The 230686-nt window shown below is 33.6% G+C and carries 214 protein-coding genes, 1 other RNA gene and 2 pseudogenes (1 of these 217 cut by a window edge); 114 read left to right on the top strand and 103 right to left on the bottom strand.

Annotated elements, in window-relative coordinates:
* On the bottom strand, positions 1–216 hold the beginning of the coding sequence (locus E5D58_RS07320) for an amidohydrolase (protein WP_136481198.1). It extends 1056 nt beyond the left edge of the window; the window shows 216 of its 1272 coding nt (coding positions 1–216); it begins with the start codon at positions 214–216; its stop codon lies beyond the left edge, outside the window.
* Positions 217–356: 140 nt separating this feature from the next.
* Here E5D58_RS07320 and E5D58_RS07315 point away from each other — a divergent pair, with 140 nt between their 5' ends.
* Positions 357–2687, top strand: coding sequence for an ATP-dependent helicase (locus E5D58_RS07315; protein WP_136481197.1), 2331 nt, complete (start codon positions 357–359; stop codon positions 2685–2687).
* A gap of 9 nt (positions 2688–2696) precedes the next feature.
* Here the strand turns inward: E5D58_RS07315 and E5D58_RS07310 are convergent, their stop codons facing one another.
* Genes E5D58_RS07310 through E5D58_RS07300 form a run of 3 tightly spaced genes read right to left on the bottom strand, consistent with a single transcriptional unit; the run spans position 2697 to position 5536 of the window.
* On the bottom strand, positions 2697–3617 hold the full coding sequence (locus E5D58_RS07310; protein WP_136481196.1) for a glycogen-binding domain-containing protein: 921 nt from the start codon (positions 3615–3617) through the stop codon (positions 2697–2699).
* A gap of 44 nt (positions 3618–3661) precedes the next feature.
* Complete coding sequence (locus E5D58_RS07305) at positions 3662–4621, bottom strand: pepsin/retropepsin-like aspartic protease family protein (protein ID WP_168796652.1); 960 nt, start codon at positions 4619–4621, stop codon at positions 3662–3664.
* Between the two features lie 48 nt (positions 4622–4669).
* Positions 4670–5536 (bottom strand): alpha/beta hydrolase, encoded by an 867-nt coding sequence (locus E5D58_RS07300; RefSeq protein WP_136481194.1) that lies wholly within the window; start codon positions 5534–5536, stop codon positions 4670–4672.
* Positions 5537–5585: 49 nt separating this feature from the next.
* On the opposite strand from E5D58_RS07300, the gene E5D58_RS07295 reads away from it, so the two are divergent.
* A complete protein-coding gene (locus E5D58_RS07295; protein WP_136481451.1) occupies positions 5586–6206 on the top strand; it encodes an L-threonylcarbamoyladenylate synthase in 621 nt (206 codons plus the stop codon).
* A 90-nt stretch (positions 6207–6296) separates the two neighbouring features.
* Here the strand turns inward: E5D58_RS07295 and E5D58_RS07290 are convergent, their stop codons facing one another.
* From E5D58_RS07290 to E5D58_RS07280, 3 genes are all read right to left on the bottom strand, one after another.
* On the bottom strand, positions 6297–7136 hold the full coding sequence (locus E5D58_RS07290; protein ID WP_136481193.1) for an OmpA/MotB family protein: 840 nt from the start codon (positions 7134–7136) through the stop codon (positions 6297–6299).
* A 91-nt stretch (positions 7137–7227) separates the two neighbouring features.
* Positions 7228–8217 carry a glycosyltransferase family 2 protein gene (locus E5D58_RS07285; RefSeq protein ID WP_136481192.1) on the bottom strand — a complete coding sequence of 330 codons (990 nt, stop codon included), beginning with the start codon at positions 8215–8217 and terminating at the stop codon, positions 7228–7230.
* Complete coding sequence (locus tag E5D58_RS07280) at positions 8214–8660, bottom strand: type I restriction enzyme HsdR N-terminal domain-containing protein (RefSeq protein ID WP_136481191.1); 447 nt, start codon at positions 8658–8660, stop codon at positions 8214–8216. The genes E5D58_RS07285 and E5D58_RS07280 overlap by 4 nt, the downstream gene beginning before the upstream one ends.
* Before the next feature lie 94 nt (positions 8661–8754).
* On the opposite strand from E5D58_RS07280, the gene holA reads away from it, so the two are divergent.
* Together holA and E5D58_RS07270 are read left to right on the top strand one after the other, a co-directional pair.
* The gene (gene holA / locus E5D58_RS07275; RefSeq protein ID WP_136481190.1) at positions 8755–9759 is read left to right on the top strand and encodes a DNA polymerase III subunit delta; all 1005 of its coding nucleotides are present in this window, start codon (positions 8755–8757) and stop codon (positions 9757–9759) included.
* A gap of 8 nt (positions 9760–9767) precedes the next feature.
* On the top strand, positions 9768–10433 hold the full coding sequence (locus E5D58_RS07270) for a uracil-DNA glycosylase (protein WP_136481189.1): 666 nt from the start codon (positions 9768–9770) through the stop codon (positions 10431–10433).
* 2 nt (positions 10434–10435) lie between these two features.
* Here the strand turns inward: E5D58_RS07270 and E5D58_RS07265 are convergent, their stop codons facing one another.
* Positions 10436–10624, bottom strand: coding sequence for a hypothetical protein (locus E5D58_RS07265; protein ID WP_136481188.1), 189 nt, complete (start codon positions 10622–10624; stop codon positions 10436–10438).
* 322 nt (positions 10625–10946) lie between these two features.
* Between E5D58_RS07265 and E5D58_RS07260 the strand changes: the two genes are divergently transcribed.
* The 7 genes from E5D58_RS07260 to sppA are packed head-to-tail and all read left to right on the top strand — an operon-like array spanning position 10947 to position 18346.
* Positions 10947–11786, top strand: coding sequence for a 1,4-dihydroxy-2-naphthoyl-CoA synthase (locus E5D58_RS07260; protein WP_136481187.1), 840 nt, complete (start codon positions 10947–10949; stop codon positions 11784–11786).
* Positions 11786–12688, top strand: a complete 903-nt coding sequence (menA, locus tag E5D58_RS07255; RefSeq protein ID WP_168796651.1) for a 1,4-dihydroxy-2-naphthoate octaprenyltransferase — start codon at positions 11786–11788, stop codon at positions 12686–12688. Before E5D58_RS07260 ends, menA begins: the two co-directional genes overlap by 1 nt.
* A gap of 36 nt (positions 12689–12724) precedes the next feature.
* On the top strand, positions 12725–13402 hold the full coding sequence (locus tag E5D58_RS07250) for a metal-dependent hydrolase (RefSeq protein WP_136481185.1): 678 nt from the start codon (positions 12725–12727) through the stop codon (positions 13400–13402).
* Complete coding sequence (locus tag E5D58_RS07245; protein ID WP_136481184.1) at positions 13403–14440, top strand: o-succinylbenzoate synthase; 1038 nt, start codon at positions 13403–13405, stop codon at positions 14438–14440.
* A 2-nt stretch (positions 14441–14442) separates the two neighbouring features.
* Positions 14443–15420 carry a CPBP family intramembrane glutamic endopeptidase gene (locus E5D58_RS07240; RefSeq protein ID WP_136481183.1) on the top strand — a complete coding sequence of 326 codons (978 nt, stop codon included), beginning with the start codon at positions 14443–14445 and terminating at the stop codon, positions 15418–15420.
* Between the two features lie 45 nt (positions 15421–15465).
* Complete coding sequence (locus E5D58_RS07235) at positions 15466–16536, top strand: AMP-binding protein (protein WP_136481182.1); 1071 nt, start codon at positions 15466–15468, stop codon at positions 16534–16536.
* A 46-nt stretch (positions 16537–16582) separates the two neighbouring features.
* Positions 16583–18346 (top strand): signal peptide peptidase SppA, encoded by a 1764-nt coding sequence (gene sppA, locus E5D58_RS07230; RefSeq protein WP_136481181.1) that lies wholly within the window; start codon positions 16583–16585, stop codon positions 18344–18346.
* Between the two features lie 56 nt (positions 18347–18402).
* Here the strand turns inward: sppA and E5D58_RS07225 are convergent, their stop codons facing one another.
* Both E5D58_RS07225 and E5D58_RS07220 read right to left on the bottom strand, forming a co-directional pair.
* On the bottom strand, positions 18403–18825 hold the full coding sequence (locus E5D58_RS07225; RefSeq protein ID WP_136481180.1) for a DoxX family protein: 423 nt from the start codon (positions 18823–18825) through the stop codon (positions 18403–18405).
* 57 nt (positions 18826–18882) lie between these two features.
* Complete coding sequence (locus E5D58_RS07220; RefSeq protein ID WP_136481179.1) at positions 18883–20526, bottom strand: acyl-CoA carboxylase subunit beta; 1644 nt, start codon at positions 20524–20526, stop codon at positions 18883–18885.
* A gap of 141 nt (positions 20527–20667) precedes the next feature.
* Here E5D58_RS07220 and E5D58_RS07215 point away from each other — a divergent pair, with 141 nt between their 5' ends.
* The 6 genes from E5D58_RS07215 to ettA all read left to right on the top strand — a co-directional run bounded on the left by E5D58_RS07215 (position 20668) and on the right by ettA (position 25460).
* Positions 20668–21198 (top strand): NADPH-dependent FMN reductase, encoded by a 531-nt coding sequence (locus E5D58_RS07215; RefSeq protein ID WP_136481178.1) that lies wholly within the window; start codon positions 20668–20670, stop codon positions 21196–21198.
* Between the two features lie 15 nt (positions 21199–21213).
* Positions 21214–21651, top strand: a complete 438-nt coding sequence (locus tag E5D58_RS07210) for a MarR family winged helix-turn-helix transcriptional regulator (RefSeq protein WP_136481177.1) — start codon at positions 21214–21216, stop codon at positions 21649–21651.
* A gap of 51 nt (positions 21652–21702) precedes the next feature.
* A complete protein-coding gene (locus tag E5D58_RS07205) occupies positions 21703–22572 on the top strand; it encodes a pirin family protein (RefSeq protein ID WP_136481176.1) in 870 nt (289 codons plus the stop codon).
* A 103-nt stretch (positions 22573–22675) separates the two neighbouring features.
* Positions 22676–23392 (top strand): pirin family protein, encoded by a 717-nt coding sequence (locus E5D58_RS07200; RefSeq protein WP_136481175.1) that lies wholly within the window; start codon positions 22676–22678, stop codon positions 23390–23392.
* A gap of 110 nt (positions 23393–23502) precedes the next feature.
* Positions 23503–23685: a CAL67264 family membrane protein gene (locus E5D58_RS07195; protein WP_136481174.1), complete on the top strand. Its 183-nt coding sequence runs from the start codon at positions 23503–23505 to the stop codon at positions 23683–23685.
* Between the two features lie 83 nt (positions 23686–23768).
* Positions 23769–25460 (top strand): energy-dependent translational throttle protein EttA, encoded by a 1692-nt coding sequence (ettA, locus tag E5D58_RS07190; protein WP_136481173.1) that lies wholly within the window; start codon positions 23769–23771, stop codon positions 25458–25460.
* Between the two features lie 53 nt (positions 25461–25513).
* Here the strand turns inward: ettA and E5D58_RS07185 are convergent, their stop codons facing one another.
* Positions 25514–25756, bottom strand: coding sequence for a hypothetical protein (locus E5D58_RS07185; RefSeq protein ID WP_136481172.1), 243 nt, complete (start codon positions 25754–25756; stop codon positions 25514–25516).
* Positions 25757–26232: 476 nt separating this feature from the next.
* Between E5D58_RS07185 and E5D58_RS07180 the strand changes: the two genes are divergently transcribed.
* Complete coding sequence (locus tag E5D58_RS07180) at positions 26233–26817, top strand: NUDIX domain-containing protein (protein ID WP_136481171.1); 585 nt, start codon at positions 26233–26235, stop codon at positions 26815–26817.
* A gap of 76 nt (positions 26818–26893) precedes the next feature.
* On the opposite strand, the gene E5D58_RS07175 is transcribed toward E5D58_RS07180, so the two are convergent.
* Positions 26894–27817, bottom strand: a complete 924-nt coding sequence (locus E5D58_RS07175) for a formimidoylglutamase (protein ID WP_317129278.1) — start codon at positions 27815–27817, stop codon at positions 26894–26896.
* A 189-nt stretch (positions 27818–28006) separates the two neighbouring features.
* Here E5D58_RS07175 and E5D58_RS07170 point away from each other — a divergent pair, with 189 nt between their 5' ends.
* The gene (locus E5D58_RS07170) at positions 28007–28888 is read left to right on the top strand and encodes a chromosome partitioning protein ParA (RefSeq protein ID WP_136481169.1); all 882 of its coding nucleotides are present in this window, start codon (positions 28007–28009) and stop codon (positions 28886–28888) included.
* 313 nt (positions 28889–29201) lie between these two features.
* Positions 29202–29774, top strand: a complete 573-nt coding sequence (locus E5D58_RS07165; RefSeq protein WP_136481168.1) for a Crp/Fnr family transcriptional regulator — start codon at positions 29202–29204, stop codon at positions 29772–29774.
* A 199-nt stretch (positions 29775–29973) separates the two neighbouring features.
* On the opposite strand, the gene fumC is transcribed toward E5D58_RS07165, so the two are convergent.
* Positions 29974–31371, bottom strand: coding sequence for a class II fumarate hydratase (fumC, locus tag E5D58_RS07160; protein ID WP_136481167.1), 1398 nt, complete (start codon positions 31369–31371; stop codon positions 29974–29976).
* A 179-nt stretch (positions 31372–31550) separates the two neighbouring features.
* Between fumC and E5D58_RS07155 the strand changes: the two genes are divergently transcribed.
* Both E5D58_RS07155 and E5D58_RS14950 read left to right on the top strand, forming a co-directional pair.
* Complete coding sequence (locus E5D58_RS07155) at positions 31551–32192, top strand: peroxiredoxin (RefSeq protein WP_136481166.1); 642 nt, start codon at positions 31551–31553, stop codon at positions 32190–32192.
* A 93-nt stretch (positions 32193–32285) separates the two neighbouring features.
* A complete protein-coding gene (locus tag E5D58_RS14950; protein ID WP_168796650.1) occupies positions 32286–32453 on the top strand; it encodes a hypothetical protein in 168 nt (55 codons plus the stop codon).
* An 80-nt stretch (positions 32454–32533) separates the two neighbouring features.
* Here the strand turns inward: E5D58_RS14950 and arsC are convergent, their stop codons facing one another.
* The 3 genes from arsC to prfB all read right to left on the bottom strand — a co-directional run bounded on the left by arsC (position 32534) and on the right by prfB (position 34599).
* Positions 32534–32875 (bottom strand): arsenate reductase (glutaredoxin), encoded by a 342-nt coding sequence (arsC, locus tag E5D58_RS07150; protein WP_136481165.1) that lies wholly within the window; start codon positions 32873–32875, stop codon positions 32534–32536.
* Complete coding sequence (locus E5D58_RS07145) at positions 32875–33492, bottom strand: HAD family hydrolase (RefSeq protein ID WP_136481164.1); 618 nt, start codon at positions 33490–33492, stop codon at positions 32875–32877. The genes arsC and E5D58_RS07145 overlap by 1 nt, the downstream gene beginning before the upstream one ends.
* Positions 33489–34599 (bottom strand): peptide chain release factor 2 gene (prfB, locus tag E5D58_RS07140; RefSeq protein WP_136481163.1). Its coding sequence is split into 2 segments (ribosomal slippage): positions 33489–34535 and positions 34537–34599, totalling 1110 coding nucleotides; the frame shifts between segments, so codons are not numbered across the junction. Before prfB ends, E5D58_RS07145 begins: the two co-directional genes overlap by 4 nt.
* Before the next feature lie 98 nt (positions 34600–34697).
* Here prfB and E5D58_RS07135 point away from each other — a divergent pair.
* Positions 34698–35729, top strand: coding sequence for a threonine aldolase family protein (locus E5D58_RS07135; protein ID WP_136481162.1), 1032 nt, complete (start codon positions 34698–34700; stop codon positions 35727–35729).
* Here the strand turns inward: E5D58_RS07135 and E5D58_RS07130 are convergent.
* Complete coding sequence (locus tag E5D58_RS07130) at positions 35722–36045, bottom strand: YbaB/EbfC family nucleoid-associated protein (protein WP_136481161.1); 324 nt, start codon at positions 36043–36045, stop codon at positions 35722–35724. The two genes, E5D58_RS07135 and E5D58_RS07130, sit on opposite strands and share 8 nt — an antisense overlap.
* Positions 36046–36185: 140 nt before the next feature.
* Between E5D58_RS07130 and E5D58_RS07125 the strand changes: the two genes are divergently transcribed.
* The 3 genes from E5D58_RS07125 (at position 36186) to E5D58_RS07115 (ending at position 40881) form a co-directional block, all read left to right on the top strand.
* Positions 36186–38255 carry a S9 family peptidase gene (locus E5D58_RS07125; RefSeq protein WP_136481160.1) on the top strand — a complete coding sequence of 690 codons (2070 nt, stop codon included), beginning with the start codon at positions 36186–36188 and terminating at the stop codon, positions 38253–38255.
* 77 nt (positions 38256–38332) lie between these two features.
* Positions 38333–39373 (top strand): PLP-dependent cysteine synthase family protein, encoded by a 1041-nt coding sequence (locus E5D58_RS07120; RefSeq protein WP_136481159.1) that lies wholly within the window; start codon positions 38333–38335, stop codon positions 39371–39373.
* A gap of 248 nt (positions 39374–39621) precedes the next feature.
* Positions 39622–40881: an aminotransferase class I/II-fold pyridoxal phosphate-dependent enzyme gene (locus tag E5D58_RS07115; protein ID WP_136481158.1), complete on the top strand. Its 1260-nt coding sequence runs from the start codon at positions 39622–39624 to the stop codon at positions 40879–40881.
* 63 nt (positions 40882–40944) lie between these two features.
* On the opposite strand, the gene E5D58_RS07110 is transcribed toward E5D58_RS07115, so the two are convergent.
* On the bottom strand, positions 40945–42063 hold the full coding sequence (locus E5D58_RS07110; RefSeq protein ID WP_136481157.1) for a GNAT family N-acetyltransferase: 1119 nt from the start codon (positions 42061–42063) through the stop codon (positions 40945–40947).
* Between the two features lie 24 nt (positions 42064–42087).
* Positions 42088–43167 carry a transporter gene (locus E5D58_RS07105; RefSeq protein ID WP_136481156.1) on the bottom strand — a complete coding sequence of 360 codons (1080 nt, stop codon included), beginning with the start codon at positions 43165–43167 and terminating at the stop codon, positions 42088–42090.
* Between the two features lie 123 nt (positions 43168–43290).
* Between E5D58_RS07105 and E5D58_RS07100 the strand changes: the two genes are divergently transcribed.
* The 4 genes from E5D58_RS07100 to E5D58_RS07085 are packed head-to-tail and all read left to right on the top strand — an operon-like array spanning position 43291 to position 48762.
* Positions 43291–43575 (top strand): DUF4834 family protein, encoded by a 285-nt coding sequence (locus E5D58_RS07100; protein ID WP_136481155.1) that lies wholly within the window; start codon positions 43291–43293, stop codon positions 43573–43575.
* Positions 43576–43602: 27 nt separating this feature from the next.
* Positions 43603–46035, top strand: a complete 2433-nt coding sequence (locus E5D58_RS07095) for a YfhO family protein (RefSeq protein WP_136481154.1) — start codon at positions 43603–43605, stop codon at positions 46033–46035.
* Entirely contained in the window at positions 46007–47305 is a 1299-nt protein-coding gene (locus tag E5D58_RS07090) for a glycosyltransferase family 4 protein (protein WP_136481153.1), read from the top strand. Before E5D58_RS07095 ends, E5D58_RS07090 begins: the two co-directional genes overlap by 29 nt.
* Complete coding sequence (locus tag E5D58_RS07085; protein WP_136481152.1) at positions 47305–48762, top strand: lipopolysaccharide biosynthesis protein; 1458 nt, start codon at positions 47305–47307, stop codon at positions 48760–48762. The genes E5D58_RS07090 and E5D58_RS07085 overlap by 1 nt, the downstream gene beginning before the upstream one ends.
* A gap of 87 nt (positions 48763–48849) precedes the next feature.
* On the opposite strand, the gene E5D58_RS07080 is transcribed toward E5D58_RS07085, so the two are convergent.
* A complete protein-coding gene (locus E5D58_RS07080; protein ID WP_136481151.1) occupies positions 48850–50082 on the bottom strand; it encodes a hypothetical protein in 1233 nt (410 codons plus the stop codon).
* Positions 50083–50308: 226 nt separating this feature from the next.
* Between E5D58_RS07080 and E5D58_RS07075 the strand changes: the two genes are divergently transcribed.
* Positions 50309–51355, top strand: a complete 1047-nt coding sequence (locus tag E5D58_RS07075) for a DUF3667 domain-containing protein (RefSeq protein WP_136481150.1) — start codon at positions 50309–50311, stop codon at positions 51353–51355.
* Positions 51356–51384: 29 nt separating this feature from the next.
* On the opposite strand, the gene uvrA is transcribed toward E5D58_RS07075, so the two are convergent.
* On the bottom strand, positions 51385–54168 hold the full coding sequence (gene uvrA / locus E5D58_RS07070) for an excinuclease ABC subunit UvrA (RefSeq protein WP_136481149.1): 2784 nt from the start codon (positions 54166–54168) through the stop codon (positions 51385–51387).
* A 239-nt stretch (positions 54169–54407) separates the two neighbouring features.
* On the opposite strand from uvrA, the gene E5D58_RS07065 reads away from it, so the two are divergent.
* Together E5D58_RS07065 and E5D58_RS14945 are read left to right on the top strand one after the other, a co-directional pair.
* The gene (locus E5D58_RS07065; protein WP_136481148.1) at positions 54408–54992 is read left to right on the top strand and encodes an RNA polymerase sigma factor; all 585 of its coding nucleotides are present in this window, start codon (positions 54408–54410) and stop codon (positions 54990–54992) included.
* Positions 54993–55048: 56 nt separating this feature from the next.
* Positions 55049–55195, top strand: coding sequence for a hypothetical protein (locus E5D58_RS14945; RefSeq protein ID WP_168796649.1), 147 nt, complete (start codon positions 55049–55051; stop codon positions 55193–55195).
* 24 nt (positions 55196–55219) lie between these two features.
* Here the strand turns inward: E5D58_RS14945 and E5D58_RS07060 are convergent, their stop codons facing one another.
* Entirely contained in the window at positions 55220–55879 is a 660-nt protein-coding gene (locus E5D58_RS07060) for an endonuclease III domain-containing protein (RefSeq protein WP_136481147.1), read from the bottom strand.
* Between the two features lie 35 nt (positions 55880–55914).
* On the opposite strand from E5D58_RS07060, the gene bcp reads away from it, so the two are divergent.
* Positions 55915–56367, top strand: a complete 453-nt coding sequence (gene bcp / locus E5D58_RS07055) for a thioredoxin-dependent thiol peroxidase (RefSeq protein WP_136481146.1) — start codon at positions 55915–55917, stop codon at positions 56365–56367.
* 31 nt (positions 56368–56398) lie between these two features.
* Here bcp and E5D58_RS07050 read toward each other — a convergent pair whose 3' ends face one another.
* Positions 56399–57865, bottom strand: a complete 1467-nt coding sequence (locus E5D58_RS07050) for a TonB-dependent receptor (protein ID WP_205660306.1) — start codon at positions 57863–57865, stop codon at positions 56399–56401.
* Positions 57866–57958: 93 nt separating this feature from the next.
* On the opposite strand from E5D58_RS07050, the gene E5D58_RS07045 reads away from it, so the two are divergent.
* Together E5D58_RS07045 and E5D58_RS07040 are read left to right on the top strand one after the other, a co-directional pair.
* Complete coding sequence (locus E5D58_RS07045; protein ID WP_136481144.1) at positions 57959–58720, top strand: MBL fold metallo-hydrolase; 762 nt, start codon at positions 57959–57961, stop codon at positions 58718–58720.
* Positions 58721–58729: 9 nt separating this feature from the next.
* Positions 58730–59230 carry a hydrolase gene (locus E5D58_RS07040; protein ID WP_136481143.1) on the top strand — a complete coding sequence of 167 codons (501 nt, stop codon included), beginning with the start codon at positions 58730–58732 and terminating at the stop codon, positions 59228–59230.
* Here the strand turns inward: E5D58_RS07040 and E5D58_RS07035 are convergent.
* On the bottom strand, positions 59227–59595 hold the full coding sequence (locus E5D58_RS07035; RefSeq protein ID WP_136481142.1) for a DNA topoisomerase IV: 369 nt from the start codon (positions 59593–59595) through the stop codon (positions 59227–59229). The genes E5D58_RS07040 and E5D58_RS07035 overlap by 4 nt on opposite strands.
* A 40-nt stretch (positions 59596–59635) precedes the next feature.
* Positions 59636–60004: a helix-turn-helix domain-containing protein gene (locus tag E5D58_RS07030; protein WP_136481141.1), complete on the bottom strand. Its 369-nt coding sequence runs from the start codon at positions 60002–60004 to the stop codon at positions 59636–59638.
* Between the two features lie 291 nt (positions 60005–60295).
* Between E5D58_RS07030 and E5D58_RS07025 the strand changes: the two genes are divergently transcribed.
* Complete coding sequence (locus tag E5D58_RS07025) at positions 60296–61432, top strand: M14 family zinc carboxypeptidase (RefSeq protein ID WP_136481140.1); 1137 nt, start codon at positions 60296–60298, stop codon at positions 61430–61432.
* A gap of 79 nt (positions 61433–61511) precedes the next feature.
* Positions 61512–61994, top strand: coding sequence for an Lrp/AsnC family transcriptional regulator (locus tag E5D58_RS07020; RefSeq protein WP_136481139.1), 483 nt, complete (start codon positions 61512–61514; stop codon positions 61992–61994).
* A 168-nt stretch (positions 61995–62162) separates the two neighbouring features.
* Here the strand turns inward: E5D58_RS07020 and E5D58_RS15225 are convergent, their stop codons facing one another.
* Positions 62163–62735 carry an exosortase/archaeosortase family protein gene (locus E5D58_RS15225; RefSeq protein ID WP_136481138.1) on the bottom strand — a complete coding sequence of 191 codons (573 nt, stop codon included), beginning with the start codon at positions 62733–62735 and terminating at the stop codon, positions 62163–62165.
* A 309-nt stretch (positions 62736–63044) separates the two neighbouring features.
* Between E5D58_RS15225 and E5D58_RS07010 the strand changes: the two genes are divergently transcribed.
* Positions 63045–64352 carry a phenylacetate--CoA ligase family protein gene (locus E5D58_RS07010; RefSeq protein WP_136481137.1) on the top strand — a complete coding sequence of 436 codons (1308 nt, stop codon included), beginning with the start codon at positions 63045–63047 and terminating at the stop codon, positions 64350–64352.
* Between the two features lie 142 nt (positions 64353–64494).
* Positions 64495–65454: an NAD-dependent epimerase/dehydratase family protein gene (locus E5D58_RS07005; RefSeq protein WP_136481136.1), complete on the top strand. Its 960-nt coding sequence runs from the start codon at positions 64495–64497 to the stop codon at positions 65452–65454.
* 143 nt (positions 65455–65597) lie between these two features.
* Here the strand turns inward: E5D58_RS07005 and E5D58_RS07000 are convergent, their stop codons facing one another.
* Positions 65598–66620 carry an ATP-grasp domain-containing protein gene (locus tag E5D58_RS07000; protein ID WP_136481135.1) on the bottom strand — a complete coding sequence of 341 codons (1023 nt, stop codon included), beginning with the start codon at positions 66618–66620 and terminating at the stop codon, positions 65598–65600.
* Positions 66621–66664: 44 nt separating this feature from the next.
* On the bottom strand, positions 66665–67276 hold the full coding sequence (locus E5D58_RS06995) for a sugar transferase (protein WP_136481134.1): 612 nt from the start codon (positions 67274–67276) through the stop codon (positions 66665–66667).
* Positions 67277–68149: 873 nt separating this feature from the next.
* On the opposite strand from E5D58_RS06995, the gene E5D58_RS06990 reads away from it, so the two are divergent.
* Positions 68150–68890 carry a class I SAM-dependent methyltransferase gene (locus tag E5D58_RS06990; RefSeq protein ID WP_136481133.1) on the top strand — a complete coding sequence of 247 codons (741 nt, stop codon included), beginning with the start codon at positions 68150–68152 and terminating at the stop codon, positions 68888–68890.
* Between the two features lie 51 nt (positions 68891–68941).
* Here the strand turns inward: E5D58_RS06990 and E5D58_RS06985 are convergent, their stop codons facing one another.
* The 3 genes from E5D58_RS06985 to E5D58_RS06975 form a co-directional block, all read right to left on the bottom strand.
* Positions 68942–69619: a hypothetical protein gene (locus E5D58_RS06985; RefSeq protein ID WP_136481132.1), complete on the bottom strand. Its 678-nt coding sequence runs from the start codon at positions 69617–69619 to the stop codon at positions 68942–68944.
* 160 nt (positions 69620–69779) lie between these two features.
* Positions 69780–70493, bottom strand: coding sequence for a YqcI/YcgG family protein (locus E5D58_RS06980; protein WP_168796648.1), 714 nt, complete (start codon positions 70491–70493; stop codon positions 69780–69782).
* 73 nt (positions 70494–70566) lie between these two features.
* Entirely contained in the window at positions 70567–71706 is a 1140-nt protein-coding gene (locus tag E5D58_RS06975; RefSeq protein WP_136481130.1) for a phenylacetate--CoA ligase family protein, read from the bottom strand.
* Between the two features lie 699 nt (positions 71707–72405).
* Between E5D58_RS06975 and E5D58_RS06970 the strand changes: the two genes are divergently transcribed.
* Positions 72406–73535 (top strand): IS3 family transposase gene (locus tag E5D58_RS06970; RefSeq protein WP_136481129.1). Its coding sequence is split into 2 segments (ribosomal slippage): positions 72406–72658 and positions 72658–73535, totalling 1131 coding nucleotides; the frame shifts between segments, so codons are not numbered across the junction.
* A gap of 199 nt (positions 73536–73734) precedes the next feature.
* On the opposite strand, the gene E5D58_RS06965 is transcribed toward E5D58_RS06970, so the two are convergent.
* The gene (locus tag E5D58_RS06965) at positions 73735–74889 is read right to left on the bottom strand and encodes a glycosyltransferase family 4 protein (protein ID WP_136481128.1); all 1155 of its coding nucleotides are present in this window, start codon (positions 74887–74889) and stop codon (positions 73735–73737) included.
* A gap of 486 nt (positions 74890–75375) precedes the next feature.
* Here E5D58_RS06965 and E5D58_RS06960 point away from each other — a divergent pair, with 486 nt between their 5' ends.
* The gene (locus tag E5D58_RS06960) at positions 75376–77328 is read left to right on the top strand and encodes a right-handed parallel beta-helix repeat-containing protein (RefSeq protein ID WP_136481127.1); all 1953 of its coding nucleotides are present in this window, start codon (positions 75376–75378) and stop codon (positions 77326–77328) included.
* A 65-nt stretch (positions 77329–77393) separates the two neighbouring features.
* Here the strand turns inward: E5D58_RS06960 and E5D58_RS06955 are convergent, their stop codons facing one another.
* The 15 genes and pseudogenes from E5D58_RS06955 to E5D58_RS06885 all read right to left on the bottom strand — a co-directional run bounded on the left by E5D58_RS06955 (position 77394) and on the right by E5D58_RS06885 (position 94174).
* Positions 77394–77858, bottom strand: coding sequence for an acyltransferase (locus E5D58_RS06955; protein ID WP_205660305.1), 465 nt, complete (start codon positions 77856–77858; stop codon positions 77394–77396).
* A gap of 117 nt (positions 77859–77975) precedes the next feature.
* Positions 77976–78875 (bottom strand): glycosyltransferase family 2 protein, encoded by a 900-nt coding sequence (locus E5D58_RS06950; protein ID WP_136481125.1) that lies wholly within the window; start codon positions 78873–78875, stop codon positions 77976–77978.
* Between the two features lie 3 nt (positions 78876–78878).
* Positions 78879–79979, bottom strand: a complete 1101-nt coding sequence (locus tag E5D58_RS06945) for an EpsG family protein (protein ID WP_136481124.1) — start codon at positions 79977–79979, stop codon at positions 78879–78881.
* A gap of 15 nt (positions 79980–79994) precedes the next feature.
* Complete coding sequence (locus E5D58_RS06940) at positions 79995–80915, bottom strand: hypothetical protein (RefSeq protein WP_136481123.1); 921 nt, start codon at positions 80913–80915, stop codon at positions 79995–79997.
* On the bottom strand, positions 80916–82346 hold the full coding sequence (locus tag E5D58_RS06935) for an MBOAT family O-acyltransferase (RefSeq protein ID WP_136481122.1): 1431 nt from the start codon (positions 82344–82346) through the stop codon (positions 80916–80918).
* Positions 82347–82362: 16 nt separating this feature from the next.
* On the bottom strand, positions 82363–83565 hold the full coding sequence (locus E5D58_RS06930) for a glycosyltransferase (protein WP_136481121.1): 1203 nt from the start codon (positions 83563–83565) through the stop codon (positions 82363–82365).
* On the bottom strand, positions 83565–84671 hold the full coding sequence (locus tag E5D58_RS06925) for a glycosyltransferase family 4 protein (protein ID WP_136481120.1): 1107 nt from the start codon (positions 84669–84671) through the stop codon (positions 83565–83567). The genes E5D58_RS06930 and E5D58_RS06925 overlap by 1 nt, the downstream gene beginning before the upstream one ends.
* 39 nt (positions 84672–84710) lie before the next feature.
* Complete coding sequence (locus E5D58_RS06920; RefSeq protein ID WP_136481119.1) at positions 84711–85865, bottom strand: glycosyltransferase; 1155 nt, start codon at positions 85863–85865, stop codon at positions 84711–84713.
* Positions 85866–85868: 3 nt separating this feature from the next.
* Positions 85869–86972 carry a polysaccharide pyruvyl transferase family protein gene (locus E5D58_RS06915; RefSeq protein ID WP_136481118.1) on the bottom strand — a complete coding sequence of 368 codons (1104 nt, stop codon included), beginning with the start codon at positions 86970–86972 and terminating at the stop codon, positions 85869–85871.
* Positions 86973–87165: 193 nt separating this feature from the next.
* Positions 87166–87456, bottom strand: a pseudogene (locus tag E5D58_RS15220) (CatB-related O-acetyltransferase); the annotation flags it as partial.
* Positions 87457–87806: 350 nt separating this feature from the next.
* Entirely contained in the window at positions 87807–89315 is a 1509-nt protein-coding gene (locus tag E5D58_RS06905) for a lipopolysaccharide biosynthesis protein (protein ID WP_136481116.1), read from the bottom strand.
* A gap of 29 nt (positions 89316–89344) precedes the next feature.
* Positions 89345–90625 carry a nucleotide sugar dehydrogenase gene (locus E5D58_RS06900; RefSeq protein WP_136481115.1) on the bottom strand — a complete coding sequence of 427 codons (1281 nt, stop codon included), beginning with the start codon at positions 90623–90625 and terminating at the stop codon, positions 89345–89347.
* Positions 90626–90631: 6 nt separating this feature from the next.
* Positions 90632–92011 carry a nucleotide sugar dehydrogenase gene (locus E5D58_RS06895; RefSeq protein ID WP_136481114.1) on the bottom strand — a complete coding sequence of 460 codons (1380 nt, stop codon included), beginning with the start codon at positions 92009–92011 and terminating at the stop codon, positions 90632–90634.
* 7 nt (positions 92012–92018) lie between these two features.
* A complete protein-coding gene (locus tag E5D58_RS06890; RefSeq protein ID WP_136481113.1) occupies positions 92019–93002 on the bottom strand; it encodes an SDR family oxidoreductase in 984 nt (327 codons plus the stop codon).
* 119 nt (positions 93003–93121) lie between these two features.
* Positions 93122–94174 carry an NAD-dependent epimerase gene (locus E5D58_RS06885; RefSeq protein ID WP_136481112.1) on the bottom strand — a complete coding sequence of 351 codons (1053 nt, stop codon included), beginning with the start codon at positions 94172–94174 and terminating at the stop codon, positions 93122–93124.
* 790 nt (positions 94175–94964) lie between these two features.
* Between E5D58_RS06885 and E5D58_RS06880 the strand changes: the two genes are divergently transcribed.
* The 4 genes from E5D58_RS06880 to E5D58_RS06865 are packed head-to-tail and all read left to right on the top strand — an operon-like array spanning position 94965 to position 101255.
* Positions 94965–96095 (top strand): DegT/DnrJ/EryC1/StrS family aminotransferase, encoded by a 1131-nt coding sequence (locus E5D58_RS06880; RefSeq protein ID WP_136481111.1) that lies wholly within the window; start codon positions 94965–94967, stop codon positions 96093–96095.
* Positions 96092–98044, top strand: coding sequence for a nucleoside-diphosphate sugar epimerase/dehydratase (locus E5D58_RS06875; RefSeq protein WP_136481110.1), 1953 nt, complete (start codon positions 96092–96094; stop codon positions 98042–98044). The genes E5D58_RS06880 and E5D58_RS06875 overlap by 4 nt, the downstream gene beginning before the upstream one ends.
* A 45-nt stretch (positions 98045–98089) precedes the next feature.
* The gene (locus E5D58_RS06870) at positions 98090–98857 is read left to right on the top strand and encodes a polysaccharide biosynthesis/export family protein (protein WP_136481109.1); all 768 of its coding nucleotides are present in this window, start codon (positions 98090–98092) and stop codon (positions 98855–98857) included.
* Positions 98858–98876: 19 nt separating this feature from the next.
* On the top strand, positions 98877–101255 hold the full coding sequence (locus E5D58_RS06865; protein WP_168796647.1) for a GumC family protein: 2379 nt from the start codon (positions 98877–98879) through the stop codon (positions 101253–101255).
* Between the two features lie 155 nt (positions 101256–101410).
* Here E5D58_RS06865 and aroB read toward each other — a convergent pair whose 3' ends face one another.
* Complete coding sequence (gene aroB / locus E5D58_RS06860; RefSeq protein ID WP_136481107.1) at positions 101411–102478, bottom strand: 3-dehydroquinate synthase; 1068 nt, start codon at positions 102476–102478, stop codon at positions 101411–101413.
* Positions 102479–102568: 90 nt separating this feature from the next.
* On the opposite strand from aroB, the gene E5D58_RS06855 reads away from it, so the two are divergent.
* Positions 102569–103744 (top strand): proline dehydrogenase family protein, encoded by a 1176-nt coding sequence (locus E5D58_RS06855; protein ID WP_136481106.1) that lies wholly within the window; start codon positions 102569–102571, stop codon positions 103742–103744.
* On the opposite strand, the gene E5D58_RS06850 is transcribed toward E5D58_RS06855, so the two are convergent.
* The 4 genes from E5D58_RS06850 to E5D58_RS06835 form a co-directional block, all read right to left on the bottom strand.
* On the bottom strand, positions 103739–104815 hold the full coding sequence (locus E5D58_RS06850; protein WP_136481105.1) for a polysaccharide biosynthesis protein: 1077 nt from the start codon (positions 104813–104815) through the stop codon (positions 103739–103741). The two genes, E5D58_RS06855 and E5D58_RS06850, sit on opposite strands and share 6 nt — an antisense overlap.
* Positions 104816–104901: 86 nt before the next feature.
* Positions 104902–105498: a sugar transferase gene (locus E5D58_RS06845; RefSeq protein ID WP_168796646.1), complete on the bottom strand. Its 597-nt coding sequence runs from the start codon at positions 105496–105498 to the stop codon at positions 104902–104904.
* Positions 105499–105870, bottom strand: coding sequence for a hypothetical protein (locus E5D58_RS06840; protein WP_136481104.1), 372 nt, complete (start codon positions 105868–105870; stop codon positions 105499–105501).
* 33 nt (positions 105871–105903) lie between these two features.
* Complete coding sequence (locus tag E5D58_RS06835) at positions 105904–107103, bottom strand: alanine dehydrogenase (RefSeq protein WP_136481103.1); 1200 nt, start codon at positions 107101–107103, stop codon at positions 105904–105906.
* A 185-nt stretch (positions 107104–107288) separates the two neighbouring features.
* Between E5D58_RS06835 and E5D58_RS06830 the strand changes: the two genes are divergently transcribed.
* Positions 107289–109715: an outer membrane beta-barrel protein gene (locus E5D58_RS06830; protein ID WP_136481102.1), complete on the top strand. Its 2427-nt coding sequence runs from the start codon at positions 107289–107291 to the stop codon at positions 109713–109715.
* Here E5D58_RS06830 and E5D58_RS06825 read toward each other — a convergent pair.
* From E5D58_RS06825 to porX, 4 genes are all read right to left on the bottom strand, one after another.
* On the bottom strand, positions 109712–110188 hold the full coding sequence (locus E5D58_RS06825) for a hypothetical protein (protein WP_136481101.1): 477 nt from the start codon (positions 110186–110188) through the stop codon (positions 109712–109714). The genes E5D58_RS06830 and E5D58_RS06825 overlap by 4 nt on opposite strands.
* A 10-nt stretch (positions 110189–110198) precedes the next feature.
* Complete coding sequence (locus E5D58_RS14940) at positions 110199–110342, bottom strand: hypothetical protein (RefSeq protein ID WP_168796644.1); 144 nt, start codon at positions 110340–110342, stop codon at positions 110199–110201.
* Positions 110343–110529: 187 nt separating this feature from the next.
* Entirely contained in the window at positions 110530–110946 is a 417-nt protein-coding gene (gene tsaE / locus E5D58_RS06820) for a tRNA (adenosine(37)-N6)-threonylcarbamoyltransferase complex ATPase subunit type 1 TsaE (protein ID WP_136481100.1), read from the bottom strand.
* Between the two features lie 95 nt (positions 110947–111041).
* Positions 111042–112595 (bottom strand): T9SS response regulator signal transducer PorX, encoded by a 1554-nt coding sequence (gene porX, locus E5D58_RS06815; RefSeq protein WP_136481099.1) that lies wholly within the window; start codon positions 112593–112595, stop codon positions 111042–111044.
* A gap of 15 nt (positions 112596–112610) precedes the next feature.
* Here porX and E5D58_RS06810 point away from each other — a divergent pair, with 15 nt between their 5' ends.
* From E5D58_RS06810 to E5D58_RS06705, 22 genes and pseudogenes are all read left to right on the top strand, one after another.
* Positions 112611–113855: an HD domain-containing protein gene (locus E5D58_RS06810; RefSeq protein ID WP_136481098.1), complete on the top strand. Its 1245-nt coding sequence runs from the start codon at positions 112611–112613 to the stop codon at positions 113853–113855.
* A gap of 54 nt (positions 113856–113909) precedes the next feature.
* Positions 113910–114938, top strand: a complete 1029-nt coding sequence (lpxD, locus tag E5D58_RS06805; protein ID WP_136481097.1) for a UDP-3-O-(3-hydroxymyristoyl)glucosamine N-acyltransferase — start codon at positions 113910–113912, stop codon at positions 114936–114938.
* Positions 114925–116331: a bifunctional UDP-3-O-[3-hydroxymyristoyl] N-acetylglucosamine deacetylase/3-hydroxyacyl-ACP dehydratase gene (locus E5D58_RS06800; RefSeq protein WP_136481096.1), complete on the top strand. Its 1407-nt coding sequence runs from the start codon at positions 114925–114927 to the stop codon at positions 116329–116331. Before lpxD ends, E5D58_RS06800 begins: the two co-directional genes overlap by 14 nt.
* Position 116332: 1 nt before the next feature.
* Positions 116333–117118, top strand: coding sequence for an acyl-ACP--UDP-N-acetylglucosamine O-acyltransferase (gene lpxA / locus E5D58_RS06795; protein WP_136481095.1), 786 nt, complete (start codon positions 116333–116335; stop codon positions 117116–117118).
* A 4-nt stretch (positions 117119–117122) separates the two neighbouring features.
* Positions 117123–117689: an elongation factor P gene (efp, locus tag E5D58_RS06790; RefSeq protein WP_136481094.1), complete on the top strand. Its 567-nt coding sequence runs from the start codon at positions 117123–117125 to the stop codon at positions 117687–117689.
* Positions 117690–117692: 3 nt separating this feature from the next.
* The gene (locus E5D58_RS06785) at positions 117693–118631 is read left to right on the top strand and encodes a UDP-3-O-(3-hydroxymyristoyl)glucosamine N-acyltransferase (RefSeq protein ID WP_136481093.1); all 939 of its coding nucleotides are present in this window, start codon (positions 117693–117695) and stop codon (positions 118629–118631) included.
* Between the two features lie 103 nt (positions 118632–118734).
* Positions 118735–119607 (top strand): succinate--CoA ligase subunit alpha, encoded by an 873-nt coding sequence (gene sucD, locus E5D58_RS06780; RefSeq protein ID WP_136481092.1) that lies wholly within the window; start codon positions 118735–118737, stop codon positions 119605–119607.
* A gap of 116 nt (positions 119608–119723) precedes the next feature.
* Positions 119724–120470 carry a 3-oxoacyl-[acyl-carrier-protein] reductase gene (gene fabG, locus E5D58_RS06775; RefSeq protein WP_136481091.1) on the top strand — a complete coding sequence of 249 codons (747 nt, stop codon included), beginning with the start codon at positions 119724–119726 and terminating at the stop codon, positions 120468–120470.
* Between the two features lie 65 nt (positions 120471–120535).
* Entirely contained in the window at positions 120536–122572 is a 2037-nt protein-coding gene (locus E5D58_RS06770) for a VWA domain-containing protein (protein ID WP_136481090.1), read from the top strand.
* A complete protein-coding gene (locus E5D58_RS06765) occupies positions 122572–123348 on the top strand; it encodes an SDR family NAD(P)-dependent oxidoreductase (protein ID WP_136481089.1) in 777 nt (258 codons plus the stop codon). The genes E5D58_RS06770 and E5D58_RS06765 overlap by 1 nt, the downstream gene beginning before the upstream one ends.
* A 21-nt stretch (positions 123349–123369) precedes the next feature.
* Positions 123370–124185 carry a prohibitin family protein gene (locus E5D58_RS06760; RefSeq protein ID WP_136481088.1) on the top strand — a complete coding sequence of 272 codons (816 nt, stop codon included), beginning with the start codon at positions 123370–123372 and terminating at the stop codon, positions 124183–124185.
* A 315-nt stretch (positions 124186–124500) separates the two neighbouring features.
* Complete coding sequence (gene hisG / locus E5D58_RS06755; protein ID WP_136481087.1) at positions 124501–125358, top strand: ATP phosphoribosyltransferase; 858 nt, start codon at positions 124501–124503, stop codon at positions 125356–125358.
* Between the two features lie 25 nt (positions 125359–125383).
* Complete coding sequence (gene hisD / locus E5D58_RS06750) at positions 125384–126670, top strand: histidinol dehydrogenase (RefSeq protein WP_136481086.1); 1287 nt, start codon at positions 125384–125386, stop codon at positions 126668–126670.
* The gene (gene hisC, locus E5D58_RS06745) at positions 126667–127701 is read left to right on the top strand and encodes a histidinol-phosphate transaminase (RefSeq protein WP_136481085.1); all 1035 of its coding nucleotides are present in this window, start codon (positions 126667–126669) and stop codon (positions 127699–127701) included. The genes hisD and hisC overlap by 4 nt, the downstream gene beginning before the upstream one ends.
* 52 nt (positions 127702–127753) lie before the next feature.
* Positions 127754–128890, top strand: a complete 1137-nt coding sequence (hisB, locus tag E5D58_RS06740) for a bifunctional histidinol-phosphatase/imidazoleglycerol-phosphate dehydratase HisB (protein WP_136481084.1) — start codon at positions 127754–127756, stop codon at positions 128888–128890.
* A gap of 68 nt (positions 128891–128958) precedes the next feature.
* Positions 128959–129540, top strand: coding sequence for an imidazole glycerol phosphate synthase subunit HisH (gene hisH, locus E5D58_RS06735; RefSeq protein ID WP_136481083.1), 582 nt, complete (start codon positions 128959–128961; stop codon positions 129538–129540).
* Positions 129541–129584: 44 nt separating this feature from the next.
* Positions 129585–129872 (top strand): annotated as a pseudogene (locus tag E5D58_RS15215) (GIY-YIG nuclease family protein).
* A 27-nt stretch (positions 129873–129899) separates the two neighbouring features.
* Positions 129900–130628, top strand: coding sequence for a 1-(5-phosphoribosyl)-5-[(5-phosphoribosylamino)methylideneamino]imidazole-4-carboxamide isomerase (gene hisA, locus E5D58_RS06725; protein ID WP_136481082.1), 729 nt, complete (start codon positions 129900–129902; stop codon positions 130626–130628).
* Entirely contained in the window at positions 130618–131373 is a 756-nt protein-coding gene (hisF, locus tag E5D58_RS06720) for an imidazole glycerol phosphate synthase subunit HisF (RefSeq protein WP_136481081.1), read from the top strand. The genes hisA and hisF overlap by 11 nt, the downstream gene beginning before the upstream one ends.
* Positions 131374–131386: 13 nt before the next feature.
* Positions 131387–132010, top strand: coding sequence for a bifunctional phosphoribosyl-AMP cyclohydrolase/phosphoribosyl-ATP diphosphatase HisIE (hisIE, locus tag E5D58_RS06715; RefSeq protein WP_136481080.1), 624 nt, complete (start codon positions 131387–131389; stop codon positions 132008–132010).
* 6 nt (positions 132011–132016) lie between these two features.
* Positions 132017–132802: a tRNA pseudouridine synthase A gene (locus tag E5D58_RS06710; protein WP_136481079.1), complete on the top strand. Its 786-nt coding sequence runs from the start codon at positions 132017–132019 to the stop codon at positions 132800–132802.
* 70 nt (positions 132803–132872) lie between these two features.
* Entirely contained in the window at positions 132873–133556 is a 684-nt protein-coding gene (locus tag E5D58_RS06705) for a DUF2461 domain-containing protein (protein ID WP_136481078.1), read from the top strand.
* Here E5D58_RS06705 and E5D58_RS06700 read toward each other — a convergent pair.
* From E5D58_RS06700 to E5D58_RS06690, 3 genes are all read right to left on the bottom strand, one after another.
* Complete coding sequence (locus E5D58_RS06700) at positions 133553–133969, bottom strand: glyoxalase (protein WP_136481077.1); 417 nt, start codon at positions 133967–133969, stop codon at positions 133553–133555. The genes E5D58_RS06705 and E5D58_RS06700 overlap by 4 nt on opposite strands.
* Positions 133970–134099: 130 nt before the next feature.
* Positions 134100–134849, bottom strand: coding sequence for an SDR family NAD(P)-dependent oxidoreductase (locus tag E5D58_RS06695; RefSeq protein ID WP_136481076.1), 750 nt, complete (start codon positions 134847–134849; stop codon positions 134100–134102).
* 50 nt (positions 134850–134899) lie between these two features.
* Positions 134900–135481: a TetR/AcrR family transcriptional regulator gene (locus E5D58_RS06690; RefSeq protein WP_136481075.1), complete on the bottom strand. Its 582-nt coding sequence runs from the start codon at positions 135479–135481 to the stop codon at positions 134900–134902.
* 86 nt (positions 135482–135567) lie between these two features.
* Here E5D58_RS06690 and E5D58_RS06685 point away from each other — a divergent pair, with 86 nt between their 5' ends.
* From E5D58_RS06685 to leuB, 6 genes are all read left to right on the top strand, one after another.
* The gene (locus E5D58_RS06685) at positions 135568–136455 is read left to right on the top strand and encodes a DUF72 domain-containing protein (protein WP_136481074.1); all 888 of its coding nucleotides are present in this window, start codon (positions 135568–135570) and stop codon (positions 136453–136455) included.
* Positions 136456–136469: 14 nt separating this feature from the next.
* Positions 136470–136853: an acyl-CoA thioesterase gene (locus tag E5D58_RS06680; RefSeq protein ID WP_136481073.1), complete on the top strand. Its 384-nt coding sequence runs from the start codon at positions 136470–136472 to the stop codon at positions 136851–136853.
* A gap of 223 nt (positions 136854–137076) precedes the next feature.
* Positions 137077–138483: a 3-isopropylmalate dehydratase large subunit gene (leuC, locus tag E5D58_RS06675; RefSeq protein ID WP_136481072.1), complete on the top strand. Its 1407-nt coding sequence runs from the start codon at positions 137077–137079 to the stop codon at positions 138481–138483.
* Between the two features lie 95 nt (positions 138484–138578).
* Positions 138579–139178 (top strand): 3-isopropylmalate dehydratase small subunit, encoded by a 600-nt coding sequence (gene leuD, locus E5D58_RS06670; protein ID WP_136481071.1) that lies wholly within the window; start codon positions 138579–138581, stop codon positions 139176–139178.
* A 90-nt stretch (positions 139179–139268) separates the two neighbouring features.
* Positions 139269–140789, top strand: a complete 1521-nt coding sequence (locus E5D58_RS06665) for an alpha-isopropylmalate synthase regulatory domain-containing protein (RefSeq protein ID WP_136481070.1) — start codon at positions 139269–139271, stop codon at positions 140787–140789.
* A 12-nt stretch (positions 140790–140801) separates the two neighbouring features.
* Positions 140802–141857 carry a 3-isopropylmalate dehydrogenase gene (gene leuB / locus E5D58_RS06660; RefSeq protein ID WP_136481069.1) on the top strand — a complete coding sequence of 352 codons (1056 nt, stop codon included), beginning with the start codon at positions 140802–140804 and terminating at the stop codon, positions 141855–141857.
* A 57-nt stretch (positions 141858–141914) separates the two neighbouring features.
* Here leuB and E5D58_RS06655 read toward each other — a convergent pair whose 3' ends face one another.
* The 4 genes from E5D58_RS06655 to E5D58_RS06640 all read right to left on the bottom strand — a co-directional run bounded on the left by E5D58_RS06655 (position 141915) and on the right by E5D58_RS06640 (position 146783).
* On the bottom strand, positions 141915–143165 hold the full coding sequence (locus E5D58_RS06655; RefSeq protein ID WP_136481068.1) for a mechanosensitive ion channel family protein: 1251 nt from the start codon (positions 143163–143165) through the stop codon (positions 141915–141917).
* Positions 143162–143458 (bottom strand): DUF3817 domain-containing protein, encoded by a 297-nt coding sequence (locus E5D58_RS06650; protein WP_136481067.1) that lies wholly within the window; start codon positions 143456–143458, stop codon positions 143162–143164. The genes E5D58_RS06655 and E5D58_RS06650 overlap by 4 nt, the downstream gene beginning before the upstream one ends.
* A 64-nt stretch (positions 143459–143522) precedes the next feature.
* Positions 143523–144140 carry a YqaA family protein gene (locus E5D58_RS06645; RefSeq protein WP_136481066.1) on the bottom strand — a complete coding sequence of 206 codons (618 nt, stop codon included), beginning with the start codon at positions 144138–144140 and terminating at the stop codon, positions 143523–143525.
* 132 nt (positions 144141–144272) lie between these two features.
* On the bottom strand, positions 144273–146783 hold the full coding sequence (locus tag E5D58_RS06640) for an MG2 domain-containing protein (protein WP_136481065.1): 2511 nt from the start codon (positions 146781–146783) through the stop codon (positions 144273–144275).
* A gap of 228 nt (positions 146784–147011) precedes the next feature.
* Between E5D58_RS06640 and E5D58_RS06635 the strand changes: the two genes are divergently transcribed.
* Positions 147012–148250: an OprO/OprP family phosphate-selective porin gene (locus E5D58_RS06635; protein WP_136481064.1), complete on the top strand. Its 1239-nt coding sequence runs from the start codon at positions 147012–147014 to the stop codon at positions 148248–148250.
* 206 nt (positions 148251–148456) lie between these two features.
* Here the strand turns inward: E5D58_RS06635 and rimK are convergent, their stop codons facing one another.
* The 10 genes from rimK to E5D58_RS06585 all read right to left on the bottom strand — a co-directional run bounded on the left by rimK (position 148457) and on the right by E5D58_RS06585 (position 159440).
* Positions 148457–149830 carry a 30S ribosomal protein S6--L-glutamate ligase gene (gene rimK, locus E5D58_RS06630; protein ID WP_394345706.1) on the bottom strand — a complete coding sequence of 458 codons (1374 nt, stop codon included), beginning with the start codon at positions 149828–149830 and terminating at the stop codon, positions 148457–148459.
* Positions 149831–149851: 21 nt separating this feature from the next.
* Positions 149852–150643, bottom strand: a complete 792-nt coding sequence (locus E5D58_RS06625) for an RMD1 family protein (RefSeq protein WP_136481063.1) — start codon at positions 150641–150643, stop codon at positions 149852–149854.
* Between the two features lie 2 nt (positions 150644–150645).
* A complete protein-coding gene (locus tag E5D58_RS06620; protein WP_136481062.1) occupies positions 150646–151059 on the bottom strand; it encodes a VOC family protein in 414 nt (137 codons plus the stop codon).
* Positions 151060–151096: 37 nt separating this feature from the next.
* Positions 151097–151402 carry a hypothetical protein gene (locus E5D58_RS06615; protein WP_136481061.1) on the bottom strand — a complete coding sequence of 102 codons (306 nt, stop codon included), beginning with the start codon at positions 151400–151402 and terminating at the stop codon, positions 151097–151099.
* A 2-nt stretch (positions 151403–151404) separates the two neighbouring features.
* Complete coding sequence (locus E5D58_RS06610; protein WP_136481060.1) at positions 151405–152379, bottom strand: deoxyhypusine synthase family protein; 975 nt, start codon at positions 152377–152379, stop codon at positions 151405–151407.
* Positions 152369–153304, bottom strand: coding sequence for an agmatinase (speB, locus tag E5D58_RS06605; protein WP_136481059.1), 936 nt, complete (start codon positions 153302–153304; stop codon positions 152369–152371). The genes E5D58_RS06610 and speB overlap by 11 nt, the downstream gene beginning before the upstream one ends.
* A gap of 1 nt (position 153305) precedes the next feature.
* The gene (locus E5D58_RS06600) at positions 153306–154769 is read right to left on the bottom strand and encodes an arginine decarboxylase (RefSeq protein WP_136481058.1); all 1464 of its coding nucleotides are present in this window, start codon (positions 154767–154769) and stop codon (positions 153306–153308) included.
* Positions 154770–155517: 748 nt separating this feature from the next.
* Positions 155518–156117: a CDP-alcohol phosphatidyltransferase family protein gene (locus E5D58_RS06595; RefSeq protein WP_136481057.1), complete on the bottom strand. Its 600-nt coding sequence runs from the start codon at positions 156115–156117 to the stop codon at positions 155518–155520.
* A gap of 19 nt (positions 156118–156136) precedes the next feature.
* Positions 156137–158005, bottom strand: coding sequence for a prolipoprotein diacylglyceryl transferase family protein (locus E5D58_RS06590; protein ID WP_136481056.1), 1869 nt, complete (start codon positions 158003–158005; stop codon positions 156137–156139).
* A 283-nt stretch (positions 158006–158288) separates the two neighbouring features.
* Positions 158289–159440: a DUF7486 family protein gene (locus E5D58_RS06585; protein WP_136481055.1), complete on the bottom strand. Its 1152-nt coding sequence runs from the start codon at positions 159438–159440 to the stop codon at positions 158289–158291.
* A gap of 185 nt (positions 159441–159625) precedes the next feature.
* Here E5D58_RS06585 and E5D58_RS06580 point away from each other — a divergent pair, with 185 nt between their 5' ends.
* Positions 159626–163600, top strand: a complete 3975-nt coding sequence (locus tag E5D58_RS06580; RefSeq protein WP_136481054.1) for a hypothetical protein — start codon at positions 159626–159628, stop codon at positions 163598–163600.
* Positions 163601–163686: 86 nt separating this feature from the next.
* Here the strand turns inward: E5D58_RS06580 and E5D58_RS06575 are convergent, their stop codons facing one another.
* The 3 genes from E5D58_RS06575 to E5D58_RS06565 all read right to left on the bottom strand — a co-directional run bounded on the left by E5D58_RS06575 (position 163687) and on the right by E5D58_RS06565 (position 168194).
* Complete coding sequence (locus tag E5D58_RS06575; RefSeq protein ID WP_136481053.1) at positions 163687–166299, bottom strand: sulfatase-like hydrolase/transferase; 2613 nt, start codon at positions 166297–166299, stop codon at positions 163687–163689.
* A 10-nt stretch (positions 166300–166309) separates the two neighbouring features.
* Complete coding sequence (locus tag E5D58_RS06570) at positions 166310–166756, bottom strand: DUF6702 family protein (protein WP_136481052.1); 447 nt, start codon at positions 166754–166756, stop codon at positions 166310–166312.
* A gap of 133 nt (positions 166757–166889) precedes the next feature.
* A complete protein-coding gene (locus tag E5D58_RS06565) occupies positions 166890–168194 on the bottom strand; it encodes an MFS transporter (RefSeq protein WP_136481051.1) in 1305 nt (434 codons plus the stop codon).
* A gap of 116 nt (positions 168195–168310) precedes the next feature.
* Here E5D58_RS06565 and E5D58_RS06560 point away from each other — a divergent pair, with 116 nt between their 5' ends.
* Together E5D58_RS06560 and E5D58_RS06555 are read left to right on the top strand one after the other, a co-directional pair.
* Positions 168311–169201 (top strand): glycosyltransferase, encoded by an 891-nt coding sequence (locus E5D58_RS06560; protein ID WP_136481050.1) that lies wholly within the window; start codon positions 168311–168313, stop codon positions 169199–169201.
* A gap of 161 nt (positions 169202–169362) precedes the next feature.
* Positions 169363–172614, top strand: coding sequence for a VPS10 domain-containing protein (locus E5D58_RS06555; protein ID WP_136481049.1), 3252 nt, complete (start codon positions 169363–169365; stop codon positions 172612–172614).
* A gap of 203 nt (positions 172615–172817) precedes the next feature.
* Here E5D58_RS06555 and E5D58_RS06550 read toward each other — a convergent pair whose 3' ends face one another.
* The 4 genes from E5D58_RS06550 to E5D58_RS06535 all read right to left on the bottom strand — a co-directional run bounded on the left by E5D58_RS06550 (position 172818) and on the right by E5D58_RS06535 (position 176094).
* Complete coding sequence (locus E5D58_RS06550) at positions 172818–173405, bottom strand: DUF6134 family protein (protein ID WP_168796643.1); 588 nt, start codon at positions 173403–173405, stop codon at positions 172818–172820.
* A 209-nt stretch (positions 173406–173614) separates the two neighbouring features.
* Positions 173615–174220, bottom strand: coding sequence for a hypothetical protein (locus E5D58_RS06545; protein WP_136481047.1), 606 nt, complete (start codon positions 174218–174220; stop codon positions 173615–173617).
* Positions 174221–174407: 187 nt separating this feature from the next.
* The gene (locus E5D58_RS06540) at positions 174408–174950 is read right to left on the bottom strand and encodes a DUF4251 domain-containing protein (RefSeq protein ID WP_136481046.1); all 543 of its coding nucleotides are present in this window, start codon (positions 174948–174950) and stop codon (positions 174408–174410) included.
* Between the two features lie 91 nt (positions 174951–175041).
* Positions 175042–176094 (bottom strand): glycosyltransferase family 9 protein, encoded by a 1053-nt coding sequence (locus E5D58_RS06535; protein ID WP_136481045.1) that lies wholly within the window; start codon positions 176092–176094, stop codon positions 175042–175044.
* A 199-nt stretch (positions 176095–176293) separates the two neighbouring features.
* On the opposite strand from E5D58_RS06535, the gene E5D58_RS06530 reads away from it, so the two are divergent.
* The 6 genes from E5D58_RS06530 to E5D58_RS06510 all read left to right on the top strand — a co-directional run bounded on the left by E5D58_RS06530 (position 176294) and on the right by E5D58_RS06510 (position 180151).
* A complete protein-coding gene (locus E5D58_RS06530) occupies positions 176294–176824 on the top strand; it encodes an RNA polymerase sigma factor (protein WP_136481044.1) in 531 nt (176 codons plus the stop codon).
* The gene (locus E5D58_RS06525; RefSeq protein WP_136481043.1) at positions 176821–177366 is read left to right on the top strand and encodes a hypothetical protein; all 546 of its coding nucleotides are present in this window, start codon (positions 176821–176823) and stop codon (positions 177364–177366) included. The genes E5D58_RS06530 and E5D58_RS06525 overlap by 4 nt, the downstream gene beginning before the upstream one ends.
* Before the next feature lie 19 nt (positions 177367–177385).
* Entirely contained in the window at positions 177386–178432 is a 1047-nt protein-coding gene (locus E5D58_RS06520) for a hypothetical protein (RefSeq protein WP_136481042.1), read from the top strand.
* Positions 178433–178578: 146 nt separating this feature from the next.
* On the top strand, positions 178579–179229 hold the full coding sequence (locus E5D58_RS06515; RefSeq protein WP_136481041.1) for a hypothetical protein: 651 nt from the start codon (positions 178579–178581) through the stop codon (positions 179227–179229).
* A gap of 10 nt (positions 179230–179239) precedes the next feature.
* Positions 179240–179392, top strand: a complete 153-nt coding sequence (locus E5D58_RS14935; protein ID WP_168796642.1) for a hypothetical protein — start codon at positions 179240–179242, stop codon at positions 179390–179392.
* A 30-nt stretch (positions 179393–179422) separates the two neighbouring features.
* Positions 179423–180151, top strand: coding sequence for a GIN domain-containing protein (locus E5D58_RS06510; protein WP_136481040.1), 729 nt, complete (start codon positions 179423–179425; stop codon positions 180149–180151).
* 24 nt (positions 180152–180175) lie between these two features.
* On the opposite strand, the gene E5D58_RS06505 is transcribed toward E5D58_RS06510, so the two are convergent.
* From E5D58_RS06505 to E5D58_RS06490, 4 genes are all read right to left on the bottom strand, one after another.
* Entirely contained in the window at positions 180176–181045 is an 870-nt protein-coding gene (locus E5D58_RS06505) for a DMT family transporter (RefSeq protein WP_136481039.1), read from the bottom strand.
* Positions 181035–181949 (bottom strand): EamA family transporter, encoded by a 915-nt coding sequence (locus E5D58_RS06500; RefSeq protein ID WP_136481038.1) that lies wholly within the window; start codon positions 181947–181949, stop codon positions 181035–181037. The genes E5D58_RS06505 and E5D58_RS06500 overlap by 11 nt, the downstream gene beginning before the upstream one ends.
* A 40-nt stretch (positions 181950–181989) precedes the next feature.
* Positions 181990–182442 carry a cold-shock protein gene (locus E5D58_RS06495; RefSeq protein WP_136481037.1) on the bottom strand — a complete coding sequence of 151 codons (453 nt, stop codon included), beginning with the start codon at positions 182440–182442 and terminating at the stop codon, positions 181990–181992.
* 196 nt (positions 182443–182638) lie between these two features.
* The gene (locus E5D58_RS06490; protein ID WP_136481036.1) at positions 182639–184198 is read right to left on the bottom strand and encodes a DEAD/DEAH box helicase; all 1560 of its coding nucleotides are present in this window, start codon (positions 184196–184198) and stop codon (positions 182639–182641) included.
* Positions 184199–184483: 285 nt separating this feature from the next.
* Here E5D58_RS06490 and mgrA point away from each other — a divergent pair, with 285 nt between their 5' ends.
* Positions 184484–185497: an L-glyceraldehyde 3-phosphate reductase gene (gene mgrA, locus E5D58_RS06485; RefSeq protein WP_136481035.1), complete on the top strand. Its 1014-nt coding sequence runs from the start codon at positions 184484–184486 to the stop codon at positions 185495–185497.
* A gap of 181 nt (positions 185498–185678) precedes the next feature.
* On the opposite strand, the gene E5D58_RS06480 is transcribed toward mgrA, so the two are convergent.
* A complete protein-coding gene (locus tag E5D58_RS06480) occupies positions 185679–186323 on the bottom strand; it encodes a hypothetical protein (RefSeq protein ID WP_235835861.1) in 645 nt (214 codons plus the stop codon).
* A 777-nt stretch (positions 186324–187100) separates the two neighbouring features.
* Here E5D58_RS06480 and E5D58_RS06475 point away from each other — a divergent pair.
* Positions 187101–187658, top strand: a complete 558-nt coding sequence (locus E5D58_RS06475; RefSeq protein WP_136481034.1) for an ExbD/TolR family protein — start codon at positions 187101–187103, stop codon at positions 187656–187658.
* A gap of 3 nt (positions 187659–187661) precedes the next feature.
* Here E5D58_RS06475 and E5D58_RS06470 read toward each other — a convergent pair whose 3' ends face one another.
* Both E5D58_RS06470 and E5D58_RS06465 read right to left on the bottom strand, forming a co-directional pair.
* On the bottom strand, positions 187662–188072 hold the full coding sequence (locus tag E5D58_RS06470) for a 3D domain-containing protein (RefSeq protein WP_235835860.1): 411 nt from the start codon (positions 188070–188072) through the stop codon (positions 187662–187664).
* Positions 188073–188090: 18 nt separating this feature from the next.
* The gene (locus E5D58_RS06465; RefSeq protein ID WP_136481033.1) at positions 188091–190067 is read right to left on the bottom strand and encodes an alpha-ketoacid dehydrogenase subunit alpha/beta; all 1977 of its coding nucleotides are present in this window, start codon (positions 190065–190067) and stop codon (positions 188091–188093) included.
* A 158-nt stretch (positions 190068–190225) separates the two neighbouring features.
* Between E5D58_RS06465 and E5D58_RS06460 the strand changes: the two genes are divergently transcribed.
* The 6 genes from E5D58_RS06460 (at position 190226) to E5D58_RS06435 (ending at position 195655) form a co-directional block, all read left to right on the top strand.
* Entirely contained in the window at positions 190226–191176 is a 951-nt protein-coding gene (locus tag E5D58_RS06460; protein ID WP_136481032.1) for an isopenicillin N synthase family dioxygenase, read from the top strand.
* 6 nt (positions 191177–191182) lie between these two features.
* Entirely contained in the window at positions 191183–191512 is a 330-nt protein-coding gene (locus E5D58_RS06455) for a translation initiation factor (protein WP_136481031.1), read from the top strand.
* A 3-nt stretch (positions 191513–191515) separates the two neighbouring features.
* Positions 191516–192457, top strand: coding sequence for a DUF1835 domain-containing protein (locus E5D58_RS06450; protein ID WP_136481030.1), 942 nt, complete (start codon positions 191516–191518; stop codon positions 192455–192457).
* Positions 192447–193316, top strand: coding sequence for a nucleoside phosphorylase (locus E5D58_RS06445; RefSeq protein WP_136481029.1), 870 nt, complete (start codon positions 192447–192449; stop codon positions 193314–193316). Before E5D58_RS06450 ends, E5D58_RS06445 begins: the two co-directional genes overlap by 11 nt.
* A 13-nt stretch (positions 193317–193329) precedes the next feature.
* Complete coding sequence (locus E5D58_RS06440; protein WP_136481028.1) at positions 193330–194184, top strand: substrate-binding domain-containing protein; 855 nt, start codon at positions 193330–193332, stop codon at positions 194182–194184.
* 97 nt (positions 194185–194281) lie between these two features.
* On the top strand, positions 194282–195655 hold the full coding sequence (locus E5D58_RS06435; RefSeq protein WP_136481027.1) for a TlpA family protein disulfide reductase: 1374 nt from the start codon (positions 194282–194284) through the stop codon (positions 195653–195655).
* A 60-nt stretch (positions 195656–195715) separates the two neighbouring features.
* On the opposite strand, the gene E5D58_RS06430 is transcribed toward E5D58_RS06435, so the two are convergent.
* Positions 195716–197275, bottom strand: a complete 1560-nt coding sequence (locus E5D58_RS06430; RefSeq protein WP_136481026.1) for an NAD(P)H-hydrate dehydratase — start codon at positions 197273–197275, stop codon at positions 195716–195718.
* A 342-nt stretch (positions 197276–197617) separates the two neighbouring features.
* Between E5D58_RS06430 and thrA the strand changes: the two genes are divergently transcribed.
* The 9 genes from thrA to E5D58_RS06390 all read left to right on the top strand — a co-directional run bounded on the left by thrA (position 197618) and on the right by E5D58_RS06390 (position 206690).
* Positions 197618–200062, top strand: coding sequence for a bifunctional aspartate kinase/homoserine dehydrogenase I (thrA, locus tag E5D58_RS06425; RefSeq protein WP_136481025.1), 2445 nt, complete (start codon positions 197618–197620; stop codon positions 200060–200062).
* Between the two features lie 97 nt (positions 200063–200159).
* Complete coding sequence (locus E5D58_RS06420) at positions 200160–201083, top strand: homoserine kinase (RefSeq protein ID WP_136481446.1); 924 nt, start codon at positions 200160–200162, stop codon at positions 201081–201083.
* 5 nt (positions 201084–201088) lie between these two features.
* Positions 201089–202384: a threonine synthase gene (thrC, locus tag E5D58_RS06415; RefSeq protein ID WP_136481024.1), complete on the top strand. Its 1296-nt coding sequence runs from the start codon at positions 201089–201091 to the stop codon at positions 202382–202384.
* Positions 202385–202727: 343 nt separating this feature from the next.
* On the top strand, positions 202728–203810 hold the full coding sequence (gene gcvT, locus E5D58_RS06410; protein WP_136481023.1) for a glycine cleavage system aminomethyltransferase GcvT: 1083 nt from the start codon (positions 202728–202730) through the stop codon (positions 203808–203810).
* A 37-nt stretch (positions 203811–203847) separates the two neighbouring features.
* Positions 203848–204681, top strand: coding sequence for a sugar nucleotide-binding protein (locus tag E5D58_RS06405; RefSeq protein ID WP_136481022.1), 834 nt, complete (start codon positions 203848–203850; stop codon positions 204679–204681).
* A 53-nt stretch (positions 204682–204734) separates the two neighbouring features.
* A complete protein-coding gene (locus E5D58_RS06400) occupies positions 204735–205025 on the top strand; it encodes a 4a-hydroxytetrahydrobiopterin dehydratase (protein WP_136481021.1) in 291 nt (96 codons plus the stop codon).
* 91 nt (positions 205026–205116) lie between these two features.
* Positions 205117–205863 (top strand): YebC/PmpR family DNA-binding transcriptional regulator, encoded by a 747-nt coding sequence (locus E5D58_RS06395; RefSeq protein ID WP_136481020.1) that lies wholly within the window; start codon positions 205117–205119, stop codon positions 205861–205863.
* 51 nt (positions 205864–205914) lie between these two features.
* Entirely contained in the window at positions 205915–206124 is a 210-nt protein-coding gene (locus tag E5D58_RS15110; protein WP_235835859.1) for a hypothetical protein, read from the top strand.
* Positions 206106–206690, top strand: a complete 585-nt coding sequence (locus tag E5D58_RS06390) for a hypothetical protein (protein WP_235835858.1) — start codon at positions 206106–206108, stop codon at positions 206688–206690. Before E5D58_RS15110 ends, E5D58_RS06390 begins: the two co-directional genes overlap by 19 nt.
* Before the next feature lie 89 nt (positions 206691–206779).
* Here E5D58_RS06390 and E5D58_RS06385 read toward each other — a convergent pair whose 3' ends face one another.
* The 8 genes from E5D58_RS06385 to E5D58_RS06350 form a co-directional block, all read right to left on the bottom strand.
* On the bottom strand, positions 206780–207511 hold the full coding sequence (locus tag E5D58_RS06385; RefSeq protein ID WP_136481019.1) for an NYN domain-containing protein: 732 nt from the start codon (positions 207509–207511) through the stop codon (positions 206780–206782).
* 234 nt (positions 207512–207745) lie between these two features.
* Positions 207746–208294: a 1-acyl-sn-glycerol-3-phosphate acyltransferase gene (locus E5D58_RS06380; RefSeq protein ID WP_136481018.1), complete on the bottom strand. Its 549-nt coding sequence runs from the start codon at positions 208292–208294 to the stop codon at positions 207746–207748.
* A gap of 1 nt (position 208295) precedes the next feature.
* Positions 208296–209378, bottom strand: coding sequence for an iron-containing alcohol dehydrogenase family protein (locus tag E5D58_RS06375; RefSeq protein ID WP_136481017.1), 1083 nt, complete (start codon positions 209376–209378; stop codon positions 208296–208298).
* Positions 209379–209427: 49 nt separating this feature from the next.
* Entirely contained in the window at positions 209428–210045 is a 618-nt protein-coding gene (locus E5D58_RS06370; protein ID WP_136481016.1) for a CatA-like O-acetyltransferase, read from the bottom strand.
* Between the two features lies 1 nt (position 210046).
* Positions 210047–210751: an HAD family hydrolase gene (locus E5D58_RS06365; RefSeq protein WP_136481015.1), complete on the bottom strand. Its 705-nt coding sequence runs from the start codon at positions 210749–210751 to the stop codon at positions 210047–210049.
* Positions 210742–211455 (bottom strand): 3-deoxy-manno-octulosonate cytidylyltransferase, encoded by a 714-nt coding sequence (kdsB, locus tag E5D58_RS06360; protein ID WP_205660307.1) that lies wholly within the window; start codon positions 211453–211455, stop codon positions 210742–210744. Before kdsB ends, E5D58_RS06365 begins: the two co-directional genes overlap by 10 nt.
* 68 nt (positions 211456–211523) lie before the next feature.
* On the bottom strand, positions 211524–212093 hold the full coding sequence (locus E5D58_RS06355; protein ID WP_136481013.1) for a DUF4126 domain-containing protein: 570 nt from the start codon (positions 212091–212093) through the stop codon (positions 211524–211526).
* Between the two features lie 10 nt (positions 212094–212103).
* Positions 212104–213537: an ATP-dependent DNA helicase gene (locus tag E5D58_RS06350; protein ID WP_136481012.1), complete on the bottom strand. Its 1434-nt coding sequence runs from the start codon at positions 213535–213537 to the stop codon at positions 212104–212106.
* A 128-nt stretch (positions 213538–213665) separates the two neighbouring features.
* Here E5D58_RS06350 and E5D58_RS06345 point away from each other — a divergent pair, with 128 nt between their 5' ends.
* From E5D58_RS06345 to E5D58_RS06325, 5 genes are all read left to right on the top strand, one after another.
* The gene (locus tag E5D58_RS06345; RefSeq protein ID WP_205660304.1) at positions 213666–214403 is read left to right on the top strand and encodes a hypothetical protein; all 738 of its coding nucleotides are present in this window, start codon (positions 213666–213668) and stop codon (positions 214401–214403) included.
* Positions 214387–215208: a DUF3822 family protein gene (locus tag E5D58_RS06340; protein ID WP_136481011.1), complete on the top strand. Its 822-nt coding sequence runs from the start codon at positions 214387–214389 to the stop codon at positions 215206–215208. The genes E5D58_RS06345 and E5D58_RS06340 overlap by 17 nt, the downstream gene beginning before the upstream one ends.
* A complete protein-coding gene (locus E5D58_RS06335; RefSeq protein WP_136481010.1) occupies positions 215208–215747 on the top strand; it encodes an RsmD family RNA methyltransferase in 540 nt (179 codons plus the stop codon). The genes E5D58_RS06340 and E5D58_RS06335 overlap by 1 nt, the downstream gene beginning before the upstream one ends.
* Before the next feature lie 151 nt (positions 215748–215898).
* The gene (locus tag E5D58_RS06330) at positions 215899–216810 is read left to right on the top strand and encodes a nuclear transport factor 2 family protein (protein ID WP_136481009.1); all 912 of its coding nucleotides are present in this window, start codon (positions 215899–215901) and stop codon (positions 216808–216810) included.
* Between the two features lie 25 nt (positions 216811–216835).
* A complete protein-coding gene (locus E5D58_RS06325) occupies positions 216836–217591 on the top strand; it encodes a hypothetical protein (RefSeq protein ID WP_136481008.1) in 756 nt (251 codons plus the stop codon).
* A gap of 61 nt (positions 217592–217652) precedes the next feature.
* Here the strand turns inward: E5D58_RS06325 and rnpB are convergent.
* The 3 genes from rnpB to E5D58_RS06305 all read right to left on the bottom strand — a co-directional run bounded on the left by rnpB (position 217653) and on the right by E5D58_RS06305 (position 220041).
* An RNA gene (gene rnpB, locus E5D58_RS06320) (RNase P RNA component class A) lies at positions 217653–217969 on the bottom strand.
* A 40-nt stretch (positions 217970–218009) separates the two neighbouring features.
* Positions 218010–218375 carry a DUF2200 domain-containing protein gene (locus tag E5D58_RS06315; RefSeq protein WP_136481007.1) on the bottom strand — a complete coding sequence of 122 codons (366 nt, stop codon included), beginning with the start codon at positions 218373–218375 and terminating at the stop codon, positions 218010–218012.
* Positions 218376–218643: 268 nt separating this feature from the next.
* Positions 218644–220041: a carboxylesterase/lipase family protein gene (locus E5D58_RS06305; protein WP_136481005.1), complete on the bottom strand. Its 1398-nt coding sequence runs from the start codon at positions 220039–220041 to the stop codon at positions 218644–218646.
* 219 nt (positions 220042–220260) lie between these two features.
* On the opposite strand from E5D58_RS06305, the gene dnaX reads away from it, so the two are divergent.
* From dnaX to miaE, 3 genes are read left to right on the top strand one after another with little or no spacing between them, the layout of a single operon-like run.
* Positions 220261–221976: a DNA polymerase III subunit gamma/tau gene (gene dnaX / locus E5D58_RS06300; RefSeq protein WP_136481004.1), complete on the top strand. Its 1716-nt coding sequence runs from the start codon at positions 220261–220263 to the stop codon at positions 221974–221976.
* Complete coding sequence (locus E5D58_RS06295) at positions 221969–222541, top strand: hypothetical protein (protein ID WP_136481003.1); 573 nt, start codon at positions 221969–221971, stop codon at positions 222539–222541. Before dnaX ends, E5D58_RS06295 begins: the two co-directional genes overlap by 8 nt.
* Positions 222542–222543: 2 nt before the next feature.
* Positions 222544–223125, top strand: coding sequence for a tRNA-(ms[2]io[6]A)-hydroxylase (miaE, locus tag E5D58_RS06290; RefSeq protein ID WP_136481002.1), 582 nt, complete (start codon positions 222544–222546; stop codon positions 223123–223125).
* Here the strand turns inward: miaE and E5D58_RS06285 are convergent.
* The 4 genes from E5D58_RS06285 to E5D58_RS06270 all read right to left on the bottom strand — a co-directional run bounded on the left by E5D58_RS06285 (position 223122) and on the right by E5D58_RS06270 (position 227510).
* A complete protein-coding gene (locus E5D58_RS06285) occupies positions 223122–223712 on the bottom strand; it encodes a porin family protein (RefSeq protein ID WP_136481001.1) in 591 nt (196 codons plus the stop codon). The genes miaE and E5D58_RS06285 overlap by 4 nt on opposite strands.
* 169 nt (positions 223713–223881) lie before the next feature.
* Entirely contained in the window at positions 223882–224787 is a 906-nt protein-coding gene (locus E5D58_RS06280; protein WP_136481000.1) for a Ppx/GppA phosphatase family protein, read from the bottom strand.
* Position 224788: 1 nt separating this feature from the next.
* Positions 224789–226855, bottom strand: a complete 2067-nt coding sequence (ppk1, locus tag E5D58_RS06275) for a polyphosphate kinase 1 (RefSeq protein ID WP_136480999.1) — start codon at positions 226853–226855, stop codon at positions 224789–224791.
* Positions 226856–227024: 169 nt separating this feature from the next.
* Positions 227025–227510 carry a SixA phosphatase family protein gene (locus E5D58_RS06270; RefSeq protein ID WP_136480998.1) on the bottom strand — a complete coding sequence of 162 codons (486 nt, stop codon included), beginning with the start codon at positions 227508–227510 and terminating at the stop codon, positions 227025–227027.
* Between the two features lie 478 nt (positions 227511–227988).
* On the opposite strand from E5D58_RS06270, the gene E5D58_RS06265 reads away from it, so the two are divergent.
* Together E5D58_RS06265 and E5D58_RS06260 are read left to right on the top strand one after the other, a co-directional pair.
* Positions 227989–228480: a hypothetical protein gene (locus E5D58_RS06265; RefSeq protein WP_136480997.1), complete on the top strand. Its 492-nt coding sequence runs from the start codon at positions 227989–227991 to the stop codon at positions 228478–228480.
* Positions 228481–228512: 32 nt separating this feature from the next.
* On the top strand, positions 228513–230686 hold a 2174-nt coding region (locus E5D58_RS06260), incomplete at its 3' end, for an HYR-like domain-containing protein (protein ID WP_449397377.1).

Below are 230686 nucleotides of genomic sequence, written 5' to 3'. Positions count from 1 at the left end.
AACGCCTGTTTCAACCTCCAAACCTAAGGATTTTAGATGGCTAGCAATTTTTTCGGCCGTTTTATACTCTCTGTTTGATAACTCTGGATTTTGATGAAAGTGCCGGCGCCAAGCTATAACTTTAGGTTCAATATCTATAAATTGCTGTTCGAGCGTAGACTGAGAAAATACAGGCCATATTCCGAAGCAAACAAAGCCAAATAAAAGGTTTTTCATTAAAAATGATTTTTCAAGCTTAAAGATATTTAAAATAAATCAAAGCCTAGTGGTCTTTTCAATTGTTTATAATTATTGATAATTAGCCTTAAATATGCGCCTAACAATGGTTATTTTCACAACGTAAAATTAATGATGATTTGGAAAATTATTTAAGCCAATTAAATGAGGCGCAGTTAGAGCCAACCATTCAAATAGATGGTCCTATGATTGTAATTGCAGGAGCAGGGTCTGGTAAGACACGGGTGCTTACCTATCGTATTGCTTACATGATGAGTAAAGGGATTGATCCATTCAATATATTATCACTTACCTTTACCAATAAGGCGGCCAGAGAGATGAAGGAGCGTATTGCTCAAATTGTAGGCGCTAGCGAAGCTAAGAATTTATGGATGGGAACGTTCCACTCGGTGTTTGCGAAAATTTTACGTATTGAAGCCGATAAGCTTGGGTATCCCAGTAATTTTACTATTTACGATACCCAAGATTCTGATAGATTAATCGCATCTATTATTAAGGAAATGAACCTTGATAAAGATATTTATAAGTACAAGCAGGTGCGTTCAAGAATATCGTCCTATAAAAATAGCTTGATTACAGTAAGGGCCTATTTTCAAAATCCAGAATTAATCGAAGCTGATACAATGGCCAGACGCCCAAGAATGGGGGATATTTATAAAGCTTATGTAGAGAGGTGTTTTAAAGCTGGGGCCATGGATTTTGATGACTTATTACTGAAGACCAACGAGCTTTTAACACGATTTCCTGATGTACTGATGAAGTATCAAAATCGATTTAGATATATTTTGGTAGATGAGTATCAGGATACCAATCATTCTCAATACTTAATTGTTAGAGCACTTTCAGATAAATTTCAGAATATTTGTGTTGTTGGTGATGATGCGCAAAGTATTTATGCGTTTCGAGGGGCTAACATTAATAATATTTTAAATTTCCAAAAAGACTATGACGATGTAAAGGTGTTTAGACTTGAGCAGAATTATAGGTCTACCAAAAATATTGTTAATGCAGCCAATTCTATCATCGATAAAAACCAGACAAAATTAGATAAGGTTGTTTGGACTGCTAATGATGAGGGAGGGAAGATTAAAGTACACCGGTCTTTAACCGATGCCGATGAGGGGCGTTACGTGGCAAGTACTATTTTTGATAATAAGATGAATAATCAACTTAATAATAGTGATTTTGCCATTTTATATAGAACCAATGCCCAGTCAAGATCTATTGAAGATGCCTTGCGAAAACGAGACATACCGTATAGAATTTATGGCGGATTATCATTTTATCAACGTAAAGAAATTAAAGATGTGCTCTCCTACCTAAGGTTAATAGTAAACCCTGCCGACGAGGAAGCTCTAAAACGTGTTATCAATTTTCCACCTCGTGGTATAGGACAGACCACTATGGATAAGCTAATTGTTGCTGCTAACGGATACAACCGTACCATTTTTGAAGTGATGAAACATATTGATAAAACGGAAATTAAAATCAATTCAGGAATAAAAACGAAACTCCAGAATTTCGTGACTTTAGTTGAAAGTTATCAGGTTATAAACCAAACAGCCGATGTTTTTGAATTGGCAGAACATGTTACACGAACTAGTGGTTTAATCAAGGAGTTTAATAAAGATGGTACACCAGAAGGCGTGACCCGAATGGAAAATATTGAGGAGCTCTTGAACGGTATGAAGGATTTTGTTGAGGGGCAAAAGGAAATAGCCGATACTACTGGGTCTTTGGCTGAATTCTTAGAAGATGTGGCTCTGGCTACCGATTTAGATGCCGATAAGGGTGACACAGATCATGTAGCTCTCATGACCATACATTTGGCTAAGGGCCTCGAATTTCCATATGTATATATTGTTGGTCTGGAGGAAGATTTGTTTCCAAGCGCTATGAGTATGAATACGCGCAGCGAACTTGAAGAAGAACGACGTCTCTTTTATGTGGCGCTCACACGCGCAGAAAAACAAGCCTATCTTACCTATGCCTTATCTAGGTATCGATGGGGAAAGCTTGTAGATTCAGAGCCCAGTAGGTTTATTGAAGAGATTGATGAACAATACCTTGAAGTATTAACTCCAATAGAGGAACGACGTATAAATCCTATGTTATCTGCCGATATTTTTGGAGATGTTGAACCCAATACCATACGCTATAAACCTGCTAAGCAGCCTGTGTTTAAAAAGGGAAGTACTAAAAAAGAGCCTGAAAAATATCAAGCGCCAATAACAAAGAATTTAAAACCACTATCTAAAACAGATAGTAATTCAAATTTGTTTGATACTAAACTTACTGTTGGGAATACTGTAAAACATATTAGGTTTGGAACGGGAGAAGTTTTAAAAATAGAAGGTGCTGGCGCAGATATAAAAGCTGAAATTAAATTTCAGCATGGGGGAACCAAGAAATTATTATTACGTTTTGCCAAACTAGAGGTCATTGGGTAAGAACTCGGTTTATTTAACCATTTTTACGGAGTTAATATGACCGTTTCCATCGTACTCTTTAACAGTGTTTTCAGGATCTACAATCCAATGACCATCTACTATAAATTTATAATGGTGTTTACCTCCTGAAAGTGGCATAACATATTTCCATCCATAATCCATTTTTCGCATTACCAGTTGGTGTTCATTCCAGTTATTAAAAGATCCCGTTAAAACAACTTTTTCGGCATTAGTATACCCTCGTAGTTTAAAGGTGGTATACGCTTTAATATCTAAAACTGAATTATACGCATTAAATTCGTTTTCTATTTTATTGGGGTTGTTAGGGTCTTCCATCCAGTGTCCATCTACAATAAACCGGTACTGGTAAATATCGGGTCTCATATTTAAAATAAGCTCCCAGCCCCAACTAGTTTTTTTCATTTTAAAGGCTTGCTCATCCCATTTGTTAAAAGAACCCGCTAAAATGACTTTCTTGGCATTTAAAAAACCAAATAGTTTAAAATGCGCATTACCTTGTATATCAGGATAGGCCGTATACATGTTCAAATTATAAACCCCTTTTAAGCGTTTGCCATTTTTCTTGGCTTTGGTGGCATTGGCATCGTATTTTGAAGGTTCAGCCCAAAACGAATTATTAATTACGAATTTAAATTCCCAGGAAAACGCATCATTAAAATCAAGAATACTTTTTTTGAGCTGGTAATGGTAAGCGTCTATTTTATTCATTTTCCAGTCATTCTTAGACCAAGAGTTAAATTCTCCTGAAACTACAACACTTTCAATGTTAAAGTCATCGAAGTCTAGCGTTTGGCCAGTATGCTCTTGCGTAAATTTTGAGTATTCACGTACGTCGAAAGAAAAAACAATGGAGTCGCCCTCTAAGCTATACCCCTTGTATGGGGTGCTTTGAGCGTAACCAGAGTGCATGAATAGGCAAACACAAATTATTAAAAGAGGCCCTTTAATTGTGTTTAATGAAATAGTATGGGGAAGTCTATAAAAGATAACTGTTCTTTTTGATAATTAATTATTGTTCTTTTTTGAGCAAAAAACTCGTACCCTAAAATACCATCAAGCGATACACCAAAGGCTTCGTTTATCTTGTTCAAATTTGTAAGAACCGTTACCATGGGACCAAAATAAGTTGATTCGCTCAATTTTACTCTGTGCAATTTTCCTGCCAAAACTTCAATTTTTTTACCACCAATACCAGATAACTTCAATCTGTTTTTAGGGATAAAATACTTCAAGGCTTTCTTGCTAATGCGCTTGTTAATTTGGTTGAACTCTGCGGCAGAATCAATACCAAATGTCGCATCTTCATGGTTAATAGTGCCTTTTACAGTAATAGTATGCCCTTTCAATTTAAAAGGAATGCTATCACTTATTTTTTCTAAATATAAGTGTTTATTCATTTTGTTTCCAAAAGAATCCACTTTTGTAAGTGTGATCTGGTTTAAATACATGTCAATAAAAACCTCATAATCTTTTAAAATATTATACCCTATAATACCAAGTATTTTAACCTTTTTACTTTTCTCAATAGCCGATAAATTAATAATATGAGCTGTTTTGTTTTCAAGGCTAAAGTTCTCAAGAATGAATGTTTTAATTCGTTTTTGATAATTATTTTCTACATTTTGTAGTATACCAGTAGCATGTATCGAAACGTTTTGCTGATTATAAAGCTTAGGAAAATGAACCTCGTTTAAAATCATAGATTCAGATCCTGTATCAATAATAAAATTTCCTTTTTGATTGTAAATTTCGGCATTAACCACAATAAGGTGATCTACTAATTTAAATGGAATTCTGGTTGTATATTGATCAATCTTCTCAGCCTTAGAGAAAATAATAGGGGGTGAGGTGCTATTATGTGCATTTAATAGAAATCCACATTTAAAAAATAGCAGTATACTTAATAGAAGCATTCTCATATTGTTAAGACTGAAAAAAAACCTAATTGTTACAGTCTTATACTATAAAAACTTATTCGTAATAAAGATTTTAAGTTTAGCCCAAACATCTAAAATTTCGCCTATACCTAGCCCATGACCAACATTTGGGTATAGGGTAAATTCATGGGGTACACCAAGAGTTGCAAGTTTATCTCTCATATCGAGACCTTGAGAGATTGGCACTAATTCATCATTCTCAGCATAAAACATAATAGTTGGAGGCGCAACAGACGTAACTTGATGATAGGGACTTGCTTTTTCAAGTAACTGGATTGTGGGCGTTTGTCCAAATAAGTCAATAAGAGGTTCAATAATAGGAGAAGTATTGTTTAAGTAGACGGGGTCGGTAAAGTTTGTAGGGCCAACAATACTGCAAACCATCTCTACTTGTTTATTAGAATCGAAGGCATAAGACCATAACATGGACAAATGAGCTCCTGCACTTATACCTATAAAACCAATAGTATCGGAAATAGTATACTGCTCCTTGTTAGCCACTAAAAATTGAACAGCTTCTGTTATATCATCAATCTGCATGGGGTATGGCGGTCTGTTAGTGCTAGCTAATTGGTAGTTTATATTGGCGATAGCTACATCCGGAAAATCTTGTTTTATAAGTTCTTTTACAAAATTCATATCGGCCTTATCACCAGAGGTCCAACCACCTCCATGAACTAAAATAAGGGTTTTAGTAGCCGTAGTTCTGTTGGCTGGCAAGAATATATCTAGGATTTGATTGGTTTTGGGACCATAGCTAAGAGCTTCGCTGGCATAGCTTTTAGAAGGATCAAATCTATTAATGATTACTTCTTCATCATTTGTATTTGAACAACCCACGTATAGAAACATACACAGAGCGAGAATTAAAGTAATTCTTAAGTATCTCATGTTGAAAATAATATTTACTTTGTGTAATGTAAAGATAATTGATATTATTATGGCTATTTCGTTGAGAATTTATGAAGAGAATCCTAATCCTAGAGAAATAGAAAAGGCGGTTGAGATACTACGAAAAGGTGGACTTATTATATATCCAACAGATACGGTATATGGCTTAGGCTGCGATATAACAAATATTAAGGCTTTGGAACGTGTGGCCAAAATAAAGGGTGTGAAATTAGAAAAGTCGAACTTCTCCTTTGTATGTAGCGATTTAAGCAACTTAAGTGATTATGTTAAACAAATAGATACCTCGGTTTTTAAAATCTTAAAAAGAGCTTTACCAGGTCCCTATACGTTTATTCTTCCAGGATCTAAATCACTGCCTAACCCGTTTAAAAAAAGAAAAACGGTGGGTATAAGAGTGCCAGACAATAATATTGCATTAGACATTGTGAGGCAATTAGGAAATCCCATAATCTCGACATCCATACATGATGAAGATGCCGTTTTGGAATACACCACCGACCCAGAGCTGATTCTTGAAAAATGGGATAATTTAGTCGATTTGGTTATCGATGGGGGGTATGGGGACAATCAAGCCTCAACCGTTATTGATTTATCAGAAAGAGAACCGGTTGTTGTTCGTGAAGGTAAAGGCGATCTAGAGATTTTTTAAGATAAAATTCTAAAAATATTAGTAATCTAAAAACAACAAAAAGCCCAACTTTTTAAGTTGGGCTTCTCTATAATTTAAAATAAGCTTTAACTAGTTTCCTCCAGCCTCAAGATTTTTCATTTCTTTTTCAATCATGTCATAAAACTGATCGATTTTAGGCATTACCACAACGCGCGTACGTCTGTTTTTTGCTCTATTAGCAGCCGTGTCATTTGGTGCTAATGGCACATACGAACTACGTCCAGCCGCAATTAATTGAGAAGGGTTAACATCTAAATCTTGTAAAACTCTAATGATAGAAGTAGAACGTTTAACACTTAAATCCCAGTTATCTATTAATGGTGCTTTGTTATAAGGCACATCATCGGTGTGTCCTTCAATCATGCACTCAAAATCAGGTTTACTGTTTACCACTTTAGCTACTTTAGCTAGCACTTCTTTAGCTCTTGAAGTTACGTTATAACTACCACTTTTAAATAATAATTTATCGGCAATAGAGATAAATACCACACCTTTTTCAACATTTACCTCAATGTCTGGATCGTTAATACCAACTTCTCTTTTTAAGCTTGTTACCAAGGCTAGTGTAACACTATCCTTTTTTGTTAAAGCATCTTGCAAGCGAGATATTTTTAACTCTTTTTCTTTGATACTTTCTAAAGTTTTTTCAATACTACTCGCTCCCTTTGCTGATAAGATTTGAAGATTATCATTGTTTTTTCTTAAATCTGCTACTTGCTCCTCTAATGAAGTTGCTCTAGCCGTGGCTGCAGCTCTATCTTCTAAACAAGAATTTAATTTTACGGTTGCAGAGTTAAGCAAATCTTGGGTTTCCTTTTGTTTTGCCTGAAGGTCTGTAAATTGTTTTTTTGATACACATGAACTTAATAATACCATAAAAGATACACTAAGCAATAAGATTTTCTTCATAATTAATTAAGATTAACTTTACTAAATTGTTACACAAAAATATATAAAAATCGGTGGTTCACACCATTTTAACAAAACTTTTACTAACGACTTATAAACTTTTGAAATTCGTTTTTTTATTTACGAAATAATCAAAGACAATAGATGTTTTTTGATAATATTTTATGGTCTGTTTCAAAGATTTGCGCTGTTTTATTAATCGGCTAAAATGTTTGTAAAAACTAAGGTGAGCTTTTACAATTGCAAACGTATGTTGAGGCTTTAGTTCTAAAAGGAATTTTATGCCTGCAATACCATCTAATAACAAACGAAAACATATTAACCCTGAAATGGGTTGTTTGGCATTTTTTACTAAGGCAAAGAGGCTGTTCCTAAAGTTAAGAAATGTTTTTCTGGGATTGGTGTTGCTTAGTGTTGCCCCGCCAAGATGATAAATAACAGAAGCACTGTTGTAGACTACTTTGTAACCTAAATTTTTTGCACGCCAACAGAGGTCAATCTCTTCTATATGTGCAAAGAAATGTTGATCCAATCCTTTTAATTCTTTATAAATGCTACTTCTTATAAACAAGCAGGCTCCCGAGGCCCAAAATATTTCAGTCGTATCGTTATATTGCCCAATATCCTTTTCAATAGTATTAAAAATTCTCCCTCGGCAATAGGGGTAGCCAAACTTATCAATAAAACCTCCAGCGGCACCGGCGTATTCAAAATGGTTTCTTTTGTTGTAATCGAGAAGTTTAGGTTGCATGATACCTACATCTTGCCGAGATGTAAAGGTTTTAAGTATTGGTAATAGCCAGTTTTTGGAAACCTCTACGTCGTTATTTAATAGGCAGAATACGTCAGCTTCAATGTGTTTTAGGGCATCATTATAGCCTTTTGCATAACCACCATTTTCGTTATTCTTTATAATACTTATTGAAGGGAAGTTGTTTTTTACAAAGTCAACAGAATTGTCTGTGGAGGCATTATCAGCAATATAAATCTTGGCTTCTGGAGAGTTTTCTATAACAGTAGGTAAAAACTGTTTAAGTAATTTTTCTCCGTTCCAATTAAGTATAACAATGGCTATATTCATGCGTTATAATCGGGAATTTCTTTTAAAAAGATATAATGTTCGTTTACAAAATCCATTTGGCAATAATAATGATTTAGCCCATTAGTTACCATTAAAAACGATGCATTTAACTTCAAATTATACCTAGCAATCTGGTTAAAAGTTTCTTGAGTAATTTTTACCTTGGGCGCTTTGCATTCAATAACAAGATGAATACTTCCATCAGGATTGTAAACCACAATATCGTAGCGTTTTTTCAAATCGTTTATGGTAATCTCTTTTTCTACATTTATTAACGACTTAGGATACCCTTTAAGTTCTATCAAATATTTTATGCAGTGCTGCCTGACCCATTCTTCGGGTTGTAAAATCACAAACTTTTTACGAATGGGATCGAAAATAGAAACTTTATTTTCTTTATTTTTGAATCGAAAGGAATACTTAGGGAAGTTAAGAGCTTGCAATACGTTTTAGTTTATGTTCCAAAGGTAACCTACATTAATCAATTACCAAAAAACCATCCTGTTTGTTGGATGTAAATTCAAAGCTTTTTTTGATTTGGACGAAGTTAAGCAGCTAGTTACAGATATAAAGAATAAAAACCTTAAGCCCATATATTTTTTAATGGGTGAAGAGCCCTACTACATAGATAAAATATCCGATTTTATTGAAAATGCTATTTTAACGGAGGCCGAGCGCGGGTTTAATCAAATGGTTTTATATGGAAGAGATATTACTACCGATGATATTGTAAGCAACGCAAAACGTTACCCCATGATGGCCGAACATCAGGTGGTTATAATTAAGGAGGCTCAAGATTTATCAAGAACCATTGAGAAATTATCGTCCTATGCCTTAAATCCACAGCCTTCAACCGTTTTAGTACTAAACTATAAGTATAAGAAGCTAGATAAACGCAAAGGACTCTATAAAGCCTTAAAGAAGACTGGCGTTGTTTTCGAGAGTAAAAAACTGTACGAAAATCAAGTCGCAGATTGGATAAGACGGGTATTGGCTCCTAAAAGTTACGCCATTACACCAAAAGCGGCGCAAATGTTAGTAGAGTTTTTAGGAACAGACTTGAGCAAAATAAATAACGAGTTAGAAAAACTTCAGATTATTCTACCCAAGAATACGCAAATTACACCAGAACATATAGAGGAAAATATAGGTATTAGTAAGGACTATAATAATTTTGAATTACGAAAGGCAATAGGTGAAAAAAATGCTGTAAAAGCCTATAAAATTGTAAATTATTTTGCCGAAAACCCTAAAGATAATCCCATGGTTGTCACGGTGTCGTTGCTTTTTAACTTTTTCTCTCAGCTTCTACATTTTCATGGATTACAAGACAAGTCGCCACGCAGTGTAGCATCGGCATTAAGGATTAACCCGTATTTTGTTAATGAGTATATATTGGCTGCCAGAAATTATCCTATGCGTAAGGTTAGTTTAGTTGTTTCAATACTTCGCGATTTCGACGTTAAAAGTAAAGGAGTCGGGGCTAATGCAGTGCCTCAAGGAGATTTGTTAAAGGAATTATTAGTTAAAATTTTAAACTAACCATAACCGTGGACGTTAATATTCATGAAAGTTGGAAGCCTTGGTTGCAGGATGAATTTTCTAAACCATATTTTGAAAGTTTGGTGGATTTTGTGAAGTCAGAATATAAAACTCATACTTGTTTTCCTTCAGGGAAAGACATTTTTAATGCCTTTAATCAATGTCATTTTAATGATGTAAAGGTCGTTATAATAGGTCAGGACCCTTATCATGATGTTGGCCAAGCCAATGGTTTGTGCTTTTCTGTAAACGACGGGATAAAGCATCCGCCTTCACTAATAAATATTTTTAAAGAAATTGAAAGTGACTTAGGAACGCCTTATCCGGAAAGTGGAAACCTTTTGCGATGGGCTAATCAAGGGGTTTTACTTTTAAATGCAACACTCACAGTAAGAGCGCATAAGCCTGGTAGTCATCAAAAAAAAGGATGGGAAACCTTTACAGATGCAGTCATAAAAACGTTAAGTGCTAATAAAAAGGATGTTGTGTTTTTATTATGGGGGGGCTTTGCCAAGAAAAAGGTGAAATTGATAGATAAATCAAGGCATAAGATACTTACTTCAGGACATCCATCACCATTAAGTGCGAATAGGGGGTATTGGTTTGGGAATAAAAATTTTAGTCAAACCAATGCTTGTTTATATAAACTAGGAAAGACAACTATAAATTGGTAAGCTTAACTTCCTGTTGGAGCAAGGGTTTGCGCAATAGGTTTTATAGGTTTTACTTCAACCTCAGGTTTTAACACAACAGGTTTGTTTTTGCTGCTTTTTGAACTGCGTTCTATGTCATTAATCGAGTACTTTAAAAGCAATAAATTAAATAATACCAGTCCTGAAATTACAAGTGTAATTGTTAATAACATGAATGTTTAGTTTTGTTGTTGTTAAAAGTTCGTTCAAAAAAGAACCAATTTCTAAAGTGCGAAATTAATAAAAAAAAGACTACAAATAACTACGTACATATACTTAAATCTGCGTTTTTAGGAATACATAATTCAAATTCGGTTATTTTGAAGATTTGCTTTTTTTTTTAAACTATTTTATTAAAATGGTTTTAAAGAGTTGCTTCTAGAGGCTTTTGATTTGGCTAGTACCAAAACGAAGCGTAAAAATAAAAACTTACTTTTCATTGGTATCATAAGCGTTTTAATGAAATAAAATTTATTTTTGGCTAAAATTAATAATATGGAAAAAGCCAGTTGGGTAACCGCCAAAGAATACCAGGATATTACATATAAAAAATGTAATGGTGTGGCTAGAATAGCCTTTAATAGGCCAAATGTTAGAAATGCCTTTCGTCCCAAAACAACCAGTGAATTATACGATGCTTTTTATGATGCTAATGAAGATGTAACGATTGGAGTCGTTTTATTATCGGCTGAAGGTCCTTCAACTAAAGATGGTGTGTATTCGTTTTGTAGTGGTGGCGATCAAAAGGCAAGGGGGCATCAAGGGTATGTTGGAGAAGATGGGTACCATCGTTTAAATATACTGGAAGTGCAACGCTTAATCCGGTTTATGCCCAAGGCTGTTATTGCCGTTGTTCCAGGATGGGCAGTTGGAGGAGGTCATAGTTTACATGTAGTTTGTGACTTAACATTAGCGAGTAAAGAACATGCTATATTTAAGCAAACAGATGCAGATGTAACCAGCTTTGATGGTGGTTATGGCTCAGCATATTTAGCCAAAATGGTAGGGCAGAAAAAAGCTAGGGAGATTTTTTTCTTAGGAAGAAATTATTCTGCGCAAGAAGCATACGATATGGGGATGGTAAATGCCGTTATTCCGCATAATGAATTGGAAGATACTGCCTACCAATGGGCTCAGGAAATATTAGCAAAATCACCAACTTCTATTAAAATGCTAAAGTTTGCCATGAATTTAACCGACGATGGTATGGTTGGGCAGCAAGTTTTTGCTGGAGAAGCCACCAGACTCGCTTATATGACTGATGAAGCAAAAGAGGGTAGAAATGCGTTTTTAGAAAAGCGTAAGCCTAATTTTGATAAAAAATGGATTCCTTAATGAAAAATGTTTCAATTTTGATTTCGGCTATGCGCTTAAGAACGCTGCCATTGTCTATTTCTGGAATCATCTTAGCTTCTTGTTTGGCTCATTATAATGGCGTATTCGAATGGCGTATTTTTATTTTTGCTATTCTAACGACATTGAGTTTTCAAATCCTTTCTAATTTAGCCAACGATTATGGCGATGGGGTAAAAGGCACCGATAATAACGATCGGATTGGTCCAGAACGCGCTGTTCAATCTGGAAAGATTTCTCCAGAGGATCTCTTCGAGGTTATCAAAATAAATGTGTTAATTTCTATTGGTTTAGCCTTTACACTGATTTTTCAGGCATTTGGAGTAAAGCATTTCTTTTTAACCATAACTTTTTTTGCTTTGGGAATTGCATCTATTGTTGCTGCAATTAGATATACCGTTGGCGGTGGAGCCTATGGCTACAAAGGATTAGGAGATGTGTTTGTATTTGTTTTTTTTGGTCTTGTTAGTGTTATAGGTTGCTATGTTCTTTATGCCAAAAGGATTGATCATGTTGTGTTTTTACCAGCCCTAACAATAGGCTTGTTAAGTACAGGTGTTTTAAACCTGAATAATATGAGAGACCGAATTTCTGACGCTAAATCCAATAAAATCACGCTTGCCGTCATACTAGGAGAATCTCGTGTAAAAACCTATCATTATTTTTTAGTGTTATCGGCTATTTTTATCTCTGCTTTATTTGGGGTGTTATACTATACGTCACCTTACAATCTAATTTTTATAGTCACTTATATTCCGCTTTTATATCACTTAAAGAAAGTAAGAAATACGGATAACCCAAGTCATTTAGACCCAGAATTAAAAAAGCTGGCTTTAACCACAGTTTTATTGGCAGTATTGATGGGGATAGGCCACTTAATGTAGTTTTTTTTTGTAATTTCATGATTTAATTTTTTAACAATGAAAATTACTTTTTACGGTCATGCTAGTTTAGGTATTCAGGTTGGTGACGTTAATATTTTAGTAGATCCCTTTATATCTGCAAACCCTAAAGCGTCTCATATTGATATTAACACACTTGAGGCTGATTATATTTTAGTTACCCATGCGCATCAAGATCATATTTTAGATGTCGAAGCTATTGCAAAACGAACGGGTGCTCAAATAGTATCAAACTTTGAAATTGTATCGTATTTTGAAAAATTGGGAATAGGCGGACACCCAATGAACCATGGGGGTGAGTGGGATTTTGATTTTGGTTCAGTAAAATATGTAAATGCCATACATACCTCGTCGTTTCCAGATGGAAGTTATGGCGGACAACCTGGAGGATTTGTTATTGAAGGAGCTCATAAAAACGTCTATATAGCGGGAGATACCGCCCTAACATATGATATGAAATTGATTCCAATGCAAACTAAATTAGATTTGGCTATTTTACCCATTGGCGATAATTTTACCATGGGCATTGATGATGCCATAACAGCTAGCGATTTTGTTGAATGCGACAAAGTTTTAGGATATCATTTTGATACGTTTGGGTATATAGAAATTAATCATGATTTGGCTAAAAGAAAATTCTTTGAAAAGAATAAGGATTTAATGCTTTTAGAAATAGGAGATTTTATTGAATTGTAGATGATAAAGGCATCTTATAAACGCCATATATTGCATTTTAAACAAGCTAGCGGCACGTCTCGTGGCGTTTTAAAAACCAAAGAAACTTGGTTGCTTTTTTTAGAACAAGGGAATGCTCGTGGTATAGGAGAGTGTGGTTTGTTTAGAGGGCTTTCTTATGACGATAAGCCGCACTATGAAGATCGATTAAATTGGGTCTGCCAAAATATTCACTTAGGAGTTGATGTGTTAATGTCTCAGTTGCATGAATTTCCAAGTATACAAATAGGGGTTGAGATGTCTTTTAAATCTTTGGAGAGTCATGACAAATTTGAATTATTCCCCTCAGACTTTACAAAAAAAGAAGCTCCCATACCAATAAACGGTTTAATATGGATGGGTTCGCAAGATTTTATGCAGAGACAAATTCATGATAAAATTAATAGTGGTTTTAGTTGCATAAAAATGAAGATTGGTGCCATCGATTTTGATGCAGAAATGGAACTGATTAAGGCAATAAGAAAGGAGTTTACTCCTAACGATATTGAAATTCGAGTGGATGCCAATGGAGCGTTTAAACCTGATGAAGCCTTGGAAAAGTTGAAGATTTTATCTGATTTTGACTTACATTCTATTGAACAACCTATAAAACAGGGACAGATTGACGACATGGCAGAATTATGTGAAAAAACACCTTTGCCAATAGCTTTAGATGAGGAATTAATTGGTGTAATCGATGTAACAGAAAAAGCCAAATTGCTTCAAACTATAAAGCCTCAGTATATTATTCTTAAGCCAAGTTTGGTTGGTGGTTTTTCAGGAAGTGACGCCTGGATTAGTTTAGCCGAAAAAGAAAAAATAGGGTGGTGGGTTACTAGTGCTTTAGAGAGTAATATTGGTTTAAATGCAATAGCGCAATACACTTATACAAAAGTGAGTAATATGCCACAGGGCTTAGGGACAGGAGGACTATTTACAAATAATTTTGAATGCCCTTTACGTGTTGCTCAGGGGCAACTCACATACAAAAACAATTTAAACTGGATATTTAATTTATAACGATGTACATAGAACAAGCATATAAAGGACTGCATGAGTGGTGGCGTTATATAATAGGAGTTGCCATTATTTTTAGTGCGTGGCAGTTTGTAGGCATGATACCCTTGTTATCGGCAGTACTATTAAAATCTCTTAATTTGGATGCAGACAGTATCCCAACCGATATTCCAGAAATAATGGACCTGTTAGGTAGCAATCTTTTTCTGTTTTTAATGTTACTCTCTTTTGTTTTTGGGCTTGCTGGAGTTTTTTTGTCAACCAAGCTCATACATAAACTATCCGTTACCAACTTTACTACAGTTAGGCGGAAAATAGACTGGAAACGTTTTTGGTTTATTTTTTTTCTATGGGGGACAGTATCAAGTAGCTTTGTTTTGGTAGACTATTTTATGAATCCAACAGACTATGAGTGGAACTTTAACCTACAGCCTTTTTTAATACTCTCTGTTATTGCAATAGTTTTAATTCCGCTTCAAACAAGTTTTGAAGAATACTTCTTTAGAGGCTATTTAATGCAAGGTTTGGGGGTTGTTTTTAAACATAGATGGTTGCCTTTACTGATTACATCCATAGGTTTTGGTTTAATGCATATTGCTAATCCTGAGGTTGAAAAAATGGGTTATGTTATTATGATTTATTACATTGGTACGGGTTTGTTTTTGGGTGTTATAACACTCATGGATGATGGCTTAGAGCTAGCATTGGGTTTCCATGCTGCGAATAATTTGTTTGCAGCACTCTTAGTAACTGCAGACTGGACTGCCTTTCAAACACACTCTATTTTAAAAGACTTATCAGATCCCGGAGAAATGGCTCTGCTTGAAATATTTATACCTGTATTTGTGGTGTTTCCAATCCTTGTGCTTATTCTTAGTAGAAAATATGGCTGGCATAGTTGGAAGGAAAAACTCATGGGGCCTGTAGAAGAATCGAAAGGTTTAGATAATAATATAAAGGCTATTGGAAGCACGGATACATAAAATAAGATTCTAAGGATTTATAAAGAATAAAATTATAAAATAGTTATGATACCAGATTACACCAAAGTTCATATTAAGTTTAAACTAGACAACGTTAGCTACAATCATGAAGATTTAATGGAAGTAGCCTATAGTTACGTCAAAGAAGGCGTTCCTTATCAACAAAAATTAGGTAATTTTTTATTGGACTGGTTAGATGAAAAAGACTTTGTAACTGTAAGCACTTCAGGATCTACTGGTAAACCCAAAAAATTACAAATTAAAAAACAAGCTATGGTAAACTCAGCCATTGCTACAGGTGATTTTTTCAATTTAAAACCAGGCGATAAAGTACTACATTGTTTACCGTCAAATTTTATTGCGGGAAAAATGATGATGGTACGTGCCATTGTGCTAGGACTTGAATTAGATATGGTAGAACCTTCTGTTTTGCCTCTTATCGATTATGAAAAGGATTATGCGTTTTGTGCTTTTACACCTATGCAATTAAAAAGTTTTGCAAAATATTTAAAAAAGATAAAAACTGTTATTGTTGGAGGAGGTCAAGTTTCAAAGCCCATTAAGGATTCGATTCAAGATAAAAAGCCGCAAGTATATGAAACTTATGGTATGACAGAAACAGTTTCTCATATTGCGGTTAAAAAACTAAACCATATCGAAAATACAGAATCAGAAAATTGTTTTAATACGTTGCCAAACATTAAAGTTTCTCAGGATAAACGAGGTTGCTTAGTGATTAATGCGCCTCAGTTATCTGAGGATAAAATTGTTACCAATGATTTGGTAAATATTGTTTCTGAAACCAGCTTTGAATGGTTGGGTAGAATAGATAATGTCATAAATTCTGGAGGTATTAAATTATTTCCAGAGCAAATTGAAAAAAAATTACAAAGTAAGATAAATGAAGAGTTTTTTATATCTTCTAAACCTGATGATACATTAGGAGAGAAAGTGGTCTTAATATTAGAAAGCGACACTAATGATTTGGATGCTTCAATTTTTGATGACTTAGAGAAATATGAAAAACCAAAGGAAATTATTACTATATCCAAGTTTTCGGAAACATCTTCAGGTAAAATTCATCGAAAAAGGACCCTAGAAATGTTAGATTTTTAATGTAACAAAACAAGTACCCTTAACTACTTATTAGTAAAATAAATTTATGAGTTTTTTTAAACGTGTTTTGTCCACGCTGACAGGTCTTGTACTATTTTTTGCCTTATGCTTTTTTGGTTTGATGGTATTGCTGGTTATTTTAGGATCGAGTTCCGAAGATTTAATTCAGGTAAAGCCAAAGTCAGTACTAGAGCTCAAACTGGATTTCCCTATTAAAGACTATGCAGGTAAATTAGAGTTTAAGCAATATGCTTTTTTGAACGAGCACAAAAAAAATGGATTATTTAACTTAATAGACGCAATAAACTATGCAGCAATAGATGAGAATATTGAGGGGATCTCGATACCTAATAATTTTATTATGGCAGGTATAAGTCAAACCAAAGCTTTAAGAGATGCCTTGAAAAAGTTTAAATCATCCGGAAAGTTTGTTGTTTCTTATGGGGACGTACTATCTCAAAAGGACTATTATTTATGTTCTGTTGCAGATACTATTTATTTGAGTCCTTCTGGCATGATGGAGTTCAAAGGGCTATACACCGAACATTTATACTTTAAAGATTTTCAGGAAAAATCTGGGTTTAAAATGGAGGTTATAAGGCATGGTAAATACAAAAGTGCAGTGGAGCCTTTTTTAGCAAATGAAATGAGTACTAATAATAGAGAACAAATTTCGGCTTACCTAAACGCCTTATGGCGTGAAATTAAGAAAGATATTTCTGAAACTAGACAGGTACCAGAAGCGCAATTAGAATTAATTGCAGACAGTTTGTTGGCTCGCAACCCCAAATTGGCATTATCATCTGGTTTAATTGATAAAATAGGATATTATGACGAGTATATCAATGGCATAAAGCAGGCTATAGGATTAACAACTTCAAGCAAATTGAATAAAATAGTTATTAAAGATTATGCCGAGTATGTTTCAAATAAAATACAAACAAAGTCAAGCAAGAATAGGATAGCTGTTATTTATGCACAAGGGGATATTATATATGGTAAGGGTGATCAGAATATGGTAGGTCAGATTTCTATGAATACATCCTTAAAGAAGGCGAGGCAAGACAAGCGGGTTAAAGCTGTTGTGATAAGAATTAATTCACCTGGTGGCAGTGCTTTAGCCAGTGAGCTTATTTGGAGAGAGATTGAACTTACCAAAAAAGTAAAGCCAGTTATAGTTTCTATGGGCGATTTTGCGGCTTCAGGAGGGTATTATATTGCCTGTAACGCAGATAAAATTATAGCGGAGCCAACCACTATTACAGGAAGTATTGGTGTATTTGGCATGCTGCCTAATGCTAAAGAATTGGCTGAGAATATGGGCATCAATGCAGAACAGGTGTCAACTAATACCAATGCTGTAACTTATAGCTTTTTTGAGCCATTGAACGAAAGGCAACGGGCTTTTATAAAAGAAGGTGTCTTAGATGTTTATGAATTGTTTTCTAACAGGGTAGCTACTGGTCGAAGTTTAACCCGTGAACAAGTAGAACACGTTGCACAAGGTCGAGTATGGACTGGAGTAGATGCTGTTAATAATGGATTAGTTGATGAGTTGGGGGGATTAGATTTAGCACTTCAAAGGGCCGCTGAAGCCTCAGGAATAGATGATTATAAAATAAAGGAGTTTCCCGTTTTTGAAAAAGATTTAGAAAAGTTGCTAGAACAGTTTGGTTTGGCAACGACAAAAGAAACCATTTTAAAGGAAGAACTAGGCGAAGAAAACTATAAACTTCTTAAAGAAGTTAAGTCTATGTCTAAGAAGAAGGGTGTTCAATTACTATTTCCTTTTACTACAGAGATTAAATAATGAAATAGTGGGTTTCATAATATTAAAAAGGTGACGTTTTACGTCACCTTTTTTGTTCATTGCTGCATCTTAAAATAATAATCTAAAGAATGTTTACCAGAGCCATACAACAAGAAAAAGCCACAAATCAAAAGTGTAGCTATGGCCAAGTAAAGGTTACTAACATTCATATCTCCCGCAAAATTAATGGCAATAGCTCCAATAAGTATAGGGAGTTGTGCAATGATAGCCCAACGTGTTAATAAACCAAAAGCAATTAAAATGCCTCCAATAAAATGTGCAGGGGCTACATAATGCACCACAAGCATACCGCCGGCCATACTTTGTATGGGTTCAAATAGTTGCATGAGCATTTCCGTATTCCCCATAAAGTTTATGCCTTTAAAGAATAGAAAAACGCCCAATGCAATTCTTACCAAATCAAGTGGGATATACGTATGCGCATTAGCCCATTTGTTTAATGTTTTAATTGTTTCCATGACTGAAATTGTTGATTTTCAGTTCTTAAGATAATAAAAACTAATCAGATTTTAAAATTAAACCTGCAAAACACCTAAGTTAAATTGCTTTTCAATAGGCGCGTGATTAGCAGCTTCAATACCCATAGAAATCCACGTGCGTGTATCTAATGGATTGATAATAGCATCTGTCCATATTCTAGCAGCTGCATAGTATGGTGATACTTGATTGTCGTATCTCGCTTTAATTTTGTTGTAAAGGGCTTTCTCTTTTTCTTCAGTAAATGTTTCTCCTTGTTTTTCAAGCGACGCTTTCTCTATTTGAAGTAGTACTTTAGCAGCAGAATTACCACTCATAACTGCAAGTTCTGCACTTGGCCATGCCACAATAAGACGTGGATCATACGCTTTTCCACACATGGCATAATTGCCCGCGCCATAACTATTACCAATAACAATTGTAAATTTAGGAACCACAGAATTGCTTACCGCATTTACCATTTTTGCACCATCTTTTATGATGCCAGAATGTTCGCTTTTACTACCTACCATAAAACCAGTTACATCCTGCAAGAATACCAAAGGAATTTTCTTTTGGTTGCAATTGGCTATAAATCGCGTTGCTTTATCGGCAGAGTCGTTGTAAATTACGCCACCAAATTGCATTTCGGTTGCTTTGGTTTTTGAACCTGTTGTTTTTACAATCTGACGTTGATTGGCCACAATTCCAACTGCCCATCCATCAATACGCGCATAGCAAGTGATAATGGTTTGTCCGTACCCAGCTTTATACTCTTCATATTCAGAATTATCAACCAATCTTTTAATAATTTCATACATGTCGTATTGGTCTGCGCGACTTTTAGGTAATATTCCAAAGATATCATTTGGATTTTCTTTGGGCTTCTTTGAGGCGGAGCGATTAAATCCTGTCTTATCATAGTCACCGATTTTATCGACGATATTTTTTATTTTGTCTAGAGCATCTTTATCATCTTTGGCTTTGTAATCGGTAACACCAGAAATTTCACAATGTGTTGTGGCGCCGCCTAACGTTTCATTGTCAATACTTTCACCAATGGCAGCTTTAACCAAATAGCTGCCTGCCAAAAAGATACTTCCTGTTTTATCAACAATTAAAGCCTCATCACTCATAATAGGTAGGTAAGCACCACCGGCTACACAGCTCCCCATAACTGCAGCTATCTGAGTAATCCCCATACTACTCATAATGGCGTTATTTCTAAAGATGCGACCGAAGTGTTCTTTATCTGGGAATATTTCATCTTGCATCGGCAGGTATACGCCGGCTGAATCCACCAAAAATATAATAGGTAATCTGTTTTCAATAGCTATTTCCTGGGCGCGTAAGTTCTTTTTTGCAGTAATGGGAAACCAAGCTCCAGCTTTTACCGTGGCGTCATTGGCAACAACAATACATTGTTTTCCTTTGACATAACCAATTTTCACAACAACGCCACCAGATGGGCATCCACCATGTTCAGGATACATGTCTTCACCAGCAAAAGCGCCTATTTCTATGGATTTAGACTTGTCATCCAGCAAATAGTCAATACGTTCTCTTGCAGATAGTTTACCTTTACTATGAAGCTTTTCAATACGAGATTTACCGCCACCCAAGCATACTTTTGCAAGTCTTTTATTTAATTCTGATACAAGTAGTTTGTTATGATCTTCGTTTTTATTGAAGTTGATGTCCATGATTGCTTTAATTTACAACGAAATTACAAAACCCATGTCTGTATAAAAAGTGAATGTTTTGTTAAAAAATATTACATGGAAATATATTCCTTGGAATATATTAATTTTATTTCTATATTCGTAACATAAAATAACATAGAAATGAAACAAATAATAGCATTTGCAGGAAGTAACAGTAAAGAGTCTATCAACAAACAATTAGCAATTTATGTAGCTCATCAAGTTAAGAACGTTAAAACAACTGTTTTAGATCTAAATGATTTTGAATTACCATTATACGGGATTGATTTAGAAAATGAACATGGAATCCCAGATAATGCAGAAAAATTTTTAAATTATATCAAATCATCAGACGGTATAATATTATCGTTAGCAGAACACAATGGTGCGTACGCTACCGCGTTTAAAAATATATTTGATTGGATGTCTAGAATAGATGGTAAGCTATGGAGCAACAAGCCTATGCTATTGATGGCAACATCACCAGGCGGTAGAGGCGGGGCCTCAGTATTAGAAATAGCAAAGGGACGTTTTCAATACATGGGTGGCAATATTGTAGCAGATTTTAGTTTGCCATTGTTTTTTGATAATTTTAAAGAAGATAAGATTTTAGATGAAGAATTAGCTTCAAACTTAAATGAAGCTGTTACGACATTTGAAGCCTCATTATAATTAAAATATCGAACCATGGGAGACATTTCAAAGGACATAAATTCGAAATTTGCTAATAATAAAATTAAAGCTTTATTAAATATAATATATACGGCCAATTGGATAAGTAGTATTCAAAATGAATTCTTTAAACCCTTTGGAATTTCTCCACAACAGTTTAATATACTGAGAATTCTAAGAGGAGGAGGTAAACCCTTAAAAGTACAAACCATAAAAGAACGAATGATTGAACGAGCACCAAATGCTACACGATTAATGGATAAACTTTGCGATAAAGGACTTATTAACAGATTGCCATGCCCAGAGGATAGGCGGGTTGTGCACATTGAAATCACAGCATCTGGATTACAATTGTTGAAGGATATTGATGCCAACTATAAGAATGACCTGTTAGATAAGCTAACCGATAAAGAAGCTGAAATACTTAGCGACTTATTGGATAAAATCCGATAAAAAAATTTAAATAAATAGTTTCCATGGAAATTATTTTTAAAACCAAAGATTATGAAACGAAATACAATAAAAACAATTGGAAGAAGCGATTTTGTAAATATGGGGCCAATTCGGTTACGCCAACCCCTTCCAACACAGCATATAGATAACATAGATCCATTTATACTATTACATCATTATGGGCCTTTTGAAATATCGGAGGGCACAAATCCTTTTGATTTGGGGCCACATCCACATCGTGGTTTTGAACCGATCACCTTTTTAATCCAAGGAGAGCAGCTGCATAGAGATTCGTTAGGAAACGAAAGTCTTGTAAGATCAGGAGATGTGCAATGGACCACTGCGGGCAGAGGTATTATACATGCCGAAGGCCCCTCAAAAGATTTTGTAGCACGTGGTGGGACGTTAGAAGGGATACAGTTGTGGTTAAATTTACCAGCCGAAAAGAAAATGATTCCTGCAAATTATCAGCATGTAAAAAATGAAGACTTTAAAGTGGTTGCATCAGATGACAACAAGGTTAAAATTCAAATTATTGCAGGAGAATGGGAAGGCGTACATGGGCGAGTGAAAACGCAAACACCCGTTAATGCCTTTATGATAAATATAGAATCTGGAGGGCATTTTGAAATAAAAGTTCCAAGTTCTCATCAGTCGGCTGTGTATTTATTGAAAGGTGATGTTACTATTAACGATTCGGAAAACTTAAAGTTGAATGAGCATCAGTTAATCGAATTTCATCAAGATGGTGAAGGCTTTGCTTTAGAGGGGCATGAGCCTAGCAAATTATTATTCCTTTCGGGCGCTCCTTTTAATGAGCCTGTAACTACTTATGGCCCTTATGTAATGAACACCCAAACGGAGATTATGGAGGCTATGCGTGATTATCAAATGGGAAAAATGGGATTTTTACCAGCGTAAAATATTGTGAATAAGTTCATAATAATGTCTTCCCAGGAGATAAAAAGGAAAGCTTGACTCTTTAGTTAATGTCTAAATAATAATTAAAAAAAAATTTAAAATCATGAAAACAGTAATTCACAAAGCAGATACAAGAGGTTTCGCAAATCATGGGTGGTTAAAATCGCATCACTCGTTTAGTTTTGCAGGATATCAAAACCCTAATCGCATGAATTTTGGAATGTTAAGGGTATTAAACGACGACGTTGTACAGCCAAAAATGGGGTTTGGAACCCATCCACACCAAAATATGGAAATAATCTCAATTCCATTAAAAGGCGCACTTTCACATAAAGATAGTATGGGGAATAAACGTGCCATTGAAGTAGGCGAAGTGCAAGTAATGAGTGCCGGAACGGGATTGACACATTCTGAATTTAATGATAGTAAAACCGAAGCGGTTAATTTTTTACAACTATGGATAATCCCGGAAGCTAAAAACGTTGAACCAAATTATGAACAACGAAAGTTCGAGGATTTGGAACAAATAAACAAGTTACATACGTTAGTAGCGCCAAAGGATAAGTTGGAGGGTAACGCATTACCCATTGGTCAACAGGCTTATATATACAAAACGAAATTAGGTACAGGAAATTCTACGAGTTTAATCCCAAAGTCAACAAATAATGGGTTTTATGTTTTTGTTATTGAAGGCCAAGTTGAAGTATCCAATAATACTTTAAGTAAGCGCGATGCTATTGGTGTTTGGAATATACAAAGTTTAGAGATTTTAGCTAAAGAAAATTCTGAAGTTATCATTATTGAAGTTCCTATGAACTAATGTATTTGCAAGATTGATAGCGAAAAAGCACCTAAAACGGGTGCTTTTTTTGTTTAAAACTACGATATTTGCCTTTATACTAACAACCAAAATTAAATAGGATTAAGATTATGGCGATGAATAAAAATACGGTATTAGCCTGGGCCACATGGATAATGATTTTTGTAGGGTTGGCTCTAATAGCATTAGGTGCTTTTAGATACGATGATGTTGCGGGATGGGGATTTGCTGCTGTTGGCTGTGGCTTTTTTGCAGTAGCCTGGGTTTTTAATGCTTTAAAAGGACGTGTGTAAAACTTTACAATATTGAATAACGCTTAACACTTTACGATATTTGGAATAAACCTGTTAAACGTTTCAACAGATAAACATATAAGATGAGCGACGATAAAAAGATTATTTTTTCCATGTCTGGTGTTACCAAGACATTTCAAAGTGCCAATACACCAGTTTTAAAGAATATTTACTTAAGCTTTTTTTACGGTGCTAAAATTGGAATTTTAGGACTTAATGGTTCAGGTAAATCGACACTTTTAAAAATTATTGCTGGCGTTGATAAGAATTATCAAGGAGATGTTGTGTTTTCGCAAGATTATTCTGTGGGCTATTTAGAACAAGAACCTAAGTTGGACGATGAGAAAACCGTTATGGAAGTAGTTCGTGAAGGTGCGGCCGAAACGGTGGCTATTCTTGATGAATATAACAAAATAAACGATCAGTTTGGTTTAGAAGAGGTGTATAGCGATCCGGACAAGATGGAAAAGCTTATGAACCGTCAGGCAGAATTACAAGATCAGATTGATGCTGCTAATGCTTGGGAGTTGGACACCAAGTTAGAGATTGCTATGGATGCTTTACGCACGCCCGATGGTGATAAAAAAATAGCTGTGCTTTCTGGCGGGGAGCGTAGACGTGTAGCTTTATGCCGGTTATTATTACAGGAACCAGATGTCTTATTGTTGGATGAGCCTACCAATCACTTGGATGCAGAGTCTGTTCATTGGTTAGAGCATCATTTGGCTCAATATAAAGGAACGGTAATTGCCGTTACCCACGATAGATACTTTTTGGATAATGTAGCAGGTTGGATTTTAGAGTTAGATAGAGGTGAAGGTATTCCTTGGAAAGGAAATTATTCGTCTTGGTTAGACCAAAAATCAAAGCGAATGGCTCAAGAAGGTAAAGCAGCTTCTAAGCGACAAAAAACTTTAGAGCGCGAGCTAGAATGGGTGCGCCAAGGAGCCAAAGGACGTCAAACAAAACAAAAGGCACGTTTAAAAAATTATGATAAGCTATTGAGTCAAGACCAAAAGCAGCTTGATGAAAAACTAGAAATATACATTCCAAATGGTCCGCGTTTAGGAACTAATGTTATTGAAGCCAAAGGGGTTGCAAAAGCTTATGATGATAAGTTATTGTACGACGATTTAAACTTTAATTTACCACAAGCGGGAATTGTTGGAATTATTGGACCTAATGGTGCTGGTAAGTCTACAATTTTTAGAATGATTATGGGTGATGAAACACCAGATAAAGGGGAGTTCGTTGTTGGAGATACAGCGAAAATAGCTTATGTAGATCAGAGTCATGTCAATATTGATCCAGAAAAGACCATTTGGCAAAACTTTAGTGACGAGCAAGAACTTGTTATGATGGGTGGCAAGCAAGTGAATTCTAGGGCTTACCTAAGTCGTTTTAACTTTTCAGGTAGTGAGCAAAACAAAAAGGTGAACTTGTTGTCGGGTGGTGAACGTAACCGTTTGCATTTAGCTATGACACTTAAAGAGGAAGGTAATGTATTACTTTTAGATGAACCCACTAATGATCTTGATGTGAACACATTACGTGCCTTAGAAGAAGGTTTAGAGAATTTTGCGGGTTGTGCCGTCGTAATTAGTCATGATCGTTGGTTTTTAGATAGAATTTGTACACATATATTGGCATTTGAAGGCGACTCTCAGGTTTATTTCTTTGAGGGGAGTTTTTCTGATTACGAAGAGAATAAGAAGAAACGCCTCGGTGGCGATTTGATGCCTAAACGTATTAAGTATAAAAAATTAGTGCGCTAAGTAAGCAGAAATAGCTAGGTTATATTAAAATAATATATTTTTAGGATAACTATTTAGTTGTCTCCGCCATACATATGGCCTTCCGTAAAGTCTGTGTATTCTTCTTTTTTATTGGCAAGATCTTCGCTTATTTTATTCAAGCGCTCGTTTTCTTTTTTCAACTTGTAAGACTTTCTAATACCAAGAATGAGCAGAATACTGAAGAAAATAACCACTACAATTAAAACATTAACAATATAAGATTGATTCATAATTGCAATTGCTAAAGTTTTAGAAATTAACAGGTTAGTAATCATATATAGGAATGTTTGGGTTAATAGCTTATCAAATATACCACAATTTATGGATTGCCACATATTAAAAATCGTTATATTTTTTTACAAATGATTGTTAATAACATGACATAATCTATCTCGCAAGTGTTTGTAAAACATCTAGTTATTAATTATTTGATAAGACTATGTTGGTCTTTGTTATTAGTTTTTTTATTAACAAATCTACTGGTAGTTTAATATGAGAATTAAGCATAAAACCATATATTGAGCATAACCAATCTTCTGCAAAAATGATTATCAACTGGGATGTTGAAACAAGGGGCTAATTATTGCATTAATTTGTATGTAGGTTAATTGTAAACATTGAAAGAATCTAATAAAACTTTTTAATGGACCATGCCTACCTTTCATAATTTGATAATGTATAGAGCACGTACTTTAAATCTTTTATATTAGCATAAAACATTGTTTCGTTTTAATTTTAGTTAAGTAAAAGTATGGGAAAGGAGCTAATAAAAAATGTTAAGTCTGATTTGCTTTCAGATAACTATTACATTCTTAAAAAAATCACATTCAATTACAAGATGAGCTCAGGGCATTGGGTAGAACAAATCCGTGAGGTTTACGATAGAGGAGATGGTGCTGGAATTTTATTATACAATACAACTAAGAAAACCGTAATACTTACCAAACAATTTAGAATGCCAACGTTTTTAAATGACAATAAAGATGGTTTTTTAATAGAGGTCTGTGCTGGTATGTTAGATAAAGACAACCCTGAAGCTTGTATAATTAGAGAAACCGAAGAGGAGGTTGGATATAGGCTAAAAGCAGTTAAAAAAGTTTATGAAGCCTACTCGTCGCCAGGAGTTATGACAGAGAAAATGCATTTTTTTATAGGTGAGTATGAAGATCATATGAAGGTAAATAATGGCGGGGGGCTTGATAGTGAACAAGAGGATATTGAAGTATTAGAGTGGTCTTTTCAAAAGGCGAAAGATATGCTAAACAAAGGCGAAATTGAAGATACCCGCACTATTGTACTTCTGCAATATGCCATCATTCATAACCTGATAAAGTAGGGGTTTGTCGACACTTATTTTGATGCTACATCGTTCATTCGAATGAGGTATTATCACGTTAAGGCAATTTTTTTATTTAATTAGATTTTATAAAATCGGTTATTAAGTAAGTAATAAGCTTACCCATTACATGGGGTTTCTTTTTAGAAGGAATGCCTTCACAAATATGTAAATATTTAGCGTTATCCAACTTAGCCATAAAACTTACAAATAGTCGTGCTTTGTTTACTCCAAATCCACTTGGAGTTGTTGCACTACTGGGTGTGTTTAATATAGCATCGCAGTCTATTTCAATACCAAAAACATCGTCCGATACAAATCTAGCAGCTCTTTGCAACTCTTTTTTAAACTTTAAATCGTTCCTAACTTCAATGGCCTCGTAGGTGTTGTACTCAACGGATTTTGTCTTATCCAGAAGGTCTAAAACTTTATTCGATGTATAGTTTTCATGAAGTCCAAAAATAAAATAGTTTCTCAAGAAACCTTCCGTAAAAGCATATTTAAAGGCGTTGCCACTATGCCGACCTTCTTCAATTCTGAAGTCACTATGCGCATCAAAATTAACAACATTTATAGGCTTATCTAAAGCCAAACAGGTGCCTTTAATAGCCCCATAACCGTTATTGTGTCCCCCTCCAATAATAATCGGCTTTTTGCCAGCAGAAACAATTTGATATATGATGTGAGTTACATATCTATCTATTTTGTCTACCAATTTTCTTGATTTGGCTATGTCCTGCTTCTTTTTTGGATTAAGTTTTGATATAGCTAAAAGCTCATGTGAAAAATCAATATGACCTAAGATTAGAACACTAGTCGCTTTCGTAAATTTATTGCTTTGAATATTCAAAAGGGCTTTCAGTGTAGTTTCCCAGGCTCTTGAAGTACCAGTTTTTCCTGAGTTCGCAAAAACACCAACATCTTCTGATAAACCTAAAACAACATGTGTAACATCCAAACTTTTAAGTTGTTCGTATATACTGGAAATGTTGGTTAACATTTGCACATGTTGACCAAATTTGGATTCGCCAGTACGCTTGTTTAATAGCTTTTTACGAGTGTTATTGCTAAATAAAACGAGCCTATCCATATTGAGTAAATGATTTTTGATAAATAAAAATACACTAAATTATTTACCACATTTAAAATAAGTGCAAAATAGAATTAAAAAAACTTTAAACATCTTATTATGGAAAACAGTAAAAATAGTACCGGCTTAAAAGTAGCTTTGGGTATTGCATTAGTTTTGTTTTTAGGAACTGGGTTTTATACAATGAATCTTTACAGCAGCAGCAAGAAAGCGCAAGATGAATTGACGGAACAAAAACAGTTAGTTATGAATGACTTGAACGCTATGGCAAAGCAGTACGATGAAGCTATTAGCGAAAACGAAGTAGCGAATAATGATTTAATTGAAGCAAGAGAACGTATTCAAGGGTTAATCGATTCGCTTAAGATTTCAGAAACTAACGTTAAGAGTTTGTGGAGGTATAAACAAAAATACGCGTCACTTCAAAAAGAAATGGACGCTCTATTAGCTCAGAATGATTCTTTAAGAGTTGAGAACTCTTATTTGGCAACATCCTTGGATAGTACAAGAGTTAGGTTAGAAGAGCGCACTATTTTCACAGATTCTTTACTTGTTCAAAACAATGCCTTGGCCGAAGTAGTTGAGAATGCATCAATTTTAAATACAGTAGATTTAAAGGGGTCTGGGGTTATAGAAAGAACTTCGGGTAAAGTTATCCCAACTGAGAGAGCTAGAAGAGCTGATAAAATTAGAGTATGTTTTACAGTTGCTAAAAACACTTTAGTTCAAGCTGGCGACCAAGAATTATACGTTCAAGTTATAGATCCTAAGAATAATACTTTAGGCTTGAACGAACAGGTTGCTTTCGAGGATAAAACTTTAAACTACAGTATTATTAGCAAATTTAATTATGAAAATGCTAACTTAAATATTTGTGAATTTGTAATTAGCAAATCAGGAGATTTTGAAAAAGGGCGTTATGTAGTAAACGTTTTTAATGAAAAAGACCTTGTGTCAACTTCAGAATTTACCTTAAAGTAGCAATAATTATAACACTTAATATAATAACCCTAGACACTTTTGTAGTTTAGGGTTTTTTTATGCTTTGACTTCGCAAGTTTGAGCTTTTTTTATTTAAAAAGTAACTCATATTTTTCTGTTGGTTTAGTGAGAATTCTATGTAAATAAAGTCAATTAACTTTTTTATTAGTAAATTATAGACAATATGCTAAAATATTGTTGTTCGCGACTATTTTTAGAAACAGATGGTTTCATGATATAGATTAAGAAAGTTATATATTAATGATAGCCAAAATAAGCCGTCTTTATAGATGACAGGATAAATTTTAAACAAATGAACCCTAACTTAATTTTTCTTAATTCCTTTTTAGATGTATCTGAAGAGACTTTTGAACGTCTTTCAAAAATATCGGCTTACAGAAAACTTGAAAAAGGCTACGAAATAGGTAAACCAAATGAGATTCCTACAAAAATATACATGCTTGTTTCTGGTGTGATGAGAGCTTATTTAAGTTCAGAATCAGGAAAGGAATTTAATAAAAACTTTTTTATGCCTTTTAGTTTTGTTGGTGCTTTCACAGGTTTAATAAAAAAGAAACCATCTAAATTGGTTTATGAAGCCTTGACCGAATGTAAGGTTTATGAAGTGGATTTTGAAGTGTTTATGGATTTGTGTAAAACAGATATTAATGTGAGTAACCTTTATAACCGTGTTTTAGAATTTGTTTTTATAAAATATGAAGAACGCCAATTAGAACTTATATCTATGGATGCTACTGAGCGCTATTTAAAACTGTGCAAGAAAATACCAGAGATAGAAAGCTTAATTCCGCAATATCAAATTGCATCTTATTTAAGCATTACCCCAGTCCAGTTGAGTAGAATAAGAAAAAAACTAAAAATATAAGCTGTTGGTTTGCAGATCTTTTATACAAGAAAACTAAGGTTTTTCATGGTAACCTTAACAAATGTTAATTAAAAAAAGGACTGATAGTTATATATTTGGCTTGATTTCCTTTTTAAATTGAAGGATTGATAGCTAACCAACCAAAAAAAAACAGGTAATAGATTACCTGTTTTTTTAGTTTAAGATACTTGTTATAGTGTTATTTTAAGCTACCAACCATATCTTCAGGTTTCACCCATGCATCATAATCTTCCGGGGTTACGTAACCTAATCTTACGGCTTCCTCTTTTAAAGTGGTTCCATTTTTATGCGCCGTGTTTGCGATTTCAGCTGCTTTGTAATAACCTATTTTAGTATTTAACGCTGTTACTAGCATTAAAGAATTGTTTAAAAGTTTTGTAATAACTTCTTGATTTGGTTCAATACCTACTGCACAGTTAAGATCAAAGCTTATGCATGCATCCCCGATTAATTGGGCTGACTGTAATACGTTTGCAGCCATAACAGGTTTAAATACATTAAGCTCGTAGTGTCCTTGTAAACCACCAACAGAAACAGCCACGTCATTACCAAGTACTTGAGCGCAAACCATAGTCATAGCTTCGCATTGGGTAGGGTTTACTTTTCCTGGCATAATAGAGCTCCCTGGTTCATTAGCTGGAATAATGATTTCGCCAATTCCCGATCTAGGTCCAGAGGCCATCATTCTTATATCGTTAGCAATTTTATTTAAGGAAACAGCCAATTGCTTTAGAGCGCCATGAGTTTCTACAAGTGCATCATGGGCTGCTAAAGCTTCAAATTTATTTGGAGCCGTAACAAATGGCAATTTTGTAAATTTAGCAATATATTCTGCTACCAGTTTACTATAGCCTTGGGGTGTGTTAAGGCCAGTTCCCACAGCAGTTCCACCCAGAGCAAGCTCGCTTAAATGCGCTAAACTATTTTCTAGGGCAGTTAAACCATAATCTAACTGAGCCACATAACCTGATAATTCTTGCCCTAGTGTTAAAGGCGTGGCATCCATTAAATGGGTGCGCCCAATTTTAACTACGTTTTTAAAAGCTTCAGATTTCTTATTAAGGGTGTTTCTAAGTTGTTTTACACCCGGAATAGTAGTCTCAACTATTTTTTTATAAGCTGCAATGTGCATTCCTGTTGGGAAGGTATCATTGGAAGATTGCGATTTATTTACATCATCATTAGGTTGTATCGTTTTATCACCTTCGCCAATAACTTTTCCTGCTATTTGATGAGCTCTGTTTGCTATCACTTCGTTAACATTCATATTACTTTGTGTTCCAGATCCAGTCTGCCATATCACCAAAGGAAATTGATCGTCGTGCTTGCCTTCCAAAATTTCGTCACATACTTGAGCAATTAAATCCCGTTTTTCAGTAGGTAAAACACCTAATTCATTGTTTGTATAGGCCGCTGCTTTTTTTAAATAGGCAAAACCATAAACAATTTCTAATGGCATCGATGCAGGCGATCCAATTTTAAAATTATTTCTTGAACGTTCGGTTTGTGCTCCCCAAAGCTTATCGGCAGGAACTTTTACCTCACCCATGGTGTCTTTTTCTATTCTGTAACTCATTTTGTTAAAACTTAAAATTTTAGATGGCTAAGTTAAGATTTTTAAGATTTTTTATCTTATGATTTTTGTTTGTTTTTATGGTTCTTTTTAACATTTATATAACTATAAAACTAGCAGGTAAATTATTAAAATCTATTAATTTAGTAGGATTAAAAACATAAATTTAAATTAGTAATATCATGGCAACGATTAGATTAGGTGATACGGCCCCAGATTTCACCGCGAATTCAACAGAGGGCATTATAAATTTTCATGAATGGCTAGGGGATGGCTGGGGTATTTTGTTTTCGCACCCTGCAGATTATACGCCTGTTTGTACAACAGAACTTGGAACGGTGGCAAAATATAAAGATGAATTTGACAAGCGTAATGTAAAAGTGGTGGCGCTAAGTGTAGATGGCTTAGAGTCTCATAATGGATGGATTAACGATATTAATGAAACTCAAAACACAACAGTAAACTTTCCTATAATTGCAGATGAAGATAGAAAGGTATCAGAGCTGTACGATATGATACATCCTAATGCCGACAGTAAGCACACCGTACGTTCTGTTTTTGTAATTGGCAATGACAAAACGGTAAAACTTATAATAACATATCCGGCCTCTACTGGAAGGAATTTTGATGAACTCTTAAGAGTAATAGATTCATTACAGCTAACAGCTTACCATAAAGTTGCTACACCGGCCAATTGGACTAATGGGGAAGATGTTGTAGTGGTTCCAACTATTACCACTGCCGATATTCCGAAGGTATTCCCAAAAGGATTTAAAGAAGTGAAACCTTATTTACGTATGACGCCGCAGCCTAATATAGATTAGTTTATAACTCTGTTAATAAAATTATATTTGATATTGGATAAGAGATGCCTTTGCATTATCTTTGCTGCAGATTTATAACCGACACGTAACATTATGTTTGATTTTGATCAATATTTAGGCTTTTTAGCATTCTTAACCATTTTAACAATTGGGTTTTGGTTAATGATTTTCTTGTTAACTTTTGTAATTCCTTATTGGATTGGAGGCTCTTTAATTGAAAGGTTAAAAGAAATGAGAGAAGAGAAGAAGGCGAAGCAATAGAAGATAAAGTAATAAAAAGAAAAAGGAAGCTAGATTGGCTTCCTTTTTTTGTTCCGTAATTTTTGGTATTGTTATTAATGCTATATTAAGTCCAGAATAGTCTCTGGAGGTCTTCCTACAACTGCTTTACTACCATTTATAACAATTGGTCTTTCAATAAGTTTGGGGTGGTCAATCATCGCTTGAATAATTTGATCATCCGTTAAATTTTTGCCCTTAAAACTGCCTTTCCAAATGGCTTCGTTTTTTCTAACTAGGTTAATAGGCGCTATACCGAGTTTGTTAATTATGCTTTTTAAATCATCAAAAGTAGGTGGGGTTTCAAGGTATTTAATTACTTCAAAATCTTTACCAGATTCTTCAAGAATTTGTAGTCCACATCGAGATTTACTGCAACGGTTGTTATGATATATCTTTATCATTATAGTTTAATATTGTATTGTTTTAGTTGTGTTTTAAGATCTTCTGGTGATTTAAACTGAATTCCATTGATTCTAAGATTCTTAGCTGCCTCTATATTTCTTAAATTGTCATCTATAAAAATGGCGTTTTCAGGTTTAATTTGGAAACGTTCTAAGGTTAAATTATAAATATCATCAAACGGTTTTCTGGTTTTTTCTTCGCCCGAAACAATAATACCTTCAAACCATTGTAAGAAATCAAACTTTTCTAAAGCCATGGGAAAGGTTTCAGCACTCCAATTGGTTAAAGCCACCACTTTATACTGCTTAGAATCAACAATTTTTTTTAAAATAGTAACAGTGCCATCAATAGCATTTCCTAGCATTTCAATCCATTTTCCGTAAAACATTTCTATTTCATTTTTGTATTCCGGAAATAGGGCAACACGCTCTTGGGTGGCTTTAGCTATAGGGTAGCCAGCATCTTGATTTTCATTCCAATCATGTGTGCAAATAGTGTTTAAAAACCATTGCATTTTTTTTCTATCACCATTAAAAACCTTTAAAAAAACGTATTCAGGGTTCCAATCTATCAGCACACCGCCAAGATCAAATATAAAGGTGTCTATGGTTTTCATAATTCGTTGTTGTCTTCTTCTTTTTGTCCCATCATCATTAAATAAGACTTTAAGAATTCGTTAATATTTCCATCCATTACCGCATCAACATTCCCAGTTTCATGACTTGTTCTAACATCTTTCACCAATTTATAAGGATGCATTACATAGTTACGAATTTGACTTCCCCATTCAATTTTCATCTTACCAGCCTCGATGTCTTCACGCTGCGAGAGTTGTTTTTGAAGTTCAATTTCGTATAATTGGGACTTAAGCATTTGCATAGCTCGGGCTCTATTGTCATGTTGAGAACGCGTTTCTGAACATGATATTTGTATACCTGTGGGCTTGTGCGTTAATTGAACTTTAGTTTCAACCTTATTTACATTTTGTCCTCCAGCACCGCTTGACCGAGCTGTTGTAATTTCGATATCTGCAGGGTTTATTTCAATTTCAATGGTATCATCAACAAGTGGGTAAACATAAACAGAGGCAAAACTTGTATGTCTTTTAGCATTACTATCAAATGGCGAAATTCTAACCAATCTATGTACACCATTTTCTCCTTTTAGCCAACCAAAAGCAAAATCACCTTCTATCTCTATAGTAACTGTTTTAATTCCAGCAACATCACCCTCTTGAAAGTTAAGTTCTTTGACCTTAAAATCACTTTTTTCTGCATACATTAAATACATTCGCATTAACATACTGGCCCAGTCACAACTCTCGGTTCCGCCTGCACCTGCAGTAATTTGAAGTACCGCACTTAAAGCATCACCTTCTTCAGAAAGCATGTTTTTAAATTCTATGTCTTCTAAAAAAGTATTTATATAGTCGTATTGTTCCTGAACTTCTTCTTCAGAATATTCACCCTCTTTATGAAATTCATATAAAATATCTAGTTCCTCTAGAGAGGCTTTAGCTGTATTGTAATCTTCTACCCATTTTTTCTTTACACGCAAAGACTTCATGGTGGCTTCGGCGGCTTTTGGGTCGTTCCAGAAATTAGGATCAAAGGTTTGTTCTTCTTCGTTTTGTATTTCTATTAGTTTGGCATCAATGTCAAAGGTAGTGCCTAAGCTTGTCTAGGCGGGTTTTCAGATCTTTAATTTGATCGGTAGTTATCATATTATAAATGTCTTTTGAACAAAAATAGAATTTAAAGATTCAGTAGGAAATAAATCTTGATATAATTTTATAGCTTTACTTTTCGAAAAAATAAGTCTATGCTAATTGACCTAAGAAGCGATACCGTAACAAAACCCTCAAAGGATATGCTTGAAGCAATGATGCAAGCTCATGTTGGTGATGATGTTTTTAGAGAGGATGAGACTGTTAACGAGTTAGAGTCTAGAGTGGCTAAAATGTTTAATAAGGAATCTGCTTTGTTTTTTCCTAGTGGCACCATGGCCAATCAAGTAGCGTTAAAACTTCATACTAATCCAGGAGATCAAGTGATTTGTGATAAATATGCTCATATATTTAATTATGAATCTGGTGGTGCGTCGTTTAACAGTGGTGTTTCTTGCAATCTATTGGACGGAGAGAGAGGTATGTTTAATGCAAATCAGGTAAAAGAAGCCATAAATCCTGAAGCCTATTATTACAGTAAAACAAGTTTGGTAGAAATTGAAAACACAACTAACAAAGGAGGCGGGGCCTGTTGGGATTTTAATGAAATAAGAAAAATAAAAACTGTTTGTAATGAAAATAATCTAGGGCTTCATTTAGATGGAGCTCGCTTATGGAATGCCCTGGTAGAAAAGAATGAAACTACTCTGCAATATGGTGATGTTTTCGATACCATATCTGTTTGTTTAAGTAAAGGTTTAGGCAGTCCTGTTGGATCCATTTTGGTTGGAAATAAGGATCTAATGAGTGAAGCTATTAGGATAAGAAAAATTTTTGGAGGCAATATGAGGCAGGCAGGATACCTTGCCGCAGCAGGTCTTTATGCTCTAGATTTCAATGTGCCGCGCTTAAGTGATGATCATAAAAAAGCAAAAGGCTTAGGGATGGTATTAACAACCCTTGATGTGGTAAAAAGGGTGGAGCCTGTTGAGACCAACATTGTTATTTTTGAACTTCACGATCAAGTGAACGAACAACTATTTTTGAATAAACTAAAAGAACATCATGTTCATATTATTAGTATGGGAAGTAATAAGTTAAGAATGGTTACTCACATGGACTATACCAACCTTATGCATGAAAAAATGTATGATATTTTAAAAAACACGACATTTAATGCTATTTAAACATATCCATTCCCGGAATATTAGGCATTCCTTCTTTGGCCACAGCTGCTAATTCGCTATCATTTATTTGAGTAGCGCGCTCAATGGCTTTATTAAGTGTAATAATTAAATAATCTTCCAGCTGTTTTTTATCTTCCATTAAACTATCCGAAATGTCTATGGACTTTATGGTTCTGTTTGCGGTTAGTGATACTTTAAGTTGTTTGTCGTTACTGCATTCATCAATGATTACAGTATCTAAGCGTTTCTTTGTGTCTTCAACTTTTTGCTGGGTTTCTTTAAGTTTACCCATCATATTCATCATATCTCCAAACATGTCTCTAAATTTTATATTGGCGCAAAATTATTAAATAAAAATGTTTAGTCAGTTGAAATTTTGATGATTATACATGAAAATATCTAGATTTATTGGAACTAAGCACTATTTTTGGCAATTCTTGCAAAGAGTATTCCAAAATGACAAAAAATAGTACTAGTATAAACCCGCCATTAATAGAGAAAAAACCAAAAGTCTTAAATACACATAACGACATAAGGATTGATGATTATTATTGGTTGAATGATAGAAATAACCAAGATGTTATAGATTATTTAAATGCTGAAAATGATTATACTAAAAATGTTTTAAGTCATACAGAGCTTTTTCAAGACAGCTTGTTCCAGGAAATGAAGTCCAGAATTAAGGAAGATGATTCTACAGTGCCCTATAAGTTAAACGGTTATTGGTATATTACAAGATACGAATCTGGAAAAGATTACCCCATTTATCTAAGAAAAAAAGAACACCTAAAAGCTCCAGATGAAATCCTATTCGATTGTAATGAGATGGCCAAGGACTTTGCTTATTTTAACCTAGGAAGCATCTCTATAAGTCCAGATAATAAGCTAGCGGCCTTTACCACAGACACAGTAAGCAGAAGACAATATACTATTCAAATAAAAAACCTCGTTACAGGTGAAGTTTATCCAGATAAGATTACAAATACTACTGGCAGGGCAACTTGGGCAAATGATAATTTAACCTTATTCTATGCTGTAAAAGACGAGGTGACTTTAAGATCTCATAAAATCCTTAAGCATAGATTGCACACTAATAGTGAATTAGATCAGGAAGTGTATCATGAGAACGATGAAACCTTCAACACTTTTGTCTATAAAACAAAGTCAAAAAAGTACCTTGTAATAGGTTCTTCTAGTACGCTTACATCTGAATACAGAATTTTAAATGCGGATAATCCCGATGATATATTTAAGGTGTTTCAAGAGCGTGTGGTCGGACTTGAATACAATATAGCCCATTATAACAATCATTTTTATATCATTTCTAACCTAAATAAAGCTGCTAATTTTAAGATTTCTAAAACCCATATTGATAGGACGACGTTAAATTTTTGGGAAGATGTAATTCCTCATAGAGAGAACGTTTTAATTGAAGATATTGAGATTTTTAGAGATTATTTGGTGGTTAACGAACGTGAAGACGGTTTGAACAAGTTAAGGGTTATGAGCTGGGACGGAAAGGAAGATTACTATTTGCCATTCCAATCAGAAACATATACGGCCTATATTGGCAATAATCCAGATTTTGAAAGTGATTATTTGCGTTATGGCTTCAATAGTCTTACAGTGCCAAGCTCGGTAATTGATTATAACTTTAAAACAAAAGCATTTGAAATAAAAAAAGAACAGGAAGTCTTAGGGGGTAACTTTAGTAAAGAGAATTACGAATCTAAACGTATTTGGGCCACTGCAAGAGACGGCGTAAAAGTGCCTATTTCCCTTGTTTATAGAAAAGGGATAAAATTAGATGGAACCAACCCCTTGTTGCAATATGCTTATGGTTCTTATGGCTCAACTATCGACCCATCATTTTCGACTATTAGATTAAGTTTATTGGATAGAGGATTCATCTATGCTATTGCTCATGTAAGAGGCGGCGAGTATTTGGGAAGAGCTTGGTATGAAGATGGTAAGTTGCTAAGAAAAAAGAATACGTTTACCGATTTTATTGATTGTTCTAAACATTTAATAAAACAGCACTATACGTCGAAAAATCATTTATATGCCTATGGAGGTTCTGCAGGAGGGTTGCTTATGGGCGTAGTAATTAATATGAATCCAGAGCTTTATAAAGGTGTTATAGCAGCTGTTCCTTTTGTTGATGTGGTAACAACCATGCTTGATGATACAATCCCTTTAACAACAGGGGAATATGACGAATGGGGTAATCCAAATGAATTAATATACTACAACTATATGAAATCATATTCTCCATACGACAATGTTAGGAATCAACCATATCCAAATATGTTAGTAACGACCGGACTACACGACTCTCAAGTTCAGTACTGGGAACCAGCAAAATGGGTTGCAAAGCTAAGGGAGAAAAAGACAGACAATAATCTTTTATTGTTACACACAGACATGGATTCTGGACATGGTGGAGCATCTGGGAGATTTGAAAGCTTAAAAGAGGTGGCCATGGAATATGCCTTTATTCTAGATTTAGAAGGAATTTATGGCTAATAAAAAAAAATGTTTTATTTTTGTGCGGTTTTAAGCATCATTATATCTAATAAATATGATGGTTTAAAAAAGCTTTTATGAAACACAGAAATCAAGTATTTGATAATGTATTAGATTTAGTGGGCAATACACCGCTTATTAAACTTAATAAAATAGCTTCCAAATTTAAAAGTAATTTTTACGCCAAAGTAGAATCTTTTAATCCAGGACACTCTTCAAAAGATAGAATAGCACTCTATATCATTGAACAAGCAGAGAAAAAAGGTATTCTTAAACCCGGAGATACCATTATAGAAACTACATCAGGAAATACTGGTTTTAGCCTTGCTATGGTAAGCATCATAAAAGGTTATGACTGCGTTTTGGCGGTGAGTTCAAAATCATCTCCCGATAAGATAGATATGTTAAAAACCATGGGGGCAAAGGTTTATGTTTGTCCTGCTCATGTTAGTGCCGACGATCCTAGGTCTTATTATGAGGTTGCTAAGCGCTTGCACAGTGAGATTAAAGGCTCTATCTATATCAATCAATATTTCAATCAATTAAATATCGATGCCCATTATAAGTCAACTGGACCAGAAATTTGGGAGCAAACCGAAGGCAAAATAACGCATCTTATAGCGTGTAGTGGTACCGGCGGGACTATTTCTGGAACAGCAAAATATCTAAAGGAGCAAAATCCAGATATTAATATTATAGGAGTGGATGCTTTTGGTTCGGTAATTAAAAAATATCATGAAACAAGAGAGTTTGATGAAAAGGAGATTTACCCTTACAGAATTGAAGGATTAGGAAAAAATTTAATTCCTACGGCCACAGATTTCGATTTAATAGATGAGTTTGTGAAGGTATCGGATGAAGATAGTGCTCATACGGCCAGAGAAATAGCAAGAACAGAAGGTATGTTTGTTGGATACACTTCAGGGGCTGTAACGCAAGCACTACTGCAATTAGGGGAGCAAGGCCGTTTTAAGAAAGATGATTTTGTTGTGGTTATTTACCCAGACCATGGAGCAAGATATATGAGTAAAGTTTACAGTGACAAATGGATGGAAGATCAAGGCTTCTTTGATAGTGTTAATGAAGCTGCTGCAGAGCGGATCCAGTATATAAAATAGAAGAAATAAACTATACAGAAAGAGGTTGTTTTTGCTTACATAGTAAAAATTAATCTCTTTTTTTATTTTATCAATAATTGAGGCTTAAAAATTATGTCCAATACATATAAATAATTAATTTTGCATTTATTAGCTTGAGACGTTTTTAATCCATTATTCGCTATCTACAACATACTTAAAAATGAAGTATATGGCAGGTTGTAAGGGGTATTTAGTCTCAAAATTAATAGCAATAAGATTTACAATAAATGAAAGATTTATTTGATAAAATTTACCGAGATAAGGGACCGTTAGGTAAATGGGCTTCGCAAGCCGAGGGATATTTTGTTTTTCCAAAATTAGAAGGAGAAATTTCAAACCGCATGAAATTTCAAGGTAAGGATGTAATTACCTGGAGCATTAATGATTATTTAGGGCTAGCAAATCATCCTGAAGTTAGAAAGGTAGATGCTGAGGCGGCTGCGAAATATGGATCAGCATATCCAATGGGGGCTAGAATGATGTCTGGGCATACAGATTTACATGAAAAACTTCAAAACGAATTAGCGGCTTTTGTTAAAAAGGAAGCGGCGTATTTGTTGAATTTCGGTTATCAGGGTATGGTGTCTACAATTGATGCTTTAGTGGCCAAAGATGATATTATAGTTTATGATGTCGACGCCCATGCCTGTATTATTGATGGTGTACGTTTACATATGGGAAAACGTTTCACATACAAGCACAATGATGTTGTTAGTTTAGAGAAAAATTTAGAGCGAGCTACGAAAATGGCAGAACAAACAGGAGGAGGTATTCTAGTTATCTCTGAAGGTGTATTTGGTATGCGTGGTGAGCAGGGACGTTTAAAAGAGATAGCAGCATTAAAGAAAAAATTCAATTTTAGACTTTTTGTTGATGATGCTCATGGTTTTGGTACGCTTGGGGCAACAGGAGCTGGAGCAGGAGAAGAGCAAGGCGTTCAGGACGATATTGATGTGTACTTTGCAACGTTTGCAAAGTCGTTAGCCAGCACCGGAGCGTTTATAGCGGGAGACCAAGAGATTATTGATTATTTAAAATATAATTTACGTTCTCAAATGTTTGCAAAATCTTTGCAAATGCAACTAGTAGAAGGAGCTCTTAAGCGTTTAGATATGCTTAGAACCATGCCTGAGCTAAAAAATAAACTATGGGAAAATGTAAATGCTTTGCAGTCAGGTTTAAAAGAGCGTGGTTTTGATATTGGTACGACTCAAAGTTGTGTAACACCAGTCTATTTAAAAGGAAGTATTCCAGAGGCCATGGCCTTGGTGAAGGATTTACGTGAAAACTATGGGATATTCTGTTCAATAGTGGTATATCCAGTAATCCCTAGAGGTATGATTTTATTACGTCTTATTCCAACTGCTACGCATACCTTAGAAGACGTATCAGAAACCTTAAATGCTTTTGATGCTATAAGGGAGCGTTTGCATAATGGCACTTACAAAAGATTGTCTGCGGCTGTTATGGCAGCTATGGGAGAATAGTGTTTATTTTAAATACATGAAATAAAAAAAATCCGATTCAAAATTAATTGAATCGGATTTTTTTTATAGCTCTTTCTTAAAGGTCTTTCTGGTTCGATATATTTCAGAATCAAAATGTCTCCATATTTTTCTGGCGGAATCATTTTCTATAAGTTCTGGTGTTCTATAACAATTATTTATACCTTTTTTAGTTAGCAGTTGATAGTATTCATTAAAAATAATTGAATGAATACCTTTATTTTGATATTCTGGTTTAACGCCTATCAAGTAAAACACAGCTTCATCACTATGCTTCTTCGCCTGCAGTATTTTTATAAATCCAAAAGGGAATAACTTTCCTTTTATTTTATGAAGAGCTTTTGCAAAAGAAGGCATTACAACCGCAAAACCAACTAATTTATCTTCTTTGTCAACCACAAATTTTATATATTCTGGGTTTACAAAACTGATAAATTTCTTTTTTAAATGAGCAATTTGCTCGTTGCTAATAGGAACAAAAGAAGGGAGGGAGGCATACGATTCATTAAACAGTTCAAACATGTCATCTACGTAAGGCATTAGCTGGTTGGTTTTGGTGAAATTTAATGCTCTTAATTGATAACGACGTTTTATTAAAGCTTGGGCTTTTTCAAAAACCTCTTTATTAATGTTTTTAAAAGGAATCTTAGTTTCTACATAGACCTTTTCTTCTTTAAAGAGTGCTTTTTCATAATGTTTCACATAGTATGGGTGGTTGTACCACGTAACCATTAAGGCTATATGATTAAATCCATCTGTAACAAGCCCTACTTTATCCAAGTTAGAAAAACCCACAGGCCCTTCCATAAATTCCAGTTTGTTTAATTTTCCAATATCCTCAACTTTGTTTAAAAGAGTCTGGGATACTTCAAAATCATCAATAAAGTCAAACCAACCGAAACGCATTTTCTTCACTTCTTGTTTGTTAATTTCAACCCAATTAATAATGGCCGCAATTCTTCCTACTAGTTGGTTGTTTTTGTATGCTAAAAAAAGTCTGGCTTCAGCATCATTAAATACAGGGTTTTCCTTTGTGTTAAAGGAGCTTAACTCCTCACTTATTATGGGAGGTGTCCAGTATTTAGAGTCTTTGTAAAGTTTAAAGGGTAACTTTACAAATTTTTTCAAGTCTTTTTTTGATTTAACTTCCTTAAGTATTACCATAATTATTAGCGGATTTCTAATCCGTTATTCTTCATCAAAATCTATCTCTCGCTTTTTAGTTTTTTGAACTTGGTCTTCGCTAGTTTTCAAGTCGTCCTTGAGTTTTCTTTCTCTTCTTGCTTCTTTTTCGGCGTTTTTCTTTTTTCTCTTTGCTTCCTTTCTTTCTTTTTTACTCACTTTGTTATTTTGACGCTCAGCCTCGTCCTCAACAGAATTATCATTGTCTATTTCTTTGTCTTTATGAAAATCTAGCCTATAAGAGGCTCCAAGACTTATATTTAAAACCGCAGGGGTATCTTTAGTGTTAAATGTAAGAGCAGTATCTAGCTGAAAATCTTTTCCAACCAAATAAGCGCCTCCAACCCTAAACAGATTGTCTGCGTAGAAATCGCTTTTAATACCCTGTGTTTCTCCAAAAATAACCCATTGTGGGTTAAAAGAATGTGTTAAAGTAAGAATATATTGAAAATCAGATTGGTCTGTACCGATTCTATCCTTTATAAAATTCATAACAAACACCCAGCCTCCAGCAAAGTTGTTTTGCGTTGCAATCATAATTTTGGGGCTAAAACCTTCTATGCCTGCAGCAGTAAATGGATTAATGTCCGTATCATAGTTGCCACCTAAATATATTGATATAGCTGGGATTAAATGCTTCCATTTAAAAGAGTGGTTTGCTTTCCAACTATATAGGTTTGGTTTTTCGGATGCTGCTTTTTTGTAAGGGTCATAAATTAGATATTTTGCTCCGAACGCTAAAAATTTAAAATTTGCTCTATTTTCTTTTGGCGAAATATTAGAAACAAAAGTTTTAGTGTCGTTTTGATAATTCCCTTCAATATTGATTTCTAATTCTTCGAATAATAGCCCATAACGTGCCGCAAAGTCAATTCCAAACCCTGAAACCTGATAACCTACGGCCGGTGTTCTCTTTTCTGATACATAATATGGGCCAATCTCAAATTGGGCTACATTGGTTCCAACAGAAAAAGCACTTCTCGATACGCCTGGTCTGTTTGAATTAATAACATCTGTATATTGAGAAAACCCTTGAAGACTGCTTAAGAGAATTGTTAGAAACAAACAAGATTTAATTGGGGTCATAACGTTTTGGTGATTTTAGCACTATGAACTTAAGCTTTCAAATATAGATATTTTATACTTTTTTTATGGTTTCGGAACGTTTTTTAATCATCAGGAATTGTATTTTTGTTCAAAATTCAAGTTATGATACAATACGCATCTGCAACAGGTCTTGTTAGGATGATACTTATTATACTTTTGGTGTATTTTGGTGTTAAAATTTTAGCCCGGTTATTTATGCCATTTCTTCTAAAGTTTGTTGCTAAAAAAGCAGAACAGCGCTTTGGGGAGCAATTTGGTGGATTTCAGAAACATACACATCAACAAAAAGAAAGACCAGAGGGGGAGGTTAGTATTGACAAAATACCAAAGACAAAATCTTCAAATAAAGATGTTGGCGACTACGTTGATTTCGAAGAAATTGATTAATTTTCGAGATCATTTTAAAAACTATTCATGACCATTCAGCCTAAAAAACTTTTACCTCACATTCTTATTCTACTGGGGTTTATAGTTGTGTCTCTTGCGTATTTTAATCCCGTTTTAAAAGGTAAAGCTATATATCAAAACGATATTGTTCAGTTTATAGGCATGAGCAAGCAGCAAAAAGATTTTAAAGCTGAAACAGGAGAAGAAACTTACTGGACTAATAGTGCATTTGGCGGAATGCCAACGTATCAACTTGGTGCTCGATACCCTCATAACTATATTAAAAAACTAGATTTGGCATTGCGGTTTTTACCCCGACCTGTAGACTATTTGTTTTTGTATTTATTGAGTTTTTATATCTTTTTATTGGTTTTAAAAGTTGATTTTAAGCTTGCAGCTTTAGGAGCATTAGCATTCGGCTTTTCAACATATTTAATAATTATTCTTGGTGTTGGGCATAACAGTAAAGCCCATGCTATTGCTTATATGCCATTGGTTTTGAGTGGCATTCTGCTCGTGTTTCGAAAAAAATACGTTCTTGGGTTTTTACTAACAACGGTTGCCATGGGTTTAGAATTGGTGGCGAATCATTTTCAAATGACCTATTATTTAATGTTTTTAGTAATCGTTTTAGGTATAGTTTATTTGGTTGATGCTTATAAAAAGCAATTGTTGCCACACTATTTTAAATCGATTTCTGTGCTAACAGCTGCCGTAATATTATCTGTTGCATTAAATGCTACTAATTTTTTGGCCACCAAAGAGTATGTAAAGGAGAGTAAGCGGAGTAAAAGTGAGTTAACTGTTAATCCAGATGGTTCACCAAAGGAAGTAACTAATGGATTGGATAAGGAATATATTACTCAATTTAGTTATGGAATAACAGAAACATTTAACTTGTTTATCCCAAGCTTTATGGGAGGCGGAAATGCTGAAGACGTTGGTAAAGATTCGGCAACTTATGAATTTTTTAGAAAGCTCGGAGCATCGATTACCCAGGCGGCACAGCAGGCACAACGAGCACCAACTTATTGGGGGGATCAGCCAATTGTTGAAGCTCCTGCTTATGTTGGAGCTGTAGTTTTGTTTTTATTCGTATTTGCTTTGTTTCTGGTAAAAGGACGTTTAAAATGGTGGCTTTTGGGTGGAACTTTAATATCGTTGTTTTTGTCTTATGGGAAGAATTTTAGCTTCTTGACAGATTTCTTTATTGACTATGTGCCACTTTATAATAAGTTTAGAGCAGTTAGTTCCATTCAGGTTATTTTAGAATTGTGTGTTCCTACATTAGCAGTTTTTGGCTTGGTACGATTATTTAATGAGTTTGAAACAAAAAAAGATAAGCTTAATGCTTTAAAACATACAACCCTTATTACAGGTGGCTTAGCTATAATATTTTTACTGTTCAAGTCGTCTTTATTTGAATTTGTAGGTGCTAATGATGGATTCTATCGTCAAAATTACGGTCAGGACTTCGTAGACGCATTGAAAGCTGACAGAAAAGCATTGTTTACACAAGACACTATAAGAACGCTCATTTTAGCAGGCTTATCAGCTGGAGTTATTTACGTGTTTTTAAAAGACAAATTAAAGCAAAAGGCTGTAATTATTGCTTTTTCAGCTTTAATACTTTTTGACTTGGTTGGAGTAGATAGGCGTTATGTTAACAATGATGATTTTGTTTCTGGTATTAAGATGGATAAGCCTTTTCAAGCATCCGATGTTGACAAGTACATCTTAAAGGATAAAGGGCATTACAGGGTTTTTGACTTAGTATCAGGACCATCCAAACCTTCATACTTTCATAATTCATTAAATGGATATAACGCTGCAGAGCTAAGAAGATATAGGGAGGTTTTTGATTTTTATTTGGCGGAAAATAACGTTAATGTGCTTAATATGCTAAACACGAAGTATATTGTAGTTCCAGATGAGAAAGGCACTCCATTCCCTTATGAAAATGATAATGCTAATGGAAATGCTTGGTTTGTACAACAAGTACACGAGGTGGGGTCGGCGAATGAAGAAATTAAAAGAATAGATAGTTTGGACAATAAGAATACGGCTGTTTATTCTAATCATAAAGCCGTTGAATCTGTATCGAATATTCAGAATTATTACGTGTTAGACTCTTTGGCAACTATCAGTTTAACAGAGGTAAAACCTAACTACCTAAAGTATCAGTCTAAAAACGAAAACAATGGGTTTGCTGTCTTTTCTGAGGTTTATTACCCTCACGGTTGGAAAACTTTTATAGATGGGGAAGAAGTGAGTCATATGCGGGTAAATTATATATTACGTGGGTTGCCCATTCCTGCTGGAACACATACTATTGAATTTAAATTTGAGCCAGAAGTGGTTGAAATCGGAAGCAAAATAACGTTGGCTAGTTCCATTTTATTCGGGTTGTTAGTTATTGGGGGTTTGTTTTATGAGTTTAAGAAACAAAAAAGTGCCTAAAAAAGCGCTCATAATTACTTATTATTGGCCTCCTGCTGGTGGGCCAGGAGTGCAACGTTGGTTGAAATTCGTAAAATACTTGCCTGAATTAGGAATTGATCCTATAGTTTTTATCCCAGAAAACCCTAATTACCCTATTGTTGACGACAGTCTGGTTTCAGAGGTGTCCGCAGGCGTTAAAATTATTAGTCACTCCATAAAGGAACCTTCACGGCTAGCAAGTTTTTTTTCTAAAAACACTTCAAAGAGTATTAGTAAAGGAATTATTTCAAATAAGAAAGAACAATCCTTTATAGAAAAGCTACTGCTTTATATTAGAGGGAATTTTTTTGTTCCTGATGCAAGAGTTGGCTGGGTGAAACCAGCAGTTGGGTTTTTGTTAGAATACATTAAAAAAGAAGAGGTTGAAACAATTATAACGACTGGTCCCCCGCATAGTGTTCATCTTATAGGGCTTAAGATTAAGGAAAAAGCCGGTTTGAGGTGGTTAGCCGATTTTAGAGACCCTTGGACTACTATTGGCTATCATAAACAGTTAAAATTAAATGCAAATACTAAAAAGAAACATAAGCGGTTAGAGCAACAGGTTTTAAATACCGCTGATCAAGTTGTGGTAACTAGTTTTGTAACTAAACGCGAGTTTCAGAATATAACTAAAAAGCCTATTGAGGTTATTACTAACGGTTATGATGATGAAGCTGCTGTTGATTTTGAAATGGATTCTAAATTTACGTTATCTCACATAGGCTCCTTGCTATCTAAAAGAAACCCAGAGGTACTATGGAAGGTTTTAAAAGATTTAACAGATGAGTCTGAGGCGTTTTCCAAGGATTTTCAACTTAATTTAATCGGAGAAACAAGTGAGAACGTTTTAAACTCTTTAAAAGAAAACAGTTTAAGTTCTTATATTAATAATATTGGATATGTGTCACATAAAGAATCTGTTATGTATCAGAAAAAGTCACAAGTATTATTGTTGATTGAAATTAATTCTATAGATACAGCGGGTATTATTCCTGGAAAACTATTTGAGTATATGGTTTCTAATAGACCTATTATTGCTATTGGACCAGCTGGTTCGGATGTTGCAAAAATTATTAAGGAAACTAACACGGGCTGTTATTTTAATTACTTTGATTACGACATATTAAAAAGCACTATATTGGATTATTATAAAGCTTATAAACAAGGCTCATTAAAATCATCTCCAATTGGTTTACAAAAATATCACAGACGGTCACTTACACAATCACTGGTACATTTAATATAATGGGAGTAGTTGCATCACAATCCTTTAAAAATATTGTTTCTACATATCTAGGTTTTGCTATGGGGGCAATAAATACTCTTTTTCTGTATACAGAGTTTTTAAGTGATGCCTACTATGGAATGGTAGGTTATATGTTATCACTTGCTTATGTTTTGATGCCCATTATGTCATTTGGTGTACATAATACACTTGTGAAATTTTATTCTGCATTCAAAACAAGGACATCATTGAATAGTTTTTTAACATTAATGTTATTCTTACCCTTAGCGGTAATAATACCTTTAATTGCAATTACTTACATAAGCAGCGATGTTATTGTTGGTTTTCTTGCTCAGAAAAATGACATCATAGGAGGGTATTTATGGCATACTATTTTTGCCGCGATAGCACTAGCGTATTTTGAAGTGTTTTTTGCTTGGGTTAAAGTTCAAATGCAGACAGTTTTTGGGAATTTTATGAAAGAGGTTTTTCATAGAGCAGCAACCATGATTTTACTTTTTTTACTGTATTTAGAGGTAATAGATGTCGACCAATTTATGTTGGGTCTAGTAATTGTTTATTTGTTAAGAACCTTGATAATGAAGGTTTATGCGTTTAGCATTAAACTGCCTATTATTACCTTTAAAAGCTTGAACAATCTTACCGCGATACTAAAGTATTCCTTCCTTATTATTATTGCCGCTTCGGTAGCCACTATTCTTTTAGATGTTGACAAAGTCATGCTAGGTTATTATGTGGAAATTGAGCAAATAGCCTATTATAATGTGGCTATTTTTATTGCAGCGGTTATAGCGGTGCCTCAACGATCTATGCATCAAATTTTAATGCCTTTATCTGCTAAATATTTAAATGAAAGAGATTTTGATTCTTTAGAAGATTTGTATAAGCGTAGTTCGTTAAATTTATTAATAGTAGGAGGTCTTATATTTTTGCTTATCCTTACTAACATTAACCAGTTATATTTTTTGATTCCTGAGCAGTTTGGTGGTGGGCTATTTGTTGTTTTTGTAATAGGTTTATCTAAGTTGTTCGATGCAGCCTTAGGGAGTAATAATGCGATTCTATTTAATAGCGATTATTATAGAATGGTTCTAGCTTTGGGCGTGTTTTTAGCTGTTTTAATGATACTCTTAAATATTGTCTTTATTCCTTGGTTGGGGATTAACGGTGCTAGTTTGGCTACTCTTTTTGCTGTATTTTTGTACAATAGCATAAAATTGTATGTAGTTTATAATAAGCTTAAAATATTTCCTTTTACCATTAAAACCTTAAAAGTTGTAGTATTAATTTGGGCAAGTGTATTAGCTCTTTATTTTTGGGAGTTCCCATTTAATCCGTTAGTTAATATAGTATTAAAGTCGCTCTTGGGGTCCTTAATTTACTTGTTTGCGGTTTACAGGTTTAATTTTTCAGAAGACCTTTCATTTCTTGCAAAAAAATATTTCAAGTTAAAGTAAGTTAAAATCTTTTAAAACAGAAAACCCCGCAATGTTGCTTTGAGGCATACATATCGCAGGGCTTTCCAAACTAACCAACCAAAATTTTTAAGATCTTCTTCTTAAAGAAGATTTTATATTGTTATTCGAACTATTTCTATTATGAGAAGCTACTCGTCTAGTATTATGTTCTGATGTTTTAATAATACGTTTACTCGGAGTGCTAATTTTACTGTTTTGCTTTTTATTATATGTACGAGAATTTGAATGTTTTGGTTTTTTGTCTAACCTAGTTTTCGATATAATCCTGTTTTGCTGTGAAACATGTTTTGCTCTAGCCGAAGGGGATGAGTTTTTTTCATGTATTCTTCTTGTGCTATTATTATAGTTTTCTCGTTTTACAATTGTTTTATCTAGCCTACTGGCGTATTGTTTTCTATTATATTTTACTTGTTTGTTACTATTTGTATAATTTCTTCTATTATTATTGTTTAAGTTTTTACGATTTATTGTTGTGTTATTTCTTAATCTAGATTTATTGTTTGCATAAGATCGTCTAGAAGAATGATTATTACTAATAGTGGTTCTATTTCTTGTGTTTCTATTTGCCGTAGCATAAACACTATTTCTGTAAATTGTATGTCCTCTTCTAACTCCTACAGCTGTTCTAGGTCTGTAATTATTATAGAATGGGCGGCAGTAGTTGTAACGGACAGGATAGTAATATCTCCTGTAAGGCCTATTGTAAACTACGCGGTACCTATAGGTAGGGGCACAATAATAACGGTGCCATGGTCTGTAAACATAAGACCTGTTGTAAATATTTATATAACCAGTGCAATGCGTGAAAGTATTGTATCGGTTGTAAAAAACATTTAAACCGCCAATACGAGATACATATCCAAAGTTATTGTAAAATATATTAATGTTACCAGCTTGAATAACACGTCCATAATTATCATAGTAAACAGGCGTATGCTCTATTTGGATAATAGCTCCAAATTCATCATACTGTACAGAACTATTGTAATTATAACCAGCATTAAAACTAATGTTTACGTTAGGTGATCCGTATGAAATGTTTAAGCTCGAATTGTTATTTAAGATGTTAAAGTCAAACTGACCATCTGGGAAAACCGAAAATTCCACACCATTTTCAACAAAAATATATGACTTTCCATACCCATTGTTTGTAAGAGGGGATACATAATTACTTCCTACCTTTATAGAAGCAAAAGAATAAAAACTAATTAACAAGCAAAAGGTTAATAAAACTCTATTTTTTTTATTTAAACCTGTTAATGAAAGCAGGGGTGCATGATAGTTTTGAGAGATATTCATAATATATAGATTTAAGGTTCTGTAATAAGATTATCAAACAGCATGCCATAAATAATTAGGGACGCGTTTCACAGGGCCGCTTCTGTTTCGTTTCTCCATATAGTATAGGGGTTTCATGGTTTTCCTATTTACACAAATCCTAATCGAGAGGCATAATATTTAACTTAAAATTGTGCTTAAATTGATGTTTTAAAAAACAGTATTTTTATGAAAGAAAAACGATGGTATGCCAAAGACAAAGGAAACTTGCAAAAATTGCAATAAAGAATTCAATAAGAAATTCAATTATTGCCCGTATTGTGGACAGCAGGTTAATGATGCGTTGACTATTAAAGTTTTGTTTTACAATACCATTAGTAACTATTTTTCTTTTGATGCCAGATTTTTAAAAAGTTTCTTTCCTTTAATGCTCAAACCTGGTTATTTAGCTAGCAGATTTATAGAAGGAAAGCGCCTATTGTATTTACACCCTGCCCAGATGTATTTGTTTGTTGCGGTGATTTTCTTCTTCCTATTTTCCTTTGTACAACGAGAGCAGGTGCAGAATTTAGATGCTCAACTTGAAAAACCACTTGTAGCTGTTGGTACGGATAGTAATATTTCTTTAGATACTGAGATTAAAATTTCTACCAACGAGGTTGAAAAGAATTATAGTGTAAAACCTAATGTGTTACAAAAAGAATTAGAAACAACATCGAAGTCTCAGTCTGATAAAAATAACAGTATACTCAATTTTGATAGTAATGCTAAAAAAATAGATTCACTCATAGCTATAGAAGCCCCCGATAATCAGGTGTTTAATGAGATGGGAATGAGTAATGATGCAAGTTTTTTGGAAAAGCGGGTTTACGCTCAGGCCTTAAAGCTTTATAAATCAAGAAAAGGAGGGAGTATTCTTCAAGCTTTTTTTGATGCTATCCCTATAGCTATGTTTTTTCTATTACCAATTTTTGCTTTAATACTAAAATTGCTTTACTTAAAAAAAGGTGTTTACGCTCATCATCTGGTTTTTAGCTTTTATTACTTCTCTTTTCTCTTTACAGTATTTAGCATAATCCTTGGAGTTAATTTTTTAATAGATATTCCGGACTGGATTGACATTTTGCTAATATTATCTACCTTTATTTATTTGTTTATGGCACTTAAATATTTTTATAAACAAAGTTGGCTGAAAAGCTTTTTGAAGTCAACCGTTACTTCATTGGTTTTTTTGATGTTTGTTGCGCCTCTAGCAGTTTTTGTTTTAGTAGTATTTGCTTTTCTTTTTTATTAAAATAAAAACTCAAGTTTTAGTTAAGATGTTTAAATCTTACCTTTTAAATATTTAGCTGTCACAGAGTTGTTTTCATTAATGATATCTTCTGGCGTACCAGTCGCTACGACCCTGCCTCCAGATTCGCCTCCAAATGGGCCTAAATCTATAATATAATCAGCGCACTTAATGAGGTCTATATTATGTTCAACAACTATAATAGAGTGCCCTTTTTTAATTAACGCGTTAAATGAGGTTAGTAGTTTTTGAATATCATGAAAGTGAAGCCCTGTTGTTGGTTCATCAAAAATAAACAAGGCTTTTTCCTTATTATTCCCTTTGCCTAAAAATGATCCAAGCTTTATTCTTTGTGCTTCACCACCCGAAAGCGTAGAGGAGCTTTGTCCTAATTTAACGTAGCCGAGTCCAACATCTTGAAGTGGTTGTAATTTGGTTTTAATTTTAGTCTGTGCGTTTGCTTCAAAAAAGTCAATGGCATCATCTATGGTTAGATTTAAAATATCATCAATATTTTTTCCTGCAAATGTTACTTCTAGAACTTCCTTTTTAAAGCGTTTTCCCTTACATGTTTCGCATTCTAAATGAACATCTGCCATGAATTGCATTTCAATAGTTACTTCACCTTCTCCCTTGCAAGTTTCACAACGACCGCTATCTACATTAAAAGAAAAGTGTTTAGCTTGATAGTTTCTAATGGTGCTAAGTTTTTGCTTGGAATAGAGAGCTCTAATATCATCATATGCCTTTATATAGGTTACTGGGTTAGAGCGAGATGATCTTCCTATGGGATTTTGATCTACAAATTCAATCTGACTAATGTTACTGTAATTACCTTCCAAACTTGAAAATTGTCCAGGTTTATCACCAAAATCGGTTAGTTTCTTTTGCAGGGCAGGGAATAATATTTTTTTTACTAGTGTACTTTTACCACTCCCTGATACACCGGTAACTACGGTAAGCATACCAAGTGGGAAACTAACATCAATATTTTTTAAATTGTTTTCTCTAGCTCCAACAATATCTACGTGGTATTTGGTGGTTCTTCTTTTTTTTGGGATTTCAATTTTTAAATCTTCATTAAGATATTTAGAAGTCAAGGATTGTGAATCTAGAATATCACTATAGGTTCCAATTGCAACCACCTCGCCTCCAAAAGTGCCGGCCTCGGGTCCTATATCAATAATTGTATCAGACGCTTTCATAATATCCTCGTCATGCTCTACAACAATAACCGTATTTCCAAGGTCTCTAAGCGATTTTAATACTGAAATTAGTCGCTCTGTATCTTTTGGATGCAGACCAATACTCGGTTCATCTAGAATGTACATAGACCCTACAAGACTGCTACCTAGTGATGTGGCCAGATTTATACGCTGACTTTCTCCTCCGGATAAGGTATTGGACTTTCTATTTAAAGTAAGGTAATCTAATCCTACATTGGTTAAGAAAGAAAGTCTGTTATTTATCTCTTTTAAAAGACGTTTGGCAACATGAGCGTCGTGATCGCTTAATTCTAGCTGCTGAAAAAATATCCGTAATTTTTCTAGAGGCATTTCAACAAGGTCTGTAATGGTGGTATTAGCAACTTTAACGTAATTTGCTTCAGGTCTTAATCGCTTACCATTGCATGTTTTACACTTAGTTTTTCCCCGGTAGCGAGAAAGCATAACGCGGTTTTGAATCTTATAAGCTTTAGCTTCTAATTCACTAAAAAAAGAATGCAAGCCTTCAAAGTATTTATTTCCGGTCCAAATAAGTTTTTTCTGTTCTTCGGTTAATTCGAAGTAAGGTTTGTGTACAGGGAAATCAAATTTATGAGAATTATTAACTAACTGGTCTTTATACCAACTCATACTTTCACCGCGCCATGGAAAAATAGCATTTTCAAAAACCGAAAGTCCTGTATTAGGGATTACCAAATCTTCATCAATTCCTATAATATCACCGTAACCTTCACATTTAGGGCAAGCACCGTAAGGATTATTAAAACTAAAAAGATGGATATTAGGTTCAAGAAAATCAACACCATCTAACTCGAATTTGTTACTGAATAGATTTTGGTGATTCGTTTTAAGTTCTTCTATAATACAAGTTCCATTCCCTTCAAAAAAAGCTGTCTGAACAGCGTCAGCAAGCCTGTTATAAAAATCCTCATCGTTTTTGGTAACAATTCTATCAACTACAAGAAAGAGTTCTTCTTTGTTAGAAACAGGTTCAGTAGTATCAATTCTAATAACACTATCTTTAGTCTTTATTCGGGAATAACCTTGTTGTTGTAAGGTTTTAAGTTTATCCTCTATGGAACGACCTTCTTCTAAATGGATGGGAGCAAGAAGCAGTAATTTTTCTCTTTCTTTAAATTGTTTAATATAGTTTACAACGTCTGAAACAGTGTGCTTTTTAACTTCTTTTCCAGAAATAGGGGAGTACGTTTTACCTATTCGGGCAAATAATAACTTAAGGTAGTCGTAAATCTCAGTTGTTGTACCTACAGTAGAACGCGGATTTGTAGAGTTAACTTTTTGTTCTATGGCAATGGCCGGCGCAATACCTTTTATATAATCTACTTTTGGTTTATTAAGTCTTCCTAAAAATTGTCGAGCATAACTTGAAAGGCTTTCTACATAGCGCCTTTGACCTTCTGCGTATAACGTATCGAAAGCTAAACTTGATTTGCCAGAGCCGGATAAACCAGTAATTACAACTAGTTTGTTTCTTGGTATTACCACATCAATATTTTTTAAATTGTGTAATTTGGCACCTTTAATTATGATGTTCTCTTTAGCGTTTACGTCGTCAATTGCTTTATTCATAGGCTTTTTTGGAAGATAATTTTGCAAAGATACCACAAGTATTTGAGTCGATAAAATGCCTTGTATTTCATGAAGTCTCTAAAAAAATCCAAAAAATTTTTCGTTTTAGGAATGATTGTTGTTATATTTGGAATATTAATCAAACAATTAACAAACTACGCCTATAGCATAAAATTACTTTTAAACATGTAACCCCAAGCAAGGAAGCCCTCTCTTCTGTGCGATAAAAAGTAATTATTATGCAATACGAACTTATTACGGACTCTACTTTGGTTAGTAGTTACATTAAAGGAGATGAAAGTGCTCTAGAATGTTTGATTATTCGACACAAACAGAAAATTTACAGTTTTATTTATTCTAAAGTATATGATAAAGATGTCGCTGAAGACATTTTTCAAGATACGTTTATAAAGGTTATTAAAACGCTTAAGCGTGGTGCTTATAATGAAGAAGGTAAGTTTTTACCCTGGGTGATGCGAATTGCACACAACCTTGTTATTGATTTTTTTAGAAAAAATAATAGAATGCCAAAGTTTGATAATACAGGAGAATTTAGCATTTTTTCTGTTTTAAGTGATGCTTCTCTAAATGCAGAAAAAACAATTATCAAAGAGCAGGTTGAAAATGATGTGAGGCGTCTGGTAGACGAACTCCCTGAAGATCAAAAGGAAGTACTTTTGATGCGCATTTATAATGACATGAGTTTTAAGGAAATATCAGATAGAACGGGTGTTAGTATTAACACAGCATTGGGCAGAATGCGTTACGCGCTGATTAATTTACGCAAGATTATTGATAAGCATAATATTGTTTTAACCAATTAATACAATAAAGTGATTTACTATGCGTTATGAGTTTATAATTGTTAAATTCATAATACATGGCAAAACTTTACTCTGAAGATTCTATTTCTGGAATAGAAAAATTACAACCGAAAGAAGAAACGGTTAAATTTCTTCTAAATTATTCTAAGGCTTTAAGTGTTATAAGTAGTAATAAATGGAAGTTTGAAGCGCTTCTAAATTGAGTTTTTAAGTCCTAATATAATGTATTAGGACTTTTTTGTTTTTTGGTAGTCTTTTAAAACAGACTGCCTCCCAATAGTTTTGGTAATAATATCTTTGTCAAGATTCCAGCCTCTTGCTGGCGAATATTCTCTTCCATACCAAATAATCTGAAGATGTAAGTCATTCCAGAGTTCTTTTGGGAATAAGCGTTTAGCGTCTTTTTCAGTTTGTACTACATTCTTTCCATTACTTAAATTCCATCGATACATTAGCCGATGAATATGAGTATCTACCGGGAAAGCTGGAATGCCAAAGGCTTGAGACATGACAACACTAGCTGTTTTATGGCCAACAGCAGGAAGTTCTTCTAAAGCCTCAAAACTTTGTGGTACTTCACCTTGATGCTTTTCTATAAGAATTTTAGACAGTCCATGAATGCCTTTGCTCTTCATTGGAGACAGTCCAACCGGCTTTATTATTTCTCTTATGTCATTAACGGTAAGTTTTACCATATCATATGGATTGTCTGCCTTCTCAAACAATAAAGGGGTGATTTGATTCACTCTAACATCTGTACTTTGCGCAGACATTAAAACTGCTATCAATAGGGTGTATGGGTCTTTATGATCAAGTGGAATGGGAATTTCAGGATACAATTCATTTAAGGTTTTTATAACAAAATGAACCCGTTCTGTTTTATTCATAAATCGTACTTTTGTTAAAAATCAAAGTTAATACTATGAAAACGTTAAAACAAGGTGACGCAGTACCTAATTTCACTTCGGTGGATGAGCAGGGCAATACCGTATCTTTAAGTGATTTTAAAGGAAAAAAATTAGTTGTTTTTTTCTACCCAAAAGCAAGTACGCCCGGATGTACTGTAGAGGCCTGTAATTTAAGAGATAATTATCAAGCTTTAAAAGATCAAGGCTATGAACTATTGGGGGTTAGTGCAGATTCTAAAAAGCGCCAGTTAAATTTTAAAGAGAAATATGAGTTTCCATTTCCACTTTTAGCAGATGAAGACAAAACTGTAATAAATACGTTTGGAGTTTGGGGCCCAAAAAAGTTTATGGGTAAAGAATATGATGGTATTCACAGAACCACATTTTTAATTGACGAAAATGGCATTGTTGAAAGGGTAATTAGCAAGGTGAAAACCAAAGAGCACGCTGCACAAATATTAGAGTAAAAAAAAGCGGTAATTAAATTACCGCTTTTTTTTATTTTTTTCGCCTAGTACTAAGGGTTAGAGGTTTTCTTGTGTACCCAAATAACCTATAGTCCTTTATTAAATCTGCCGTGCCATCAGGAACCATTTCTTCCCAACCGCGTTCACCGCTACCAATCATTCTAAGTATTTCTCGAGAGAAAATATTCATAATGCTTTCATCGTAGTCGGTAATATCGATTACTTTTCCATTGTATTTAAAAAACTTGTAAAGCTCTTTCATTCTAGGATAAACTTTTAAGTTTTCACTAGTTATGAGCTCTCCAGTTTCTGGATCTAGCATAGGATATAAATACACTTTTAAATCTTTGAAAAACAATTTTCCAAAGGCTTCTAAAATCCCTCCGCTAATATGTCTATAATATTTTTCATCAAAAATATCTACTAGATTGCTCACGCCCATAGCGAGTCCCATTCTTGCTTTTGTATAGTTTGAAAAATATTCAACAACTTTAAAGTATTCCTGGAAATTGGAAATCATTACTGAATGCCCTAACGAGCATAACAAATCAGCTCTATCAATAAAGTCTTGCTCATCTATTTTACCTTCAGACCTTAAGTTCGACAAAGTGATTTCAAAAACAACTACTGTTTTCTTTTCGTCAACTTTATTTTCTTTAATGAACATATTATATGATTTCTCATACATTTCCATATTCACTTTGGTAACAGGTCTAAAACTTCCTCTTAGCGCAAGGATATTTTTCTTGTAAAATACTTTTGCAGGCAAGACATTAGTACCATCTGGACCAAACATTACCGCATCTGTCATGCCATTTTTAACAAGCTGTAAGCTCATCAATCTGTTATCAACATTCTGAAATACAGGGCCAGAAAAATTAATAGTATCAATTTCAACCTGATCCTTATCTAAGTGGTCATAAAGGTAGCGGAGCAATTTTTTTGGCTCATTATATTTGTAGAAAGCACCATAAATCAAATTTGTGCCAAGCACCCCAAGTGTTTCTTGCTGTAACCTAGCATCTGTTTCTTTAAATCTTAGATGTAAGATGATCTCGTTATAATCTCCATGAGATTCTACTTGATATTTAATACCTACCCATCCATGCCCTTTAAACTGCTTTGCAAAATCTATAGTTGCAACAGTATTAGCATAGGTAAAAAAGATTTTGTCTGGATTTTTTTCACGCGTTAATCGATTTTCCATCAAATCCATTTCGTGTGTTAACATTTTTCTTAGTCGCGCTTCCGTAACATACCTCCCATCATCTTCAGCACCATAAATGGCATCACTAAAATCTTTATCATAGGCAGACATGGCTTTGGCTATTGTTCCAGAAGCACCACCAGCCCTGAAAAAATGTCGACAAGTTTCTTGTCCAGCACCAATTTCGGCAAAAGATCCATAAATATTTTGGTTGAGATTTATGCGAAGTGCTTTCGACTTTAAAGAAGGAATATCATCAAACTCCTTGTCTCCAGTTATAGTAATTTCCATTCGTATCTGGTTAAATTCAAGAAAGAGTAAAGATATTAAATAACTATTTCAAACGAAAAAATAAGCTTACTTTTGATTAAAAATTGCGGAATTGTGAAAATTACGTTTCTTGGTACTGGGACATCGCAAGGAATACCTATTATTGGGAGTGACCATCCTGTTTGCTTAAGTAAAAACCCTAAAGATAAGCGGTTGCGTGTTTCTGTTTTAGTGGAGTGGGATAACTACACCTTTGTAATTGATTGCGGTCCAGATTTCAGGTATCAAATGCTGCGTGCTGGATGTAAACGAATTGATGGTATAATTTTTACGCATGAGCACTCAGATCATGTTCTTGGCCTTGACGACATAAGACCCTTTTATTTTAGGCAAGGCGATATTTCTATCTATGCCCATAAGCGTGTACTAAAAACACTTAAAAGACGCTTTGATTATATATTTCAAATTGAAAACAAATATCCGGGGGCTCCAACAGTAGTAGTAAATCGAGTAAAAAACAAACCATTTAAAATTAAGAATATGCAGGTTGTACCTATAAGTGGTTTACACGATAAGCTTCAAGTTTTTGGTTATAGGTTTAACGATTTTGCTTATTTAACCGATATGAAAACTTTAAAAAACAAAGAGATAAGTAAACTTTATGGTGTTAAAGTTTTAGTGGTTAATGCATTGCGCATACAGCCTCACAGATCACATTTTAATCTTGATGAGGCCTTGCAGTTTATTAAACAAGTTAATCCCAAAAAGGCTTATTTAACGCATATTAGTCACTTGTTAGGGTTTCATGAAGAGGTTGAAAAAAAACTTCCTAAAAATGTATACTTGGCCTACGATGAATTAGAAATAACAATTTAAATTACAAAAATGAAGCAAAAAATATTTATCTATTTGTTTGTGTTTACCATTTTATTGGTGCTTTTTCAATATATCAATGCTAAGCGTGTGTTTGAGGGTATGAACCATAAACTTGAAGGCTATAAAACCCAACTCTCTAAGTACAAGGATTCCGTATCTATTTTGCAGAATGATATTTTAGAGGTTTCTCATTTTAATTTAAGTAGAAATGAAGATGCTATTAGTTATTTTGAAGAAGAAGGATACGATGTGTCTGAATTGATTCCTTTTATAAAAGATGAGCTTTATAAGTCTAACGAGAAAAAAGGAGAACACCCTATTGTACCTTATGCATCAAGCGAGGGAAGAAAAATGATGGTTAATACCGTCAAATTGTTAAACCATAAATGGATTATTGCCGACTTTTCAGACGGAGAATATTGGGGTGAAATATTTCTTACCTATGAGATAGCTCCGGATAGAACAGTGACTTTTAACTTGGTAGAATATTTTCTATATCCTTTTGATTAATCTACCTTAAATGCTACACCTTTTTGTTTCACTGTTTCACCAACATAGGAATATTCATAGGTGTATGAAGAATCTGTAGTAGTAAGTATTTTTAGGTGAATATCTTTATGCTCTGCCATGTTTTTGGGGTTTATGGTCTTAAAAATAACCTCACAATCATTTATCCATCTTAATTGAGAAGAATCGATTTTATTGTTATAAGTTTCAACTTGAATCGTATTACTTCTTGTAAAAGTAGATTTATAGATTTGGTTGTTTATTATTACTTCACTCGTGTATGTTCCTAATTTATAATCTTTACAGTTTCTAGTAGATTCGTAACAATTAAGCAAGAATAAAAAAAGTAGAAGGTATGTGAATCGCATGTCGTTTCTTTTAATTTTGCAAAGCTACTAAATACCACGATTAATTTTTGAAGTTTTCAAAAGTACCGTCCGAATAAAAAATAACTATCCGTTCAATCTCTTTTGAATTTATTGATGTATTTTTCTCTTCAATGATTTCCTTCTGAGGTTGTGTAATCTTGTTTTCTTGAATCATTTCAGTTTTTGAAGGGAAGGATCCTTTACCATTAAACAGCCAATATAAGTCTACCTCAGGAAAGGCAGAGAGTACTTTTAATATAAAATCTAAACTAGGTTTATTTCTCCCAGATAGGATGTGCGAAATACTGGAACGTTGAACTCCAATTTTTTCAGCAAAAGAGGAGGCTGATTCTCCGTAGTAGTTAATGACTTTATGCAGTCTTCTATTAAAATCCTCGTTGTTTATCATTGTAAACAAGTCTTTTGTGAATTAATTGATACAAATGTAACATTAATATTTTAAAGTGTACTGATAATGATTTAAACCTTTATGTTAATAGTGAATATTAAGTTTAAATAAAAATATTTATTATATTGAATATCAGTTAACTGTACATATATAATTAGTAACGTTGAGAAATTGTTAAAAACCAACACCTGGACTTGTTTAAATGGTATACAAACGTAAACTTTACACCGATAATTGGTGTTTACATTTGTAAATATTGAATTGTTTACATTTGTAAAATAAACATGAAACATGCAAACGGAAGAAATTAGAACTCTATTTTCAAAATACAAAGAAGAGAGTTTGTCAGGTAGGTATATTACGCATAAACACATTGCGCCTCTAATTGAAAAATTAAAGTCTTTTACAATTGTTAACCAGGTTGGAAAATCTGTGTTAGGAAACCCGATACATAGTATTGAGATTGGAAGTGGTAGAAAGAAGATTCTTATGTGGTCTCAAATGCACGGAAACGAATCTACAACCACAAAGGCCATTTTTGATTTGCTTAATACCCTTTTAAGTGATAATCAAGATGTTGTTCAGGTTTTAGATAACTGCAAGCTGTGTATTATTCCTATTCTTAACCCTGATGGTGCTATGGCTTATACACGAGTTAACGCGAACTCTGTTGACTTAAATAGAGATGCTCAGGACTTAAGTCAGCCAGAAAGCCTTGTTTTAAAAGAGGTTTTTGAAAGGTTTAAACCGCATTTTTGCTATAACCTACATGGGCAGCGAACCATTTTCAGTGCTGGACCTGTAAATAAATCAGCAACGGTTTCGTTTTTAGCGCCCGCTCAAGATAAAGAATGCTCGGTAACCTTAACAAGGAAAAAAGCTATGGAAATTATTGATGTAATGAATAAACGACTTCAAGAAATAATTCCAGATCAGGTTGGTGTGTATGATGATTCGTTTAATATTAACTGCGTTGGTGATACATTTCAAAGCAAAAATGTTCCCACTATACTTTTCGAAGCAGGGCATTATGATAGGGATTATGACCGTGAAGTAACTCGTGAATTAATCTATATATCTTATTTAACATCAATATGCTACATATCTAAAAACAATGTAGATGGCTCTGCTTACAAAGAATATTTTAATATACCAGAAAATGAAAAATGTTTTTTAGATATTATTATTAGAAATGTCAAAATGGGTGACGATGTAGTTGATGTTGGTATTCAGTATACTGAAAAATTGAACACAGATTCTTTAGAGTTTGTTCCTGTGATTGTTAAGGTGGAATCGTTACATGCTTTTTATGGACACAAGGAATATGATGCAAAGGGCTCGGAGGTTAGTGGTGAAAATGGAGAAGAGCTGAAAGTTAATTACGAAAACGTTTTCGTAATATTGAATAATGAAAAAATCTTGTTATAATCGAAATAAAGCATATCAATAATAAGGTTTTTTTAGTGAAAATGTATTAATTTTGCTTGATATTTAAGAATAGTTAATTATGGGTAAAATTAAATTAGACGAAATCGATCATCAAATTCTTGACATGTTAATTGATAACACAAGAATTCCATTTACAGACATCGCTAAAAAATTATTGATATCGGCAGGTACCGTTCATGTACGTGTTAAAAAAATGGAGGAATCAGGAATTATAAGAGGATCTTCACTGATGTTGGATTACAAAAAACTGGGTTATTCCTTTATAGCATATGTGGGTGTCTATTTAAACAATACCTCTCAAACCAAATTTGTACTTGAGCGTATTAACGAAATCGCCTATGTTACAGTGGCCCATATTACAACTGGTAAGTTTAATATTTTTTGTAAAATTAGAGCTAGAAGCACAGAGCATGCTAAAGAAGTTATATTCTTGTTGGATGATATAGAAGGGGTTTATAGAACAGAAACTATGATATCATTAGAAGAAAGTATTAATGATAAAAAGCGTTTAATGCATTCTATTTTTAATGAGATGAACTAGGTTGTAAAAGTTTACTTGATTTGAAAGAAATTAAAAGCCCATTTATGGGCTTTTTTTATACTCTTTACAGTTGGAAGTAATTAAACAGCTTTTGAAATGTTATTTTTAAAAAGGAATTACTAGCAAAAGGTAAATGTGACATACATTTTATTAAAGTAAAACCTAGATTCATTTATTTTTTGCATTAATCTTTTTGGTAAAGTATACCCAAAGCAAAAATACAGAAGAATATAGAAGTGCTCTGAAGAAATAGAGATGCGCAAAATCAAAGAATACATTGTGGTATTCATACAAATAAATAAGTATTGAAGACCTTAATATATTCATAAGATCAATTATAATTACCCCAATTAAAATATACTTTATTTTACGTCCAAATTTGGAAGGCATCAAAAGAATAAAACCAATATATAGCGCAAATAAATTCAAACCATTGCATCCGTCAGCTACATTTAGAAGAAATTTGTCATGATGATATATTCTTGAAAGAATAAAATTAGAGCTTAAGATGTCTCTGGAAGTTGAGTATCCAGATAATGGGGTAAAGTAATTGAGTGTAAAAACCGATAAATTTGCAACATGCTTTGTTAACGGAAAATGTAAAAATGATAAATCAATAGTAAATATTTTTGGCAAAATTTTCCATAAAATGACTAACCCAGTTCCTTTTAAGAGAAAACTCCGTGTTCTAGGGGGTAATCTGTTTTTCAACCCGTTAAATAGAATTTTAGTTTTGATCATTCCTCAAATATAGGGATTTTACTATTTTGAAATCATAGAGAGTGAAAAAACTAAGTTAGAATAAATGTCTATTTCACTGATTTACTTCTCTTTATTGACTTTATTAAAAGACTTTCAATTTCATATAATTTAGTCCTAATGCTTATATAAATGCATTAGAACACGTCTTTCAGTTATTAAAAAAAGAAATTGAGAGTTGCTATTAATATAATTAGTAGTGTTTTTGAAGCACTTTAAAGAATAATTTTGTGGATTAAAATATCTCATAGGATATTTACAGGGTAATGTTGGTTATATATCATAGATAAAATGAGATTATTAGAGTTGCTGAGAAAAAAAGGCTTTTGGCTTTTGGATTTTATTAAGGGAGGTGCAATAAGAAAGCACTATAATGATATTAAATATATAATTGAAAATTTTGATTCACCTGAAGCAGAATTGCTACAGAATCAGCATTTGAAATCTGTATTGAGTAATGCACGAGAGTTTGTTCCTTATTATAGTACTCATGCTAAAAGTGATTCGCTTAAAGATTTTCCAGTTATAGATAAAGGTATAATAAGGGATAATTTTAATAGTTTTAAGTCCATTAAGTTTATCGATAAACAGAATACAGCGGTTGTAACAAGTGGCTCAACCGGGACTCCATTCAGGCTTTATCATAATAAAAACAAAAGACTAAGAAACAATGCTGATATAATATATTTTACCAAAAGAGGGGGGTTTGAAATAGGGTCTAAGTTGCTTTTTATGAAAGTTTGGAATGATATCAACAAAAAATCCAAATTGAAACTGTTTTTAGAAAATATAAAACCTTATAATATTTTGAATTATACGGATAAAGATGTTCAAAATCTTTTAGAAGACCTTAAAAATGATAAATCTGATAAAAGCATTTTTTGTTTTGCATCTACATGTGATATTATTGTAAATTATCTTGATAAAATAAGAAGCCGTAAATTAAACTATAAAGTTAAGTCTATCATAACAAATTCAGATGAACTAAAAAGGTCTACTAAGGATAAAATGGAGAAGTATTTTCAAGTACCTGTTTTGGCAAGGTATTCCAACATGGAATGCGGGATGCTTGCTCAGCAAAAAGTTTCTGGAGGTTATGATTATGAGATAAACCACGCAAGCTTTAAAATAGAATTGTTGGATTTAGTTGAAGATATACCAGTAAAAAATGGTGAGATGGGAAGAATAGTAATAACAGATTTGTTTAATTATTGTATGCCTCTGATAAGATATAATACTGGAGATATAGGTGTTATGGGAGAAGATGAATATGGTAGACTAGTATTGAATAGAATTGATGGTAGGAAAGTTGACATGGTTTTAGATACAAAAAACAGAGTAATTACGTCGCATATTGTTACTGTTAATATGTGGAAGTATTCAGAATTAAAGCAATATCAGTTTGCGCAGATAGGGCAAAAAGAATATGAATTTAGATTAAATCCTTGGGAAGGTTTTTCTAGAGAGGAAGAACTTCTTAGTGAGTTTAAAGGGTATTTTGGAAAGGACGCTCAAATAAGTTTGAAGTATGTTAACGAGATTCCATTATTGTCATCTGGTAAACGAAAACTTGTGGTAAATGAAATGACAGCTAATTAAATTTGATTTAGATGTTTTACCGATAAAAATAGGCTTATCTCACTGGTTATCTAAATATTCGTTAGGTTGGTCTAATATTTCATCGAAATCAAGATTTTAAAAAATTTACCTCTACTTTTACAACACATTAAATTTATTTAAAATGGCAATTGAAATAAATAATATTTTAGTTATCGGGGCTAACGGTCAAATAGGTTCTGTTTTAACCCCAGCTCTTGAAAATACCTTTGGGAAAAAATGTATAATTGCATCTGATATTTATTACAAAGATAAATTTGTAAATAATTTTGAAATCCTAGATGCTACAGATTACCATGCTCTAGAAAAAATTGTTAAAAAATATAGAATTAGTCAAATTTATCATTTAGCAGCAATTCTTTCAGCCAAAGCAGAGAGAAGTCCAAGGGAAGCTTGGGAGGTTAATGTGAATTCGTTTTTTAATGTATTAGAGGTTTCAAGAAAACATAACATAAAAAAAGTGTTTTATCCTAGTTCAATTGCAGTTTTTGGAAGTCATGCAGATTTAGACCAGACTTGCCAATTTTCTAGTTTGAATCCGTCAACAATTTATGGAGCCAGTAAAGTAGCTGGAGAAAATTTGGCACAATATTACTACAGTAAATATAATATTGATGTAAGGTCTTTAAGGTATCCAGGAATTATTGGTTATCAATCATTACCAGGGGGTGGTACTACTGATTATGCCGTAGATATTTATCATAAAGCTATTTCGGGAGAAGTGTTCGATTGTTTCTTAGAGAAAGATAGTAGTTTGCCAATGATATTTATGGATGATGCTATAAAAGCAACGTTGCAGTTAATGAATGCTGAATCTGAGAGTGTTAAGATTAGAACTTCATATAATTTGTCTTCAATGACTTTTTCACCTGAAGAGGTGTTTTTGTCTATTAAAAAGTATTACCCTGAATTTAAAATAAATTATAAACCTGATTTTCGACAAGAAATTGCAAATAGTTGGCCTAGAAGTATTGATGATTCGAGAGCTAGAGAAGATTGGGGTTGGTCTCCGGACTTTGATTTGCAGAGCATGACTGAAGTTATGATTAATAATTTAAGAAAGAAAAGGTATGAATCAGCTTGAAAAAATGATTATTATTAATTCTCTATATCTGTATCTAAAAACGTTTGTTCTGTGCGACAGTTAATCATAAGAAATGTTCTAAAGAGCAAGGGTAGGAATAATAGAAAATAATACTTTTTATTTTATAAGTTTTTTAGATGATGTTACTTTTGTGGAATATGGACGATTCTATCGCATTTTGAAAACATCATTCCTGCTTTAAAATTATTGAATTCTTCAACATTGGTCTTACCATTTAGCCATGACAAATATATGGAAGGTGTATCCACGCCTGCTTCATGTGAAAAAGGATAGCCGCCACCAAATCTGGGATTCATTTCCAGGAAATAAACTTTTTCGTTTGCAACAAAAAAGTCACAGTCCATATTTCCTACATGACCAGTGTTTGATCCAATAAGTGCTGCTATTTTGGTAAACTTGTCATCAACAATGGAAATCGCCTTGTCTGTTTCGCCAGACCTCATGCCTATTTTTTTACGAACAAAAGTTCCGTAATAGTTACCATCCAGATCATTTAAAATATCCACACCATACTCTTCTCCATTGATTTTCTCCTGAATAAGAATACATTTATCCATATCTTTCAAACTAGCATCTTTTAAAATAGACTTGTGTATTCTGATATGCTGCAGTTTATAAACCAACCTCAATTCGTCCTCGTTGTTTGCAATATCAATACCAATCGAGGCGCTTCCCCATCTGGGTTTTACAATAAGAGGGTAATTAAGTTCGTTATTTTCAATGGCAGTAATTGTCTTGTCTATATCCAGATAAGTTTTTGGAGTATCTACGTTCAACTCCTTAAAAAAATTATAAGTTTTCCATTTGTCAAAGGCAATATCAATAATGTTTTCATTAGAAATGAGAACTTTACACCCATGTAATTCCAGACGCTCTTTATTCTTGGCAAGTACAGGTAATTCCAGATCATTCAACGAAATAATTGCAGTCACCTTATACGTTTTTACTATTTGTTCCAGATTGGGTATATAGTCTACATCATTAATTTTAGGAACCATAACGGCAATATCAGCGTCCACCATTGATGGTGCTGTTAAAACGTTATCCGCTGCTATGACTTTTCCTGAATTATTAAGTGCCGTTTTAAAGTAATTTATGAGATAATTGCGTCTACCTGCACAGGTGAAAAGAATATTGTGAATCATGTTATATAAGATTGCTTCTTGAGATGGATATAAAGTATTGTAAACTAGTTCATATTTTTTCTTAACTGGTCCAAATCCAACATATCCGGATCAATTTCGATACTATTGGTGTTAAAAACTTTCTTTATGGTTTTAAAAAAAATAATAACATCATTGAAGAAAGATAGAGATTCAACATACTCAATATCCCTAGCTAATTTATCATCCCAACTTAAATTATTTCTTCCAGATACTTGTGCTAGTCCGGTAATGCCAGGCCTAACGGTGTGCCTTATAGATTCTTCCTTAGTATAATAGGGTAGATAATGCACCCGTAATGGGCGAGGGCCTATAAAGCTCATATCACCTTTTATAACGTTAAAGAGTTGCGGGATTTCGTCTAGAGATGCTTTTCTAATAAAGGATCCAAATCCTGTCATTCTATCGGCATTTGGCAACAAATTCCCTAAAGCATCTTTTTTGTCTGACATAGATTTAAACTTGATTATTTTGAATATTTTCTCATTCTTACCAGGACGTTCTTGAAAGAAAAACGGACGTCCTTTATTAATAAACATTAATATAATAATTAGCATCAGAATTAGAGGCGATAATATAATGAGTCCGAAAAAGGCTGCTAAGAAATCTAAAAGTCTTTTTAAAAAGAATTTATACATGGCTTTCAATTTTTTTATACCTATGAGAGCAAAACCCAAAAATAAAACAAAATTGAATTATGGACCGCAAAATATTTAGTCAATAAAGGATTAATCGATAATATGTCGGTATATGGCGATTTTTAGTCCCAAACCTGGTGAGAGACTCGAGATGGTAAGAAAAAACATCACCCTGTTGTGCATTAAGGCAATATTGTCTTTTAAGTTATTGGAGCGATTTAAACTTTTTCTAAAAATTCAAGCAGTTAAAAAGTAGTAATTTTGAGTTGGAAACCAATAAATCATAGTCGAAAGAGCTGCGAGTACAACAAGTTTGCAAAAAAATCAAAAGAAAATCTTATTTCGTGCTTTGTTCGGAATAACACGAGAGCGTTTGCCACTAGTTTTGACATGGTTAATATTTTTAAATGTTATGTTCATAAGCTCAATACGGATTGGTAATGGAGTTTTTTATTTGTTGATATAGAAGAGGCCTGTATACCTCGCTTTTCTAAGCAAACAGTTTTTTACTATAACCGCAAATGGAGTGAAAGAGGCGTTTTTAAATAAATGTTTCAAACCTATCGGGGAATACAGGTGAGCAAGTTGGACACCGAAAAACTGAAACTCAATGGAACACAGCTTCGCCCTACTTAATTTGACTTAGATGTTCTATACAATCCACGTCTGTTTTAAGCGTTCAGCAAACTGGAATGAGAGGGGCTCTTAAAAAATTCCATTTAATCCCATATTCTAAGGACATACAAGTTATGAAATTATCTATTTACCTCTAAAAATTCATAAATTGATATGTCGAATTAGTAGAAAAAGTTTACATTTAGGAAGTAATTTCAGGTAATAGCGCTAATAACAACATACTATCTATCTTCTTAAATGATGAAAAACTTAAATGCTGAATTATATTCGAATGAGTTATTAGAAGTCTGGTCAAAAAAGAGTCATCTCTTATTGTCAGAAAAAATGCTCTTTAAGAAGTACCTGGTAAATACTTCCAAAAATGTTCTTGATGTAGGAACAGGAGGGGGGCGTTTGGCTTTTTATGTTGAGAATTTGGGTTTCGACAGTATTAGGGCATTTGATATTGTTCCGGGCATGATTGATTATGCTATTGAACGAGGTAAAACTTTAAATTCAAAGGTGAAGTTTGAGGTTGGAGATGCTACAGAATTGCTCCAGTATAGTTCAGAATCATTTGATTACGCGTTATATATGCAGCAGGTTCTCAATTTTATTCCTACAGAAAGCGGTTTTAAAAATGCTTTAAAAGAATCCTATAGGATTCTCAAACCTGGAGGTATAGTATTTTTTTCTTTTCTGGATTATGACTCTCGAAGATTTAACCCTCTACTTAATACCTTTGTTAACCTGATTAGAAGGGTTAGGAATGAGACTCTTTTAAGACACAGATTACCATGGTTAAAGATTAATGGTAAGTTTAACTGGAAACTGTTTAATAAAAATCAGGCATGTGCCTATTGGGTGAAAGAAAAAGAGATTATAGATCAATTGAAAACTCTGGGGTATGATATTTTAGAGGTTAAGAACCAAAGCGATTTTAAGGCTTCAAAGCCAACTCAGAAAAAGGGGATGCTTTATATCGTTTGTAGTAAATAAAGAACATAAACCTTTTTACTCAATTGATTTTAGGAGGTTTGATTGTTGCTATTAGCTTATGAGTTCTATTACATATTCTGAAATTTGAGACCAAGTTTTGGATTCCCAAAGTATATTTGAAGCATAAAGAATCACAACTAGAGCTAAAATATTTATAAAATTAAATTGAAACCTCTTCTTTAAAAAAAGCAAGTCACAAAATCCTACCGCCATCATTGGTAATAACATAAGCGAATAAAAAACAAGCGGGATACGCCCTATTTCAACTCCCATAAAATTAAGTCTTGCTACTGCAGCACTGCATAACATTGAAGATGCAAAAACCATGAAGCGCTTATGTTTATATGCAACTTTACGTTTTTTAAAGCCGAGTAAAGAAAATATGGTAAAAGCAAATAAATAGCTCAGGTTATCTCCAATCTCCGAAGGAGTTGTAGGGGTTTTGGCAAAGCTTGTGTAAAAACCACTTACAAATATTAATGGCACAACAAGTAAGGCACTAATACCTAATATTTTATGAGTTTTGTGTGCTTTTTTCCAAATAAGACAGGATTGTATGAAGAACAATAATACCCAACTTGAAAAAATGATACCATGCAGTTTTAAATGAAATTTTAATTGGTACTCATAACCAGATATAAAAAAAAATCGTGAAAAGCCGTTTAGTGTTATTACCAAGAACCATAGGGCTAAAGCTGAAAATAAGTACCTATCTCTATGAGGTTTCATATAATAATTCATGTTTAAGGGTACCAAGATACGTTTCTGACTTTCTATGATCTTTAAAGTAAAGATACCAAATAATTACAAGGTCTTAATAATATTTTGTATTCATTTTAATCAAATAACAACCATAAAATGGTGGTTAATCGGTTTGGTTTCTTTGGTATTATTTGGAAAAATGCAAAGGGCATTGTTTCTTATCGTTATTTTCTTCAGGTAGCCAAAACTGTTTCCATTCTCTCGAGTGTCTGTCTGGATAAGCGCCTATGAGCGGTGAAACAGGGATTTCATCGTACTCGTTTACTCGGTTCCTGATTGTTTTTCTAACCAAATCTGCACGTTTCGAGCCTCCTGTAACTGGTTGCAGCGTTTCCATAGTCTGAATAACCATCATCATGTCAGATGAACAATGTCTGCTTCTACGCTTTTTATAGACTGAGCTGTGTCCTGTTATAAATAAAGGAGTACCATGAAAACAAAATTGCCATTTATAATTCTCAGGATTATTTGGAATTTCAATTGGCCAGGGTCGATTATCAGAACTAACAAGGTACTGTAATATATTCCAAAAGGCTGATTCATGTACATCTAATGATGCCTCTCCATTGTTTTCAATGAAAACAACAAGAACAGATGGCCATCCAAAAGACTTATATCGATTTAAATAATCAACTAAAGCCTCCTTAAAGATTTCGGGCTTTTTTAATTCACCGTTCTTAATATAGGTATATCGAAAAGAGGATTTCTCTATACCAGTCTTAGCAAAGTGACAAGGAAAAGGATTGGAGTTATCACTCATAGTGTTTCTAAAACCTTCAAAACTTTGCTGAACCCATTCTGGGACTTCATTTATATCGTTTTCTAAATTATATAATCGCATTTTGAGCATATTGTTAAAAATTTGAGATAAGTATCGATTTGCCTACATTTATCTGAGTTTATGGAAATAGATTCTACTTGATATAGTTATTTACCGTTGCTCTTCTTTTTCCAGAGTTCAGTAGAGGAATTTCATCAACATATTCAATATTTATCAAAGCATCATCTCCTAAATAATTCTTAAATTCAAGTATCAGTTCTGTTTCTTGTTTAAATACTTCATCACAATTAAGTTTTAAAGTGTAGGACATTTTATCTTCTTGGATTAATTGCGCCTGTATAATTCCTCTAAAATCTTCAACACTGGCAATAATCATAGAAGGTACAATAATTCCTTTTGTATTAAAAATCAAATCAGACTTTCTACCTTCGATATGTTTAAATACTGGAGGGGAAACACTATGATCCATGCAACCAACATCACCTGTGTCATATCTAATTATTGGCATTCCAAAATTAAACAAATCTGTAAGTACAATTCTTCCAGATTCTCCAGGTTTTACAGGAACATCTTTATCTAGCTGTAATATTTCAAAATGGTAACTGGCCCAGTTAATTACAAAGTCTTCGCCTTTATATGGTAATTGTTGAGCAAGTATTCCATTCTCCATATTGGAATACCTAGAGACTACAGGTGCATTAAAGTAGTACTGCATACTCTTTTTTGTAAAAGGTGTCAATGCTTCAGCTACTGCAATAACAGATTGAACCTTAGCGTGTATTGGCTTGGCATTCATATCTTTAATGCAACGGCACATAACTTCAAATCCGGAAGCATAACCTAGCCATACCTTGTTTGACTTATCTTTTGATAGGTTATTAATAATTTTAGAGGCCCTTTGATTGTCAAGGTTTAAGACATCTATAGCTGATATATTTTGCATCCAAGAAAGTAATTTACTCTTTTTAAGGTCATCGCTCCAGCGTCTCAAAAATAGAAGCTTAAAACCAATCTTATAGTGAGCGAGATTCGAAAAATAAATTAAATCAGCCATGTTTCTTAATCTTTTATTTTTGTCTTGAATTACTGTAAGAGGTGTTCCTGTAGATCCGCTTGTTGTTACGGAATATTTTTTTTTATTTCTAAAATTCTTGGAGATAAGCTTTTCAGATTCCAATCGCAAAATATTTTTATTTACTACGGGGAAGTCTTCTAAAACGGCATTAATTTTTAAGTTTTTGTAAAAAGCAGTGGTTTCAATTGCATGGCGCAATATATGTTTTAAGTGTTGTGATTGTATTGAATTAGTTCTTTGAGAATTATAATTTGTTAGAACATATTCAATATTTTTATAATGTTTATTGATTTTCGAACCTTTAACTAAATCAATAAACCAAAAGGCTTTATATCGCAGGTTTTCAAGAAACATTATATTAAATAATTATCATTTAGTTTGTGGTGTAAATAATTCATAAGACTAATTCGAACTTATTCTCAATAAAATAAGAAAGAATTATTGATCTCATCAAATTTACTAGTTAATCTAAAAAAAATGAGGGGCGAAGTACCTTATAAGTAGTTTCATTTATATTAATTATCTTAAACTCATTTATAGATGTTCTCTTTTTTGATAAGTCTTAAGCCTATTATATCTATTCGCATTAATTACTGATTTTTGCAGTCATGGAAATAAAAAAATCTCACGACATATTATTTTTAGAAATAAATATGATACTGAGAGTAGTTACTAATTCAAACTCTAAAATCAACTCTAATGACATTGATAAAATCATTAGATAATGCTCAATTTTGAATGTTGCCAACTACTAGATTCTTTATGAATCAATTTTTTGAGTTGTTGGTTAGTTATTCTTTCATGGAAAACTGTCTTTAATTGACATTATTCTGTAAGCTTCCCCAAAAATCGAACTGTTTAAAAGAAGAAAAATAGTTTTAACTTTAAACAGTAATTATGAGAAGAAGTAAATTTTCACCGCAACAGATTGCAAAGATTTTAAAAGAGTTCGACAATGGTAAAAGTGTCGATGAAATTAGCCGAGAACACGGTGTAAGTTCTGCGGCTTTTTACAAGTGGCGTTCCAAATATGCAGGAATGAATTCTAAGGAACTAAAAAGACTCAAGGAGCTTGAAGAAGAAAACCGTAAGCTTAAACAGATGTATGCTACTCTGGCACTTGATCATCAAATGGCTAAGGAGATTATTAAAAAAAAGCTATAAAGCCCTGCCGTAAAAGAAGCATCACGAAAGAACTTATTCATTACGGCATTAGCAGGGCGTGCCGTGTCTTAGGGATGAGTAAGAGTGTCTATTACTACAAGCCATTGCCCAAGGACGATACAGCTATAGAACAGGCTTTACAACAAAAAGCAAAAGATCATTCAGAAGAGGGATTTTGGAAGGCCTATAATCGCTTAAGAGAGGAAGGTAAACCCTGGAATCATAAAAAAGTGCATCGTGTTAATGTAGCATTAGGACTTCCATTGCGAAGAAAGGTTAAGAAACGTCTGCCTGCTAGAGTTAAAGAGCCTTTAGAGGTTCCAAATGAAATGAACCATACTTGGAGTATGGATTTTATAACAGATGTCTTAGATAACAAGAAACGCTTTAGGGCATTGAATATCATTGATGATTTTAATAGAGAGGCACTTCATATTGAAGTTGATTATTCATTAACGAGTAATCGTATTGTTTGGGTACTGAACCATTTAATTAATAAAAAAGGGAAGCCTCAACGAATACGAATGGACAATGGTCCAGAGTTTATAGCACATATCACAAATGATTGGAGTCAAATGCACGAAATAGAGTTTAAGTATATTCAACCAGGTAAACCCACACAAAATGCATTTATAGAACGCTTTAATGGTTCTTACAGACGTGGGGTTTTAAACAAATACATTTTTGAAGACCTACATCAAGTACGTGAGCAAACTCAAATCTGGATGGATGATTATAACCATAACAGACCACATGATAGCTTGGGGAAAATATCACCCGTGAAATATGCAAAGCTCAATTCCTCTGGGGCTAGCCCCAGAGGAATTAAAAACAAATTAAATAACGTAATTTTGGAAAACTAAGCAGTTCTAATTAAGGGAAGCTTACAATTCATCTGAATATTATTTTAAACTCAAACAATTGTGATATTTAAAAACATCTTTTTGGTATAAACATTTCTTAAACCTATCAAGAGAGTTTTTCTCCAATAAAAAAAATAATAATTTCAAAAGATTTTCAGGATTTGACTTTGTAAAACAAATTTTTAATTAAAACTTAAATCTATTTTAACGTATTATATTCCTCCAAAATTGCTTTCCACAAATAGCTTTGCTCATAGCGTTGACGTATGCGCTCTCTCGATCTGTTTCCCATGTTTTGAGCTTCAACTTTATTATTTAATAAACTAAGCATGCCTTGATAAAGGGCGTTAGTGTTTTTTGGAGGAATAATAATGCCTGTATGATTGTTTTCTATAATTTCGTTGCAACCATTAATATCAGAGACAACACAAGGAAGCCCCATGGATCCTGCCTGCATCACTACATTAGGAAAACCTTCTCTATAACTTGGAAAAGCTAGAGCATCTGCTATGGCTAAATAAGGTCTTACATCATTAGCCCAACCAATCTCAATAATGTCCTTGTCGGATTTTATTCGATGTATTGTTTTTGGCAATAGAGGGTCAAGGGTTTCCTCAAATATACCAACCAAAACAAGCTTAATATGATTTTGATGGTTTTTTAGCTTTATAAAGGCGCTAATTAATTCATTAATTCCCTTATCTCCAACTAGTCTGCCAACAAATATAAAGGTAAAATCACGTGATTGAATATTTAGCTTATTTCTCAGTATTACTTTATCTTTATCAGCATACAATGCAGGGTTAAAATAATTGGTGTTAATGCCGTTTGAGCTACCATTACCTATTACTTTGAGTTTTTTCTTAGTAGTAAACTTGTTGTTTAATATAATGTCCATTAACCCATAAGAATTAGGGTATATCATCGTGGCGCAGCTATAGGTAAGAGTTTCAACTGTGTTTAAAACAAAACGTTTAAAACCTGTGGCTTCTACAAGTGGTAAGCCTGCAATGGTATGAAGCCTATGCGGTACACCGGCCAACCAAGATGCAACCATGCTTAATGTGCCTGCTTTTGGGGTGTGAGAGTGCACTATAAAAGGTTGTTCTTTTTTAAAAACCTTATAAAGTTTCCAAACAGCTTTAATATCCTTAAAGGGCGTGATTGTTCTGGTCATTTCCACAGCATGCACTTTTATGCCTTCTTGTTCAGAGAGCTTTTGTAATAAGCCATTGGGACCATATGAACTCACACCAATGATTTCATAATATGTTGACATATACTTCAGTTGTCCTTTCAATAACCCGCCCAAGGAGCCAGGAACTGTGGTCACTCTTATAATTTTTTTTTTCATAAAGACCTACTATCAGTTTTTTAGTGGTATGAATACATATTTTAAAGTGTAAATAAACTAATAAATTTTTAACATTTATGGGTTAGTTGAAGATATTAATGGTGTGACGTGTCAAATACTGTTAAACATGATCATTAGAAAATGAATATTTAGTATTTGTATACCTTTTTGTAGAACGAAATATTATTTAGCAAATACTTATATGACAGTAAGTTACCAAATGTTATTAACAATGGGCTTCATTAATAAGTATATTATTTAAATTTGCTTTCGAAAAAAATGGGGTTGAGGAAAACCAAAATGAAAAAAAGTTCGTATATGTCTTTAAATTGTTAAAAGCCAAACTTTTAATCGTAAAAAAGCAACATTTAATCGATGTATTCGATTTAATCATTGCTATTCGTCGAATAAATACGATTTTAGGCGATTATTTTAAAAAATTTAATATAATATTGAACAAGTTTAACTCCCCCAAATTTTGATTTTATGAAAAAGATATTTATTTACATGCTGATTTCTTTCATACTCGTTTTTAGCCTTACTGTTACATCTTGTAATAAGGAAGAATTATTTATTGAACCGACTACCGAAGTGGTTGAGAAAGAAGAAAAGGAAGAAGAAAGCGATGATAAGAACAATGCTGATGATACAGGTGAAACAGTAGATAATAGTTTGCCCTGTGAATTTTCTTTAAACAATTTAAAGCCCAATACAACAGTAATTATTGACTGCTTTTTAGACTTAGAAGGAAAAATAGTAAACCTACCGCCCAATGTTAATATAGAATATGATGGAGGTGAAATTATTAATGGAACGCTTAATCTCTCTGAGGGCACTGTAATAGAGGGTGAGCTTTTAAATGATGGTTTGTCTTTGGAGGGGGCAAGCCCTCAATTGAAAGATCCTACATTTAAATTTGTTCCAAGTAGATGGGGAATTGTTGAGGGTTTAGTTTCAGATGCCGTAGCGATGAATAATAAGAATTTGCTAAATGACATTATGAAGAAAACTAAGTCCATGGGAATAAAAACATTCCAAATAGATGAGATGGATGCCTATTTTAATGTTCACGACCCTAATAATAATTCCAGCCCTGTAGAACAAGCCTTGAGAATTCCTGGTAATTTCAATTTTGTAATGACTGAGAATACTCATCTAAGAGTGCAACCAAATGCTCATTATGCAACTACATTGATTTCAGTGTATATGGAATCAAATGTGGTAATAGAAGGAGGGTATTTACATGGAGAGCGCGATAACCATAATTATTCCTCTGGAGGCACACACGAATGGGGACACTTATTAACATCTAGGGGAAGTGTTAATTTGACAGTTAGAAATGTCGTTATGATGGATGGAACAGGTGATGGATTAACTGTTCAAGGGGAATATCATGCAACTGACCCAAGATATGCTCCTACAAGAAATCTTTTAGTTGAAGGTTGTACGTTCATAAGAAATAGAAGAAATAATGTTTCAATTACTTCATGTGATGGTGTTGTTATTGATGATTGCGAGTTTATAGATGCAGGTATACATACAGGAAAGTCTCAAGGAACACCACCTAGTTTAGCTCTAGATGTTGAGGCTTTGAAGCCTAATGAACTTGCAGTAAATATTCTTATTAAAAATTGTAAAGAAAGTGGTAGTCGTAGAGGAGGATTTCTTGTTGCAATAGGAGATTTCGTTACTATAGAAAACACTTATTCTGAATCCGGTATTTCTCTGGCAAGTGCTTCTAATTGTGTTGTAAGATATAACGAAGTTGTTGCCGTCACCGATATTTCTAAGTCGAATGGTAGTGGCTTAAATTGTGGACGAGCTGATAGAGGAGATTTGGTTCATGGAAACAGGGTTTACGGTAATACTGTTAATGGTTTCGCAACTGGTATTACCATGTCAAATACAGATTTAGAAGTATATGAGAATAAAATTTTAAATTGTAAAAACGGCATTGCTTTGGGTAGTGTAAATAACGCTAAGGCATATAAAAACATAATCAATAGTAATCGACTCGATAGTGATGGAATCTATGGTAACACTACAAATGATGTTTTAACACTATCTGATAACAATATTAACGTAACTAGATTTCCGTTAAGACTACAAGGTTTAAATTCACAGACAAAAACAAATAAAATTGTATTCAGCAAGAATGTTTTAGAGGGAGGAAAGGCTTCTTTGTTCAGTGAAGCTCATGGTATTGACTTCCTTGAAAACAAATTTTATAACGGAATGTTGTTTTTTGACTGTACCAATATTAATTTGTTCTCAAATTCGATTACCTCAGATAGTGGACCAGCCATTTATTTGAGAAATGTGAATTCTAATATTGTTATGAAGGACAATATTAGTGCTACGTCAAACTCGGAGTGTATTGTTGTTTTAAGTTCTAACAATATTAATACAATTGTTGACCAAAACAATTCGTGTAACTAAAATATTATTAGATCATTCATGATTAAAATAAAAAGAGTAGTTTGTTTTTTTCTGCTCTTTTTATTTTAAACTTGTTTTATAACTTTTGCAGGTATCCCTCCAACAATACAATTAGAAGGTACGTTTTTATTTACAACCGCCCCAGCGGCAACAATACTTCTTGAGTTTATCGTAATACCTGATAGGATACGACATCCTGAAGCAATCCATACATCATCTTTTATTAGTACTGATTTTTTTGGAGCAGGATTGTATTTGATAGGCGTGTTTTGATCTTCCCAGGTATGACTGGTGGTCATAATAGTGGTTGCATGAGCAATCGATACATCATTACCAATATCAAGGACACCACTGCCATCTATATAACACATGGAGTGAATACTTATATTATTACCAAAAGATATGGTCTTAATAGATTTTAAGAATACTCCCTCGTGAATAGAAACATTGTCACCGCATGATTTTGCCAGATTTTTTAACATTATAAAACGTATAAGTAATCCAATATTTCCACTTATATTTCTGCTCATCACAAAAAATCTCTTGTTGATGCTGTAGGGAATAACCCGATTCAAAGCGACAAGCAAATTAATTAATCCTTTGATTTTTTTTATACGATCTCTTCCTGTTGGTTTCATGTTTAATATTTAATCTTTTTGCATTACGCCTTTTTTTGTCGTGTTCATAATATAGAAGTATAAAACAAGCCCAAATGGTATGGCGAAGAAAGTCATTAATTTTTTAGGGGATTCAAATAGAAATCTCCAGTTCTTTATCATAATACTGCTGGAAACATAATGAATAGCATTTTTAAAACGCTCTTTAAACGTATAAGAAAACTTCATACGTTGCTTACGTTCGTGAGCAAACCCTCGCGGATGTCTTTTATATTGTTTAAAAATATTCAAACTAGAACCGTCTGCCATATATTCGACATTACAAAACACTTCATTAAAACATAAGAGCCAATAGTCCTGGTCAATAAGCATATATTTATATCCCAGAGGAACAAAACGTTCTTCTTTAAAGATAGGATATTCGGGGTATTTTTTGATAATATCAGTGCGGTATACAAATTTCTTGTCTCCAATAACACCGTACTTGCTTTTTAACTGATAGTACTTGCATTCTCTTAGTCCGTCAGGAAAAGACGTTCCAATAATCTTACCCTCTCTGTCAATATCAAGGCCTAAAATTCCCGCATATTTTTCACCACCATAAGTGTCCCAAAGATTCAGTATTTTTTCAATGGCATCATCAGGCATAAAGTCATCAGAGTCCACGCACACATTCAATTCGGTCTTTATATTCTTATACGCTGTATTATGGGCACCATGCATCCCTTGATTTTCTTGATATAGATATACAATATCAATTTTATTTTCGGCAATCCAAGATTGTACTAGATCTATAGTCCCGTCTGAGGAACCATCATCTACAACCATCCATACGAAATCCAGATTACTTTGTCTTACAAGACTTTCATAGCATTGTCCAAGACAATAGGCTCTGTTAAATGTGGGGGTAAAAACAGTTATTCTTTTCATTTTTTAATGTTTATCGGCGTAGTAAATAAAATACATAAAGTACGTGAAGGAAAAGTATAGCATCAATACCCGCCCTATAATTAAGTTTTGATTTTGATAAAGGCGTTGTCTTAACAGGGGATATATAATGATAATACCCATCATAAACCATGATATATAGGCAAAGCGATTAGAAAAATTAGCGCGAATTACCAAAATCCAAAATGAGTTTGCTATCAAATAAATACTGAATAATCGGTTATAATAAATATCTACAAATTTTTTCTTAAAAATAAAATACCAGCCTGCAAAGACAGCAAAACCACTATAAAACAAAAAATCCCATCGAAACCCTAGGCTTTCAAATTTCTCGTCTTTTGAACCTGATAGATAAGCCCCTAACCGATCATCAGCAAAGCCCAGACTCGAAAATAACTCGATCCATATACTTCCTAATGTTAATGACAAGGGTATTGTTAAAAACCATAGCTTCAAGTAGGTTTTAGGGTTGTCATGAAATAGCGTTATAATATAAGCCAGCGTTGGTAATAATAATGTTTTATGAAACATACTAGCAATAATCATGCATGTTATCATTACCATTCTTTTATTGTTGTAAGCAAAAGCGAGTAAAAAAAATGACGTCGCTATACCATTTCGAATGCCGTTAACGCCATAAGCCCAGAATGAAAACGAAATGATAAACATAATAAAAGAATAAAACCAATATTTTTGAAAGAACTTTTTCGATATAACATACATGGGGTAGATATATAAAAAGGCACATAATAAAAAGAACATATTGGGAGAGAAAATTTGGGAACAAAACTTCATAAATAGATGAAACCAAATATCACTTTTAACTATAATTGGCATGCCATGGGCATATCGATTATAGTGTGAGGCATAGGTCATCATATCAGTAAATATACCATGTATTGGTCTCAGACCCATATAAATAATAGAAAATACAAGGCATAAAATTCCAAAAAAATTAAGATACTTTATATTCTTCGGGTCATCCATTCTTAGCAATACTGTATGTAGAGTTGTAAATAATATAACAAATAACAGAAAGTTAATGTAATAAGTATAGTAAAGTTCTACTGGAAAAAAATCTATCATAAAATAGGAGCCATTTTATTTATTGAACTTATTCACAATTGAGTCACAAAGAGCTTTAGTAAAGTCCACTCCTCCATATTTATCTAAATGATTCCCGTCATAGGTTTTATATACTCCTGAACTTTTAGAAAAATCAATATAATCCACTTCTGATTTTTTAGAAATTTCTATTATATCTTTGTTAAATTGTTCCCAATATACATTTTCTATTTCCAAAATTTTTGTGTCAATAGGCAATCTTAAAAAGACCACATCTCCATGGGCATCCAAAAGCATGGCCAGTTCTTTCAGGCTGTCTAATCTAAATTGCGACTTTTTCCATTGTTCAGAAAAAGATTCATAGATGGATATTTGTTTTTCTTTCCACAAATTTAGTGTTGTATCATCCTTTGGTAAATTAGATTCTTCCAACCAGCCATCTTTATGCATTTTGGAACTTCTTCGAATAATGGCTTTGAAATGAAAATAATTAAAATTCTTTAAAAGGTATTCAAAATTTGGATTATGATCAACAAATGTCATATTATGAGGCGGCATGTTTTCTTCAAAAAACTCACCTTTCGTTTCATCAAAACCAGGCCTAGATGATAGTACCCAGGGGTTAACAGTTATAATAAATAATCCGTTTTTAGTATTGAGGTCAAGCTTTCTCCTAATACTTTCAGCATATGAAGGGCCATAGGCAATTTGAGAAATAGTAAAGCTATAATTAGTCATTGGAAGTTCATAGGTATCCTGTTTGAAGTAATCATCAATTACCCTTGGTTGAATCCCCTGCATACTTCTGGAGTCGCCCAAGATAAACGAGCTCGATTTTGGAGTAGTGAATTTTTCATAAAAGTAATCCACATATCCGCCACAAGTTATCAAGATGATAGTCGTAATACTGGTAACCAATATAAAAAACAACAAAGATTTAAGTAAAAATGTTTTCATTTAGAATTGAAAATAAATAAACGATTGCGATTGCGCCCCAAATATCAGGATAATACAAAATAATATTGCGTATAAACTCCAACGTATCGCGGTATATTTTAAATTAGACAAAGCCAACCCATGTTTTTCTTCTCTTTGAAGCCACTCAACGAATACCAAAATAACTATAAAAATAAATGGTTTTAAATCAATTCGCGGATGCCCAAGCAAGGAACTTGAAAAAATAGCTTTAATATACCCAATAGCCTTGCTTACGGTTTCTGCTCTAAAAAACACCCATGCCAGAAGGGTTATTGCAAATGTAAAAGCTATTTGAAATATTTCTTTAACATTAACAAATAAACGCCCTTCGGCAACACCATTGGTATATTGTCTATTCTTTTTTAAAAGCAAGAGCGGTAAAAAATATAGGGCATTGAGTGCTCCCCAAATAATAAATGTCCAATTGGCTCCATGCCAAAAACCACTAACGATAAATATTATGAAGGTATTTCTAACTTTCATCCAAGTGCCCCCACGGCTACCTCCTAAAGGTATATAAAGATAATCTCTAAACCATGTAGATAATGAAATATGCCATCTACGCCAAAATTCTGCAATGTCTCTCGAGAAATAAGGAAAAGCAAAATTTTGCATAAGATTAAACCCAAATAATCTGGCAGTACCTATAGCTATATCTGAATACCCTGAAAAATCGCCATAGATTTGAAAGGCAAAGAAAATAGTGCCTACTACCAGGGCACTGGAATTTACCTCTGTATAATTTTCAAAAACCTGATTCACAATTATGGCGCAGTTATCTGCGACAACAATCTTTTTAAACAAACCCCATAGTATTTGGCGCAGGCCATCAGCCGCTTTCTCATAACTAAAAGTCCGCTTTTTATAGAATTGAGGCAATAAATTAGTAGCACGTTCAATAGGACCGGCAACCAACTGCGGAAAAAAGCTAACATAAGCAAAGAAAGCAATAGGGTCTTTTGTGGCTTTAAGTTTATCCCTATAAATATCAATGGTGTAACTCATAGTCTGGAAAGTATAAAAACTAATTCCAACGGGCAGTATAATATCAAGCGTTAACGCATCGAGCTGATAGCCAAACTTGGCAAATGCTTCAGAGAGAGAGTTTGAGAAAAAATTAAAATATTTAAAAACCCCTAAAAACCCAAGGTTTACGGCCATACTAAGGATTAGCCATAATCTGCGTTTAGATTTTTCAACGTTTTTTTCAATACGTAAGCCACAGCTATAATCTAAAATAGAACTAAAAACAATTAAAGACAAAAACCGCCAATCCCACCATCCATAAAATGTATAACTAGCAAATAATAATAGTAAATTCTGTACTTTTAATTTTTTATTAAAAACAAACCAGTACAGTAAAAAGACTGTTGGTAAAAAAACTAAAAACTCAAAGGAATTAAATAACATTATTATACTTTATTAATTATTTTAGATAGGCTTCGGTTACTTTTTCTATATCAAATTTTGATAGTAAAGCTGATTTGTTTTGCACTAACATATCTTTATATACATTTGAGCTCAAAACTGAGGTTAAAGCTTCAGCAAATAGCTCTTCCTCAATTGTAAAATTATCATTATCAGGAATGCCCAATTGACCTTTAAAAAGATTAGGCGTTACAATACCAGATTCCATGGTCACATTCTCATAGATCTCATTGTAGTTATCGAAACTCATTAATTCTGTTATCCCTCTGGTACAAAAGGATGATACTATAGGGGTGCCAACACAAATAGATTCAACAATTACATTAGGTGTCCCTTCATAATGAGAGGAAAGCGCCAGTACTTTTGATACCGCTAGGTATTTATAAGGATTTTTTTTTCTTCCTAAAAATGATATTTTATCAGTGATTCCGAGTTTATCTACAAGATTTTTCAAATAGACTTCAACCTGGGGATCTCCATCTCCAATAAAAACCAGATTAGAGTTGGGCTGTGTTTTTAATACAATAGAAAAAGCTTTAATCAGGTGCCACGGCGATTTTTGAATTGATAAGCGTCCTAAAAACAGGATTGTTTGCCCCGTGAAGAGAGAAGACTCTTGCATATTGTCTATCTCTTCTTTCGCCAACCTATTAATTTCGCTTAAATTATGAGGGTTATATATAACCTTTAGTTTATCTTGAAATTTAAAACCACAATGTTTTACTAAATCTTCTTTGATATCCTTACTGATAGATACTACTTTATCCAAATACCTATAACTTGTTTTATAACTTAATTTAAAGAGCGAATTGAGCAATGATTTGCTAGTAAATTCGACGCTTTTCAGTGCATGAATACTCCCTATCTTATAATCTTTACTAAGGGTTAATGCGCTAAAGAAATTGGCCATATCTCCAAATGAAATACTGTGCGTTATTTCTTCTTTTTTTATAATTCTCCTGATACGTTTAGCTGCATTAAAATAAAAAGACAATCGCTTTAGTTTTGGCATGCCGTGAAAATCTACTTCACTTAAATAATACTCGTCCTCATCAAAATTTATGATATCAGTATCCAGCTTAATAAATTTTAAAGCCTTTACTTTATAACCTTTTAGTTTATAATGTTTATAAAAAGACAAAGCCAGACGTTCCATACCACCAACACTTCCATAGGGCATTATTAATAGTATATTTTTCATCAATTGTTTATGTTATTTAGTGATAAAAAAAGATTATGCCACATGGGAACTACTATTTCCGGTAAATAAGTCTTTGCTTTTATTCTGGCCTGTTCACTCATGTTTTGTCTCAACGCCCTATTCTCAATTAAAAGATTAAGTTTGTTAGTAAACTCAGTGATGTTACCGTTTTCTACTAAAAAACCATCGACTTCACTAGAAATAATATCTTTTGGCCCACAGGGGCAATTAAAAGATACACAAGGAAGTCCAAAAGCCATTGCTTCAATTAAAACCATGCCAAAGCCCTCTGACCGCGAAGACATAGCATAAATAGAAGCCTCTTTATACTTTTTATCTATATCCTTAACAGGCTTGTAAAAGTGTATATTATGATTAATTGCCAAGTTTTTAGCCAGTTTTAAATGTTTCTGTTGTCTGTCTATTTTTCCATATATCTCCAATTGCCAGTCCGGGTGTTTCTCTAGCACCATTTTCCAACTTTGTATCAATCTATCATAACCTTTTTGAAAACCGTGGTTGCCTACAGCAATGACTTTTTTATTCTTTAAATTTGATTTATCTATTGGGTAAAAGGATAAAGGGTTTGGGATTACCTTTAAATTATTGAGATTCCATTCATTTAAATTATCCTTGGTAAGTACTACAAAGGCGTCAAATCTGCGACCACCTATGTGCATTAACCAATGTAATACACCAAATTTGATTTTTTGTAGTATGCTGAGATAATCCTGTGCTTTAAAGATATTCTTGGAGGCATGTCTTTCATAAATTAAAGGACAATTTTTTCCAATAATATAAGGTACATAAAAACCTTTTAAGCCATCATCGCAAACTGAAATGATGTCTGGGCTTAATTCCTTGATTTTTGACTTTAACCCTGACACATAAGCCATAAAATACCTAAAAGGATTTCCTTTTGCAATGATGTTGTGGTACTTCAATTTACTACTAAACTCATAAAACAAAGGGCTATCATTCTGATTTAGGGTTATGATATGAACCTCATAACCTAGCTTATCAACCAAATAACTAGCTTTGATTGACAAGACACGTTCTAAACCACCAGATCCATTAATACCGTTTGTTATATATAGAATTTTCATTTTTAATACATTATTAAATATGGTGAAAACACCTTGCCACTAATTTAGCAGTAAATCATAAAAAGCTAGTAAAGACTTTTCTTTATCGTTATTTTTTAATTTTGACAATGCATCAACTATACGTTCTTTAAATTCTAGATTTTCAATATATATGCTGATATTATCGGCAATGGCATTGGCATTCATTTCACATATCAAACCTGTCTCATTATGTGTTATAATGGAAGAGGCCGTTGGAAAATTGGTAGAAACTATAGGTTTTTGTAAAATCGCTGCCTCAATTACAGTTAGGCCTAAGCCTTCAAATAATGAACTTTGAACATAAATGTCACAAGCTTTAATGAGTGGATAAGGGTTATCCCGATATCCTAATAAGTGAAAATCATTTTCAAGTTGATGATTTTTAATGGCATTTTCCAAAGTTGAACGTTCAGATCCTTCACCTATAACATACCACTTAAGCTTGACTCCTTTGTTTTTTAAGATACTACAAGCCTCAATTGCTAAATCCAAAGCTTTAGGTTTCGCTAATCTGCCAACAGTTAAAATATTAATACAGTCTTTACTCAGTACAATGTCTAATTTTTCCTTACTCATTTGTTTAATCAGAAGTTCATCAGATATATCTTTGATAATATCTGTATATAAGGATTTCCCGATTGATTTATTTGCTTCTGCAAAAGCAGATTCGTTTTCTTTGGATACACAAATAATTTTTTCGAAGCTTGTATAAAATTTGTAATCAAATTGAATAGCATATCCCGCCTTTTGATAATCAGTATTCAGCCATGCGAATTTCTTATCAGCATTGAGTTTTTGCGCTACATAATAAGTTGAAAATCCCTGATTATAGGCTATTGCAACATCATATTTTTTATTGAATGAAGAAATTAAATCTCCAAAGATACTCCAATATATTTGTGCATGGTGGTAGTTTTTGTCGTTTAGTATTTTTTTGATAATCCAGTACTTAAACCGACCGTATAGTTTGCGAGGAAAACTAATTCTTTGAAATGAAGTAGTGTAAATAATATTGATTTCTTTAGGAACAAATTTCTCAAATTCACCCCCTTTTCTAAACAAAATAAGATCAACCTCCATCTTGGAGTAGTCTAACAGGTTTAACAATGTTACTAAGCTCTTTTCAGCTCCTCCATGATACAACGATTCAATTATGAATGCAACTTTTTTCATACATTAGTTTAAGGCTTCGTCTAAAAATTTTTTAGAAATATCAATTGATCTGTTTATACTTTCATTAATGGTTTTATAAGATTCAATAGGTTGTAAAGAAGCCTCGTCAGCATTTGATTCATTAATCATTAAATGAGAAATACTCAAAAGAGATAATAAATCCCTCATACGTGTATTTATTTTTTCCTGTCTGTTAAAAACCAAAAACTGCTTCTTAAAAATTAAAGAAAAAGCTACGGCATGAAAAGAATTTGAAATTACCAGTTGAGCATTTGCTAATAATGATAAAAAATGTTCTGGCCCTTTTAACCAATAGTTAGAATCAGCATAATTAATGTTCTTATTAACAGTAAAAATCTTGAGCCTATTCTTACTTGCCAGTTTTAGGGCCGTTTTTTTAATTAATTCGTTACTGTCAAAATCGTATATCAAAATGTATTTCTCATTAATAGGAAAAACGAAATTATCAGACCAATACTCTTTATCCAATAGGAATACAGGATCCAGAACTTGTGTTGCTTGATCTATGTTTATTCTTTTTAGAATATCTAAGGCCGAAGTTTCTCGGACTGAAACATGATTTAAATGTTTGACTTTTTCTTCCACAAAGGGCTTCAAGTTATCTGCAATATCATCAATAGCAAAACTAGCAGCATAAGAGATTTTTAATTTGTCTTCTGGTACAAAATCTAAATAAAAAGCTGGATCCTTCCCGTTTTCAAATAATGAATTCCATATTTGATCACTGCCGCATATGTAAGCATCTGCTTCAGGTAACGTTGCCTTGAGTTCATGGTTTGATTGGTATAAACGCTTTCCTGATTTAATATGGTTTTCTGAAAAACGATCAAAAGCTTTCTTTCGTTTTAAGTCTCTTAACCTTACTGGTAGTTTTGCTAAAATATATGCTAGTTTTATTATCGGATTTTTTTTGTATCTATTATTTGAGATATTCCATAAACTTAGGTGTTTGTCTAAATATGGAGGTTTATAATGAATAGCTTCAGACTGATGCCCCAAGCTATCAAGATATTTTAATAAAGCATGTTCCTGTAAACTTGCTCCGTGATTATAAACTTCGTGGCACGTTATGGTTTTTATTTTCATTATTTAATATTTATTAATTCATTGAATTTTCTTAAAGATGCCTCTTTGTGATTATTCTTTTTTCTAGATAGATTACTGTAACTTTGTTGATTAAATCAGAGTTAATCAAAAAATCAAATCCATGTTTTACATATCATAATCCAATAAATTTAATAATGTGCATTGTAGCGATTCTATGACAAAACAATATTTTTCAAATTTTATTATAGTATTTGTTTATAAACTCATCTGAAGAAATGTAGAAATCTTCTATTCTTTCTTTGACTAGCCGATCTTCCCAGTGCCACCAACAAATTCTATTAAGTTTGTAAATATTTTCTTCGCTGTACTTTAACTTTATTAATTTGGCAGGTGAACCAGCGACAACTGCATAGTCAGGCACATCTTTTGTTACTACTGAATTAGCACCAATAGTTGCTCCATTTCCAATAATAACGCCAGGCATAATTAACGCACCCATGCCAATCCAAACATCATTGCCTATGGTAATGCCTTCCTTTTGTTTTACTTGATTTAGAATGCTTTTATATTTACTTGAATCTTTCCTCAATAGCTCTTCTTTGAAAAGATTGTTGAATAATGGAAAGTTAGTCACATTAGGTGCAGTATGGTACCCCTCATCAACTATAAATCTTACATTATTTGCGATACTGCAATACTTACCTATTTTAAGTTTTGCATCTGTCCACCTCCAAACTAAAGCACCGTTATCATATGTTTTTTTTCCTATTTTAGTATATCTATCATTCTTTAGGAAAACATAATCGTGGATTTTTAGGGTTTGATTATAATCAATACCTAATATTCTCCAAAGTATCTTTCGAATAGTAGTTGTCATGATTTTCTATTAAAAATTTTAACAAAAGTTTTAAGAAACAAGTTTTTCTCGTACTCATTCATTCCAATTTTATATATTACTAGAGCAAATATGACAGCATACAAATTACACTTTAAAGTAAAATTTAGCCAGCCTGCACCTGGTATTAATTTAAATAAATAGCCAAATATCAAAATAATAATGAAAGCGACTAAAGTTCTTTGAAACAATTCTCTGAAAAACCTCAGCATATTTAATTTTAGTATCTTATAATAAAAATAATTCATTACATTTTGCGCAAAAAACCAGCCAATTATTGTTCCAGAAATCATTCCAATACTCTTATAGTTTAGTGCTAAAAAATAGCCTATAACTGTACCAACAATCATAAATATTAAATAGGTAATTGACTTAAATGCTACTTTATTTTGGGCCTCGATTAAAGCTCCTGTAAACCCCTGTACTAATGGAATAGTATAAGCTAACATAATGACCAAAGCAATAAGCCAAGAATCAAAATAAGAATTTCCTACCCATAAAAAAACAAATTGCTTCCCGTACAGCATAAATGCTCCCAAAATAAAAAGAAGTGAAATAAAAGACACTCTGCCTATTTTGATCATCATATCGGTTAATTCTTCATGGGATGAATTGTTAACTGTCATCTGGGTAGCTCTTGGTAAAAATACACTTGTTATGGCGGAAGAAAAGGCTCCATAATAACCACCCAACATAATTCCAATAGCATAAATAGCCAAAATTTCGGGAGTGCAGATTTTGCCTAGTATAATATGACCAACTTTCCATTGGAATTGCGCCACTATTCCATAAACAAAAATCCAAATTGAATAACTGAAAATATGTTTTAGAAAAGTTTTACTGAAACTATGAAGTTTAATTTTTACTTTAAGCCTATAATGGATATAATAAAAAAAAATTATTATTATTATTAAGTTGAATATCGAATCAATCAAGACTAAAGCAATAGCTTTACCCCCAGCAAGAAGAACGATAACCACAACCAACGATCTGATTATGTAACGGATAATATTTAGCGATTTTGGAAAAACAAATTGTTCATAACCGTAACAAATTGCTTGAAAACTGCCTCCAGGTATTCCAATTGAAAGATTGAAAATTAATAAAATAAATATCGTTTTTGCAGTTTTTATTTCATGAGCATCCATTTTGGTGAAGAATGATTCAATATATCTGTAAAATATAATTCCAATCACAATAATCGCGATTGAAATCATCACGTAAATCAGCATCGTTGTCGCTAAAAATGTCTCTTCACCCTTTCGATCTTTTTCTGCTCTGTATTTTGCTACAAATCTTACTATAGTATTATTTAAACCTAGGTCTAAAAGAGAAATTGTGCCAACTAACGCCCCAATGACGGTGTAGACACCGTATTCAGCATCTCCAAGTGATTTCAATATGAAAGGTGTAAGTAGAAGTCCAACGACATTAGTTAATATAATGGTTGCATAATTAAGAAAAGCCCCTTTCTTTAATTGACTCAAGATAGCTGATTTTTAGTTAAAATTATTTATTACAATCTTCCATTTATTACTCCACTAAGAACACCTTTAACATCATATAAAACGCCATTAGGATTTAATACGGATTCTAAATTTTCATCTAAAAACTCCTTATGGGAAACAATAAGTACGACAGCATCAAACTTGCTGTTTGGTAATACATTGAGAGTTGATAAGCCATACTCATGTTCAACTTCAACAGAGTTAGCCCATGGATCATAAATCGTTACATTAGTTCCATAGGATTTAAGTTGATTAATAACATCAACAGCCTTAGTATTTCTAACATCGGGACAATTCTCCTTAAACGTTACCCCAAGCACTAAAATATTAGCATTCTTTATTTGGATGTCATTTCGAATCATTAATTTAATCACCTCGGATGCCACATATTGCCCCATACCATCATTAACACGTCTTCCAGCAAGGATTATTTCAGGGTGGTATCCAACTTCCTGAGCTTTTTGCGCTAAATAATAAGGATCTACACCAATGCAATGCCCACCTACAAGACCTGGCTTAAATGGTAAAAAATTCCACTTTGTTGCCGCTGCCTCCAGTACAGCATGTGTATCTATTTCTAAAAGATTAAAAATTTTAGCCAATTCGTTAACAAAGGCAATATTAATATCGCGTTGTGAGTTTTCAATAACTTTAGCTGCTTCGGCAACCTTTATAGTAGGAGCAAGGTGAGTGCCTGCTTCTATCACACTATTATATAAAGCATCCACCTTCTTACCAATATCAGGAGTGGAACCAGCTGTTACTTTTAGTATTTTTTCTACAGTATGTAGTTTATCGCCTGGATTAATTCGTTCTGGAGAGTAACCTGCATAAAAATCTGTATTAAATTTAAGTCCGCTTGTTTTTTCTAAAATAGGTACGCACTCATCTTCTGTTACCCCAGGATAAACGGTAGATTCGTAAATTACGATATCTCCTTTTTTCAGAACTTTTCCAACAGTCTCGCTCGATTTATACAACGGTGTTAAATCTGGTCTATTATTTTTATCTATGGGCGTTGGCACCGTAATAATATAGCAGTTAGAATCCTTGATATCTTGGATATTAGACGAACAATACAAACCTTTATTAGAATCGTCAGTATCTTTTAATACAGCCTTTAAAACGTCATCTTCAACCTCCAACGTCGTGTCTTTACCTTGTTGTAATTCACTAATTCTCTTTTCATTAATATCGAAACCAACTACTGCATATTTTGTAGCGAACAAACGAGCCAAAGGCAAGCCTACATACCCTAAGCCTATAATAGTTATTTTTTTTATTTCCATGGTATTTTATTGTCCAATTGAAGCATATTTAAAGCCTATTTTTTGCATTTCTGATTTATCCAGAATATTTCTACCATCAAAAATAAAAGCAGGCTTTTTCATTTCTTTGTATATTTTTTTCCAATCATAGCGTTTAAATTCATCCCATTCTGTCATTATAGCCACAGCATGAACATCTTTTAAAGCTTCATAGGGTGTTTCAGCGGCTCGAATCAATTTGCTGTTTTCCGCTTCAGATCTTGTGTTCAAATAATTCAAATCTTGTTGTATTTTTTCATTCGAAACTTTAGGATCATAGACCGTAATAATTGCTTGTTCGTTCAAAAGGTAATCTGCAACATATATGGCTGCGGATTCTCTAGTATCGTTTGTGTCTTTTTTAAAAGCCCAGCCTAAAAATCCAATTTTTTTTCCTGAGACGGTATTATAGAGCGTACTAATTAGATTATCTGCAAAACGTTTTTTTTGATGATCGTTTAGTGTTATAACCTGTTCCCAATAATCTGCCACCTCCTCCAAATTATAACTTCTAGCAATGTATACTAGATTCAATATGTCTTTTTGAAAGCAAGAGCCACCAAAACCAACTGATGCTTTTAGGAATTTAGAACCAATTCTAGAATCCATCCCAATGGCTTTTGCTACTTCATTAACATTGGCTTCTGTCTTTTCACATAATTCTGATATCGCATTGATTGAAGAAATACGTTGTGCTAAAAAAGCGTTTGCAGTAAGTTTGGATAACTCGGAGGACCAAACATTCGTCCTTAAAATCTTCTCTTGAGCTACCCAACTACCATATATAGTTGCTAAATGCTCTATAGCCTCTTCAGACTCTCCACCAATGAGTACCCGGTCAGGGTTTAATAAGTCATTTATGGCAGTTCCTTCTGCTAAAAATTCTGGATTCGATAATATATCAAACTTCACATCGCTTCCCGTATTATCTAAGATACTTTTTATAGCCTGCGCGGTTCTAACAGGTAATGTGGATTTTTCAACGACTATCTTATCAGACTTTGCAACATCGGCGATGTTTCTTGCACAAAGTTCAACATATTTTAAATCTGCTGCCATACCTTTTCCTTTTCCATAGGTTTTGGTAGGTGTGTTTACAGATATAAAGATCATTTCAGATTCATTAATTGCCTGATCTATATTAGTAGAAAAAAACAAGTTTTTACCTCTGGTTTCTTTAACTATTTCAGCTAAACCAGGCTCGTAAATTGGCAATTTAGAAGCGTCTGAATCATTCCATGCATCTATTCTTTTTTGGTTTATATCTACAATGGTTACTTTTATGTTTGGATTTTTTTTTGCAATAACAGCCATAGTAGGACCACCAACGTAACCAGCACCGATACAGCATATTTTGGTTATTTCCATTTTTTTTCTATAAGTGTTTCCAATACCAGCTAATAGCTTCTTCTAAGCCTTTATCAATATTGTATTTAGGGTTGTAGTTCAATAATTTTTTTGCTTTGTCAATTGATGCTAATGAATGGGGGATATCGCCAACTCTATTGTCACGATGTTTAATCGAGATTCCTTGAATGGATTCATCAAAGTTAGAAAGATGTTTTTTAAGAGAATCTGTTAAATCTAATAATGTCGTTCTTTCTCCATAGGCCACGTTATATACTGTATTTAATGCTTCTTGATTTTCTGTTGTTAAGGCAAGTATGTTCATTTGAACCACATTATCTATATACGTAAAATCCCGAGAATAACTACCATCACCGTTTATAATCGGTGACTTATGATTTATAAGCTGTTTAACAAAAAGAGGAATAACAGCCGCATAAGCCCCGTTTGGATCTTGTCGACGACCAAATACATTAAAATAGCGCAAACCAATGGTATCTAACCCATAGGTTTTTTGAAATATATCAGCATAAAGTTCATTTACATATTTTGTAATCGCATATGGAGAAAGTGGTTTTCCAATAACTTCTTCGACCTTGGGTAAGGCTTCATGATCGCCATATGTTGAAGAACTAGCAGCATACACAAAGCGCTTTACACCAGCATCACGAGCGGCCACCAACATGTTTAAAAACCCAGAAACATTAACATCATTTGTTGTTATCGGGTCTTTAATCGATCTTGGGACAGACCCCAAGGCAGCTTCATGCAAAACATAATCCACATCGTTACATGCTTCATGACAGTCTTTTAGATTTCTAATATCACCCTCTATCAGTTTAAAATTATTATCATCAAGAAAAGGTAGTATGTTTTCTCTCTTACCTGTGGAGAAATTATCTAGACAAACCGTTTTAACTTTATTAACAAGTAATGTTTCACAAAGATTTGAACCTATAAAACCGGCACCTCCTGTAACCAGTACAGTCTTATTTTGTAGATGTTCGAACATTTAATTGGGGTTTATTCATAATAGCTTCTGCAAATATTAAAAATAATTGCTTAAAACCATATTTTATTATACTAAATGAATGTTTTGAACGATAAAGATCATTTCGCGCTATTATAAAATTAAACTGTGTAATAGCCCTTATACCAATCTATAAACTTCTTTACGCCTTCCTCTATAGATGTGTCTGGGTGGTAATCATAATCTCTTATCAAGTCATCGACATTAGCCCATGTACGCTCAACATCCCCAGGTTGAATTGGAAGCATACTCTTCTTAGCTTCCTTACCTAAATTTAACTCTATCTGCTTAATAAAATCAAGTAATTTTACCGACTTATTATTTCCTATATTATAAATCTTATAAATTTCTTTTCTATCCCGCCTTAGCATAACGGGTGTATTAATAACGCGAACAATACCTTCTGCAATATCGTCAATATAAGTAAAGTCACGTTCCATATTTCCGTAGTTATAAACTTTAATAGTTTTGTTTTTCACAATGGCATCGGTAAACAAAAACATAGCCATATCTGGTCTTCCCCAGGGTCCGTATACGGTAAAAAAGCGTAGACCCGTTGTTGGGATATTAAATAGGTGACTGTACGTGTGGGCCATGAGTTCATTACTCTTTTTTGTTGCAGCATACAAACTTATCGGATTATCTACATTATCTTTAGTGGAAAAAGGTACGTTCTTATTCAATCCATATACACTTGAACTACTGGCATAAACTAGATGCTTTATATTAAAGTGTCTGCAACATTCAAGTAAATTCAAAAAACCAACAACATTCGAATCAACATAAGGCTCAGGGTTCTCCAGGCTATATCTTACACCCGCTTGAGCAGCAAGATTACAAACAATATCAAAATTTTTATCTTTAAACAGTTGCGGGAGTGTTGTGCGATTGTCCAAATTCATTTTTACAAATGAAAAATTGGAATAACTAGCACTTTTATATACCTGATTAAAAGCAACAGTATTATCAATAACCCCTAATTCTTTCAGTCTAGCAAGTTTCAAGTTTACGTCATAATAATCATTGAGGTTATCGAGGCCTACAACTTTAAAGCCTTGTTTTAATAAAAGCCTAGTAACATAAAACCCTATGAAGCCCGCTGCACCTGTAACAAGAACTTTCTTATTATGATTTTTTTCGTTTTGAAAAGCCATGAGCAGGTATTATTAGTAGTAGTTTTAATCGTTTCGCAAATATGTGAAATTAAATTGTAAAAAATCAAGGATATATACTAAGTTTTTGTTTTTACCGATAAACTTGAGGGTATTGCAAGAAGTGTCGATAAAATGTATGTCTTGCTTCAGCAAGTATTGTTGTATAAATGTCATTATTGCACAATTAACTTTTATGTGAATAAATCAATAATATAACTTTATTTAAAAATCACATAATCAATGTTTTATGTTTTTTTGACTTTCAAAATTTCATTACTTATAAGATTATAACTTTATGCAGAGCCGAATAAAACAATTAACAACCTTAAAGATAGCTCCCTTACAATTCACCCAAATAGTGCGAAGCACATACTTAACCAGTGTATTTAATATGCCTTAGTAAATTTCGATTATCGGTCTTTTTTACCTTTATGCAAAATATGGCATGTATTTAACCGAATTTAACCATGCTTTTAGCGAATTATAAGTTAAGAAGATCTCATGGATTAAAACAATTATTAAATTTACAGGGTGAAAACAAAATTGAATTGATTAATAGCATATTAATTTAATTGTATTTAAGCTTTAAAAATTATTTAAAACTCTCAAATTATATCAAGATTGTTGATATCGTTTTTTTAAAGGTTAGATATGGGTATTTGTTATAAAAAGCAATTGATTTTGTTTTATGTTTAGAGGGAAAAATAAAATTACCAAAGATATTTTGATAAATCTAGGATTGAGTGAAAGAACTCGACAGATGGGTCATGTCGTAAAGTAACAAAAACTAATGCTAACGAAAACTAAGATATACTTATCATCTCCTCACATGGGAGGTTCAGAACAAAAATTTGTAAATGAAGCTTTTGATACAAATTGGATTGCTCCTTTAGGCCCCAATGTTATCGGTTTTGAGCAAGATTTAGAAAGGTTTTTAGGAGAAGGAGCGCATGTAGCCGCGCTAAGTTCGGGAACAGCTTCTATACATTTAGCACTGGAGCTATGCGGTGTTTCGCGAGGCGATGAAGTTTTATGCCAAAGTTTTACATTTTCTGCTTCGGCTAATCCAATTACATATCTTGGAGCTAAACCAATATTTATTGATAGTGAAAAAGACACCTGGAATATATGTCCAGAACTGCTTGAGTTAGCGATAAAGGATCGAATTGAAAATCATAAAAAACCAAAAGCTATAATAGCTGTTCACTTATACGGAATGCCTTACAAGGTTAAAGAGATAAATGCTTTATCGGCTAAGTATAATATACCAGTAATAGAGGATAGTGCTGAAGCTTTAGGCAGCACTTATTTTGGGAAAGCCTGTGGAACCTTATCAAAATATGGTGTTTTATCCTTTAATGGAAATAAAATTATTACAACCTCTGGAGGAGGTGCACTTATAGCACATAATGAAAACGATAAAGACAGAGCTGTGTTTTTAGCTACGCAAGCGCGCGATAAGGCTGCTCATTATCAACATACTAATATTGGTTACAATTATAGACTTAGCAATGTTTTAGCAGGCATTGGAAGAGGGCAAATGGAGGTTTTAGGTAAAAGAGTTGAGGCAAGAAGATTTAATTATGAGTTTTATAAAGCAGCTTTATCCGATATATCATCCATAAGGTTTTTAGATGAGCCAAATGGCATGTTCTCTAATAGGTGGATTACTTGTATCCTCACTGAGTCCTTTGAACAAAGAGAGCAGATTCGTTTACTATTACAACAAGATGAGATTGAGTCCAGGCCTTTATGGAAACCCATGCACATGCAACCTGTTTTTAAAGACAATACCAGTTATACTAATGATGTTTCAGCAGATTTGTTTGAAAAAGGACTTTGTTTGCCTAGTGGTTCTAATTTAACAGAGAATCAACTTCAAAGAATTGTTGATTTAATAAGAAAAACCTCAAATTTATGATGAACAAGTACTTTACACTTATAACGCAAAAATACGCCTCCAAATGGCTTGTTTTTGCGATAGATTTAAATATTATAATATTTACTTTTTTACTTGCATATTTAATAAGGTTTAATTTTACTTTAAATTTTGAGTTGACCCATTTTATATTGCAAATACCGTTTCTTATGGTAATTGCTTCGTTTAGTTTTCTTTTAATTGGCTCTTTTAAAAGTGTTATAAGACATACTGGATTTACAGATGTTGTAAATCTATTTAAAGCGGTCGGCTTGATGACTATATTATGTACCCTGTTTGTACTATTAAATAGAATATTTAATGTTGTGCCTAGTTTTACTATTCCGCTTTCTATTCTTATTATGCATGCTTTGTTGAGTTTTGTTTTGCTTAGCGCAAGTAGACTTGCTTTTAAAATGATTTACAAGCATTTAAAATGTAAAATTAATGCTGTGAAACGCGTTTTGATTTACGGTGCAGCAGACTCAGGAATAATTACTTACAATGCCCTTATTAACAATACTAATTTGGCTTATGATGTTGTGGGCTTTATTGACGACAACCCATTAAAAAAAGGAAAAAAAATAAATGGTCTTTCTATTTTAAGTAGCAAACAGATTTCATTGGAGTTTGCCATCAAAAATAAACTAGAAGAAATTATTGTAGCAACTCAAACATTAGCTCCAGAACGATTATTGAGTCTAGTTGATTTATTAGAAGGAAGTAATATAAAAATTACCAAGATACCGCCTGTAGAGGAATGGGTGCAGGGCGAATTGAATACTAAACAAATAAAAAATGTTCAGATTGAAGATTTATTAGGCAGAGCACCCATTGAGATAGACAATCCTAACTTGTATAATGAATTTAGAGGAGAAACAATACTAGTAACAGGTGCTGCAGGCTCCATAGGAAGTGAAATTGTAAAACAATTATCCAATTTAGATGTTAAGCAACTCATATTAGTTGATCAAGCAGAATCTCCTTTGTATGATGTTCAACAAGATTTAAAGCGCTCAGGAAAATTCAATTTCAAAGCTATTGTTGCCGATATAAGAGATGGATTGAGAATTGACGCTATTTTTCAAGACTACAAGCCAAGTATGGTCTTTCATGCTGCGGCATATAAACATGTGCCGTTAATGGAACAAACGCCATATGAAGCTATTAAGATTAATGTTAATGGTACTAAATTGCTAGCCGATACCGCCTCCAGATATAATATAAAGAAATTTGTATTTGTTTCTACTGATAAAGCTGTAAATCCAACTAGCGTTATGGGGGCAACAAAGCGTATGGCTGAAATGTATATCACATGTCTTCAAAAAGAGAGTAAGACCAAGTTTATAACGACTAGATTTGGAAATGTTTTAGGTTCTAATGGCTCTGTAATTCCTTTATTTAAAAAGCAAATTGAAAATGGAGGACCACTAACATTAACTCATAGGGATATTACTAGGTACTTTATGACCATACCTGAGGCATGCCAGTTAGTTTTGGAGGCAGGCACTATGGGCAAAGGAGGTGAATTATTTATTTTCGATATGGGCGAATCGGTAAAAATATTTGATTTAGCGAAAAACATGATTAAGCTGTCTGGGTTAAGATACCCAGAAGATATTGATATAAAAATAACTGGATTGAGACCAGGAGAAAAGCTATATGAAGAGTTATTGGCTAATGGAGAAAACACATTGTCCACATATCATAAAAAAATTATGATTAGCAAAACAAGAGAATTAGAGCATGCCAAGGTTAAGGCCGATATAGAAGAATTATGTATCACGAATCGTTTTCAAAACAATAATATTGTTATGAAAATGAAACGGTTAATCCCAGAATATAAGTCCAATAATTCTAGTTACGAAAAATTTGACAAACGTGTTCAAATCTATAAAAAGGCTAAAGGCTTAACGCAGTCTAGTGTTGAAAAGAATTATGGTAACATCTAATTAATCGAAAATTTTAGTAACTTCCCTCCCAAATCATAAATTAGAATGAAAATATTTTGTTCTCTGACCAAACTTGTATATGCAATAGTTTTGTTTTCAATTTTTACTTCATGTTCAACAAAGAAGGATATACTATACTTCCAAAATGTAAAAGATTCTGAAACTATAGTAGACACAGAGACTTTTAATGCCAGATTAAAAGTTGGAGACATCGTCAATATTTACATATCCACGCCTGATTTATCTGTAACACAGCCATATAACCTAGTTGAATCTATAGGGAATGGAACAGGCTCATTAATTAATTATCTTATTGATTCCGAAGGGAACATTGATTATCCTGTATTAGGAAAAGTTAAATTGGAAGGTCTGACCGTTGAAGAGGCAAAGCAACTATTTAAAAAGAAGTTTGAAGAGGGTAAATTGCTGAAAGATCCAGTGGTTATTTTAAGAATAAGTAATTATAGAATTACAGTACTAGGGCAAGTCAATAATCCAGGAGTATACCCAGTAACAGGAGAACGGATATCAATATTAGAAGCTTTATCAGCAGCAGGAGACTTAGATATTACGGGGAAGAGAGATAACGTATTAGTGATAAGGAATTTTAATGGTGCTAAGACTTACACACGTATTGATTTAACAAGCAAGGAAGTTTTTAATTCTCCTGTATATTATTTAACACAGAACGATGTAGTTTACGTTGAACCCAATAGTTTTGGGGTAAGTAGAGCATCAGGTGATGCTAGAATTGGGGTGTTTGCATCATTGCTTGGATTGGCTATAACCATTGGGTTATTGTTTACAAGATAATTAAGTTGAAATGTTTTTTATGAATGATAGAACAAATTCAGGTGGACGAATACATGAAAGGTTTGATTTAAAAAAAAGTATTCTACTATACTTAAAACATTGGAAATGGTTTGTCTTTAGTATATTATTCTGTTTTGCTTTAGGATATTTAAAAGAACGATATACAACTCCGCTTTACTCGGCCACGGCTAAAATTTTACTTTTAGACAATGAAAATAACTCCGGTAATTCTGTTCTTAAAGATTTATCAATTTTGTCTGAGCAAGATAATTCTCAGGTTGAAGATGAAATACAAGTCATTCGTTCTAGAAGTTTCATGAGAAACATTGTAAAAAAACTGAATTTAAATGTTCAGGTGTTTGCTGTTGGTAACATTAATGAATCTGAAATTTATGGAAATAACAGACTTAAAATAAATTTTATTGAGTCCGATTCAATTATTGAACGCACGAATGCCCAATTTTATTTAAATGTTATATCTGATAAAAGCTTTGGGTATAAAGTTGATGAAAGTGATGATTATAAAACCTATAAGATTAATGATACTGTTCCTACAAATTTTGGAGGGATGATTATTTCGGATGATAATAATAATGGGGTATTTCAGTTTATTGGTTCTAATCTTAAGGTAAAAATAACACCAGTTCAATTACTTGCTGAATCACTTAAAAATAGAATTGCCGTATTTCCTTCTGGATCGAAAGGATCTAAAGTCGTTGATATATATCTAGAAGATCATACTTCAAAAAAGGCCATTGATATAATAAATACGCTTATTGATGAGTACAACTTATCAACTTTAAAGAAAAGTAAATTAAGATCTCAAAATACGGCTAATTTTATAAATCAGAGGGTACAATCAATAGCACAAGACTTGATTAACGTTGAAGACAGTATTGTTAGGTATAAATCAGCCAATAAAATTACTGACATATCTTCGAAGAGCGGAAACTTGGCATCCTCTAGCCTAACAGGAGAGCAACAGCTTCAACAATTGAAAATTCAACTGAATATGTTGAATTACATGAAAAATAAACTGAATAACAATAATTATGAAAACTTGCCTTCAAATTTGGGGGGAGAAGATCCTACAATTATTGGTTTATCAACTAGGTATAATGAACTTTTAGAGCAGCGGAGATCAGTTTTAAAAAGTGCTGGTGAAAACAATACTGTCGTTTTACAGCTTAATGAAACCTTAAATTCTATTAAAGACAATTTGGCTATTAGCATTGATAATAACATTAATACTCTAAATATTCAAATTAGAGGAATACAGAATCAACTTAGTGCTCTTAATTCTAAAATATCATCTGTTCCTGTTCAGGAAAGCAAATTATTATCAATAGGAAGAAGGCAAAGTATAAAAGAACAACTATACCTATATCTACTTCAAAAAAGAGAAGAAGCTGAAATATCTCAAACCACAACACTACCAAGTGCAAAAATAATAGAGCCAGCTTATGATTTGGGACCAGTTTCTGGAAACAAAATGGTAACTTATTTTGGAGCTATTTTTGTAGGCTTTCTCATCCCTTTCCTCGTGATATATATTGTTGACTTACTGGATACAAAAATCCATAACAAAGAAGATTTGCAAAATGAGATTTATACCATACCTGTTCTAGGGGAAATTCCTAACGTTAAAGGAGGCGATAAAAATCTTATAAAAAAGAACGATAGATCGATTCTGTCTGAGTCTTTTAGAATTATTAAAACAAATTTTGATTTTATTAGAAAAACAAACAAAGAATCTGTTAGTCAAAGAAACGTGTTCTTTGTTACATCAACGATAAATGGAGAAGGAAAGTCTTTTGTAAGTTTGAATACAGCGTTGACTTCATCAAATTCAGGAAATAAAGTTCTATTAATTGGTGCAGATTTGCGCAACCCTCAGATATATTCAGCAATTAAAACAAAAACTGAAGTTGAGTCTAAATTCGGCTTATCTGAATATTTGGCTGATACCAATCTTTCACTTGATGAAATCATTAATACCTATAAAATAAATGATATAGAAATTGACATTATGTTGTCTGGTAAAATTCCCCCTAACCCGGCTGAACTCCTTATGGGAGATAGAATGAAAAATCTATTTGACGTAGTGTCCAATCAGTATGATGTAGTAATAGTGGACACCGCTCCATCAATGCTAGTTACTGATACCTTGTTGATAAGTGAATATGCGTCGTATACAATTTATCTTGTAAGAGCAGGGTATACTGAAAAACGTATTCTGAATTTTGCTAAAGAATTGCATCAAGAAAATAAACTAAATAAAATGATGTTTGTTGTAAACGATGTGAAGGAGTCTAATTTTGGATATGGCGCAAAATACGGCTACTATGGTAAACCTGAGAGAAAAAGTTTTTTTGGTAGATTTTCTGTAAAAAAGTAAATCAGTTTTCTTCCACTTCTCTTGAGGTTAGCACTTGCACTTTTATTATTTAAAAAAGTATTAGCGTTATAGTATTCGCTAAAACGAAACAGCTATATAGCTTTTTATATTTGCAAAAACTTTTGAATAATAAACTAAACATAAACACCCTAATTTTATTCAGAATAATATTTAAAAGCATCTAGTATAGTCTTTTCAGGCACAATACAATCGATTTTACATCTGCCTATAGCTTCTAACAAGACGAAGTTTATGTTACCATGATTATTTTTCTTGTCATATTTTAAAAGGTCAATAATAGGGGCATAATCATTTTGGTGAATCTCAACTTTCCCATAGTAACTAGTCAAAAGCTCTTTAATTTCATTAGAAAGTTCTTTTGGGAACTCAGTTAATTCAGAAGAAATATAACAGGCTAAGATCATACCAATTACTATAGCCTCACCATGCAATAAAGAAGTTTTTTCGGCTTTACTTAAGAAATAGGATTCAATAGCATGACCTAATGTATGCCCAAAATTTAATGTTTTTCTCAATCCATCTTCAAATGGGTCTGCTTCAACAACATTTTTTTTGATGACAACGGAATCATAAATTAATCCATCTAAATCTTCAAGAGATAGTTCAGACAAATCTTTGAATTTGCCCCAATATTTTTCACCCGTAATCAAGCCATGCTTAAGCATTTCAGCAAGGCCAGATTGCATTTGGTTTTTTGGTAATGTATTCAAAAATTTTGTATCAATAAGAACCAAATCAGGATTACTGATTACTCCGATTTGATTTTTTAAAGACCCCAAATCTACACCTGTTTTACCACCGACGGAGGCATCTACCATTGACAGCAGGGTAGTGGGTACATTTATATAAGCAATTCCACGCTTGAAAGTGCAAGCAACAAAACCTCCTAAATCAGTAATTACACCACCCCCAATATTAATCAAAAGGCTTTTTCTATCTGCATCTAATTCTGAAAGGGTATTCCAGACTCCCATGCAGGTATCAATATTTTTATTTTCTTCTCCTGATTCTATTTCAATGATTTCAATAGAAACCGTTGTATGCAACTTTTCTAAAAATTGCGATAAGCAATATTGATGCGTATTTTCGTCAACCAAAATGAAAATTTTAGAAAAATTCTTGTTTTCTAAATGCTTATTTATCCCAATGTAGCAGTTTTCGTTAAAATGAATAATGCTATCATTTGCCTTTATAGAGTCCATAAAATCAATATTAATTTTCGGCTGTGAAATTAAGGAGATTTTATATAATATGATAGAATCCCAATAATTATCTTTGTTTAAAATATTTAAATGAAAACAGCATTAATTTTTGATAATACGGAAATTGCCTTTGCTCTTAAATCGGATTCCGAACTAGAACGAGCATACTTTCTATTTAAAATGATCTCCATAGAACCGTTAGTTCGCATTGGTACAGCTGCTACTAATTTTGCAATAAAAGCTAATTTACCTATTGAAGGGCTAATAAGGTCCACTGTTTTTGATCATTTTTGTGGAGGTGTTAACGAAACAGATTGTTTACCTGTTATTGAAAGGATGTATGCCAAAGGAGTAAGCGCAGTTTTAGATTATTCTGTTGAAGGAAAGAACGATGAAAAAGAGTTTGATGCTGCAAAAGACAAAATTTTAAATATTATAGAGTTTGCCAAAGATCTTGATGCCATTCCTATAGCGGTGTTTAAGCCGACAGGATTTGGTCGTTTTGAACTATATGAAAAGGTGAGCAGAGGAGATAAGCTCTCGAACCTTGAAGATCGAGAATGGGAACGTATAGCAGATAGGTTTGAGCAAGTTTGTTCTAAGGCACGGGATTATAATGTTTCTGTACTTATTGATGCTGAAGAAAGTTGGATGCAAGAGGCAGCTGACAACTTGGTTACTGCAATGATGAGAAAGTATAATACGGAAAAACCTGTTGTGTTTAACACTTTGCAAATGTATAGGCATGATAGGTTAGCATTTCTAGAGAAAGAATATGAAAATGCTTTGAAAGGAAATTATTTTCTTGGCTTTAAAGTGGTAAGAGGCGCTTATATGGAAAAAGAAAATGAAAGAGCAGCAACATTTGGCTATGAGTCCCCAATCTGCAGAACTAAAGCGTTAACCGACGAAAATTTTGATGAAGGGCTTAAATACATTATAAATCACCTTAATAAAATAGCCTTGTTTGCAGGAACGCATAACGAAGATAGTTCATATTTACTAATGGATTTAATGAAAGAAAAGAAGATTCTAAACAACGATCCTAGGGTTTGGTTTGGTCAATTGTACGGAATGAGCGACCACATAAGTTATAATTTAGCAAATCAAGGTTATAACGTAGCTAAGTATATGCCGTTCGGTCCAGTAAAGGATGTCATGCCATATCTTATTAGAAGGGCAGAAGAAAACACATCGGTAGCTGGACAAACTGGGAGGGAACTAGCCTTACTTTCAAAAGAAAAAAAACGTAGAAAACATTTATAATTTTAAATGTTTTTTTAGAAGTGTTTTTATCTCTAAATTAGACATATAAGGAGACGCTTTATCTAGTTTGTTAATATCCATTGGTGTGTTTGTATTTGTCTCAGGTATCTGTACACTGAAAATATCACTAAGATGTGTTGGGATTAAACTTTCTTCTTTTGATGTTAATTGCTCGTGAAGTTTCTCTCCCGGTCTTAGCCCAATATACTTAATATTTATATCTTCTCTTTCGTAATTGTATTTTAATAACAACCTATCCAAAACATCCATAATATTAACAGCGTCCCCCATTTTAAAGGTAAATAAGTTCCTTCCAGAAGATTTAAGAGTACTAAGTTTGATAATTAAATGGCACGCTCTCGTCTTACCTATAAAAAAACGCGTCATGTTTTTATCAGTAATTGTGATAGGTAACTTTAGTTCTATCTGTCTTTTTAGCAAAGGAATTAAAGAGCCGTTGGACCCTATAATGTTTCCAAATCTGGCTATTAGGAATAAAGTCTGTTTGCTCTTACTCAAACTTCTTAAATAATTTTCACCAATTTTTTTTGTCATTCCCATAATGCTAACAGGGTCTACAGCCTTATCTGTAGAAATAAAAATAAACTTTTTAATATGGTATTTTACTGATAAATCGGCCAATGACTTTGTCCCGAACACATTAACTTTTACCGCCTCGTAAGGGTTTTGCTCCATTAAGGGAACATGCTTATAGGCTGCTGTATGGAAAACCATTGTAGGTTTATAAGTTTCAAACAAATGAGTAACTGAAATTCTATCGGTAATGTTCAAAACCAAGAATTTAATATTGTTACAATTATTAAATTCAAAATTTTTAATCAAACTATATAGAGGAGATTCTGCAATATCAACAAGTATAAGTTGTTTAAATGGTGTATACTTTAATTGGTTGCATAATTCACTCCCAATAGAGCCAGCAGCGCCCGTTACAAGAATGGTCTCTTCAGAAAAATCAAACAACTCGATATTGGCCTTCAAGTGATTTTTAGTCGAAAACAGTTGAGATTCGTCTAGCAACTCATCTATATATTGAGCCTTGACTTTATTCATATTGGGGCCTTTGGGGATTTGTTTCTAAGGCTCCAAAATATGAATAATTCGTTTCTATGCCAAATATGAAAAATAAGAGTATGCTATTATTTCGTTATAACTTTAATTATGGTAAGTCCAATAAGTTTAAGGTCAAAAACAAAATTTTGCCTCCTTATATACTCCTTGTTGAATTTTAATTTATCAGGAATAATGGTTTCAATGAAAAACTTTTCAGGATCTTCAGCAGCTTTTAATAGTTCAACCTCGTTTCTATACTTTAACGAAGCTAGCCCTGTTATGCCCGGCCTAACTTTAAATATTGCCATATCACCCTCGGAATAATAATTGACATAATGCCTTAATTCTGGTCTAGGTCCAACAAAACTCATATCACCTTGTATAATGTTTATTAATTGAGGGAATTCGTCAATTTTATATCTTCTAAGGAAGTATCCAACCTTTGTAATCCTAGAATCATTATTTCCTAAAGTTAGTAGACCATTTTTATCCGATTGAATACGCATGCTTCTGAATTTATAAATATTAAAATCTACATTATCCTTTCCAACGCGGGGTTGCACGAACAAAACAGGACCTTTAGAGTCTATTTTTATGATAATTGCTATCACCAGTAATACCGGAAGTAGCACTAAAAGACCAAAAATTGAAAAAAACAAATCAAAACAACGTTTTAGCAACATTTATTTGAGTTTTAAGTTGGTAATATTGGCAATGCTATCACAATTTTCAATAGTTAGTAAAACGTCGTATTCGTTTATTTGCGCATTTACTAAATAAATACCACAAGGCTTATTTCTTGGACTGCTTTTTGAGAAATTAATATTTCCTTTTTTTATTGAAGTTCGAATAGTAGCAGTGTCAAAGGCGTGTTCATGAATACACCTTTGACTAACTTCATTGAATAGCATCTTTTTAGTTGTTATGTTTTTTAGAACTCTTGATTCGGGACCATAACTACATGATGTTTTTTTTCCGTTAAGAAAAAAAGCTAGTATAATTAATCCCATTGAAAATCCGCCAAGGTAATAGCCAATGCGTTGAATAAGTTTCATCGAAAGAGTTTAGAGGTAGTCTGTACGGAGCGTTTAAAAAAGTAACAAATTAACATCGCTATACTTTAAATCGAACCATTCTCCCACAGATTTACTTGTTAAAATTCCGTGGTAAAAGTACAACCCATTTTTTAAACCTTTATCAAATCTTAAGGAATTTTCTATCCCACCATCTTCAGCGATTTTAAGAAGATAAGGCGTAAAAATATTACTAATGGAAACAGAAGCTGTTCGGGGGTATCTGGCTAAAATATTTGGGACACAATAGTGGATGACGTTATGTTTAACAAACGTCGGGTTTTTATGTGTGGTGACTTCACTGGTGTCAAAACAACCGCCCATATCAATACTGACGTCTATAATAATAGCTCCCTTTTTCATATGTTCCACCATAGCCTCAGTTACAACAATAGGTGCCCGATTTGTTCCGCGTACAGCACCAATAACAACATCACAACGTTTAAGAGCTTTAAGAAGATTTTTTGGTTGTATGGTAGAAGTAAAAATGGGACGTCCCAAGTTGGTTTGAATTTGTCTAAGCTTAGTTATGGAGTTATCAAAAACCTTAATACCTGCTCCTAACCCAATAGCGCTTCTGGCAGCATACTCACCAACCGTACCAGCGCCAAGAATAACTACTTCTAGTGGAGGCACGCCACTAATATTACCAAACATGAGTCCATTGCCATTTTTTGTATCAGACAACAGTTCAGAGGCTATTAAAACAGAGGCTGTTCCAGCAATTTCACTTAAAGATTTTACAGCAGGAAAACTACCTTCACTATCGCGAATAAATTCAAAGGCTAGTGCTGTTATGCGTTTTGTGGCCAATGTTTCAAAGTACTTTTTGTCTTGCGTTTTTATTTGAAGCGCAGAAATTAGAATAGTTTGAGGGTTCATTAACTTTATTTGCTCAAGGGTAGGAGGTTCTACCTTCAAAATCATTGGACAAGAAAACACCTTTGCAGTATCCTTTGTTATTTCAGCACCGGCTTCACTATAATCTTTATCACTAAAATTAGCACCATTACCGGCTCCAGATTCTAATAATACTCTATGTCCGTTAGTTACCAATGCATACACAGCATCGGGGGTTAAACAAATACGTTTTTCTTGAAATGCTGTTTCTTTTGGCAGGCCAATAAATAACTCACCCTTTTGTTTGTAGATTTCTAATGTTTCTTCTTGGGGTAAAAGTTGTTGTTTAGTAAAAGGCGATAGTGGTTTGGACATATTTGAAGTCTTATAGAAACATGAAATTACAAATAAATTTTAATTATGAACATTTAAGCCCATATTAATTTGTAATTTCAAATGTTCAAATTTCTTAAAACATAGGAAAAAACTGATTTTTTTAATATGCGTTGCAGTAGTCCGTATTAAATATATTATTTTAGTTTTGTAGTAGAAATAGCTCCATGACCTATAAAATAGTTTTCTCTTTTATTTTTTTGATTCAGTTCTTTAGTTTTTCGCAGGAGCTAGGTGTTAAAGGGATGTTAACAGACACGAACAAGGTTCCTATTCCTTATGCGAATGTTGTTTTGTTAGACTCTAAAAACAGTGAGCCACAATACGGCGCTACCACGAATGAGTCTGGAACGTTTTATATTCAAGATGTTGTAAAAGACACCTACACACTTAAAATAAGCTATCTTGGTTTTAAACCGTTTTCGAAGGAAATTAACATTAATACATTGGTTGACTTAGGACTAGTAATTTTAGAGGAAAACCGTGAGGAGTTGGAAGATGTCACCATAGTTGCTAAAAGGCCAACTGTAAAGCGCTATGTTGATCGCTTAGTCTTTAATGTTGAAAACTCTACTTTATCCAATAACAATGTGCTGGATGTTTTAAAGCATACACCGGGAGTTATCGTACATGATGGGGCAATTTCCGTTAAGCAGACAACGCCTATCGTTTATTTAAACGATAGACGTGTTTATCTTTCTGAAAGAGAAGTTGTGCAATTGTTAGAAGGAACTACGGCTAATGATATTAAATCGATTGAGGTTATAACGAACCCTCCTGCTAAATATGATGCTGAAGGTGGTTCTGTACTTAATATTATTTCTAATAAAAATATTGCTATTGGATACCATGGTAGTATATATGGTAATTATAAACAGGGGTTTCAGTTCCCGAAGTATTCCCTTGGTACAAGTCATTATTTTAAGACTAAAAAATTAAGTACATATATTAACTATAATATTAGTCCTAGAAAAGACTTTAGGAATAATTTGGAGTCGATAAACTTCATTCAAGATGAACAAATAATTTCTAGTTGGGAAACAGATTACAAAAGAACTCGCAAAACTGCAAATCAAAACATTAATGTTAATCTTGACTACGAATTTGATAAGAACAACCGTTTAGGGTTTTCTTCAAACGTGTTAATTGCTCCGAGAGATTATACCAAAACCAATGTAAATTCAAATACTGAAGTTTTTAGTGCGTCTAAAGTATTGGATTCAACTTTTAATACTGAAAACCGCTCTGTTGATGAAACGTATAATATGGCGTTCAATGCAGATTATATTCATAAATTCGATAGAGCAGGAGAAAAGATTAACGTTAGTGCTCATTATACTGATTATGAGTTTTCAAGTTTTCAGAATGTCGATACGGATTATTTGTTTCCTGATGGCGTTTTAATTAGGAATAATAGGTTCCAAACCTTTTCAAACCAGAAAATTAAATTGTATACTGGACAGCTAGATTATGAATTGCCGTTTGATAATGGTGCACAATTCGAGACTGGTATGAAAGTATCTAAAATAGAATCTGAAAGTGTTTTAGATCAGTATAGTTTTGAAAATGAAGTGAATAAAAATGATTTAGAGAATTCTGATGTGTTTATATATGATGAGACGAACTATGCTGCTTACATGAGTTATGCCAATGATTGGGGTGCTTGGAGTCTAAAAACTGGTTTGAGAACGGAATATACCAATATTAAAGGTAATTCATTATCTAACAAGGCTATTACAAACAATGATTACTTAAAATTTTTTCCATCTATTAATATTTTAAATAGACTCAATGATGAGAATGAGATTTATGTTAACTATAACCGAAGAATCTACCGCCCAAAATATACGCAACTAAATCCGTTTAAGTATTTCCTTAATGATAATGCCTATGTTTCTGGTAATCCCAACCTGCAACCACAAATAGATGATGTTATTACACTAGGATATACTTTTAACACGGATTATACCTTTGAAATTTATTACCGAATAGAAAACGATCCTATTTTAGATATAGTTTTTCAGGATAACGAAGAAAAACTTCTTAAGTATGTTAGCACAAATATCGATAGAAGTATATCGTATGGCCTTGATTTTACTACTTATACAGGTATTACGAATATTTGGAATCTATATGTGCTATCATCGGTTTTTTACTATAACAATCAGTATTTTGCCTTAGAGAGTGATAATAGCCTTATCGAAAATGATCAGTGGTCGTTTTATGGTCAAGCTATAAATTATTTTAGTTTTTTGAAAGACAAGAGTTTAACATTAGATGTGGGACTTACATTTATATCTCGGATTGCCGATGGCCCTTCTATAATAAGTAATAGATTTGGTTTCGATATAAATCTTAGGAAGGCACTTTGGAATAATAGAGCCTCTTTTAATGTTGGTATTAATGATGCGTTTAATACTCAAAACTTCACCCAAACAACAAAGTATTTAAACCAAGATATTTATTTAAGCTCAAATATGGAGAATAGGTTGTTGATAGTTGGGTTTAATTATAAGTTCGGTAACTTTAATTTAAAGAATAACAGCAAAAAGATTGAACTGCAAGAAAGGGAGCGACTAGGAAATGCCAATTAAAAGTAATCCTTAATTTTGCCCCAAAAGTTTTTTGGTGATAGCATAAGTTCCTCTTCAAGTTCTTCTAAAGATTTATTAGCCTCATTGATTCTATTAAAAATACGAGCCCTTATTAAGTATATGGAAGGAATAATAATAGCCATTACAGGAATCAAGTACAGTATTTGGTCATTATCAGCAAATACAAGATCATCGTTTAGTACAACTATAATTTGGTAACAATACATGGCGATAGGAACTAAAATGGTATGATACCACCAGTGCTTACAAGTGAAAATCCAAATAAACAATAAGAATAAGGGAATGACTTTACCCGTTAGAGTCCAAGAAAGTACAAAAAGACTCTCATAATAATTACTCTCATATTTACCAAAAAAAGTGTTCACAACTTTAATGTCGGGAACACTTTCATGTAGACTGAATAAGTAAGGTGTTGTTGCAATTAATGTTGCAATAACACTACCTATAACCAAACTTTTCCTATTACCTTTCTTGTCCAGGAACTTTGATTCTATCTTTTCTAATTGCTGTTTCTTGTGCATCAAGGTTGTAGGTTGTAGCTGCTTGAGCCAAAAATAACATACCTCCGAATAACGCTAATGCGATTACATACTTTTTAGTTTTCATTTTATAAGGGATTTAATTAATTAATTACCCAAATGTAACTAAAGCCTATACTTCAGTTTTTCTAAAAATGTTAAAGAAATGTTAAAAACTAGGATTCTTTAAATTTTCGGTAGGGGTTTCCCGTAAAACTTTAAATATGGAGGTAAACCATGTTATTTATTTGCTCATTTTGCCTTTATTTTTTTAGTTATTTAGTATAAGCTTCAAGAACTACAATCCTTGAATTGCGAGTTCTTATTTCCAATTTAATTGTATCATAATTACCAAACAATAGGTCTTCAATCCTAGCTGGCCATTCAATTAATTTCCAATAATCAGAATTCAAATAATCTTCAATTCCAAAATTATAAGCTTCCTCAACATCTTGAATTCTGTACATATCAAAATGATATATAGCATCGTCTTTAGCTTTATATTCATTGACGATTGAAAACGTAGGACTACTTACATCATCTTTACTACCCAAAGCTTTCACAATAGCACTTATTAAAGTGGTTTTTCCTACTCCCATGTCTCCATAGAATAATAGGGTTTTACTTTTTACATGCTTTATAAGCTGCTGAGCAACTGCCTCAACATCATTTAATTTATAAGTAATTTCCAATATTGAAACCTATATTTTACTGGCAATGTTAAGCATAATTTTTTTAAATTCCTAAAAATATATGCATTTCATCGATGTTTTGTGTTTTTCATAGACTATTTTGGGTTGAAAACAACAAATGGAATAATCATTTCTTCCAGTGAAACTCCTCCATGTTGATAAGTGTTCCTGTAGTAGCTTACATAATGATTGTAATTATTAGGATAGGCAAAAAACAAATCGCTTTTGGCAAAAATATAAGAACTACTCATATTTATAGAAGGCAAATGGAGTTCCTTTGGTTCTTTACTTACTAAGACATCCTTCTTTTCATATGTAAGGCTTCTCCCTGTTTTATAACGAAGGTTTAAGCTCGTGTCTTTATCACCAATAACCTTAGAGGGATTTTTAACATTAATTGTACCATGATCGGTTGTTAATATAAGTTTAAAACCTAACTGCTGCGCTTGTTGAATCATTTCAAGAAGTGGTGAGTTTTTAAACCAACTTAAGGTTAAAGACCTATATGCTTTATCGTTCGAGGCTAATTCCTTAACAACTTCCATTTCTGTTTTTGAATGCGATAGCATATCTACAAAATTGTACACCACCACAGTTAGGTCGTTGGATTTTAGGGATTTAAAATTTTCGGCTAGCTTTTTACCATTTTTTAAATTGGTAATCTTATAGTACTCATAAACAATATCATTTAACCCTAAACGTTTTATTTGAGCTTTAAGAAAATCGGCTTCATGTAAATTTTTACCTCCTTCATCGGTGTCATTTCTCCAATACTCAGGAAATAATTTTTCCATGTCACTTGGCATCAGCCCCGAAAAAATGGCATTTCGAGCATATTGTGTTGCTGTAGGGAGTATGCTATAAAACGCTTCTTCTTTTTCTTTTTTGAAATAATTACTTATTATAGGCTCAAAAACTTTCCATTGGTCATATCTTAAATTATCAATTACCAATAATAAGGTTGGCTGCTTCTTACTAACTTCTGGGACTACTTTTTCTTTAAACAAGGTGTGAGACATAATTGGAGCATCGCTATGCGCTTTAAACCAATCGGCATAATTGTTTTCAATGTACTTCCCGAATTGAATATTAGCCTCGACTTTTTGAGACTCTAAAATCTCAAACATCCCTGTATCTTCAATATCTTCTAGCTGAATTTCCCAATAAATAAGTTTTTGATACAAACTAGCCCATGCTTCAAAGCTATTAACCATAGCCAAATCCATAGCTATTTTTCTGAATTCTTGTTGGTAATTTGAGGTTGTTGTCTCCGATACTAACCGAGAATGATCTAAATTCTTCTTTAAACTTAAAAGTATTTGGTTGGGATTTACAGGCTTTATTAAGTAGTCGGCTATTTTATTTCCAATGGCCTCTTCCATAATATATTCTTCCTCACTTTTGGTAATCATCACAACTGGTAAGCTGTCTTGTTTTTCCTTAATTTCATGAAGTGTTTCTAGCCCTGTAAGACCAGGCATGTTTTCATCTAAAAAAACAATATCAAAATTTTCTTCATCTAATATATCTATTGCTTCTGTTCCACTTTGGCAGGTCATAACCTCATAATTTTTCTTTTCAAGAAATAAAATGTGAGGTTTCAATAAATCAATTTCATCATCAACCCAAAGTACTTTTATTCTATTCATATATTATATTTGTAAATGTTAAATGCTAAACGTGAAAGTTTGAATAAACTTAAAATATTAAACGACCCAATTTACGGATTTATTACTATTCCGAATTCTCTGATTTTTGATTTAATACAACACAAATATTTTCAGCGTTTGCGCAGAATTACTCAAATGGGAATGTCTTATTTGGTTTATCCTGGTGCGCATCACACGCGATTTCATCATGCTATTGGCTGTGTACATTTAATGCAACAAGCGGTGAATGTGCTTCGTTTTAAGGGAGTTGAGATTTCAAATAATGAAGAGACTGCTTTGTATGCAGCCATTTTGTTACATGATATAGGGCATGGTCCATTTTCTCATGCCATGGAACATAGCATAGTAAATGATGTGTCTCATGAGGAGATTTCCTTGTTATTTATGGAAAAGTTAAACGCCGAATTTAACGGAAGTTTAACGTTAGCCATTGAAATTTTTAAGGGCCATTATCCAAGAAAGTTCATGTGTCAGCTTATTTCAGGTCAACTAGACATGGATAGAGCAGATTATTTAAAACGCGATAGCTTTTATACAGGAGTTGCTGAAGGCAATATAAATAGTGAACGCTTAATTACCATGTTAAATGTGGTAAATGATGATTTGGTGGTTGAAGAAAAAGGGATATACAGTGTAGAAAAATTTATAATTGCCAGACGCTTAATGTATTGGCAGGTCTATCTTCATAAAACTGGACTAGTAGCAGAACAGTTGCTAATTAGGGTATTGAAAAGAGCCAAAGAACTTCATGATTTAGGCACAAGTCTTAAAGCATCTAGTGCGCTCATGTACTTTTTTAGCAATAAAATTTCTATTTCTAATTTTGATAAGTATACTATTGATACGTTTTCAAAACTTGATGATTATGATATACTTTCCGCAATTAAAGACTGGCAATATCATGATGATTTTGTGTTGAGCAAGCTTTGTAATATGATTATAAATAGAAACTTGCTAAAAATTAAACTGAAAAATAAACAGATTAAGGCAAAAAGTTTAGACAAGCATTTAAACAGTATTATATCGGATCATGGAATTACAAAAGAAGAAGCCAATTATTTTGTTTTCTCTGGTAGTATATCAAATCAGGCCTATCAATTAAACGCCAAACGAATCAATATTCTCAATAAATCTGGAAAAATTCAAGATATTGTAAAAGCATCAGACCAACTAAATTTAAAAGCATTATCAAAACCCGTTACTAAATATTTTATATGTTATCCTAAGGAGAGACTTTAGTACATTTTTCCTATTTTTGCGATTATCAAACAAAAAACGACTAACATTTAACTTGTGAAATTTACAGCTCAACAAATTGCAGGAATCTTAGAAGGTGATGTAGTTGGGAATCCTGATGTTGAAGTATCGAAGCTTTCTAAAATAGAAGAAGGGTTTGAAGGGTCTTTAACATTTTTAGCAAATCCTAAGTATACGTCTTTTATATATACCACTAAGGCTTCGATTACTATAGTAAATAAAACGTTCGTCCCAGAGAACGATCTTAATACCACACTTATAAAGGTAGATGATGCCTATAAATCCTTTTCTAAACTGCTTGAATATTATAACCAAGTTAAAAACAATAAGTCTGGAATAGAACAACCAAGTTTTCAATCGGATTCTGCTACTTATGGTGAGCATGTATATTTGGGTGCCTTTTCATATCTAGGTGAAAATGTTGTTCTTGGTAATAATGTAAAGATTTACCCACAAGCTTATATCGGAGACAATGTTAAAATTGGCGATAATACTACGGTATTCTCTGGTGTTAAATTATACTCTGAAACTCAAGTAGGTAACAACTGCATAATAAATAGTGGAGCTATAATTGGAGCCGATGGATTTGGATATACACCGGATGAGAATGGCGAGTTTCAAAAAGTACCTCAAACAGGGAATGTCATTATAGAAGACAATGTAGATATTGGCTCTGCAACCACTATAGACAGAGCTACATTAGGTTCTACAATTATAAGAAAAGGTGTAAAACTAGATAATCAAATTCAAATTGCACATAACGTAGAAATTGGAAAGAACACTGTTATAGCTGCCCAAACAGGTGTGGCAGGATCCACTAAAATAGGACAATATGGTATGATTGGTGGGCAAGTTGGTATTGCGGGTCATTTGTCTATAGGTAATGGAGTTAAAGTACAAGCGCAATCTGGTATAGGTCATAATGTGAAGGATGGAGAAAAACTTTACGGCTCACCATCCATAGATTATGGCAACTATGTAAAGTCTTATGTGCATTTTAAAAACCTACCAACCATTGTAAAAACATTAAACGATTTAGAAAAGAAAGTAAATGGGAATAGTTAATACTGAAATCAATCAAAAAACAATTAAGGAAGCTGTCTCTTTAAATGGTGTAGGTTTACACACAGGAAAAGACGTAACCTTAACTTTTAAACCATCTGAAGCTAACTCAGGCATCGCTTTTAAAAGAGTAGATTTGGAAGGAGAACCAATTATTGAGGCTGATGCTAATTATGTAACTAATACACAACGTGGGACTCGCTTAGAAAAGAATGGAGTGGCCATTCAAACTTCCGAACATGTTCTTGCAGCCTTAATAGGTTTAGATATTGATAATGTAATAATTGAATTAAATGCGTCTGAACCTCCAATCTTAGATGGATCCTCTAAGTTTTTTGTTGAAGCTATAGAAAAGGCAGGGGTTACTGAACTAGATGCTTTTAGAGAAGAATACGTGGTGTCGGATGTCATTTCATACGCAGACGAGGAAACTGGAAGCGAAATACTAGTAATGCCGGCCAAAGAGTACCAGGTTACTACTATGGTAGATTTTGGGACTAAAGTACTAGGCACTCAAAATGCAACTTTAAACCATATAGCCGATTTTAAAAAGGATATTGCAGACTCAAGAACTTTTAGTTTTTTACATGAGTTAGAAATGTTGCTTGAACATGGTTTAATAAAAGGAGGTGATTTAAATAACGCTATTGTGTATGTAGACAAAGCCATTTCTCCTAACACTATGGAAAAGCTTAAGGTAGCTTTCAAAAAAGATGCGATAGCTATTAAACCTAATGGTATTCTTGATAATTTAACGTTGCATCATCCAAACGAAGCAGCACGCCATAAATTACTGGATGTTTTAGGGGATCTAGCCTTAATAGGCACAAGAATAAGAGGTAAAGTTATAGCAAATAAACCAGGGCATTATATAAACACGCAGTTCGCAAAAAAAATATCTAAATTAATTAAAAACGAACGCCGTAATAATGTGCCAAATATTGATTTGGGTCAACCACCACTTATGGATGTGACTCAAATTATGGCTATGTTACCGCACAGACAACCGTTTTTGTTGCTTGATAAAGTTTTTGAACTTTCTGATAACCATGTAGTGGGGATGAAAAATGTCACCATGAATGAAGAATTTTTCAAAGGTCATTTCCCTGGAGCTCCAGTAATGCCTGGTGTTTTAATTTGTGAGGCTATGGCCCAAACAGGTGGTATTTTGGTTTTAAGCACAGTTCCGGACCCTGAAAACTACTTAACATTCTTCATGAAGATGGATAATGTAAAGTTTAAGCAAAAAGTTGTTCCAGGTGACACCTTAATTTTTAAATGTACTTTAATTTCTCCTATTCGTCGCGGTATATGTCATATGCAGGGTTATGCCTATGCCAATGGCAAACTGTGCGCAGAAGCAGAATTAATGGCTCAAATATCTAAAGTAAAATAATATGAACCAACCATTAGCATACGTTCATCCAGGGGCAAAAATCGCAAAAAATGTAGTAATCGAGCCTTTTGCCACCATTCACAATAATGTTGTAATTGGCGAAGGTTCATGGATAGGAAGTAATGTCACCATTATGGAAGGGGCGCGTATAGGAAAGAATTGCAATATATTTCCGGGGTCTGTAATTTCAGCCGTTCCACAAGATTTAAAGTATAACGATGAAGATACGACTGTAGAAATAGGAGATAATGTAACTATTAGAGAATGTGTTACCATCAATAGAGGTACGGCAGATAGAATGAAAACAGTTGTTGGTAACAATTGTTTAATCATGGCGTATTGCCATATAGCCCATGATTGTATTGTTGGTAATAATTGTATTTTCTCAAACAATAGTACTTTAGCTGGACATATTACCATTGGTGATTATGTCGTTTTGGCTGGAATGACAGCCGTTCACCAATTCGTTTCTGTTGGAAACCATGCCTTTGTAACAGGTGGGTCTTTAGTTAGAAAAGATGTACCACCATATGTAAAAGCTGCACGGGAACCTCTATCTTATGTAGGGATTAATTCAGTTGGTTTAAGACGTCGTGGGTTTACTACTGAAAAAATTAGAGAGATTCAGAATATATTTAGAATTCTCTACCAAAAAAATTACAATAACACACAGGCTTCAGAAATTATAGAAGCAGAAATGGAGGCAACTCCGGAGCGTGACGAAATTCTTCAATTTATCAAGAATTCGCATCGTGGAATTATGAAAGGATATTTTAAATCAAATTAAATAAATGGCTTCAACATCAGATATTAGAAACGGATTATGCATTAGGTATAATAACGATATTTACAAAATAGTAGAGTTTTTGCACGTAAAACCAGGAAAGGGACCTGCTTTTGTTAGAACTAAATTAAAAAGTGTAACGAACGGAAAAGTTATCGATAATACATTTTCTGCAGGACACAAACTGGATGATGTAAGGGTGGAAACACATAAATTTCAGTATTTGTATAATGATGGTGAATATTATCATTTTATGAATACAGAAGATTATTCTCAAATCCAACTATTAGAATCTGCTTTAGACAGTCCAGACTTAATGAAAGAAGGTGAGGTAGTTACGGTTATTATTAATTCAGAAGATAACCTACCGCTTTCTGTAGAAATGCCAGCCAGTGTTGTTTTGGAAGTTACAGCTACAGAACCAGGTGTAAAAGGAAATACCGCAACTAATGCTACCAAACCTGCTACTGTAGAAACTGGTGCTACTGTTAATGTTCCGTTATTTATTAATGAAGGAGATAAAATAAAAGTAGAGACGGCAAAAGGAACTTATAAAGAACGTATTAAAGAATAGTTTTTGAAGTTTCCCAAACCACATAGTTTAAAAAATATTGCGGAATTAATTGACTGTAAATTTGTTGGTGATTCAGACTTTCAGGTATTAGGCATGAATGAGATTCATGTGGTAGAGCCCGGAGATATTGTTTTTGTTGATCATCCAAAGTATTATGATAAGGCGCTAAATTCAAAAGCAACCATTGTTTTAATTAACAAAGAAGTGGATTGTCCAAAAGGCAAAGCATTATTGGTTAGCGATGATCCTTTTAGAGATTTTAATAAACTAACAGAACATTTTAAGCCTTTTAATTCTTGCGGTAAGCACATAGCAGATTCCGCTATAATTGGCAAAAACACTATTATTCAGCCAAATTGTTTCATTGGAAATAACGTTAAAATTGGTGATAATTGCATTATACATTCTAATGTTAGTATTTATGATGACACTATAATAGGGGATAATGTAACTATACATTCAGCTACCGTATTGGGGGCTAACGCCTTTTATTATAAAAACAGGCCTGAAGGCTATGATAGGTTAAAATCGGGAGGTAGAGTTGTTATAAAAGATCATGTTGACATTGGAGCTGCATGTACCATTGACAGGGGCGTAACGGCAGACACCATTATTGGAGAAGGTTCAAAACTTGACAACCAGATTCAAATTGGTCATGATACCGTTATTGGCAAAAAGTGCTTAATAGCCTCTCAAACAGGAATTGCGGGCTGTGTGGTTGTTGAAGACCAAGTTGTTATATGGGGTCAAGTTGGTGTTAAAAGTGGTATTACCATAGCAAAGGGTACCGAATTGTATGCTCAGTCAGGTTTGGGGCACTCAACCGACGAGGGTAAAACATATTTTGGTTCTCCAGCATCAGAAGCTCGGGAACGTTTTAAGGAAATGGCTTATATTAGAAAAATCCCTGAAATTTTAAGAGAATTAAGGAAAAAGGAATAAACGTTTCTCTTATTACAATAAATAAATGTAGCTTTTTGTTTTAAAATTTTGAAGCAAAAAATTACATTTGCTAGATAAAATTAATAACGAAAAATAATCTCTTATGAGTGTTTTAGTAAATAAAAATTCAAATATTATAGTTCAAGGTTTTACAGGTAGTGAAGGAACGTTTCATGCTGGTCAAATGATTGAATATGGAACAAACGTTGTTGGTGGAGTAACACCAGGTAAAGGGGGTCAGACGCATTTAGGAAAACCTGTGTTTAATACAGTATTAGAGGCTGTTGAACAGGTAAATGCAGATACCACCATAATTTTTGTTCCACCAGCATTTGCAGCCGATGCTATTATGGAAGCTGCTGATGCGGGTATTAAAGTGATTATTACCATAACTGAAGGTATTCCAGTAGCAGACATGATAACTGCTTCAAATTATATTAAAGGCAAAGATTGTAGATTAATTGGACCTAACTGCCCTGGAGTGATTACACCTGGAGAGGCTAAAGTAGGTATTATGCCAGGATTTGTCTTTAAACAGGGTAAAGTTGGAATTGTTTCAAAATCTGGAACTTTAACCTATGAAGCTGCTGATCAAGTGGTAAAGCAAGGCTTAGGTATTACTACTGCTATTGGTATTGGAGGAGATCCTATTATTGGAACAACTACAAAAGAAGCAGTTGAGTTATTAATAAATGATCCTGAAACAGAAGCCGTTGTTATGATTGGTGAAATTGGAGGGCAATTAGAAGCCGATGCTGCAAACTGGTATAAAGAAAGTGGAAGCAAGAAGCCTGTTGTTGGGTTTATTGCTGGAGAAACTGCTCCTGCCGGCCGTACTATGGGTCATGCTGGAGCCATTGTTGGAGGAAGTGATGACACAGCTCAGGCCAAGAAGAAAATCATGAGAGCCTGTGGTATTCATGTAGTAGATTCTCCTGCTGAAATTGGAAAGAAAATAGCTGAAGTTTTAGCTTAAATTAAATATTTTGAATGTAAAAACCTTGCAAGTCTTGTGAGGTTTTTTCATTTCATGCCATTTGTATTTGCTATATTTGAATAAATCAACATATAATAACTAACTAGACAATAGATATGAAATTATTAGAAGGAAAAACAGCAATTGTTACTGGGGCTAGCAGAGGGATTGGTAAGGGTATTGCTCAGGTTTTTGCTCAGCAAGGTGCCAATGTTGCTTTTACTTACAGTTCTTCTGTGGAAGCTGCTAATGAATTGGAAAACGAATTAATTGCTTTAGGTGTTAAAGCCAAAGGATATCAAAGTAATGCAGCTAGTTTTGACGAAGCACAAGAATTAGCAGCGAATGTAGCTAGTGAATTTGGAAGCATTGATATTTTGGTTAACAATGCAGGTATTACCAAGGACAACCTATTAATGAGAATTTCTGAAGAAGATTTTGATAAAGTCATTGAAGTTAACCTAAAATCTGTTTTCAACATGACCAAGGCGGTGCAGCGCACTATGCTAAAACAACGCAAAGGATCCATTATAAATATGAGCTCGGTTGTAGGTGTTAAAGGAAATGCAGGTCAGACTAATTATGCGGCTTCAAAAGCTGGTATAATCGGGTTCTCAAAATCTGTAGCTTTGGAATTAGGCTCAAGAAATATTAGAAGTAACGTTGTGGCTCCCGGCTTTATTGAAACAGAAATGACCGCTAAATTGGACGAAGAAGTGGTTAAGGGGTGGAGAGCCAGTATTCCATTAAAAAGAGGCGGGACCCCCGAAGACATTGCCAATGTTTGTGTATTCCTTGGAAGTGATATGAGTGCTTACGTAACTGGTCAAACATTAAATGTTGATGGAGGTATGCTTACATAACTTGAAATGGATATGTAAATTGCGATTTATTACTCTGAAAAGAGCTCATAATTAAAAAATCGTAAATGCAAATAGAAATCATATTGTACATTATAATTTCTGGAGTTATAGCCCTGTTATTGGCACTTTTCCAGTATTTTAACAAGAAGAAAAGCATGACAAGATTGAGCATGCTTTTTTCTTTTTTAAGGTTTATTACTATATTTTCTGTTTTACTTCTACTTTTAAATCTTAGTTTCAAACAGAACGAAACTTACATTGAAAATCCCGATTTAGTTATTGCGGTCGATAATTCAATTTCCATCAAGCATTTAGGCTATGGTAATGAGGCTATAAGCCTAGTTAAAAAACTAAAAGAAAACCAAGACCTTAACAATAGGTTTAATATCTCGACGTATAGTTTTGGAGAAAGATTCAAGTTATTAGAAGACTCTCTAAAATTTCTTGATAATCAAACGGATATTTCTCAGGTCTTCAAGCAGTTATTACAGATTAATAAAAATAAAATAGCTCCAACCATTTTAATTACAGATGGTAATCAAACATTGGGTAACGATTTTTTATGGACTTCAAGTAATTACGAAGAACCTATATACCCAGTTATTTTAGGGGACACAATTACATATACCGATATTAAGATTCAAGAATTAAATGTAAACAAATATGCTTTTCTCAAGAATAAATTCCCTGTAGAAGTTATTGTAGTTTATAACGGAAATAAAGAGCTTAATTCAAAATTTGTTATTACCAGTCAGAGTCAAATCGTTTTTTCAAAACCACTAAACTTTTCTAAAACTAATAATTCTCAAATCATTAATTTAACATTACCTGCAAATCAAATAGGTGTTTTAAACTACAAAGCTGAAATTGTACCCATAGATAATGAGAAAAACAAGACTAATAATATAAAAAACTTCGCTGTTGAAGTTATAGATCAAAAAACTAATATTGCCTTGGTCGCCAACATGTCTCATCCAGATTTAGGAATGTTAAAAAAGAGCATTGAGCATAACGAACAGCGGTTTGTTAAGGTTCTAGACCCTGAGTCTGTTGAGAGTCAAATAAATGATTTTGAGTTATTTATAATATATCAACCAAACTATAAGTTTAAAGAAGCTTATAATAGTATAATAGAGGCAAATAAAAATATTTGGCTTGTTGTAGGACCTAAAACAGATTTTGGGTTTTTAAATGCAACTTCAAAATACTATAGCCTTGAAACTACTAATCAAGAGGAGTTTTATCAGCCCAATTTAAACAAGAATTATTCGCCATTTATTATTAATGATATTGGGTTTAGTTCGTTTCCTCCATTGCGTTCAAATTTCGGAGACATCATATTTAATAATGCTTATGAAACTATTTTGTTTAAAAGTTTAAATGGGATACCCACAGAATTACCCTTATTGGTTAGCCTTGAAGATGCGGGAAGGCGAGAAATTGTATTATTCGGAGAGAATATTTGGCAATGGCGCGCACATAGCTACTTGCAAAATCAATCGTTTAACGATTTTGATAGTTTTATTGGTAAAATAGTTCAGTATTTAGCATCGAAACAAAAAAGGACGCGACTAAATATTGATTATGAATCGTTTTATAATGGTAACTCAAATGTTTTAATCAAGGCCGAATATTTTGATAAAAATTTTGTTTTTGATTCAAGGGAAGTTTTAAGCATAGAGCTAGTAAATAGTGACGACAAGGAGCGTAGAGAGTTTCCTGTGATTCTTAAAAACAAGTATTACCAAGTCGATTTGAGCGGGCTTAAACCTTCAAAATATAACTTTACAATTAAAGCTTCTAGAAGTAATATTGCCAAATCTGGGTCGTTTCAAATTTTAGATTTTAAGGTAGAAGAACAATTTCTTAATGCAAATACAGCTAAATTAAAACAGGTTGCTGAGTTATCTTCAGGTAAAGCATATTTTATATCTAATACGGATAGTTTAGTTACCCACTTAATGAATGATAAACGCTTTGTGGCTATTCAAAAAAGCAACAAAAAAAGCATACCTTTGATAGACTGGAAGTTGCTATTAGGTATAATAACACTTTCTTTAAGCGCAGAATGGATTTTAAGAAAATATAACGGATTAATTTAATGGATTTAAAAAAACAATCAAAGACTGTTTTAATAACAGGTTCGGCAACTGGAGTTGGGGCAGCTGCTATAATTGAGTTTGCTAAGAGAGGCTGGAATGTTGTTATTAACTATTCGAGAAGTGAAAATGAAGCTTTGGCACTTTCCAAAGAATGTGTTAGTTTGGGAGTAAACACTTTAGTTTGCCAAGCAAATGTTGGTATTGATGCAGAATGTAAACAACTTGTTAGTAAAGTAATCGATACTTTTGGTAGGGTGGACGTTCTGGTAAATAACGCTGGAACCACCAAATTTTGTGACTATAACGACTTAAATGGCTTAACGGAAAAAGATTTTTATGATGTCTATCAAGTAAATGTAGTTGGAGCCTATCAAATGGTAAAGTATTCAGCGCCACATTTAAAATCAGTACAGGGGTCTGTTGTAAATATTTCATCAATGAGCGCTATTTCAGGTGTTGGAAGTTCAATTGCGTATTCTGCCTCAAAGGGAGCTTTGTCTACTATGACACTATCGCTTGCGCACGCTCTAGCACCAGATGTTCGTGTAAATGGGATTTGCCCCGGGTTCATTCAAACTAGGTGGACAAAAGACTTTTTGGGTAAGCGCTACGAATCTGTAAAAAAAGAATTCGAAAAAGCAGCACTCATAAATAAGACATCTTTACCTGAAGATATAGCAAAAGGAATTATATATTTGGCAATAGATGCCAAAACCACTAGTGGGCAACTGTTAACCATTGATGGAGGGCAGTTGGTAAATCAAGGTAAAATTTAAAAAAAATTAAAAAAAGTAACTATGGAAAAATTACCAAAAGTAGCCTTGCCTTTTATTTTGGCAGGAATTGTATTAGTCATTGTTTTAACCAAATCTGCAGTAACCATTGGATCTGGTGAGGCGGGAGTGCTGTACAAGACATTTGGAGGTGGAGTTGTTACAGAAGAAGCCCCTTTAGGTGAAGGGTTTCATATTGTTGCTCCATGGAATAAAGTATTTATTTATGAGGTGAGACAACAAGAGTTAACGGAGCGTATGAAAGTGTTATCATCCAATGGACTAGATATTCAACTGGAGGCAACAGCATGGTATATGCCAGAAACTGAAAATTTAGGGAAACTCCATCAAGAAAAAGGAGCCAATTACTTAGAACGCGTACTAAAACCAGCTATTCGTTCTGCAACAAGAAGTGTTGTGGGTAGATATACGCCTGAGCAAATATACTCTTCAAAAAGAGATGCTATTCAACAAGAGATATTTGATGAGACAAAAAAAATTGTAAATGATCAATATATCGAATTGGTGGAAGTACTTGTAAGAGATGTAACTTTACCAACGGCAATTAAGGATGCGATTGAGCGTAAGTTAGGACAGGAGCAAGAATCTCTAGAATATGAATTTAGGCTAGTAACAGCTCAGAAAGAAGCTGAAAAACAGCGAATTGAAGCACAAGGAAAAGCAGACGCTAATAAAATTTTAAGTGCCTCTTTAACAGATAAAATTCTTCAAGATAAAGGTATAGAAGCTACTATTAAATTATCCGAATCTCCAAACAGCAAAGTTATAGTTATTGGTTCTGGTGAAAGTGGCATGCCTATTATATTAGGGAATCAATAGAACGTAGTTTATTTAGTATTTATCTTCATATTTTGATGATAATTGAATTTTTTAAAAAGAATATCAAATAATTTTTAAATGTGATAAGATTTCTATTTATAATTTGGATTTAATTAGATATTTTATTGATATTTGCAGCGTAAAACAAGATTATGACTTTTATTCATTTACATCATCATTCTCAAATTTGCTCTCAAGCGAAGTGAAAATGTATTGAATAAAATCAACATATATTTTAAACCCGTTTGAGACAATCAAGCGGGTTTTTATTTTTAAAATCTAACACGATTGTTTCAAACTCATAAAAAGAACAAAATGAGTAAACTAAGGATTGCAGTTCAAAAATCGGGTCGATTAAACGAGGATTCGATGAGACTATTAAAGGATATTGGTATTTCTATTGAAAACGGAAAAGACCAATTAAAAGCTTCTGCTAAAGGGTTTCCTGTTGAAGTGTTTTATCTAAGAAATGGTGATATACCTCAATATTTAAAGGATGGTGTAGTAGATGCTGCCATTATTGGAGAAAATGTTTTAATCGAAAAAGGAGAAGGTATTGGTGTGGTTGAAAAACTAGGATTTTCCACCTGTCGTGTTTGTATTGCAGTACCAAAGGCCTATAATTACAATAGTATAAAAGACTTGGAAGGTAAGCGTATTGCAACTTCTTATCCTAATACGGTACAAATGTTTCTTGATAAAAATGGCGTCAATGCAAATTTGCACATTATTAATGGTTCTGTTGAAATTGCACCAAATATTGGACTTGCAGATGCTATTTGCGATATTGTGTCTAGTGGAAGTACGCTGTTTAAAAACAATTTAAAAGAAGTCGACACGATTTTAAAATCTGAAGCTGTGCTGGCGGTATCTCCCAAATTAGATGATGAAAGACAAGTTATCTTAGAGAAGATTCAATTTAGAATTAAATCGGTTTTAAAAGGAAGAAATTCTAAGTATGTGTTGCTCAATGCACCTAATGAAAAAGTTAAGGAAATTATTGATGTACTTCCAGGAATGAAGAGTCCTACTGTTTTACCTTTAGCAGAAGAAGGTTGGAGCTCCATTCACTCGGTAATAAGCAAAAACCAGTTTTGGGATGTTATTGACGATCTAAAAGCTAAAGGCGCACAAGGTATTTTAGTATGTCCTATCGAAAAAATGGTGTTATAATAGCTATTAGTAAAAGCCTATTTAAATGCAAAAAATTGAAAATCCAAATAGAAACAGCTGGTCTAAAATCTTAAAGCGTCCAACACAAACTGTTGGGGATATTGAAGGTATAGTGACTCAAATTTTTAATGATGTTTCAGAACGAGGAGATCTGGCTATTAGCGAATACACTGCTAAATTTGATGAAATTGTTTTAGAATCTCATGTTGTTACCTCCATAGAAATTGAAAAAGCTGTTAAAAAAGTTCCTGAGAAATTAAAGAATGCCATAAAGCAAGCAAAGCAAAATATTGAAGTGTTTCATGCTGCCCAAAAAACATCAAAAGTAACTATTGAAACAACGAATGGTGTAGATTGCTGGCAAGAGAAAAGACCCATACAGAAGGTAGGTCTTTATATTCCAGGAGGAACGGCACCATTGTTTTCAACGGTATTAATGTTGGCTGTCCCTGCACAAATAGCGGGCTGTAAGGAAATTATTTTGTGTTCGCCACCCAATAAACAAGGCGCATTGGCTCCTGAAATTTTATTTGCTGCACAACTGTGTGGTGTAACAAAAATTATTAAAGTTGGTGGTATTCAAGCCATTGCAGGTTTAACCTTCGGGACAACAACCATTCCTAAGGTTTACAAAATATTTGGGCCAGGAAATCAGTTTGTAACCGTAGCTAAACAAATTGCTACTAAGTATGGTGTAGCAATTGATATGCCTGCTGGCCCTAGCGAATTATTGGTGGTTGCTGATGAATCTGCTAATCCGGCTTATATAGCATCAGACCTTTTAAGTCAGGCAGAGCATGGTACAGATAGCCAGGTGATTTTAGTGTCTACTTCAAAGCACATTATAGATGAAGTAGAAGAAGAAGTTGAAAAGCAATTAGCTGTTTTACCACGTAAAGCCATAGCAGAAAAAGCAATTGCAAATTCAAAATTGATTTATGTTGATACTGATGAAAAAGCATTGGATATGATTGATGAGTACGGACCAGAGCACTTTATCATCTGCTGTAAAAATGAAGATTTATATATTGATGGTATATGTAATGCAGGCTCTGTATTTATTGGTGATTATACGCCTGAAAGTGCTGGAGATTATGCCTCAGGAACCAATCATACATTACCAACAAATGGATTTTCAAAAGCTTATTCTGGAGTGAATCTAGATAGTTTCATGAAAAGTATGACCTTTCAGAAAATATCAAAAGAAGGGCTTTTGAATATAGGAGAAACTATTGAGTTAATGGCGAAAGCAGAAGGTTTACAGGCACACAAAAATGCGGTAAGCATTCGATTAAAGGATTTGAAGTCATGAATATTCAAGATTTAATAAGACCAAACGTAAAGGCACTAAAACCCTATTCATCGGCAAGAGATGAATATCAGGGTAATAGCGACGATATGGTGTTTTTGGATGCAAACGAAAATCCGTTTGAGAATGGTGTGAACAGGTATCCTGACCCGCAACAACGTACAGTTAAATCCTTGCTTTCAAAAATCAAGTCTATTCCCCAAAAAAATATACTTTTAGGAAATGGAAGCGATGAAGTATTAGATTTGATTTACCGTGCCTTTTGTGAACCAAATCAAGATAGTATTATCATACTGCCACCAACTTACGGCATGTATAGCGTATTGGCCAACATTAATGCTATTGGTATAAAACGTGTCGAATTAGATGCTAATTTTGAGCCAAGAGTCGACGCTATATTGGATATAGCAGATGCTAATTCCAAATTGTTATTCCTTTGTTCACCAAACAATCCTACAGGCAATAGTTTTAAGGCTAAATCCATTGAAAGGCTAATCAAGGAGTTTAAAGGTATTGTAGTGATTGATGAGGCTTATATTGATTTTTCGAATGAAGAAAGTTGGGCGAGTAGATTAGAAGAATTTCCAAATTTAATTGTGACTCAAACCTTATCTAAAGCCTATGGAATGGCAGGAATTAGATTAGGTATTTGTTATGCTTCAGAAGAAATCATATCTATTTTAAATAGAATTAAACCCCCTTACAACGTCAACGAATTAACTCAAAAAAAAGCGATTGCTCAATTAGAGCAAAATGAAATTACAAAACAACAAGTTGCAGATATTTTGAGGGAACGTGATGTTTTGACTGAGAAGTTAAAAGAGATAAATTTTGTGTCTAAAATTTATCCAACCGATGCGAATTTTGTTTTAGCTAAAGTTGATGATGCCACGAAACGTTACAATCAGTTGATTGAAAAGGGGATTGTAATTAGAAATAGAACAACTCAACCTGGTTGTGAAAATTGTTTGCGTTTTACAGTTGGAACTGAAGCTGAAAATGAAAAATTAATTGAAGTTATGAAAATGTTATAGCTGTTGGAAATTAGCTAATAGCTAACTGCCAATAGCCAAAAGCTATAAAGCAATGAAAAAAGTATTATTTATAGACAGAGACGGAACATTAGTTTTAGAACCACCTGTAGACTATCAATTAGATAGTTTAGAGAAGTTAGAATATTACCCAAAGGTATTTCAATACATGGCGAAAATTGCCAGTGAGTTGGATTATGAATTGGTTATGGTTACCAATCAAGATGGGTTAGGGACAGATAGTTTTCCTGAAAACACGTTTTGGCCTGCTCAAAATAAAATTATTGATGCCTTTAAAAAAGAAGGAGTGGAGTTTTCTGCAATTCATATTGATAAAACGTTTCCACATGAAAATGCGAATACACGTAAACCAAGAACTGGATTGTTAACCCAGTACTTTTCTGAAGACTATGACTTAGAGAGCTCCTTCGTTTTAGGTGATAGAATTACCGATATGGAGTTAGCAAAAAACCTTGGAGCTAAAGGTGTTTTTATGGCCAAAGACCCAGAATTAGGAATCGATGAAATTGAAACATCTAAACAAGATATTACAGACTGTATTGCTTTAACAAGTACAGATTGGAAAGAAATATATGAGTTTTTAAAACTTAAATCAAGAGTTAAGGAAATAACACGTAATACTAATGAAACTCAGATTTATATAAAATTAAACCTGGATGGGTCTGGTAAGAATAATATCGACACAGGTTTATCTTTTTTCGATCATATGCTAGACCAAATCGGGCGCCATGGTGCCATGGATTTAACCATTAAAGTTGATGGGGATTTAGAAGTTGACGAACATCATACCATTGAAGACACCATGATAGCTCTTGGTGAATTATTTAATAAAGCCTTAGGTGATAAATTAGGTATCGAGCGCTATGGTTTTTGTTTACCAATGGACGATTGCTTAGCACAAGTAGCTGTAGATTTTGGAGGGAGAAATTGGTTAGAATGGGATGCAGAATTTAAACGCGAAAAGATAGGAGATATGCCTACCGAAATGTTTTTTCATTTATTTAAATCGTTTACCGATGGTGCGAAATGTAACTTAAACATAAAAGCAGAAGGCGTTAATGAGCATCATAAAATTGAAGGTATTTTTAAAGCCTTTGCTAAAGCGATGAAAATGGCGGTAAAACGTGATACCAACAAGATGTTTTTACCAAGCACAAAAGGAATGTTGTAAAATAGCTTTTAGCCTTTAGTTACTAGCATTTTGCTAATAGCTGAGAGCAAAAAGCCAAGAGCTTATAAATGAAATTAGTTATAATAGATTACGGCGCAGGAAACATAAAAAGCATTCAATTTGCTTTTAAACGTTTAGGGTATGATACTTTGCTGTCAAACGATCCAGAAGAAATTAAAGCTGCTGATAAAGTAATATTTCCAGGCGTAGGAGAAGCAAGTTCTGCAATGGAAATGCTTAAGGAAAGTGGTTTAGATAAACTGATTCCTAATTTGAAACAACCAGTATTAGGTATTTGTTTAGGTATGCAATTAATGTGTTTACATACTGAAGAAGGTAACACCATCGGTTTAGGTATTTTCCAAACCAACGTTAAACGGTTTTCAGATGATGTGAAAGTACCTCAAATGGGGTGGAATGTTATTAAAGATTTAAAGTCAGATTTATTTAAAGACATTAAGGAAAGTGAGTATATGTATTTAGTACATAGCTATTATGCAGAACATTGTAATGAAACCATAGCAAAAACAGATTATGGTATTAATTATGCGTCGGCGTTGCAACATGAGAATTTTTATGGAACGCAATTTCATCCTGAGAAGAGTGGTTCTAAGGGAGCAAAAATTCTCGAGAATTTTTTGAACCTTTAGAATCGTCCTGAACTTGTTTTCAGGATCTTTGCAAATGGCTAAATATTAATGGTACAAATTATCAAATAAAAATAGAACGGTATTATTATGTTGGATATACCGAAAACCTAAAACAAAGATTAAGTGAACATTTAAACGGAAAAGGAGCTTTAGTTACTTAAAAGTATAATGTTTTAGATTTGATTTATTTTGAAGAGTTTGATGCGATGCAGGAAGCCAGAAGTAAAGAAAAACAATTAAAAAATTGGCATAAACAATGGAAATGGAGTTTGATTAAAGCATCAAATCCAAATCTTTTAAGAATAGAAATTAATAAAAAGACCCTGAAATAAATTTAGGGTTGATTAACAAGTTAATCAATGCGAATAATACCAGCAATAGATATTATTGAAGGAAAATGTGTAAGGTTATCCAAAGGTGATTACAGCACAAAGAAAATATATAACGAAAATCCACTAGAAATTGCAAAGCAATACGAAGATCACGGAATTGAGTATTTACATTTAGTGGATTTAGATGGTGCAAAAGCAAGTCATATTGTAAACCACAAAGTTTTAGAAACCATCGCAACTAAAACCAATTTAAAGATTGATTTTGGCGGTGGACTAAAAACGGATGAAGATTTAAGAATTGCGTTTGAGTCTGGAGCTGGTCAAATTACAGGAGGAAGTATTGCCGTAAAGAAACCAGAGATTTTTAAAAGTTGGTTATCAAAATTTGGAGCAGATAAAATAATTTTAGGTGCCGATGCTAACAATGAAAAAATTGCCATAAGTGGTTGGTTAGAAGAATCTAATGAAGAGTTGATTCCTTTTGTAGAGAACTATATGAGGGAAGGGGTGTCTTATGTAATTTGTACTGACATTGCTAAGGATGGTATGTTAGAAGGTCCGTCGTTTGATTTATATAAAAAGATGTTGAAAGCATTAAATGGTGTAAAACTTATAGCTTCCGGAGGTATTTCAAAATTTGACGAATTACCAAAATTAGCAGCATTGGGCTGTGAAGGTACCATAATAGGCAAGGCCATTTATGAAAACAAACTAAGTCTTAAACAACTTGAAAACTATATTGTAAATGTTAACTAAGCGAATAGTACCCTGTCTGGATATCAAAAACGGACGTACCGTAAAAGGGGTCAATTTTGTAGATTTACGCGACGCTGGAGACCCAGTAGTATTGGCAAAACAATATGCCGACCAAGGAGCCGACGAGTTGGTGTTTTTAGATATTGCAGCCACTTTAGAAAATAGAGGAACTACATTAGATATGGTGGTTCGTGTGGCGGAACAAGTTAACATTCCCTTTACGGTAGGTGGCGGCATATCGAGTGTAGAACATGTAGATGCTTTATTAAAAAATGGCGCAGATAAAGTATCTATTAATTCATCCGCAGTAAAACGTCCAGAATTAGTTAATGAGCTAGCGGATAAATTTGGAAGTCAGTGTGTGGTAGTTGCTATTGATGCCAAAGAAATAGATGCTGAATGGTTCGTGCATCTTGCTGGAGGCACCATTCCAACAGATATCAAATTATTTGAATGGGCCAAAGAGGTGGAGAAGCGCGGAGCTGGAGAAATTTTATTTACATCAATGAATCATGACGGTACTAAAAATGGGTTCGCCAATAAATCACTTGCTAAACTATCAGAGATGCTTAATATTCCAATTATAGCCTCTGGTGGCGCTGGTAATGTGCAACATTTTGTAGATACGTTTAAAGAAGGTAAATCTGATGCCGCTTTAGCAGCTAGTGTATTTCACTTTGGAGAAATTCCCATTCCTAAACTAAAAAAAGAATTGAAAAAACATAATATAGAAGTGCGACTTTAGTCATCTTGCTGAAATGATTTCAGCCATAAACAAAATAAAGATTATGGAAATAAAATACGATCAAAGCGGACTAGTACCAGCAATCATTCAAGACGCTACAACAAGAAATGTGTTGATGCTGGGGTATATGAACGAAGAAGCTTATCAAAAAACTTTAGAGATTAAAAAAGTAACTTTTTTTAGTAGAAGTAAACAGCGTTTATGGACCAAAGGAGAAGAAAGCGGTAATTTTTTAGAGCTAGTTTCAATAAAAAATGATTGTGATAATGATTCGTTATTAATTACTGTAAATCCTGTGGGTCCTACTTGTCATAAGGGAACGGGTAATTGCTGGGGAGAAGAAAATGAGCAATCTTACGGATTCTTTTCAACTTTAGAAGATGTGATTACTGAGCGTGTTGCTAATAAAGATACTACAAAATCATATGTAGCGAGTTTGTTTTCAAAAGGTATTAATAAAGTCGCTCAAAAAGTAGGAGAGGAGGCTGTGGAAACAGTTATTGAAGCAATGGATAATAATGATGAATTATTCCTTTATGAGTCTGCCGATTTACTATTTCATTACCTCATGCTGCTCCAGGCTAAAGGATTTACTTTAAAAGATATTGAAAACGAATTAAAAGGACGACACAAATAAATATTTGTGGGATTTGCTAAAAAATATTTCTATGTGATTGATATCCAATACCTAGGATATCGTTTTCATGGGTGGCAAAAACAACCAGATGTGAAAACATTGCATCTTATGGTTGATAGAACCTTAAATTTTATTTTGGAAGGTAAGCCTTTCAAAAGTTTAAGTTCCGGAAGAACTGATGCCATGGTGTCTGCAGAACAGGCGACGTTCGAATTGTTTTTGGAAGACCCAATTCAAGATCAAGACGTTTTTTTAGAACTCTTTAATTATAATTTACCTCAAGATATTAGGGCTTTAAAAATTAGAGAAGTTGATGCTAAGTTTAATATCATCAATAACCCAAAAATAAAAGAATATCTCTACCTATTTACCAACGGAGAAAAGTGCCACCCGTTTTGTGCGCCCATCATGACTACTATTCTTGATGATTTGGATATTGAGTTGATGAAACAAGGCGCTCAATTATTTGAGGGCGAAAATTATTTATGGTCTTACTGTTTTAAACCCACCGATAAGGGCATTTATACACGCGAGATATTAAAGTGTGAGTTGGTTGAAAATACAATTTATACGGCTAACTACTTTCCAAAAAAGTCATACCTACTTAAGGTGAGAGGTAAAGGTTTTATGCGTAATCAAATTAGACTGATGATGGGTACTTTAATTGATGTGGGCAAAGGCAAATTAACACTCCAAGATATTAAAGATAGTCTTGTGCCTGATAGTAAAATTAAAATGGATTACATTGCTCCAGCTTCTGGATTGATTTTAAATAAAATTGATTTTGAATAGTTTTGTTTTGTAATTTAGAAGTCTTGTTGTCGACATAATTTCACAAATTCATCAATCATAACTTTTTAAAATGAATCCTACACTCCCTAAATCCGTTTTCACTTTTTTTAAAAAACTAGAGAAAAATAACAATAGAGACTGGTTTAATGAAAACAAACCTGAGTTTAAAGCTATTGAAGCAGAAGTAAAGCAATTTTATAATACTATTTTTGAAGGCTTAAGCAAGCACGATGATATCGATAAATTAAAAATCTTTAGAATTTATCGCGATGTGCGTTTTTCAAAAAATAAACTACCATATAAAACACATTTTGGAGGTTCTTTTCACAGAACAAAACCGCGACTAAGAGGCGGCTACTATTTGCATATCCAGCCCAATAATCAAAGTTTTATTGCTACAGGGTTTTGGGAACCAGCTAAAGAAGATTTGCTAAGAATACGTAAGGAGTTTGAGATGGATGATTCTGAAATCCGTGAGATTTTAGCGAACAAAAGATTTAATACTATTTGGGGTGATTCCTTTGTTGGAGATGAGGTAAAAACAGCTCCCAAAGGCTTTAGTAAAGAGCATAAGGCCATAGATTTAATAAAGAAAAAGCAATATATATTTACTAAAAAGTATACAGATAAAGAAGTTTTAGATGCTGGATTTTTAGATGATGTTAACGCATCCTTTAAAGCCATTCGTCCATTTTTTGATTATATGAGCGATGTGCTTACTACGGATTTGAATGGGGTGTCGTTAATAGACTAAACTGCAGCCAGTAACTTAGGAGTTTCAAATAATTGAATCTGACTAAGCAAACGTTCTTTAACAATATTCATCATACGTTTGTTTAAAGCTGAAGAGTTTTCAATATACACTAAGTATTCTTCAACAGAGAACAATCCAATAATCATCCCTTTCATAGAATTTCGAAACTTCATATCTTTTTGAACCGCATTTTCGATATAGTCAATACGCTTTTCTAAAGTCAATTCGTAAAAAACATTTTTATGCTTTGCTACATAGTTTCTAAAAACTTCAATCAACAAATCGTTTTGAAATTTAATAACTGGGCGTAGTACAGAATTTTGAAAACGCTCGTCATTACTCATGTTGTCATTAATTGTAGCACTTGAAATTTCGGGTCTAATACCTTTAATGTGTAATTGTCTAGAGTCCATATATAGAAGATTTGGACTTAAAATTATCGAATAATTACAACCTATATTAACAATTTACTGATAGTTGTTAACCAGGTTATTAACATAAAAGGTCGAAAATTCAAGTTTTCGACCTTTTATTTAAGCTATTCTAAAGTTGTGATAAGCCGCCATCTACTTCTAAATCAACACCGTTAATATATGAAGCATCACTTGAGGCTAAAAACAGAGCTGTAGTAGCTATTTCGTCTGAGGCACCAAAACGTCCTAAAGGTACTTGAGCACTCATGTCTTTTCCAAATCCATCTAGTACATCTTGCGGTAATCCCATTTTTCCATAAATTGGAGTTTCAACTGGACCAGGGGAAATGGTATTCACTCTAATACCTCTTGATTTTACTTCGGTCGCTAATACTTTTGCAAAAGAGCTTAAGGCGCCTTTAGTTGCTGAATATACACCAAAGCCTTCAAACCCTTTTTGTCTTACAATAGAGCTTGTAAATAGTATGGTACTATTGTCATTTAAATGCGGTAAAGCTAATTTAGACGCCATAATAGGGCCCTTTACATTAATATCAAATAGAATATTGTAATGTGCTTCAGTCACATCTGCGATTGGAGTTGGTGGGGCAATACCTGCATTGAGATAAAGAATGTCAATTTTACCATATTTTGCTACAGCCTGGTCAATAAGATTCTTATTATCTTCTGTTTTACTAACGTCGGCTACAACCGTTATAAAATCTCCTTCTAAATCTTTGGTAGCTTCGTCTAAAGCATTTTCACGCCTTCCAGAAATTACCACTTTAGCTCCTTCTTTTAAAAATAATTTAGCGGTTGCTAACCCAATACCGCTATTGGCTCCTGTAATAACGGCTACTTTGTTTTCTAGTTTACTCATAATTATAAATATTTATTTGAAACAATCGTTTCAAATTGAATTAAAAAAAATTAAATTAATGTTTGTATAATCGTGTTCTTAATACTTTCTAGTTCAGGTTTATCCGAAATTAAAATACCAGTCATTCTAAATCCTTGTATACTGGAGTAAAGGTATAAGGCATATTCTTTTGACGACTTATTTGTGTTTATAAGCTGTTCTTTTTGACCCTTGCTAACTAAATTTTCTAAAAATGTGAGCATATCACTTTGATTTTTGAATAAAAAATCAGTGATAGACACATCATGATTTGCCATTTCGGACGCACAATTAACAATAAGACACCCCTTATCATGTACATTCTTAATTATCTCTTCAATGTAAACATCAAAAATTAACGCTATGGCATCTAAAGAATTTGACGCTGTACTTAGCTTATCCGAAAGGTGGTTGTTGGATCTACTCTTATAGGTTTTTAAACATTCTAAAAAAAGGTTATGCTTGTTTTCAAATGAGTTATAAATACTGGATCTGTTTAGCCCGGTGGCATCCACAATATCTTGCATAGATGTAGCATTAAACCCTTTGTCATGAAAAACATTGGTAACCTGCTCAATAACTAAATCTCTGTTAAATGTTTCTACTTTTGGCATTTTATTTGAAATGAACGTTCCAAAATTAAAAAAATATCTAGAATACTAATGTTAAAATTTAGTTATTTTTGGAAAAAAGGAATTAAATGAAATTTGGCAGCGTAGAAAACCCTCAAGATATTGATTTTACTTTACCACAAGATCATCCTGAAACTAAAGCGGTTTTAAATAGAGATAAGCGTGCTAATACGCCTGAAATATACGTTGGGTGTGCCAAGTGGAATAGAGCAGACCTTAAAGGCTTTTATCCCAGAGGAACAAAAGATGAATTGGGGTATTACGCAACCCAGTTTAATGCAATAGAATTAAACGCCACGTTTTACAGGATTTTTCCTGCTGAACAATTCTCAAAATGGTACGATAAAACGCCTAAGGGATTTAAGTTTTTTCCCAAATTAAATCAAGAAATTAGTCATTGGAAGCGTTTAAATGAAGTTACTCAAGTGGTTGACAACTATTTATATAATGCTTCAAATTTAAAAGAAAAATTAGGCACTGTCTTTCTACAAATGCACTCTAATTTTGCGCCCAAAGATTTCGATAGGGTAGTTAACTTTATTGAATCATGGCCAAAGGAAATTCCTTTGGCTGTTGAATTTAGACATCCCAATTGGTATAATGATAGTAATGTATCCGATGAGTTGTACCAACTTCTTGAATCTCATTATATCTCTAATATTATTGTAGATACTGCTGGTAGGCGCGACTTAATGCATATGAGGCTAACTAACGCCACAGCTTTTGTTAGGTATGTTGGAGCGAATCATGCATCAGATTATTCAAGATTGGATGATTGGGTAGAGCGTCTTAAATTATGGAAAGCACAGGGAATTAAAGAAATTGATTTTTTTATTCATCAAAATATAGAAAAAGAGTCTCCCTTACTATCCGCTTACTTTTTAAAAAAAGTAAATGCGGCTTTGGGGTGTAATCTTACCATTCCTAACCAAGAAACTCAAAAAACACTATTTTAATATAAAACCAAATTATGCGATTTCATACTAGAAAATGGATTAAACCAGAAGACTTAAATGCTAACGGTACACTTTTTGGCGGACGGTTATTAGAGTGGATAGACGAAGAAGCAGCTCTTTACAGTATTGTACAATTAGAAAACCAAAAAGTAGTTACAAAATACATTAGCGAAATAGATTTTAAGGCTTCAGCAAAACAAGGCGATGTTATTGAAATAGGTATAAAAGCTGCGAAATTTGGACGTGCATCTTTAACCTTAAGTTGCGAAGTAAGAAATATGAGAACACGAGAAACAATCATAACAATTTCTAACATCGTGATGGTAAATGTTGGAAAAGATGGTAAGCCATTACCACATGGAAAAACCAAGGTAGAGTACGTAAAAGACCGATTGTAAAAAACAACTAAAATTCCTCTTTAAAAATTATAGCCAAAAAAATGTTTTCATTGCATAAAATGCAATTATTATGGTGTTCATTAGTTATTTTATAAAAAATAAATAACAAATAGCTTTTAAGTTTTGAATAACTCTAATAAACTATAAATTTGTAGACTTTTATGATTCGCTATGCTAGGTAAAACCTGCAAATTGAAGACAAATACGAAAATTTAAACTATTTATGAGCAAGACATTATTTGACAAAGTATGGGATTCGCATGTGGTTCGCAATATTGAAGATGGACCAGATGTATTCTTTATTGACCGTCATTTTATACATGAAGTAACGAGTCCAGTAGCATTCGTTGGCTTAAAACAAAGAGGAATTGGGGTTATGTATCCAGAGCGTACCTTTGCTACCGCCGACCATAACACCCCTACATGGAATCAGCATTTACCAGTGGCCGATCCATTATCTGCAAATCAATTGGAAGCTTTAGCGAACAATGCTGCCGAATATGGAATTTCACACTGGGGCTTAGGACATAGAAACAATGGTATTGTTCATATTGTAGGTCCTGAAAATGGTATTACATTACCAGGTTCTACTATAGTTTGTGGAGATTCGCATACCTCTACCCATGGTGCTTTTGGGGCCATTGCTTTTGGTATTGGAACTTCTGAGGTTGAAATGGTATTGTCTACACAATGCATTATGCAACCAAAACCAAAAAAAATGCGTATTAATGTTAATGGTGAATTAGGTTTTGGAGTAACACCTAAAGATGTAGCTTTATATATCATTTCTCAACAAACAACTTCTGGAGCCACCGGATATTTTGTAGAATATGCTGGCGATGTTTTTGAAAATATGTCTATGGAAGGCCGTATGACAGTTTGTAACTTATCTATTGAAATGGGTGCTCGTGGAGGTATGATTGCTCCAGATGAAAAGACGTTTGAGTATATAAAAGGAAGAAAGCACACACCAAAAGGCGCTGATTGGGATAAAGCTATGGCTTATTGGGAAACGCTTAAAACGGATGACGACGCCGAGTTTGATGTAGAGTTTACTTATAATGCTTCTGATATAGAACCTATGATTACCTACGGAACTAATCCAGGTATGGGTATTGGGGTTACACAATCAATTCCTAATGCTGATGAGGTAGAAGGTGGTGTTGAAACATATAAGAAATCATTAGGCTATATGCAGTTTAATGAAGGGGAAAACATGATTGGCAAGCAGGTAGATTATGTGTTCTTAGGATCGTGTACCAATGGCCGTATTGAAGATTTTAGAGCTTTTTGTTCTATTGTAGAAGGTCGTAAAAAAGCAGATAACATCACCGCTTGGCTAGTACCTGGGTCTCATAAAGTGGTGGACCAAATTAAAGAAGAAGGTCTCGACAAGATTTTAGATGAAGCTGGTTTTGTATTAAGAGAACCAGGTTGTTCTGCTTGTTTGGCTATGAACGATGACAAAGTACCTGCTGGGAAATTAGCGGTATCAACATCGAATCGTAATTTCGAAGGACGTCAAGGACCAGGGTCTAGAACCTTATTGGCATCACCTCTTGTGGCAGCTGCTACAGCGGTTCAAGGTGTAGTCACAGATCCAAGAACATTAATAGAAGTAACAGCCTAAAAGGCAATGGCTTTTGGTTTTACCAATAGCTTAATTTAATTTAAATAAAAGATATTGCCAATGGCGAAATGCTACTGGCTAAAATCAAAAATAATATGGCTTACGATAAATTTGAAGTATTAACAAGTACAGCATATCCGCTACCTATTGAGAATGTGGACACCGATCAAATTATACCGGCTCGTTTTTTAAAAGCAACAGAGCGCAAAGGATTTGGAGATAATTTCTTCCGTGATTGGAGATATGATTCTGAGGGTAATCCCATTGCCGATTTTCCTTTAAACGATGCTAAATATGCTGGTTCTAAAATTTTAGTAGGAGGAAAGAACTTCGGTTCTGGTTCTTCAAGAGAGCATGCTGCATGGTCTGTTTATGATTTTGGATTACGATGCGTAATTTCATCGTTCTTTGCAGATATTTTTAGAAATAACTGTTTAAATATTGGGGTTTTACCAGTTCAAGTATCTCCAGAATTTGCACAACAATTATTTGACGCTATTGAAGCGGATCCTAAAACTGAGATAAAAGTTGATCTACCAAATCAAACAGTTACCTTAGTTGCAACAGGAGCTTCTGAATCTTTTGATATTAATGGTTATAAGAAAGGAAATATGCTCAATGGTTTTGATGACATTGATTATCTTCAAAACATGAAAGATGAGGTCAAAACATTTGCAGAAACAAGACCATTTTAAACAGTGGTAAAACAATTAAACATATAACAATTTCGAAAAAGCATTCCATTTAATTATGAAATGCTTTTTTGTGAATTTACAAAGCCTTCAATGAGTAAAAGACAGCTAGAAATAATGGATACGACCTTACGGGATGGTGAACAAACCTCTACGGTGTCGTTTTCTGCTTCAGAGAAACTAACTATCGCCAAACTTTTACTTGAAGAACTTAAGGTTGATCGTATCGAAATTGCATCAGCCAGAGTTTCTGAAGGAGAATTTCAAGCGGTAAAAGATATAACGGACTGGGCTTCAGAAAATAATTATTTAGATAAAATTGAAGTATTATCCTTTGTTGATAATGGGGTGTCTATTAAATGGATGCTAGAAGCTGGAGCAAAGGTTCAGAACCTCCTTACCAAAGGCTCATTAAATCATTTAACGCATCAGCTTAAAAAAACGCCTAAACAACACTTTAAGGAAATAGCCGATAATATTGCTCTGGCAGAAGAAAAGAGTATCGATACCAATGTTTATTTAGAAGATTGGAGTAATGGTATGCGAAATTCTAAGGACTATGTGTTCGAGTTTTTAGATTTTCTTTCGTCTCAACCAATTAAACGCATTATGCTCCCTGATACTCTGGGTGTTTTAACACCAGAGGAGTCCTATACTTTTGTTAAGGAGATAAAAGACAAATATCCTAGTTTACACTTTGATTTCCATGCACATAATGATTATGATCTTGGAGTAGCCAATGCCATAGCAGGTCTAAAAGCTGGTGCAGATGGATTGCATCTTACAGTTAATGGTATGGGAGAACGTGCAGGTAATGCCCCCATGTCGAGCACAATAGCCGTAATAAACGACTTTTTACCTAATATAGAAATTGGTGTAAACGAACAATTTTTATATACAGTAAGTAAGCTTGTTGAAAATTTTTCTGGAGTCATGATACCAGCCAACAAACCAATTATTGGTGCTAATGTATTTACCCAAACTGCAGGAATTCATGCTGATGGCGATAATAAAAACAACCTCTATTTTAGTGATTTAATGCCTGAACGTTTTGGTAGAAAACGACAGTACGCCTTAGGTAAAGCTTCTGGAAAGGCAAATATTCAAAAAAATTTACAGCAGTTAGGGCTTCAATTAAATGATGAAGACTTAAAGAAAGTTACCCAAAGGATTATAGAGCTTGGCGATAAAAAGCAAGTGGTTACTAAAGAAGATTTACCTTATATTATTTCGGATGTTTTAGATACCACATATGAGGAAAAAGTAACGGTAAACTCCTATGTACTTACACATTCTAAAGGATTAAAGCCTTCAACAACGGTGTCTATCACTATAGAAGGGGCCACCTTTGAGGAACATGCGCAAGGTGACGGACAGTACGATGCCTTTATGAATGCCTTAAAATCAATCTTTAAAAAGAAGGATATCACCTTACCCAATTTAATTGATTACGCAGTTAGAATTCCTCCTGGGAGTAACTCTGATGCCTTGTGTGAAACCATTATTACTTGGAAGAACGCTGAAAAAGAATTTAAAACACGTGGCTTAGATTCAGATCAAACAGTATCGGCCATAAAAGCCACGGAAAAAATGCTAAACATTATTATTAATTAGAATATAAAAGGAATGAAATTTAATATTGCGCTTTTAGCCGGAGACGGTATAGGACCTGAGGTTATTGATCAAGCAGTAAAAGTTAGTGATGCTGTTGCCAAAAAATTTGGACATGATATTAACTGGCAACCAGCATTAACAGGGGCAGCGGCCATAGATGCCGTTGGTGAACCTTACCCAGATGAAACCCACAACATTTGTAAAAATGCCGATGCCGTATTATTTGGTGCTATTGGTCATCCAAAATTTGATAACGATCCATCTGCTAAGGTTCGTCCAGAGCAAGGTTTACTTAAAATGCGTAAGGCTTTAGGTCTTTTTGCTAATGTACGCCCAACCTTTACATTCCCATCTTTATTGGATAAATCGCCTTTAAAACAAGAGCGTATTGAAGGCACCGATTTGGTGTTTTTACGTGAATTAACAGGCGGTATTTACTTTGGTGAAAAAGGGCGAAGAGACGGAGGAGAAACCGCTTATGACAATTGTGTTTACACAAGAGAAGAGGTACAACGTTTGGCTAAAAAAGGTTTTGAATTAGCGATGTCGCGTTCAAAAAAGTTATGCTGTGTTGATAAAGCTAATGTACTTGAAACATCAAGACTTTGGAGAGAAACGGTACAAGCTATGGAAAAAGATTACCCAGAGGTTGAAGTGTCTTATGAGTTTGTAGATGCTGTAGCCATGCGTTTGGTGCAATGGCCAAACAGTTATGATGTGCTAATTACAGAAAACTTATTTGGAGATATTTTAACCGATGAAGCTTCTGTAATTTCAGGATCTATGGGACTAATGCCTTCTGCTTCTTTAGGATCGGATATAGGATTGTTCGAGCCTATTCACGGTTCTTATCCACAAGCTGCAGGTAACAATATAGCTAATCCAATGGCCACTGTATTATCTGCTGCAATGATGTTTGAAAATTTTGGACTTCAAGAAGAAGGAAAAGCCATTAGAAATGTAGTTAATAAAGCACTAAATGAAGGTATGGTAACTGAGGATTTAGCCGATGGAGGCAAGTCTTACGGAACCAGTGAAGTAGGTGATTGGTTGGCTGCGAATATTTAAGAAGAACTTAGTTGATAAAGAAAAAGAGGGTTTAGCATTTTGCTAAATCCTCTTTTTTTATGCTAAATGCTTTAAACTGCTATGGCTAGGAAGCTCAAAAATCTCTAATTCAAAATAGGGGAGTGCCGCAATTAGGTGATCGAATATATCCGACATAATATATTCGTAATTCTCCCAACGCTTATCACTACTAAAAGCATAAATCTCTAGAGGGATTCCTTGTGTTGTTGGCGCAAGTTGCCTCGCCATAATAATCATGTCTTTATTAATAGCAGAATGGTTATTTAAATAGCTATCAATATACTTTCTAAAAACACCAAGGTTTGTTAAGTTTCTTCCGTTAAGCAATAAGGACTTATCGATGTTTTTTGAAGCATTATAAGCTTTAATATCTTTCTGTCTGCTATTTAGATATTCAGAAATAAGTTGGATACCTTTTAAATTTTCAACAGCATCTTCACTTAAATATTTAACACCGTCTTGTTTAATAAAGAGCGCTCGTTTAATACGCCTTCCCTCAGAATTAGTCATACCTCGCCAATTCTTAAAGGAATCGGATATTAGAGCATAAGTAGGGATGGTTGTTATTGTTTTATCAAAATTCTGAACTTTAACGGTTGCTAAATTAATTTCTTCTACATTTCCATCGGCACCATATTTTTCGAAAGTAATCCAATCACCTATTCTAACCATATCATTGATAGCCACTTGTATGCTGGCCACAAAGCCTAAAATGGTGTCTTTAAAAATAAGCAACACAACAGCCGAAATAGCCCCTAAACCTGTTAAGAATTTTATAAATGGAATGCCTGTAATTATGGCTATAGCAGATAAAAAGGCACCTAACCAGGCAAAAATCATAAAGACTTGTATGTAACTATCTATAGGTTTGTCTTTAAATCGCGGCAAGGTTTTAAGGTAATCTTCAACAGTATTTAAAATGCTTCTCACCATCCATAAAATAAGTACTAAAGAAAATACGATTAGTCCTTTTTCAACAATTATTTCTAAATCATAAAAATCCTCAAAGATGTCAGGGATAAACTCTAGCGCAATCAAAAAGGGTATTATGTGCGCAATATTTCTTGGTACTTTATTAGCAATTAAAAAGTCATCAAAATGTGTTTTAGTACTTTTTGCAAATTGAACAAAGGCCTGTATTAGAAGTTTCCTTATTAGAAAATCTATTAGAAAAATAATGACGACTAAGCCAATAAGTAATATGAAAACATTTAAATATTTGGCAGAGGCATCAGAAAGACCAATAGAAACTAAGTAGTCATAAATGTAGTGCTTAATGGTATTCATTTCACGACCGTATTTTTAAGATAAACTTTATCAATATAAAATGTTCCAAAAGGAATTATAGAGGCTATTAAAACAACTATAAATTGCTTTGTATTCCATAGATAATCATTTTTTAAAATTATGGCCAAGGCAATATAAGCAATGAATAGGAGTCCATGGGGCATGCCTAATAATTTGACATATTGCGGATCGTTACCCAAGTACTTAATAGGTGTTGCAATAAATAAAAGAAGGATATATGAGACACCTTCTAAAAGTGCCACAATTCTAAATATAGATTTAAAAGAAAACATGCCTTATGATTTAAGTGCAAAAGTAGAACACAAAAATCTAAAACGCTACAAGATAAGGTGTTTTTTAAATGGCATTGAAAATAATCAACCCATAGATAGCAAACCTAAGCAATCTTAAAGATCCATAAAGTACAACACCTCGGAAGGGAAATTTTATAATCCCCGCTGCGATACAAGATATAGAAAAGGGTAGAGGTAATAGGGCACCTACAACAATTAAGAAACCACCCCATTTTTTGGAGTTCTTCAACTGCTTTGCCATTTTAACCTCTAAATAATTATGAACGGATTCTATTTTGGTAATAGAACGTCCCATCCAATAGGCTAATAATCCGCCACCATAGGATAACAGGGCCAGTAGGCTTAAATTAAACCAAGGATCTGTAGTTTTATCGGACCAAGCTATAAATATTTCTGGCGGTATTAACCCCAATAAGGTCTCAGAAACAAAAAAGAAACTTAAAACACCATAGGCTGGCAAAATTTGAGTAAGCCTCACCAACCCTGCATTGATATTAAAAATTTGGTTTAAGCCATATATAATCACAACTGCTCCCAAAATATATGGCAATGCCTTTATAACGGCACGCCCTACAAACTGATAAAAGCCTGTATATTGATAATATTGATGAAGTAATTGCAAGCGTGATTTCCCACTCTTGGCCTTGGGGGTGTTTTTCATTCTTGGGGCATTAAAGGCACAAAGATAAATATAAGACTTTTATTTGTAAAATTATTTTTTGGAAAAAGGGTTATAGTACGCGTGCTTTTTGGGCATAAGTTTTTTTTTGTAGCGTCCTGAGGTTAAGACATATTAATGCCCCAAGAGTTTCCCAGAATCTGTTACATAAAAATTGAATTCCTCGAATACAGGCACACCTTGCTTAGTTATGCCTTCAATACGAATTACGTAGTTATTAACTAAATCTCCAGTAAAAAAATAAAAACTATGAGAAGAATCACTACTCAATTCAATGTTAGGTTCCCAGTGCAAAGTCTTACGATAATCAGGTTTCCCGTAATTTGTTAAAGAATCCTCATAACTAGGTTTATAAAACGAACTCGTCTTGTGGAACCCAGGAATCATAACATATTTCATGCCTGAAAATTCACGGGCCGTTGCCGTCTCATTCACATCATCACCTCTTTTAGTGTAAACGGCCACCACACCACCAGAGGCTCTACCACCATATATTGATGCATCGGCTCCCTTTAATACATCAACGAAAAGAATATCTGATATTGGCATATTCTTAATGTATTCCTTTGAAACAGGGGTGCCGTCTAACAAATAAAAAGGAGGGTCTCCAAAACGACCAAACTTTGGTCTAATGAAAACTTCTTGGTTTGGAAAACTACCAGAAACGCGAACACCAGGCACATATCTTAAAAGATTGAAAACATTGGATGGACCACGTTCTAATCCTGGTATTGAATCAGGAATAAGACGTTTTGATGGCGTTCCATGCAAGGTTCTTGCATTAAGCTCTTTATTTAGAAGCTGCAATGATGTCTTCTTTTTGTTATGGGTTAATATAACCTCTTCTAAGTGAACCGTAGCAGAATCATGTTTTATATTGGAAATGGGTTCCAATTCTATCATATCAACATTATTAGCTTTAAGAATAGGGTTAACAACCTGTTTTGAATGTCTTTTACCTCTTCTGAGAGGTTCAACTTTAGGGAAGTAAGGTTCTAGAAATATTGATATGTCATCTTTAGTAATTGATGCCCCAGAGGGTTTATTTGCAATAATAACGGTACTTAAACTGTCTTCGAAAACAAACGGCCCAAAGCTAAATTTACCTTGTTCATTAGTCGTCATTTTTTCTTGAATCAATTCATTGGATAAAACATTTAATGTTGTAAGTGTTTGCCTTGGCTGGTCTTGATTCTTGTAGGCTGTTGTAATTCCTTCTATCATTATACCAAGCTCTGGCGCCGCATAATCCTTACTTAGCGTATCTTTTGCCATAAAAGACGACCAAGACTTCATTCCACCCTGTGTAAGTATTAACAAGTCTAGCATATAATTATGTCCATTAAATTTTTCTTTAAAAAAATAATTAGAGGTCAAGACAGAACCACCGAAATGGGAATTTAGCCATAACCAGTTTTTTATATTATTTGTATTACTTTTAATTTCACTTTTAGGAACTACAGCTGCCGAAAAGTTTCCTTCAAGATGTTCTCCGTCATCGTTTAACAATTGAAGTTCCACATTAACTTTCTCTCGCAGTCCATAGTGCGTTCGGTCTGTATTAATCTGTAACTCTAAATTCTTGCTTGCGTTTTCAATAAACGTTGAGCGCTCACATATGGGCTCGCTATTAGGCTTGAATAATGTAAATTGAGCGATGCCCTCTGGTAGCTTGTCTGTAATGAGTTTAATGGTGTTAAGGCTCATTTCATGACTTTTAAGGACCTGATTAAGAATAATTCGCCCCCTAATGTGACCTACTAACCGAGCACCTTGAAGGCCGTTAGAAATATTCGTTGAAACATTTATATTAACATGCTTACCAAAATTCGTAACCCGGAAGGTATACCCTTTTAAAATAGCATCGGGTAGTGGATATTTGAATAAGGTATTGTTATAAGGGATTTGTAAATAATACTGTGTATTTGGTTTTACTAAAATAGAGGTCCAGCCCAATCCAAATTTGTAACTATTAAAAAAAGTTACTAAATGGCCATTATCATCTACAATTTTACCTTCAAGTGCTAGACCATTGCCCTCGCTATCTTTAACTATGGCACCCAAAACACACTCCATGCCAATAACTAGGTCACCGCCTTCTGGAAAGAATTGAACTTTTGGTGCTTTATCATTTAAGTTCGTTTTATTTAGAACTGATGTGTCTTGCTCAAAATTTTCTGAAATAATGTTGGACATACTATCCTTTGGTAAAACTGATAGTTCTTTTTGAAAGATTACAGGCGCCATATTATTTAACATGTACTTGGTGTAGCCTCTTAAAGTATAAGTACCATACGAAACTTGTTTGGGCAAGGTGATATTACTAGATGCCTTTGCAAATGGCGCATAAAGCTTCTGTTGCGCTATTATGCTATCTTTTGAATTAAGTATTTCAATATAAATCACTCTACTCATGTTACTTGGTGCGTGTGTTTTAGCATCTACCAAATATGCCTTGATCCAAATAGATTCCCCTGGAGTATAAAGGTCTTTATCTGTTTGTATATAGACCTGCTCTGTGGTTGCGGAACTTAGGTATTTTAACATGTCTTGAAACCGATTAGCTTCTTGAGCAGATACGTTAACAAAAAAGATTAATAAAACAAGAAAGCGATTAAAAGGCATATCTAATTCATTTTTATCAATGAAGTTCTTCTAATTTACAATTTATTCAACAATATAAACCATTGATTTTCTTAAAATTACCCTATCCGATATCATTTTACAAAGCCTTTACTATGTATGCTCTAACGAAGGCTATTAAACACCTTCTTCTTAACTTTATTATTCGCAAAATGGCTATTTGAATATGTCAATTTATATCTATATTTTCACATGTCATAAATCTTGTATATGCTTGCAAACCGCTTTCTTTTTAAGAAAATAAGTGTTTTTTTCACGTTGTTGTGTATTTTATTTATTAGCTCTATAAACGTTATAAATGCCCAAGAAAAACAACAAGACGCTTTATCTAAGGATAAAATAGATATTCGCTATACCAACAAAGGGTTTCAGTTTAAAACCTTAGACAATAAACATCTTCTACACATTGAATCGCGTTTACAGTTTAGGTTTGCAACCCCTGGCGACCAGAACCCCTTAAATTTTGATGATATTTATGCCACAGATAATACCGTTTTTAAAATTAATAGAGCCCGATTGAAAGTAGGAGGGCATGCGTTTAAGCCTTACATGAAGTATTACTTTGAATACGAACTTGCACAAGGCAACTTATTAGATTTTAGACTAATGTTTACCAAATGGAAAGCCTTTAATATTAAAGTGGGGCAGTGGAAAACCTATTACAACCGTGAACGTGTTATTTCATCAGGGAAACAACAACTGGCAGAACGCTCTATTATTACCAGACCATTTACATTAGATAGGCAACAAGGTATAGAGTTTTATGGACATCTTTTTGAAGGCTCTTTGGCGGATTTAAACTATCATGTTTCGGTGCTTACAGGAACAGGACGTGGCGCCGCTGAAAATGATGATAATAACTTAATGTATGTTGGGCGCTTACAATGGAATTTTCTAGGAAGGTCTGTAGGCATGTCGGGATCTGATTTAGATTTTACCCAGAAGCCAACCGCATTATTAGCATTTGCTGGAGCTACCAATACGAGTCCGTATACGCGGTTTTCTCAAGATGGAGGTGGACAGTTAGAGGGGTTTGAAGAGGGAGTTTCTGGTCAGTATAAAGTGAATCAAATGATGCTAGAAACAGCCTTTAAATACAAAGGGTTTTCATGGCAAAGTGAAATACACACTAAAAACATTGATGATCGGGTTAATAACCAAATAACAAAGTTAAGAGGTAGTTATTTTCAAGCTGGCTATTTCTTTTCGAATGCTTTAGGGTTTATACCCAAACCGTTGGAAATCGCTGGACGATTTGCATCTTATAATCCTAATGCTGATGTGTCTAGAAATTTAGAACAGGAATATGCGCTAGCATTCAATTGGTTTTTTAAAGGCGGACATAGAAACAAGCTAACTGCAGAAGTTACTTATTTTGAATTAGAAAGTGAAGCGCTAGCTGATTCTAGTGGATTACGATTTCGCATACAATGGGATATCTCGTTATAGATTATTTTGTTAGAAGAGTGGTATATTGATACAGGTAAATCCAGATTCTATTTTACATAATATAAATTATAGTACATTTATAACAATTAGCTTAATAGCGCTTTTGGGCGATATTTGACATAATTGCAGATATAATGGCTTTAGACTTGTATCGATAGTAATTATGTAAACGTTAATTTGCACTAATACTGATGGTTTAACAAGCACTATTTAAACTTCAACTTCTTCTCTATAGCTTCTATCATAATATTTGCAATATCCAATCCTGTAGCGTGTTCTATTCCTTCTAATCCTGGTGAGGAGTTTACCTCTAATAAAAGTGGCCCTTTATTAGAACGTATAATATCTACACCTGCTACAGGTAAGTTTAATATTTTTGCTGCTTTTACGGCTAGTTTTCTTTCTTCAGCGGTAATTTTCACCTTAGATGCTAGTCCTCCTTGATGAATATTTGCTCTAAACTCACCCTTAGCGGCCTGCCGTTGCATCGAAGCTACTACCTTACCGTTTACTACAAAACATCTTATATCCTGACCATTAGCTTCCTTTATAAATTCCTGAACTAGTATATTGGTGTTAACACTCTTAAAGGCATTTATAACACTTTCTGCTGCTTTATTGGTTTCGGCTAAAACAACACCTTTACCCTGAGTACTTTCTAACAACTTGATGATTAATGGTGCCCCGTTTACCATCTTGATTAAATCTTTGGTGTCTAATGGAGAATTGGCAAAACCAGTTGTTGGTATATGGATGTCGTTTTTAGCAAATAGTTGGGTAGCCAAAAGCTTATCTCTTGATTGTGTAATGGCTTCGGCTGTATTTAAACAATAAACGCCCATAGCATCAAACTGTCGTATTAAAGCACAGGCATAAAACGTCATAGATGGTTTTATTCTAGGTATAATAGCATCAAAAGCATCAATAACATTTCCACCTCGGTAGCGAATTTGTGGTTCTGTTGCATCAAACTTCATGTACGCCTGTTGTACATTTAAGAATACCATGTCATGTCCTTTAGCCTGCCCTGCTTCCATTAAGCGCTTGTTACTGTATAAGTCTGGATTACTGGCTAACAAAGCAATTTTTAAACCTGTTTTTTCTGGAATAAACGGTGCATATTTTTTATCTATTTCCTCCTGAGTGAAGTTTATTTGTAAATAGCAAGAAGCCGTATCAACTACATAGCGTCCTGCCAAAGCCTCTCTGCCTAAAAGCATTCTAAATTCCATGGAATCCCTATTTGCTAGTGTGAGTTCAATATCAAATGTATCGTCTCCAAGGGTTAGAGCGGTTTTAATTACAAAACGTTCTTCTGAAATACCAAGGGAACTTTTAACAACTCGTTTTGCTATAACTTTAGACTCGCATTTAATTGCTATGCTTCGGTTTTCCTGAATTGGGTTTACTTCAAACTTTACCCATTCCTCGCCTTTTCTTGAGAAAGGCTTTATATTATTGGCTTGTATTGATGATGTTTTAGCTCCAGAGTCTATGCGCGCTTTAATAGCTGGAATTCCAAATTCCTTAAAGACACACCACTCCTCGCTGCCAACTACTTTGTATTGTATTGAGTTCAATTTTTTATTTGATGTTTTGATTTAGTTGAATTTTAAAATAAATAGGTCTATAACCTCAATAACGATTAAAATAATGATGATTAGTTCTAATCTACTGCTCTCTCTATGGAACATAATGTCTTTGAACAGATCGAGGTTTTCCTTAACAATATCTATTTGATGGTGAATGATATGATGCCTATCTATTAAATCGAATTTTTTCTTAAGCTCGGCATTTAATCTTTTTAAAACTTTATCGTCGCTTGCAACTTCATGAGATTCGAAAATGTAAAGATTTTCAGAAATCTTATTCTTTACGTTCAATACACTACCAATGTAGCGCTTTAGTTTTTTACCACTAATATTTAGTTTTCCCTTTTCCTCAAGAATGTTAGTATGCCTCCTTGTATCCTCCAAAATCTGTTCTGAGATATTATAATAAAAATTTAGTGCTACAGATTGTGATAAATTAAGCATGATAAGTCTAATTTTTTCAGAATTATTATCTCTTAACTTGATGTTGTCAAAGTCAATGCTAGTCTCATTTGAGTTTAATATAACATCCACACTTTCTGAAACAGGTTTTTTTATAATTGTACCTTTTAGTGCAAAAGCTATTTTTCTTTTTAAGGTGTTAATCTCCATTGAAGAACAATTGAAAAAGCAAATAATACCGTACTTAAAAACATAAAAATATTTCTCTTCCTCAAGACTATAAAACAGTTCATCGTTATCATAAAACAATGGCGATTGTTTAAAAATGGTTCTTAATGAACCAATATCAATGTTTTCTGATACTTTAAAAGCAACAGCATTTGATTTATTTAAGTTCATGGCTAGGTTTCAAAAATCTCTTTTTTGCTTTTAAAACTTTTAAATTCTATCATGTAACCATTAGGGTCTGTTATGAAAAATGAAAGGTGCTCTCCTATTTTGTTTTCCATAAAAGTTACTTCGGTGGTTACTTCTTGGTTTGATTGTAAAAGCTTTTTGTACAGCATACCCCATGTTTCTATACTAACAATAACTCCAAAATGAAAAGATGGTAAAACATTATCATCCAGTTTGTAGTTTTTGTATTTAAAATCGAAAGTACCAGATTGGGTAAACGTAAGTTGATTGTTGAATAAATTGACATCAACCCATGTATCTGTTTGCCTCCCTAGGGGCATTCCCAAAACTTCTGAGTAAAACTTCTCTGTTTCTTTTATATCTTCACAGGGCAATGCTAAGTGAAATTGTGATTTCATTGTTTATTTTTTTGTGCTGGTTATCGTATAAGTTTTACTAGTCGTCTTCAAAAGGATTTTGGATAGCTTCTGGGTCATCATTCTCAAAATCCTCATAAGCATCCTCGTCATAATCTTCCATAACTTTTTCAAGTTTAGCACTAACTTTTACAAGATACTTGGTATCTTCTGTAATAATTTCAACCGCTTCAATGAGTTCGTAATTGGCATTTCTAAATTGAATGATATCGCTGTCGTTATAACCATCTGGGTACTTTTCAACAACCAACACTAAAATTTCGGGGGTTAATTTTTTAAAATCAACAATGACTCGTTTTAAGTTGGGATTGTTTTTACTTTTCATGGCTACATGTCTAATAAATAAGCAAATATTAAAGGAGCAACAATAGTCGCGTCACTTTCAATAATGAATTTTGGGGTGTCAATATCTAATTTTCCCCATGTAATCTTTTCATTAGGAACAGCTCCTGAATACGAGCCGTAGCTTGTAGTAGAATCACTTATTTGGCAAAAATAACTCCAAAACGGTGTGTCTGTACGCTCCATATCTTGATATAGCATGGGTACTACACATATTGGAAAATCTCCAGCTATACCCCCTCCTATTTGAAAAAATCCAATACCATTTTTCGAATTATTAGTATACCAATCTGCCAGAAAGGTCATGTATTCAATTCCAGATTTCATGGTACTCACTTTTAATTCTCCCTTAAGGACATAGCTAGCAAAAATATTTCCCATAGTACTGTCTTCCCATCCAGGGCAAACAATTGGTAAGTTTTTTTCTGCTGCGGCGTACATCCAAGAGTCTTTTAGGTCTATCTCATAGTACTCCTCAAGAACACCCGATAATAGCATCTTGTACATATACTCGTGAGGCAAATAGCGTTTACCGTTATCATCGGCCTCTTTCCAAATGGCATAAATGTGTTTTTGTAGTCTTCGAAAGGCTTCCTCTTCAGGAATACATGTATCTGTCACTCTATTTAAACCATGCTCTAACAAATCCCATTCATCTTCAGGTGTTAAATCACGATAGTCGGGAATACGCTTATAGTGCGAATGTGCAACTAGATTCATAATATCCTCTTCAAGGTTAGCCCCAGTACAAGAAATAATATGAACTTTATCTTGTAGTATCATTTCTGCAAATATTTTGCCTAATTCGGCAGTACTCATAGCTCCTGCCAAAGACACTAACATTTTAGAGCCCTTATTGAGTTGGGCTTCGTATGCTTTGGCAGCATCTACTACTGTAGCTGCATTGAAATGCAAGTAGTACTTTTCTATGAAATTTGAAATTGCGCCTTTAGTATTCATCTTCTTCGTGAAATTTTATAGATTTATTTAATCGATTTGAGTCGTCGTATATATCTTGATAATCATCATTTTCATCAATTTGGAACTTATAACTAAGCATTTTATAATAAAGTTTTGCCGCTAGAAAGTCTGATGATTTGTCGTTTTCATTGGGGCAAAGCTCCACAATATCAAAGCCAACCACATTCTTTTCTTCAAACACTTGCTTTAAAAAGTCTAACGTTTCGTACCATAATAAGCCGCCAGGTTCTGGAGTACCTGTGCTAGGTAATATAGATGGGTCTAAGACATCTAAATCGAAGGTTATAAAAACATTTTCGGTCATTTGGTCTATGGCAGATTCCATCCAAGAGTCATCTGTTGCCATTTCATGAGCAAAATAGGTTTTATCAAAATCCATTACAGATTTTTCTATGGCATCCATAGAACGAATGCCCACTTGAATTAAATTGGTTTCCTGACTGGCTTCGTAAACAGCACAAGCATGATTGCAGGAACTACCTTCATAGGATTTCCTTAAATCGGCATGTGCATCAATATGTAATACGGTAAGGCTGTTAAACGCCTCGTTAAAAGCCCGAATAGTACCAATAGATATAGAGTGTTCGCCACCAAAAATAGTTACAAACTTGTTTTTCTTTATATAGCTTTTAACCACTTGATGAACAGCTTCTACCATAGATTCTGGCGAGTTACTCTCAGTGATTGCTTCGGCTAAATAAACCCCCTCTTTGTAGACTTCAAAATCGGTTTCAATATCATAAAGCTCCATATTTTCTGAAGCTTCTAAAAAAGCTTTGGGGCCTTTATCTGCTCCTTTTTGCCAGGTACTGGTGCCATCGTAAGGTACTGGAATTAAAACAATTTTAGCTTGTTCTAGTTTGGCATACTTTTCAGGGATGCCGGCATAAGTTTTTGTGTTCATTTTATTTATCTGCTAATTGCAAATTGTTTGCTGTTTCTGTAATTTGATTTTTTTCTTCTAATATGGGCTCTTTATGGTAGCCTAAAATTCCTAATAAGTCTTCACTTTTTTGTTGTTCCTTAAAAAGTGTGGTAATTATATTTCCTTGCTCATCCTTATCGATAAGTATATGCTTTGGACTCGGTATTAAACAATGCTGTAAACCACCATAACCACCAATAGTTTCCTGATATGCTCCAGTATTAAAAAAACCAATGTACAATGGTTTATCCTTATCATACTTTGGTAAGTAAATAGCGTTCATATGTTGTTCGCTATTGTAGTAATCATCACTATCGCAGGTTAAGCCACCCAGCAGTACACGCTCGTAAGAACTATTCCACCTGTTTATCGGTAGCATTACAAAACGCTTATTTATCGCCCAAGTATCGGGCAATGTGGTAATGAACGAAGAGTTTATCATATTCCATTTTTCACGGTCGTTTTGTTTTTTTTGATATAGTATTTCATAAATAGCGCCTCCACTTTCGCCAACAGTAAAACTTCCAAACTCCGTAAATATATTGGGTACATCCACCCCTTCTTCTTCACAAGCTTGCTTGATTTGATTTACAATTTCATCAACCATATATGCGTAGTCAAAATCGAAGGCTAGGGAGTTTTTTATAGGGAACCCGCCTCCTATATTTAAACTATCCAATGAAGGACACACCTTCTTTAAACTTGTATATACCTTCAAGCATTTTAATAGCTCATTCCAATAGTAGGCATTGTCTCTAATTCCTGTATTGATAAAGAAATGAAGCATTTTAAGCTTAACTTTGGGGTTATTTTTAATTTCAGAATTATAAAATGGCACAATATTTTTATAGCCAATACCTAATCTCGAGGTGTAAAATTCGAATTTAGGCTCTTCTTCTGAAGCTATTCTAATACCAATATTGAAATTGCCCTTTATCTCATTAGATAACAGGTTAATTTCTTCATAATTATCTATTACGGGGATACAGTTTTGATGTCCTTTATTTATTAACCTAGCAATATTAATAATGTATTGCTCCCTTTTAAAACCATTGCAAATAACATAAGTGTTGTTAGTTATTTTACCAGTCTTTTTTAAGTTATCAACAATATCTATATCAAAAGCCGATGAGGTTTCAATATGGATGTCATTTTTTAAAGCTTCATCTAAAATATGTTTGAAATGGGAACTTTTAGTACAATAACAATAATTGTAATCGCCTTTATAATTATGTTTTTTAAACGCAATTTCAAACCACTTTTTTGCTCTGCTTATATTATTTGATATTTGCGGTAAATAGTTAAATTTTAGTGGTGCTCCATAAATTTCAACTAATTTGTTTAAGTCAATATCATGGAAATATAATTGGTCGTTTTCCAGAGCAAACTCTGGTTGTGGGAAATCAAACGTTTGATTGATTAAATCAATATACTTAGTATTCATTATATAAAAATTCAATTTTGAGAAATAAGATGTAGTGAACTTAGTTAGTTGTTAACAAGCTCAATAAAAAAAAACTTCAAAAAAGAATTTATATCAAATACGTATTTGATTTATAGTGGTAGGTATGAATCCAAACAAAATTTGATTCATATATAATGTAAAGGTAACGGAAGTTAGCTTTAAATTTCGGGTGCTTATCCTATAAGCTGCTTTTGATTTTGACTTCCTAATTCTCAAAAGCCCGAACGTAAAAACAGGTATCACTTTGTTCAGCTAAAAAGTCTCTATACTAAAAACTTTCTGGTGCAAAAGAAAAACAAAATATTGAATAAAAAAATAAAAAAAGTTTTTTTTTGCTATTTCTAAAATAATATTTCATTCATCTTTTTCAATTCCATTAAAAAGGTAAAAAGGAACATGTAATTACCTTTATTTGAGCCTATAAAGTTTAATCTCTGTGACACATATTGCCCTTGCCTTAGACATTGTTTCGTATAAAAAATGTACTCGTCCACTCCTAGTTTAATAAATTGAGAGCTCTCAAACCATAAGCGGTTTTTAACATTATAAAGAAGGTTAAAGGTCTTTTTATGTGTTCAACCTCGCTATTACTTCTAAAGGCCTCCTAAATCTTTTTCATCTAGACGTATCCAAATCTTAAGTTACGCCTTTTGGCCATAATTCTAAGATTTCCGCACGCTAAATGTTTTTTATAAAGCAACCACTAATACATACAAAGAACAAATTATCATCCATTTAAATATTGATTTTTTTTGAATGGAATACCTTTTCTTATAAGATACGCATGATAGGCACTTGGAATATCGTGTGTCCATTTTGGTAAAATTAAAATTATTAAAAGGATATCTAAATAAGATAGAAAACCAATTACTACGGCTATGGTAAACGGAAATCCGGCATAATTAAAACCAATTAAAAATGTAAACGTTATAAGTAAAGACAAGGCCCAAATTTTAGCTAAAAAAGCATGGGCACACATTTCTTTTTTAAACTTTATTAAACTCGTAACATAACATATTATTTCCATTGCAATAATAAATACAATTACGCGAGCATTATCTGAAATTAATTTAGGATTTAATATCCAAGCTGCAAGACCAATAGAACACCAAAATAGTATATCTACTTGACTATCCATGCGCCTTAATTTTTGTGTAGAGATGTTTTGCTTTCTTGCAATGATACCGTCTAAAATATCAGACAACAATCCTAAGTACATAAAAACTATAATAATAAATTTGGAATCGTCTCCAATAAAATAAGCCAGCCCCAGTATTATTGGAGCTAGCAATAGCCTGAATAGTATTAAAACAAAAGGAATTTTCATGAGTACTTAAAACATAACCTTATTTTTGTTGATGCCCAAAACGATAATTTAAAGAAAATAAAAATTTTCCTGAAATGTCATCCTTATCAATTTCATTATTAGTTTTCTTAAAGACATACATAAGGTTAACACCTATCTTATTAGTAAGTAATGCCTCTGCAGACATATAACCCGTTTTTAAGTTCCATATTTGGCCGAATCTTAAACTATAATCTTGACTGAGGCCAAAAGCACTTCCTATGCTTGATCTAGAATATAGTGTAGGATAAGCTGACGGCATTATAAAACCGTAATTATAATCTATATCCAAGTATTTTTTAGGACCAACCCTAATATGGAATTCAGGTAAGAACGTATGATGTTTTGTTAGATCATCTAAATTTTCATTGTCTATAGCTATAGTTTCTTCGCCTATAGTTATAGTTTCATTCTTATTAACCCTTAATTTACCTAGTTGAAACCCCACGCCCACGCCTAGCCATTTCCAATCCCACTTTGCATAGGGGTTTATAGCGTAAATAAATTCCGACTCTGAATAATTAGTGCTTAAGTTAGTTCTTTTTATAGACCCTCCAGAAATATTAACACCATAAGTGTTTATTTTATTCCCTTTTATGATAACCTGAGAATATCCGGCGCCACCCACTTGATAAGATTCCTTAAAGAACTCATAGGAATAAGCTGTTGTGTATGTAGTTCCAGTTGCAGGGCCACATCCACCCAGTGTTTGTGGTTGCCCTTGCTGTGCTACTACTTGCTGTGGGTTATATTTAATTGTATTTGAAAAATCACCAAAAGAGCCGCCAATATCGATACGTTTATACTTTTTAATTACTGGCGTTTGGTCTGGAATTGTTTGAGCCAGAACATAGAACGGGGTGAGCAGCCATAGAGCAACTAGTTTACGATGGTTCCTTAATCGAACTTCTGTAAAAAGGTAATAAAAAGACATTATAATGGCAGGAATGAACATAATCCAAACTACTCTAAGCTCGAAGGCTACTAGCAGATTCCTAAATACGTATATAAAAAATGCTAGGATAATTATGTAAATGAACTCGGCATGGATATATAGTATTTTTGGAAAACTTTTTGTGATAGTTAACCTAAAATGTTTTTCGTAAAACCATAAAATGACACCTAATATAAGGCCTATACCTAACATACCCCATTGAATAGACCATATACCCAAATAATGAGTCGTGCTAAAATGGGATACGCTATGATCTCTAAAAAATTCAACTCCAAATCGCAATGAAAAAATTAAGCATAAAGCAAATAGCATAGCGCTTCCATTTTTTCTCCACTTTTTATGAGTTTTCCAAATAATATAACCAATAATAAATAACAGCAGGGTTTCATAAAGTTGAACAGGATGCATTGATAATGACAGTTTATCACTGTTTCCAATAGCACCTGAAACCCAATGATTAAAGTGCCCATGGGTTCCTACAGGGTATTGTATGCCCCAAAACCCATTGAAGGGAAGTCCATAACAGCAACCATTATATAAACACCCTAATTTTGTGATACCAATTGCTACGGGTACTAACCAAGTAAATAGATCTAACATAGGTCTTTTAAACCTAAATATTCTTGTTGAAATAATAAGTCCTATTAAACCAAACAAAAGCCCTCCAATGGATGATCTATTATTAAATTCTGGTGCTTTTAATTGCAGAGCGGCACTCCAATCCTCTATGGGTATTGTAAATATTCTGGTGCCTATAACAGTGCATAGTGAAATGGTGGTTAGCATTAATAACACCGAGCGTAAATGGTATCCTCTTTTCAAACTTTTATAGAGGACCAAACAAAACATAAATACAAAAGCCAATGAATAAAAAAATTGGTAGAAAAACTGTGGATTGAATAGAGTTAGTTTCATGGTTTTAAGCTTTGAAAATTAAACTGTTCTCTAAATTTAACCCATTCTTACTCTGAGATGTTCCGAAATATTCTCTGAAAGTTTTTTTCGGACATATAACACGCTATTTACAATAGTTACCTTTTTAAGAGTCCTTTAAAAGCTATCTCGACTATGAAGATATATGTATACATGACATGTTAATTATAAGGCCATTTTTTTACCATTAAAAAAGCGAGAACTTAAATAAGTCCTCGCTTTTGTATAATATAATAGCTGTTGTAATTTATAAATTTTGCAATAATTATTGTACGATAGCTTTTAAATGCGCATATACTGGATTTCCTCTTAATTTCATTTCTATATCTCTTTGAAAGATTTTAACCCCTTTTACAGCATTAAGTTTTCCATCTGGGGCAAAGGCTTTTACACCATACAACTCGCCATTTTCGTTTACAGCTTTTACATTAATAATATTACCTGATCTGCTAATACCTTTTACATCTAGTTTTGCACCGCCATCTGCAATCGCTTTTATATCATAAATACTACCGTCCGATCCGATCGCCTTGATGGGTGCATGCCCTTCTTCACTATGCATTATTTTAACAGGTAATTCTTCCTCGTTAACAAAAGCCTTAATATTCATAAAACTATGTTGTTTGGAATCTTGTGTGGCTTTTACATCAAAGGCATTACCATCGGCATCAAAAGCTTTTACATCAAGATTTTTACCATCGGTGGTTACCGCTTCTATATTCCAAATAATTCTTTTAAAATCACTTTTGTAATCAGCTTTAGCGACATTTTTTTTAGGTAATTCAAACTCATCTTCATTGGCCGACGGGTGCATGGCTTTTACATGTGCATAGATTTCATGCCCTCGCGAGCTCATTTCTCTATCCTGAGGGTTTATTTTTATACCTTTAACATCATTGAGTTTGCCATTTGGCGAAATAGCTTTCACGCCATAAAACTTACCCTTTTTTGTCATGGCTTTCATGATAACTATATTTCCAAATCTAACTACCCCTATAACTTGTAGTTTTTCTCCTTCTGGAGTAACGGCTTGAAGCTTATAAGCATCACCTTTAGGCGTAATGGCTACTACAGGAGTGAATTGATCTTTGCTAACTAATATCTTAACAGGTAAGTTATTACCATCTACAATAGCTTTAATGTCTATTAAGTTATCTTGATCGGAGTTTTGAATACCTTTAACATCGAAAGCCTTTTCCTGATCGTTAAAAGCTTTGATATCTAGACTTTTACCATCTGGTTGAATGGCTTTAACATTCCAATAAATCTCCTCAACTTTTACAATATCATCGGTGGTAGCTTCGTTCTTTTTCTCTTTTGAAGCACCATTCTTACAGGCCACGAATAAAAGTACAAAACCAAGAATAAAGAGCTTATAATAAATAGCTTGAACGCGTAATTGGGTTGAATGTTTCATAATTAAGATTTAACGATTTCAATACATAAAATTAATTAAATGAACCGCAACCTTTCATGATATAAGTCATGAAAACTAAAGGCAGCAAACTACAGCTTGCCAAAAACTTTCCGTGTAAAACTTAAAATATTTAGACCTATCTATTATATTTATCATGTTATGTTACCTGATGTGAATAGCTCTGAATGACAAAAACTCAAAAAAAACACAGTCGTAAAACCAAAAGAAAACTATGGGTTTGGATAGGAATTTCGTTTGTTCTAGCTCCACTCCTACTCACAATTTATGGTGCTTATAATAAGGATGAAGTCCTTAACCTCATTAAGAATTATTATGAAGAGCATCATACAGGCACCCTAAGCATAGATGATATTAAAGTGAATGCACTAAAAGATTTCCCTAATCTAAATTTTAAACTTAAAGGTTTTAAACATACAGACTTTGATACATTAACCAACCATAGAACAGGCTTTAAAGCTCAAGAAGCAGAAATCGTTCTTAACTTAACCGATGTATTCAAAAAGAATTTGAAGTTTAAAAAAATAAGACTAAAAGATGTACAGTATAGCTCAACCATAGAACAAGGCAAACCTGAGTTGTTCTACAAAAATATAAAAATGGCTCGGCAAAACAGGCCTTATTCCCCATTTACCTTACCAGCATGGCTTCATGAAGAACGCTTAAAGGTAGACTTACAAAATGTATCTGTAAAAATAGAAGATCAGGTTCTTAATAAAAATATTCATTTTACTATTAACAATTTTAGGAGTCGGTTAAATGCAGATGAAAACCTTATTTCAGGAAGAAACAATATGGACGTTACGGTTCATCAATTAGGTTTTAATTTAGAAAACGGTAGCTATCTTAATAATGCCCTTATAAAAGGTTCGTATGATTTTAACTTTGACTTAAACTCTCAAGAAATTCTTGTATCTCCGTTTGATCTACTTATCGATAAGCAACGTTTTTTATTTCATGCCAAATTTAAACTCTCTAACAAAACAGCATACCAGTTTGACCTAGTAAATGAAACTACAGACTTTAGTGCGACAAGGGCGCTACTCCCAGATAACATTGCCTCTAAACTTAATGATTATGCATTCGACAAAACGCTTAAAACACATCTAACTTTAAAAGGTTTTTTTTCATACCGAAACAATCCTAACATTGCCATAGATTTTTCTACCGAAAACAACATATTTACACTGAAAGACGCTACCACGCTAACAAATTTTAATCTTAGTGGAAGCCTTACCAATAACATCCATAGTAAAGATAGTGTTAGCCCCCAAACGAGAGACAAAAAGGATCTTCAAATAAACTTCAATTTAATTTCTGGGGATTTAAAAGGCATTGATGTTTTAATAGATAACGCTGTTTTTAGAAGTACGCCCGTCATTAAAAACTATGTAGAGGGGCATGTTAGGCTTAAAGGCAAAAATGAGGACTTAGCAAATGCTTTGAATAATACCGATTTTTATTTTCAAAATGGAGACTTTTCCCTTGATGCCTTGGTAGAAGGTGATATTGCCGAACCATGGCTTATGCTAAATCATAGCATTGGCAACTTTAAAATGAGTGAAACAGCTGTTTTTTTTAGGCCTACTCAGGCACAGCTTCCTATAAATAATATTCACCTACAATTAAATAACGAGTTTGCAGAAATTATGGCATTCGATATTCCCATGCCACAAGGAAATACCATAAGCCTAAAAGGTAGACTAAAGCATTTATCGAGTCTCGTAAAACCAAATCGTAATTTACCTTTAGAAAGCGATATTTTACTACATTCTAAAAAAATAGATGTAGACCAGTTTTTACAACTTATAACTAAACTTGCTCCTAAACAAAAATCGAGTGTGGCGGCTAGAAAAAATCTACATACATCTTTAGCCAAAATATATCGGCAATTTCACCCGTCTTTTGCTATAAATTTAGAAGAACTTATTTACCAAGATCATGTCATGCAAAATGTTAGCGGTAAGGTATCCTTTTTAAATGAAGAAACTCTCAATATAGACAGCTTTGGTTTTACTCACGAAGGTGCTGCACTAACACTAAATGGAGATATAAAAATACCGATTCCCAAAGATGCCATTAAAGAGCCCGTTTTTATTAATTTTGATGTAAAGGCCAATGGAGTCTCCCAAGCATTTAATAATATTTTTAAAACCGACTTGTTTCGCTTTGACAAAGGAGCGTTTTCATTCAATGGACATATTAGCGGAAATATCCATAAGTTTTCTGAATTACTCAATAACGCTTCTGGAACTTTAATAATTGATAGTAACATACTCCATTATGAACCAGCCCAATTAGATATTATCATTGATAATATGTTACTGCATATTGAAGACGGACAAGCCTCTCTTGATAAATTTGAGATTGATATTGGTAATAACCATAAGCTAAAATTATCTGCCAAAGTAAAAGATTTTCCAAGTTTTATGGTTCCTGAAGCTTTCAATAATTCTAGTACCTATTTATTGGTTGAAAGTGACTTTATAGATCTGGATGCCTTATTAAAACTTCTGGATAAAATTGAAAAAGGGCACGAAGCACAGATTCATCATAACAAATCAGATTTATATCAATCATTTAAAGATATTTACGATTTTAACCCAGTTCTAGATATAGAAATTGGCGCTTTAAAATATCAGGATCTAACTACCCAAAAGGTAAGTGCACAGATATATTTTGAGAACGCATCGCTTTTAAAAATTGATAAACTAAGCGTAGACTACAAAAACTCAAATACGGTTGTTAACGGAGCTATTAAAGCGCATAATAAAGGTAAGCCTCTATCCCCAAAGAATAAGTTTGATTTTTTATTTAGTCTAGATTCACAAGGAGACAATACCGATTTAAATGATTATTTTGGAAATTCGAACTTCTTATTCGATTCCGGTAAATACAAGTTTACCGGCACCTATAGCGGGCAGTCGCAACACTTTTCTTTGGAAGAATCGAAAGCTACTGGACGATTACAATTAACCCCCTCTATTATTGAATTCAAGTCGGCGGGTTTATTTATTCCTATAGATACTTTAGATCTAGCAATAAAAAACAATGAGGCCACTGTAAATAGCTTACAGTTACGCTTAAAAAGCAATAATTATGTTCGTGTTTCGGGGCAAATTGATAACTTCTCGGGGTTAATTAGTAAAAATGCCGAAAATCACAATCATCAGAGTAACTTTATCGTGTATTCACCACATTTAACCCTTACAGACATTAATGAAATTCTAGAAAGTGCACCAGGCAATACATTAAAAAATAAAACTACTAAACAGAAGAAAGATTTAAAACTCCTTAAAAAATCGCTACTAGATTTAAAAACCTCTTTTAATCCTGAACTAGTCATTAAAGTTGATAGGTTTGAACATCAAAATATACTACTTAAAAATTTTGAAACCGACTTACTCTTTGATAACCAACAACAAGTTCATTTAAAAAACACAGGGGTTTCTTATAAAGAAGGTGATTTAAAACTAGGAATGTCTTTAGCCCTAAATGAAACAGAAAAAACGTTCTTTAAAACTAAAATTAAAACTCATGAATTAAATATTGGACAAGCAGCAAAGGCTTTGGACTATTTTGAGATACAATCCTTGAAAGAAGCAAAAACTTTTGAGGCTATTTTAAATTCAGATTTAGATGTTTCAGGATATTTTGATGAAAAAGATCAACTTGACTTTAGTGCTTTAAATGGTTTTTTAAATTTTAGAATAGATAGCTTAAAACTCTATGAATTTAGGCCTATTATTGAACATGTTAAGGTTTTAAAAAAAGAACGTTTTAAAATGATGTCTTTTCAGCCAATAGACGCAAAAATCAAAATTAAAAACGGGATGTTTTCTCTACCAAGAACAGAAATTCAATCTTCTGCCATTCATTTTTATGTAGAAGGTGCTTTAAAACCTAAATCGTTTAAAGACATATGGATTTCAATACCAACTAGTAATTTAAAGCATACAGATGGTATTGAATTACCTGATAAAGTAAGTTATGACCATAGTGGTTCTAAAATTTACTACCATATTTCGCAAGACATCAATCATAAAAAAGAAAAAAAACGCAGAGTAAAAGGAAAATTACGATTAAGTAACAGAAAATTGAGAAAGGGAAAAACCCAGGCTAAGCATTCTAATAGCCTGTAGTTAATAACTGTTTTTATTTATTATAACGTTTTCATCTATAAATGCATCATGCTTTTATTGTATGACTCATTTTTAAAAAACCACCACTAGTTTTTGATTAGTTTATAAACCTCATGAGCCCCTGTTTCTTCATTTACAATTTTAAGCAGGTAAATGCCATTTGGTAAGTTTTCAACAGATACAAATTCAGGACTATTATGAACTGAAAAGAGTGCTTTCCCTTGTACATCGTAAAGATGAACTTGGTAACTAAAACCATAGTTATTTATTAACCTTACCATGGTAGTACTCGGATTAGGTAACATCGTAATTAAAGGCAAATCAGAGCTGCTTTGACTCAATGTATCCAAGCCATCGCAATTTTCGTCTATACTGTTTCCTGGGATTTCTGTGGCAAGTGGATTTATGCTAGGGTTATTATCATTGCAATCAAACTCCGCAATAAACCCATCCCCGTCGTTATCCATTCCAGAAATTTTTCCTACTGAAAACGATTCGTTCACTTGCCCAACAAAGCAACGAGGTACCTGCGGAAACGTAGAGGTTATCACATAAAAGTAATCGAAGGTTTGTTCTCCTAAGGCAGTATCTAAAGTAATTGCAGAGGCCATTCCGTTACAGGCATCGAGATCGCCCAAACCCATAACATACTCATAGTCGTTTGTATATTTTCCTGAATACACACCACAAGGCGCATCGGTGCCATCTCCAGGGCGCTCTCCTTCTTTGAGCCTATAACTTGGTTTTAAGTTCTTTATATTTCCAGAGCTATCTGGTCCGAATTTGTATAGAATAGGAAAGCCATCTGCCGCCCAACCAATAGGAATCACTTCATCTACAGTTCTAGCGGAAGTAATGCCTTCCATCTCATGCTCTAAATATGAAAACATCTCACCATGATAATGATAGCCATGTTTTGTATTAGTATGAGCACTTGCGCAATCGAGTTTAACTTGATTGACCTCATTACCTTGATTGTTTGTAGGTTCAAAAACCCAATCCCAGTTATATTCATTAGTGTTTGGGTTACTATATACAAACGGTAGTGCTGGACCTGGAGAAAACATTACACCGTTCAATGCTACACCAAATGTAGTCGCCGGTCTTCCCGTAATTTGGTTAATAAGAGGCGTTATGGTTCCAGTGATAGTGGGATTTAAATCCATCTCTAAATCATGATAGCTTTGAGAGGGTATATTTCTTGGATTGTAGCAAAAATCATGATTAGGATAGTTATTACTATACACTTTCCTATTTGTATCTTCTTGATATTCATAATATACATTAGGACTATTGGGAGTGTCGCAACAACCAATATTAGAAAAGCTTAAATTGTCGGTAGCGCATGTGTTACAGTCGTCAATAGCCTGCTCTTCACCATTTAAAATAGCATCGTTACAAGACCAACCAGTTCTTATATTCTGCGCTTCTAACTTTAATCGCGCTAATACAGTTGCTTCCTGATTTGTTAAAAAATCGACTAAGTTATGTTCCTCTTTTAAATCATTTCCGAGGTTGTAGAATTCCACCTCCCCATTCTCGTTTTCAATTAGTTTGTAAGTATTATTCCTTATAGCCCAATATTCTACACCTCCGTTTATATAGTCCGAATAAATGTAAGGTCTAGTAATAGTATTTTCCATAGTTAAGGATGGTGCCAAACTATAACTGTTATAGATGCCACCTTCCAAGTCTTCTGATAATAATTCTACTAAAGTTGCGTATACATCATTTACTTGGGTAAGACCTGCCTCTAATTCCCCCCTACGTGTTACGCCTTTACCACTAATTATCATAGGTACTCGTAATCCTCCTTCATACATAGATGTTTTTCCATGACCATTCGGGAAATACTCCAAAATACGACCTGGCGTGCCATTATCTCCTAAAAATATTATTATCGTATTATCCCTCGTTTCTTCCGTCATACTATTTAGCAACTCCCCGATGTAATAATCCATAGACTCAATAGAAGCTAAGTATTTACCTCTATTTCCAGATAAATCTGTTTGAGAATAGGTGCCTTGGGGTGGAATATGAAACGGATTATGTGGTGCAATATGGGAGAGCCATAAAAACCATGGATCGCTTTGTTCTGAAATCCATTTTGTTGCAGAGTCTGTTAAATGTTTTGTAACATATTCATCAACGCTTACTGTTTGTCCATTTTCATCAGCTTTTTCCCAACTGTAATAGTCATTAACAATGCCAGCAATGATACCTTCAAAATAATCCAAACCATGTGCATAAGGATGGTTTAAATCGACTGGTCTTGAAATATGCCATTTACCTATTAAAGCTTTTACATAGGGTGTTGATACATTATTATTCAAGTAATTAAATAACGATTCGTGCGAGAGGTCTAAATTGTCTGGTACATTTCTAACACCGCTATTTATTCCATATTTACCACTTATAATGGAGGCTCTTGTTGTAGTACACTGTGGGGTGGCCCAAGTATTCAAATACGAAACACCGTTATCTTTTAATGATTGAATATATGGAGTTATGGGTTGCGTTGTACCAGATATTCCGTAGTCTGATGAGTTTAAAGCATCAATGCCTAAATCGTCCGCTACTATTATAAGTATATTAGGAGGAGAATCCACTTGAGCTAAAGCCCCTGTAAAGCTTAAAATATATAATGCGGTTAAAATACTGGATATTTTTTTTTGAATTAAAATAGTTGCTTTAAACATGTTATTTGGGTTAAAGTGTAATATTTAGAATAGGTTGGTTTTCATCTATTAAGAAATCTCGATACAAACCATCAAACCTGAGTTCTATAATATTTGATTGTTTAGTATTTACTTTGATGAGTGCCGTGTTTTTGATGCGAAGTGTATGAATTTTATTAAATTCTCCACTCAATTTAGAAGTCACTATAAAATGGTCTTGTTCTATCTTAAAGTCTGTTATACTCTGAGAACAGTGTTGATTATTTACAACGTAGACTGTATGTTTATATAAGTACGTTTGCAAATCTTCAATTGTAATATCTTGTGCCTCACCGTTTAAGTCTAAGGCCAAATCTGAAGCATCTAAATTTGCTATAATATACAGTCCTGTAGCATCTTTTGTTATGGTAAATTTAGCAATATTATTACCATGAAAGAAGCAAGCAAGTGTAAACGCGAAAAAAAACTTTAACATCATAAATTTAAATTGTTTAAATGTAGAAGATTTTAGAACTAACTAACACTAAGACCTTAAATAGTTGGAAAGGTTTAATCTGAATTATAATCCCCTTAAAAAAAGCGTACTATGACCAAACATCTACTTAGCTCACCTAAGCAGGTTTTCTAAACTTTATAGCTCCAATAAGTAAGATTGCTAAGTATATTAAGGCAATAATAGCAACATACTTGTAATCCATTAAATACGTAAAAGATAGGCTAAATAAGGCTGGCGCAATTGCACTTGCTAGCACCAAAAAACTCATGGACTTACCAGTAATGGCACCCAAATGTTTTCTTCCATAATACTTTGGCCACGTTACTGCATTTACAACAGCAAACAAACCTCCAAGTACCCCAAGCCCCAAAATGAGCAAATAAACACCAAACGTATAATTTAATAACCATAGGCCAACACAAGCCATGATACCGCTAATTAACATGCTATAAATATAAATTTTATGCTGCACATAATCGCTGGCTATATTTGCTACGGTAGAAACCACAATTGCAATTATAGAAATTGGAATAAATATTGATATCGCCTCTGTTCTAGTGTATTCATGGGTTTCAAAGATTGATACGACATGAAAAGTTAGCCCAGTAACAAAAAAACTATTAAAAGCCAAGATAAGGCCGATAATCCAAAAAGCTCGGGTTTGTTTAGCTTCTGCAAGTGTAAAGTCTTTTGGTTTCTCTATTACCATCTGCTTCTTGGAAGCCGTTTTCTTTGTTATTCCGTCGGTTTTCAAATTGTAATCTTCAGGCTTGTTTTTGTAAAATATAAGAATGATTATACAAAACCCCAGTATTGAAAAAGCCATGATTTGCCATGTATATTGCCAGTTATAAGATTCTATTAAACTATTAAGAAGTAAGGGAGAACTGGAGAATCCAAATGAAACGGCTATGCTACTTATGGAATTAATCTTTCCACGGTTTTTATCAAACCACATCATAATCATGTTACGCGAAGCCATGGTTAAAACCCCTTGTCCACTAAAACGTAGAATAAAAAAAAGGATGGTAATAATAATAAGGGTTACAAGGTTACTCTCTATATTCAGTATTTGCTTAACAGTATCAACTATGTATTCCGAAATTGAAAACAATAATAATGTCAATGCTAAAACTAAAGCAGCCAAAAAAGCAACATATCGAGCCCCTAACCTATCAAATAACACCCCTGCTTTTGTTACGAAAAATGCGCTTAGTAGGGTACCAAGCATATAAGCGCTACTAAACTCGTTTCTACTTAAATTTAAAGCATCTTTTACTGGGTCTGTAAATAACGAAACACCAACCGTTTGCCCCGGAATACTAAACAAAATTCCAACAGTGCCAAAAAGCAGAATCACATAACCATAAAAAAAGGGAAATCTATTGGGCTTAATAAGTGATGTGCGACGCTTAATCATGTCTTTTAAAAAGCACGAATGTATGATTTTATTCTTGTAAAATAAGAGACTAAAGTTTAAGTTTTATTAGAAATATGTATTTCAAAAAGGGTTTGGGTAAATTTCCTTGGCTTTGAATGAAATTGTATATTCGTTCTAAATTTTATTCATCGAAAGCGTCTATGTTCAAACACTTTTTAATTACTCGATTTAATCTTAGAAAGGAGGATTGGACCACCAATAAGCACAATAAACCCATTCTAACAGACGAATGGCATAGGAATCGTTTTAAATTATTTACAGATTATTGTTTTCCTAGTGTGATGTCACAAACAAATACTAATTTTGAATGGATCGTGTTTTTTGACAGTTCTACTAAAAAAGAATACAGATTAATCATATCGAAGTTAGATGAGCAATTCTTAAACTTTAAGCCTATTTTTATTGATGGGATGACTCAGTTTTTACCTTCAATTAAAACCTACATAAGTAACTTTAAAGAAAAGTACATAATTACCACTGGTATTGACAATGATGATTGTATAGGCAAACATTTTATTGAGGAGATTCAAAAAAGGTTTAATAATCAATATTTTATGTGTCTTGACTTCATAGATGGATATACTATTCAAACACAATCTGAAATTAAAGTTGGAAAGAAACTGCATCAATATAATCCTTTCTTATCATTATTTGAAATAAATAATAATCCTAAAACGATTAAGGATAGATCACATAGAAATTGGAAAAAAGAAAAGAATGTGCTTCAAATACATGGCGTAAGAATTTGGTCCTCCGTAATTCATCATGAAAATAAGGTTAACGAATTTACCGGGTATGGTCATACCAATTTAGATGATTTTTTTAATGAATTTGTAATTTCAAAACCCCAACAAGATTTTATTCAAAAACAAGCTATTCCCGTTAATAAATGGCGTCTGGAGAGTGCTATAAACTATGTGTCGTCCTACTGGAAGTTCTATTCAAAAAATATTAAAAGAAATTTAGGTTTTTACAACAAGAAATAGTTTTACAGTATTTATAGGTCCATATCCAAAATAGTCTGTATTCAGAATTATTTATTTGTTATTTACATGATTAAATGAAGTAGTAAATAATTCTTACATTTTAACAGTATCAAATATCATTTTATCCGTAAATTTATGAGACAAAACTAACGTCTCGTTTTATGAAATACCCTAGTAAATTGTTAATTACACTCCTGCTATTTGTAATTAGTATTCAAACACAGAACGCTCAACATTTAGAAACCAACAAGAACAGCGAAACCAAATATTCAAGGCTAAAACTAAGAGGTATTGGCCCTGCTTTTATGAGTGGCAGAATTGCCGATATTGCTATTAATCCAAATAATGAAAGCATGTGGTATGTAGCTGTTGGTTCTGGAGGCGTATGGAAAACAATAAATTCTGGTACCACCTGGAGCCCTATTTTCGATGAGCAATCCTCATATTCAATTGGGTGCGTTGCAATAGACCCTAATAACACCAATACCATTTGGGTTGGAACAGGTGAGGATGTTGGTGGTAGGCATGTCGGGATTGGGGATGGTGTTTATAAAAGTTTAAACGCTGGAAAAACTTGGATGAACATGGGCTTGAAAAATTCCCAACACATTTCAAGGGTTATAATACATCCGAATAATAGTAATATTATTTGGGTTACGGCACAAGGGCCGCTATGGAATAAAGGGGGAGAACGTGGTGTTTTTAAAAGTACAGACGGGGGTAACACATGGAAAAGAACTTTAGGAAATGACCAATGGACTGGAGCTACAGAATTAGTTTACGATTCTAAGAATCCCGATATTATGTATGCAGCAACTTGGGATAGGCATCGCACCGTTGCAGCCTACATGGGAGGAGGTCCTGGAACAGCACTTTATAAAAGTAACGATGGCGGCGACACTTGGTTAAAGCTTTCTAATGGTTTACCAGATAAGAACATGGGGAAAATAGGCCTCGCCATATCTCCGCATAACTCCAATGTATTATATGCAGCTATCGAGCTTGAACGTCGTAAGGGAGCTGTATACAAATCGACAGATCAAGGCCATTCTTGGGTTAAACAATCTGACGTTGTTAGTGGCGGAACAGGTCCTCATTATTATCAGGAATTATTTGTTTCACCGCATCACAAAAACCGTCTATATCTCATGGATAATACTATGCAAATCTCTGAAGACGGTGGTAAAACCTTTTATCGAATGAATAGGAAAAACAAGCATGGAGATAATCATGCCATTGCTTTTAGAAAAAATGATCCTAATTATCTTCTTGTAGGCACCGATGGAGGACTTTATGAATCGTTTGATTTAACCAAATCTTGGAAATACGTTGAAAATCTTCCTGTTACCCAGTTCTATAAGGTTGCTGTAGATGATACAAAACCTTTTTATAATATATATGGAGGCACTCAAGATAATAGTACTCAGGGAGGCCCTTCGCGAACTAATAGTATACAAGGTATTCAAAACAGTGACTGGCGCGTCATTTTAAACTGGGATGGTCATCAACCAGCTGTTGAACCTGGGAATCCAAGAGTTGTATATGCTGAAAGACAAGAAGGTACATTATCTAGAATAGATATGCATACAGGTGAAGTAGTAGACATTCAACCACAACCAGATGCTAACGAAAAAGTAGAACGTTTTAATTGGGATGCCCCTATTTTGGTAAGTCCGCATTCCCCAAAAACCATTTACTTTGCCTCACAGCGCATTTGGAAATCTGAGAACAGAGGTGATACCTGGAAAGCAATATCTAAAGATTTAACTAAAAATGAGGAACGATTTAGGTTGCCAATTATGGGTAAGCAACAATCTTTTGATAATGCTTGGGATGTGTATGCCATGTCTAATTATAATACAATTACATCCTTAGCAGAATCTCCATTTAAAAAAGGCTTATTATATGCAGGTACCGATGATGGTTACATAAATATTACCGAAGATGATGGTGCCAATTGGCAACAAATTAAAGTATCTAAACTACCTGGTGTTCCCGAAACGGCATTTGTGAACGACATAAAAGCAGATCTACACGACGTAAATACCGTTTATGTTGCTTTAGATAATCATAAATATGGTGATTTTAAACCCTATCTTTATAAGAGTAGTAACCGCGGTAAAACCTGGTCTTCCATTAGTAACAGTATACCCGAAAATCACCTAGTTTGGCGATTGGTACAAGATCATGTTTCACCAAATCTTCTTTTTATCGGAACTGAGTATGGGTTGTTTTTTTCATCTAATGGCGGTTCTAATTGGCAACCGTTAAAAGGGAATGTCCCTACCATTTCATTTAGAGATTTGGCCATACAAAAACGCGAAAATGATTTAGTAGCTGCATCCTTTGGAAGAGGATTCTATATCCTTGACGACTACTCCCCTTTAAGATATATTTCTGGTAACGAATTAGAAGATAAATCGGTTCTTTTTCCTGTAAGGGACGCATGGTGGTATATTCCGCGTTCTCACTTAGGCTTTGATAAGGACAAAGGAAGTCAAGGAGATTCTCACTTTGTGGCGCCTAATCCTGACTTTGGAGCGGTATTTACATATTATTTAAATGAGGTGCCTGCAGCATTAAAAAAAACCAAGCAAAAAAAAGAAAACCAGCTAAAAAATAGCAATGTCCCTTTTCCTAACTGGGAAGCCTTATCTGATGAAATGCTTGAAAAGGATTCGCAAATACTTTTTGTTATTAAGGACGGCGAAGGTAATATAGTTAGAAATATACTAAGTAAAGCGAAAAGCGGTATTAACCGTGTGTCTTGGGATCTTAGATATCCCAACTTATCCCCTGTACTATTGAACCCAAAAACCGATAAAAGCAAGCCTGGGCTTCTCGCCCCGCCAGGAGCATATAATGTTACCATGTACGTCTCAAATAACGGTAGTTTTAAAGCGCTTTCTGAACCTGTTGAATTTACTATTAAACCATTGTATCAGGAATATCTAAATGAAACAAATCAAGAAAAAACTTTCAAGTTTTGGAGATTATACGAAGATATAGCACGACAAATTTATGAGTTCGATTTAAAAATGTCTAAAACCAAAAAACAAATTAAAGCCCTTCAGTTAGGTGTTACCCGCAGCCATGCCGAGTCTCAGACCATATTAAACCAATTAAATGATGTCGATAATAAATTAAACATATTACAGGTTTCTCATTATGGAAATTCAGCAAAGAAAGAAGTAGGTGAAAAAACCAAGCCTACAATCAGTCAAAGATTATCTTCAATTTACAGAGGTTTAGAACGTTCTACATATGGCCCTACAAACACGCATGAAGAACAATTAAACATAGTGATAAAACAACTTAATACCTCTCAAAAAACGTTAAATGATATTCAAACAGACATTGAAACCATTAGAACTGTCTTACAATCTTCAAAAAGCCCATACATTGAAAAGTAAACATAAAAGCCCTTTAAAAAAGGGCTTTTATAGTAAAAGTACTGAATAAATGTTTCTTTTTAATGGCTAGCAAAGAACCAATTACTTTATGTTTCATTTTAAACTTATACCAAAGCAAAAATAGCTTTATTTGGTAGTATTAAAAACATCATTATTATTCTTTCTATAGACTATTTTAACCACACGCAAAACTATCTGTAAACTTAGTCCACCCTTACTATAGAAAACCTTATTATTCCTGCATCAACCTCAGATTTCTGGAGTATTCCTTGTTGGTAATAGTAATAGCTCTCTTTGCCTGTGTGAGACTTTTTTTTATAGGCATGTTCAGAAATCTTTTCCATTTGATGAAACTCAGCATGCTCCTCTGCATACACTGTTTTAACTGCAACCGGTTCTTGAAAAACAAGTTGTATTACACTATTTTTAATATCTGTTTCAATCGTTTTTGATAGCTTTTCATTTGAGTAAAAATTATAAACCCCTTCTTCTAGTATCGTTCTAACCTTTGTCTTATCTTTTCCCCTAACAGTAATATGTGCATTAGCGTCTTTTAAAATACCATCAACATACAAAACATCGTATTTATAAGAAATGGAAAAGTTGATCAGGAAACTGTATTCAATATTAGTATGACTTTTATAGTTTATAACGTTGCCTTTGGTAACCTTTGTTGCTTCTAAGGTACCTAAAAGTTTGTCCTGATAGATCACATTAAATAGATGATGCTCTGATTGTGCTTGAATAAACAGAACAAAGAGAAAAGACATTATATTTACAACAACTCTCAAATTCAAATAGTTTAGTATTTATGCTAATAATAACAAGCAGTTAATCACCAGTTTTAAGAAATGAAAATAATAAATAGAAATTAAATTGTAGTTTAAAAGCAAATGTGAATCCTTATTTTAAGCATTTTAGTCAATAACAACCCTTAAAACGATAAAAGCACCTTTTTCAAAAAGGTGCTTTTATTATGTTTATGTATTCTGAATTTTGTTTACAGTGTATTCTCTGTTTGACTTAAGATAATATCTCTTTTGGCTACAAATACTCCTTTCTTTTCTTCCAGTTTAAGAATGTTATTGGTAATTCCTTGTTTAACCATTCTTTTACGACAAATTTTTGAAAGTTTTGGATCGTCGTCAAAAAGGTACACAGGTAAAACGTATTCTTTTTTATTAGGCTCTTTAACAACTGGGTGTATGTGCATTAGTTTTCTTTGAGATAAACGTTTTCCTGGCACAAAAGTATAGAACGTATATTGCCCATTTTTATTGGTTTTAATCCATGTTCTATGGTGAACATAGCGCTTTTTACCTTCTTTAACCATTTCATAGCTCCCTCTCTCATTAGGTTGCTCTATATACAATATAACATCTTTTGCTGGCGTAACACCATCACTTAGGTAAATAGTTCCAGTAATTTTTAATTTGTCTTCCTTTGTATCGTAGTCAGGAATAGTACCAATATTACTTAAGGTCTTATTTGCGTAGTCATAAAAAGGATTCTTGGAATTTACACTCGATGCTATATCTTGAGCTAAAAGTGTACTATTAAATGATAATAATAATCCTAAATACAATATAAAACTAAATGTTCTCATGGGGCTTTGTTTTATTAATCGATTCAAAACTAATTGATTACTTAATAAGTAGAATAAAAAACCTTATGAACAAACAAATAAAACGTTGAAATGAAACCGGATGCAAAAATCGACGACCAACTACCAACTTACCTATCTTTATACACGTAAATAGCCTGTAACACCCTAACTATGGCAAGTTATTAGCTTAATCTTGTACTATAACCCCAGAATAACGTATGGGGAATCTTGAACCACTTCTAACAGTAATATAGGTATTTAGATTAGGGTAAATCGTAATATTTACTTCAAAAAGTTCTCCCTGAGATTTGTTTTTCGCTTCCATATAAATATCGTACCCCTTATTCTTGTTTTCTTTTTGCTGAAAATTTTTATAGGTACCCGAAAGCTCAATAGCAGTATCATTCCCACCATATCCTATGTTCATTTGTCGCTCACCAAAATAAGGTAAATATGAAGTAATACTATCTTTATTAATTTCTAAAAAATTAGAGTTTCCTATTAAACTAATAGAACTAGCGGTACTACCTTGTTGAGTTAAGAAGGCATTTCCTATTTGTTGCATGGCATTTGTAACCATTGGATAGGCCCAGTCCGATTCAATTCTAAACTGCTTACTTTCAATTATAGTATTTAAACGATCTGTTTCGGACTCCGTTACTTGATCCTTGGTAGATTTGCAAGACCATATAAAGCATATCATAATCACTAGATACTGAAGAGGTTTCATAGCATACCAATTTAACACGAAGGTATAAAAATTGAGTTTAATTTATATGAAGATTATGTTAAAACCCCTTTGACTTTATAGAATGATAACGCTACTCATTAAGAATATTACTAATAGCCCCTATCCAATCATCCATACTGGTCTTATTAGTGTCTAACGCTAAGTTTTTATTACCATAAGGTTTGTACATCTCTAAGTTGGTTACAGAAAAGAATCCAAGAGTTGGAGCCAAAGAAGCGCTTGCTAAATGCATAACACCATTATCTGCGGCTATGAATATACTTGTGTTTTTTATAATGGCTCCCATTTCTCTAAGATCCTTACTATAAAAATTGGGGGCTTTAAAATTTATTTTTGAAATATTTTCAATCGGAAGCATTTCAATAATATGATAGTTGGGGTATTCTTTAAGCAGTCTAGAATACAATGTATTCCACCATGTTTCAGAATAACACTTATCGCCTGTAGCGTTGGTATAAATGCAAATTGTTTTTTTACTATTATCTCCCACAACATCATTTAAAACCTCTTTTCCTTTTTTAAGTTCCTCCTCACTCAATTTAATATCTAGCCTAGGAACCTCTTTATTTTCAAGATCTACTCCCAAGTTTTTCAAATACAAGCGCAAATTATAAACGGGATAAATAGACATATGTTGGTAATCTTTCATGCCTTTAAACCGGGCCTCATCAACGTCACCAAAAATTTTGAATTCAGCCTTAGCCAACTGTGTGAGCAGTCTTCCTGAGGAAGAAGTTCTGTCGCCGTTTATTACAAAATCATAGGCTTTTTTTCTAATAGAAAACCAACAACTTATATATTTAAACAAATGACTCCATGGTTTTTTAGGCAACTTAATAATGTCTACCACTTCTTTATAGTTCTCAAAAACGGGATGCGCCACTCCTCCCTTAACAAAAAGATCCACTTCACAATATGGAAATACATCGATTACTTCTTGAACCAAAGGGGTTAGCAACAATTGATTTCCTAACCTATGGTTGGGCCTTATTATTAGTACCTTCTTAATTTTAGTCACATCGCATGAACCATACTCTGGCTCTTTGTAAGATCCACCAACACTTTTGGCGAGACTCCATATTACCGTTCTTCTAATTTGGTTAATCTGTGACTTAAAAGACATTTAAATATAAATTTTGAATAAAGTGACGCAAAATTACAAATTAACAACCAATCTTAAACATCAATAAATCTTAGTTTTTTTTAAGATTTTTTATTCTCTGTGCAACCCTTGAGTTTTTCCGCTGTCTATAATAATAACTTAAATAATAAAACTATTTTTAAGATTATTTAAAAGCTAGCCGTTTCGATTGGAAACCAACATGTTATATACACACAAAGAACTTATTGAAAAAAGTAAGTTAGGTGATAGGACTTCGCAATATGAGTTATATGAACTTTATGTTGATGCTATGTATAATGTAAGTATGCGAATGATGCGAGTTAAAGAAGATGCCGAAGATGTATTACAGGATAGTTTTGTTGAGGCTTTTAATAATATGTCGTCCTTTCGCTATGATAGCACCTTTGGTTCCTGGTTAAAACGTATTGTGATTAATAAGAGTATTAATCAATTGAAGAAGAAAAAGATTCTGGCTGTACCTATAGAAAACGAAATATATCACATAAAAAACGATGTTAAAGATGAAGACACTTCTATTTACGATATAAAAAAGGTAATTAAGGCAATAGAGCTTTTGCCAGCTGGTTACCAACAAATAATAAACTTGTATTTAGTTGAAGGCTTTGACCATGTTGAAATATCAGAAGTATTAGGAATATCGACCTCTACTTCGAAGTCACAATACCATAGAGCAAAGAAAAGATTAATTGACATAATAAAAACGCTATGATGGAAAATTTTGAAACATATGTAAGAGAAAATAAAAGCGCTTTTGATAAACACAGGCCCAATAGAGATAAGCTTTGGTCAAATATTGAAGCCAAATTGGAAAAACCAGATGCACCGCCTAAAGCCATAAAACTTTGGGAAAGCAAAATCTTTAAAATCGCCGCAGTTCTAGTAGTTGCCTTAGGGGTGTTTTCATTGTTTACTATTGTATCATCTTCTACTGCAACCAAAGATCAATTTGTTTCCCAAGAACTATTAGATATCGACACGCACTATCAAGGGCTAGTAGCTTATCAAGTAGCGTTAGTAAAAAAGAATTCGAAATTAACCGATGCTCAAAAAAATGAATTTTTATCGTTTATGGATGATCTAGATAGCGAATATGATCTCCTTAAACAAGAACTTGGGGAAAATATCGATAATGAACGTGTTTTAGAAGCAATTGTAATTAATTACAAAAAGCGAATTGAGTTAATTGAAAGACTTTTAAAACAGCTTAATAACACGAATAAAACAAACGACACCGATGTATACACTTTATAAAAAAGCAATATGGCTTATAATGGTGCTTATTTGTGGCACTCTATATTCTCAGGAAACTTTATCTAAAACCATTGAAAAATCATTTAAGTTATCTAATGCAGGAGAATTGCATATCGATAACAAACACGGAAACGTATCTTTTAAAGGATGGAAGGAAAACAGGGCAAAAGTTTCTATTGAGGTTAAAGTCTCTCATAAAAAAAAGGAAAGTGCTCAAGAGCTTTTAGACCGTATTCAACCCGACATTAAAGAAGCTGGAGATTTTGTAAGTATTACATCCTTAATATCCAATAAAAATAAAAGTACCATTTCTAGTTATTTTAAAAAGGTAAACCCATTTGAATTTGATAAAAGTAACCTAGATATTAACTACACTATTTATTTACCTACAAATACTGAAATCGATATTACTAATAAGTTCGGGGATGTTTTAATTGAGAATTGGACTGGTAAATTAAAAGCTAACGTTGAACATGGCGACCTTTGGATATTGGAGAATCTAACTAATGCAAAAATTGCTATGAAGTTTGGTAAACTGCGTGCCAATGTCATATCATACGGTGTTGTTAACCTGAAGAATGGCGAAATGGATTTATCCGATTCTGAGAATTTACTTCTCAATACAAGCGGTTCTACGATTGAATTGGAATCAATTAATGATTTAGAAATTCACTCCAGTAAAGATGAAGTTTCTATTGACACTCTTAATAACTTAATTGGACAATTAAAATATTCTGACATGACCATAAACGCTCTAAAAACAAAAACAGATTTAAACATGAGCGTATCCGAATTTCGCATTAATAGCATTATGTCCTCAGATGCCGATGTAAAAATCATTCAGGAATCTTCAAATATCCACATAAATATAGCTAATGCCTCTTTTAAATTTAGGGCTTATTTGGAGGAAGGCTTGCTAAGACTTCCTAAAACCTTTGAAAATATTAATAGTACTTTAATTGATAAAGGAGATAGAATTCGTGAAATCACAGCTACTTATGGTCTTGACTTAAGCGGTACATTTGATTTTAAGGGTGAAAAAGGAGTTATCATTCTAGATGATTAGAGCCTTTTATACTTACGATAACTTCATATTTTATTCAAAAAAAACAAACCTAAAATGAGGCTTAAAAAAATAAATGCGCCAAAATATGCAACTCTATCATCATTAAGTTGTCTATACTATTAACTAACATCAAAAAAAGAACACTAATGAAATTTCATTACACCTTATTAATAATCGCGCTCATAACTTTTAAAATAGTTGTAGCGCAGGAAAATGAAACAGATTACATTGAGTTTAATGACCGCAATAACACGGTACATGGTGTATATCTCGGTTTGGGTTTGCACTATGGTAAAATTGACCAGGCAGACACGTATTTAACAAGCTTTAAAATAGCCTATGTTGCCAATCAGGAATTTGAAATTGGATTAATAGGAAACGGGTTTTATACAGATTTAAACAGGCAAGGTCTTGATAACCATGATAGGGATATGGCTGGTTTTTATGGAGGGCTACATTTAGAACCAATATTTTTTGGAAAATCAAAATTTAGTTTGTCCTTACCTCTTCTTGTTGGAGGTGGTGCTGTTGGGTTACTCTCAAATAAGTGGTATAATGAATATGATGTAGACGATGACGACTTGAAAGGTGTCTTTGTTGTAGAACCTGGAGCGAGTCTCTTATACAATCCTTCCAGATACATTCAAATCGAAGCCGGATTTAAATATAGAATTTCTAGTAGTTTGAATTTTAGACCCGAATATGACATTAATAATATAAACGGGTTTTCTGTTGGTATAGGTGTCAAGCTTGGAGTCTTTAATATGGGAAGAAATAGATACAAGCAAAAACTATAAAATAAAAACAATGAACAATCATAAAAATGCATTAAATGCCATTCATGTAGTTTCTAAAAATAACACTGTTTATATAAAATCAAGTAATAATTGCAGTGAATGGTACGCTATTAATTTTCAATGGATTCCTGTAAATAAACTTGAAGAAACCTTAAATCATTAGAGACGCTCATCATCATCAAAATCAATCATCATGAAAACGAACAGACATTATATCGTTTTAATTGTCATTTCATTTTTCTTATGCTCATGCCACGAGGAAAATATTGGAGTTTACCCAGACGATTCTATAAGCTTTAAAGATATTGTAGTTGAAAATTATCACTCAATAGAAATTGCAAATAACGTTAGTGCTTTTATAACTTTTTCTGATACCGAAGAATCGATTACTATTGAAAGCAATTCCAACCTTCAGGACTTGATTGTTGCAAAAATCGCTAACAATACGCTTACAGTGAAACTTAAAAATAACATCCATTTAAAAAGTACACCTACACTAAACGTCTATATTACAACTAAATCAATTGAAAACATTAAGGCTGCAGCCGACTCTAATATTAAACTAGAGAATACTTGGATTGCAAATGAAGCTCACATTAATATTACGGCAGATAGTAATTTTACAGGTCCAATAGATGTAAATACACTAAATTTAAAGGCAACGGCCGACGCGCAAGCGGATTTATATGGCGACGTAAATTATTTAGATGCCTTTCTCTCGGCTGACGCAGCACTCATAGATTATGACTTAAAAGTCCATGATTTAAAGCTCAAAATGACAGCGGACTGTGTAGCTAATTTAACGGTTAGCCATACCATTAGTATAGATGCTGTTGCCGATTGCACCTTAAATTACAGAGGCCATGCATCCATTATACATAAACGCTTAAAAGCAGATTCAAAAATCAGAAAAATGAATTAAACTCATAAGTGCAAAACCTTTACGCTACTTTTTAAGTGCTGGCTTTGCGCTTTTACTCTGTTTTCCTTTGTATAAGGCATTTAAAGAAAGTGCCACAATAATCAGGGCTATACCTAAAACACTCCAGACGGTGTATATTTCACTAAAAAGAAAGACACCTAACAAGACCGTAAATATAACCTCTAAGTACTTTAATGGAGCCACCTGATTGGTTGAAGCGACTTGGAAAGCTTTAGTCATAAACAGTTGTCCGAAATATCCAAACACTCCAAGTCCAAATAACATAAACCATTCATATCCCATAGGTTTCATCCAACTACCTATAGAAGCCATCCCTCCTACAATAACTGAAATAATCATAAAATAATTTACCACCACCACTGGGTGGTCTCCCTTTCCTATTTTACTAAGAACCACATAAACTAAGCCACTAAAAATAGCTGAAATAAAAATGAGCACTAAGCCCAATATACTTAACTGACCATCAAGCCCTTTTAAAATTAAAACACCGGTAAAAGCAACACCAAAAAACAGCCATTGTAAGGGTTTAACCTGCTCTTTTAAAAACAAAATAGCAAAAACAGAGGCAAATATAGGCGCCATATAGCGTAATGATACGGCCGTGCCAATAGGCAAGTACTTGGTGGCCATAAAAAAGAAAGACATGGAAGTAACACCAACCAAACCGCGAATAATCAATAATTTTCTATTATTTCCTAAAACTGGGATATTATTTTTAAGAAGAAAACCTAAGGTAAAAAACAAGGACCCCAAAGCCCTAAAAAACACAATTTGAAAGGCTCCAAAATGCGTTAAGTGCTTAACAATACCGTTCATACAAGCAAATGCCAAAGTACTTACTAACATGAACTTAATGGCTGTTTTAACGCCCATAGCCTCTTAGTTTAAAAGTCCTCTTGGTATTAATAAAATAAACACCTGTCAGCAAAACGATAGCCGCTACTATGGATTGGATTGAAATATATTCATCTAAAATCCACCATCCAAGCACCATTGCAATTATTGGGTTGACATAGGTGGACGTGGCTACCTTTTCTGGTGAAACTACTTTTAGAAGGTAATTAAACGATGTAAATGCAATAATGCTTCCGAAAATAATGAGTCCTAGCATAGACCATTGAACTTCTTGATTCCAGGTACTCGGCAAAGACCAAGATTCGCCTAAACACAAACTAACAACAGCAAGCATTATGCCCCCTGTTAACATTTGGTATCCCGTATTTATAAAATAATTCTTTGGTAAATCTGCTTTTCCAACAAAAATACTGGCATATGCCCAACTTAACATACAAGTAAAAATGGTAATCATACCTATAACTTGTCCTTCTTGACGTATAAGCTCTTGTTGGCTTACAAGTAAAAAAATACCCAAAAAGCCAAGTATAACCCCTATATAAGACATGGTAGCTATTCTTTTACCTTGTATAATCCGCATCATGATTAAGACCACAAGAGGTTGTGCAGAAATTTCTAAAGCGGTAAACCCACTATCTACATACTTTAGTGCCCATACCACAGCCCCATTTCCATAGGTTAGAAATAAAAAACCGGCTATAGTGGTGTTTTTTAGTTGTTTTAAGCTGATTGACAACTTTATCCCTAATGCCTTGGCAATAATAAAAATAATAACGCTAGCAACGGTAAACCGAATAGCGGCCAAAAAAAAAGGCGGCAACTGTGTTACCGCTATCTTGTTTAATAAATATGTAGAGCCCCATATAACGTAAATAGCAAAAAAAGCTAAGACAATTAGAATGGTTTTCCTAGGTATACTCATAAGTGTCGACTCAAAAAAATAATATAATTACTATAAAGAATTATAGCTTTTTTACTTTCACGGCGTTCATTCCTTTTTGGCCACGCTCTAACTCGTAAGTAACTTTATCATTTTCTTCAATAGGCTCTAAAGTACCACTAACATGAACAAAATACTTTTCTTGGTTAACGCTATCAATAATAAAACCAAAACCTTTTGAGTGATCGAAGAAAGAAACCTTTCCTTCTTTAGCGGCTGGCTCCTCTTCTATTCTATCTTCTTTTTTAGGGATTCCTAATTCAATGCTTTCGGCTTCAACTTTTTCTCTTAATGCAGGATCTGGCGGCGTGTCGGTTAAATTTCCATTAAAATCAACATAAGCAAATTGAATTCCTTGAGGGTTTTCTTTGGCCTGCGCGCGTCTAGCCTCTTTCCTTTTTTGCTTTTCTTCTCGTTTTTTTAATCGTTTTTTCTCTTTTTCAATTTTGTTAAATGTCACTTGCGATTTTGCCATAGTTTAAAATATCCTGCTTTTTTATTTGAATTAATATTAGCGTAAAGATACGCCTAATATTTGGCATGCTATAATAATCAAAGGATTATATAAACCTAAATAAGTAGCTTTAATAAGCGTTAGTATTTAAAATTTAAGGATAATAAAAGTTATGAAAGCATAATTAGCTAAGAAAAAAGATACCGAAAGCATCAATTTAATCCTCTGGCGGATACCCATGAATCTGCTCAAAAACCTCATCAAAATTACTTCTTAAATAAGAATTTAGTTTTTTCCTATAATCGCCTTTTAACCATTCTACGAAATTGTACGTACTTTTACTAATGCACTTAGTATAACGCTTAATCCTGAAATCAATATCATCCCCTAGCATTTTGGCTAAAGCCAATGCATCATATACGTCCTCGCTATTTTCAATACAAATCTTTCCATGTTGTTCGATAGATCGTTCTAAAACAACTTTTGAAGACTCCCCGTTTCTAATAGAATCTACATAAGTCTTTTGAATATCAAAATGAACGTCTTTCGATTTTCCAAATTCAGCGCGCAATTCGTCTGGCATTTCATACCTAAAATTACTTTCTAGGTCTTCATCACTTAAAATAGAATCGAGATAATAGGTAGGCGATTTAAAAATACGCTGCCAATCTAAGTCATCTCCCCAAGGACCAAATCTGTGAAAATTATTTCCTAAATCAATTACTGAAAACGTTTTCTTGTCTTTTAAAATACGAGATCCACGACCTATCATTTGATAATACAAGGTCAATGATTTTGTCGCCCTATTTAAAATAATGCTTTCAACAGAGGGTTCATCAAACCCAGTTGTTAAAATACTTACTGAGGTCAATATCGCATCGGGTGTATTTTTAAACCAATCTAAAATAAGCGCACGCTCTTTTTTTGTATTGGTATTATCTAAATGAGCAATTTTATAACCAGCACGCCTAAAGGTATCATACACATGAAGAGAGGTGTTAATACCATTATTAAAAATTAAAGTTTTCTTACCCTTAGATCGTTCTTCATAGGCCTGAAGCAACTTGGATAACATATCGTTATCTGTATATAAATCTTCAGACGATTTTACTGTATAATCACCATTAGCTCCTACAACCAACGAGGTTAAACCCACATTGTAGGTAAACATTTCAGCTCGTGCTAAAAAGCCATTTTCAATAAGTGATTCAATGCTTTCCCCAACAATTAGCTCGTCGTAATTATCAGTCATAGGAAGCTCTATACTCGAACTTAAAGGCGTTGCTGTTACTCCTAAAATAAAGGACTTACTAAAAAATTTAAAAAGCTTTGTAAATGAATTATAATGCGCCTCATCAATAATAACTAAACCTATATCAGAGATATCCAATTTGTCATCATTAAGCCTGTTGTTAAGAGTTTCCACCATGGCAACGAAACAACTATACTCATTTTGGTCGCTTAAATCTGCCTTACTATCAACAACCTTGTTATGAACACCAAACTCTGTAAGCATATTAGAAGTTTGCTTACACAACTCAATTCTGTGCGTCATAACCAGTACCTTCTTTTTATGATGCTTTAAGTATTGCCTAACGATTTCAGAAAATATAACTGTTTTACCCCCGCCAGTAGGTAACTGATAAAGCAAATGGTAATCACTAGGAGATTCTTCAAAGGCTGTGAATATTTTATTAATGGCTCCTTTTTGGTAGCTATATAAATCTTTACCTTCTTTCCTTTCTTCTAATTCTAATTCCGTTTTTACGATAGACATACTTAACTTTTTGTGACGTGCAAAAATAACATCTTTAAAAGGTTTATAGGTAATCTTAACTTGGAAAATTGTAAAGGAATATTAACAAATAAAGAAATGGGATATTTAGCTCCTGTTATTTGCTAAATTTTCATTTCATAAAGCTCATGTAATGCTGTATTTTTAATTATAAGATGATGACACGTACTATTTAGATCTGGTTTCCGCCTTTCACAAGGATTAAATTTTGAAAACATTCATGGAGTGCAAAGTAATTCATACTTTTATCGTTTAAAATTATCACTTATGAACATTAATGATAAATCTGGTGTTGAACGTTATGCCGCTAATTCTGACAGATATAATTCCATGACCTATAATCGCACAGGTAAAAGCGGTATATTATTACCTGCCATGTCTATTGGGTTATGGCATAACTTTGGGTTTGTAGACCCAATTCAAAATGGACGTGATATTTTAAGGACTGCTTTCGATTTGGGCATTACACATTTCGATTTAGCTAATAATTATGGTCCTCCTTACGGTTCGGCCGAAGAAAATTTTGGAATTATTTTTAAAAAAGACTTCGCTAATTATAGAGACGAATTGTTTATTGCAACCAAAGCCGGATTTGACATGTGGCCTGGGCCTTATGGAAATTGGGGGTCTAAAAAATATTTAGTAGCAAGTTTAGACCAAAGTTTACAGCGTATGGGGCTCGACTACGTAGACATATTTTATCACCATAGACCTGATCCCGATACGCCACTTGAAGAAACCATGGGAGCCTTAGCCGATATTGTAAGACAGGGTAAAGCGCTCTATGTTGGAATTTCTAATTACCAGCCCAAGGAGACACAACAGGCGGCTGAAATTTTAAAAGCTTTGAAGGTACCTTTTATTCTGCATCAGGCTAGGTACTCCATGTTTGATCGTTGGGTTGAGGATGGTCTTCTTGATACTCTAAGCGAAAACGGTGTGGGATGCATTGCTTTTTCACCTTTAGCGCAAGGCATGCTTACTGATAAATATGTAAATGGCATTCCAGAAGGATCAAGAGCTTCCAAAAGTTTAAGTTACTTAAATTCTGATACGGTTTCTAATAACTTGTCAAGAATTCAGTCTTTAAATAATTTGGCATTGGAAAGAGGGCAAAAATTATCACAAATGGCTATTGCTTGGATTTTGAGACAACCGCAAGTAGCATCAGTTTTGGTAGGGGCTAGTTCTTCTAATCAATTGAAAGAAAACGTAAAGGCCTTGGATAATTTAGAATTTTCATCAGAAGAATTAAAAGTTATCGAAGACATCATTACTTAAATTTGTTGCGTACTATTTTTAAGCTTTTTTTAATTACGATACTCGACGTTATTTACAGTTTTTATATTAAATAAAAACCTTTCTTTACTATTTTTTGCCCCCTATTTAAGGTCTAAGTCCAAAAGAGAAAATTCTAGTGCATGGCCTGTTTCAATCTGTCATGCCGAGCAAACAAAAAAACTTACTCTTCTTTAACAACAATTACGGTAGCCTTAACTCCTGTAGCTAAGTTCCATTGATTATGGGTTATAATAGTTCCTTGATCATCAATCACTTTAAACTCTGCCGTATTGGGTCCTGATTCTCCTTGATTTAATGCCACAAAATCAATTTTATTAAAGCCAGGTTTTAAATTAAGTGTAAACCCCTTAAAACCACCAGTTAAATATACCCTAGGATAAATGATATCATCATTTACTTTAACCTGAATAAGATCGCCGTCAGTATGTCCATGATCGCGATAAACAACGTTAACCTTACTCGCCGAGCTTTTAAAATCGCCAAGGTATTGATCGGTGGTACTCCCGTTTCTTTTTTCCACCTCTTCTTTACTTAATCTAATATTATCTAGTGATCTATTTATTTTGTCGATATATAATTCGCCAGGATTGGCAAATTCTTCCTCAGGAAACATTGAAATTTCCTTTTTATCAAAATCGAGGTTTGTTGCTGTTTTAGGGAAATTTAATCCTAGGTTAGGATTATCCTTTGCTTCTGGTAAATCTGGTTTTACCTCTGGTTGTGCTTCAGGAACTTCTGAAGCGGGAATACTAAATGACCTATTCTTACTATCAATTTGGGCCGCAATAGTTAGTGAGAACAGCATACATATTATTAACGCTATTGTAGGTCTCATCATTTTTTTGTCCATTTTTTAAGCGAATCACTTAATATTCTACAAAGATATTTGTTTCTTTCAAATACCTGGGATTAGCTTCATTTTTTTAATAAGGGTTTAACAATAACTGTTCCATGATTTTCATTCAGGCATCATTTCTATAGCTAAGTTAGTTTTTAATAAAAAAATGTTAAAATTTGTTAAATAGCTACTTTGTTATGCATAGTACTGTAACAAAGTAATTTTTGATTCGTCTTCATAATATAACAATCAAAAAACAACAGTTATTAATTAAAACCAAAAATTATGAGAACTTTAAACAACAATCAATTAACAGCAAGCCCAAAAGGAACTAAAAGTAACAAATGGAACTCTAAAAGACGATACAGATAATCCATAAAATCTATTTTTTCATCATCAATCAAAATTCAAACGTTATGAGAACTTTAAATAGCAATCAAATTTCAGAAAAACTACATGGCACAAAAAGTCATCAATGGAACACAAAAAGGCGTTACAGATAAGTAGCGCCTCTAAACTACGTCTTGTTCAATTATTAAAACAATAACAATGCAACCTATTATTAAAATATCAAAACGTGTAAATACGATTACTCAAAATCACCTAACTTCTCCTAAACGCATTATAAACTGCTTTGATTCGAATATAGAAATTTGGAGAGGCAGTAAACGTTACGCGCACTAAATATAAGCTTATGGTATTGTTTTTGTGATTCTTAGTCATATTAACATTAAACTATAACTTATGAGACATTTAAATCGAATTCCAGAAGTAAATGCGGGGTCTATGGCAGACATCGCATTTTTATTACTTATTTTCTTTTTAGTAACTGCAACTATTTCTTCAGATGAGGGGATAAATAGAGTGCTACCCAGAGAATGTCCAAATGTAGAGGATTGTTTTGCAGACATACACGAAAGAAACATTATGAGAATTTTAATTAATAACAAAAATCAAATAATGGTAAATAATAATTTGACTGATATAGGCCATCTTAAGAATCGAACCTTAAGTTTTTTAGACAATAATGGCGATGGGACCTGCAATTATTGTTATGGTAAAAAAAATAATAAGGATTCTGATAACCCTAATAGCGCCATTATTTCATTGAAAAGCGGGAAACTCACTAATTACAAGACATATATTTCTGTACAGAACGAGATTACAAAAGCTTACAATCAATTAAGAAATCGTTACAGTATGACTATGTTTAATAAGTCTTACCACAAACTAGAAGCCAGTGATAAGCAAAAAGTAAAAAAAGCCTACCCAATGAAAATTTCTGAGGCCGAAACTAAGTGAAACCTAGTATTTTGCTAAGCCGTAGCTAATGCGTACTGGTCTTCTACCCCATTCCTTGGCAGCTTTGATATTTAGCCCCATGTAAATATCAATGCGGTTTTTCCATCTAGAATGCATTTTATCTTTTACCCAGTATACCCCTTCAAGTCCATCAATCTCAACAGGGGTATTATGCTTTAAGCCAAGTTTTAATAAGTCCCTAGAAACGGCGATGCATTTCATACCAGGTTTTAAAGTATCACCAAAAGCAGTTATATTGGGATTGCCGCTTGTTTGGCTTTTTACCGAATTATAAGCTGTTGCCGTCACTTTCTTAGAATTCCATATATAGTCTTCCTTTAAAGTCTTAGATGTATCGTGTTTACACCCAAAAGTAAAAATAAGTAACGTAATCAAGTAAACTTGTTTATTCATGACGCCACAAATAACTAATTAATACAGTAATATATCTTTTAAAACGATTTCAAATCGATCTTTTGGCAAATAGCCTTTTTCTAATTCGTTAGCAAAAGGAATAGGAGTTTCTAAACTGGCAACGCGCCTAATAGGCGCATCTAAATACTCAAAACAATGTTCTACCACCAAAGCCGAAATATCACTGGCTAGCCCTCCAAAAAGTGAATCTTCTTGCAGAATTATTAATTTTCCGGTCTTTTTTACAGAATTATAGATAGTTTTAGTATCTAGAGGTTGTAGCGTTCTTAAATCAATAAGTTCTGCAGATATTTCAGGGTTTTCACCAAGTGTATTCGTGGCCCAATGTACCCCCGCACCATAACTTACCACGGTAATATCTGTTCCTTCGCTTAGTATAGCCGCCTGACCTAACGGCAACGTATAATAATCTTTAGGGACATCTTGATATACGGTTCTGTATAACCCTTTATGTTCAAAAAAAAGTACGGGGTTAGGATCATTTATACTAGTATTTAGCAGTCCTTTAGCATCATAAGGGAAGGCAGGATAAACAACTTTAAGTCCGGGTGTTTTGGTAAACCATGCTTCATTTGTTTGTGAATGAAAAGGACCAGCTCCTAAATCACCTCCACAAGGCATTCTTATAACCAAATCGGCATTTTGCCCCCAGCGATAATGACTTTTAGCCAAGTAATTTACAATTGGATTAAACCCCGAAGAGGCAAAATCGGCAAATTGCATTTCTACAACACTCTTTATCCCTGCTATAGATAGCCCCATGGCCGTTTCTACAATGGCCGATTCGCAAATAGGGGTATTTCTTATACGTTCCTTTCCGAAGACATCAACGAACCCCTCGGTAATTTTAAACACGCCACCATATTCAGCGATATCCTGACCCATTATTACCATGTCTTGATACTTGTGCATACTCTGGTTTAAAGCTTCAGAAATAGCATCAATAAACCTTACCTTAACAACTTCATTGGACGGTCTAATATTAACATTATCAAACTTTTGAAACACATCATCTAATTCAAAAGATTCATTAAAATCAATCACTGGTTCCTCATTTACCGCTGCCAAATGTTCATTAATTTCATCAGATATTTGCTGCCTAATAGTATCAATTTCTCCCAAATCTATGATATCCTGCTCTAACAAAAAGCGTTCGTAATTTATAATCGGATCTTTTTCTTTCCAAAAATCTAAGAGTGTCTCTGGTACATATTTAACACCACTCGCTTCCTCATGGCCTCGCATTCTAAACGTTTTAAACTCGATTAAAACAGGCCTTGGGTTTTCCCTAATGGATTGTGCGATATCACTCATATTTTTATAGATTTCAATAATGTTATTTCCATCAATAATATGAGACTCCATGCCATAACCTATTCCTTTATCGGCAAGGTTTTGGCAGTTATACTGTTCCGAAGTTGGTGTCGATAAACCATACCCGTTATTTTCAATACAGAAAAGAACGGGTAACTGCCATACCGAAGCTACGTTAAGCGCTTCATGAAAATCACCTTCACTCGTACCTCCTTCACCTGTAAATACCACCGTAACTTCGTTTCGGTCTTTTAATTTTGAAGCCAGAGCGATACCATCTGCAACACCTAATTGAGGACCTAAATGGGAAATCATACCCACAATTTTATATTGGTGCGTACCAAAATGAAAAGACCTATCTCGACCTTTTGTAAAGCCAGAAGCCTTACCCTGCCATTGTCCGAACAACCTGTATAAGGGAATTTTTCTGGTGGTAAAAACTCCCAAATTTCTATGCATGGGAAGTATGAACTCATCTGGCTTCAACACCATGGTTACCCCAACAGCGATAGCTTCCTGCCCTATTCCAGAGAACCATTTACTTATCTTACCTTGTCTTAATAAAACTAACATTTTCTCTTCAACCATTCGTGGTTTAAGCATGTTTTCATACAAGTCAATTAAGATATTTTTATCAAGATCTTCTATTAAATAATTCATTTTAAGGACTTTTAATTCACAAAAAACAAGAGTTATGCATCTATCAAATATAGCATAATAAATACAGAAGCATACCAAACTAAATAACCTTTAATCCTGCGCAAATTATATGGTTTTTGTACATTTGTTTTTATCTCATCATATAAAATATAAATCCAATGAACGCCATACCCAGTGTCAATTTAATAGACTTTATTTCGAACGATGAAAGTAAAAAGCAAAACTTTGTTGAGGCTATTGGGAAAGCTTATGAAGATATTGGTTTTGTGGCACTTAAGGGGCATTTTCTAGACGATGCTTTAGTAGACAGTTTGTATAAGGAGGTTAGAAATTTTTTCAATTTACCAATCGATGTAAAGCAGAAATATGAAATCCCAGGTATAGGAGGACAAAGAGGGTATGTATCCTTTGGAAAAGAAAGTGCTAAAGGCAAAAAAGAAGGTGACTTAAAAGAGTTTTGGCATTTTGGTCAATATGTTGAAAATGACGAAACTTTAAAGGCAGAATACCATGACAATGTAATGGTAAAAGAGCTGCCTAATTTTAATGAGACTGGAAAACAGGCTTATAAAATGCTTGAAAAAACTGCAAAATATGTTTTAAGGGCTTTAGCCCTTTACTTAAACCTTGAAGAAACGTATTTTGATTTTTATATTCATAATGGAAATTCTATTTTAAGACCCATTCACTACCCACCTATTAAAGAAGAACCCAAAGAAGCTGTAAGAGCGGCAGCTCATGGTGACATTAATTTAATAACTTTATTAATGGGAGCTCAAGGAAAAGGGTTACAGGTGCAAAACCATAAAGGGGAATGGATAGATGCCATAGCACAACCAGATGAGCTTATGATTAATGTCGGGGATATGTTGTCAAGACATACTAATAACAGACTAAAGTCTACCATACATCGCGTGGTAAATCCTCCTAAAGAACTTTGGGGAACATCGAGATATTCTATTCCATTTTTTATGCACCCTATAAGTAGTATGAAGCTTAATGTTTTAGAAAGTTGTATTGATGCTAAACACCCTAAATTATTTGATAATATTACGGCTGGAGAGTTTTTAAATGAACGACTAATAGAGCTTGGGCTTATTAAAAAATAACAAAACATGGATTTGCAAGACCAACTTAAAAATTTGTTTCCTGAACATGTTCAAGAAGAAGATACTTCTAACGATAACAGTAATTCTAATATTTGGATGCAGGACACCCCCATTATTTGCAAGTATGAAAAGCGTAAAGGGAAACCGATTACTATTCTAGAGGGTTATACTGGTGCTACGCAAGATTTTAAGATATTAGCGAAAGAAATAAAAACTAAGCTTAACGTTGGAGGAAGTTTTAAAAATGATAAGATTATCATTCAAGGGGACTATAGAGATAAAATAATGCAAATATTAACAGATAAAGGCTTTAACGTTAAGCGCGTAGGTGGTTAGTATATGAAGAAAGAACCATTACATATAACCAATGGAGGGGTATTAACCTCTTATTTAAATGAGCTAAAAATTGAAGGCGAAAAGCTAACTTGGCAAGAAATTTTATGTGAAGGCCCTACACAGGAAGTTATTCATACGGAAGATTTTATTGCTTTGCGAAGTGAATTTTTGAGCAATTTCTATAATGTAGAACTGGATTTAAACAAAGTAGAATTTGCATTAGGCCAGCTGAGTAACCCTGATCGTTACTCTGAAATTATCCTATGGTTTGAGTACGATTTGTTCTGTCATATTAATCTTCTGGGTGTTATAAATTTATTGCAACAAAAAAAGATAAATTTACCCTTATATTTAGTTTGTAGCGGAAGGATAAAAGGAGAAAAAAACCTTAAAGGTCTCAGTGAACTAAACGCATCGCAACTGTTTAATCATTACAAAAATAAGATTAAGCTCCAAAAAGAAGACATCGAATTAGCTACTACCATTTGGGGTATTTATTGTGGTAAAGACCACAACCTTTTTAAACCTTTTATTATAAAACCGTCGTCATTCAAATATCTTAATAGTTGCCTGAAGGCCCACTTGGAACGTTTTCCAAATTCAAAAACAGGACTTAATGTCCTTGAAACCAATGTGCTTTCATTAATAAAGGAAAACCATATAAAATCGAAAAACCACCTCCTAGGTTATGCCTTAAATTACCAAGGGTATTACGGTTTTGGAGATATGCAAATACTGCGTATTATTGATAAGCTAAGCATATTTTTTACAGAAGGCAAAGATGAATTAACCCTAAATAGACTTGGCCACGAAGCCCTTTTAGGGCAACGAAACTTTTCCAAAGAACTAGCTAATAATATGAAATATGGTGGTGTTTCTGTGTCTGATTTTCATTTCAGCAAAGAACAAAATCAACTGGTTAAAATAGTTTCGCATGGTGATTAAGGAATCCGAACTCATTCTTAATCCAGATGGTAGTATCTATCATTTAAACCTTAAGCCTGAAAACATTGCAAGCACTATCATTTTGGTTGGAGATCAAGATCGCGTTTCAAAAGTATCAAAACATTTCGATAACATCCATTTTAAAACCCAAAAACGCGAATTTAAAACTCATACAGGCTCTTATAGAGGAAAGAGAATTAGTGTTATTTCTACAGGAATAGGGCCCGATAATATTGATATTGTTTTAAATGAATTAGACGCCCTTGCTAATATAGACTTTAAAACACGGCAAATTAAGAACTCCTTAACAAGTCTTAACTTTATTAGAATAGGTACTTCTGGAGCCTTACAAAAAGATATTCCTATAGATTCTTTTGTTTTAAGTAAATATGGCTTAGATATTAACGGGATGCTTCACGCTTATAACCTGAAAAGTATACAGAATGCACCATTAGAAAATGCCATTATTGATCATACAAACTGGAACCCAAATAAAGCCAAACCTATTGTAATTGAAAACAATAGAGATTTAGAAGCGAAACTAAAAAGTGATATTACCCTTGAAGGTTTTACGGCCACCGCTGGTGGCTTCTATGGACCACAAGGAAGAGTTTTAAGACTCTCTGTGCAAGATCCTTTTTTAATAGATAAGATTAGCTCTTTTAACCATAACCATTTAAAAGTTACTAATTTTGAGATGGAAACGTCTGCTATTTATGGATTAGCAAAACTATTAGGGCATAAGGCTGTTTCATTAAATGCCATTATTGCTAATCGTGCTACAGGGTATTTCAGTAAAAATCCTTCAAAAACTATTGATGACTTAATCACCTATACTTTAAACAAACTTGTAGAATAATCGATTAAACCTTATGAAGAGAGTCAATATTGGAGGTGTTCCAGAGCACTTTAACCTACCATGGTATTTAACACTAAAAGGAGGTGAATATAAACAAGCTAACATTAATTTAAGGTGGCAAGACTATCCTGGTGGTACTGGGGCCATGTGTAAAGGTTTAAGAAACGGTGAAATTGATATAGCCGTTATTTTAACTGAAGGTATAATTAAAGACATCATTGCAGGAAATCCCAGTAAAATTGTACAAACCTATGTGGATACTCCTTTAGTTTGGGGTGTTCATGTTGCAAATAAATCTACTTTTAAGAGCATAGACGATATAAAAGGTACAAAAGCTGCTATTAGTAGACACGGTTCAGGATCTCACCTTATGGCCTATATTCAGGCAGAAAACAATCATTGGGATCTTGTAAGAGACTTGAATTTTGAAGTCATAAAAGACTTAAATGGGGCCATTAATGGACTCACCAATGGTACTGCAGATTATTTCTTATGGGAAAAATTCACAACCAAGCCTTTAGTCGATTCAGGTATATTTAGAAGAATTGGCGACTGCCCTTCCCCATGGCCGTGCTTTGTTATTGCTGTTAGAGAAGATTTTATTGAAGGACATAACAAAACGTTGAAAACCATTCTAGATATTATTAATAATACAACAAGGGAATTTAAAGGTATTCCAAGTATTGACAAAACCATTGCTAACCGTTATAAGCAAGAACTAAGAGATGTTCAAGATTGGCTAAAAATTACAGAATGGTCACAAGATCTTATTAAAGAAGACACCATAATGCAGGTACAAAAAAAGCTTAAAACGTTAAACATCATTCCTAAAATGTTTGAATATGAACAACTTACTCATAAAATATAAACGATTAAATCAAATCATTCTAAAATGTTAATAATTCACAAAAAACAGATAGTGAGATACCCCAATTGTTTATTTTTGACTCACACAATCTAAAAAAATGAAAAATATACTCTTAATAGTTACAGCAATGGCTTTTTTAAGCTGTAACAATAAACCTGAAGTTGATTACGCCATTATCTCTGGAAAAATTACAAACAAACCTCTTGGTGAGATTTCCATAAACAGTATGGATAGGTCGTTTTCTGAGCCACTAGTTATTGCTGAAGACGGAACATTTGTAGATACGCTAACATTAGGTCAACATTCATATGTACTTTACGATGGCAAAAACCCTGTTTTTTTAAATCTACAACCTGGGTTTAATCTAAATATTAAATATGATGCCAATAATTTTGAAAACACCTTGTCCATCACAGGTCATGGTTTTGAAGTTAATAATTACCTGATAGCCAAACGAAAAACACAACGAGAATTGTTTGGAAACCCTAACGAAACATACCTGCTAAATGAAGCAGATTTCACAAAAAAGGCTGCAATGGTAAAAAATGGTTTATTAGATGTTTTAGCCGATACTAAAGGGTTAGAAAACGCATTTGTTGAAAAAGAGACTAGAGATATAAATTATATCTATTTAAGCTTTTTAAATGATTACAAGAATGCACATGCATACTTTACTAAGAATCAAGATTTCAAACCGTCTGAAAGCTTTTTAAAAGATTTTGAAGGGTTTAATTATACGAATGAGGAAGATTTTAAAGAATCCAGCAACTACAAAAGATTGGTAACCGATTATTTTACTAAAGAAGCTAGAAAACTTGCTAAGGAACAGGCTATGGAAAGCGACTTGGCTTTTGTAAAAACCGTAAGTAACATTAAAAGCGAGAGTATAAAAAATGGACTTCTTTATGAATTTGCCAATTTTAATATGAATTATTCGAAAGATATCGATTCATTTTATGAAGCTTTTATTGCAAACTCCACCAATGAAGCACATAACGAGATTATCACTGAAAAATACGCAAAGTTAACAGCATTAGCTAAAGGGAAGCCTTCACCAAAGTTTGTAAACTATGAAAACTATCAAGGTGGTACAACATCTCTTGACGACCTAAAAGGAAAGTATGTTTATATTGATGTTTGGGCAACATGGTGTGGCCCATGCAAGCGTGAAATTCCATTTTTAAAAGAGGTTGAAGAAAAATTCCACGATAAAAACATTGAGTTTGTAAGTGTTTCTATCGATCAAATGGCAGATCATGATAAATGGAAAGCCATGGTTCAAAGTAAAGAGCTAGGTGGTATGCAACTTATGGCTGACAAGGATTGGAATTCCTCATTTGTAAAAGATTATCAAATACAAGGTATTCCAAGATTTATTTTAATTGATCCTAATGGTAACATAGTAGACCCTAATGCGCCAAGACCCTCCAACCCGAAATTAGAAACCTTGCTAAATTCGGAAAATATTTAAGCATTACTTTTAACATTTTAAAAAAAGCTGCATAATGCAGCTTTTTTTAATCTCTATAAATTATTCAGTCTTGCTTTGGTCTTCAGCCTGTTCATTTGGCTGTTCTGGCGGCTTAAATAAGTCTAAAAAAGCTTGACCTAAATAATCAGAAATATAACTTGCATTTAAACTCTGATAGCTATAATCCTCAATGGCAATATCTGCCGATTTCCCATGCAAATACACGCCAAAAATGGCAGCTACTAAGGCATTATAACCTTGCGCTATTAATCCGGCTATTATACCTGTTAAGACATCGCCACTACCAGCTGTAGCTAACCCTGGATTGCCAGTTGTATTGATAAACAATTTATCTCCCATTACGGAGATTGTATGTGCTCCTTTAATAACTACAACAACATTATGCTCTTTTGAAAATGCCTTTACCTTATTCAACTTGTCAAAATCATCAGTCCATGAACCAATTAGTCGTTCCAGTTCTTTTGGATGTGGCGTTAATACACTAACAGATTTCGGTAAAAGTTTTAATAGGTCCTTATTCTTTGCTAGAAGATTCAAACCGTCGGCATCAATTACCAATGGCGCCGTATTCTTTTTTAAAAACTGTTTAAATGCGTTTCCAGTTTTAGTATCGGTACCAATTCCCACACCAAAGGCAATCGAATTTGCTGTTATATCAAAATTGATAGAAGTGATTATGTCTTCACTAGAATCTGTAATAACCATGGCTTCTGGCAAAGACGTCTGAAGTGGAATATAACCACATTTAGGAACATAACTAGTTACTAAACCAGCTCCAACAGATAAAGCCGATTTACTCGCTAAAGTTACCGCTCCTATTTTACCATAGCTCCCACCAATAACAAGTGTATGACCAAACATGCCTTTATGAGAAAAGGTATCCCTTGGCATATAATTAGGTAGCACTTCATGTTTTCCTATAAGTTCTATATCTGTTTCTGTATTTAGCAAAAATTCCTGATCCAAGCCAATATTTAAAACGTCCCATTGTACTGTATATTTTGCCGTTTCTGGTAGAAAAAACACTAGTTTAGGTGATGCAAAACTTAACGTAAATCCAGCCCAAACCACAGCATCTTTATCTGTAACTGGTTTGTCGGGGAACAAACCTGACGGAATGTCTACAGACAAGATAAAAGCCTTACTCGATTTAAAATGAACGAATAGTCTTTTAACCCAGTCATCAATTGGCCTATTTAAACCAATACCAAAAACAGCGTCCACAATGATATCATTAGGATCTATCTCTGGAAAGTCTTCTTGGCAGCTCAGTAAAACGGGCCATTTTTTAGTAACATTCTTAATTCGATCGTAATTAACTAAAAAGTCTTTGGATCGTTTATCACTGCAATTTATAATGTAGGTATTAACATTATAGCCGTCTAAAATTAAGTGTCTAGCTAGTACCAATCCATCACCTCCATTGTTTCCTATACCACAAAAAATATGAATTGGCACTTGAGCTCCCTGCATACGCAAATGCATCCAATTAAAAATTTGGCTTCCTGCACGCTCCATTAAATCTGTTGAAGATATTTGTTGACGCTCTATGGTTAATTTATCTCCTTCATATATTTGTTCTTTAGAGAATACTTTCATCTTTTAACTGTATTGAGAATTTTTCAGTTCTTGCAAGGGTTTGCTTTTATTTCTCTATCAAATTTACCCCCCTTTAAGAATATTGTAAAAAAGTTGTTTTAGTTTTTTTATTAGGCTAAAAGTAATACTTTTGAAAGGTATTTATAGCCTAAATGAACCTATTAAATCAAATAATTAAAACAGTAATTTCTTTTAATTCAAAAGAAACAACAACTTTATTTGGTACAACTACAAACATTACGACCCTTTGGGGTTGCTAATTATATATCCTTCCGGCTATCTTTGCGATGTTTTATATCGCATACTTCAAGTATTTATTTTAATTATTCAAGACATTAAAACATGAAAGTTTTAAAATTTGGTGGGACATCTGTAGGTTCCGCAAAAAATATAAATAACGTTATAAGTATACTAAACGATTATGGTCAATCGGACTCTGTTGTATGTGTTGTATCTGCCGTTGGTGGTATTACCGACAAACTACTATTAGCAGGTAATCAGGCACTGAATAAGGACAATTCCTTTAAAGACACACTTGCAGAAATAGAAGAAAGACATTTTACCATTATTAAAGAGCTAAACCCAGACAATAGTACTGCTATCGTTAGCGGGGTATCGGATAGGCTAAATAGCTTGAAAAATTTATTAAATGGTGTTTTCTTAATTAATGAATTATCGCCTAAAACTTCCGACAAATTAGTAAGTTATGGTGAGCGCATATCATCTTTTATTATTGCCGAAACCATGAAAAACAGAGGCCTTTCTGCTGATAGAAAGAACTCGCAAGAACTGGTTATTACAGATTCAAACTATACAAAGGCCGAAGTAGACTTTGGCATTACTAATAGTAATATTCAACTGTACTTTAATGCAGCTAAGCAAAATATTACGATTTTACCGGGTTTTATTGCCAATTCAAAAAGTGGCGAACAAACTACTTTGGGTCGTGGTGGTTCCGATTTTACCGCAGCAATAGTTGCAGCAGCTTTAAAAGTAAATCAGTTAGAAATTTGGACAGACGTTAGTGGTATGTTTACCACCAACCCCAAACTGGTAAAACAAGCCTATCCTATTGATAAAATTTCCTATCAGGAAGCCATGGAGCTTTCACATTTTGGAGCTAAGGTATTATATCCTCCAACCGTACAACCTGTATTAAGTTTAGGTATTCCAATACATATTAAAAACACCTTGGAACCAGACGCCGTGGGAACCATCATTTCAAATGAAGAAGTGCTTTCTAATAAACCCGTAAGAGGAATTAGTAACATTAACAATATTGCCTTACTAACACTTCAGGGCAGTGGCATGGTTGGTATTCCAGGTTTTTCTAAACGGTTGTTCGAAACACTTTCTCAAGAAAAGATAAATATTATCATGATTACCCAAGCTTCTTCTGAGCACTCTATTTGTATTGGTGTTGAGGAGAAAGATGCTCAAAATGCAAAAGAGGTTATTGATACCACTTTTGAAAATGAAATAGCCCTTGATAAAATTGATCCTATTCGTTTAGAAACTGGTTTATCAATTATCGCACTTGTTGGGGATAAAATGCAAAACCATCAAGGTATAAGTGGAAAAATGTTTAGTAGTCTAGGCAAAAACAATGTTAATGTAAGGGCTATTGCACAGGGAGCATCCGAAAAAAATATTACTGCTGTGATTGCAGAAAAAGATATCAAAAAAGCGTTGAATACCTTGCATGAACAGTTCTTTGAAGCCAAGACAAGACAACTTAATGTATTCATTACAGGAGTTGGTAATGTTGGCGAACGTTTGGTAGAACAGATTAAACAACAAAAGAAATTTTTAAAAGATAACTTAAAAATAAAACTCAGGGTTATAGGATTGTCTAACTCAAGAAAAATGATTTTTGGTGAACACGGTTTAGATTTGTCCAATTGGAAATTGGAATTAGACCAAGGTGAGCCTGCTAGCCTACAAGGTTTTTTTGATAAAGCAAAAGCTTTGAACCTTCGTAATAGTATTTTTGTAGATGTTACGGCCAATAAAAATGTTTCGGAGCTATATGCGCAGTATTTAAAAGAGAGTATCGCCATTGTTGCCTGTAATAAAATTGCTTGTTCTAGTGATTTTGAAAATTACAAATTACTAAAGCGTTTATCTCTTAACTACAACGCACCTTTCTTATTTGAAACAAATGTGGGTGCAGGATTACCTGTAATAGACACCTTAGGAAACCTAGTAGCTTCCGGAGATAAAATTAAATCTATTCAAGCGGTTTTATCTGGTAGTTTAAACTTTGTTTTTAATAACTTTAATGATTCCACCAAGTTTTATGATATCGTAAAACAGGCTGGAGCTGAGGGTTATACCGAGCCTGACCCAAGAATTGATTTAAGTGGTGTTGATGTGGCACGAAAAATATTGATCTTGGCGAGAGAAAGTGGTGTTGAAATAAACTTAGAAGATATTGAGAATACCTCATTTCTTTCTGAAGCTGGTCAAAAAAGTGGTTCAGTTGACGATTTCTATGAAACCTTAAGACAAGATGAAGCACATTATCAAGCATTATACGCGTCTGCTAAAGCTAATAATAGTCAACTAAAATATGTTGCAAAGTTCGACAATGGAAAAGCCAGCGTAGGACTTCAGGAAATACCTGAAGGCCATCCGTTTTATAATTTAGAAGGTAGTGATAACATTGTCATGTTTTACACAGAGCGTTACCCAACCAACCCTATGATTATTAAAGGTGCTGGAGCGGGTGCAGATGTAACAGCGTCGGGGCTGTTTGCAGATATTATTAGACTTGGCAATGATTAGGATATAAACTTTTAGTAATATATAGATATAAAACATGTTACATAAAAAAAGTTCAAGTTACTGTTCAAGTGCAGCCGAGAACTATTTGATAGATAAAATGAACGAAATAAAAGTATTTTCACCCGCTACTGTAGCCAATGTTGCTTGCGGATTTGATGTTTTAGGATTTTGTTTGGATAGTGTTGGAGACGAGATGGTTATTCGTAAAATTGAACAAAAGGGCATCTTTATTTCTCACATTGAAGGCTACGACTTACCATATAAGGCAGAGCTAAATGTTGCTGGAGTATCGGCGCTAGCCATGTACGAAGCTTTAGATGTCGATTTTGGTTTTGAAATCGAAATTTATAAAAATATAAAACCCGGAAGCGGAATTGGTAGTAGCGCTGCCAGTGCAGTTGGAAGCGTTTTTGGGATGAACGAACTTATAGGCAAACCTTTCAATAAAACACAACTCACAGAATTCGCTATTAAAGGCGAAGCCTTAGCTAGTAAATGCGAACACGCCGATAATTTAGCGCCTGCTTTATTTGGCGGATTCACATTAGTAAAAAGTGTATCGCCTTTAAAAATCGTAAATATTCCATCTCCAGATGGACTGTATGCAACAATTATTCATCCGCAAATAGAAATTAAAACATCCGAATCACGCGCTATTTTACCCAAAGAGGTTCCTTTAAACAAAGCCATAGAACAATGGGCTAACTTAGGTAGTTTGGTGCATGCGTTACATAGCAATGATTATGAATTGATAGGCGAATCTTTAAACGACGTTATTATTGAACCTTACCGAAGTCAATTAATTCCTGAATTCAATAATATAAAAGCTGCAGCTCTTAAAGCGGGCGCTTTAGGTGTTGGTATTTCGGGTTCAGGACCTTCTATTTTTTCATTATGTAAAGATTTAGATACAGCCAATGCCATTAAAAATGCCATGCAAGCTGTTTATAATAAAACGGACATTGATTTTGATATTCATGTCTCACCAATTAACACCCAAGGTGTTAAAATACTTAAGTAAATACCATGAATTACTTCTCATTAAACCATAACGCTCCTAGGTCAACATTTAAAAATGCGGTAATAAAAGGATTGGCTCCAGACAAGGGTTTATACTTTCCCGAAAGTATTACACCTTTACCAAAGTCGTTTTTTGAAAATATTGACAATCTTTCCTATCCTGAAATAGCTTTTGAAGCCATTAAACAATTTGTCTCTCCCGAAATACCAGAAGAGACTTTAAAAACGATTGTTAAAGAAACTCTGTCCTTTGATTTTCCAGTTGTAAAACTAAACGATAACATATCAACCTTGGAATTATTTCATGGTCCAACAATGGCTTTTAAAGATGTTGGAGCACGCTTTATGGCGCGCTGTTTAGGCTATTTCAATCAAGACAATGACAAGGAAGTTACTGTTCTTGTTGCCACCTCTGGTGACACTGGAGGCGCGGTAGCCAATGGGTTTTTAGGTGTTAAAGGTGTTAATGTTGTTATTTTATATCCTAGTGGAAAAGTAAGCGACATTCAAGAAAAACAATTAACAACTTTAGGCCAAAACATTAAAGCTCTTGAGGTTAATGGTACTTTTGATGATTGCCAAGCCATGGTGAAAACGGCTTTTCTAGATGAGTCTTTAACCTCTAAAATGCAGCTAACATCGGCAAATTCTATAAACGTAGCGCGTTGGTTACCACAACTTTTTTACTTTATGTTTGCTTATAAGCAGCTTCATAATACCCATAAAGATGTCGTTTTCTCTGTACCAAGCGGTAACTTTGGCAATATCTGTGCTGGTATGATGGCACAGCAATTAGGTTTACCTATAAAGCAATTTGTAGCGGCAAACAACGCGAATAATGTAGTAACACGCTACTTATTATCTCAGTTATACGAACCAAAACCATCTATACAAACCATTTCAAATGCTATGGATGTTGGAGCACCAAGTAACTTTATCCGTATTCAAGAGATTTATAAAAATAAATTCGAGATCTTAAAAGAGAACTTGTCTTCATACAGTTTTTCAGATGATGAAACTAAAGAAGCTATGCTTGAGATTTTCAACAATTATAACTATGTTGCAGACCCTCATGGTGCTGTAGGGTATTTAGGATGTAAATCGTATTTAAAGAATAATCCGAGTGCGCATTGTGTCTTTTTAGAAACAGCACACCCAACCAAGTTTCTAGATGTTGTTGAAGAGGTCATTAAAGAAAAACAACCATTACCCGAACAAATTCAATCTGTTATGGGAAAAACTAAAGAAGCCTATTCTATTTCTAACTATGAAGATTTGAAGATTTTTTTGTTGAAAAGCTAATCTATCATATGATTTTACACATCAAGCAATGTGCTTTTGAATAAACCTGATATTTGTGGCAGTATAACTTTTAATAACATTATACTTTTTGATGATTTTTTGACGGCTATTTTCGAGCCCTAATAATTTTGTTAAGCTTTGCTTAATTCAATACTAGGTCTTTATTTTTTCGATACATTTGTTTTCAAAAGATGGAAGACTTTTTTATTGGAATTATTAAATTTTTTGGAAGTGTTACTCAAGATATAGTTAGTTCGTTAACTTATAAAAAGGCATTGCTTGCAGGATTTATCATTTTAATTATTTGTCTTATTTGCATTTATTTTTTAACAAAAGATTTCAAATGAAGAATACTGCCTTAACATCCACACACAAGGCTTTAGGTGCTAAAATGGTTCCTTTTGCTGGTTTTAATATGCCTGTACAATATGAAGGTGTTACCATTGAACACGAAACTGTTAGAAACGCATTAGGCGTATTTGATGTGTCCCATATGGGAGAATTTTTAATTGAAGGCGAACATGCGTTAAATTTAATTCAAAAGGTATCTAGTAATGACGCTTCTAAATTAACTATTGGAAAGGCTCAATACAGTTGTTTACCAAATGAGGATGGCGGTATTGTTGATGATTTGATTATTTACAAAATAAAAGATCAGACTTATTTATTAGTAGTTAATGCTAGTAATATTGAGAAAGATTGGGATTGGATTCAGTCAAAAAACAGTTTTGGAGCGACTATGAGAAATTTAAGTGATGATTATTCATTACTTGCTATTCAGGGTCCAAAAGCGATTGAGGCCATGCAACGTATATCACGTCATGATTTGTCAGCCATTAAATTCTATAATTTTATTGTAGGTGATTTTGCCGGAGTGGAGCATGTTATTATTTCTGCAACAGGCTATACTGGTAGTGGTGGTTTCGAGATTTACTGCAAAAACTCAGAGGTCAAACAAATCTGGGATAAAGTGCTAGAGGCTGGTGCAGATTTTGGTATCAAACCCATTGGTCTAGCCGCACGTGATACGTTGCGCTTAGAAATGGGGTATTGCTTGTATGGTAATGATATTGATGATACCACCTCGCCCATGGAAGCTGGTTTAGGTTGGATTACAAAATTCACTAAAGAATTTACAAATTGGGAAGCTTTAAAAGCTGAAAAAGAACGCGGACCAGAACGCAAACTTATTGCTTTTGAGTTGGACGATCGTGGCATTCCTCGTCATAACTATGATATTGTAGATAGTAACGGTAATAAAATAGGAATTGTAACTTCTGGGACCATGTCTCCATCTTTAGGAAAAGGTATTGGTTTGGGCTATGTTCCCGTTATATTCAGTGAGGTAGGTAGTAAAATAAGCATCCAAATAAGGAAGAAAGCTATTCTGGCTACCGTGGTAAAGCTGCCCTTTTACAAACAATAGGAAAAGTAATTCACTTTTAAAAGTTGCAAGCTAAAAGATGGTGAGGAAAGAGCGTAAACACAGGATTCTAATACTTGGCGCGAGTGGATTTATTGGAGGAGCTGTTTATAAAGAGCTTTGCTCCTACTTTTTAACTTTTGGAACCTATTGTATTAGCAATAAACACTACGAAAAAAACAATCATTTCTTTCAGTACAATTTTGAAGAAGATGATATTTATGAGATTTTAGATATCGTAAGGCCTACCATTGTAATTTCGGCACTTCGTGGCGATTTTTCTAAACAGGTTTTGTTACATCAACATCTGTGCGAGTATGTTTTTTCAAAAAAGATTAGACTCTTGTATGTATCATCAGCAAATGTTTTCGATGCCTACTCGAAGTATCCTAGCTATGAACATGATAAAACCTATAGCAATAGTATTTATGGTCATTTCAAAATAAAAATTGAAAATATGCTTTTGCGGTTGCCTAAAAAACAAGTTGCCATCATGAGATTACCCATGGTTTTTGGTGCACAATCCCCTAGAATTCTAGAACTCATTCAACTAAACAAGAGCAAAGAACCTATTGAGATCTTTCCTAATTTGATAATGAATGTTACTACAGACACCAAAGTAACGCAACAAATTCATTATATCATAAATCGTAACAAACATGGTATCTTTCACTTAGGTAGTGAAGATTTAGTGCATCATGATGATTTTATAAAGGAAATGGTTTCTGTACTTAATTTTAAAAACAAGCCCCTTTATAAAAGGGTGTATACTACAAATAACGACAGGTATTTGGCTGTTTTGCCAAAATTCAATAAGCTCCCGAAACACTTACAACTTTTAAGCCAAGAAATACTAACGGAACTGCAGATTTAATTGATTAAAAAAAGTTAATTACTTAAATTGTATGTTTAAAAAAACCTAATTCCATGGAAAAACTTTCTGAGCAAGACATAGAAAAAAAACTTTTAAGATTCCCGGATTGGGAATATTTCAATGACAGTTTAAACGCCGAATTCGAGTTTGAAAACTTTAAAGACTGTTTTAGCGCCATGAGTAGAATAGCTTTTGAGTGTGAAGCTTTAAACCACCACCCCAGTTGGCAAAATGTATATAACGTTTTAACTATTTCCTTATCAACACATGATGCCGGTGGTGTTACCAATAAAGATTTTAAATTGGCCGAAGCTATTGAGCTTATAGTGGAACCCGAGGAATAATTTGTATAATAGCACCAGGTTTTTAACTTTGTGGGATTAATTTTTAATATCAATGTCCGTTCCAAACGGATGCTTAAAGAAATAGAATATTATGGGAAGAGCTTTTGAGTTTAGAAAAGCAAGAAAAATGAAACGATGGTCTGCTATGAGCAAAGCCTTTACTAGAATTGGTAAAGACATTGTTATGGCGGTTAAAGAAGGTGGACCGGACCCAGATAGTAATTCCCGCTTAAGAGCTGTTATACAGAATGCCAAAGCTGTAAACATGCCAAAAGACAACATTGAACGCGCTATTAAACGCGCTTCAGATAAAAATCAAGGGGATTACAAAGAAGTGGTATTTGAAGGCTATGCACCTCATGGGATTGCGGTTTTAGTAGAAACCGCTACAGACAATAATACCAGAACCGTCGCTAATGTACGCAGTTATTTCAACAAATGTGATGGTAGTCTGGGTACTTCAGGTTCGGTGGTGTTTATGTTCGATCATACTTGCAATTTTAAAATTAAGGGTGATAGTTTAGACCTAGAAGAATTAGAACTAGAACTTATAGATTTTGGTGTTGAAGAAATTTTTGAAGATACAGATGAAGATGCAGACGGTAACGAATTAAACAGCGTCATGATTTATGCACCTTTTGAAAGCTTTGGGAAAATTCAAGCGTATCTAGAAGAAAACAACATTGAGATATTATCTTCTGGTTTTGAGCGAATTCCTCAAGTAACAAAACCCTTAGATGCAGAAAAAATCGCCGATGTTGAAAAACTTTTAGAAAAACTGGAGGAAGATGACGATGTGCAGAACGTATACCATACCATGCAAGAAGGAACAGAATAAATATCAATAAAGAGAGCGGAAACAAGGCTCTCTTTTTATTTTAATTGAGTTATGCCTAGAGTGCATCTTTTTGAATTTGAAGACCAGAAGTGGTTTCCTGCTTTTTTAAGAAACTACGGCTCTGATTTCTTACAGTTTTTAGCCAATAAAACAAAGCTATATAAACCTGTTATCTCCATAATTGTAGACGCTTTAGAACAGTCAAAAACCACTCATATTGTCGATTTAGGATCTGGCCGGTGGTGGCGGTTGGATGGTTAAATTCTGAACTAAAAAAAACGGTTCCGCAATTAAAGATTCGGTTAACAGATTTTTATCCCAATATATCTGCTTTTACATACTTAAGCGACTCTTGTGATAACATAAGTTATGAAGAGCAACCTGTCAATGCCATGCACGTTCCTGATGACCTAAAAGGGTTACGTACCCAATTTTTATCATTACATCATTTTAAACCTAATGATGCTATTAAAATTTTACAAAGTGCTGTAAACTCTAAAAGTGGCATAGCGGTTTTTGAGGCGCAAGAACGAAGTGTCCCCAGTATTCTTGCCATGGTATTTTCGCCCTTAAGTGTTCTTTTTACAACACCTTTTATTAAACCTTTTAAACTTGGCAGGGTTTTGTTCACCTACCTAATTCCAATTGTTCCCCTTTTCGTGTTTTGGGATGGCGTAGTTTCATCCTTAAGAACTTATTCCGTTAAAGAAATGAAATCTTTGGTTGATGGATTAGACAATAAGGATACTTTTAATTGGAAAATCGATAAAATAAATACTAAACCAGGAGTTATACTTTATTTAGTCGGCACACCCAAGACATCATAAATGTAAAAAAATCGCAACAGGCACCGGGACTTGGAATTTTGTGTGTGGTAATTTCTTGGTTGCCTACTATCTAAGCTTTCAAGAAAAACTTAATTCTTGTTCTTCACATAAATTAGTTTAAAACGTGTGTTATTCTGATCGCGCTGCTCGAGTTCAAATTGATCCAACGATTTAAAAAGTGGCGTTAATTTTTCAAATCCAAAGTTTCTTGAATCAAAATTAGGTTGTTTCTTTAATATTAGGGACCCAACATCTCCTAGAAATGCCCATCCATCATCATCTGCTGCGTCCTCAACCGAGTTTTTTAACAACCGAATAATTTTTGGAGTAATATTGTATAGGTTTTTCTTTTGGAGAGATTTTGAACCTTCAATTTTTTCAGTGTCTTTCTTTAAAATTTCTAAATAAATAAACTTATCACAAGCAACAATAAAGGGATCAGGTGTTTTCTTCTCCCCCATACCATATACAACCATTCCAGCTTCACGTAATCTGGTTGCCAATTTTGTAAAGTCACTATCGGAAGATACTAGACAAAAGCCATTAACCTTTTCAGAATACAACACATCCATAGCGTCAATAATCATAGCAGAATCTGTAGCATTTTTTCCTTGTGTATAGCTATATTGTTGAACTGGTGTTATAGCATTTTCAAGTAAGACTTTTTTCCATTTGGCAAGATGGGGTTTGGTCCAATCGCCATAAATACGTTTTATAGTGGGTGTACCATATTTTGTAATTTCTTCCATCATTTCACTAATGTACTTTGACGGTATATTGTCGCCATCTATTAAAACAGCAATTTTTGTGTCTTTTATCATAATAGTTAAATATAGTGATAATAACGTGGAGCCGGCGGGTATTCTAAAATTTAAGTTTCAAAAATTAACAGACCTTTTTCCAATAGGAACTGCTTTAATAAAAAAGCTGCTTCACCTTACTTGAGAAACAGCTTTTTAATATTTCTGGCTCATGTTTCTTTTTAGGGACAATGAATTGTTTACTTTATGTTTCATGTGCTACAATAGTAAGTAAACAATTATTATGCCATAACATCAAGAATATTTCGAAATCTTACCTTGTATGCCTTTAAAGAAGGCATGCATATAATTGAAATCTGCTTCAATGTTGTCTGTTGGGTAAAATGGTTCAGACACTTTGTTTTCCTTGTTTTTAAAATCTAGCGTAAATAATATAATAGGAACCTGAGCCTTTTTTGCAATGTAATAGAACCCTGTTTTCCATTTTTCCACTTTTTTTCGGGTCCCTTCAGGTGCCAAAGTCATTCTAAACTCATCCTTTTCAGAAAATAACTTAGCAATGGCATCTACTTTATTTTCATTAACTTTTCTATTAATGGGTGCGCCTCCTAAAGCTCTAAAAAAATAACCAAAGGGAAAAACAAACAAACCTTTCTTTCCAATAAAATTAGTTTTTACCCCCACCACTGCCCTTAACAACACCCCGATATAAAAGTCATGCCAGCTTGTATGTGGTACAGCAATTATTACAGCTTTTTTAACAGTATCTTTTGAAAAACTAGTATTACCTACAATGCGCCAGCCTAAAACTTGATAATATAAAAATTTAGCCAGCCATTGCATATTACATTTTTTGGTATAAACTTTTAACTCTGTCTCTCGTCATTACTTTTTTCCAATCCTTGCCTAACGCATTTTCCCAAAGAGGTTCTAAACTTAAAGCTACATCAATCATAATATCAAATTCTTTATCAGATAAACTAGCACAAATACCTTGTGGTAAGTCAATACCATGCTTAGCTTTCATGGCCTTAAACTCTTTTACCCCTTCTGGATAAAATTCTTCCAAATGATCAAAAACAATACAATTACCTATACCATGTTTAGTACCAAGTAAATAAGACAACCCGTAACTTAATGCGTGAGCCACGCCAACTTGAGAATATACAATACTCATACCGCCATGCCATGAAGCCATCATTAAACTTTCTTGAGCTTCTTCTTCAGATAACTTATCAGATAAATAAATATCTCTACATAATTCTATAGCCATATCCCCAAAGGTTTGGCTAAATTTATTTAGGTAAGTTCCTGTTAAGGATTCTACACAGTGAATATAACAATCCATACCAGTATAAAACCATTGGTCTGTAGGAACGCCTTGCGTTAACTCAGAATCCAGTATAACCTGATCAAAGGGTGTGTAATCAGAATTTATACCGAGTTTACGCTCTGGCCCTGTTAGTACCGTTGTACGCGAAACTTCGGCCCCTGTTCCAGAAATAGTAGGGATACCAACATGATATATAGCAGGGTTTTTAACTAAATCCCAGCCCTGATAATCTTTAGCAGGCCCTTCGTTTGTTAGCATTATGGCCACCGCTTTTGCCAGATCAAGCAAAGTACCACCACCTATGCCGATAATTCCAGACGGCTTTTCTTTGGTGTTTAAAATAATATCTTCGACCAATTTATCAACTTGAGATGTTTTGGGTTCCTCGGCAGCAGACACATAAATAATTTGATCGTCATATGACAAAGAAATTCTTGAGGCTATTGAAGTATTGTTTTTAAAAACATCATCTATCAAAAAAATAAAAGGCGCCTTAGAACTTAATCTTTTTGGAGCCAACACATCATTAATTTGACCGAAACTACCTCTGCCGAAAATAACATTCGACACCATAGGAAAATTTTTATAATTCATTTGTATGGATTTATGTTTAGAGTATTCAAAAATACTATTAATTTACTTACTACTGGTTTAAATACATTTGAAATTTTTCAGAAAACAATCCAACATGGTACCCATCCACCAGCGCATGATTTGCACTTATAGCAACATTCATCATCAGTTTATCATCAACGTATAAAGCTTTTCCAAAGGCCAATCTAGGAACCGATTCTATAGTGTTGGATGCAGGTTCTTTATGTCCAGAAAAATTAACCCATGGCAGTGCAGAACAATGTATACAGTCCTGACTATTTTTGGGCGGATATAAATTATTGGTACTTTGAATTCTGACTTTTTCTAATTCCAGATTTTTAAGAAATACATTTAAATCATCGTTGAAGTCTATAAAAGAAAATCCGAAAGTTTTATCTTCTCTCATAATCGTTGCTGAAGCATGAATTACATCATATTGTACAACTTCATCCTTTTCAATCCTATACTTAAAGTTATCAATACTATTCAAAGCCTTCAAGCAATCATGAAGATACCTCCCAAAAAAACTGATACCATTTAGCTTGGACAGTCTATAAGCATTGGTAACATCAAAAGGAAGGGTTAAACCAAAATAAGGATCATGAAGCCTTAGAAAGTGTTCATAGAGTTCCTTTCTATTCCAGGTATTTATATTAATAACTTTCAACTTATTTTAATAATTGTAAAACCTCCTTTAAAGACGTTAGTGTTTTATAAGATACACCTTTTGTATCACTTTCTGAAACCTGCTCATGCGCCCAAGTGGTGTGAAACGGTACATGAATAGCATGTGCTCCTATATTTACTAATGGTAAGACATCCGATTTTAAAGAGTTTCCAATCATTAAAAACTCCGATGGTTTAATATCAAGATGCTTCAATAGTTTAGAATAATTGGCTTCTTTCTTATCACTTAAAACTTCAATATGATGAAAATATTTGGTTAATCCAGACTTTTCTAACTTTCGTTCTTGATCTAACAAATCGCCTTTAGTTGCTAGAATGAGCCTATAATTATTTGACAAACCTTGCAGCACCTCCTCGACACCTTCCAACAATTCAACAGGCTTATTAAGCATGTCTTTTCCAATATTTAAGATGGCATCAATGGTTTTTGAAGTAACATTATAATTAGATATTTCTAAAGCAGACTCTACCATTGAAAGCATAAAGGCTTTTACCCCATATCCGTAAAGACCTAAATTACCTATTTCCTTTTTAAATAACTCCTGATCAATCTTGTTAGGCGTTTCATATTGAGAGAGGAGTTTTGCATATTCCTGCTCTGCATCTCTAAAATAGGTTTCGTTAACCCATAAGGTGTCATCGGCATCAAAACCAATAACTCTAATGTCTTTATAATTTACTTCCATAGTTTTTTGGCAAGCTCTAGATCTTCTGGAGTGTCGATCTCAACATTTTGTATATCTGTAACAACCATTTTTATGCTTTTTCCATACTCCAAGTATCGTATACATTCAATCTTTTCTGAAGCCTCTAACGGTAACATAGGTAACCTATAAAAATCGAGTAGCGCTTCTTTTCTAAAGGCGTACACCCCTTGATGCTTGTAATACTTAGCCCCAACATTAGTTTCTCTTGGATATGGAATGGGGCTGCGCGAAAAATAGAGCGCATAGTTGTCTTTATCAACAATAACCTTGCACACATTTGGGTTGTTTATTTCCTCCGCTTCAGTAATTTCAACCATTAAGGAAGCTAAATCTGTTTTTTTATCATGATCATCTTTAAAAACTTCAATAAGATCCATTAAGGATTGCTTATCTGTAAAAGGTTCATCTCCTTGAATATTAATTACAATATCCACATCCATAAACTCGACAGCTTCCGCAATTCTATCACTACCGCATTCATGCTCTTTTTTACTCATAATAGCTTTACCGCCATTATTTACTATTTCCTTATAAATAATATCGCTATCGGTTACAACAAACACATCATCAAATAAATTAGTCGCTACGGCAACTTCATAGGTGTTTAGAATAACAGTTTTACCCCCAAGTTCTTGCATAAGCTTTCCTGGGAAGCGTGAAGCGGCATATCGAGCCGGGATCATTGAAATTATTTTCACGGTTTAAAGGTTTATATGTTAAAATTATGGTTCAAAAATATAATATTATTAGGCTATTTTACCACAGGTGAATTAAACTTTTTATAAAGTTTATACACTATAAAAACAATTACTACAACCAGAATAGCCGCAATAATTGGTAAAAAAACAGAAAGAACAGACAAAAGTATTGAAGTGCCTGTTTCTAGAACAGATACTAAAGGATTAGCCACACCTCCTGTTGTAACCGTTGACGCTAAACGTGTGGTGCTTGAAGTTCCTGCTACTGCGGCAGCTGTCCCCCCTCCAGCAATGATTGCTAACGACCATGTGATGACTGGGCTTAAATCGGCCACGGTAGACAGCATAATGGCTGTTCCTGCTACGGCAGCCAATGGTACAGCCAGACCATCTAAAAAGTTATCAATATAGGGAATAAAATAGGCAAAAATTTCTACTAAGGTAGCAACACCAAGTGTAACCAAGGCGGCGGTACTACCCAGCCATTGCCAAGACTCATTAAGCTGCCAAACATTAAAATACGAGGCTAAACTTAAAGCAAACAATGGTAAAAACACTCTAAAGCCTACAGATGCTGATAGCCCTATGCCCAAGCAAATACTAATGATGGTTTCTCCATTCATACTTCATATTTTACCGAAAATGTTCTTCAAAATAATCGTCTTTAAAGCCAATAAGGTACAATTTTTCTTTGGCTCTGGTAACCGCAGTATATAGCCAACGTAAATAATCCTTATCTATACCGTTTGGCAGATAGGGTTGCTCGACAAATACAGTATGCCATTGCCCCCCCTGCGATTTGTGGCAGGTTATGGCATAAGAAAACTTAACTTGCAAGGCATTGAAGAACTTATTACTCTTTACCTTTAAAAACTTCTTGTAATTGGCCGTTTCATGTTCATAATCTTTCATCACTTCTTGATATAATCTATTGGAATCATCATACGACAGTGATGGTGTTTCAGCCGCTATTGTATCCAAAAGTAAAACCGTTTCAAAGGGCTTCATTTTTGGGTAATCTACCATTCTAATTTTAACTTCAGCAAATCTAAACCCGTATAATTCCTTTATGCTAAAAATTTCTAAGACTTCAATAATATCACCATTAGCAATAAACCCGGCTTCGGTAGTTGGCTTTATCCAAAAATAATTATTCTTAACAACCATAAGGTAATCTCCAGAAGTGAGTTCATTTTCATTGAAAAGAATTCGGCTTCGTATCTGCTGGTTGTATAAATTAGCACGTTTATTACTCCTAACTACAATGGCGGTTTCTTCATTTCCTAATTCGCTATAGGCCTCATTAATAGCATCCATAATTTCGTAGCCATCAACTAGGCGAACAATATCTTTAAAATTGGCTAGATCAAATTTAAAGCTCTCAAAAGTTTCACTAGAAATAGCGTGCCTAATAAAGGTAGCGTTCGATAATATTCCTGAATCGGCTTCTTGCCTCACCACTTCATCTAACTCCATTTTCAAGACTTCTTTGTTGTAATTTAAACTTAGTATGTTTTCATCTAATGCTGGACTTAAATCTAGTTTCACTGGAGGTAACTGGGCGGTATCGCCAATAAGTAAGAGTTTGCAGTGGTGTCCAGAATATACATATTGAATTAAATCATCAAGCAATGAACCGTTCTCAAAAAGTTTAGAATCTCCTGGTGTGTCAGGAATCATAGAAGCCTCATCCACTATAAAAATGGTGTTTTTATGTTTGTTAGGCTGTAAAACAAACTTAACCCCACCTCCCTTTTCTTTCTTCGGAAAATATATTTTTTTATGAATGGTAAAAGCCTCTTTTTTTGAGTAGTTTGAAATAACCTTGGCAGCCCTGCCAGTTGGAGCCATTAAAACGGCACTTTTTTTAGCCTTCCATAAATTACTTACAATGGATCCAACTATCGTAGTTTTACCTGTTCCTGCGTACCCCTTTAAAACATAAAGCAGTCGTTTATCTTTACTAAATATAAAATCTGAGAGTTGCTGAAGAACAATATTTTGTTTTATGGTAGGTTGAAACGGAAACTGCTGTTTTATAAGTGAATAAAATTCGGGGGAGTTCATGTAAAATAAGAACGATTTAAATTTTATTCAAAGATAGAAATGATTTTTACTCTCTTTGTTTTTACGATTAAAAAAAAATTGTAGATTTGCTAAATACCATTAATAAACCTTAAATTAAATAACACACTATGTTAACATTTGTTCTTATTGCAGTTGCAGTGATATTAGTTACAATTGGCTTAGTTAAGCTAGTTGATAAATTTATTCCTTCAAAACTTAAACCTATTTTAAACATAGTGCTTTGGATATTAATTGGTTACTTAGGCTACCAAACCTATATGTCAATTTATGAGCCGATTCAATTTAATAAAGAAAAAAACAGACGTTACATTCAAGTTATTGAAAGCTTAAAAGATATTAGAAATTCTCAATTAGCACACAGACAAGTAACAGGTAAGTTTGCAAAGAAATTTGATAACTTGGTAAAGTTTATTGATACGGCAGAATTTACAATAACACAACGAAGAGATTCTAGTGTTATTGACCAAGAATTAACCAAACTTTATGGAGTTGATACTTTTAAAGACATACTAATTATAGATACGCTTGGTTTTGTACCTGTAAAAGATTCATTATTTAAAACTTCTGACAGGTATAAAACTATGATGAATGTTCCTGTTGGAAAAGAAGGTGCTAAGTTTGCATTAGATGCTGGCTATATTGAGCAGAACAAAATAAACATTCCTGTTTTTGAAGCTTCTGTAAAGAAGGATGTTATTTTATACGACCAAAACAAAGATCTTGTTGCTCAAGAAAATCAAGTTGTTTCTGTGGACGGTGTAAATGGTGATGCTTTAAAGGTAGGTTCAATGGATGAAGTAAATACAACTGGAAACTGGCCAAAGACATATGGCTCTAACGAATAATAGTTCTAATAAACTAACTAATCTAGAATTGTCCATTCAAATAAGTTTGAGTGGACTTTCTTTTTGTATACTAGAACGTGATTCAAATACCATTACAAGCCTTTACAATAAGGACTTTAATAAAAATCTAAATCCATTAGAAATATTAGATCATTTAAAGCATCTTTTTAAGACCAATAAGGCTCTTGATTCAGACTTTAAGAAGGTCTCTATTATTCATGATAACGATTTATCTGTTCAAGTACCTAAACCATTATTTAATGAAGATCAAGTAGCTGATTATTTAAAATTCAATGCGAAAATTTTAAAATCAGATTTTATAACGTTTGACACCATTGAGGAAAATGATTGCGTATGCGTTTATGTGCCCTACATTAACATAAATAATTTTATTTATGATAAGTATGGTACTTTTACGTTTAAGCATATTTCAACCGTTCTAATAGAAACTATTCTTAAGTTAGAAAAAGATGGACTTTACCAAAAGGTGTATGTTAATGTAAAAAAAGGTAGTTTTGAAATTATAGTTCTAGATTCAGGTAAATTAAAGCTTTACAATGCATTTAAATATACAACTAAGGAGGACTTTATTTATTACCTACTGTTTACAGCGGAGCAACTCAACTTAGATACAGAGGTTTTTAAACTAGTATTGTTAGGTAATATTAATAAGAACGATGAGCTATATGAAATTACTTATCAATACATTAGGCATGTTAGCTTCGGAGAACATTTAAACTCCTTTAGATACTTAAAAGCTCCAAAATTAAGCCACAATCACTTCTCATTAATAAATTCATTGTAATGCGTATTATTTCAGGCTTATATAAAAGTAGAAAAATTATTACGCCAAAAAATCTTCCTGTAAGACCAACTACAGATATGGCGAAGGAATCTTTATTTAATATAATAAATAACTTATACTATTTTGATGAGATTTCAGTTATAGACTTATTTTCGGGTACAGGCAATATCAGTTATGAATTTGCTTCTAGAGGCACAGAACATATCGTTGCGGTGGACCAAGATTTTGGTTGTATAAAATTTATCAATGAAACGGCCAATAAGTTTGATATGCCTATTCAAACTGTAAAGAGTAATGTTTTCAAATTCTTAACAAAAACAATTTTAAAAGCTGACCTTATATTTGCAGACCCTCCATACAATTTCACGGACGAGCAATTTTCTGAAATAGCTAATCAGGTTTTTAGCAACAAGTTACTGCTTAGCGGTGGTGTTTTAATTATAGAGCATTCTAAACACACCAAGCTCTCTGAAGAAAAAAACTGTAGGTATTCAAAAAGCTATGGCGGTAGTGTTTTTAGTTTTTTCCAGGAGGATTAAGACTATAATACTTTTATAACTGGTTTTTTTTCAGTAATTTAGAAATCTCCTTAAGGGCCCCCAGGCTCTACAAGCACTTCAATCTCTCAAAAATATCGCTTTTTTGATACATGTTTATGGTTTCAATTGACTAACCATTAAAACCATAAAAATGAAAAACTACCTTTTCATGTTACTTACAGCTTTTGTATTAATTAGCTGTACGCAAGATGTTAGATACACACAAAACTCTAAAGAAATTGATGTTGTAAAATCTATTATTGAAGCCTACAACGACAAAGATTGGAAAACTTCTCAAAGCTATTATGCAGATAGTTCTAAAACTACTTTTAATAGGAGTAAAATGGCCTCAAAAGCCAAAGCTAATTACCATAAGCGAAACGACCTTAATTATACAAAGAGAGGGTTTAATAAAAAGGGACAAGAATACGAAATGGTGGTTGATGATAAAGGAAAAACTTGGGTTAATTTTTGGGGAACATGGCAAGGCACCCTAAAGGCTACTGGGAAAGAATATACTATTCCTGTGCATTTAACTTGTAGATTTAAAGATGGTAAAATTGTTGAAGAACATGGTTATTGGGATCCCTCAGAAATAGCCTTTGCCTTGAAAGCAGAAGAGACTAAAAGTAAACGACCTGCCGATGAAAAGATTATATTATCGAATATAGAAACCTTTGTTAATGAATTTCTCAATAAGCAAAATCCAGCTGGCTTAGGGCAAGTTATTACCGATGATTACACGCGGTATTTTTGTGATGAAAAAGTAGCTACTGGACAAAAAGAACTTGAAGCCAATATAGCCCCCTTCTTTAAAGGTTTCTCAAATTTTCATGTTAAAGTACTTCATAAATCACCAATTAATGAAAACGAAATTTTCGTTCATTGGAAAGTAACAGGCACCCATGATGGAGACTTTGCAGGAACAGCAGCTACTGGTAAGAAAATTAAAATTATGGGGCTATCAAGATTACATTTTGATGAAGTGGGAAAAATAGATAAGGAATACCTATACTTTGATCAGCTTAGCCTCATGGAACAAATAGGAAAAACGTTAAACTAATATTAAACCAAAAATGATAATAATTATGAAAACCATCAAAAACACTTTTTCATTGGCATTAATTCTGTGCCTAACAGTAAGCTTTTCGTATGCTCAGCAAATGTTTAGAGTACATCAAGACAATGTCCGCCCGTCAAGCCATCAAGAATATGAAGCTGTTGCTAAAAAATTTAGAGAAGCATGTATAGAGCATAATATAGACGTTTCTTGGGCCACTGCAATGTCCTCTGATTTTGGCTATTTCTATATTTCACCTATAGAGAACTTTGCTGAATTGGACGGACAACCTTTTGCTGAGATGGCTAAGGCTATGGGTGATGAGTTTAGTAATATGTTCAAAGAATTTGATAAGCATTACGACTCTCATGGTACTTATATCTTAGTTAAAGATTCAGAGCTGTCTTACATGCCTGAAGGTGAAGAAAATGCCCCGCAAGATGATAATTATCGCGATTGGTACTATATGTATTATGCGCCTGAAAACGCCAAAAACATGCATGAGGGCATGATGGCTGTAAAGACCATGTTTAAAGAAAAAGGTTCTAAGGTTTATTACCGAGTTTATAGAGATGGATTTGGTCATATGGAACATTTTTACCTTGTTTCAGTAGCTTCAAAAGATGAGGTAGATTCTGCTCAAAAAACAGTTGAGAACAGAGAAACTTTGGGTCCTGACAGATGGGACGTTTTTAATAAACTTTTAAAATATACATCAAGAACCGAATCTTATACTGGCAGAATGCGACCAGATATGGATTATGCGCCAAAAGCATCAGAGTAGAGTTAGTCACCACTATTCAAGATAAACCCTTCTATGCAATAAAGCAAAGAAGGGTTTATTATATTTAAGTAAATCTATAAGCCGAATTCTGTATGTTTTATACTTTTAAAAAACACCCTTATCATTTATCTGAACGCATTATTACTAATACGCTTTAGCTGTCTACCCTCCAGCATCAAACGTGCCGCCTTCAAACGCTGGTTTACATGACATTGCACCACATAGAGTTTACCTGATTTCACTACAGCATGACCTGTACATACTTTCTGTTGCACTTTTCCTAACCTCTCGGTTGGTGGTTATTAACCACTATGTTGCACTATGGTGTTCGGACTTTCCTCCCTAGATTTATTCTAGAGCGATAAGGCGATTTACTGCCGCAAATGTACAATAATCGCACCTTATTCATAAAGAATATCTAACCCGTACGTAAAATCTTTTCCATTTTTCGGCCTTTGGCCAACTCATCAACCAATTTATCCAAATACCTGGTTTGTTTAGTCAATGGTGTTTCAATATCTTCAATCCGGTATCCGCAAATTACACCTTTTATTAAGTAAGCATTTTCATTTAAGGTTGCGCGTTCAAAAAAGGCCTTAAAGGTTACGTTTTCATCTATTAATTGTTGCAAATCAGAAGCGCTAAACCCTGTTAACCATTCAATAACCTGATGCAGTTCGATTATTGTTCTACCTTTTTTCTCAATTTTAGTTACATAATGCGGATAAACTGAAGCAAAAGTTAAATTAGCAATGCGAGCGTCATGTTCGGGGGTTGTTGTCATAGTTAAGTTGTTAATAACTCGTTTTAAATTCAAGAATTATAATTCGAATTTTTCAATTAAATAAAATTTACTTATCAATTACATAGCTTTTGTAAACAATACCTTCTTTATCAAAATATTTGATCCTATTATCTGTTGATGCTGGAATTAATTTAGTCTGTGTATCAAAATTCATAATCATGGGCGATTGACTATTTGGTTTTACAGCAGACCACTCAGGGAGTCCTCCACCATTAGGGTTGCCTGTTTTAATAAAATTAGCCAGATACTATTGCATTAGGGCAGATACCTTATAATCGTCTTTGGTATAATGGTGAGATTTTATTTTATCAAGATTACCCCAAGCATAGGGTATATCTGCAGCATGTTTAGGACCTAAAGGCGGTGTGTATTTGGATAAATCAACGGTTTTGGCAGGTGGCGGTATTTTACTAAATAAATACCTATAAACTGGAGCTTTACTGTATTTTTGGTGTAGGTCAAACCATTTCCATGATTTCATAACCGTTCGAAGTGAACTTAAGTGCGTTGCAGACCATTTAATGTCTTCTTCGGTTTCATGCGAGTACATGTCTAAGACCTTTTCGTAGTGTCCTGGAAACACCTCTTTTGTACGTTTTATAAACTTTTTTTTAGTGAAATTAGCTCCTTTAAGGAAATGTTTTGCAGGATGTTCTGCTGAATTCCAACCTATTAATAAAGGAATATTAACCTGCTTACTTTCTTTATAGATTTTGGTAATTTCATTTGGTATCACATAATTATCTAATGTAGGTTGAAAGGGATTAATCGCGTTACCAGCTTTATGAGAATCATAAAGCTTAATAATATCTTCGGTGGAAGCTTGTCTCAATTCTGCAACGGTTTTATACCCTAATTTTTCTAGTACTAATACACCTATATTTTCGGCAGTTTTCAAGGAATAAACAGGCTTTACACCATCACTTGATCCTATAGCTCCTATAATTAAATCTTTGGATAACGGAGAGGTACTTAAAATATGTACAGATCGCGCTCCAGCAGATTCTCCTGCAATGGTAATTCTGTTAGGGTCACCACCAAAAACTGCAATATTGTTTTTAACCCATTGTAAGGCCAATTGTTGATCCATAAAGCCATAATTACCAGAACCTTCGTAATTGGTTTCGGTACTTAATTCTGGATGCGCTAAAAATCCGAATATATTAAGACGGTAATTAACTGTTACCACAACAATACCTTTTTTTGCCATGTTACTACCATTCAGTTCAGGCCCTCGAGTTCCTCCCTTGCCCAAACCACCTCCATGAATAATAACCAATACGGGGAATTTTGCTTCCCCTAATTCTGTAGGCTTCCAAACATTTAAATACAAGCAGTCCTCACTCAAATTATCCCTAGTGCTCCATTTATCCAATGGCTGCATAGCTTTTTTACTAAATTCTTGTGTTTTTAGCACACCTTGCCATGGTATAGGTTTCTGGGGTGCTTTCCATCGAAGATCACCAATAGGAGGTTGCGCATAGGGAATACCCAAGTATTTTTCCACTTGATTATCATGCTGACTTATTGTCCCTTCAATGACACCCGACTCTATTCTTTTTTGTAGCGGGTTTTGTGCCGAAGCATTGTTAATTAATGTGACAAAAGAAATTAGGAATATCCTTTTAGCAATAAACTTAATCATAACAGTCTAAATATTTAATTAAGCACAACAAAGTTCGGTTAATAAAAAGATATATTTCGGATAAGAATAAATTTACAATATTTTTCTGGTAATAGAAATTAAAAAATTGTTGTTAATAACTCCCTCTAAATTCAACTTTTAAAATACAAATTATTCTGATGAATTTTTAACTTTGTTAATAACATTACGGCATCAAATGATGCGAAAAACTGAGTTAATTTGGAACACTTTGTTGTATCGGCGAGAAAATATCGTCCCCAAACGTTTAAAGACGTTGTAGGGCAACAAGCCATTACCAATACCCTACTCAATGCCATTGATAATAATCATTTAGCTCAAGCCCTATTGTTTACGGGGCCCAGAGGTGTTGGCAAAACTACTTGTGCACGTATTTTGGCCAAAATGATTAACAGTGATGGTTCTGAAGCTGCCGAAGAAGATTTTGCGTTTAATATTTTTGAATTGGATGCCGCTTCAAATAACTCGGTAGATGACATTAGAAGTCTTACAGATCAGGTCCGTATTCCGCCGCAAATTGGTAAATACAAAGTTTATATTATTGATGAGGTTCATATGTTATCGCAAGCAGCCTTTAATGCCTTTTTAAAAACATTAGAGGAACCTCCAAAACATTGTATTTTCATTTTAGCTACCACTGAAAAGCATAAGATTATCCCTACCATTTTGTCGCGTTGTCAAATATTTGATTTTAAGCGTATTACCGTAAAAGATGCTAAGGAATACTTAAAATATATTGCAGAAGAGCAAGAAATAAACGCAGAGGACGATGCTTTGCATATCATTGCTCAAAAAGCAGACGGCGCTATGCGAGATGCTTTGTCTATTTTTGATCGTGTAGTGAGTTTTTCTGGCAAAAACTTAACGAGACAAGCTGTTACTGAGAACTTAAATGTCCTTGACTACGATACCTATTTTACAAGCACAGATTTAATTCTGGAAAATAAAATACCTGAATTATTAATTCAATTTAATAATACATTGGCAAAAGGCTTTGACGGGCATCATTTTATAGCCGGACTAGCGTCGCACTTTAGAGATTTGTTGGTGAGTAAAACAGAAGAAACCATTGCGTTGCTCGAGGTAGGCAACCAAACCAAACAAAAGTATTTAGAGCAATCAAGAAAAGCGTCGCAAGCATTTCTTATTCAGGGAATTAATTTAGCAAACGATTGCGACCTCAAATATAAAACCAGTAAAAACCAACGCTTACTTGTTGAACTATGTCTTATGCAACTTGCCTCTATCACTTTTGATGGAGAAAAAAAAAATAGCAGACATTACATAATTCCTGCCTCCTACTTTAAAAAGAAGGGCATTACCCCTGTTGCAGTTAAAACCCCTAAAAAAAACCAAGAAATTTCTAGTAATACTAAGGAAGAGCTTTCTGAACATTCTGAAGTTGCAGAAAAATTTCAGGTTAAAGAACCTCCTAAAATTATTCTTAAGCAAGACAATAAAAGACGTTCCGGCCTATCGCTTAGCAGTATAAAAGCAAAAAAAGAACATCAAATTAAACAGATGGAGGTGGTTGTTAATGAAGAAGAACTACCTAAAGATGCCTTTACCGAAAAAGCGTTCATAACTGTTTGGAACCGTTATATTGAAAAAATTAGAAAGGATGGCAAACATAACCTTGCATCTATACTCGCCATTGATACACCAAAAGTAAAAGGTACAGTAGCTCATCTAGAGTTTCCTAATGCCACCAATAAAGTGGAAGTTGAGCGCCAACAATATGAACTTTTAAGTTATATTAGAAAAGCCTTAAATAACTTTGATATTAGTTTATCTATAACCATAAATGAGATTATGGAAAAACAATATGCCTATACCACAGTTGAAAAATTTGAAAAGTTAAAAGAGAAAAACCCTTCTATCGATATTTTAAGAAAAACTTTCGATTTAGATGTATAAAAATCACATTGTAAAATATTTAACATTCTTCATTTTTACAGCAATAGTCTTGCTAAGTTGTGATGGTAGACATCGAAACTTAAAAACAAACTTGGAAGCCTTTAAATCCTCTATGGGCATAGCTGATTACGGTAGTAGAACTTTATATATTCCTGAAAAACCAGTTAAAATTATAACAGATACCATTCTTAGCAACGGGTTTCGAGTTAAGACTGATTACTATTCTTTAAAAAAACTGCACAGAATTAAAGATTTTGAAGGGAAAACAACTATTTATTACAATGATTTTGAAGCCAGAATTAAGATGTGGAGTAATAAAGGTATAAGTAAAGAGATTATCTTAAACAAGGGCTTATTTAAAGGTTTTGGAACTTCTGAATATTTGGAAAGCGCCGTTATGCAATATGTCTGGATAGACTATGAGTCGTCAACAAACTCTAAAATAGAACTTAACACAACTTTCAAATCTTTAAAAAACAACCATTACATTGATTTTGTTGTTGTTATAGATATATTTGGCACTGTTGATATAAAAAAGAAAGACCTACATACAAAACATATATAATTATGCTTGGACTTAAACTTCCCACAGATCCGCGTTGGGTTAATATTGTTGAAAAGAACATTGAAGAGATACTAACAGACCATGCTTTTTGTGAGCAAAAAGCAACGAGTACTGCTATTTCACTAATAGTTGGCTTTCCTGAATACACAGATTTGGTTCAAGAGATGGTAGCACTTGTAAAAGAAGAGATTAGTCATTTTAAAATGGTTCATGACAAAATTCTTGAACGCGGTTGGACCTTGGGCAGGGACAGAAAAGATGACTATGTTTTACAATTGGTGAAATTTTTCCCTAAAGGCGGTAGTAGAACTACACAACTGGTACACCGGTTGCTGTATGCTGCGCTTATTGAGGCCAGAAGCTGTGAACGATTTAGGCTGCTTTCGGAAGAACTTGAAGACAAAGAACTAGCCGAATTTTACAGAAAACTAATGGTAAGTGAAGCCAACCATTATACCATGTTTCTTGGATTTGCAAGACAATATGGAAATAAAACAGAAGTTGATGCCAAATGGCAACAACTTCTTGAATATGAAGCTAAAATAATGAGTAATCTTGGTACTTCTGAACAAGTTCATGGTTAAAATTTATAACCAATACCTATTTGTACATTGGTATTCTTAGCAGAAACTCCAACATTATCATCAAACACATTTCTAAATCCGTATGTATATCTGGCGTCTAAAAAGATAGCGTAATTTATTCTGTACTCTAAACCTGCAACACCGGAATAAGCCATATTCTTAGCCATATCATCTTCCTTATGTACTTTTAATCCAACTTGCGGACCTAAACCTGCTCGAAGTTTATTGGTTATCTTAAAGTTTAACAAAATAGGCGCTTGAATATAATCTAAATGCAATGTTTCATCTTTGCCTCCCTCCCCTGAAAACTGTAGTTCAGGCATTATTGAAAGGGTTTTAGATAAGGCGACATCTGCTAAAAAGCCAATAAAAAAACTATTTCTGTGCTTATTTTCAAAGCTAGGTTGCTTATCGAAATCTAAATTCGAAATATTAAGACCCGCTCTAACTCCATATTTAACTCCTTTAGAGCCATATTTTTTGGGTTGAGCTTTTACCGTGTCTTTAGCTTGAACCGCTTCTATTTCTTGGGAAAAACTATGAATTGAAAAACAACATATAGTTACAAGTAGTATAATTTTTTTCATCTGTCTATACTTTTATTAAATCTATCAGATGTCATTAGCCCTTAAATTTTAGCAGATTCAGGACTCATTTCATTATTAATAGATTTGGGTAGTAATTAATAATAAGTTTGCTACGAATATATATTATTAAAACAAAAACAAACAATAATAAAAGGTAAAGTGCAAAATTCTACTGTGTATTGCTAGAAACCGTATCATAATAGATACTTTTTATAATGCCATCTGCCAGACCAATTTTTGGAACATAAATGTTTTTTGCGCCACTCCATTTCATAGCCGACAAATATATTCTCATGGCAGGGATTATAACATCTGCTCTATCTTGATTTAAGTCTAATTCCGAAATACGCTCTTCGTAAGAATAGTTCTGTAAGGTATTATAGTAAGATGTCATGTAGAAATAAGAAAGCGGTTTTCCCATAGACTTCCCTGATATTTTGAAAATCTTGTTAATGTTTCCTCCAGATCCTAATACAGAGATTTTATCGTAATCTTGAGCATGACTTCCAATCCACTCCCTTAACTCCTGCCATGATTCATGTTTTACCATATCATTTAAAAGTCTTACAGTACCAATCTTAAACGATTTAGAGGCAACTTGATTACCCTGATGGATAACTGTGAATTCGGTACTTCCTCCACCTACGTCAACATATAAATACGTTTTATTAGGATCGATGTACTTATTCAAATCTGTAGCAGCAATTATAGCTGCTTCTTCCTCGCCACCAATAATATCAACACGCAAACCAGAATGCTTTAAAACCATATCCACCACTTCTTTTCCATTTTTGGATTCTCTCATTGCAGATGTTGCACAAGCCTTATACTTTACAACTTTATGTGATTTCATTAACAGCTTAAACGCCAACATGGTATCTAAAATCCTTTGAGTATTTTCTTTAGAAATTTTATTTTTCACGAAAACATCTGCACCCAATCTTATTGGCACCCGAACTAATGAGTTCTTTTTAAATTGAACTGGTCTTCCCTTTTGCTCAATTATATTAGAAATTAAAAGTCTTACAGCGTTCGAACCAATATCGATGGCAGCATATTTTTTTATGGAAAGCATACTAGTTTTTTAATTTTTTGAGATAGTAGTCGTAAACAGCAAACTGAGATCGCACTTTTTCTTCTTCATCTGTTCTATACTCGTTTTCTTGTGAATCACTTAGTACTCTTGCCTTGACATTATCCCTCCAACTAATGTTGAAAGTTTCAATTATTTCTTTCTTTATTTCTTCATCATAAATAGGACAACTTACTTCCACCCTATTTTCTATATTTCTGGTCATCCAATCGGCAGATGAGATATACAACTTCGTATCTCCATTGTTTCCAAAGATATAAATTCTTGAATGCTCTAAAAATTTATCGACAACACTTATTACTTCAATATTCTCACTCATCCCTTCAACTCCAGGAATTAAACAACAAATACCTCGAACAATCATTTGAATCTTAACCCCTGCTCTACTGGCTTCATAAAGCTTATCAATCATTGGGTAACTTGAAATGCTATTCATTTTTAATCGAATAAGTCCTTCTTTACCATTTTTCACACTTTCAATCTCATTATCTATCAATTTAAAAATAGCTTTTTCCGTGTAATGCGGTGATACTATTAAATGTTTGTAAGTGTTTATTTTATAATTGGTTTCGAAAAAACCAAAAATCTTATTGACATCTTTTAATATTTTTTGATTGGCAGTAAAAAGTGTATAATCTGTGTATATTTTTGCCGTAGATTCATTAAAATTACCTGTACTTATAAAACCATAGCGTCTTATTTTTTTACCTTCTTCACGCTCAACAACGCACATTTTACTATGCACCTTAAGGCCCGCAACACCAAAAATTAAATTAACTCCTTCATCTTTCATTTGTTGGGCATAATCAATATTTGCCTGTTCATCAAATCTGGCCCTAAGTTCAATGGATACGGTTACGGATTTACCATTAATTGCAGCGTTAATTAACGAACTAGCTACATGCGATATTTCAGCAAGACGATATATAGTAATCTTAATGGTTCTAACACTAGGATCAAGTGCAGCCTCTCTTAAGAACTTAACAACGTATGAAAACGTTTGGTAAGGGGCGTAAAGCAGATAATCCTTCCTTTTAATAGCTTTAAAAATACTTTCCTGTAAGCTTAAGCCCTTAATTGGTAAGGCTTCTATTTTATCATACATTAAATCGTTCCTTCCCAAGCTTGGAAAACCCATGTAGTCCCTTCTGTTATGATATCTACCTCCAGGAATAATACTATCCGTATCATCAATACCCATTTTTGACATTAAATATCTTAATGTCTCTTTATGAATGGTTTTATCATAAACAAATCTTACGGGCTCTCCTATTTGACGATGCTTTACACTGTCTGATATTTTTTCGATGAAACTTTTACTTAAATCGCTCTCGAAATCTAATTCACCATCTCTAGTAATTTTAATCATATGAGCAGAAATACTCTTATATTCAAAAATACTGAAGATATCACTCAAACAATGCCGCAATAAATCATCAACCATAATGATAAAACTCTTATCGCCTTGTTTTGGTAATTCGACAAATCGGTTAACAGATTTTGGTATTTCAATAAGCGCAAACTGTTTTTTATCACCAGCCATTAACATTCTTACAGCCAAATAAGCAGCACTATCTTTAAGATTAGGCAATACAACAGAATCATTAAGTATAATAGTCACTAAGGCTGGACTCACTTCTTTGAGAAAATATTGTTTAATAAAATCATGTTGATTTTTATCAATTTGAGTCTCATCGATAATATAAATATTCTCTTCTTTCAGTTTTTCATCGATTGCTTTTAAAATACCAACACTTTCCGTTTGCTGATTTATTACAATTTGAGTAATAATTTCTAAAAGTTCTTTGGCTCGAATTCCTCCTAGCTGGTTCTTTCCTCCTTTTCCCGCCTCCACAATTCTTTTTACAGTTGCATACCTAACTTTGAAAAACTCATCTAAGTTATTAGAAAAAATACCCAGAAACCTTAAACGCTCTATTAAAGGAACGCTTTCATCTTGGGCCTCTTGCAATACTCTTGCATTAAATTGAAGCCAACTAATTTCTCTATTTATGTAACTATTGTTTTTAGAAGTTTCAGATTTGGTCATCAAATAGTGTTTATATTAATTGCTAAACAAATATATTCTATTTAGGTAAAAAATAAAGGTTTATTACATTGAGGTATTTCTAAAAATTTCTAGCTCTTAGCTAAGAAAAAGCAAAACCAGCGTTTTGAAGACACCATATTCTTACAATCTTAAAAAATAAACCTAAAAACTACTTCAAATCCCTTGGAAAAATAGTTTTAGTCGTAGTGCCCTGTTTCAAATCCTGCCAACGATCTATGTCAAACTTTATGGTTATTAGTCCACACGTAGGGACATTCTCGATGTATTTGCAACCAAAAGTATTGACAAACGAAGTCACGGCATGATTGTGAGCAAAAACCATTAAATAATTGACAGCATCTGGGCATTCCTGTATAACTTTTTGTAGAGATCTCCCATCGAAATCATAAAGCTCGTAATTATAAATAACTTGCTCTAAATCAATACATAATGACTCAATAAAAAAAGCAGCCGTTGCTTTAGTTCTTGTAGCATCACTACAAAACACCAGATCTACTTGTGGGTTCAATCGCTTCAAATAACTTGAGAGTAATTTGGCGTCATTAATTCCACGTTTATTAAGCGGTCTTTCATGATCAATAACATCATACTCCCATGAAGATTTTGCATGTCTAATTAGTGTAAGTGTTTTCATAAATATCGATTAAAAGATGAATTTTACCGTCAAAACGTTGTTTATTTCGATAAAAAGCAATTTCTTTGTATCTAAACTTAGATGTAAATGGAAATTGGCTTTTGGAACGAGCAAAACTAAATTAACTAAAATAAATTATAACCGATTAAGAGTTAACAACATCGATTATGAGATCAATCTGGGCTTTTAATCGAATAAATGAGTGATTTGCCATTTTTATTTGAACACTAAATGGCATATATGTTTTTTTGCTATACCTACAAAATTTTGAAATTATGAACCCAAATCACCTAATGTTTTATTCAGTTAAAAACATTATAAGTACTTCCCTCACTGTTTTTCCCTCAAAAACTGGTACTGATTTATTTTTAAAAATAAAGCACTATTTGCAATAGTGACATTATATAATGCTATATAGTGACAATATACACTAACAAGTGTCTAAAATTAAAATATAAATTTGGTAATATCTTTAACCATGAAAAATAAATTGACTTTTAAAACTTCTGTTGTTTTTTTAATTTTTAGTATTTCTCTTTTGTCATCAAATCTAATCAACAGTCAAGATAGAAATATTTTTGAACTCACAACACAATCCAATAATAGAGATAGATCTGATTTTTACGATCTAGCCTTCAACCTAAAGCCCACTGCATATTTTAAAGATAATGCTTTTAGAAATCAGTACGGAGAAGGAAGTATTTTAAAAATAACATTTGAAGACACAAACTCATTTGATGCATTGGCGAATAATCAAGGTAATTATGATTCTGCAGAATTAATAATTATTAAGGTTAACAACCTTAGTGAACTAAACCAGACTGTTGATCTAATGAGTCTAACTAGCTTAAATAAGTTGAAATATATTTTTATCAAGTGTTTTTTCAAAACTAACAAACAACAAGTTGAAAACTTTATTTCAGCTAATCCTAATATTAGAGTGTTTTATTTCGCCCAAAACCCTTCCTAAGAAATATTTGATCCAATTTAAAAAGTAATCAAATGAAAAAGCTATATCCACGTTATTTTAATCTTACTGTAAAAGCAAACATATTATATGGCCTGCTATTTTTTCTTTTCATAGGAATTATGAGTTCTCATGGTCAAGTGCGTGTTCCTTTTGCCCCAAGAGTATCAAACACCCCTCCATCAAACTCAATTTATACGGTAAAAGGAGATTTTCAAATGATTGGTAATACCAATCTTACTTTGGTTAACTACGGTAACACTACAACCAACAATTCAGATATGCGATATGTGGATATTGATAGTGACGCTAACAATGATGGTGTGCAAGATAACAATGGTGTAAATGAAACGTGGAATTCATCTTCAGCAACGTTAAATTTTTCAACAGAAAATGGTGCGCTTCCAGAGTGTTCTAGAGTCCTTTATGCAGGGTTATACTGGTTTGGACGTGCAGATGTGGGATCCAATGGCGACCAGTATTTTGTTACAGCTACTAAAAATGGAGAAACAAGGACTTTCGATAAGCGAAAAGTACTTATTAATGGTCCAGATGCTACTGAAGACTATGTTGAAATTACAGCAGAGGAATTTAATACCCCTAACACAAACATCTATTTTCCATTTGATTTAGATATCAATCTTTACACCGCATATGCAGAAATAACGCAATATGTGCAAGATAATGGTGTAGGAGAGTATTTTCTAGCGGATTTAGCCTTAAGAGAAGGCAGTCAAGACATCAACGGTTTTACTGGAGGCTGGGGAATGGTAGTAATCTATGAAAACTCTAAAATGAATTGGAGAGACATTACCGTTTTTGATGGTCACGCATTTGTAAGTGGTAATAATGGTAGTGAAACTTTTTCTTTTGATGTAAATGGTTTTGAGGCAGCTCCTCAAGGTCCTGTTAATATCAAGCTTGGAGTTATGGCTAGTGAAGGTGAAAGAAATTTCACTAGTGATTATTTAGAGATAGAAGTACAAAATTCAGGAACCTACCAGCGTTTAACCCATGGTGCAACCAATTCAACGAATAACTTTTTCACGTCTTCTATACTTACTGGAGGGAATAACAGAAATCCTAATTTATTTAACAATACTGGAGTTGATATCTTGATGTTTGACATTCCTAATACAGGTAATAGCATAATCAATAACGGTCAAGAAGAAACATCTTTTAGATACGGATCTGGTCAAGACGGTTTTGCAATATTTAATTTAACATTTGCTGTAGATGCTTACGTTCCAGAGCCAGTTGGAGTTTTGAGTAATACCTCTATTAATGGTTCTAATCCTGGCTCTACACCAACTGTCGAACCTGGTGAATTTGCTGATTACACCATAGAATTAACTAATCAAGGCACAGAACCGATAGAAAACACAACGCTTACAATTCCAATTCCAGACTCAATAGACCCAACAAGTCTCAGTTTCAACGCAAATACGTATTACACGCCACTTATTGGTTATTCTGCTCCATCATATGATGATAGTATAGGAAATAACGGTGCTATTGTATGGAATCTAGGAACCCTTCCTTTAGATATTGATCCTAATAAGATATTGGCCGATATTAGTTTTAAACTCACAGTTACAACGGATTGTACAGTACTAAGTGACTCTGGATTTTCGGGTACGGTTGCTACAAATGGATTTATAAGCGGTATTGGACAAATTTCTCAAAATACTTTCAACACTCCATTGATTATTGGTTTTGAGCAAGTTGGAGCTTGTACAGGAGAACCAATTCCTGCTCCCATCATTATTGATGTAGATTATCAGTCTTACATCAGCGAACCCCCAACCGCTGATACTCCTAATCCAATAAACGTACAATGCCCTGCCGACGTTCCAGCGCCAGATACATCGGTTGTAACTAATGTTTCAACCAACTCTGGTAACCCTGCTGTAATTCAATTCGTTTCTGATAACTCAGACAATAATTCATGTCCCGAAGTTATAACAAGACGCTATAGTGTTACTGATGATTGTAACAATACTATTTTCGTTGATCAGATTATTACAATAAATATCACAACCCCATTGGATATTGCGGATGCCGATGGTACCAGTACAGTAGAATGTGTTGCAGATGCTACTGAAACGTTTACACTACCTACGGTAACTGATGCCTGTGGAAATACTTTAACGCCTTCTGCTGCAGTGATTACTGAGAATCCAAACCCTTTAACTTGTGAAGGTACAAG

Origin of the sequence: Cognatitamlana onchidii (genome assembly GCF_004804355.1) — a bacterium.
In the GTDB taxonomy this organism is placed as follows: Bacteria; Bacteroidota; Bacteroidia; order Flavobacteriales; family Flavobacteriaceae; genus Cognatitamlana; species Cognatitamlana onchidii.
This window is presented reverse-complemented; position numbering and strand designations above follow the sequence as displayed.

Bases quoted from the DNA above. Each gene is read 5' to 3' on its own strand.
- E5D58_RS07225 (WP_136481180.1), bottom strand. From the start codon at position 18,825: ATGGAAACAATTAAAACATTAAACAAATGGGCTAATGCGCATACGTAT.
- porX (WP_136481099.1), bottom strand. From the start codon at position 112,595: ATGAATAGAATAAAAGTACTTTGGGTTGATGATGAAATTGATTTATTG.
- E5D58_RS06645 (WP_136481066.1), bottom strand. From the start codon at position 144,140: ATGAAAAACACCCCCAAGGCCAAGAGTGGGAAATCACGCTTGCAATTA.
- E5D58_RS07060 (WP_136481147.1), bottom strand. From the start codon at position 55,879: ATGAATAAAACAGAACGGGTTCATTTTGTTATAAAAACCTTAAATGAA.
- E5D58_RS06460 (WP_136481032.1), top strand. From the start codon at position 190,226: ATGAACGCCATACCCAGTGTCAATTTAATAGACTTTATTTCGAACGAT.
- E5D58_RS06385 (WP_136481019.1), bottom strand. From the start codon at position 207,511: ATGATAAAAGACACAAAAATTGCTGTTTTAATAGATGGCGACAATATA.
- E5D58_RS07245 (WP_136481184.1), top strand. From the start codon at position 13,403: ATGATAAAGGCATCTTATAAACGCCATATATTGCATTTTAAACAAGCT.
- E5D58_RS07170 (WP_136481169.1), top strand. From the start codon at position 28,007: ATGGAAAACAGTAAAAATAGTACCGGCTTAAAAGTAGCTTTGGGTATT.
- E5D58_RS14940 (WP_168796644.1), bottom strand. From the start codon at position 110,342: ATGAAAACTAAAAAGTATGTAATCGCATTAGCGTTATTCGGAGGTATG.
- E5D58_RS06475 (WP_136481034.1), top strand. From the start codon at position 187,101: ATGAGACATTTAAATCGAATTCCAGAAGTAAATGCGGGGTCTATGGCA.
- E5D58_RS15110 (WP_235835859.1), top strand. From the start codon at position 205,915: ATGCCTAGAGTGCATCTTTTTGAATTTGAAGACCAGAAGTGGTTTCCT.
- E5D58_RS07305 (WP_168796652.1), bottom strand. From the start codon at position 4,621: ATGCTTCTATTAAGTATACTGCTATTTTTTAAATGTGGATTTCTATTA.
- E5D58_RS07165 (WP_136481168.1), top strand. From the start codon at position 29,202: ATGAACCCTAACTTAATTTTTCTTAATTCCTTTTTAGATGTATCTGAA.
- E5D58_RS07130 (WP_136481161.1), bottom strand. From the start codon at position 36,045: ATGTTTGGAGATATGATGAATATGATGGGTAAACTTAAAGAAACCCAG.
- arsC (WP_136481165.1), bottom strand. From the start codon at position 32,875: ATGATAAAGATATATCATAACAACCGTTGCAGTAAATCTCGATGTGGA.
- E5D58_RS06845 (WP_168796646.1), bottom strand. From the start codon at position 105,498: ATGTTGCTAAAACGTTGTTTTGATTTGTTTTTTTCAATTTTTGGTCTT.
- hisF (WP_136481081.1), top strand. From the start codon at position 130,618: ATGTTAACTAAGCGAATAGTACCCTGTCTGGATATCAAAAACGGACGT.
- hisA (WP_136481082.1), top strand. From the start codon at position 129,900: ATGCGAATAATACCAGCAATAGATATTATTGAAGGAAAATGTGTAAGG.
- hisB (WP_136481084.1), top strand. From the start codon at position 127,754: ATGAAAAAAGTATTATTTATAGACAGAGACGGAACATTAGTTTTAGAA.
- speB (WP_136481059.1), bottom strand. From the start codon at position 153,304: ATGAACACAAAAACTTATGCCGGCATCCCTGAAAAGTATGCCAAACTA.
- E5D58_RS06965 (WP_136481128.1), bottom strand. From the start codon at position 74,889: ATGAAAAAAAAAATTATAAGAGTGACCACAGTTCCTGGCTCCTTGGGC.
- menA (WP_168796651.1), top strand. From the start codon at position 11,786: ATGAAAAATGTTTCAATTTTGATTTCGGCTATGCGCTTAAGAACGCTG.
- E5D58_RS06450 (WP_136481030.1), top strand. From the start codon at position 191,516: ATGAAGAAAGAACCATTACATATAACCAATGGAGGGGTATTAACCTCT.
- E5D58_RS06650 (WP_136481067.1), bottom strand. From the start codon at position 143,458: ATGTTTTCTTTTAAATCTATATTTAGAATTGTGGCACTTTTAGAAGGT.
- E5D58_RS06325 (WP_136481008.1), top strand. From the start codon at position 216,836: ATGAAAACCATCAAAAACACTTTTTCATTGGCATTAATTCTGTGCCTA.
- E5D58_RS07235 (WP_136481182.1), top strand. From the start codon at position 15,466: ATGATACCAGATTACACCAAAGTTCATATTAAGTTTAAACTAGACAAC.
- E5D58_RS06945 (WP_136481124.1), bottom strand. From the start codon at position 79,979: ATGATAGATTTTTTTCCAGTAGAACTTTACTATACTTATTACATTAAC.
- E5D58_RS06535 (WP_136481045.1), bottom strand. From the start codon at position 176,094: ATGTCTTTTAAGTCACAGATTAACCAAATTAGAAGAACGGTAATATGG.
- E5D58_RS07025 (WP_136481140.1), top strand. From the start codon at position 60,296: ATGCAAACGGAAGAAATTAGAACTCTATTTTCAAAATACAAAGAAGAG.
- E5D58_RS06365 (WP_136481015.1), bottom strand. From the start codon at position 210,751: ATGGAAGTAAATTATAAAGACATTAGAGTTATTGGTTTTGATGCCGAT.
- fumC (WP_136481167.1), bottom strand. From the start codon at position 31,371: ATGAGTTACAGAATAGAAAAAGACACCATGGGTGAGGTAAAAGTTCCT.
- E5D58_RS07050 (WP_205660306.1), bottom strand. From the start codon at position 57,865: ATGGAAATTACTATAACTGGAGACAAGGAGTTTGATGATATTCCTTCT.
- E5D58_RS06455 (WP_136481031.1), top strand. From the start codon at position 191,183: ATGGATTTGCAAGACCAACTTAAAAATTTGTTTCCTGAACATGTTCAA.
- E5D58_RS06930 (WP_136481121.1), bottom strand. From the start codon at position 83,565: ATGAAAAATATACTATTAATAATGCCCTATGGAAGTGTTGGTGGTATG.
- E5D58_RS06285 (WP_136481001.1), bottom strand. From the start codon at position 223,712: ATGAAAAAAATTATACTACTTGTAACTATATGTTGTTTTTCAATTCAT.
- E5D58_RS06490 (WP_136481036.1), bottom strand. From the start codon at position 184,198: ATGTCTATCGTAAAAACGGAATTAGAATTAGAAGAAAGGAAAGAAGGT.
- bcp (WP_136481146.1), top strand. From the start codon at position 55,915: ATGAAAACGTTAAAACAAGGTGACGCAGTACCTAATTTCACTTCGGTG.
- E5D58_RS06420 (WP_136481446.1), top strand. From the start codon at position 200,160: ATGAACGAAATAAAAGTATTTTCACCCGCTACTGTAGCCAATGTTGCT.
- efp (WP_136481094.1), top strand. From the start codon at position 117,123: ATGGCTTCAACATCAGATATTAGAAACGGATTATGCATTAGGTATAAT.
- E5D58_RS06380 (WP_136481018.1), bottom strand. From the start codon at position 208,294: ATGCAATGGCTGGCTAAATTTTTATATTATCAAGTTTTAGGCTGGCGC.
- E5D58_RS06405 (WP_136481022.1), top strand. From the start codon at position 203,848: ATGGTGAGGAAAGAGCGTAAACACAGGATTCTAATACTTGGCGCGAGT.
- E5D58_RS07115 (WP_136481158.1), top strand. From the start codon at position 39,622: ATGAAAGATTTATTTGATAAAATTTACCGAGATAAGGGACCGTTAGGT.
- miaE (WP_136481002.1), top strand. From the start codon at position 222,544: ATGCTTGGACTTAAACTTCCCACAGATCCGCGTTGGGTTAATATTGTT.
- E5D58_RS06470 (WP_235835860.1), bottom strand. From the start codon at position 188,072: ATGAATAAACAAGTTTACTTGATTACGTTACTTATTTTTACTTTTGGG.
- E5D58_RS06920 (WP_136481119.1), bottom strand. From the start codon at position 85,865: ATGAAAAAAGTTGCATTCATAATTGAATCGTTGTATCATGGAGGAGCT.
- E5D58_RS07100 (WP_136481155.1), top strand. From the start codon at position 43,291: ATGATACAATACGCATCTGCAACAGGTCTTGTTAGGATGATACTTATT.
- E5D58_RS06600 (WP_136481058.1), bottom strand. From the start codon at position 154,769: ATGAATACTAAGTATATTGATTTAATCAATCAAACGTTTGATTTCCCA.
- E5D58_RS06530 (WP_136481044.1), top strand. From the start codon at position 176,294: ATGTTATATACACACAAAGAACTTATTGAAAAAAGTAAGTTAGGTGAT.
- E5D58_RS06635 (WP_136481064.1), top strand. From the start codon at position 147,012: ATGCTTGCAAACCGCTTTCTTTTTAAGAAAATAAGTGTTTTTTTCACG.
- E5D58_RS07090 (WP_136481153.1), top strand. From the start codon at position 46,007: ATGAGTTTAAGAAACAAAAAAGTGCCTAAAAAAGCGCTCATAATTACT.
- E5D58_RS07125 (WP_136481160.1), top strand. From the start codon at position 36,186: ATGACAAAAAATAGTACTAGTATAAACCCGCCATTAATAGAGAAAAAA.
- E5D58_RS06540 (WP_136481046.1), bottom strand. From the start codon at position 174,950: ATGAAACCTCTTCAGTATCTAGTGATTATGATATGCTTTATATGGTCT.
- E5D58_RS06330 (WP_136481009.1), top strand. From the start codon at position 215,899: ATGAAAAACTACCTTTTCATGTTACTTACAGCTTTTGTATTAATTAGC.
- gcvT (WP_136481023.1), top strand. From the start codon at position 202,728: ATGAAGAATACTGCCTTAACATCCACACACAAGGCTTTAGGTGCTAAA.
- E5D58_RS07110 (WP_136481157.1), bottom strand. From the start codon at position 42,063: ATGGTAATACTTAAGGAAGTTAAATCAAAAAAAGACTTGAAAAAATTT.
- E5D58_RS07210 (WP_136481177.1), top strand. From the start codon at position 21,214: ATGGGAGACATTTCAAAGGACATAAATTCGAAATTTGCTAATAATAAA.
- E5D58_RS06555 (WP_136481049.1), top strand. From the start codon at position 169,363: ATGAAATACCCTAGTAAATTGTTAATTACACTCCTGCTATTTGTAATT.
- E5D58_RS07220 (WP_136481179.1), bottom strand. From the start codon at position 20,526: ATGGACATCAACTTCAATAAAAACGAAGATCATAACAAACTACTTGTA.
- fabG (WP_136481091.1), top strand. From the start codon at position 119,724: ATGAAATTATTAGAAGGAAAAACAGCAATTGTTACTGGGGCTAGCAGA.
- E5D58_RS06445 (WP_136481029.1), top strand. From the start codon at position 192,447: ATGGTGATTAAGGAATCCGAACTCATTCTTAATCCAGATGGTAGTATC.
- E5D58_RS07080 (WP_136481151.1), bottom strand. From the start codon at position 50,082: ATGAATATCTCTCAAAACTATCATGCACCCCTGCTTTCATTAACAGGT.
- E5D58_RS07250 (WP_136481185.1), top strand. From the start codon at position 12,725: ATGAAAATTACTTTTTACGGTCATGCTAGTTTAGGTATTCAGGTTGGT.
- E5D58_RS06695 (WP_136481076.1), bottom strand. From the start codon at position 134,849: ATGAGTAAACTAGAAAACAAAGTAGCCGTTATTACAGGAGCCAATAGC.
- sucD (WP_136481092.1), top strand. From the start codon at position 118,735: ATGAGTGTTTTAGTAAATAAAAATTCAAATATTATAGTTCAAGGTTTT.
- E5D58_RS06980 (WP_168796648.1), bottom strand. From the start codon at position 70,493: ATGCGATTATATAATTTAGAAAACGATATAAATGAAGTCCCAGAATGG.
- E5D58_RS06995 (WP_136481134.1), bottom strand. From the start codon at position 67,276: ATGTATAAATTCTTTTTAAAAAGACTTTTAGATTTCTTAGCAGCCTTT.
- E5D58_RS06925 (WP_136481120.1), bottom strand. From the start codon at position 84,671: ATGAAAATTCTATATATAACAAACGGTATTAATGGATCTGGTGGTTTA.
- E5D58_RS06305 (WP_136481005.1), bottom strand. From the start codon at position 220,041: ATGATTAAGTTTATTGCTAAAAGGATATTCCTAATTTCTTTTGTCACA.
- E5D58_RS06765 (WP_136481089.1), top strand. From the start codon at position 122,572: ATGGATTTAAAAAAACAATCAAAGACTGTTTTAATAACAGGTTCGGCA.
- E5D58_RS14950 (WP_168796650.1), top strand. From the start codon at position 32,286: ATGTTTGATTTTGATCAATATTTAGGCTTTTTAGCATTCTTAACCATT.
- E5D58_RS07095 (WP_136481154.1), top strand. From the start codon at position 43,603: ATGACCATTCAGCCTAAAAAACTTTTACCTCACATTCTTATTCTACTG.
- E5D58_RS06295 (WP_136481003.1), top strand. From the start codon at position 221,969: ATGTATAAAAATCACATTGTAAAATATTTAACATTCTTCATTTTTACA.
- E5D58_RS07205 (WP_136481176.1), top strand. From the start codon at position 21,703: ATGAAACGAAATACAATAAAAACAATTGGAAGAAGCGATTTTGTAAAT.
- E5D58_RS06955 (WP_205660305.1), bottom strand. From the start codon at position 77,858: ATGAGCAGAAATATAAGTGGAAATATTGGATTACTTATACGTTTTATA.
- E5D58_RS07020 (WP_136481139.1), top strand. From the start codon at position 61,512: ATGGGTAAAATTAAATTAGACGAAATCGATCATCAAATTCTTGACATG.
- E5D58_RS06865 (WP_168796647.1), top strand. From the start codon at position 98,877: ATGAATGATAGAACAAATTCAGGTGGACGAATACATGAAAGGTTTGAT.
- E5D58_RS07135 (WP_136481162.1), top strand. From the start codon at position 34,698: ATGCTAATTGACCTAAGAAGCGATACCGTAACAAAACCCTCAAAGGAT.
- aroB (WP_136481107.1), bottom strand. From the start codon at position 102,478: ATGGACTCTATAAAGGCAAATGATAGCATTATTCATTTTAACGAAAAC.
- E5D58_RS06400 (WP_136481021.1), top strand. From the start codon at position 204,735: ATGGAAAAACTTTCTGAGCAAGACATAGAAAAAAAACTTTTAAGATTC.
- E5D58_RS06570 (WP_136481052.1), bottom strand. From the start codon at position 166,756: ATGATGTTAAAGTTTTTTTTCGCGTTTACACTTGCTTGCTTCTTTCAT.
- E5D58_RS06800 (WP_136481096.1), top strand. From the start codon at position 114,925: ATGGGAATAGTTAATACTGAAATCAATCAAAAAACAATTAAGGAAGCT.
- E5D58_RS14935 (WP_168796642.1), top strand. From the start codon at position 179,240: ATGAACAATCATAAAAATGCATTAAATGCCATTCATGTAGTTTCTAAA.
- sppA (WP_136481181.1), top strand. From the start codon at position 16,583: ATGAGTTTTTTTAAACGTGTTTTGTCCACGCTGACAGGTCTTGTACTA.
- E5D58_RS06620 (WP_136481062.1), bottom strand. From the start codon at position 151,059: ATGAAATCACAATTTCACTTAGCATTGCCCTGTGAAGATATAAAAGAA.
- E5D58_RS07075 (WP_136481150.1), top strand. From the start codon at position 50,309: ATGCCAAAGACAAAGGAAACTTGCAAAAATTGCAATAAAGAATTCAAT.
- leuD (WP_136481071.1), top strand. From the start codon at position 138,579: ATGGCTTACGATAAATTTGAAGTATTAACAAGTACAGCATATCCGCTA.
- E5D58_RS06350 (WP_136481012.1), bottom strand. From the start codon at position 213,537: ATGAACTCCCCCGAATTTTATTCACTTATAAAACAGCAGTTTCCGTTT.
- E5D58_RS15225 (WP_136481138.1), bottom strand. From the start codon at position 62,735: ATGATCAAAACTAAAATTCTATTTAACGGGTTGAAAAACAGATTACCC.
- thrC (WP_136481024.1), top strand. From the start codon at position 201,089: ATGAATTACTTCTCATTAAACCATAACGCTCCTAGGTCAACATTTAAA.
- E5D58_RS06575 (WP_136481053.1), bottom strand. From the start codon at position 166,299: ATGTTTAAAGCAACTATTTTAATTCAAAAAAAAATATCCAGTATTTTA.
- E5D58_RS07155 (WP_136481166.1), top strand. From the start codon at position 31,551: ATGGCAACGATTAGATTAGGTGATACGGCCCCAGATTTCACCGCGAAT.
- E5D58_RS06840 (WP_136481104.1), bottom strand. From the start codon at position 105,870: ATGAAACTTATTCAACGCATTGGCTATTACCTTGGCGGATTTTCAATG.
- E5D58_RS06875 (WP_136481110.1), top strand. From the start codon at position 96,092: ATGATGAACAAGTACTTTACACTTATAACGCAAAAATACGCCTCCAAA.
- E5D58_RS06480 (WP_235835861.1), bottom strand. From the start codon at position 186,323: ATGCTGTTCTCACTAACTATTGCGGCCCAAATTGATAGTAAGAATAGG.
- E5D58_RS07265 (WP_136481188.1), bottom strand. From the start codon at position 10,624: ATGTTATTAACAATTACACTTGTAATTTCAGGACTGGTATTATTTAAT.
- E5D58_RS06770 (WP_136481090.1), top strand. From the start codon at position 120,536: ATGCAAATAGAAATCATATTGTACATTATAATTTCTGGAGTTATAGCC.
- E5D58_RS06830 (WP_136481102.1), top strand. From the start codon at position 107,289: ATGACCTATAAAATAGTTTTCTCTTTTATTTTTTTGATTCAGTTCTTT.
- E5D58_RS06915 (WP_136481118.1), bottom strand. From the start codon at position 86,972: ATGAAAATAAAAACCATAACGTGCCACGAAGTTTATAATCACGGAGCA.
- E5D58_RS06395 (WP_136481020.1), top strand. From the start codon at position 205,117: ATGGGAAGAGCTTTTGAGTTTAGAAAAGCAAGAAAAATGAAACGATGG.
- E5D58_RS07285 (WP_136481192.1), bottom strand. From the start codon at position 8,217: ATGAATATAGCCATTGTTATACTTAATTGGAACGGAGAAAAATTACTT.
- E5D58_RS06315 (WP_136481007.1), bottom strand. From the start codon at position 218,375: ATGACAACAACCCCCGAACATGACGCTCGCATTGCTAATTTAACTTTT.
- E5D58_RS07040 (WP_136481143.1), top strand. From the start codon at position 58,730: ATGAAGCAAAAAATATTTATCTATTTGTTTGTGTTTACCATTTTATTG.
- E5D58_RS06435 (WP_136481027.1), top strand. From the start codon at position 194,282: ATGAAAAATATACTCTTAATAGTTACAGCAATGGCTTTTTTAAGCTGT.
- E5D58_RS06640 (WP_136481065.1), bottom strand. From the start codon at position 146,783: ATGCCTTTTAATCGCTTTCTTGTTTTATTAATCTTTTTTGTTAACGTA.
- E5D58_RS07180 (WP_136481171.1), top strand. From the start codon at position 26,233: ATGGGAAAGGAGCTAATAAAAAATGTTAAGTCTGATTTGCTTTCAGAT.
- E5D58_RS06595 (WP_136481057.1), bottom strand. From the start codon at position 156,117: ATGAAAATTCCTTTTGTTTTAATACTATTCAGGCTATTGCTAGCTCCA.
- E5D58_RS06270 (WP_136480998.1), bottom strand. From the start codon at position 227,510: ATGAAAACACTTACACTAATTAGACATGCAAAATCTTCATGGGAGTAT.
- E5D58_RS06335 (WP_136481010.1), top strand. From the start codon at position 215,208: ATGCGTATTATTTCAGGCTTATATAAAAGTAGAAAAATTATTACGCCA.
- E5D58_RS06855 (WP_136481106.1), top strand. From the start codon at position 102,569: ATGAAAACAGCATTAATTTTTGATAATACGGAAATTGCCTTTGCTCTT.
- E5D58_RS06345 (WP_205660304.1), top strand. From the start codon at position 213,666: ATGTTAACATTTGTTCTTATTGCAGTTGCAGTGATATTAGTTACAATT.
- E5D58_RS06655 (WP_136481068.1), bottom strand. From the start codon at position 143,165: ATGAATACCATTAAGCACTACATTTATGACTACTTAGTTTCTATTGGT.
- E5D58_RS06700 (WP_136481077.1), bottom strand. From the start codon at position 133,969: ATGGACTCTAGACAATTACACATTAAAGGTATTAGACCCGAAATTTCA.
- mgrA (WP_136481035.1), top strand. From the start codon at position 184,484: ATGAACATTAATGATAAATCTGGTGTTGAACGTTATGCCGCTAATTCT.
- E5D58_RS06890 (WP_136481113.1), bottom strand. From the start codon at position 93,002: ATGTTCGAACATCTACAAAATAAGACTGTACTGGTTACAGGAGGTGCC.
- E5D58_RS06520 (WP_136481042.1), top strand. From the start codon at position 177,386: ATGGTGCTTATTTGTGGCACTCTATATTCTCAGGAAACTTTATCTAAA.
- E5D58_RS06590 (WP_136481056.1), bottom strand. From the start codon at position 158,005: ATGAAACTAACTCTATTCAATCCACAGTTTTTCTACCAATTTTTTTAT.
- E5D58_RS06585 (WP_136481055.1), bottom strand. From the start codon at position 159,440: ATGAAACATTCAACCCAATTACGCGTTCAAGCTATTTATTATAAGCTC.
- E5D58_RS06950 (WP_136481125.1), bottom strand. From the start codon at position 78,875: ATGAAAAGAATAACTGTTTTTACCCCCACATTTAACAGAGCCTATTGT.
- hisIE (WP_136481080.1), top strand. From the start codon at position 131,387: ATGATTTCAGCCATAAACAAAATAAAGATTATGGAAATAAAATACGAT.
- E5D58_RS07035 (WP_136481142.1), bottom strand. From the start codon at position 59,595: ATGCGATTCACATACCTTCTACTTTTTTTATTCTTGCTTAATTGTTAC.
- E5D58_RS06960 (WP_136481127.1), top strand. From the start codon at position 75,376: ATGAAAAAGATATTTATTTACATGCTGATTTCTTTCATACTCGTTTTT.
- E5D58_RS06985 (WP_136481132.1), bottom strand. From the start codon at position 69,619: ATGAAACCTCATAGAGATAGGTACTTATTTTCAGCTTTAGCCCTATGG.
- E5D58_RS14945 (WP_168796649.1), top strand. From the start codon at position 55,049: ATGGCAAAACTTTACTCTGAAGATTCTATTTCTGGAATAGAAAAATTA.
- hisG (WP_136481087.1), top strand. From the start codon at position 124,501: ATGAGTAAACTAAGGATTGCAGTTCAAAAATCGGGTCGATTAAACGAG.
- E5D58_RS06835 (WP_136481103.1), bottom strand. From the start codon at position 107,103: ATGTCCAAACCACTATCGCCTTTTACTAAACAACAACTTTTACCCCAA.
- E5D58_RS06515 (WP_136481041.1), top strand. From the start codon at position 178,579: ATGAAATTTCATTACACCTTATTAATAATCGCGCTCATAACTTTTAAA.
- E5D58_RS06690 (WP_136481075.1), bottom strand. From the start codon at position 135,481: ATGCCAAAAGTAGAAACATTTAACAGAGATTTAGTTATTGAGCAGGTT.
- E5D58_RS06665 (WP_136481070.1), top strand. From the start codon at position 139,269: ATGAGTAAAAGACAGCTAGAAATAATGGATACGACCTTACGGGATGGT.
- E5D58_RS06280 (WP_136481000.1), bottom strand. From the start codon at position 224,787: ATGCTTTCCATAAAAAAATATGCTGCCATCGATATTGGTTCGAACGCT.
- E5D58_RS07105 (WP_136481156.1), bottom strand. From the start codon at position 43,167: ATGACCCCAATTAAATCTTGTTTGTTTCTAACAATTCTCTTAAGCAGT.
- E5D58_RS06615 (WP_136481061.1), bottom strand. From the start codon at position 151,402: ATGAAAAGTAAAAACAATCCCAACTTAAAACGAGTCATTGTTGATTTT.
- E5D58_RS07085 (WP_136481152.1), top strand. From the start codon at position 47,305: ATGGGAGTAGTTGCATCACAATCCTTTAAAAATATTGTTTCTACATAT.
- lpxA (WP_136481095.1), top strand. From the start codon at position 116,333: ATGAACCAACCATTAGCATACGTTCATCCAGGGGCAAAAATCGCAAAA.
- E5D58_RS06560 (WP_136481050.1), top strand. From the start codon at position 168,311: ATGAAATTGTATATTCGTTCTAAATTTTATTCATCGAAAGCGTCTATG.
- E5D58_RS06935 (WP_136481122.1), bottom strand. From the start codon at position 82,346: ATGTTATTTAATTCCTTTGAGTTTTTAGTTTTTTTACCAACAGTCTTT.
- E5D58_RS06510 (WP_136481040.1), top strand. From the start codon at position 179,423: ATGAAAACGAACAGACATTATATCGTTTTAATTGTCATTTCATTTTTC.
- ppk1 (WP_136480999.1), bottom strand. From the start codon at position 226,855: ATGACCAAATCTGAAACTTCTAAAAACAATAGTTACATAAATAGAGAA.
- E5D58_RS06430 (WP_136481026.1), bottom strand. From the start codon at position 197,275: ATGAAAGTATTCTCTAAAGAACAAATATATGAAGGAGATAAATTAACC.
- E5D58_RS06680 (WP_136481073.1), top strand. From the start codon at position 136,470: ATGCGATTTCATACTAGAAAATGGATTAAACCAGAAGACTTAAATGCT.
- E5D58_RS07290 (WP_136481193.1), bottom strand. From the start codon at position 7,136: ATGAAGAAAATCTTATTGCTTAGTGTATCTTTTATGGTATTATTAAGT.
- E5D58_RS06870 (WP_136481109.1), top strand. From the start codon at position 98,090: ATGAAAATATTTTGTTCTCTGACCAAACTTGTATATGCAATAGTTTTG.
- E5D58_RS07120 (WP_136481159.1), top strand. From the start codon at position 38,333: ATGAAACACAGAAATCAAGTATTTGATAATGTATTAGATTTAGTGGGC.
- E5D58_RS06895 (WP_136481114.1), bottom strand. From the start codon at position 92,011: ATGGAAATAACCAAAATATGCTGTATCGGTGCTGGTTACGTTGGTGGT.
- hisH (WP_136481083.1), top strand. From the start codon at position 128,959: ATGAAATTAGTTATAATAGATTACGGCGCAGGAAACATAAAAAGCATT.
- E5D58_RS06500 (WP_136481038.1), bottom strand. From the start codon at position 181,949: ATGAGTATACCTAGGAAAACCATTCTAATTGTCTTAGCTTTTTTTGCT.
- leuC (WP_136481072.1), top strand. From the start codon at position 137,077: ATGAGCAAGACATTATTTGACAAAGTATGGGATTCGCATGTGGTTCGC.
- E5D58_RS06355 (WP_136481013.1), bottom strand. From the start codon at position 212,093: ATGAATGGAGAAACCATCATTAGTATTTGCTTGGGCATAGGGCTATCA.
- E5D58_RS07300 (WP_136481194.1), bottom strand. From the start codon at position 5,536: ATGAGATACTTAAGAATTACTTTAATTCTCGCTCTGTGTATGTTTCTA.
- E5D58_RS06505 (WP_136481039.1), bottom strand. From the start codon at position 181,045: ATGGGCGTTAAAACAGCCATTAAGTTCATGTTAGTAAGTACTTTGGCA.
- E5D58_RS06705 (WP_136481078.1), top strand. From the start codon at position 132,873: ATGAATCCTACACTCCCTAAATCCGTTTTCACTTTTTTTAAAAAACTA.
- E5D58_RS07145 (WP_136481164.1), bottom strand. From the start codon at position 33,492: ATGAAAACCATAGACACCTTTATATTTGATCTTGGCGGTGTGCTGATA.
- uvrA (WP_136481149.1), bottom strand. From the start codon at position 54,168: ATGAATAAAGCAATTGACGACGTAAACGCTAAAGAGAACATCATAATT.
- E5D58_RS06610 (WP_136481060.1), bottom strand. From the start codon at position 152,379: ATGAATACTAAAGGCGCAATTTCAAATTTCATAGAAAAGTACTACTTG.
- E5D58_RS06265 (WP_136480997.1), top strand. From the start codon at position 227,989: ATGAAAAATAAATTGACTTTTAAAACTTCTGTTGTTTTTTTAATTTTT.
- E5D58_RS06760 (WP_136481088.1), top strand. From the start codon at position 123,370: ATGGAAAAATTACCAAAAGTAGCCTTGCCTTTTATTTTGGCAGGAATT.
- E5D58_RS07310 (WP_136481196.1), bottom strand. From the start codon at position 3,617: ATGCACTCTGGTTACGCTCAAAGCACCCCATACAAGGGGTATAGCTTA.
- E5D58_RS07260 (WP_136481187.1), top strand. From the start codon at position 10,947: ATGGAAAAAGCCAGTTGGGTAACCGCCAAAGAATACCAGGATATTACA.
- E5D58_RS07005 (WP_136481136.1), top strand. From the start codon at position 64,495: ATGGCAATTGAAATAAATAATATTTTAGTTATCGGGGCTAACGGTCAA.
- E5D58_RS07200 (WP_136481175.1), top strand. From the start codon at position 22,676: ATGAAAACAGTAATTCACAAAGCAGATACAAGAGGTTTCGCAAATCAT.
- kdsB (WP_205660307.1), bottom strand. From the start codon at position 211,455: ATGATCCCGGCTCGATATGCCGCTTCACGCTTCCCAGGAAAGCTTATG.
- E5D58_RS06810 (WP_136481098.1), top strand. From the start codon at position 112,611: ATGTTAAATGCTAAACGTGAAAGTTTGAATAAACTTAAAATATTAAAC.
- E5D58_RS06375 (WP_136481017.1), bottom strand. From the start codon at position 209,378: ATGAATTATAAAAATTTTCCTATGGTGTCGAATGTTATTTTCGGCAGA.
- E5D58_RS06495 (WP_136481037.1), bottom strand. From the start codon at position 182,442: ATGGCAAAATCGCAAGTGACATTTAACAAAATTGAAAAAGAGAAAAAA.
- E5D58_RS06465 (WP_136481033.1), bottom strand. From the start codon at position 190,067: ATGAATTATTTAATAGAAGATCTTGATAAAAATATCTTAATTGACTTG.
- E5D58_RS06565 (WP_136481051.1), bottom strand. From the start codon at position 168,194: ATGATTAAGCGTCGCACATCACTTATTAAGCCCAATAGATTTCCCTTT.
- E5D58_RS06885 (WP_136481112.1), bottom strand. From the start codon at position 94,174: ATGGCTTTTCAAAACGAAAAAAATCATAATAAGAAAGTTCTTGTTACA.
- E5D58_RS06900 (WP_136481115.1), bottom strand. From the start codon at position 90,625: ATGGAAATAAAAAAAATAACTATTATAGGCTTAGGGTATGTAGGCTTG.
- thrA (WP_136481025.1), top strand. From the start codon at position 197,618: ATGAAAGTTTTAAAATTTGGTGGGACATCTGTAGGTTCCGCAAAAAAT.
- E5D58_RS06625 (WP_136481063.1), bottom strand. From the start codon at position 150,643: ATGAACTTAAATAAATCAAATGCTGTTGCTTTTAAAGTATCAGAAAAC.
- hisD (WP_136481086.1), top strand. From the start codon at position 125,384: ATGCAAAAAATTGAAAATCCAAATAGAAACAGCTGGTCTAAAATCTTA.
- E5D58_RS06880 (WP_136481111.1), top strand. From the start codon at position 94,965: ATGCTAACGAAAACTAAGATATACTTATCATCTCCTCACATGGGAGGT.
- E5D58_RS06545 (WP_136481047.1), bottom strand. From the start codon at position 174,220: ATGAGAACATTTAGTTTTATATTGTATTTAGGATTATTATTATCATTT.
- E5D58_RS06340 (WP_136481011.1), top strand. From the start codon at position 214,387: ATGGCTCTAACGAATAATAGTTCTAATAAACTAACTAATCTAGAATTG.
- E5D58_RS07185 (WP_136481172.1), bottom strand. From the start codon at position 25,756: ATGATTACTAACCTGTTAATTTCTAAAACTTTAGCAATTGCAATTATG.
- E5D58_RS06440 (WP_136481028.1), top strand. From the start codon at position 193,330: ATGAAGAGAGTCAATATTGGAGGTGTTCCAGAGCACTTTAACCTACCA.
- leuB (WP_136481069.1), top strand. From the start codon at position 140,802: ATGAAATTTAATATTGCGCTTTTAGCCGGAGACGGTATAGGACCTGAG.
- E5D58_RS06940 (WP_136481123.1), bottom strand. From the start codon at position 80,915: ATGAAAACATTTTTACTTAAATCTTTGTTGTTTTTTATATTGGTTACC.
- ettA (WP_136481173.1), top strand. From the start codon at position 23,769: ATGAGCGACGATAAAAAGATTATTTTTTCCATGTCTGGTGTTACCAAG.
- E5D58_RS06685 (WP_136481074.1), top strand. From the start codon at position 135,568: ATGAAATTTGGCAGCGTAGAAAACCCTCAAGATATTGATTTTACTTTA.
- E5D58_RS07195 (WP_136481174.1), top strand. From the start codon at position 23,503: ATGGCGATGAATAAAAATACGGTATTAGCCTGGGCCACATGGATAATG.
- E5D58_RS07215 (WP_136481178.1), top strand. From the start codon at position 20,668: ATGAAACAAATAATAGCATTTGCAGGAAGTAACAGTAAAGAGTCTATC.
- E5D58_RS07030 (WP_136481141.1), bottom strand. From the start codon at position 60,004: ATGATAAACAACGAGGATTTTAATAGAAGACTGCATAAAGTCATTAAC.
- E5D58_RS07000 (WP_136481135.1), bottom strand. From the start codon at position 66,620: ATGATTCACAATATTCTTTTCACCTGTGCAGGTAGACGCAATTATCTC.
- E5D58_RS07065 (WP_136481148.1), top strand. From the start codon at position 54,408: ATGCAATACGAACTTATTACGGACTCTACTTTGGTTAGTAGTTACATT.
- E5D58_RS07295 (WP_136481451.1), top strand. From the start codon at position 5,586: ATGGCTATTTCGTTGAGAATTTATGAAGAGAATCCTAATCCTAGAGAA.
- E5D58_RS07240 (WP_136481183.1), top strand. From the start codon at position 14,443: ATGTACATAGAACAAGCATATAAAGGACTGCATGAGTGGTGGCGTTAT.
- E5D58_RS06525 (WP_136481043.1), top strand. From the start codon at position 176,821: ATGATGGAAAATTTTGAAACATATGTAAGAGAAAATAAAAGCGCTTTT.
- hisC (WP_136481085.1), top strand. From the start codon at position 126,667: ATGAATATTCAAGATTTAATAAGACCAAACGTAAAGGCACTAAAACCC.
- E5D58_RS06580 (WP_136481054.1), top strand. From the start codon at position 159,626: ATGACAAAAACTCAAAAAAAACACAGTCGTAAAACCAAAAGAAAACTA.
- E5D58_RS06990 (WP_136481133.1), top strand. From the start codon at position 68,150: ATGATGAAAAACTTAAATGCTGAATTATATTCGAATGAGTTATTAGAA.
- E5D58_RS06850 (WP_136481105.1), bottom strand. From the start codon at position 104,815: ATGAATAAAGTCAAGGCTCAATATATAGATGAGTTGCTAGACGAATCT.
- E5D58_RS07010 (WP_136481137.1), top strand. From the start codon at position 63,045: ATGAGATTATTAGAGTTGCTGAGAAAAAAAGGCTTTTGGCTTTTGGAT.
- E5D58_RS07175 (WP_317129278.1), bottom strand. From the start codon at position 27,817: ATGTTAACCAACATTTCCAGTATATACGAACAACTTAAAAGTTTGGAT.